The organism is Halorubrum pallidum, from assembly GCF_055380345.1.
In genome coordinates this window covers 1,108,344-1,330,728 of record NZ_AP043945.1, presented here as the reverse complement: position 1 = coordinate 1,330,728, position 222,385 = coordinate 1,108,344, and the positions used below count along the sequence as shown (strand labels likewise).

Genomic DNA, 222,385 nt, shown 5'->3' with positions numbered 1-222,385 from the left:
CCGGTCCGCATACCGCTCACGACCGCGCCGTCCATCACGGCCAGCGGTCGGCCGGTGTCGGGATCGCTCAAGACGAGTATCGGTCCAGAGCGCGGTGCCGACGCCTCCGCTGGCCGGGGAGTGACGGAGCCGTACCACTTGACTCCGACCGCGTCGACGTCTCCCCCGACGTACGCGGGCATCGCGCCGAAGCGGCTCCCCGGTCTGAGTCGCTCGGCGTCGGCGGCGGCCAACCCGTCCGGAAACGTGGTCATGTGTCCGTGCAAGTAGTGACCGTTCTCGCCCATCACGACCCGGTTGCCGTCGTACAGTTCGAAGACCTCGTCCATTCGGTCGACGCAGCGATTCGCGTCCGTCGCGCTGGCGTCGAGCGCGGCCTCCTGAGAGAGGAACCGCACCTCGTCGGGACTGTCTAGCACCATCGTCGGCGGCAACGACGGAGACAGTCATAGCTGTTCCGGCGGGGAACCGACGGAGCCGGCGTTGGCCGAGGCGATGAATGGCTCGAATGTAGCGGCAAAATATAGCGAATGCGACCGATATACAAACACCGGCGTGGCAGCTAGTGCCGTGTTATACCAAGAGCCATTGGCGGACGTCGCAGACGACCTGCGAAGCGGGCGGATCGACCTCGACGCGTATGTAGACGAACTCGAAGAGCGGGCGGCCGCCGTCGACCCCGATATCGAATCCCTCGTCGCCGAGGACGGTCGGTGGGAGCGTCTCAGAGACGAGGCGGCCGCGCTCGCCGAACGATATCCGGATCCCGCCGATCGCCCGCCGCTGTACGGCGTTCCCGTCGGTGTGAAAGACATCTTCCACGTCGAAGGGTTACCCACGCGCGCCGGGTCCGACCTCCCGCCCGAGGTGATCACGGGCGAGGAGGCGACCGCCGTGACGGCGCTTCGGCGTGCCGGCGCGCTCGTGTTGGGTAAGACGGTGACGACGGAGTTCGCGCACATGTCTCCCGGTCCGACGCGGAACCCGCACGACACGGACCGGACGCCCGGTGGGTCGAGCAGCGGGTCGGCGGCGGCGGTCGCGGCCGGACTGTGTCCGGTCGCGTTCGGGACGCAGACGATCGGCTCCGTGATCCGCCCGGCGGCTTTCTGCGGGATCGTCGGGTACAAGCCGAGCTTCGGTCGGATCTCGACGGACGGCGTCATCCCGCTGTCGGAGTCCGTCGACCACGTCGGCGTCTTCACGCAGGACACCGCCGGGTTGAGTCTCGTCTCCCCCCTGCTCTGTGACTCGTGGCGGACGCTGCCGGCGCCGACGGAGATGCCGACGATCGGCGTCCCGGAGGGCGCGTACCTCGAACAGGCCTCCGACGTCGCGCTCGACGCGTTTGAGGACCACCTCGACGCGCTGATCGCGGCCGGGTACGACGTGGTCCGCGTCGACGCGATGTCCGATATTGACGCGGTCAACGAGCGTCACCAGCGACTCGTCGCCGCCGACGCCGCCGTCGCCCACGAAGACTGGTACCGAGAGTACGGCGAGCGGTACGCAGAGGAGACGAGCGAGCTGATAACCGAGGGACTGGAGGCGACAATGGAGACGGTCGCAGTCGGGCGGCGGAGCCGCGGAGCGCTTCGACGGGATCTGACCGATCTGATGGGCGAACGCGAGATCGACCTGTGGATCGCGCCCGCCGCTCCGGGGCCGGCTCCGGAGGGAATCGACAGCACCGGCGACCCGATACTGAACCTGCCGTGGACGCATTCCGGACTCCCAACGGTCACGGTCCCTGCGAGCAAGACGGGCGAGGGACTCCCGCTCGGCGTGCAGTTCGCGGGGCACCTCGGTGCTGACGAGGACGTGCTTCGGTGGAGTCACGGCATCTCGGACGCCCTCTCAGACTGAGGGTCACACGAGTTCGGGCCCGCCGCCGCGTATGGCGGACGATCCCTATCGTGTCAACAGACCAGTCAGACAGCGGTTCGGTTGTCCGGTCGGGACGAATTACTCATCCGTTGGCATCGCCGTCGAGAGCGTAGCGTTCGCGACGGTGTTCACCGCCTTGTAGCAGTCGTTCCAACTCGTGAACTCCTCTGAGGTGTGGCTTTTCCCGTCCTCGCTGACCGCAAAGACCATCGCAGCGTCACACACCTCGTTGACGTGGGATGCGTCGTGGTTCCCGCCGCTCAAGAGACGCATGCTCTCGTATCCGAACTCGTCGGCGACGCGCTGGACGGTCTCGACGCACCGGGTGTCGAACTCGGCGCCTTGAGTCCGAGCCATTTCCTCGACCTCGTAGTCGACGCCCTCCCGTTGTGCCGCAGCCTTCGCCTCCGCGGACAGTTGGTCAACCGCCCGCTCGACCACGCCGTCGGACGGGTCACGAACGTCCCACGTCACCGTGGCCGTTTCCGGGATGATGTTGATCGAGTCGGGCTCCACCTCGATGGAACCGACCGTTCCGACCGTCCGTTCACCGATCCGCCCCGGGAGCCGCCTGATGTGTACGAGGAGTTCGGCCGCCGGAACGCCGGCGTCGTAGCGCAGATGCATCGGCGTGCTTCCGGCGTGGTTGGCCTCTCCCGTGAACGTCACCTCGCCCCACGAGAGCCCGACGACGCCGGTCACGACGCCGACGTCGCTCTCGCTCTCGTCGAGGTTGGGTCCCTGCTCGATGTGGAGTTCGTAGTACGCCTCGTACGCTTCGGTCGGTTCGGCGGGGGCGTCTCCCCGGTAGCCGATTCGCTCTAACTCGTCGACCAGCCGAACGCCGTCGCGGTCAGTTCGGTCGTACTCGGTCTGCAGGTCGAACTCGCCGGACCACACGCCGCTTCCTTGCAGTCCCGGCTGGAACCGGGATCCCTCCTCGTTGGTCCAGTTGACGATCTCTATCGGATGGCTGGTCTCGATACACTCGTCGTCGAGCGTCCGAAGCAACTCGAGCGCTGCGACGACGCCCAGTTGTCCGTCGTAGATGCCCCCGTTGGGCTGTGAATCGAGATGCGACCCGATCAACACGGGAGCCGCGTCCGGATCCGTTCCCGGACGGCGACCGAAGATGTTTCCGAACGCGTCGATCCGGACGGTCAGATCGAGCGCACGCAGTTGTTCGACGAACCAGTCCCGCACGGCCTTGTCCGCGTCGGAGAGCGCGAGCCGGTGGAGTCCGCCGTCGTCGGTTCCGCCGATCGCCGCCTGCGTTTCCATCGCGTCCACGAGGCGGTCCTTGTTGAGTGCAACCGTCACAAGTGCGCCAACACGGAGCACGATAATAACCGTATCGCTCACCTCATCGAAGGGATCACGAATATTCGCCCGTTTTGATGGCTCTATCACCGTGTTCAGCCAGCCGGAACAGTGAGAAAACCAACTGCCACACAGATGGAGTTCTATCGGGTCCGAAGCCATATAATTAGACATACACCGTACTTTTCTCAGAGTTGCTATCTAGTAATAGGGTAGAAAAAGAATATTATTCCGTATATGGGAACAGTTAACACGTCCGGATGACGTCAGTCACGATATGAACGATGCTGCCAGAAGCGAGGAGTCGGGAACGCGAACGTCGGTGTCGAGATCGATCGACATAATCGATACGTTCGTCCGACGGGGGAGTTTGGGTGTGACGGAACTCGCGGAGACGCTCGATCTCTCGAAGAGCACCGTACACGCCTATTTAAAAACGCTGAAGCAGTCTGGGTACGTCGTCAGGGACGGTGAAAAGTACGCGCTCGCGTACAAATTGTCGCTGCAGGGAGAGGCGGTTCGGAATCAGAGCCGACTCTTTCGAATCGCCCGTGACGAGATAGACGATCTCGCCGCCGAAACTGGACTGTACGCGCACCTCACCGTGACAGAGAACGGACGCGGGATCAATCTGTATCAGTCGAAGGGGGACGCCGTCGGACGGTACGACTATCAGACCCAGAAGGTACAGCAGCCCGAACCGTTGCACGTGACCGCCACCGGCAAAGCGATACTCGCGGCCCTCTCTCGAGAGAGCGTCGAATCGATCCTCGACCGTCACGGGCTCCCCGCCAGAACGGAACACACCATCACCGATAGCGACGCGCTCTTCGACGAGCTCGAACAAATCCAAGAACGCGGATACGCGTACAACGACGCCGAAGAGATAGAGGGGTTTCGAGCCGTCGGCGCGTCGATACGCGGACGGGACGGCGAGGTTCTTGGAGCACTGAGCGTGTCCGGCCCGAAGAGTATACTCCACGGCGAACGCTTCCGCGAAGAGAGCACAGACGCCGTGACCCGGACCGCGAACCTGATCGAGGTGACGATCAACATGTCGAGCACGTTCCAGTCCGATTCGTGAACGGCGACGCTGTTCTCGCCGCGTATCCGAACAGCGTTCAGCACACCTGAACGGACGCGTCGGCCGGCTCGTCGGCGTTCGCCCTCCCGAACACATATTCATTACAACTATACACCTGTAATGTTCTCCGTCGAAGGCGGGTCAACGCCCGCCGCGCTCAGATCGGTGGACAGCATCCCACGTGATGTGTTCTCACTAGTGCATCACGCTCACGGAGCGAGACACGGGGGCAAACACACCAGCACTCGATCGAAACGCGTAATGAGATCCGTTCGATATACATAGAATACAAATATAACTAAGAAAATTGGTAATTAAGAATCGAACACGGTCGAGAGAAGAATTACATCGGCGTGCACACGAATGCACGACAACCGGCGGCGTTCGACGGCCCGCACCGCTTGCTGTCGCTCGCGAGGTGTTTCGCTTAGTGGTCGATATAGTTGTGAATTGCGGTAAAAAAGTGCAATAATATCCAAATATCCGTTATTTTAGCAGAATAACAGATAATATGAGAGTTCAGTTGAAGGCGAGAAAGATACCGTCTTTCATGCCGGTCCCAGTGACACGGACATCCGAGCGCTCCGTCGACACTAGCGCAGGTACCTGTCGAAATCTCTGACTCGCACGGCGCAAATAAATAATGGAATTCATATATATCTATAGAACTATCTGATATCTAATTATTATACGTGCATCGCTCGACTGCAAAAACGCGGAGGATTTCTCGTCTAGTGGAGTCGAGTACACTGACGGTTCTCATCCAGATTGAGACCGGTTCGAGATCGAGGCCGGACCGTGTGTGCCGAGGATGTCGTGCCGTTCAGCGTTTTCGAGGTGGAGCCTCCGGCCGGAGCGCGAGGGGTTCCGACGCTCAGTCGGAAGCGCGACGCGAGTAGGCCGGAGAGGAAGCCGACACGAGCTTTCGCAACCACTATGTTACACCATATCTCATTGCCAGTTAGTGCTGTGCGTCCACAAGTGGCGCGCAGTACGGGCCGCAGTACCCCGGCCCTGAATGGTGGGTTTGTCGACCCCGAAGGGCGTCCGGTAGGCGGGGCGCACAAGACGCCCCGTCGCGCCAACCGAGGGCGAAAACCACATCAAAGCCCCACCCTCAACGAGCGAGGCCGCAAGGCCGAGCGAAGTAGGGTGGGGTCGGTTACGTCTCGTCTTCCCGGCTGTCGTCTACCGGTGCCCGTCCGCAGATGGACACGAGGTCGTGGAGGTCGTCGATCTCGTAGGTCGGCTGGCAGGTGAGTTCCGTCGACCGGCGGTGGGGACGTCGGATGAACGCGGAATCGATACCGGCGTTGTCGGCCGCGCGGATGTCGGACTCGTTGTCTCCGACGAAGACCGCCGTCTCGGCGTCGAGCGCGTCGAGCGCGCGTTCGAGGTAGTACGGAGAAGGCTTCTTCCGTGAGAGGCTCGCTATCGACGGTTCCCGGCCGTACGTGACCTCGAACCGGTCGGACAGGCCGAAGTGGTCGAGCACGGCGTCCACAGTCGCCTGCTGGTTCGAGGAGACGACCCCGAGTGAGGCGTCGAGGTACCGAAGCGCGTCGACGTCTTCGTAGGGAGTCTTCTGACCCTGCCGCGCGGCGGCGATCTGTGCTGCCGACGCCACCTCGTCACGTATTCGCCAGAACTCGGTCGGATCCAGCGCGTATCGCTCGCAGATGGTCGCGAGCGTCGCGGGGTCGACGCCGACGGCGACATCGTCGACATGGGCCAGATCCGGATCCTCGACGCCGGCGCTCACGAACGCGTCCCAGGCGGCCTCCCGGAGCGTGTCGAACGAGGTCCGCCCCACGAGTACCCCGTCTTTGTCGAGAACGACGGCGTCGTACACGCACCTATATCCGTCGGTAACCGGCAAAAACCTTTCACCCCGTGACGTACGCGATGGATCAATCCGCATCGTAATCGAAGATCACACCGTGGAGTCTCTCGCTCGGCGCGATGACTCCCGCACTTTCAATACCCGGCCCGTCGAACTTCCAGACTGGACTATGAATATCGTTGATATCGCAGCGCCGGAATACGTCGAAGTGGAGGTCGATGAGCGGCTCGCCAAGGTCCGTTCTATCTTCGAGCGGGAGAACCCGAAGGGGATCATCGTCGTGGAAGACGGCGAGTACGTGGGAGTCGTCGGCGAGAAGCAGCTCATGCGCTCGCGCATGGAAGACGACACCAAGGTGTCGGCCGTGATGAAGCCGGCACCGGCGGTCGACCGACACGAGGACATCCGCGAGACGGCTCGGCTCCTCGTCGAGGGCGACGTGAAGATCGCGCCCGTGTACGAGGGCGAGAAGCTCTACGGTATCATCACGGTCGACCAGATTCTGGAGGCCGTCATCGACAGCCTCGACGCGATCACCGTCGCCCAGATCGCGACCGAAGACGTGATCGGGATCAGCGAGAAGGACAGCATCGGCCGCGCGATCAACCGGCTCCGTGAGAACGGCATCTCGCGGCTGCCGGCCCTCGACGAGGACGGCCATCTCGCCGGCGTCGTCACCACGAACGACATCGTCGAGTTCGTCGTCCGCGACCAGGAGCGACAGGGGAGCGGCGACCGCGCCGGCGACATCGACCGGATGCTCGACATCCCCGTCTACGACATCATGTCGAGTCCCGTCGTCACCGCCACCGCCGACGAGACCGCGCAGGCCGTCGTCGAGCGGATGTTCGACAACGACGTCTCCGGGCTCGTCATCACGCCCGACGACGCCGACACGGTCGCCGGCATAGTGACCAAGACCGACGTGCTGCGCGCGCTCACGTTCACCGAACAGGACTCGATGGACGTGCAGATCACCAACGTCGACCTCCTCGATACGACCACCCGCGAGCACATCGTCGAGTCCATCGAGCAGGTCGCGGACAAGTACGCCGCTATGCACGTGATCCACGCCCACGTCCGGCTCCACGCGCACAAAGAGAAGCTCCGCGGCACTCCCCTGATTCAGTGTCAGATCCGCCTCCGTACCAACGAGGGACAGGTCGGCGGCTCCGGCGAGGGCTACGGCGCAGAACACGCGTTCCACGTCGCGCTCGACAAGCTAGAGCGGAACGTCCTGGAGATCAAAGGCGTCAACGCCGACGAGGAGTACCGCGGACAGCTCCTCCGCAAGCTCGGAGAGCTGTAGTCGCAACCCACGTTTTCGACGCGCCTCGAGGCTCCACCGCCGATTTCCTCACCTCACGGTTCTCGTCTCGCGACCAGCGCCGCCGCGAGCAGTGCGACGACGGCGATCACGGATCCGAAGCCGGGAACGCTTCCGTCGGTCGTTTCCGACTCCCCTTCCGTCACTCCCCCTTCGTCCGGTGACCCTTCCGAGGCTCCCTCGGTGTCGGAGCCGCCGCCGATCCCACTCGCCGCGTCCGAGCCGCCCGAGTCGTCTCCGTCGTCGGCGGCGTCTGTCGGCGACTCTTCTGCCGTGTCTTCGGGGTTTTCGTCCGCTTCGGTCTCGTTGGCGGTTCCGTTTTCCGGTTCCTCCGGTTCGTCGTTGACGGGCGGTGCGAGTCCGCCTCCGCCGCCACCTCCACCGCCTCCGCCGCCGCCACCTCCATCGTCTTCAGCATCCGGAGCAGGACCCCCGCTTTCGACCGTAGTCGCCTCGGTTACGGTGAACGGTTCCGAGTCCGAGTCGTCCGCCGTCGACGCAGTCAGTTGGTACGTTCCGGTGTCGGCGTCGTCGGGGATTTCCACCGCTGCCGACGGGGTGCTCGTCGCGCCGACGGCGAGGTCCGAGACAGTAACCGGATCGGCGCTCCCCGCGGGATCGACGGTGAACGAGACGGTGGCGTCGCCGGTCGCACGGCCGTCATTACGCAGCGAGACGTCGAACGATCCGACGGTTCCACGCTCGATCTCGGACGGACCGGAAACGTCCGTGACCGTGAACACCGCTCTCGGTTCGAGCGAGACGTTCCGTTCGACGGTTCCGTTCGGTTGGAGGGTAACCGTTCGATCCTCGCCAGCGTAGCCGTCAGCAGCGAGTGTCAGGGTGTACTCTCCGCGGGACGCCTCTGTGAACTCGTAGCTCCCGTTCGCGTCCGTCTCGTTCGAGAGCGATCCGCCTCCGCGTCTGCTCGCCGTCACAGACGTGTCCGCAATCGGTTCGCCGTCGGTGGCGTTCGTCACCGTGCCGAACATCGCCCCGGGGAGCGGGTCGACCGCGAGGCCCGGGTCGGTCGTCACGTTCGGTTCGACGGCGACGCTCGTCTTGGTCGCCGAGTCGAAGTCCGGCGCGGTCGCGGTGAGGTTGTACGTGCCCGGTCGGAGCGAGAGTGAATACATGCCGTTTTCGTCCGCTTCGACCGCGGCGACACTTGCATTCGTTTCGTCTGTGACGGACACTGTGGCGTTCTCGGGCGCTGCGAGCCCGTCGCTGGCCTTCACGACGCCGGCAAGGGTCCCGTTTCGGAGCGTTAACGAGAAGTTCGCGGTGGCGGTGCTGCCGGAGCCCGACAGCGTCACCGACGCGTTCGACGGTCGATAGGTCGCGTTGCTCGCGGTGACGTTCAGATCCGTAGCCGGCACGTCGACCTCGTATGTTCCGTCTCCCTCGCTCACGGTCTCGCCGACCTGCTCGCTCCCGTTCCGGACGACCACGTCGATGTCCGTGAGGGGTGTATCCGTCTCCGCGTCGGTGACGGTGCCGTTCACCGTCCCGACCGCATCTGCGACACGGATCGGCGCGGTCTCGTTCTCTTCCGGAGAGAAAACTCCGAGTTCCATTGCTCCGGTCGGGAAGCTGTCGGGGACGGTTCCGTTCAGCGTCACACTCGTTGTGTTGCCCGCTCCGAGCGACACGTTCGTCTCGTTGAGTGTCGTGTTCGTCCCGTCGTCGGGGTTCGTGAGACGGAGTTCGACGGTTCGATTCTCACCGGCGACTCCGCCTCCGTTGGTGACGTTCGCCGTCGCTTCGACCGTCGCATTCCGCTCGACGATCGACGCGGTAGAGAGATTTGACACTTGATAGTACGGTCGCACTTCCGACACCGCCGCAAAGCCGTCGACGATACCGGTTCCGTAGCGGTCGTCGGGCCCAGTTTCGTTTTCCGGATGGTTCGCGGTGTCGCGAAGGATGTCGTAGAGTTCTCCGTCCGTGACAGTCTCTGAACTCGCAGATATAATCAGCGCCGCGACGCCGGAGACGTGCGGTGCAGCCATCGAGGTACCGTCCCTCCTGTTGTACGTGCCGCCCGGTTCGGTCGAGTACACGTCAACGCCGGGTGCAGACACGTCAGGCACGACGTATTCATCGGGCCAGTCGCCTGGAGCGTCCGATCCCCACGCTTCGGAGGTGTCAACAGTCTCACCGCTAGAGAACGACGCGACACTGCGACTGTCATCAACGGCACCGACGGCGAGGGAGTCGTAGACGTTGGCGGGAGTGCTGGACGTTCCTTGGCCTATATTCCCCGAGGAAGCGACGACGACGGTACCGGCCGAGCGCGCGTTTCGTACGGGGGTGATGAAATCAGAATAGTATCCGTCTGCACCGAGACTCATCTGAATCACGTCCGCTTGCTCCCCGACGACCGCCGGGTCCAGTGCCGCCTCCATCCCTCCGATGATGCGACTGAATTTGGCGCTTCGATCGTCGCCCGGGAACACCTTGATCCCGTGAACCGTCGCCTCGGGTGCGACGCCGATCGCCGTGCCGCTCGCGTTCCCCCCGGCGACCGTCCCGGCGACGTGCGTGCCGTGTCCGTTCGGGTCGTACGGGGTATCGCTCGACTGATTGACGCCGCCGTTCTCCTCGATCTCCGCCCACCCGCTCACCGTCAGATCCGGGTGGTCGGGGTCGATTCCGGTGTCGAGTACGGCGACCGTCGCACCCTCACCGCGCGTCTCGAACGTCTCCCACACCTCGGGTGAGCGAACCATCTCGACGCCGTAGGTGGCGTCGGTCGACGCGGTGGAGACGGTCTGTGCCGTCGGTGTCGGTGAGTCGACCGATCCGGTCATCGACCCGGGCCCGCCGCTCCCCGCGCTCGCGGACGCCGCGGACGCCGCGGAGTCGAGTTCGACGCGGAAGTTCTCGTGGACGCGCTCGACACCGGGAACCTCGAGGAGCCGGTCGATCGGCACGCGATCTGTGTCGACCGTGACCAGTTTCGCGTTCGCGAGCCAGAAGCTCCGCTCCACCGAGATCGCGCCGTTTCCCGACGCGAACCGCTCGAACTCCGCCTGCGCCCCCTCGGCGTTCGTTTTGAGGTCGGTCGTCGAGACGCTGGCTCCTCCGTTCGCCCGGTCCTGTTGGATCTGTGCGGTGTCCCCGAACCGCACGACGATCTCGACCGTTCCGTTCGTCGACCGGAGTCCGGGTCCGATCGCGTCCCGGTCGGTGCGCGAGCCTTCGCCGGCGGCCGCCGCGTGCGAGACGGACGGTGCGGTCGCTTCGTCGCCGATAGCACCGCCCGCTCCCGCCCGGGTTCCGTCCCAGTCGGCGGCGGCACCTGTGACGCCGGTCGGGTCGAGGCCGGCAGCGACCGCCGCCGGCGTGACCGTCGCCACGAGGACGCACATGACGACGAGTACGGCCGCGATCGACGCTCGACGCCTCGATTCGCTCATTGGAGACTAGCTAGACGCAGCGCGGTTAAATTTCGCGTTTGGATTGTGACCAAAAATGACAGCAAGACTGTACGACCCGCCGGTCAAACGTCGGTCAAACGTCGGTCCCTTCGGCGAGGCCGTCGGAGACTATCCGGAACGTGGCCGAGTCACCGGCCGGTTTCGATCGGTGCTTTTCGAGACTCGCCCGACGGTTCCCGCCTCTGAAGCGGTCGACGCGGACGATCGCACCGGTCCAGTGGTTGAGCGTGTTGCCGCCGAGCGCGCGGTCGCGGTCGCTGTCGGGGTCGGTGAACACCTGATTCGTGATCACGACGGCCAGATCGTGTCGGCGGGCCAGAGAGAGGAGGTGTGTGACCTGCTTCGCCACCGCTCGGAGCGAGTCACCCGTCTCGACGTCGTCGGCCCGTTCGAGGCGATAGAATCCGGTTGCCGAGTCCAACACGATCAGGTCGATCTCGGCTGCAAGTTCCTCGGCGTCGCGGACCGCCTCACGCTGGTCGTCGAAGTCGTACGCCTCGGTGATCACGAGCCGAGAGGCGACCTCTTCGATCGTTTCGTCGGCGTCCGGACGGTCGAGCCGCCCCGACGCCATCTGCTCGAAGCGATCGATCGAGAGCCCCTCGGTGTCGATGTAGAGCGCGCGATCGCCGCCGGCCGCGACTTCGACAGCGGCCGCGAGCGCGAGATTCGTCTTCCCCGCCGCGGGCGGTCCGTACACCTGCGTGACGACACCGCGTTCGAAGCCGCCGCCCAACAGGTCGTCGACCGGACCGCAGCCGGTCGGGATCGAATCGGTCACGGCCGTATCTCGGCCGCGCTCGTATTTAAACGGTCGATCGGGCGTGCCACACACGTACCGGGGCTGTGAGTCGGGCACGTGCGAGACTGTCGGCGCGTGCGAGACTGAGAGCGGTACGGTGCCGGCCGCCGAAAGAGACGGAACGATGTCACTCGCTCGGTAGCGAGTGCGTGAGAAATCGGAATCAGTCGCCGGTCGCGTCGAGCGACGACAGGATCCGGTAGTTAGTTACGAACGAGGTTCGTCGCGCGGGGTCCCTTGGGGGAGGACTCAATGTCGAACTCCACTTCCTGGCCCTCTTCGAGGTCCGGGCCGCCGACGTCTTCCATGTGGAAGAACACGTCTTCGTCGTCGTCGAGATCGCCGTCGTCAGTCGAGATGAAACCGTAGCCGCCAGTGTCGTTGAAGAAGTCAACCTTACCGTTTGCCATTGCAAACAAACGTACTGCCCGTTCGGGGATAACGCTTGCGAGGGTCACGGTACCACGACCTGTGACGGCCGGTCGTGAATTGCAGGCCTTCCACACCGCCGACGGTAGACCGTTTGCGCCCGCCCGTGGTGGGTTCGACGGCGTCGCGTCGCCGCGGAGCGACGCGGATCGGCTGTGTTCACCGCGTGCAACCAGCCGCGAGGTTCATTTACGAGCATCCACGAGACTGTGGTATCCACATGGATCGCCGCACCTATCTCCGGTCTGTCACCGCCGTGACCGGCGTCACCGCCACCGCCGCAACCGCCGGGTGTCTCGGAGCGCTGGGGTCCTCCGGGGCCGAGGGGACGGTTCTCGGTCCGCCGGAACGGGACCTGAGCGAGGCCGCCCACCCGAGCTACGGCGACGAAATGCCGAACTTCACGGTTCCCGATCCGCTCACCGGCGAAGAGATCACCGTCGCCGACTACGAAGGCGAGCGCGCGGTCCTCTGGACCTCGTTTTACACCCACTGTCCCGACGGCGTCTGTCCGGCGCTCATCCTCCGGCTGCGGCGCGCGCAGGCGGCCGCCGCCGAGGGGGAGTACGGTGACGAACTCTCGCTTCTGCCGCTCACGTTCGATCCCGAGCGCGACACCGCCGAGGTCCTCCGCGAGTACGCCGGCCAGCAAGGCGTCGATCTGGACGCCGGTAACTGGCACTTCCTCCGGCCAGAGAGCTACGAGGCGGGCCAGTCGCTGATGGAGGAGAACTTCGGGCTCGTCATCGAGAAGACCGAGGCCGACCAGTACGAGAACCTGGAGTACCGGTTCCCTCACTACGGGCTGATCCTCCTCGCGAACAAGCAGGGGATCGTCGAGCGGGCGTATCCGAGGGGACCGCAGACGGACATCGAATCGCTCGTCGACGACGTCGAGCGGGTGGTCACCGCGTGAGGCGCCGAGACCTGTTGGCCGGACTCGCGAGCGTCGGGATGCTCGGTGGGGCGGGCGCCGTCGCGACGGGCGGGATCCCCGCCTCGCTCGGCGGAGGTGCCCCCGAGAGGGAAACCGATTCCCTCGGCGAAAACGGTTCTGACGGCAGCGGGTCCGGTGACAACTCACCGGAGCCGATCGAACCGGTGACGCTTGAGACGGTCGACGCGCCCGGGAGCCGCGACGGAGAGGTGACGCTTCCCGCACCCGACCGACCGACGTTTGTCGACTTCTTCGGGACGTGGTGTCCCCCCTGTGCCGAGCAGATGCCGGCGCTCGCGGAGGCCAACGATCGGATCGGCGACGAGGTGCTGTTCGTCTCGGTGACGACGGAGCCGGTCGGCAGATCGGTGAGCGAAGAGACGGTAGTCGACTGGTGGACCGAGCACGACGGTGACTGGCTCGTCGCAGCGGACGTGACCGCCGAGTTCGCGGCTCGGCTCAACGTCGGCGGCTACCCGAGTGCGCGCGCCGTCGACGCGACGGGTCGAGTGCGCTGGGCGACTTCTGGGACGCACACCACGGAGGAGTTCGTCACCGGCATTGAAACGGCGATCGACCGATGACGGGACGGCGCGACCGATGACCGACGTCTCGCTCGCGACCAACGTGCCGTTCGCGCTGGCCGCCGGTGTGGCGACGTTCTTCTCGCCGTGCGCGTACCCGCTGTTGCCGGGATACGTCGGCTTCTACGTGAACTCCGTCGACGCCGACTCCGCATCGGTCCTCGGGGCGGGGGTGCGCGGCGTCGCGGCCGCGGTCGGCGTTCTGGTGACGTTCGCGCTGCTCGCCGGCGCCACCGTCCGGATCGGCTACTCGACGCTCTCGAACATCACCGTCTTCGAGACGCTCGTCGGCGCGCTGCTCGTCGCGTTCGGCCTGCTCGTGGCCGCCGGACGGGCCCCGTCGATCTCGGTTTCACTCCCGAAGCGCCGCGCCGGCGTGCTCGGTTTCGGCGTGTTCGGCGCGGGATACGCCCTCGCCGGTGCCGGCTGCGTCGCGCCTGTGTTCCTCGGCGTCGTCGCTCGCGCGATCGCGCTTCCCACGGAGACCGCGATACTCGTCGTCGGCGTCTACGCCGGCACCGTCGCCGTCCTGATGGCCGCGACGACCGTCGCGACCGGCGTCGGACTCGTGAGCAACGCCACCCGCGTGATGGCACACGCCGACCTGCTGAAGCGCCTCGCCGGCGCGGTGATGGTCCTCGCCGGGATCGGACAGTTGTACCTCGCACTCGTCGTCTACTGACGTGCGCCGCGCGCCGAGGCCGGAACCGAAGACCGAGCGCACCATTCAAATACCATACGGGAGAACCACGACGTAGCCGAGCGCCACGGCCGCCACGGCCGACTCGGGCGCCTCGGTCCCCGCGCACATGAATCTCGATCAGTTCACCTCCGCGAACGCACCGACCGACAGCGCCGAACCCTTCCGGCGCGAGAATAGCTACACTCTCGACGTCGACGTCGACGGCACCGTGATGGCGAAGGCCGGTTCGATGATCGCGTACACGGGCGACGTGTCGTTCACCGGGAAGGCCTCCGCCGAAGGCGGGATCACCGGCTTCCTCAAGGAGGCGGCAACCGGCGAGGGAACGCCGATCATGGCCGTCGAGGGAGCGGGTCACGTCTACTTCGCCGACGGGGGCAAGAAGGTACAGGTCATCGAACTGGACGCCGGCGAGTCGATCACGGTAAACGGCGAGGACGTCCTCGCGTTCGAGGATTCACTGTCGTACGAGATCAGCACGATAGACAGCCTCGCCGGTTCGTTCGCCGGGGGCTTCAGCAACGTCTACCTGCAGGGCCCCGGTTACGTCGCGCTGACGACTCATGGCGACCCGATCGTCTTGGAACCCCCGGTCGCGACGGACCCAAGCGCGACCGTCGCGTGGAGTGGAACCTCTCCGAGCGTCGAGGTCAACCGCAGCCTCTCCGACATGGTGGGTCAAGAATCCGGCGAGCGGTACCAGATGCGGTTCGACGACTCCGACGGGATCGTCGTCGTCCAGCCGTACGAAGAGCACGTCTGAACGTGGGCGACGATGGACGAAACCACCGAGAGCGGCACCGAATCCACTGACGACGGAGACTGGGCAGAGACGGAGTCAGACGACGACTCGCCCGGCGTCTTCACCCGAGTCAAGACGGTCGTCACGGAGTCGGTCGGCGTCGTCGTTGACGCCGTGATCGACGCCCTATGATAGGGTCCGGCGACGGGAAGCCGGCGCTCGTCGCCCACCGCGGGTTCGCGGGCGAGAATCCGGAGAACACTGTCGCGGCCGTCGAGGCGGCGACCGCGACCACACCGACCGAAACACCGGGTTCGGTCGTGTCACCCGACCCGACCCGCCGACGGGCCGACTGGATCGAGGTCGACGTCGTCCCCACCGCCGACGGCGACATAGTCGCGATCCACGACGTCGAACTCTCGGGGAGCGACCGCCGCGACGGAGCGGTCGATCTCACCGACTCGACGGGGATCGTCTGGGAGACCGACACCGCGACCGTCACGAGCGCGACGGTGTTGGCGAGCGACGAGACCGTTCCGCTTTTCGCGGACGTGCTCGACGCCGTTCCCGCCGATGTCGGCGTGAACGTCGAACTCAAGAACCCGGGGCGATGGGACCTCCGGCCGGGCGAGAAACTGGACGGAGACGCGCTCGCGGCGCGGACGGCCGTCTGGCGACCGTTCGTCGAACACGTGCTCGCCGTCGTCGACGCTCATCCGAACGACCGCCTGTTCTCGTCGTTCTGCGAGGGCGCGCTCGCGGCGATCAGAGAGCTGTCTTCGGCTCCGGTCGCACCGCTCGTATCAGACTCGATCGACGACGGACTCGCCATCGCGCAAGAGCACGACGCCGAGGCGGTCCATCCGCCGATCGACGCGATTCGAGGAACGCCCTTTTTCGACGCCGCGAGGTTCGGTCACGCTGACATCGTCACGACTGCGCACGCGAACGGGCGCGCGGTGAACGTCTGGACCGTCGAGACCTGGTATCAGGCCGATCGCCTCGCGTCGGCCGGCGTCGACGGTATCATCGCTGACTACGCCGCGGTCGCGACCGAGTGACCGCGGCGGTCAGCGCGCGGCCAGCCACTCGGCGAAGTCGACCGTGAGGAACTCGACGTAGTCGACCACTCCGAGGTACAGCGAGACGGCCACGACGACGACGATCGGAACGCGGACGATCCAGATCCAGACGTCGCCGAACGGACCGAGGTCGCCGATCCCTCGCGAGAGTTCCTCGCGAGCGATGTCGGGAATCACCCAGCCGACGAACAGGGCGAGAAGCAGCGAACCCAACACGAGCAGCACGCCGTCGGCGAGCAGATCGAAGAGGTCGAGGAAGATCAGGTCGATCGTCACCGGCACCCCGAGCAGGAAGACCGCGACGCCGAGTGCGGCCGACGCGGGAACGCGAGAGACGCCCAGCTCGTCCATCAGGTAGGAGACGAGCACTTCGAGGATGCTGATCGCCGACGAGAGGGCCGCGATTCCGACCATCCCGAAGAAGACGACGCCGAGGACGCGACCGCCGGGGATCCCGGCGAACGCCGTCGTGAGACTCACGAATATCCCGCCCGGGCCGCCCGATCCGGGTTCGAGGCCGGCCGCGAAGAGGAAGGGAAAGACGACGAACCCGACGAGCACCGCCACGAGGGTGTCGAGGCTGGCGATCACGCCCGCGTCCGCCACGAGGTTCCGGTCCTCGCCGAGATAGGAGGCGTAGGTGATCATCACGCCCATGCCCAGCGAGAGGGTGAAGAAGGCCTGTCCGGCGGCGGCCGGGAGGATGCTCGTCCAGTTCGCCGCGAGGTAGCCGAAGTCCGGCGAGAGGTAGTAGCCGTATGCCGCCGTCGACGCGTCGAGAGTGAACCCGTACGCCGCGAGTCCGACGAGCAACGCAACGATCGCCGGTACCATGATCTTCACGCCGATCTCGATACCGCGCCGGACGCCGGCGGCGATGATCCCGATGACGAGCGCCATGAACACGGCGTGGAAGAGCAGCGTGTCGATCCCGGTTGCGACGGTGCCGAACAGCGCCTGTGCCTCGCCGGTGTCGGCGACGGCGTAGCCGTCGAGGACGCCGATGAGGGTGTACCGAAGGAACCACCCCGCGACGACGCTGTAGTACGATAAGATGACGAAGCCGATGGCCACGAACAGCCAGCCGAGGTAATTCCACGCGCCGCTACCGAGATCCCGTATCGCGCCGACGGGGTTCAGTTCCGTGCGCCGCCCGATCACGAACTCGACGAGGATCGCCGGGAGACCGATCAGCGCGACGAAAAGCAGGTAGACGAGGAGAAACGCTCCCCCGCCCTCCTGTCCGGTGATGAAGGGAAATCGCCAGACGTTCCCGAGCCCGACCGCGCTGCCGACCGCGGCGAGGATGAATCCCGCCCGTGTCGCCCATGTCTCGCGTGCCATGTGTGTCGGATCGGCTTCCCCGGATCGTCTAAAACGTGTCTCTCCGGCGCTCTAACCAGTAACGAACGACGATGAACGACTCGGTCCGAGGCGTCGGGACCGTGAATTTAATACTCGGACGGGAACCTCTCGGAGTATGGAACGCGTAGACGTCGCGATCGTGGGGGGCGGGCCGGCAGGCTCCGCTGCAGCGCACGCGGCCGCGACCGGCGACGCGGACGCCCTCGTTCTCGAAAAGGGGGTTCCGCGGGACGATCGGGACCGGCTCGGCCCCGACTCGACCGACGCCGCCGGAATATTGGACTACTGGGTCGACATCATGGGAATCCATCCCGACGAGTTCGACGACGGCGTCCTCCAGCGGGAGCTGAACCGCGCAGAGTTCCGCGGGCCCGAGGAGTCGGCGACGCTCACGTCGACCGGTATCGACTCCTCGTACGACAAGTTCGGCTACACCTTCCACCGCGCGCGGTTCGACGACTGGCTCCGCGACCGGGCGGAAGACGCCGGAGCCGAGTACCGAACCGGGGTATCCGTCCGTGACGTCGACACAGATCGGTCAATAGCTCCCGGCACGGCCGACGCCGACCGACCGCGTCACGTCGTCGACCTCGCCTCCGGCGAGTCGGTCGGGGGCGACTTCGTCGTCCTCGCCGACGGACCGCAACGCACGATCACGAACCGCGTGCTGGACGAGTACCTCCCCGCCGACGCACCCGCGTCGGAGCGGCTCGCCTCGCGGACGGCGAACCACATCGCGTACCAAGAGTATCGCCGAGTCCCGGAGGCGGTGTACGAGGAGGTGAACGACGCGATCGTCTTCTGGTGGGGCGTGATGCCCGGCGAGACCGCGTACCCGTGGATCTTCCCGAACGCGGACCGCATCTGTCGGATCGGGCTCACGATGCCGATCGGTTTGGACATCGACGAGTTCGACCGCGACGCGTACGCGCTGCTCGATTCCGAGGACGACTCGATCCCGCAGGGCGGCGAGTACGTCCGGCGGCTCTTGGAGTGGCAGTACGGCGAAGAGTACGACATCGACGAGGAGTTCCCGCTCGTCGAGGACGCCGGCAAGCGCGGCGGAACGGAGACGTACCCGATCTCCTCGACACGACCCATCGACTCGCCGACGGGCGCGGGTATCGCCGTCGCCGGCGGTGCGATGGGGACGACCTCCGCCTTCCACGAGGGGGGCGACCACGTGGCGGTCCGCACCGGCGCGATCGCGGGCGAACTCGCCGCTGAGGGCGACCTCGGGTCGTACAACCGACGATGGAAGGAGGCAATCGGCGACGAGGTCGTCCGGAACGTGACGATGGCAGACATGGTCGCGGAGTACGACTCGGACGACTGGAACCGGATCATCGGGGCGGCGGACGCGATGCTCGCGGCAGAGGCAGGCGACGGCCTGCTCTCACAGCCGTATCGCTCCGGCTGGGAGTCGATGAAACTGCTACTGGCGTACAAGTGGAACAAGCGCCGCGTCAAGAAGGACTACGTCGGCATCGACGAGAGCGAGTACGTCTACTGATCGAACGGCCGGATCCGCCAGCCGTCCCGCCGCGTTCTCCGTCGCATCACCGGATCACCGGCGCGGTCAGCTCTCTCGGCTCGGCCGGTATTCCGTGGACTGCGACGGGTTCCACGTCGTGTGTCGGCCACTGACCGGTCTTCGTGAGCGTCTCGGTCCGGTCGGCCGCGACGAGGTGAGTATCCTCGCTTTTCGCTCCCTGCACCGTCGGGTTCCAGGCGTATCCCATGGGGCACCGAACCGGTTCGTCGCTCTCGGGTGTGGCGATCCACTCGCGGCCCGCGAAGCCAGCAGCACCCCCTTGATGGTGTTCGCGCCACTCGTCCGGGTGACCCACGGCGTCGTATGCCTCGCGGATCGCAGCGAAGACGTCCGCGGCAGTGCCGTCGCCCGCCGCGGCCGCCTCCGTCGCCGCGAGCGCGGTCGCCTCGACGCGGGCGGCCGCGCGGTGACGCTCTTCAAGCCACTCCGGTGCGTCGAAGGCGACGGTGCGCGTGAGCGAGGCGTACAGCCCGGCGCGCTCGGCGGTGACCGAGACCAGCGCGTAGTCCCCGAGGGTCGCGTCGGTCGGCGTGTAGTGTCGATACGCCTGTGCGCGTTCGGCACCGCCGACGAGCACGACGGGGGTGTTCACGTCGCGGGACGCGAGCGAGATGTCGATGCCGGCGGCGACCTCGTACTCCGGATCGTCCGGTTCGAGGTTCCGGCAGACGGTTTCGAGGGCGGCGGCTGCCTCGCGTCCCAGTTCGCGGTATCGCTCGACGTCGTCGTCGGTGAGGGGCTGTCGGAGGCGACCGCCGTCGACGCGGTCGAACTCGGGGACGTCGAAGTCCGCGGCCGCGGGAGCGGGCGACCGATCAGCGACCGCCTCGGCGAGCGACGAGGCGTGCCACGGGAACGATTCGACGTCGAACCGGTCCGGCAGTTCCTCGTCGGCGAGCCTGTCGGCTTCGATGTTGTCGGCGATCACGCGGAGTTCGCCGTCGTATCCGGCCGCGGCGACGCCGATATCGGCGTCGTCGTCGACGACGTTGTCTCCGCCGGTGAGCCACGCGAAGCCGTTCGGCTTGGCGAACCAGACCGCTTCGAGGCCGCGCGCGTCGAGGTACTCGTCGAGCCTGTCGGTGCGAGCGGAGAGATCAACCATGCGAGCACACTCTCGTCGATCACAAAAAAGACAGTCGAAAGCGCGTCACCGGGAGACGCGTCGGATCGAGCGGCGGCGCTCGGATCGACTGACCGCGGCCTACCGCGGGCGGCCGAAACGAAAGGTTCAATTATATCCCCCGGATACCACGAATTGCGATTGAACGCCCCTGAAGGGTTGGTAGTCTAGTCCGGTTATGACACCTCCTTGACATGGAGGAGGCCGGCGGTTCAAATCCGCCCCAACCCACTCCCTTATAAGTAAAAACCGCACGACGGCGAGAGACGTTTATACCGCCGTCGAGGCCGCCACCATCGCGACGGCGTTCGGAGCGAGTCAGTCCGTCACAGGTTCCGAAATGACTATGCCCGGGACCGACGAATCGGTTCGCATGGACTGGCCACACGACCCCGACGGAGAACAGGGGAGCGAGGGAGGACGGAAGTACGGCCACGCCGTCCTCGCGAAGAAGATCGACGAGGAGGAGGATTTCCCGCTGTCGGCGACCGAGTACGTCGAACAGTACGGCGACCATCCCGTCCGGATCGACTTCGAAACGGTCGTCTCCGTCGAGGAGATATTCGAGAGCGTCGAAACGGAGGAGTTCGACGACTTCGTCGAGTTCCATCAGGAACTCGGCCGAGTAATGCGCGAGAACGGCTACTGGTTCTACGAGGGCGCGGCGCAGTTCGTCGGCGGCGACGCCTGACGCCGACCGCGAATATACGCGGCGTGTTGCGGTGTGGTTGGTCTCGTCACGCCGCGCTGCGGTACGCCTCTGCGAGTAACTTGGCGAGCAGACCGATCGTCGCGAGCCCCAGCGCCGCCGCGAAGGCGACGACGAGTCCCGTGAGGAGGTCGATCCCGCCGCCAATCTGTTCGATGACGAAGTTGACCGCCAGCCCGCCCGATATCAGCAGTAGCGCGGCTCCGCCGAGGTTCGCGAGCGTCGACGTGCCCTCGGGCACGGCGTCGGAGTTCAGGAGGTACAACACGACGACGATCGCGAAGGGAGTTCCCACGGTGCCGAGCGCGAGCACGAGAACGAGCTGGCCGAGGACTTCTCCGCCGATGAACGCGCCCGGGGCGGACAACAGCGCGATGGCCACGAGTAGCCCGCGGTATCGCGTGTCCTCGACCGTCGTTCCCCACCCGAGTTTGTCCGCGACGAGGAACGGCGGGACGAGCGTGTTCCCCCCGAGCGTGGAGACGGCCGCGCCGCCGAGACCGAGCAGGAACAGCCACTGCGCGGCCGAGCCGGCCAGCGGACCGAGCGCCTGTGCCGCCCCCACTGTCGAGAGGCTCGGGTCGGTGAGGACGCTCGCGGTGACGAGGAACGTCGCCACGCTGTAGACTCCGAACGCGACGAGCATAGAGGTGACCACGTCCACCGTCGCGAGGCGGTATTCGCTGCCGGTCCACTGGCGCGCCCGCATCGTGTACGAGTGCATGGTGATGAGCGTGATGTGGACCGCGCCACCGAGGATGCCCGCGGCCACGACGCCGCTACCGGCGGGGAGCGTCGGGACGAGCCCCGCGACCGCTCGCGACGGGTCGATCGGGACGACGAAGAGCGACGCGACGAACGCGACCACGACCGCGGTGACCAGCACCTTCGCGACGAACTCCACGAATCGGTACCCCTTGCCGGCCAGCCCGACCACGAGAACGAGCGCCCACGCAGCGCCGCAGATCCGCGCGTCGACGCCCGTGATGGTCGCCGAGACGCTTGCCACGGTGTTCATGATCACCAGCTGTGCGACCCCGGCGGCGACGACCACGTCCGCGACGAGGATCCACGCCCACCACTCGCCGAGGTGACGCTCGACGACCTCGACGACTCCGCGTTCCGTCAGAAGCCCGAGACGCATCGCGAGGTACTGCGCGAGCGTGCCGGCGACGGCCGACAGGACGACGACCCAGAGCAGGGCGTAGTCGAACCGCGCGCCGGCGGTTATCAGGCTCGCCATCGACGCCGGACCGGCGGCGATGGCACCGGCGATCCACGCCGGCCCCATCCCGGCGAGATACTCGCGAATTCGGACTCCCCAAGGAGCGGTCACACCCGAAGCTGTCTCAGACATACTCTGGTGGTAACACTGGAGAATAATACACTTGCCCTTCTCGTCGTCACCATGTGATATGTGTGCATACAACGTGTTTGGCGTCTCGTGCATGACCGGGGTTTCCCGGACGCTTCGCTTCCGGCGTCTCGGCGACGTGGCCACCTCGACTCTTTTAAGCGTTCCCGGGGCAACGGACCGATCATGAGCGACGAACGGATCGTCATCCTCGCCCACGAGAAGTTCCCCGACCGCGCGAAGACCGCCCTCGGCGTGATGCGTTACGGCGACCAAGACGTCCGTGCGGTCCTCGACCGCGACCGCGCCGGCGACCGCGTGAACGAACACGTCCCCGATATTGCTGACGCGCCGATCGTCGAGTCGTTCGCGGACGCGTACGCGGCCGCCGACGGCGACCTGGACGCATTATACATCGGGATCGCGCCGATCGGCGGCGGCTTCGACGAGTCGTGGCGCGACGACGTCGAGGCCGCGATCGAGGCCGGCTGCGACGTGGTGAGCGGGCTCCACTACTTCCTCAACGAAGACGCGGAGCTGGCCGCGCTGGCCGACGAACACGGCGTCGATCTCGTCGACGTCCGCGAGCCCGACGACGATCTCACGGTCGCGACCGGAGCCTCGGGCGATGTCGACGCCGACGTCGTGTGCACGGTCGGTACCGACTGCTCGGTCGGGAAGATGACGGCCTCACTGGAGATCGTCGCTGCCGCCCGCGAGCGCGGGATCGACGCGGCGTTCGTCCCGACCGGACAGACCGGTATCATGATCGCCGGGTGGGGGAACCCGATCGATCGGGTCGTCTCCGACTTCACCGCCGGCGCGGTCGAGGACATGCTCGTCGAGGTCGGCGACGACCGGGACCTGCTCGTCGTCGAGGGACAGGGCAGCATCGTTCACCCAGCCTACTCGGCTGTCACCTGCGGGATCCTCCACGGATCGATGGCCGACGGACTCGTACTCTGTCACGCCGCCGGCCGCGAGGCCATTCACGGGTACGAGTCGTTCGACCTCCTACCCGTCTCTGAGTACGTCGACCTGTACGAGGGGCTCGCGGACCCGATCAACGAGACGACGGTCGTCGCCGGGGCGCTCAACACGAAGGATATCGACGACGACGAGACGGCGGCAGACGCGGTCGCGTCGTTCGCGGCCGACGTCGGGGAGCCGGCCGCGGACCCCGTCCGCGACGGCGCAGAGGCGATCGTCGACGGCATCGTCGCCGCGGGCCTCGGCGACGAATGAACCTCGACACCGAGTTCGAGCGGGTTTCGCTGCCGCTCTCGGACCCGTTCACCATCTCGCGGGGGACCCAGACCGACGCGGAGAACGTGATCGTCCGCGTCACGGACGACGGAGGAATGACTGGCGTCGGCGGCGCGGCCCCGTCGGCGCACTACGGCGAGACCGCGTCGACGGTCGAAGCCGTGCTTCCGGATCTCCTCGCCGCCGTCGAGTCGGTCGGCGACCCGCACGCGCTCCACGAGATCGAGTCTCGGATGGCGGCCGTCGTGAACGACAACCCGGCCGCTCGCTGCGCCGTGTCGATCGCGGTCCACGACCTCGCCGCCAAGCGGCTCGGCGTTCCGCTGTACCGGCTGTGGGGGCTCGACCCCGCGGCCGCGCCCGCCACGTCGTTCACCGTCGGGCTCGATGAGACCGACCGCGTCAGAGAGAAGGCTGCCGCAGCGGCCGAGGCCGGCTATCCGATACTCAAGCTCAAGCTCGGCACCGACCGCGACCGCGAACTCGTCGACGCGGTCCGCGACGCCGCACCGGACGCACGGCTCCGCGTCGACGCCAACGAGGCGTGGACGCCGCGGGAGGCCGTCCGAAAGAGCGAGTGGCTCGCCGACCGCGACGTGGAGTTCGTCGAGCAGCCGGTGCCCGCCGGTGACCCCGACGGCCTCCGATTCGTCTACGAACGGTCGGCGCTGCCCGTCGCTGCAGACGAGTCGTGCGTGACGCTCACCGACGTCCCCGCGATCGCCGACCGGTGTGACATCGCGAATCTGAAGCTGATGAAGACCGGCGGGCTACTGGAGGCGAGGCGACTGATCGCGGCGGCGCGCGCCCACGGGCTGGAGGTGATGTGCGGCTGCATGATCGAGTCGAACGCGTCGATAGCGGCGGCCGCACAGCTCGCACCGCTGCTCGACTACGCCGACATCGACGGGTCGCTGTTGCTCGCCGAGGATCCGTACGACGGGATCGGACTGACGGACGGCGAGATCCGGCTCGGGGACCAGAGCCGAGCGGGGACCGGGGCCCGACGACGCCCGGACGAGTGAGACGATCCGAGCGGTGCGGCATCAGTTTCGCGGCTCGTCGGCGTCGACCTCGGACTCCTCTAGCTCGACGTCGGTGTCCGCGTCGTCGTCGAGGTCCGATTCGAGGTCGTCTGCGTCGATGTCGGACTCGATGTCCGAGAGTTCGGCGTCGATCTCCTCGTCGGTGCTCTCGGATCCCGCGTCGGACGCTCCGTCGCTTTTGCCGAGGTCGCCCTTGAGCGTCTCGAGTTCGGCGTCGACCTCGCTGTTCGTCGAGAGGCTCTCAAGCTCTCGGTCGATGCTGTCCTTGTCGGATAGCGCGTCCTCGAAGGCCCCGGAGTCTTCGAGTTCGTCCATCGCCTCCGAGCGCGCTTCCATCTCCTCGGTGCGTTCTTCGGCGCGCTCGATGGAGCGGCTCACGTCCTCCATCTCGTCGCCGACGCCGGTCATGGCCTCCGAGACGCGCGAAGACGCCTCCGCGGCCTCGTATCGGGCCTTCATCGTCTCCTTTTTCGTGCGGAACTCCTCGATGCGGTTCTGGAGCTTGTTCTTCTTCTCGACGAGCTGCTCTTGCGTGTCGTTCAGGTCCGCGATCTGTCCCTCCAGCTCCTCGATCTGGCTCATCTTCGATTTCTTCTTTTCGAGGGCCTGACGCGCGAGGTCGTCGCGGTCCTGCTGGACCGCCTCGCGGGCCTGCCGGTTGTGTTTCTCGACGTTCTCCTCCAGTTTCCGCTTTTGAATCTCGAGGCGTTTCTTCTGGGTCGTCAGGTCGGCGATCCCCTGTTTGACGTCCTGGAGTTCGTCGCGCATCTGTTCGTACGAGTAGTCGAGCGACTCCGTCGGGTCCTCCGCTCGGTTGAGGAGGGCGTTGACCTTCGAGCGGATGACGTAGGAGGCGCGAGAGAGGATTCCCATATCCGGCATACACGCTCCATCCGTTAAAACCTCATGTGGTCCGACTCCCGGATGCGAGTGAATCGGAACCTCAGCCGTTCCGAGGCGGGATCTCCGGCGGCACACCGCGGATCCGCTGTCGTTCCGTCGCGTACCACCGCCGTCGAAGATCACGTCGTGACGACCGGCTCCCCGTGGACACATCCTGAAGATTTATTCGATGCGTTGTACTAATATCTCGCATGGACATCGGCGTGCTAACTGTTCCCTTGGGTGGTGAATCGATCGACGATGCGGCCGCGTATCTCGACGACGTCGGTGTCGACGCCGTCGAACTCGGCGTCGGCGGGTGGCCCGGCGAGGACCACGTCGATCGTGAGCGATATCTCGAAGACGAGCGATCCAGAGCGGACCTGCTCGCTGTGCTCTCCGATCACGGCCTCCGGATCTCCGCTCTCGCCACGCACAACAACCCGCTCCATCCGGACGACGAGCGGGCCGCAGAGGCGGACCGCGAGCTTCGGGAGGCGATCCGGCTCGCCGACCTGCTCGGCGTCGACACCGTCACGTGCTTTTCCGGACTCCCCGCCGGGGCACCGGGGGATTCGACGCCGAACTGGATCACCGCCCCGTGGCCGAGCCAACACGCCGACGCGCTGGCGTACCAGTGGGACGAGGTGGCGATCCCCTACTGGAGCGACCTAGCGAAACACGCCGACCACCACGACGTCGACGTCGCCATCGAGATGCACCCGAACATGCTCGTCTACGAGCCGACCGGCATGCTCACGCTCAGGGAGGCGACGAACGACCGGATCGGCGCGAACTTCGATCCCTCACACCTCTACTGGCAGGGGATCGACGTGACCGAGGCGATCCGGTTTCTGGGCGAACACGACGCGATCCACCACGTCCACGCCAAAGACACCAAGGTGTACGAGTCCGAGAGCCGGGTGAAGGGAGTCCTCGACACGACGAGCTACACGGAGGAAGCCGACCGATCGTGGCTGTTCCGATCGATCGGGTACGGCCACGACGAAGGACACTGGAAGGACCTCGTCTCCACGCTCCGGATGGTCGGCTACGAGGGAGCGCTCTCCATCGAACACGAGGACTCGCTCACCTCCTCGCGAGAGGGGTTAGAGAAGGCCGTCGACGTGCTCGACCGCGCGGTCTTCGAGACGCGACAGGGAGACGTCTACTGGACGGAGTGAGGACGCGATCATGACACAGAAACCACTGCGGATCGGCGTGCTGGGGTATCGATTCATGGGTAAGGCGCACGCGAACGCGCTGGCGCGGCTTCCGATGTTCTTCCCGGACGCGCCCGCGGTCGAGCGTCACACGCTCGTCGGGCGCGACGAGGACGCCCTCGCGGACGCGGCCGAGCGATTCGGTTTCGCGAACACCGCGACCGACTGGGAGGACGCGCTCGACGAGGTAGACGTGTTCTACAACCTCGGTCCGAACCACGTGCACGCGGAGCCGTCGATCGCCGCCCTCGAAGCCGGCGTCCCCGTCCTCTGTGAGAAGCCGCTCGCGCCGACGTTAGAGGAGGCGGCGGCCATGCGCGACGCCGCGGCTGACGCGGACGTTCCGGCGGGTGCCGCGTTCAACTACCGGTTCGTCCCCGCCGTCCGATACGCTAAGGGCCTCATCGAGGACGGCGAACTCGGCGAGATACGGCAGGTCCGCGGCCGATACCTGCAGGACTGGCTCGTCGACCCCGAGGCGCCCTGGGCGTGGCGGATGGACGCCGACCTCGCTGGGTCGGGCGCGCTCGGCGATCTGGGCGCGCACACGGTCGACCTCGCGAACTTCCTCGTCGGCGACCGGGTCGGCGCGATCGATCGGGTGTCCGGCCAGTTGACGACGTTCGTCGACGAGCGCCCGGTGTACGACGACGGCGGCGACGTCGAGGAGTACCGGGACGTGACCGTCGACGACGCCTACGCCGCACAGGTCGCGTACGAGTCGGGCGCGGCCGGGAGCTTCGAGGCCAGCCGCGTCGCCGCGGGCCACAAGAACGATCACACGGTCGCGGTGCACGGATCGAAGGGGAGCCTGAAGTTCTCACTGGAGCGGCTCAACGAACTGGAGGTGCTCCGCGAGGAGTCCCGCGGCTACGAGACGGTGCTCGTCACCGAGGAGACCGACCCGTACGTCGACCGCTGGTGGCCGCCCGGACACGTGATCGGCTGGGAACACACGTTCGTCCACGAGAGCTACGAGTTCCTCTCCGCGGTCGCCGACGACCGCGAGTTTTCGCCGTCGTTCGCCGACGGCTACGCGGTCCAGCGCGTGCTCGCTGCGATCGAGGAGGCCGACGAGCGCGGCGCGTGGGTGTCGGTGGAGTAGACCGCGTCCAGCGAGAGCAGACGGGCCCCGAGAACACCGGTCTCAGACGGCGGTCGAACCGAGGGGATCGCGTCCGGATCCGCCCTCTGCCCACTCCTCGATGTCGGAGTCCTCGCCGTCGTACCGGCCCAGCGTCTCACGGGTATCGAACGCCATCGGTTCCCAGACGATATCGAACTGCTCGTTGCCGGTCGCGTTCGGGACCGGGACGCGGTCGCCGGGCTGGACGACGCCGTCGCCGGGCCACCCCCCGAACTGGACATTTCCGTCCGGGTCCTCGCCGCGGACGTACAGCTCCTGTGCGGGAACCGGATCGGGGCCGTTGGCGACGACGACGAGTTCGCCTCCGTCCCGTTCGGCTTCGAACTCCGCGTCGGGCGGGGCGACGCCGTCGATGAGACCGATCATCGCGGCACCGACGAGCGCCAAGAGCACCACGACGATACCGACGAGTAGCCCCGACCCGGCGAGCGGCGTGAACCCTCGATCGTCGTCTCGGAGCGCGCGCATTCGACCGGACCTCCGCTGTGCTCCGTATAATCAGTTACCCGCCGGTTATCAGAGGAGATATCTAGAGATCGGAACGGGGTTATCCCGTCCGCCCTTACGAGCGACCGTGACCTCGTGGATCGATGATCCTGCGGGCGGACGTGCGCGGGGGGCGCGCGGAATCGCTCGCGCGTGGATCGAGGTGCTCGTTCGCCCGCGGCGGCTGTTCGCAAACGGAGTCAGTCCCGGCGATCAGGCTCCCGGGCTGACCTTCGCGGTCGCCGTCGCCGTCGCGTACACGCTGGGCTGGACTCTCGCGGACCCTGCGGCGGTCCCCGGAATCGTCGGCTCCGTCGCGGTCTCCGCGCTCGTGGTGCTCCTCCTCGTGGCCGCGCTCGCGGCACCGGTCGGGCTCCACCTGACCGCGGCCGTCGCGACGCTGTCCGTGGTGATCGCCAGCGTCACCTACGACCGCGGGTTCGGCCTCCGCGACCGAGCTGGCGTGAGCGAAACCGTGCAGGTGGTCGCGTACGCGAGTTCGCCGATGGCGCTCGCCGGACCGCCGATTCCGGTGCTGCGCATCGTTTGCGGCGCGTACGCGACGGCGCTGTTCGTGGTCGGGATCCGGACCGTCCACCGGACCACCCTCCCGCGAGCGGTCGTCGCCGGACTCCCGCCGGCCGTGCTCGGGTACGGCGTCGGCTACCGGGTCATCGCGGCGGTCCGTACCGTACTCGGGTGACGCCGACGCGGCGTGTCCACCGGGATGTGGCACGCGATCTGTCACGGTCACCACCGGAACCACCAACTCCCGCGATTTCTCCCGCGTGCTCTCACACGGGTTTCGACAACCGTTTTAGGCCCGAGATTCTCGGTGTACTCAAATGGGATCCTGTATCATTTGTGGCGTCGACGTCGACGGTGGCGGTCGTATCTGCGATTCACACCAAGAGGACGTCGCGTTCGACTTCCAAGGAAACTCCCCCGACCAGCTCGTCCCGAGCAGATTCTACCGCGGCGTCGTCGACGGCTACGCCGAGTTCGGCGTGTTCGTCGACCTCGCGCCCGGTGTGACTGGACTCCTCCACCGCTCGGAGCTCGATCGTCGGCTCGACAGCCTCGACTGGGAGCCGGGCGACGAGGTGTTCGTCCAAGTCAAGGGCGTTCGCGACAACGGGAACATCGACCTCGCGTGGTCGATCCGGCAGGCCGACCGCGAGTTCCGCGGGATACTCGTGCAGGACGGCGACACCGAACACCTCCCCGACGAGGGCGAAGACGAGACGGACGCCGACGACGCAGCCGACGGAAGCGGATCGGTCGACACGGAGACGGCAGAAGACGGAACGGACGAGTCAGCGGCGAGCGGATCCGAGACGAACGGGTCGGAGACGGCCGAACCCGAGCCCGCCGACGTGGGTGACGACGAGAGCGACGACGTGGGTGACGACACCGACGCGGCGGCGTCCGCCAACGCCGAGGAAGCCGAATCCGAAGCCGAAGGCGACGACAACGAGAGCGACGCGACCGACGAGAACGACCTCGACGACGACCGCGAGCGCGTCGAGATCGGCACGCTCTCGGACGCGATCGGCGAGTCGGTCCGGATCGACGGCGAGGTCGTCGGCGTCCGTCAGACCGGCGGCCCAACCGTGTTCGAGGTCGGCGACGAGACCGGCGTCGTCGACGTGGCCGCGTTCGTCGAGCCGGGCGTGCGCGCCCATCCGAACGTCGAAGTCGGCGACGCGGTCCGGATCGACGGAGAGGTCGAGAGTCACCGGGGCGACGTGCAGGTCGAGTCGGAGGCGCTCGTCCTCCTCGACGGCGCGGAGGCCGAAGCGGTCCGTCGCCGGCTCGCCGAGGCGCTCACGGACGAGGCTCGCCCCGACGGGCTCCAGCCGCTCGCGGGCGATGAGTCGGTCGCGCAGCTCGCCGACGGACTGCTCGACGCCGCAGAGGCGATCCGTCGCGCTGTCCTCGAATCGCGTCCGATCGTCGTGCGTCACCCGGCCACAGCCGACGGCTACGTCGCCGGCGCGGCCGTCGAGCGCGCCGTCCTCCCGCTGATCCGCGAGGAACACGCCAAAAGCGACGCCGAGTACCACTACTTCACTCGGCGGCCGCTTGAGGACCCGGTGTACGACATGGACGCGGCGACGAACGACGCGACTCGCATGCTCCAGGACCGCGACCGCCACGACGAGAAGCTCCCGCTGTTCCTTCTCGTCGGCACGGGCTCGACCGTCGAGTCCGCCGACGGGATCGATCTGCTCTCCGTCTACGGCGTCGACGCGGTCGTCGTCGACGCGGAAGTCGCGGACGCCGAGACGCGAGAGGCCGTCGACACGCTCGTGTCGCCCGAGATCGACGGCGTCGACGCCGACCTCTCGACGGGCGCGCTCGTCGCGTCGCTGGCCTCTGCGGTCAACGACGAGGTCCGCGCGGACCTCCGCCACCTGCCGGCGGTGAGCTACTGGGAGGAGACCCCCGACCGCTACGTCGACCTCGCGCGCGACGCCGGCTACGACGCCGAGCGGGTCGCGGAGCTTCGCGAGGCGGTCGCCCTCGAAGCGTACTACCAGTCGTACCAGGACAAACGCGAACTCGTCACAGACCTGCTGTTCGAGGACGGCGGCAACCTCGCCGCGCACGTCTCCGAGCAGTTCCGCGAGAAGCTGGAGACGGAGGTCGGCACCGCGAGCGAGAACGTCGTCACCGAGGCCGTCGACGGCGTCGAGTTCGCGCTGCTCGACACCGACGGCTACACCCACCGCTACGACTTCCCGCCGACGCCGCTGCTCCTCGACGACCTCCACCGGCGGAACGCGAACGGAGAGGCGTACGCGACCGTCGGCATCGGCACCGACGAGCTGTATCTGCGGACGACAGCCGACGTGTCGGTTCGCGACGTGGCCGCGCGCGCGTCGGAGCTCGCGCCCGCCGCCGACGTCACCACGGCCGGCCTCCGCGAGGGGAAGATCGAGTTCCTCTCGGGAGAGCGCGACGCCGTCGAAGACGCGATCGTCGCCGCGGTCGCCGACGCGTTCTGAGAGGACGGACTGCGGCGGTGACTATCGTCGAGTGAACGGGCCCGGCGGGAGGATGAGGTCGTCGAGTTCGGCGAGGTGTTTCACGTTGAACACGACCCGTAGCTCGTCGCTCACCGGATAGCCGTTACAGGAGAGCCGGAAGCCACGCTCGGCGAGGTCGTCCGGCATGATGTGGTTCGCCGGCTGTGAGAGCTCGCCCTCCACGAGGTAGACGGCGCAGTTCGCACAGGCCCCGCCTCGGCACGAGAACGGCCAGCCGAAGCCGCGATTTTCCGCCCCTTCGAGCAGGCTCTCGTCGGGGTGGACGAGCAGTCGCCCGTGCGACGTCTCGTCGAGATCGGCGTGCGACGCCTTCCGGAACAGGTCGTCGTCGTCGAGCGACCAGCCGTAGTCGTCGAGCACCTCGTAATCGAGGAACTCCACGCGGATCGGCTCCACCCCGGCGTCGCCGTCCTCGTCGGTCAGGTCGATGTCGGCGACGTCGGCGTCGTCCGCGCCGGTCGCGCTCTCGTCGCCGTGTTCGTCCCTGTCGTCGAGTTCGCGGTACGCGCGCCTGACGAGCTGAAACTCCTCAAGAGTTCCCCCCTGATCGGGGTGGGCCTGCTTGATACGCTCGCGATAGGCCCGTTCGATCGTCGCCTCGTCTGCGTCCTCGTCGACTCCCAACACGTCGAACGGCGAGACCATTCGATGGGTAACCTAGTCGGCTGACACACATAAACGCCTCACAATCGGCAGGCGGAGCGGTCGATATTTCACCGACCGCCACGAGTGTCGGGCATGGGAAATGCGGACCTGCGCGATCTCGCCGCCATTCGAGACGTGACCTTCGAGGAGATCGAGGGGAGCGTCGTCGCCGTCGACGCGCACAACTGGCTGTACCGCTACCTCACGACGACGGTGAAGTGGACGTCCGACGAGGCGTACACGACCGACGACGGGGTGGAGGTCGCGAACCTGATCGGGGTCGTACAGGGGCTCCCGAAGTTCTTCGAACACGACCTGATTCCGGTGATGGTGTTCGACGGGGACGTGACGGAACTGAAATCGGACGAGGTGGCCGACCGCCGAGCGAAACGCGAGGCGGCCGAGGAGCGGAGGGCGGCCGCGGCGGAGCGCGGCGACGCCGTTGAGGCCGCCCGACTCGATGCGCGCACCCAGCGGCTCACGGATGTCATCCAAGAGACGACCCGCGAACTGCTCCGGCTGCTCGACGTGCCGATCGTCGAGGCCCCCGCCGAGGGGGAAGCCCAGTGCGCGCACATGGCCGCGACGGGCGCGGTCGATCACGCCGGCAGCGAGGACTACGACAGCCTGCTCTTCGGCGCGCCCACGACGCTCCGACAGCTGACGAGCAAGGGCGACCCGGAGTGTATGGACCTCGCGGCGACGCTCGACGAGCTCGAACTCGACCGGCAGGGACTGGTGGACGCCGCCATGCTGTGCGGGACCGACTTCAACGAGGGGATCCACGGCGTCGGCCCGAAGACGGCGGTGGCGGCGGTGAAAGAACACGGCGACCTATGGGGAGTCCTCGAGGACCGCGGCGCCGAGATCCCGAACGCCGAGGCGATCCGCGACCTGTTCATGAACCCGCCGGCGGTCGCCGCCGACGTCGACACGTCGGTGAACCCAGACGTCGAGGCCGCCAGAGCGTACGTCGTCGACGAGTGGGGCGTCGCGGCCGACGAGGTACAGCGGGGCTTCGAGCGGATCGCCGAATCGCAGGTCCAGACCGGGCTCGATCGGTGGACGTGACGGCGATCGGGGATCAGCGGGCGACGGCGGTGATCCATCGCTCGCTCGCGAGACCGCCGAGAGATGGCCTCGAGACTCCCGGGAGCCGGAACATACCTTTTATTTCCCCGTCGTCAGAACGGTAGACCACACGTGTCGTGGACCAGCGCTCGACGGCGACCCCCGTCCGCGGACGGCCGACGGAGTCGGCCCGCTCGCAGCGGCGTGACGCGTCAGATCGCGACGGTCCGAGCGCGCCGCGACGACCCCCCTTACCAATGAGCTTCGAAGTTCTCGACGAGTTACGGTACCTGGAATCGCACGAGTGGACCACGACGGACGGCGACACCGTTCGGATCGGCGTCTCCGACTTCGCCCAGGACGAACTCGGCGACGTCGTCTTCGTCGAGCTTCCGGACGTCGGCGACGAGATCGCCGCCGGCGAGGCGTTCGGCGTGGTCGAGTCGATCAAGGCCGTCTCGGACCTGTACGCCCCCGTCTCCGGCGAGGTCGTGGCGGTCAACGAGGCGCTGTTCGACCGTCCCGAACTCGTCAACGACGACCCGTACGGAGACGGCTGGCTGCTCGAAGTCGACCCGGACGGCGAGTCCGACGAACTCCTCGACGCGGACGCGTACCGCGACCAGATCGCCTGAATTACCGATGACAACGCAACCTTTCGACGGACGGACCGAGATTGGACGCGAGACAGACGGCGGGATCAGTGACGCCGGGGCGAGCCGATGAGCCGAACCGACGGAAGCCCGTACGCGCCACACACCGACGCCGAGACCGCGGCGATGCTCGATGCCATCGGCGTCGACGACGAGGAGGCGCTCTTCGACATCCCCGACGCGGTCGCGTTCGACGGCGAGTTCGGCATCGAACCCCGGGGCGAGCGCGATATCCGCGCGGAGTGCTCGCGGCTGTTCGACCGCAACGACGACCTCACCGAGTTCCTCGGACGCGGTCACTACGGCCACTACGTGCCGAGCGTCGTCGATCACCTCTCGGACCGCGCCGAGTTCCTCACGAGCTACACCCAGTACCAGCCGGAGATCTCACAGGGGTTCTTACAGGCGCTGTTCGAGTACCAATCGATCCTCGTCGAACTCACCGGGCTCGAGGTGGCGAACTGCTCGATGTACGACGCCGCGACCGCGCTCGGCGAGGCGGCGACGCTCGCGGACCGCGTCCGGTCGACCTCGGGCGACGTCGTGCTCGTTCCGGAGCAGCTGCGCGAGGGGAAGCGGGCGGTGCTGGAAAACTACTGCGCCGGCGCGGGGCTGACCGTCGAGTCGTACTCGATGGACGACGGGAACGCCGACGTCGACGCGCTCTCGGAGCGGGCCGACTCGGATGTGGTCATGGTGTACGCCGAGAATCCCACGGTCCGCGGCTGCGTCGAGGAGCGGCTCGCGGCGATCGGCGACGTCGCCGACGACGCCGAGGCGCTGTTCGCGCTCGGGTCCGACGTGGTCTCGCTCGCGGTGCTCCAAGAGCCGGCGAGCGTCGGGGCCGACGTGGTCGTCGGGGAGGCCGGCGCGCTCGGGATCCCGACCGCGTACGGGATGGGGCTCGGCATCTTCGCCTGCAGCGACGACTTCATCCGACAGGTTCCCGGTCGGCTCGTGGGCGCGAGCGAGGACGCCCGCGGCGACCGCGCGTTCACGCTCACGCTGCAGACCCGCGAACAGCACATCCGCAAGGAGCGGGCGACGTCGAACATCTGCACGAACCAGGCGTGGGTCGCGTTGCGCGCTGCGATCCACGCGGCGACGCTCGGTCCGGACGGGCTGGTCGACCTCGCGAACGACTGCGTCCGAGAGGCGGCCGCTCTCGCCGAGCGCATCGACGAGATCGTCGGCGCGGCCGCGCCGGTTCACGACCGCCATCACGTCCGCGAGTTCGCGGTGCGCGTCGACCAGCCCGCGGCGGCCGTCGCCGAGGACCTGGAGGCCGAGGGGTTCGCGGTCCACGTCATCGGCGAGCACCTGCTTCAGGTGTGCGTGACCGACCTGAACGCGGCGCGGACGGACGCCCTCGTCGCCGCCGTCGAGGAGGTGATCTGAGTGATCCACGATCAGGCGCGGTACACGCGCGAGGACGAGACCGTTCACGAACCGCTGCTCTCGGAGAAAACGGAGGAGACCGTCGACGTGAGCGACGCTTCGCCGCTGCCCGACGACCTGACGCGCGACTCGCTCACGCTGCCCGCGCCGTCCGAGCCGGAGGTCGCCCGCCACTACACCCGGCTCTCGCAGATGAACTGGGCGATCGACTCGGGACCGTATCCGCTGGGGAGCTGTACGATGAAGTACAACCCGAAGTTCACCGAGGACGTGGCCGCCGACCCGAACGCGGCCGTCCATCCCGATCGCTCTGAGCGGTCGGTCCAAGGGGCGCTCGAACTCCAGTACCGCTTACAGGAGTTCCTCGCCGCCATCGGGGGTATGGACGCGGTCACGCTCCAACCCCCAGCGGGCGCGGCCGGCGAACTCACGGGTATCCTCGTCGCGAAGGCGTACCACGAACACCACGGCAACGACCGCTCCGAGGTCGTCATCCCGGCGTCGGCGCACGGCACCAACTTCGCGACCGCCGCCACGGCGGGATACGACGTCGTCGAACTGCCCTCCGGCGAGGACGGCCGCGTCGACGTCGAGGCGCTTGAGGCGGCCGTGGGCGACGACACCGCCGCGCTCATGCTCACGAACCCGAACACGGTCGGGCTCTTCGAGCGCGACATCACGGAGATCGCTGATATCGTCCACGACGCCGGCGGACTGCTGTACTACGACGGCGCGAACCTCAACGCGCTTCTCGGTCGGGGACGGCCCGGGGACATGGGGTTCGACGTGATGCACTACAACGTCCACAAGACGTTCGCGACGCCGCACGGCGGCGGCGGACCCGGAGCGGGTCCCGTCGGCGTCGTCGACGAACTGGCCGAGTTCCTCCCGACGCCTCGCGTCCGGAAGACCGAGGGGGAGGGCGGATACGAGCGGTTCGAGCCCGACCACACGATCGGGAAGGTCCACGGGTTCGCGGGCAACTGGCTCGTCCTCATCAAGGCGTACGCCTACATCGCGCGCCTCGGCGACGAGGGGCTGGCGGACGCGGCCGCGAAGGCCGTGCTCAACGCGAACTACCTCGCCGAACGGATCGACCTCGACGTCCCGTACGGACCGTTCCACCACGAGTTCGCGGCGACCGCGGGCGACCGCGACGCGGCCGACGTGGCGAAGCGAATGTTGGACTTCGGCGTCCATCCGCCGACGACGAAGTGGCCGGAGATGGTGCCGGAGGCCATGTTGACGGAACCGACGGAAATAGAAGGGAAGTCGTCGCTCGACGACCTCGCGGAGGCGTTCAACCTCGCGTACGGCGACACCGACGAGGCGCTCTCCACGTCGCCGAACCGCACCGCTGCGGGTCGGATCGACCAGGTCGCGGCCGCGCGGAGTCCGCGGCTCTCGTGGCAGGCGCTCGACGGGGAGTAGCAGAGCACCGGGCGAGCGTCGAGCGGTCGCGTGAGCGGCCACGTGCCGGGTGGCAGCGGGCCGACGCGCGAATCGGAACCACTACGGCGGACGGTACCTACCCCGCGCACATGGAACTCGGCGTCATCGGACTCGGACGGATGGGACAGATCGTCGTGAACCGCTCGATGGACGCGGGTCACGACGTGGTCGCGTTCGACCTCTCCGCGGAGGCGACCGCGACGGCGGCCGAAAACGGCGCGACCCCGGCGGACTCGGTCGCCGACCTCTGTGACCGGCTCGCCGAGGGCGACGGTGAGCGCGACGACGAGGGCAAGCGGATCTGGCTCATGGTGCCCGCGGGCGACGCGGTCGACGCGACGCTCGCGGACCTGGAACCCCACCTCGACGGCGACGACGTGGTCGTCGACGGCGGGAACTCGCGGTTCCACGAGTCGGTCCGCCGCGCCGAGGAGACGGACGCCGCGTACCTCGACTGTGGGACCTCCGGCGGTCCCGCCAGCGCGGAGGAGGGGTTCTCGCTGATGATCGGCGGTCCGGAGTGGGCCTACGAGGCGTTGGTGCCGGTGTTCGACGCGGTCGCGACGGGGCCGGACGGTCACGACCGGATGGGCGAGTCCGGGTCGGGACACTACGTGAAGATGGTGCACAACGGCGTGGAGTACGCGCTGATGCAGGCGTACGGCGAGGGGTTCGAACTGCTCACGGAGGGCCGGTACGAACTCGACATGGAGTCGGTCGCTCGGACGTGGAACAACGGCGCGGTGATCCGGTCGTGGCTGCTCGAACTCTGCGAGGAGGCGTTCCGCGAGGAGGGCTCCGACCTCGGCGACGTCGCCGACCACGTAGCAGGCGGCTCGACGGGGACGTGGACCGTCGAGGAAGCGCTCGAACAGGAGGTCCCGGTCCCGCTCATCTATCAGGCGCTCGCCGAGCGGTTCGACTCGCGGAACGAGGGGCGGTTCTCGCGACGGCTCGCCAACCGACTTCGGTACGGCTTCGGTCGCCACGAAGTCGCGCGACGCTGACGGCGTGACATCGACGACCTGACGACGCTGACGGCGTGACGGGACCGGCGGTCTGTCGACGCCGACCGCGACGGCGGCTTTTATCGGTCGGGGGCGAGAGGCTCCACCTATGCTCGTTGGTATCGTCTCTGACACTCACGACGACCTCGCCGCCGTCGAGGCGACCGTCTCGCTTTTCGATCGACTGGACGTCGACGCCGTCGTCCACTGCGGCGACTTCGTCGCGCCCTTCTCCGTGACGCCGTTCGACGTAGGGGTCGACTTCTACGCCGTCCGCGGGAACAACGACGGCGAGTGGGCGGTCCAGTCGTCCGTCGAGTCGTTCGGCACGTACCTCGGCGAGGCCGGGACGGTCTCGTTCGAGACCGAGGACGAAGCGAACGGTGACGGGGATGCGGCCGCCGAGATCGACACCGTCGACGTCGCGGTCACCCACGGCACGAGCGGCGTCGTCGTCGACGCCCTCGTCGGTTGCGGAGAGTACGACTACGTCCTCCACGGCCACACCCACGCACACGGCGTCGACGAGTGGGACGGGACGGTCCGCGTGAACCCCGGCGGGCTCCCGATCCCGGTCGACGGGGCGGACGACATCTTCAGAGCAGCGACGCTGGACACCGCCGCGCCGGTGGGAAGCGACGCGGTGACCCACCACGAGATCGGGCGGTGACGCGCCGGAACCGCAGCGCCGGTCCGGCTGCCACCCGGAGTTTTATCGCCGGGGGGACTCAGATACGCCCATGAGACACGCGCAGGGGCCGCTCCTCACGGTCGACCTGTCAGCGCGATCGACCTCGACGACTCCCATCGACGACCGCCTCGACGAGTTCGTCGGCGGCCGCGGGCTCAACACGTCGCTCGCGTACGACCGGATCCCGTTCGACGCCGACCCGCTCGGTCCCGAAAACCGCCTGTACCTCTCGACGGGGCCGATGCAGTACTCGACGACTTCCTTCACGGGGCGGATGGCCGCCACGGCTCTCTCGCCGCTCACGAACGGCCTCTGCTCGTCGAACGCCGGCGGGTTCCTCTCGCGGAACGTCACCGGTGCCGGCTACGCCGCAATCGAGATCGTCGGCGAGAGCGACGAACTGCTCGCGATACACGTGCGCGAGATCGGCGACGGCGGCGAGCCCGAGGTGACGTTCGAGGCGGTTCCCGATCTCGAACAGTCCGAGGTGTCTGCCGTCTCGGATCGGTTCTTCGAGAGCCACGGCCTCTCGGCTGAACACGTCGCCTGCATCGGGCCGGCGGGAGAGAACGGTGTCCGGTTCGCGTCGATCATGACCTCGGACACCCGCGCGTTCGGCCGCGGCGGGCTCGGAGCCGTCCTCGGCGCGAAGGGCGTGAAGGCGCTCACCTTCGACGGTGATGCGACGGCCGAAGTCGACCTCGACTGGCCCGACGAAGCCGCCGCGGTTCACCGCGACGCCGCCACGTCCGACTCGATCATGAAACGGCAGGGTACCGCGAGCGTGACGGAACTCGCCAACGAGGTCGGCGCGCTCCCGTCGTACTACTTCTCCGAGACCTCTTTCGAGGGCGTCGAGGGGATCTCCGGCGACCGCGTCGAGGAGAAGAAATACAAGAAGGGAACCTGCTCGCAGTGCGCGTTCGCCTGCAAGCTGCCGACCCGTGACGAGGGAGCCGGCGTCGAGACCGAGGGGCCGGAGTTCGAGACGGTGATGGCGTTCGGCTCGAACGCCGGCGTCGACGACGTGGTCGACGTGATGCGCGCGAACGAGTTGTGCGACGAGCTGGGGATGGACACCATCTCCTGTGGCGACGTCGTCTCGATGTTCTTGGAGAGCGAAGACGAGTTCGGAAACGCCGAGTTGGTCCGGTCGATCGTCGAGCAGATCGCGTACCGGGAGGGCGTCGGCGACAAGCTCGCCGAGGGCGTCCACCGCGCGCACGGGGAGTTCGGGGCGGACGACTGGACGGTGAAGGGGCTCTCCTTTTCGGGACACGACGGGAGGCATCTCAACGGCCAGGGGCTCGCGTTCGCGACCGCGAACCGCGGTGCAGACCACATGTACGGCGAGTTTTACCCGTACGAGTATCCGCTGGTCGATCCCGAAGACGCGCTCGATCCGAGGGGGCTGGACGGAAAACCGCCGAAGCTCGTCGAGAAGGAGAACCGCAACGCTGTCCTCGACTCGGCGATCGTCTGTAAGTTCTCGCGCGGAATCGTCACGGACGACCAGCTTGCGGCGCTGCTCGACGCCGACTACGAGGACCTTCAGGCGCTCGGCGCGCGGATCGTCGAGAGAGAGCGCGCGTTCAACAACGCCCGCGGCTTCGACCGCGACGACGACACGCTCCCCTACGCGGACGAGATCGAGGGGTTCGAGACGGCCCTCTCGGAGTACTACGCGCTCCGCGGCTGGAACGACGACGGGACGGTTCCGGACCGGGATGCTGGCGACGTGAGCCGGGACGCGTCCAGCGGGGACGCGACCGCCGACGACTGATCGGGCGATAGACGCGGTGACGACAGCACACCCCGATCACTCTTCGGTCGCGACGCCATCTACGGTGTCGACGCCGTCTTCGGTGTCGACGCCGTGGAACTCGAAGCGGGCTCCGCCGCCGTCCGCGGTAGCGATCGTCACGGTCCACCCGTGAGCCTGCGCCACCTCGTCGACGATCTTCAGGCCGAATCCCGTCCCCTCCGGGTCCGTCGAGACCCCGGCGTCGAACACCTCCCCGCGCCGATCTTTGGCGATTCCCGGACCATCGTCTTCGACGTAGAAACCCCTATCGTCGAGGGATCCGACGGTGACGCGAACCGTTTCGCCGACGTGTTCGATCGCGTTCGCGAACAGGTTCTCCAGCGCCTGTCGAAGTCGACTTCGGTCGGCGCGGAGCCGACAGTCGCTCGCGACCGTGAGTTCGGCCGCGGCGGTGTCGACGCCGCCCCACGCCACCTCGGCCATCTCTCGGAGGGAGACCCACTCGGGGTCGTCGATCGACGCGCCCTGTCTCGCGAGCGTCAGCATGTCCTCGACGAGCGTCTCCATCCTGGTGAGAGAGCGGGCGACGGCGTCGAGTTCCGGCTGCTCCGCGTGCTCGCCTTCGAGCCGGTCGGTGAGAAGCGAGAGGTTTCCTCTCGCGACGTTGAGCGGGTTACGGAGGTCGTGTGACACCAGGCTCGCGAACTCCTCTAACCGGTCGCGCTCGCGGGCCACCTCGGCCTCGCGCTCCTGGAGCTGCCGCTCCCGTTCGATCCGAACGAACACCATGGTCACGGTCGACGCCCAGAGGCGGGCGACGGCGAGCGCCGACTCGTCGAACGCATCGGTCTCCGTCGCGCCGATATTGATGACGCCGTACCGCCCGAGCGGGAGCACGAGTTCGCTGCGGATCGGCGAACTCAGATTGTACCGTTCGGGCTCGGCGTGCGTGTCGGGGACGTATATCGGCTCGCCCGATTCGAACGCCTCCCACGTGATGCTCCGCTCGTCGGCGGCGAACGTCGGGTGGTCCCCGATGAGCTCGTCCGCGGGCTCGGTCCAGACGACCGGTTCGAGGGCGTTCCGCGCCTCGTCGTAGAGCCAGATCCCGGCGATAGAGTGCCCGAGCGTCTCCTCGACGTACGTGATGGCGGCCTCGGCCGCCACCTCTCTGTCGGTGGTTTTCAGGAGGTTCTGTGTGGCCTCGTGGAGCGCTTCGAGCGTCTCGGTCCGACGGTCGAGCGCCGCCCTCTCGGCCTTCTCGGCCCTGACATCGACGATAGTGATCACGAGGAACGTCTGTCCGCCCCGCTCGAACGGGCCGAGACTGAGCGTGACGGGCATGACGGTGTCGTCGGCGCGGCGAGCACAGAGGTCGAGGCTGGCGGACATCGACCGCGGTTCGGGGTCGGTGACGTATCGATGCAGCGTCTGGCCCGCTGACCCGTCGGCGGGATCGAAGATCAGGCGTTCGATCGCCATTCCTTCGAGTTCGTCTGGCGAGTACCCGAGGACGGTTTCGGTGCGGTCGTTACCAGCCCGGATCGTCCCCTCGGTGTCGACGATGACGACCGGGTCCGGGAGTCCGTCGAGCGCCTCGGGAAATCTGTCCATCGTCACTCCTCGCTCGGCTCGTGGACGTGCCCGCACTCGGGGCAGCGTACCTCCTCGCCGCGGAGGTCGGCCGAGGAGGTTCGGACTTCGCGCATCACCTCGCTGATCCGGTCTTCGGCTTCGAGTTCGTCGGCGACCGCGAGGTCGACGCCTTCGACCTCCAGGAGGAACTTCGCCACCTCGGTCACTTCGTACATCATCTCGTCCAAGTCCTCGGCGGTGAAGAATCCCGACATCGCGCCGTAGAGGAACGTCGCCCCCGCCTTCGTCACCTTCTGCTCGAAGGAGTACCGGGCCTGATTGACCGCCTGTGGCGTGTAGGTGTCCGTCATAAACGGAACTAGCTCGGGAAGGTTCTCACCGATCTTGGTCATTTCTACTCCGGTTTCGGTCCGGAAATCGGCGCACAGTCGGGCGATCGCCCACTCGCGAGCGGTGATGTACGTGCGGTCTCGGAGGAACTCGTTGACGCGCTCGTACCGGGCACCGTCCATCTTCGTGAACCGCTCGTACTTGCGGACGTCCGGAGGAACCGCTGTGTCGCCGTCGTTTGGTCCGGTGTCGACGGCGTCGGTCGAACCGTCGACGGCAGCAGCCGCGTCGCTCCCGTCGGCCGGCTCGTCCGTCTCCGCGCTCGACGGAGAGTTCGCGTCCGATGACGGATCCGAGCCGGACGTCGGATCCGCGGTTGGCGCTTCGGACGGGTCCGATCCGTCGCCGCCGGCCGCCGACGGAGGATCGGTTCGATCATTCATATCAGTAGCAACTCCACCCCGAACAAAAGGGTTGTCGGTGGGGTGTCCCGTTCTGTACCGTCTCCCGCCGGATCGGGCGGGCCGTTCGGCAGTCGGGCTCGTCCGCCGGAGAACGATTTTTGTATCGGGGAGTGGACGGGCACGTATGAAGGTGCTCTGCGGGATCGGCGGTAGCGACGACTCGTTCCGCGCGCTCGATCGGACCGTCGAGCGCGCGGCGGTCGCGAACGACGATCTCACCGTCGCCGTCGTCGACAACGAAGACGCCTCGCCGACGACGGACGAGGTCATCGCGCGGGTCGAAGCGACGGTTTCCGAGGCCGGAATCGACGCCGAGGTGCGACGCGTCGAGGGCGATCCGGGCAGCCGTCTCGTCGAACTCGCTGAAACCGAGGGGTTCGACGAGATCGTGCTCGGCGGCGGTCACACCAGTCCGATGGGAAAGATCACGCTCGGATCGATCGCCGAGTTCGTCCTGTTGAACGCCAAGACGTCCGTCACGCTGGTCCGATGAGCGACCGAACGTACCCGGACGCGGTGGCGGACGACTTCCCCGCACCCCCGACGGCGTTTACCGATCGAGAGGAACGGACCATCGAGATCCGTCCGTATGAGGGGTCGGACGAGGGGTACGAGGCGCTCGTCGAGATGTACGACTCCTTCGATCCCGCCGACCGCGCACAGGGGATCCCACCGAGCGGCGAGTCCCGAATCCGCGAGTGGCTCGACGCGATCCTCGGCGGAGACTGTTACAACGTGATCGCGTGGTGTGACGACGACGTGGCCGGCCACGCGACCCTCGTCCCCGACGACGACGCATACGAACTCGCGATATTCGTCCACCAGACGTACCAGCGCGCCGGGATCGGCACGCATCTCATCCGCGGGCTGCTCGGACACGGGCAGGCCGCCGGCGTCGAGAAGGTGTGGCTCACCGTCGAGCGGTGGAACCGCGCTGCCGTCTCGCTGTACAAGAAGATCGGCTTCGAAACCTCCAACGCCGAGAGCTTCGAACTCGAAATGGGGCTTCGGCTGACCGACGACGCCGGATGAACGCCTCTTCGCGTCGGGGGCGAGACGGGATCTTCAACGCTTTTACGTCAGGCGAGCGACCGCGTCGGTATGAGTCACCGAATTCTTCTGCTGGGTGCACCCGGTGCCGGAAAGGGAACACAGAGCGCGAAGCTCGCCGACGAGTACGGCGTCGAGCACGTCACGACGGGTGACGCGCTCCGCGCGAACAAGGACATGGAGACCGAGTACGGCACGCCGCGTTCGTTCATGGAGGCGGGAGAACTCGTTCCCGATCCGGTGGTCAACGAGATCGTCGAGGCCGCTATCGCCGACGCCGACGGCTTCGTTCTCGACGGCTACCCGCGCAACCTCGATCAGGCCGAGTACCTCTCTGAGATCACGGATCTGGACGCCGTGATATACCTCGCCGTCGACGAGGAGGTGCTCGTCGACCGGCTCACCGGTCGTCGAGTCTGTGACGACTGCGGCGCGAACTTCCACGTCGAGTTCCAGCCGCCGGAAGAGCCCGGCGTCTGCGACGAGTGCGGCGGCGACCTGATCCAGCGCGACGACGACACCGAGGAGACCGCCCGCGAACGGCTCGAAGTCTTCTACGAGAACACCGAACCCGTCATCGAACACTTCCGCGACGAGGGCGATCTCGTCGAGGTCGACGGCGAGGCTGCTCCCGACGAGGTCTTCTCCCGGATCCGCGACGTGCTCGACGAGTAGCGACGACCGTCGCGACGGTCGCCGCCGATCCTACAAGGTTCTTAACTGTCGGCCGCTAACCGGCCGGTAATGAGTAAGGTCGAACGCAGAGTCCGCTCGCTCGTCCGCGAGGACGGCGAGATGCGGGACGCGATCGAGGTCGTCCTCGACCGCGCCACCGACGGCGAGGTCCAGTGGATCGACGTCCGCGACGAGATCACGAGCGGCCAGTGGGGTCGACTCATCGAGAAAGAAGTCCTCGTCGACGGGGAGACCGGGTTCGCGCTGGCGGATCCGGACGCGATCGAATCCGGGCTCGAAGACGATGGTGACGATGGCTCCACCGGCAGTGACGCCGAGACGCCGGAGACGACGTCGTGGACGAAGTGGGACAAGATCGCGGGGGTCGCGACGATAGGGGCCTTCGTCGGCTACGCCGTCAACCCGGTGCGGAACGCGATCGCCGGTACGATCGACGTCGTGCTCGGCCCGCTCCTGAACATCGTCCCGTTTTACGTCGTGGTGATGGTGATCGCGCTCGCGACCGGTCTGTACTCCACGCTGTTGCGCGCGGGGCTCATGGACATGGATAAGATGAGCGCGTATCAAGACCGGATGAAAGAGATCCAAGAGCGGCGAAAGGACGCCAAAGAGCGCGACGACCAGGCCGAACTCGACGCCATTCAGGAAGAGCAGATGGACGCGATGGGCGACCAGCTCGGAATGTTCAAAGAGCAGTTCCGCCCGATGGTCTGGATCATGTTCCTCACGATCCCGGCGTTCCTCTGGATGTTCTGGGTGATCGGCTACCGCGGCTCCGAGTCCGCGTATCCCGAGGTCGCCGCCCAAGAGCTTATCGTCCCGATCGCCGGGACCGTCACGTGGGACACGGGGATCGTCGGCCCGATCCAGATGTGGATCGTTTGGTACTTCCTGTGTTCGATGGCGTTTACCCAGATCGTCCAGAAGAGCCTCAACATCCAGATGTCGCCGACGTCGTAGCCGAGTCGAACCCGACCGGCCGGGACGATTCCTCCGAGCGGTTCTCGGCGTGCGAGATGTCGTTTCTACGACTTTTTTTCGTTCGACGCGCAGTTCGTCTGACTCGTCGATACCTCGCTACTCGTCGGTCGAGTCGTCGCGGCCGGTCACCTTCCGAATACACGAGGAGCCGAACGGGCCGAGTTCGCCGGCGTCTAATCGAACGAAGTGGCCGGTTGTGAGCCCCGATCCACAGCGGCGACATTCGAATGAACCCTCTCGCGTGACCACTTGCGTCTCGTAGTTCACGCGGGTGCCGCCACGCCGGACGCGGAGGCGCGCGCCGTCGCGATCGATGATACCGCGCTTCTCGGCAGTGTCGAGGATATCTCGGGTGAGCGCGGGGCTCGTGGTCACCGTCTCGATCCGGTCGATCGCGTCCGAGAGCGTCAGCTCCTCGGGTTCGAGGTGTGCGAGCAGCTCCACGCCCAACTCGACCGTCTCCGCGCGCGTCGACGGCTCGGTCACGGCCGACGGAACGTCGTCGATCCTCTTAACTCAGGCGACACCCGCCGGAAGGCGGTGCTGACCGGGCGTCTCCGGCGACGTCACCGTGTGATGATCTCGAATCGAGCGCCGCCGCCGTCCGCGGTCGTGAGCGTTATCTCCCAGCCGTGTGCCTCGACGACCTGCCGGACGATGTGCAGGCCGAGGCCGGTCCCCTCGTCCGTCGTGGTGTGTCCGGGCTCGAAGACCGAATCCCGCTCCGTGGCCGGAATTCCCGAACCGTCGTCTTCGACGAAAAACCCGTCATCGGTGTCGCCGACCCTGACCGTCACGGCGTCGCCTCCGTGCTCGACGGCGTTCCGCATGAGATTTTCGAGCAGCTGTCGCAGCTGGTCGACGTCGGCCTCGATCGTCTTCGTGGACCGGATGTCGAGCGTCGCACTCTCCGTCGGCGCGGTCGTCCAGCACTCGGCCGCGACGGTGGCCAGTTCGACCGGTTCGACCGTCGTCTCCGCTTCGTCTCGTGCGAGCGCGAGCAGGTCCTCGATGAGCGCGTCCATGCGCCGGTGTGCCGCGTCGATGTCTTCGATGTGTTCGCTGTCACACTCCTCGCGCAGCAAGTCGAGGCGGCCCCGCGCGACCTGAATCGGCCCGCGGAGGTCGTGGCTGACCACGCTCGTGAACCGATCGAGCTGATCGTTCCGTTCGAGGAGCGTCTCCTCTCTGCGCTTTTGCGCAGAGATGTCTCGGTCGATGGCGAGGAACAGGTCGGTACCGTCGACGTTGAGCCGGATCAGATGGATCTCGACGGGGATCGTCGTTCCGTCGCTCCGGGTTAGCTCCCCCTCGAAGCGGCGGGGCGTGTTCGGTTCCAGTTCCGCCCAGAACTCGCGCGCGTGGTCCGGGTCGACGGTGGGGTCGAGGTCCCAGACCTCCTTTCCGACGAGCGCGTCCGTCGTCTCGTATCCGAGCTTCTCGCGGAACCGATCGTTCACGTCGCGGAGGACGCCGTCGGCGTCGTGTACCGCGACCATGTCCGGCGAGTGTTCGAACAGCGCTTCGAGGTACGCAGAGTGCTTGCTGAGCTTCTCCGCCTGCGCCTTCGAGCGCGTGATGTCGTCTTGGAACCCCACGAACACCTTCAGCGACCCCTCCGCGTCGAAGACGGGAGCGATCCGAACGCGATTCCAGAACTCGGTGCCGTCCGCCCGGTAGTTGCGTAGCTCGACGGTGGCCGACTCCTGGTCGTCGATCGCGGCCCGGAGCCGCGCCACCGCGTCCTCGCTCGTCTGTTCGCCCTGTAGAAACCGGCAGTTCCGCCCGATGACTTCTGACTTGTCGTACCCGGTCAGCTCCGTGAACGCGTCGTTGGCGTAGATGATCGGGTTGTCCTCGCGGGCGGGGTCCGTGAGGACGACGCCGATCGGAGCCTTGTCCATCGCCTGTTCTTTCACGGACCGGCTGAGGTCGATCTCGCCGTCTCGGCGGGGGTTCGACAGGGTGCAGATGAGCGATCCGTCGTCGGTGTACGACAGGCCGTGCTCGGCGACGATCTCCGTGCCGTCCTCGCGGACGAACGACGTCGTTCCCTTCCACCGACCGGTCCGGGCCTTCGGGAGGAGGTCGTCGTACACCTCGTCGACGCGGTCGTCGTCGTAGAACGTCTCCCAGTGGAGACCGATCGCCTCTCGGCGGTCGTAGCCCAGCATCTCCGCGGCCGCGGTGTTCAGGTACTCGACGTGCCCGTCGCCGTCGAGGATACTGATCCCGTCTTGGGCCGTCTCGATCGCCTCCATTCCCCGATCGAGATACCGCTCCGCCCAGTACCGTTCGACCGCGTTCCGGACCCGGTTCGCGAGCAGATCGTACTGGTCTTTGCCGCCTCCCTTCTGGAGGTAGTCCGTGACGCCGGCCGCGATCGCGTCGCTCGCAACCTCTTCGGATCCCTTCCCCGTGAACAGGACGAACGGGAGGGCCGGCCGTTCCTCTCGGACGCGTTCGAGGAGTTCTATCCCCGTCATCTCGGGCATGTCGTAGTCGCTGACGACGCAGTCGAAGGCGGTGGACTCTGCGCGGATCAGCGACAGCGCCTCGGTCGGGTCCGCCTCCGTCCGCACGGAGATACCCTCGTGCGTCCGCTCTAGAAACGTCGCGACGAGGCTCGCGAAGTCGGGATCGTCGTCGACGTGGAGGACGTCGATCGTCTTCGTCTCCGACAGGAACGACTGCCGGGACGGCGGGTTCCCGTCCATACCGCCGTCTCCGCTCGCCCGTTGTATGGCTGTTTTGGTACGCGCGCTTTCCGAGACGCCGCGCGTGGCACGCGACCCGGCACAGCGCCGAACGAGATGGCGGCCGATCGAAGTCCCGTAAGACAGTTATCGGGCGGGACGTTGAGACTCGTATGGACGTACTCAGCGTCGCGGCGCGAGCGACCGGAACCGGCCCGGTCTGTGACGCCTGTCTCGGTCGGCTCGTCGCAGACCGGAGCTTCGGCCTGTCGAACGCCGAGCGCGGGTCGGCGTTGCGCACCGCGCTGGCGCTTCGCGACGACGAGGACTACGAACCGGTCGAGACGACCGACTGCTGGGTCTGTGAGGGCCGCTGCGCGGAGTTCGATGCGTGGGCCGAGCGCGCGGCCGACGCGGTCGGGGACGCCGAATTCGCCACGTACAACGTCGGCACGCGGACGCCCCCGCTGGTCGAGGAGAACGAGGCGCTGCTCCGCGAGGAGGTCGGACTCGATGCCGACGCGGGCGAACCGTTCAACTCGGAGTTCAACCGCGAGGTCGGCAAGCGCGTGGGGCGGCTCACCGACACGGAGGTCTCTTTCGACCGCCCGGACGTGCAGTTCACGATCGATCTGGCCGACGACTCGGTCGACGCGAAGGTGAACTCCACGTTCGTCTACGGTCGCTATCGGAAGCTGAAGCGCGACATCCCGCAGACCGAGTGGCCGTGTCGGGAGTGTAACGGCTCCGGCCGACAGGGCGCGGATCCCTGTGACCACTGCGGCGGCTCCGGATACCTCTACGACGACAGCGTCGAGGAGTACACCGCGCCCGTGGTCGAGGACGTGATGGACGGCACGGAAGCGACGTTCCACGGCGCGGGCCGAGAGGACGTCGACGCGCTCATGCTCGGGACCGGCCGGCCGTTCGTGATCGAGGTGGAGGAGCCTCGTCGCCGTCGCGTCGACACCGATCGGCTCCAGTCAGACATCAACGCCTTCGCCGACGGGGCCGTCGAGGTCGAGGGGCTCAGGCTCGCGACGTACGACATGGTCGAGCGCGTGAAAGAACACGACGCCTCCAAGCGCTACCGCGCCGAGGTCGCGTTCGACGCCGACGTGGACGTCGACGCCCTGGCCGACGCCCTCGGGAGGCTGGAGGGGACGACGATCGAACAGTACACGCCGAACCGCGTCGACCACCGGCGCGCGGGGCTCACCCGCGAGCGCGACGTGTACGAGGCGACCGCGGAACTGGACGGTCCCCGCCGCGCGACCGTCGAGGTCCACGGGGCCGGCGGGCTCTACATCAAGGAACTGATCTCGGGTGACGAGGGACGGACGGAGCCCAGTCTCGCGGGAGTCCTCGGCGTCGGTGCCGAGGTCACCGCGCTCGACGTGCTCGCCGTCGAGGGCGAAGACGAGCCGTTCGAGGACGAGACGTTCTTCCGAGAGAACTGAACTGACGGACCGTCGGGATTTATCCGACGCGCGTCAGACGTCGACCCATGAACGGGAGCGACGCCGACGACGCGACCGCGGATGACGCGGCCGCCGAGACGGCCGGCACCGCGCCGGAACCCGGTGATCCGGCCGTCGAGACGGCGGTCGAGGCGGCGGTCGAGTCGACCGCGACCGCGGCGCACGCGCGGGTCGAGGGAATAGATCGAGTGAGCGAAAGCGATCCGGTCGCCTCGATCCTCGTCGCGGTCGGCCCCGGCCCGCACTCGGGCGCGACGGTCGACGTCGCGCGAGCGGTCGCCGAGTCGACCGACGCGTGGCTGGACCTGTTCCACGTCGTCCCCGACGACACGATGCGTCCCGCGAGCGGCGGGGCGGGCGATCGAGGCGGTACCGACGCCGGTGAGGATGCCGCAGGCACCGTCGCCGAGAAGAGCGATAGCGACGCCGAAAGCGCCGACACCGGCGCCGATGCGACGACGGGTGATCGGCTGCTCTCGGCCGCGCGCGAGCGCCTGACCGGCTTCGACAGCGTGGACCAGTGGCTCGTCGAGGACCGGACGGCCGCGGGCGCGATCGTCGAGCAGTCGCCGTACTACGACGTCGTCGTCGTGGGCGCGTCGACCACGGGAACCGTCGGCCGGTTCGTCTTCGGCTCGACGACCGACACCGTCGTCGACGAGGCCGCAGTCCCGGTGGTCGTCGTCGAGGCGGACGGGCCGACGCCGATCGTCGACGACTGACGGGCCGACACCGATCATCGACGACTGACGGGCCGACACCGATCATCGACGACTGACGGGCCGACACCGATCATCGACGACTGACGGGCCGACACCGATCATCGACGACTGACGGCGATATCCGAGTGAAAGCCCGATCGAACGGACGTGTTCGACAATGCCGACGCACGCGGAGCGCCGGCGACAGCGTTAAATTAGTGTACACACTTGTACATCATAACGCGGAATACTACATTGGTGAACACGATGGATATCAACGACACGGTCGAACGCGTGACAGACGGGGAAGATCTGACGGTCGAACAGGCGCGCGAGACCGCGCGGCTCGTCTTCGAGGACGCGACGGAGGCGCAGATCGGCGCGCTGCTCGCCGCGCTCCGGGCCAAAGGCGAGACGGAGGCGGAGATAGCCGGCTTCGCGCAGGGGATGCGCGACGCCGCTCGGACGATCGAGCCGGACCGCAAGCCACTCGTCGACACCTGCGGAACGGGCGGTGACGACCACGACACGATCAACGTCTCGACGACCGCCGCCATCGTCGCCGCGGGCGCGGGCGTCCCGATCGCCAAGCACGGCAACTACTCGGTCTCGTCGTCGTCCGGGAGCGCCGACGTGCTGGCGGTCGCCGGTGCCGACGTCGAGGCCGAGCCGCCGGCAGTCGAGGAAGCGATCGAGACGGACGGGATCGGATTCATGCTCGCGCCAGTCTTCCATCCGGCGATGAAGGCAGTCATCGGCCCGCGCAAGGAACTCGGCATGCGGACGATCTTCAACGTGCTCGGCCCGCTGACGAACCCGGCCGGTGCCGACGCGCAGGTGCTCGGCGTCTACGACCCCGAGCTGGTGGGCACCATCGCCCGAGCGCTCGCGCACATGCCGGTCGAGCGCGCCTTGGTCGTCCACGGCGACGGCATGGACGAGATCGGTATCCACGGCGAGACGGTCGCCGCCGAGGTCGACGGCGAGGACGTGCGGGAGTTCGCGATCGAACCCGCCGATCTGGGGCTCGAACGGGCCCCGATCGAGGCGGTCGCGGGCGGAACGCCGGAGGAGAACGCGGCGGACCTCCGCGGGATCGTCGAGGGGACGGTGACGGGACCGAAGCGGGACCTCGTGCTCGCGAATGCCGGCGCGGCCGTCTACGTCGCCGGGGAGGCCGAATCGCTCGAAGCCGGCGTCGAGCGCGCCGCAGACGCCATTGACTCGGGCGGGGCCGCGGCGAAGTTCGCGTCGCTGTGTGGCGACGATTCGGCTGCGGACGCGGCCCCTGACGGTCCCGCCTCGGCGACCTCGGAGGACGACTGATGGCCCGCGTGAAGGTCTGCGGGCTCGCCCGCGACGCGGATCTCCGGGCGGCCGTCGAGGCCGGAGCCGACGCGGTCGGCGTCATCACCGAGGTGCCCGTCGATTCGCCACGGGAAGTGGAGCCGGCCGCGGCGGCCGACCTCCTCGCTGACGTGCCGCCGTTCGTCACGGCGACGCTCGTCACGATGCCCGATTCCGCGGAGCGCGTCGTCGAACTCGTCCGGACGATCGGCCCCGACGCGGTCCAGCTCCACGGCGAGTGGATGCCCGACGAAGTCCGGTACATCCGCGCGGAGACGGAGCGGAAGGTGATACTCGCCGTCGACGCCGCGGAGCCGGACCGCGCCGAGGAACTCGACGCGGTCGCCGACGCGCTCGTGCTCGACTCGACTGACGAGTCGGGCGCGGGCGGGACCGGCGAGACGCACGACTGGACGCGCGCCGGCGAACTCGCCGACCGACTCACCTCTCCCGTCGTCCTCGCGGGAGGGCTCACGCCTGACACCGTCGCGGAGGCGATCCGAGCCGCAGACCCGTTCGCGGTCGACGTCGCCTCCGGTGTCGAGTTGGACGGAGGGCGGAAGGACCACAACGCGGTCGCCCGCTTCGTCGCGAACGCGGGCCGAGAGATGGAGTTAGCATGACCGACGAATCGGCGCTTCTCGACACCGGCAGAGAGACGTTCGTCGACATTGCGAGCGACGATGATGACGAGGGTGACGGACCCGTCGTCGTCCGCGTCGCCGCGTCTCTCGACGCGGACGTGACGCCGCTCGCGGCGTACGCGACGCTGGTCGGCGACAGCCCCTACGGGTTCCTGCTCGAATCCGGCGAGAAGGTCGCCTCGAGCGATCCGGACGGCGCGTTCACGGCCGGCGGGAAGGCGGACAAACACGCCCGCTACTCGTTCGTCGGCTACGACCCGGAGGCCGTCGTCTCCGTCTATCCCGATCGAACCGAAGTCACCGAACTGGGGCCGGCCGCGTCGTTCATCGGCGGCTCCGGCGGTGGAGAAGTCGACGGCGAGGGCGTCGACGACGAAACGGCCGACGGCGCGGACGCAACCGACCTCGGCCCCGCCGAAGGCGACGCGATCGACCGAATCCGGGCGGCGTTTCCAGACGTGCGCCTCCGGGGATTCCCCGACACCGACCGGCAGATCCTCTCGGGCGGGTTCGTCGGCTTCCTCGCGTACGAGGCCGTCTACGACCTCTGGTTGGAGGAGGTCGGCGTCGAGCGCCCCGAGACCGAGTTCCCGGACGCCGAGTTCGCGCTCACGACCCGCACGGTCGTCTTCGACGAGGTGGAGGAGACGGTCGAACTCGTCTTCACGCCCGTGATCGGCGACGACGACGATCCGGGAGCGGTGTACGACGAACTCGCCGCCGAGGCGGAGTGCGTCGCCGACGAACTGCGCGCGGCGTCTCCGCCCGATCCCGACGGAGTTCGCGTATATTCGGAGTCGGCCGGGTCACAGGCCGACTACGAGGCGGCCGTCCGAACAGCGAAACAGCACGTCCTCGACGGCGACATATATCAGGGCGTGATCTCGCGGAGCCGGGAACTTCGCGGCGAGGTCGACTCGCTCGGGCTGTACGCGGCACTCCGGGAGGTAAACCCCTCTCCGTACATGTACGTCCTGCGCCACGACGACCGCAGCATCGTCGGGGCGAGCCCCGAGACGCTGGTGTCGGTCCGTGGCGACCGCGTCGTCTCGAACCCGATCGCCGGCACGTGTCCCCGGGGGACGAGCCCGGTCGAAGACCGCCGGCTCGCGGGCGAGATGCTCGCCGACGGGAAGGAGCGCGCGGAACACACGATGTTGGTCGACCTCGCGCGCAACGACGTGCGGCGCGTCTCGGAGCCCGGGTCGGTCCGCGTCGAGGAGTTCATGAACGTGCTGAAGTACAGCCACGTCCAGCACATCGAGTCGACGGTGACGGGCACGCTCGCCGACGACGCGGACGCCTTCGACGCGACGCGCGCGACGTTCCCCGCCGGGACGCTCACGGGCGCGCCGAAGGTGCGCGCGATGGAGATCATCGCGGAGTTGGAGACGACCCCGCGAGAGGCGTACGGCGGCGGCGTCGGCTACTACGCGTGGAGCGGCGACGCCGACTTCGCGATCGTGATCCGAACGGCGACGCTCGACGAGTCTCCCGCGGGCAGCGCGCCCGGGGCGGAGAGCGAAACCGCGACCGCCGTGACCGTCCGGGCCGGCGCGGGACTCGTCGCCGACTCCGACCCGACCGCCGAGTACGAGGAGACCGAACAGAAGATGGACGGCGCGTTGACCGCGATCGACCGCATCCGCGAGGACGGCGAGCGCGCGGCCGACCCGCTCGCTCCCGGTACGGAGGCCGACGAATGAACGTCGTCGTCATCGACAACTTCGACTCGTTCACGTACAATCTCGTCGAGTACATCTCCGACCAGCCGGACGACGACGAACCGATCGACATCGAGGTGTTCAAAAACACCGCGTCGCTCGCCGAGATCGAGCGGGCAGACCCCGACGCGGTCCTCATCAGTCCCGGCCCCGGCCACCCGAAGAACGAGCGCGACGTCGGCGTCACCGCGGACGTGCTACGTGAACTGTCTCCCACGGTACCCACGCTCGGCGTCTGTCTCGGCCTCGAGGCCGCCGTCTACGAGTACGGCGGCACGGTGGGACACGCGCCGGAGCCGATTCACGGAAAGGCGTTCCCCGTCGACCACGACGGCGAGGGCGTCTTCACGGGGCTCGATCGGGGGTTCCGCGCGGGGCGGTATCACTCGCTCGCCGCGGTGGAGGTGCCGGACGTCTTCGAGGTGACCGCCACGACCGATCACGACGGGGAGTCAATCGTGATGGGCGTCCGACACCGCGAGCACCCGATCGAGGCAGTGCAGTTCCATCCGGAGAGCGTGCTGACGCCGGCCGGCCACGACCTCATCGGAAACTTCCTCGCGTCGGTCTGAGGCCGCCGCGTCTCACGATACCGACAGACGTGCCCTCGCTCGACGCGTGGCTCGCGAGAGGCGACAAGTGATTCCTCGGGTCGCCTGTCCGAGAACCGTTCTCCGCCCGCCACACCGGGACGCATATACGATTTCGGCCGCAGTTCTCCGAGTATGACTAACGACACAGCCGGATCGGGCTGGTTCGCGTCCGTCTCTCGGGACGACCCCGACGCCGCCCGCGACGCCATCGAACGCGGCAGCGCGGAAACCCCGGAAGACTGGCCCGCCAGAGCCGTGGCGTCCGGCTTCGCGGAGGACGAGTCAGACTACTACGAGGCGCTCCGCGAGGCCACCCGCCACGCGGCCCGCGATGCCGTCGAAGAACGAGAGCGGGCGGACGACCAGCAGTTGATACACAGCGTCCGGGCGTTGGACGACTGCGAGCGCATCGCGAACGAACTGGCCGAACGCGCCACGGAGTGGGCGGGGAGCCTGTTCGGCGACGTGGATCCGGGTATCGAGGGCGCTCGGGCGGTCGCCGACCGCGAGCCGACAGACGAGGTCGAAGAGCGAGCGGTCTCGCTCGCGGCGCGCGCGGTCGACGTGGCCGACGAGCGAGACGCGATCGCGGCGACGATCGATCGGGTCGCGCCCGCGGTCGCGCCGAACCTCACGGAGATGGCCGGTCCGGAACTCGCGGCGCGGCTGATCGCGCTGGCCGGAGGACTGGAGTCGCTGGCGAAAAAGCCCTCGGGGACGGTGCAGGTGCTCGGCGCCGAGGACGCGCTGTTCGCGCACCTCTCCGGACGGGCGCCGTCGCCGAAACACGGGATCATCTACACGCACGAGTACGTTCGGGGCACACGCCCCGAAGACCGCGGGTCGGCCGCGCGGGCGCTCGCGGGTAAGCTGACGCTGGCGGCTCGGGCCGACCACTACGCCGGCGAGCGGCGCGAGGCGCTTCACGACGACCTCCGCGAGCGGATGACAACGATCCGCGGACGGGCCGAGGAGTCCGACGGAGAGGGGGACGACGCGGGGAGTGGAGGCAAGGGCGGTACCGAATCGGAGGGAGCCCGATGAGCGACCCCGCGCTCCCGAACGGAGTCGAGCGTCGGGAGATCGACGGTGAGACGCGGCTCGCGACCCGCGGAGAGCCCGTGTACGGAGAACCGACCGAGGACGGCTGGCGCGCCTGGGACCCGCGACGGTCGAAGCTCGGCGGCATGCTCGAACTCGGGTTCGATACCGGACTCACGGGCGGCGAGTCGGTCCTGTACCTCGGTGCCGCGAGCGGGACGACCGTCAGCCACGTCGCGGACTTCGCGGGGCCGACCTACGCCGTCGAGTTTGCGCCGCGACCCGTGCGCGACCTCCTCGACGCCGCGGCGTCCCGGGACCGCCTGTTCCCGCTTCTCAAGGACGCCCGGAAGCCCAGCACGTACGCACACGTCGTGGAAGCCGACGTGGACGTGCTCGTGCAGGACGTGGCGACCCGCGGCCAGGCGACGGTCGCCGTCCGCAACGCGCGGTTCTTGGCGGACGACGGTCAGCTGCTGCTCGCGATCAAGGCCCGAAGCGAGGACGTGACGGCCGAGCCCGACGAGGTCTTCGACGACGCGCTCAACCGGCTCGGCGACGCCTACGAAGTGCTCGAAACGCGACGTCTCGACCGGTTCCACGAGGACCACCTCGGGGTCGTCGCGACGCCGAAGTAGCTCACCACGTCGGCGGCGTGAAGCCGGCGTCCTTCAGGATCGGCTTCCAACGCTTCTGGACCGAGAGCCGAGAGACGTCCATCGCGTCGGCGACGGCGGACTGCGACCGCTCCTGACCGCGGATCAGAGCGGCGGCGTACAGGCTCCCGGCGGCGGCGGCGCGTTTCCCCCGTTCGTCGTCGGGTGCCCGAGAGAGAAAGAGGTCGGTCGCCGTCGAGAGGGCCTCGTCGTCGAGATCGAGCGTCGCACAGGCGTCGTCGAGCCTGTCGATCCACGCCGCGTTGTCGACGCGCTCGCTCGCACGGTACATACCCGAAGTACGCGGCGAGAGGTACATAAGTGTCCGCGTGGTCGCCGCGCTCAAGTCGATCCCGTCCGTACGGCCGGTATGTCGACGCAAGCGTGGACGGATTCGCGGGTACGCGCGCTCCACGATGACCTCGTGGACCTGTACGAACCCGTCGATCGGGAGGCCGAACACGGCGCGGACCCCACCGCTGACCCCGGCGAAGGAGTCAGGCAACTGGTGACGACAATCCTCTCACAGAACGTCGCCGACGAGAACACGAGTCGGGCGTCGGCCGCCCTGTTCGACCGCTACGCGGACTTCGCCGCGATCGAGGCGGCCGACCACGACGAGCTGGCCGAGACGATTCGGGTCGCCGGCCTCGCCGATCAGAAGGCCGCTCGCATCCAGCGTGCGCTGGCCGCGATCCGCGAGGAGACGGGCGGCGCGTACTCGCTGGCGTTTCTCGACGCCATGGCGACCGGGGAGGCGAAGGCGTGGCTGACCGAGATAAAGGGCGTCGGGCCGAAGACCGCGAGCGTCGTGTTGAACTTCCACTTCGGCAAGCCCACGATGGCGGTCGACACCCACGTCGAGCGCGTCTCGAAGCGATTCGGGCTGGTTCCCGACTCAGCCTCGAACGAAGCCGCTCACGATCGTCTCGACGAGCTGGTCCCCGACGAGCTGATCTACCCGCTTCACGTGCTGTTGATCCGCCACGGGCGAGCGCGCTGTTCGGCCCGCGACGCCGACTGCGCGAACCCGGTGTGTGAGACGTACTGCGACTGCGAGTTCTGTCCGTGAACGATCTGTTAGGCTACGTCCGGTGGATCGATCTGCGCGCCGCCGAGTTCGTCACCGCGATACGGACGCCCGCGCTCACGGAGGCGATGACGTCGATGACTGGTCTCGGGTCGGTCACGGCGGGCGTCGTGCTCGTCGGACTGTTCCACCTCGCGGGGTGGCGCGAGGAGTTCCGCACGAGCGTGGTGGCGCTGTCGATGCTCGGCGTCGTGGTCTGGGGGCTGATGACGGTCGTCGAGCGGCCGTTTCCGTCGAATCCGGTCTGCGTGACCGAGGGCTCGTCCGGCACGACGAGTTCGTTTCCGTCGGGTCACGCGGCCGCCGTGACCGCGTACGCGATGGTGGCTCGAACCTCGGAGGTGCTCCCGTTCGCACCAACGGCCGCGCTCGCCGCGCTGATCGCGTTTTCGCGGATCTACCTCGGCACGCACTACCTCTCGGACACCGCCTTCGGGATCGGACTCGGGATCGCGGCGGTGCTCGTCGCCGAGCGGATCCTCGACCGGGTCGACGTCGACGCGCTGGCGGAGCGGCTGCCGTTCGACGCGGACCGCTGATTCGGGATCGAAAGCGATTCGGAGCGACAGCTATTTTTGGGCCACCCGGGTACGATAGCTCGCGCGCGGGTTGCCGAGCCAGGCCAAAGGCGTAGCGCTTAGGACGCTATCCCGTAGGGGTCCGCCGGTTCGAATCCGGTCCCGCGCATGAGCGAACGCAGCTGAGCGAAGAGCAGACCGGTGTCAACTACCCCACGCTAAACGCCTTCGGCGTTTTGAGGGTGGGGCTTGTCCATGAACTCGGCGTCGAACCCTTTCGGGTGGGCGGTGAATCCGCCACTTGGCGTCACCGTTCCAGACTTCAGGGCGAGCTGACTGTCGCCCGTCCGCCGAGACGACTGTTGGCCTCGGCGGACGTACCGCATACCGATGTTCTTCGCCGCGTTGTAGTCTGCGTTCGCTTCCGACTCGCACTTCTGACAGCAGAAATCGGTTCGATTCGGGCGGTTCTCGTCGGCTGTGAAGCCACACTCGGCGCACCGTTGCGACGTGTACGCCGACCCGACTTGCTTCACCGAGATACCTTCCGTTTCGGCTTTATACTCCACTTGCTCGTACAGCGTTCGGAACGCCCACTTGTGACCCCACGATGCACCTGTTCGGTCGCGAATGTGGGTTAAGTCCTCGAAGGCTATCACGTCGCACTCATACCGAAGTGCTTCGTCTACGAGAGCGTTCGACGCTCGGTGAAGTACGTCACGGACGTAGCGAAGTTCCCGGCCACTCGACTGTTCGAGCGTTCGGTGGGCACTTCGTGTCCCGGTCTGTTGGAGTCCGGCGCGTACTTTCTCGAACTCGCGGAGGTCGTGAGTCAACTCCCGCCCGCTGAAAAAGAATGCGGTGCTGGTGACAGCGAGGTTTTCGATACCGAGGTCAACCCCGAGGACCGTTCCGTCCTCGGCGGTGTTCCGCTCCGTATCGGTCTTGTCTCGACGGAAGCCAATGTGTAAAAAGTAGTCGCCGTCGCGGGCGGTGAGCGTGCTTTCCGTGACGCTCCAGTTGTCGGAGTCGAGGTACTGTCGCTGGTAGCCATCGTCGTCGTCGGGGAGGGCAAGCGGACACCGAACGCGACTCTCTGTGGTGGAGAGCGACACCGTATCATCATCAAATACCGTCATGGTCCGGGTGTCGTATTTCACCGTGGGTGCGGTGAAGGTGGGCTTACTCACCTTCTTGTCCTTCGCCTTCCGTTCGAGACAGCCGGTGATGGCTTGTGCGGCTTGGTGGGTGGCGAGAATCGCGTGCTGACTCCCGAGGTCGGTGTGTTCGCGCACGTCGTCGTAGGCGAGGGGTTGTACGTCGCTCTTGGCGTTACACTTGCCCCACGCCATGTCCGTGGCGAGTTGGCAACCGCGCTTCCACTCGGAGATCGTCTCTTCGAGGAGGTCGCGTTGCTCGTCCGTCACTTCAAGACGAGTGATTGCCGTCCGACGCACGTAGTCGCCTGCCACGTATTCAATGTGATCTCTAGGCTACTTATATTTTGGTGGTTGCAACCAATACGAACGCGCTCCTCCCCTCCCTACTCGCTCCCTTTGGTCGCTCCTTGAGGAAGGGGACTCCGCGCTACCGCTTCAGTTGATCTGCATGATGTGGCGGACGTTGAGGTAGATCTCCTCCGGCGACGTCTGCTCGTCGGCGTCGTATAGGTCCGATACCCGGCAGAGGATCGCCGAGAGCTGTTTGCTCTCGGAACTGTCGGATCGAACGTCGTCGGCGACGGCGCGGAGGAACGCTCGTATCTCGGCGTCGTCCGCGAATTCGTCGGCCGCCGCGTCTGCCGCCGCGGTCTCGGGGATGACCGGGTCGACGCCAGCGGCGTCGAGCGGATCCGTGGGATCGTCGTTCCGTCCGTCGATCTTGTCTTCCCCGGTCATCGCTTCTCAGACGTCCCACGTCGGCGGACGATTCCGGCGTTGTTCGCGACGTTCTCGACGATCAGTTTGAACGCGTCCGCGGTCTCGCCGTCGTCGAGCACGACCGGATCGCCGTCGTCGCCGCCGGTGCGGACCGCGGGATCGAGCGGGACGCCGCCGAGGAACGGGAGTTCGTGTTCGGTCGCGAGTGCCTTGCCGCCGCCGGAGCCGAATATCTCGTGGAAGCCACCGCAGTCCGGACATCTGAACCCGGCCATGTTCTCGGCGACGCCGAGCACGTTCGTGTCGTGTTTTCCGAACATCCGAAGTCCCTTCACGGCGTCGTCGAGCGCCACCTCCTGCGGGGTGGTGACGATCACGGCACCCGTCAGCGGGAGCGTCTGTAGGATCGTGAGTTGCGTGTCGCCGGTACCCGGCGGGAGGTCCATCACGAGGTAGTCGAGCTCTCCCCACTCGACGTCCTCGACGAGTTGCGTGATGATCTTGTGGACCATCGGGCCGCGCCAGATGACGGGGTCGTCTTCGCCGGTGAGAAAGTCCATGCTCATCAGCTTCACACCGAACTTCTCTGGCGGGACGATGGTCTCTCCGTCGGTCTGCGGTCGCTCCTCCGCCGAGACCATCCGCGGGACGTTCGGTCCGTACACGTCGGCGTCGAAGAGTCCGACACGCGCACCGAGTTCCGAGAGCCCCGCAGCGATGTTGACCGCCATCGTCGACTTTCCGACGCCGCCCTTCCCGGAAGCGACCGCGATCACGTTCTGGACGCCGGGAAGGACCTGATCGTCCGCCGAGAGGTCGTCCGGGATCGACGCGGAGAGTTCGACGTCGAGGGGCGCGTCGGCGAGCGCGTCTCGCACGTCACCCGCGATCGCGGATTCGTGCGGCGAGAACGGCGCGCCGAGCGCCAGCGAGATGCGGACGACGTTCGCCTCGGCCTCGATATCGATGTCGTTCACCAAGCCGAGGGAGACGATGTCGTCGCCGAGATCGGGGTCCTGCACGGTCGCGAGGCGCTCGCGCACGTCCGATTCGTTCATGCCCGAACGGAAGGTTCTGGGTCGAATAAGGGTTCGGTACAGTGCTCGATGCTCCGAGGCAAGTGTTTATTTTGTCCGCACCGAGATAGATCTGCATGCTCGAACGAGTGAGGTCGGACGAGTCGATACGGGTCCTCCACGTCGAAGACGACACCGCGTTCGCCGACCTCACTGCGTCGTATCTCAACCGTCTCGATTCGGGGTTCAAACACGAATCGGCCCAGACGATCGAGACCGCCGAGCGTCGGTTCGAGTCAGAGTCGTTCGACGCCGTCGTTTCCGATTTCGATCTCCCCGACGGAACGGGGATCGACTTCCTCGAACACGTGCGTGGGAAGGACGCCGAACTTCCGTTCGTGCTTTTCACCGGAAAAGGAAGCGAGGAGGTCGCGAGCGAAGCCATCTCCGCGGGCGTCACGGACTACCTCCAGAAACGCGGGGGAACGGACCAATACGAAGTGCTCGTCAATCGGATCCGAAACGCCGTCGACCGCCACCGGCTCATGAAACAGGTCGATCGGAGCATCGCCGCGTTGGAGGCGGCGAGCGAGCCGATCGCGATACTCGGATCCGACGGCACCTACCTGTTCGCTAACGAGCCGTACGCGTCGGTGTACGGCGTCGATACCGTTGAGTTGGTCGGAACTCACTGGAAAGAGTTCTACCCCGACGACGAGATTGAACGCTTCACGGACTCGATCTTACCGCGCGTGACCGACGACGGTCACTGGAGCGGAGAGGCGACAGTCGAGACGACGGACGGGTATCGCGTCCGCGAGCGACTGGCGTTGACCCACACGACCGACGGCGGTCACGTGTGTATCATCCGGGGTGCAGAGCGGATCACGGGACCGTAGGGACGCGCCGACACGACCCGTTCGTCCGTCTACAGGCGGAGCAGGCCGAGTGTCTCGAAGTCGCGAGAGACACAGTCTTCCGTGATGACGAGACTCTCGGCGTTTCGAACCACTTGATCCCGAGGGCCCACTCAGAGAGCACGTTCGGCATGCTACCGTGACGATCGCGAACTTGGCGGCTATGTCGTCTGCCAAGTATCGGCCACGACATCCGGAATGGCCTACGGTCGCCCGGATCCGCCGTCGATCCGGGTTCCCGCGTCGTCTCCTCGCAGGAACGCCGCGAGTCCGTCGGCGCCGAACACCTGTGCCGGCGCGTCGAGAGCAAGCAGCTCTCGAACCTTCGCCGCCATTCCGCCGGAGACATCCGTCGACTCGCTCGCGCCCAGCGCGTCGGCGACCGCGTCGAACTCGTCGATCGTCTCGATCACGTCGCCATCGGCGTCGAGGACGCCGGGAACTGTCGAGCAGACGCCGACGCGTTCCGCACCGAGCGCGTCCGCCAGTTCGACCACCAACTCGTCGCCGGAGACGACCGTTACGCCCGCACCGGCGGTCGCGACACCGTCGCCGTGGAGCACGGGAACGAACTCCTCGTCGAGCAGCGTCGCCGTCGAGACGCTCGGCAGGTCGAGGTCGCCGCCCGTACCCTCCGGCCGGGCGGAAAGCGAGAGCGGGTGGACCGGAACGGCGGGCACGTCCCGCTCGTGAAACCCGGCGAGGACGTGTCGGTTCAGGGTCGTCATCGCGCCGTGGATGTCCATCACCGCGTCCACGTCGCTCGTGCCCGCGGTCGTCGAGACGCCGTGCTCGCTCGCGTGATGATGCCCGAAGCTGCCGCCGCCGTGGACGACCACAAGCCGAGAGACAGAGCCGTTCTCACGGGCCGTAGCGATCGCGTCACAGGCTGCAGCGAGCGCCGCGCCGTCGAGCGTCTCCGGTCGGTCCTTCTCCGTGATCAGGCTCCCGCCGAGCTTGAGCACGACGGGAGGCGTCGATATATCGGCGTCAGAGGCCACTTCGTCGCCAGTCACGGCTCCACCACCCGAACACCGTCGGTCGCGAGTTCCGCCCGAAAGGTCTCCTGACAGCCCTGCGTGAACGAGAGCGCTGTCTCCGTTTCGTCGCTCGGATCGAGCGCGACGATGCAGCCGCCGCCGCCGGCGCCGGTGAGCTTCGCGCCGTGTGCGCCCGCGTCGCGGGCGGCCCAGACCATCGTGTCGAGCGAGCGCGCGGAGACGCCGAGCGCGGCCAACAGCCCGTGGTTGAAATCCATCAGCTCGCCGAGTTCCTCGAGCAGCGCCGGCGACGGAGTATCACCCGGGGCCGCGTCCGCGAGCAGGTCTTCGCCGGTTCGGACCACGTCACCGATGGCGGTGACCGTGTCGGCGGCGAACGCGTACTCGTCTCGGAGTTGACCGACGCCGGCCACCAGCTCCCCGGTGTCGCCCGCGCCGCCGTCGAAGCCGACGACGAACGGGAGGTTGGGGGCATCGATCGGCTCGCAGTCGTCGCCTTCGACCCGCACCGCACCGCCCATCGTCGAGCAGAACGTGTCGGCGCGGGAGGCCTGTCCGTCCTGCACCTCGTGCTCGGCGCGGTACGCGCGGTCGGCCAGCTCACGCGGGTCGAGCGGCTCATCGAGTGCGCGAGTCGCGGCGTCGATTCCGGCGACGACGACCGCGGCCGACGATCCGAGCCCTGCGCCGAGCGGGATGTCGCTCTCGACCGCGATATCGAAGCCGGCGTCGGGAGCGTCCGCCGCGTCGCGGGCCTGTCGGACCGCGGCGTCGACGTACCCCATCGCGGCCTCGACCAGCGGGGTCGGCACGTCGACGTCCGGACGGTCGTCCGTTCCGCCGGCGTACTCCACGGTGAACCCATCGAGCGAGAGATCCTCGGCCTCGACGCGAACATGGTCGTCGTCGCGGGGTTCCGCACTCACGGTGGCTCGACGCTCGATCGCCGCGGGGACGGCCGGCTCGCCGTACACGACGGCGTGTTCGCCGAAGAGATACACCTTCCCCGGCGCGTCACAGACGGTCATACGAACTCCCTCTCTCCGCGTGCTTACAGGCGTTGCGCTTGCGCGGGCGTGACCTCGACCGTCCGGTCGCCCCCCACCTTTTCACCCCGGGTCACCGTTGCGTGTCTCATGTCACCGATACTGTCGCTGCTCGCGCGAGCGTTTCGCGACTTCCTCGACGGTGTGGCTGTCGCGATACCGCGCCTGCTCTCTGGGCTAGTCTTTCTAGCGCTGGCGTACGTGACGGTGCGGGTCGTCCTCGCCGTCGTCCGCTCGTCGATAGAACGGGTGTACGTCGGCGACCGCGAACTGGTCGGCGACCTCATCGTCACGCTCGCGGCGATCTTCCTGTGGTTCGGCGTTGCACTCACCTTCCTGAAGGTCGTCGGTATGGGCGACATCGCGGCGAGTCTCGGTACCGCCGTCGGGTTCATCGCGCTCGGCGTCTCCTACGCGCTCTCCGAGATGATCGAGGACACGGTCGCCGGGATCTACCTGTTGAAGGATCCGGATTTCAACGTCGGCTATCGCGTCGAGGCGAAGGGCGTGACCGGAACGGTCGCGGCGATCGAACTCAGGAAGACCCGGATCGACACCGACACCGGGGATCGAATCGTCGTCGCGAACCGCGAGATAGAGCCGCGGTGGACCCACGACGTACCCATGTCGCCAGACGCGGAAACGACGGACGGAGATGCGGAAACGACGGGCGGAGACGCGACGGGGGCGGCCAACACCTAAATACCGAGACGCAGATATCGCACCTATGGCGTCCACAGCAGAGAGCGTCGGTGCCGGCGGAACGAGCGAGAACACCACGATGGCGGCGTTGACGCACGTCCTCGCGCTGTTCACGTGGTTGGTCGGACCGCTCGTGATCTACGTCGTCACGAACGACGCGTTCGTCAAGGAGAATGCGCGCAATGCTGTCAACTGGCAGATCTGGTTCAGTATCTACTCGATCGTCGCGAGTGCGTTCGTCCTGATGACCGCGCTCGTCGGAATCGGGCTCTTGATCGCGCCGGTACTGTTCCTCGTCCTCGGACTCATCGACACCGTGCTCATCGTGATCGCCGCGGTGAAGGCGTCCGACGGCGAGGCGTGGCACTACCCGCTCACGATCGATCTGCTATAAGCAAACAGCAATCCGTGTTCCGAGCGTTTGGCTGTGAAGAACGCGGCCGCTCTGCGGGTGGCGTCGCGGGACGGTGAAAAGCCGAACTCGAATCTGACCGACCGAACTAGAGTTCGTCCTCGAAGTCGTCGAGGGCGAACACGGTGTCAGTGCCGCGGCGGTCGAGCGTCTCGTTGGCGAGCAGCCAGTAGACGACAGACAGCGCGCGTCGACCCTTGTTGTTGGTCGGAATGACCAGGTCGACGTTTGACAGCTGGTTGTTGGAGTCGCACATCGCGATCACGGGGATGCCGACGGTGATGGCCTCCTTGACGGCCTGTGCGTCGCCGATCGGGTCGGTCACCACGACGACATCGGGCTCGATGTAGCCGGCGTAGTCGGGGTTCGTCAGCGTGCCGGGGATGAACCGTCCCGTCCGGGCGCGAGCGCCGATAGCGTCCGCGAACTTCTCGGCCGGGAACCGACCGTACTGCCGCGAAGACGTGACGAGGATCTGTTCAGGATTGTAGTTCGCGAGGAAGTCCGCAGCGGTGCGGATGCGCTGGTCCGTCGTGCTCACGTCGAGCACGTACAGCCCGTCGTCCCGAACGCGGTGGATGAACCGCTCCATGTCCTTCGTCTTCTGCTGGGTCCCGATGTGGACACCCGCGGAGAGGTAGTCCTCGACGGGGATCAGCAGGTCGACGTCGTCGTCGGGCATGACGTCGTCGTCGAACGGGGAGGCCTCCTCCTCGTCGGCGGCGGCGTCGCCCGCGTCGGCCTCGCTCTCGGCGTCGGCGGCCACGTCGGCCGCGTCGGCGGTCGGTTCCTCGGTCGTGTCGGCCTCCTCCTCGACCGCCGCGTCGACCGCCTCGGTCTCCGCGTCGTCGTCGAGTTCGACCGCGTCGTTGTCTTCACTCATGCGTGTGTAGGCCCGTCATACCGCGTCGTCCGCGATGCGGACCAGTTCGTTCAGCTTGGCGGTGCGCTCGCCGCCGACCGTACCGGTCTTGATGTAGCCGGCGTCAGTCGCCACGGCGAGGTGTGCGATTGTCGTGTCCTCGGTTTCGCCCGAACGGTGCGAGATGACCGTCTCGTACCCGTTGCGGGCGGCGAGTTCGACCGCGTCGAACGCGTCAGACAGCGTCCCGATCTGGTTCGGCTTGATCAGGATGCTGTTTGCCGCGTCCGTGTCGATCCCCTCCTGGAGCCGCTCGACGTTGGTGACGAACAGGTCGTCACCGCAGATCAGCGTCCGGTCTCCGACCCGGTCGGTCAGTTCCGCGAACGCCTCGTAATCGTTCTCGTCGAGCGGGTCCTCGACGTACGCGAGGTCGTACTCGTCGACGAGACCGGCGACGTACTCGACCTGTTCGTCGGTCGACTTCGTCTCATCTCCGTACACGTACGCGTCGGTCTCGTCGTCGTACAGCTCTGCGGCCGCCATGTCGAGTCCGAAGCGGATCTCGAAGCCGACCTCGCTCTCGACGATATCGACGGCCTCCTCGACGACCTCGAACGCCTCGGCATCCGAGATCGGCGGGGCCCACGCGCCCTCGTCGCCCTTCGCCGCGGGCACGCCGCGCTCGTCGAGCACGTCCGCGACCGCCGCGTGGACCGCGGCGTTCGCGAAGACGGCCTCGGAGACGCTCGGCGCGCCGACCGGCGCGGCGAGGAACTCCTGAATGTGGGTGGCCTCCTTGGCGTGTTCCCCGCCGCCGACGACATTGCCGAGCGGAACGGGGAAGTTCTCGCCACGGAACGCGCCGCCGAGGTGCTGGTACAGCGGCGCACCGAGCACGTCGGCTGCGGCCTTCGCGGCCGCCATCGAGATAGCGACCGCGCTGTTCGCGCCGATCGCGGAGAAGTCGTCGGTCCCGTCGGCCGCGCGCAGCGCCCCGTCGACGGCGCGCTGATCGCCGGCGTACAGCCCTTCGAGCCGCGGAACGGCGTGCTCACGGGCCTTCGCAATGGCCTCGTTCGCGGGGAGTTCGATAGCCTCGTACTCACCGGTTGACGCCCCGCTCGGGGCCGCTCCGCGCCCGAATCCGCCGGACTCGGTGAGCACGTCAGCCTCGACGGTTGGATTCCCTCGCGAATCGAGTATCCGTCGCAGCGAGATGCTCGTGATTCGCGTCATTTCTCTCCCTCCCTGCGGACGGTGAAGGGGAGTACACCCGCATCGTACTCCTCTGCAGCGACGAGGATCGGCTCCGTTTGGTCCGATTCGATCAGCACGGGCGCTCCGTACGACACCTGCAGCGCTCGCGCGCCGAGGATTCGTGCCTTCTCGTATCGATTGTATCGTTGTGCAGACATTTTACTGGTACGGCGAGACGACGTCGACGAGGTCCTGATGGCTGACCATCATCCGGCGACAGCAGTGCCGGTCGACCCCGAGATCGTCGAGGACCGCGCCGGGGTCCTCGTCGCCCTCGCGGGCTCGCTCTTTGAATTCTTCCCAGTGTTCACCCACGACATTGCCGCACGTGAAACACCGGACGGGGATCATCATGACTGGATCACCTCAGCGGTAGGACTTCTGGTAGCGGGCACGCGCGCCGGGTCCGCCCCACTTCTTGGGTTCGGACTGGCGGACGTCGTTGACCAGGAGCGTCCGGTCGAATTTCATGTACGCGTCGCGCAACTCGGCGTCGCCGAGGTGCTGAACGATCCCACGCGCGATGGCGGTGCGGGTGGCGTCGGCCTGCCCACTGAATCCGCCGCCCTCGACGGTGACGTCGATGTCGACATCGTCGCGGAGTTCCTCGCCCGCGATGCGGAACGGCTCGAGCATCTTGAGCCGCGCCTGTTCCGGTTCGACCAGCTCGACGGGCTGGGAGTTGATGCGAACGCGACCCTCGCCGTCGCGCACCGTTGCGCGGGCGACGGCCGTCTTCTTCTTGCCTGAGGTGTTCGTTACCATGTGACGTTGGCTCCCAGAGACTCGGAGATATCACCGAGCGTGGTGAAGTTGATGTTCGAGAGACGGTCCAGCGACGTGCCGTCGAGGACGACGCTCTCGGCGTCCTCGTCGCGCTCGTAGGGGTTGCCCACGTAGACGCGTACGTTCGAGAGCGCCTCGCGACCGTCTTCGGACTTGTACGGCAGCATGCCGCGGATGGCACGCTTGAAGATTCGGTCGGGGCGCTTGGGGTAGTACGGGCCGCTGTCGGAGCCGAGCTCCGCGCGGGTGTGGTACGTCTCCATCGTCGCCTCCTCGTTGCCGGTGATGACCGCGCGTTCGGCGTTGACGACGGCGACGGACTCCCCGGCGAGGGCGCGCTGGGCGACCTCGGAGGAGACGCGACCGAGAATGCAGTCGCGGGCGTCGACGACGACGTCCGCGTCGATTTTCGCGATACTCATCGAATCACCCGAACGTTGCTGCCTTCGGGGTTCTGTTCGACGAACTGTTCTAGCGACACCGCTTCGCCGGCCTGGTCGATCTTCGTGCGGGCGGTTCCCGAGAAGTCGACGGCGGCGACGGTGACGTTCTTTTCGAGCACACCGCTGCCCAGCACCTTGCCGGGGACGACGACCGTCTCGTCTTCCTGAGCGTACCGCTCGATGCGACCCAGGTTGACCTCAGCGTGCGTGCGCCGTGGCTTCTCCAGTCGGTTGGCGACATCTTGCCACACGTTGGCACCGGAGTCGCGCGAGACCGACTTCAGATCGGCGATGAGGTTCTGTAGTTTCGGATTCGTCTTGCTACTCATAGCTCCCTCCTAACGAGAGGTTCTGAAAAACGGAGTGCAGGGAGCAGGATTTGAACCTGCGGACCTCTACAGGACAGCGCCCTGAACGCTGCGCCGTTGGCCTGACTTGGCTATCCCTGCGTGCACTCCTGCGTAATCCGGCTCCCTTCAAACCACTTTCGGTCCCGGCGTCGCCGGGACCACGCGGCCGTTCATCGGCGCGAGCGTCGGCGTCGCGACTGCGAGCAGGGGCGAGCGCCGACCGGGTGGTTCGAAGGTCCGTCATTACGTTAGACCGTGACTTTCGTCTGTAGTTCGTCCGCGCGCTCCTCGATGGAGTCGATCGCGCGGAGCAGCAGTTCCTCGACGCTGAACGAGCCGTCCGTTTCGATGTGGAAGACGAACGCGCCGGGGACATCCTCGACGCTGACTTCCTTTCCGGGGTATCGGTTCGACAGGTCGTTATCGAACTCGTCCGTGAGCACGATGTCGCCATCGGGCGTCTCGACGACGCCGCGGAGGATCTGCGGTTCGTCCTCGTCGAACTCGCCGCGGTCGCCGTCGACCGTGACGCGCTGGAGGTGTCGGTAACCGACGGAGACGCCGCCCTGATGTTTGGCGTGCTCCTTCCCGGTGTCTAACACCGCGTCGGCCTCGAATTCCAGCCGCTGTCCCTCTTTCAATTCGATGATCGGGATATTGTCGTCCGCGACTCCGACCAGCGGATCGGCGCTCTCGATGTCGCCGGAGTAAGCCGTTCCCGGTCCCTCGACGTCGAGTGCGAGCGTGACCTCGTCACCGACCTCGAAGTCGTCGAGCGGAGTCGTCAGCGGAACAAGCCCCAGCCGCAGGCCGATCATCTCGTCAAACATGACGGAGGAGTTCTCGACGAACCGGACGGTGTCGATCGAGAACGTCGGGACGTCGGCGATCATCGCGCGGCGGATGCCGTTCGCGAACGCCGGGGTGAGCCCGCGGATCAGTACCCGCGCGCTGCGTTCGTCCCGTTCGACGTACTCAACGTCGAAATCTGCGTCACTCATGTCAGACTCGCTTGTTCTTCGGCGCCTTCGTCCCGTCGTGCGGGATGGGCGTGACGTCCTCGATCCGGCCGATCTCGACGCCGGCGCGCGAGAGCGCGCGGATCGTCGCCTGCGCACCGGGACCGGTGGACTTGTTGAGGTTGCCGCCGGGGCCGCGCACGCGGACGTGCACGCCCTCCAGGCCAGCGTCTTTGACGCGCTCGGCGACGACTTCCGCCATCTGCATGGCGGCGTACGGCGACGCCTCGTCGCGATTCTGTTTCACCACGGTGCCGCCGGACGACTTGGCGATCGTCTCGGCTCCCGTCTCGTCGGTGACCGTGATGAGCGTGTTGTTGAACGATGCGTACACGTGGGCGATTCCCCACTTTCCGTCCTCGGATTCACTCATGGTTAGTTACTCCTGTGACTCCGCGCGCTCGGGGTGGAGATCGTCCGCGAGCGGGCTGTTCTCGTCGAAGGCGATTTCGCCCTCATCGGCCACGTCGACTTTCACCGAGGGGCGCGTCACGCGGGCCCCGTTGACGGTGATGTGCCCGTGAACGATGAACTGGCGGGCCTGCTGGGTCGAGGACGCGAATCCCTGCCGGTAGGCGACCGTCTGGAGACGGCGTTCGAGCAGGTCGGTCACGTCGAGCGACAGGACCGTCGAGATGTCGTCGTTGTCGCCGAGGATGCCGATGCGACGGAGTCGTGCGACGAACTCCGCGCCGGCGTCTTGGGCGGCGTCGACGTCGCCTTGGGCCTCGCCGAGCAGGCGACGCGCCTCGCGGCGCATGCTGCGCAGTTCGGACTGGGCACGCCAGAACTCCTCTTTGTTCTTCAGGCCGTACCGCGAGAGGAGATCAGACTCCTCGGCGATGCGCTCGCCCTGGTACGGGTGGTTCGGCGTCTCGTAGCCCTTCGTGTTCTTGCCGGTGCTCATTCGTCGTCACCCGCTGCTTCTTCTTCCGCCATCTCCTCGCGGATCTCTTCGACGTTGACGCCGATTGTTCCCTCGGACCGGCCCGTGGACTTCGTGCGCTGGCCGCGTACCTTCTGGCCGCGCTTGTGGCGAACGCCCTTGTACGATTCGATGATCTTCATCCGGTTGATGTCGTGGCGACGCTTCTCGCTGACGTCGGTGCCGACGAGGTGCGTCGTCTTTCCGGAATAGAAGTCGTTCTGTCGGTTCGTCATCCACGACGGGACGTGGTCTTCGAGGTTCTCGGCGATGTCGACCACCGCGTCGATAGCATCCTCGTCGAGGAGACCGAACGTGGCGTTCTTGTCCACGTCGGCCTTCTCGGCGACCAGCCGCGCCGTGCGCGTGCCGATGCCGTCGAGTTCGGACAGGCTTCGCTCGACCGTCTTCGTCCCGTCGAGGTCAGCGCCCCCGATACGGACGAAGTACTGGAGGTCTTCTTCCTCCTCCGGTGAGTCGTCCTGTGATTCTTCCGTGCTCATGTGTTGGTTGTGGTGAGTCCTACCGGCGCGAATCCGGCGGTACTCGGTCCGTTCGAGCGTTGCGGCGGGGATTCGAACCCCGGAGGCAGTGACGCCACAGAGTTAGCAACCCTGCGCCTTGGGCCAGGCTTGGCTACCGCAACTCGCGTTGTATCGTCGCCCTCTCGGACTCGGGGTCCGGCACCCCTGCAGTTCGTGCATCCGTACGGTCCCGCCTTCGGTACTTAAACATCACGAAAACAGCGGGTGAATGCGCCCAGATCGCACGGATGAGACGGCCTACCGTGCGATGAAATCACAGCCGGTTGGCGTACTGTTTAGTGGGTGCCGCGGGTAGGTTCTCGCATGAAGGCAGTCCAGTTCGATTCCCACGGCGACCGCGACGTGATCGAGTACGGCGAGTTTCCGGACCCCGAGCCCGACCGGGGCGAGGTGCTCGTCGACGTCAAGGCGGGCGCGCTGAACCACCTCGACATCTGGACGCGACGCGGCCTCCCGGGCGTCGATCTGGAGATGCCGCACATCCCCGGCAGCGACGCTGCAGGAGTCGTCGAGGCCGTCGGCGAGGGCGTAACGCGGTTCGAGCCGGGCGACCGCGTGGCCGTGAGCGCCGGCGTCTCCTGCGGGGAGTGTGAGTTCTGCCGACGCGGCGAGGAGTCGCTTTGCGCCTCGTTCCACATCATCGGCGAGCACGTCCGCGGCGTGCACGCCGAGACCGCTGCGGTGCCCGCCGAGAACCTCGTTCCCGTCCCGACGGGCGTCGACTGGGAGGTCGCCGGATCCGCGTCGCTCGTCTTCCAGACCGCGTGGCGGATGCTCCACACGCGGGCCGACATCGAGGCGGGCGAGAAGGTGCTCGTGCTCGGCGCGTCGGGCGGCGTCGGCCACGCCGCGGTCCAGATCGCCGATCACGCGGGGTGTGACGTGTTCGCGACCGCATCCACGGAGGAGAAACTCGCGCACGCCGAAGACTGCGGAGCCGACCACGTCATCGACTACGAGGCGAACGACTTCGCCGACGAGATCGCCGAACTGACCGGGAAGCGCGGGGTCGACGTCGTGGTTGACCACATCGGCGAGGCGACGTACCCAGACTCGCTGAAATCGATGGCGAAGGGCGGTCGACTCGTCACTTGCGGCGCGACCACCGGGCCGAACCCGGGCGCGGGACTCAATCGGATCTTCTGGAACCAGCTGTCGGTGATCGGGTCGACGATGGCGACGCCCGGCGAGGTCGACGACGTGCTGGAGCTCGTCTGGGACGGCACCTTCGAACCGCGCGTGCGCGAGGTGCTCCCGATGAGCGAGGCCGCACGGGCCCACGAGCTGATCGAGAACCGTGAGGGCTTTGGCAAAGTGGTGGTGAAACCCGACAGTGAGATCTGAGTCCGACGCCGCCGCCGGCAACACCGAGCCCGACGCCGACGGCTTCGGCCGGAAGGGGTGGGCGCTGACCGCGGTGCTTTTCACCTGCGTCCTCGTCATTCCCGGGATCATCTACCTGTATCCGTACGCCGCCGGTTCGCTCGGATTCACGTTCTTCGCGACGTACCTCGCGCTCCCGCTGATTCCCGCCGTCCTCCTCGGACTCGTCGCCGTGTGGTCGATGACGGCGGCGACCCGAGACCAGTAGTCGGAACGAATCGGTCCTGTCCGTCGCCTCCGTTCCGAGGACGGAACGACAATCGTTTTGAACGACACCCGCGGAGTAGCGATATGTTGATCACCGTCTCCGGCCCGCCGGGAAGCGGGAAGAGCACGAACGCCGCCGCGCTCGCCGATCGACTCAACCTCGATCACGTCTCCGGCGGCGACATCTTCCGCGAGATGGCGGCCGAACGCGACATGACGCCGGTCGAATTCAACGAGTTCGCCGAGGAGGACCCGCAGATCGATCGCGACCTCGACCGTCGGCTTCACGAGATCGCCACGACCCGCGACGACATAGTCATCGAATCGCGGCTCGCGGGATGGCTCTCCGCCGACGCGGCCGACTTCCGGTTCTGGTTCGACGCGCCCGTGGCCGTCCGCGCCGAGCGGATCGCCGATCGAGAGGACAAGTCGGTCGAGCGCGCGAAAGCCGAGACGGAGCGCCGCGAGGCCTCCGAGCGAAAACGGTACTTGGAATACTACGACATCGACATCGACGACCTCTCGATATACGACGCCGCCTACAACACCGCCCGCTGGGGACCCGACCGGTTTATCGACGCGCTCGTCGCGACGGTCGACGCGTACGACCCGGACGACGACGAGGGGAAGGCACCCATCGAGGGCGTGAACTACGACTTCTGAGGCAACGCGAACAGAAATCTCGATATGACCCGCGATTCAGACGATACGGACGGCACGCCGCTCCGCGCCCCGCCCGAGGAGCGATCGGTCCCCGAGCTGCTCCGGTTCGGCGTCGTCAACCTCGATAAGCCCGCCGGCCCATCGTCACACCAGGTCTCCGCGTGGACCCGGGACGCGATCAACGAAGCGCTGTCGGCGCTCGACCCCGATGGCGAGCCGATAGACGGCGTCGCACACGCGGGGACCCTCGATCCGAAGGTCACCGGCTGTCTCCCCGCGCTCACCGGAACCGCGACTAGAGCGGCGCAGGTCTTTCTGGAAGGCGGAAAAGAGTACGTCGCCGTGCTGGAGCTTCACGGATCCGCGCCCGACGACTTCCGCGCGGTCGTCGCCGAGTTCGAGGCGGAGATCTACCAGAAGCCGCCGCGTAAGAGCGCGGTGACACGGCGGCTCCGGACCCGCACGATCTACGACCTCGACGTGTTGGAGGTCGGTGACCGGCAGGCCCTCCTCCGGGTCCGGTGTGAGTCCGGGACGTACGTCCGGAAGCTGTGCCACGACATCGGTCTCGCGACGGGCGTGGGCGCACACATGGGACACCTCCGCCGGACCGCCACCGATCCGTTCGACGATCGGACGCTCCGCACGCTTCAGGATCTCGTCGACGCTCTCACGTGGGCCGAAGACGGCGACGATTCGTTCGTCCGCGAGGTCGTCCGCCCCGCCGAAGACGCGTTAGTCCACCTCCCTGCGGTCACCATCGCACCGTCGACGGCCGAGAGCGTCGCCACGGGCGCACCCGTCTACGCACCCGGCGTCATCGACATCGATGACGCCGCCGAGGAGGCGGTCGCTGAAAGCGCGCCATCGGACGACGCCGACCGGCCGCTCGTCGCCTGTTTCACACCCGATGGAGCCGCGGTGTGTCTCGGTCGACTCGTCGGCGACCCGGATGCCGAGTCCGGGGTCGTCGTCTCCTTAGAGCGCGTGCTCACGTGATCGGGCGACTGCGAAGCGAATGGCTACGCCCGACCGAGCGGAATTCCGAAGCGAAGTCCTTAATTACGGGACACGCATCCTTTCGGGTGCAGCCCGGGACCGTGGGGTAGTGGTATCCTCTGCGGATGGGGTCCGTAGGACCTGAGTTCGACTCTCAGCGGTCCCATAAGAAATTTTACCGACCACCATTATCAGTAGTCTAAGAACCCTCTAACCCCCAAAACCCGATTCGGGGATGCGCTATGAATCGCCTTCACGGCGGTTCCGGAGACGCCGACCGCTGCCTCTACTGCAACCGCCACGTATCAGAAACGTTTCAATCAGTCTTCGGTGACGAGCACGACCGCGCACACCGCTGTCTCGGGTGCGACTGTTTCCGTCGCGTAAGTCTCGGTAGCGCTGGCAGCGTCAGCGTCGACAACACCTCCGAGCAGTCGGATCACTGCGACCGCGGGCAGCGATACCGCCTCGTCACAAGAGACTTCCACTTCGGCGGTCACGACCGCCGAGAGTGACCCTCCGGAACCACTAAACACCGCACTCGCCTACCGCCGGCAATGGCCGACTGGACGGAAACGTATCGTCCGCGCACGCTCTCTGAGGTCCGCGGCAACGACAAGGCCCGCGACGCGTTCGAGGAGTGGGCGCGCTCGTGGGACGACCATCGCGAGGCGGTTGTGCTCCACGGAAGCCCCGGCGTCGGGAAGACGAGCGCGGCCCACGCGCTCGCGAACGACATGGGCTGGGAGACGGTCGAGCTGAACGCCTCCGACCAGCGCACCGCCGACGTGATCGAGCGCTTCGCGGGACGGGCCGCGCGTAACGCCACCCTCGGCGGGAGCGCAGTCGGGGGCGGGGCCGCCGGCGGCGACACGGCCTCGCGTCAGCTCGTCATCCTCGACGAGGCGGACAACATCCACGGCAACTACGACCGCGGCGGCGCGAGCGCGATCACGAAGTTAGTGAAAGAGTCCGGACAGCCCATCGTCCTCATCGCCAACGACTACTACGACATGGCTCGCGGGCTCCGAAACGCCACCCGAGAGATCGAGTTCCGCGACATCTCCGCGCGCTCGATCGTCCCCGTTCTCCGGGACGTCTGTCGGAAAGAGGGGATCGAGTTCGAATCGGACGCCCTCTCCGAGATCGCCGAGCGCAACCGCGGCGACCTCCGCGGCGCGATCAACGACCTCCAAGCCGCGGCCGAGGGCCGTGACTCGATCACCGTCGAGGACGTGGTCACGGGCGATCGCGACAAGGCCCTCGGGCTCTTCCCGTTCCTCGACGCGGTGCTCAAAGAGGAGTCCGCGGAGGAGGCGCTGCAGTCGGCGTACGCCGTCGACGAGACGCCGGACGACCTGACGAAGTGGATCGAGAACAACCTCCTCGACGTGTACGACCCTCGAGAGACGGTCAGAGCGTACGACTTCCTCGCGAACGCGGACGTGTGGCTGGGTCGGGTGCGCGCCACGCAGAACTACTCCTACTGGCGGTACGCGACCGACAACGCCGCTGCGGGCGTCGCCGCCGCACGCGACGAGACAAAGGGAGGGTGGACACGCTACAACCGCCCGCAGTTCTGGAGTTCGTCTGACGCGACCGCCGACGAGGTGGTGGGTCGGATCGCCGCGGCGAGCGGCTGTAGCGTCGCGACCGCCCGCCGTGAGGTGTTACCGTTCCTGCAGGCGGTCACGCATCACTGCAAGCCGCGGGAGCTGACCGTCGCGATGGCGGCCGCGTACGAACTCGACGAGGCCGGTGTCGCTTTCGTCACCGGATCGGGTGAGTCCACGAACAAGGTGGCGTCGATCGTCGAGGACGCGCAGATCCTCCGAGACGAGCGAATGGAAGACAACGCAGAGGGCGCGTTCGCGGCGAGCGCCGGCAGACGAGACGGCGACCTCGTCGAGGAGCGTGACGACGAGAATGCGAGCGACGGTCGACCTGGAAGCGATGTCGACGACGGCAGTGCTGTCGGCGAGGACACCGCCGGCGAATCCGGTGGCGAAGTGATCGAGGAGGAGGCCGACGACGACGACGGGCAGGCCGGACTCGGCGATTTCGTCTGATCACTGCAGTCGGTTCTCCCGGCCGTCCGCGGCCGTCCGTGATCAGGGATCGTGCCCGCCTTCGGCGACATCTCTCGAGTCGTGAGATCGCGGTGAGTCACCGACATCGACGCCGTCGAACTCGAAGCGCGCGCCGCCGGCCCGGCTCTCCGTGATCGAGACCTCCCAATCGTGGGCCTCTGCGATCCGGTCGACGATCGCAAGCCCGAAGCCGGTCCCTCCATCGGCCGAGGTGTGTCCCGGTTCGAACACCGAGTCGCGGTCTGACGGAGCGATCCCCTCACCGTCGTCTGCGACGTAGAATCCGTCGTCGAGCCGGCCGACGAACACTCGGATCGCCGACTCATCGGTGACTGGCTCGGTATCGGCACCCGCGATCGAGGCGTCGGCGGGGGCACCGCCATCCACCCCGTGCTCGATCGCGTTGTGAAAGAGGTTTTCCAGCGCTTGGCGCAGACGGTGTCTGTCGCATTCGATTCGATGTAGCGGTTCCTCGACGACGAGCGTCGCGTTCGCGGTCGCTCCGACGGTTCGCCACGCCTCTTCGACGATAGTCGTGAGATCCTCCGGCCTCGTCTCTTCGACGGACTGTCCCTCGCGCGCGAGCGCGAGCAGGTCGGAGATGAGATCGTCCATCCAGCCGAGCGCGTCGAGCGCACGTTCCAAACGCTCAGTGCTGGTCTCCCCCTCGAACTCCGTCGCCAGTTCGACGTTTCCGACGGCGACGGACAGCGGGTTGCGCAGATCGTGTGAGACGACGCTCGCGAACTCTTCGAGGCGTTCGCGCTGCCGTTCGAGTTGCTGATGACGCTCAGCACGGTCGCCGGCGGTGAATAGATACCCGACCAGATCGCCGCGGTCGTCGCGGGACCCCCGCTCGTGGACCCACGTTCGCGTGTCATCGACCACGAGATGGTAGGTGACGTCGACCCGCTCGTCGTCGAGGGCGGCCCGAAACCGATCGCGATCCGCGGTCGCGACCACCGACGACCAATCGGTCCGTGGGAGCGCCGCGGCGTCCAGTTGGGACTCGCCGACTGCTTCGGCGACGAAGCGGTCGGGATCGCCGTCGGGGCGGCGATACGCGATACCGGGCCGCCGCTCTATTGAATGGCACACGATCGCAAGCCACAATGTATAATAATAAATCTTTCTTGGACAACAAGAAACCGAGATCGGTCACGTCTCGCGGTCGGCGCCGAGTCCGGGGAAAGCGACGCGGTCGTCGACGCGCTCCATCGCCTTCGAGGCGGTGAGCACCAGCGCGAGATACATCACGCCGGTCACGACGAAGATGAGCGTGTACCGGAACGTCTCGGATACGATCTGACCGGCGCGGTAGTAGAGTTCGGGGACCGTAATGAACGCCGCGAGCGACGAGTACTTGATCAGGTAGACGAATTCGTTCGTCCACGAGGGAATGATGTACCGGAGCGCCTGAGTTGAGCGTGAACCCCAAGATGGCGACCCAGACGACGTCGCGCGGGAACACGCCGGAGAGCACGCCGGGGACGTAGCTCGCGAGAGCCACGACGAGAATCGGCTGTACACCCGTCCACAAGCGTCGTTCCCGATCGATTCAGACAGTTTCGACTCCGATAGTGGCGATCACTTGACAGCGATCGGACAGCCGTACGCAGCCGATTGCGATCAGTCGCCGCCGATCGGCGTCGTCGGTCGGCCGAGTCCGCCTGCACTACGGATCACCCACGCCGCACCGACGGCCAGCACGAGCGCGAGGCCGAGCGCGACGAGGTTGATCTGCCGCCAGGCAGCGGTGTACAACACGAGATCGCGGCCGAGAAGCAGCGTGCCGACGAGTGCGGTCATCGAGCCCGCAGCGAGCGCTCGGACGGTCCGTGCCGACGACCGGTCAAGCCCGGCGTAGCCGCCTCGGACCGCCTCGGTCGCGTACGCGACCGTCGCGACCAGCCCGAGGTGGCCGGCGAGCCCGGTGACGTAGAACCCCGCCTGCGCGCCCGGCGAGTAGGTGACGAGGGGTACCGCCCGCGAGAAGATCGCGCTGGCGACGATGCCGGCGACGGCGAGTCCGGCGGCGATCCGCAGGAGCCGCGGGGAGCCGCGACCGCCGCCCCAGATCGTCGCCAGCGCAAGTAGCGTGAAGATACAGAGGGCGACCACGAGATGGGCGGCGTGCGTCGAGACGGTGTAGCCGCCGGGGACGAGTCCGCCGACGGTGACCGTGATCGCACCCACCGTGATCTGGAGCGGGAGTATCGCCACCGCGAGCGTCGCCGCCAGTTTCGTGCGGCGATCGAAGCTCCCGAGCCACGTCCAGCCGGCGACGCCGACGATGAGGAACCCGGTGACCATCGCCCACACGCGATGGAACCACTCGATGAAGTCGGGGTTGATCGCGAGCGTGGGGATGAGCTGGTCGGAACAGAGCGGCCACTGGGCCTGACACGCCAGTCCCGATCCGGTCGCCGCGGTGTAGACACCGAGCGAGAACAGCACGAGGGTCATTCCCGTCGTCGCCGCCGCGTATCGCCTGAAGGAGAGCCACGCGGGCCGAAGACTCATTGTCCGCACTCGGGCGCGCGCGCACTTAGACCGTTCGACCGATCCGCGCAGTCGAGAACGGCGAACGGGTCACCTCAGCCCGACAGCTCGCGCTTCGCTCGCCGCGCCCGATCGGACATGTCTCCGTTGCCCTCGACGCCGGCGAGCGTCTCGATGGCCTCCAGTCTCCGGACGGAATTGTCGAGGAACGAGAGCACGTCGCCGGTGTACGCGTACACCATGTAGTCGTCTGTCATCACGTCGACGATCGCCTGCGGGCCGAGCCCCTCGGCGCGGAGTTCGAGGACGTACCGCATGAACTTCTCCTCGGGACAGCCGCAGTAGGGGTTGGCGTCGCAGTCGCAATCGAGGAAGTCCTCCGCGAAGTCGAGAATGCGATCTCGCGTGGTCGAATCGAGCTTCGAGAGGCCGTCGCCACTGTAGAGGATATCGAGCGTCGCGCCGGCGAACGCCCCCTTCGGGATGCTCGTCTCCAACTGCGAGGCGAGTTGCCGATGATTCTTCACGTATATCTTGTCGGTGAACGCCACGGGTTACGCCCGAGTACGCCGTCGCGCGCCTAAAACCGTGCGGTCGGTTCGGGACGGTTCTCGGACGGACAGCGAATCCCGCGGGTACCGATCAACACGCGAACCGGGAGCGGTCGAGCCCCTGATCCGAGAGAGTCACTCGCAGGGACTGCCACGAGTCGTAACGGTTATCAGTCGAAACGGGGTACGTGAGGGTGCGTGTCCGGGTTAGGGTAGTGGACTATCCTTCAGCCTTGTGGAGGCTGAGACGCGGGTTCGATTCTCGCACCCGGACCTTTTGCGGAGGGGAGTGACGACGGGCAGTCAGCGTTGTGCGTCGATCGGAGCCGGGATCACGCACCGAGCAGGCGGGCGACGATCCCGGCGAGTATGAGGATCGCACCGAGGACGAACGTTCCCGGCAGTGGGAGGACGAACACCAGTATGCCGATAGCGACGAGAAGCGTCGAGAGCCTCATTGGACCGGTTCTCTCGGCTACACGGCAATAGCCGTTGTGCTTATCGCGGACACCTCCACACGGTGCGTGTGCGTCATCGATGAACGATACACCGCGGGAAATTCGTCTGCTACGCCGAATCGCTGGTTCGATCCAACGCGGTCTCGGCCGTCCGAACGGGATCCGGCTCCCTCGGCTCATCCGGCACCGTCTCCGCGAGCGGGAGTTCGACGACGAACACCGCACCGCGGGGATCGTTGTCCTCGATCCACACGTCGCCGCCGAACTGGTCGGTGAGGACGTACACGAGGTACAGACCGATACCGGACCCGGCGCTGTCGATCCCGCGTTCGCCCTTCCCAAAGATCTCCGTCTTCTCTTCGTCGGGGACTCCCGGGCCGTTGTCAGCGACGCGGACGCGGACGCGGCCGTCGCCCTCCTCGCACGCGACCGTCACCCGTGGCGTGTCGGCGTCGTTGTGCTGGACGGCGTTGTTCAGGAGGTTCCGGAACACCGACGAGAGCATCTCGTTCGCGCGGACCGCCACTCGCGGCGGATCGCCGACCAGGCGGAACTCGGCGGTGGGGTACGAGTCGCGAGCCGCCTGCACTTCCCCCTCGACGAGTTCGTGCAGGTCGATCGGTTTTACCTGAGGGACGGCGTCGCCCGTGAGCGAATCGACGAAGTCCCGGGCGGTCTCGGTGAGTTCGATCACGTGATCGGACTTTCGCAGCACGCGATCGAGGGCGTCCTGTCCCTCGGCGTCGACATGATCGCGGAGCGTCTCCGACCACCCTCGTATCACGGCCATATCGTTCCGGATGTCGTGTCTGACCACGCGGTTCAGCGCTTCGAGCTGCTCCGTGCGCTCTTCGAGCTGGAGCCGGTACCGCTCCCGGTCGGTGACGTCGTCGATCGTGAGGAGTTCTCCGCCCGTTGCGCCGCCGGAGGTGAACGAGTTTCTCGAGATCTCATAGAAGCGTCGCATGTCGTCTGTGTCACCCATCTTGACCTCGATCACGTCGGCGTTGGAGTCGCCCGTGAAACGCGGTAAAACGGTGTCGAGGGGCGTTCCGATCGATCCCTTGAGCGACGGAAACAGGAGCCGAGCGGCGCGGTTGTAATCTCGGATGCGACCGGCCTGGTCCAAGAACACCGCCGCATCGTCGCTCTCGGCGGCGAACCGGATCGTCTCGAAGCGGTGGAAGTAGACGAACAGCGTCCCGAGCGCGAACAGCGCTACCCACGGCGGTTCGTACAGCAGCGGGAGGAGCCACGAGATTTCGTCGCCGACTATCGTCGCCGCGGTCGGGACGGCCGTCATGCCCGCGAGCGCGATGAGCGGTCGGCTGTCGGCACCGGCGTAGTAGAACTGCTCGAGAAGCATGAAGAAGCCGACGGCGATGACGGCGTACGAGAGCCCGAGTACCGCCCAGTAGAGGAACTCGTGTCGGATCGCTAAGTGAGGAAACGGCTCGGATGTCCATATCGTCGTGAAGTAGAGTCCGTGGAGCGGGTTCGTGAGCTTCAACAGGGTCGTCGCGGTGAACACGCCGACCGCGGCTCGCCGGTACGGGGCGTGTCGCGGCGACCGACCAGTGTAGGCGGCACAGAAGTAGAGCCACGCGCCGACCGCGAGCAGCGCGAACACGAACCCGACGATGTAGAATCCGGTCTTGACCGCCTCTCCGGGGACGACGAGATACCCGACGTAACCGCCGGCCCAGAGCGCAACCGCGAGCAACAGCGCGACGAACCCCTCCCGCGTCTCGGGGTGCCGTATCTGCAGCGCCCGGGGAACCGCCGCGACGCACGCGACCGCTGAGATCGCGAAGACGGCGACGTGGGTCAGGAAGATCGGGTTCATGCGTCGACTGGGGTGTACCTTGATGCGGCGTCCGATAACGGTTCGGATATCGACTCCCGCCGCAACCGCCTCGGCACGGACGGCAACCGCCGAGTGGGTCTCGCATCGAACGAGACCGTTACCGAGCGCGCGGAACCCGTTCGATGATGCCGACTCGGCTGGCAGCGGGTACACTCCGGACGTCGACGCGGTCACCCGAAGATTCGAAGGAGACCCAGCACCCATCGGGCCAGCTCCGAACAGACGAAGAGGACTCCCTCGGAGCGGGAGAGCCGCCGGCCCGACCACAGCGCCGCGACCATGAGAACTGTGAGCACGGTCAGCCAGAGGAGACTCTCGATCGCTGCTTCGCCGACGGCAAGGGGTTGCAGCATCGCCGCGATCCCTAAGATTCCGAGCACGTTGAACACGTTGCTCCCGACGACGTTTCCAACGGACATCCCGACGTGACCCTGTCGCATCGCGACGAGCGAGACGGCGAGTTCCGGCGTCGAAGTCCCCGCCGCCACGATCGTCCCGCCGATCACCCAATCGGAGACGCCGCCCGCTCGCGCGATCGCCGATGCGGCCTCGACCATGAAGTGTCCGCTGACCAGCACGAGAGCCAGTCCGCCGACGAGCAGCATCGCGTCGCGGGCCCGGTGCGAGAATCCGGTCGGGACCGCGCCGGTGACCCGAGAGTCGGTGTACGCCGTCTCGATCGAGTGCGCCGTGCGCTCGTCGCGGACGAGGTACGCCGTGTATGCGACGAACAGCCCGACCAACAGGGCACCCTCGACACCGGTCACGGTTCGGTCGAACAGGACCGCGACCCCGACCAGCGTCGAGCACACCAGCGCGACCCCGTCTCGGTGGACCAGCGAGCGCTCGACCGGGATGACCCGCAGCAGCGACACCGCCCCGAGGATGAACGCGAGGTTGTAGATGTTGGAGCCGACGACGTTACCGACGCCGATCTCGCCGAGTCCCGCCAGCGCCGCGTCGACCGTCACGACGAACTCCGGCGTCGACGTTCCCATCGCGACAATCGTCAGTCCGATAGTGAGTTCGCTGACGCCGAACCGCCGGGCGATCCGTACCGTCGAGTCGACGAGGGCGCGAGCGCCGATCCACAGACCGATCACCGTGAGCACGATGATAGCGAACGGAACGACCGACGCTCCCGGAATCATGCGTCCGAGAGTTCTCGAACGGCGGTAATAAAAGCGGCCCACGGAGTACCGATCGGAGTCGAGAGCACGTGTCCGAATGATGCGATAATTGACCGTGTACTTATGTCGGCTCCGAGGTGTAACATCTGACATGAGGAAATCGGAGGCGGAATGAGACGACGCGATCTGCTGCGGGCGAGTGCCTCGGTCGGCGTCTTCGGGGCCGCCGGCTGTGTGGGCGGACGCGACGATCAGGTCTTCGAGGAGGGGTTCGAAGACGGCATCGGCGACTGGGAGTCGGGTGCGGCGATCGGTCCCGAGGTCGACATCGACGACTTCGACTGGGAACTCGGCGTCTCCGACGCCGTGGCGAAGTCCGGAGATCGGTCGCTCCGGATCTGGAATCAGGGCGATTACGACGACGGCGTCACTTGGGCGTCTCATCCGATTCCCGTCGAACCGGGCGGGTCGTACCGGATCGAGGTGACCGGTCAGTTCTGGAGCGAGTCCGAGTCGTTCAACACGATCCGACACGCCCTGATGCGGCTGGCCCCCGAGCCGCCGGAGACTGAGGAGGACTTCCCGCAGCCGGGACTCAACACGACGGATCTCGGTGAGACTCCCTACGGTGGGCTCCGAGACGCGCTGTGGCTCTCCGACGGCTGGCGGGAGTACGCCTTCGAGTGGACGACCCCGGAGCTGTCGACGGACGTGCTTCACCTCGCCGTCGGCACGGCCGTGATCTGGGAGGCGGACGCGACGCACTACGTCGACGATCTCTCGGTGCGCGTCGAGCCGCGATGACCGACGACGCGGATGCGGCCGACCGGAGCGGACGAGCGTTCGACGGAGACGCCGACGAGAGCACCGAAAACACGATGCGCGACCGCGCCGGCGAGAACTCGCTGAAGCTCTGGCTGCTCCTGCGGGCGAACCGGCTCGTCGTCGCCGGAACGCTGACGCTCGTCGTCTTCGCCGCATTCGTCCTCCTCGCGGCCGCGTTCTCCCCGTCGCTCGCGGAGAAGGTCGCGGCGAGCGACGTGATAGAGACGATGTTTTCGGCGATGATCACGGCGATCGTCACCGGCGCGACGCTCGTCGTCACGATCGGTCAGCTCGTTCTCACGCAGGAGAACGGGCCGCTCGGTGACCAACGCGAGCGGATGGACGGTGCGATGGACGTGCGCGAGTCCGTCGCTTCCCTCACCGGATCACCGAGTCCGACGGACCCGGCGGAGTTCCTCGACGCGCTTCTCGGTGCCGCGACGGACCGATCGGAGACGCTTCGCGCGTCCATCTCTGCCTCCGACGGGCGCGACGACGCGTTCCTCGACGACGCCGGAGAACTCGCTCGGGCCATCGCCGGCAACGCAGACACCGCCCGCGAGCGTCTCGACGGCGCTCGGTTCGGTACGTTCGACGTGGTGTTCGCCGCGCTGGATTTCAATTACGGGCGGAAGATCCATCGGATCGACCGTCTCGAAGCCGATCACGGGGACCGGCTCACTGAGGCGGAGCGCGACGTGCTCGGAGAACTTCGAGAGTCGCTGTCGCTGTTCGGGCCGGCCCGCGAACACATCAAGACACTGTACTTCCAGTGGGCGCTCATCGACCTCTCTCGGCTGATCCTCTACGCCGCCGTGCCCGCGCTGCTCGTCGCGGGCGTCATGCTCGCCGTCGTCGACGCCGGGACGTTCCCGGGCAGCACGCTCGGCGTCGACCACATCACCGTCGTGGTAGCCGGTGCCTTCGCCGTCACGCTGTTGCCGTTCGTGCTGTTCGTCTCCTACCTGCTCAGGGTCCTCACGCTCGCGAAGCGGACACTCGCCATCGAACCGCTGATCCTCCGAGACGGGAGGTGAGCGCGGACGACCGCGGTGAGCGCGGACGACCGAATCTAGGAGAGGACGCGGCCGACCCGCTCGAACACGATCGCCCACACGCTCGTCACGAGTGCGACGACGCCGAGGGCGAGGAACGCGGCGTCGAACCGTCCCGCGTCCGCCAAGACCCCGACTGCCGGCGGTCCGAGCGCCCCGAACGCGATGTATCCGGTGCGGAGCAGTCCGAACCCGCTGCCCTGGATCTCCGGCGGGAGCGACGCGAGACCCGCCGCGTTGACGGGCGGCATCGCGCCGAGGAGGAAGCTCAACAGGACGGTGACGGCGACCAGCGCCGGGAACGTCTCGACGACCGTCAGCAGGACGAACCCGGGGACGCTGAGTCCGATGAACGCGACTATCGCGACGCGGTTCCCCCGGCGATCGGCCACGATTCCGGAGAGGAACTGCACGCCGATCGCGGCCGCGAAGAACAGGCTGTACAGCGTCGCCGCCGATCCGGGATCGATCCCCTTCTGGGTGACGAGGTACGTCGGCAGGAATCCCGTCACGCTCTGGTATAAGAACATGTTGAGCGAGAGCAGCGCCGTGACGGCAAGCACGGACGGCCGCCGCACCGACGCCGCCACTTTGCGCATCGTCTGCCGGAACGACTCGTCGCCGGTCGCGGTTGAGGCCCGCCGGGGGAGAGCAATCCACAGCCCGATCGCACACGCGAGCATCACGGGCAGCAGGAATCCGAACCCCCATCGCCAGCCGAGGTAAACGCTCACGAATCCGGCGCTGGCCGAGAGGACGACGTTTCCGACGTTCCCGGCGGCCTGGTTCACGCTGATCGCGGTCGTCCGCATCCGGTCGAACAGCGCCGAGATGACCGTGAGCCGCGTCGTCCCGAACAGCCCCGTACCGAGACCCAGAAGCACCGTCGCCAGCACGAACGTCTCGACGGTCGTCGAGAGCACGATCACGCCCACCGCGCCGGCGGAGAGGAGGATACTGCCGGTGAGCACCAGTCGCTCGCCGACGATGTCGGCGATCGCGCCGCCCGGGAACTGCAACAGCGCGTACGTCGTCCAGAGTACCCCGATGAACACGCCGGTCGTGGCGTTGCTGACGCCGAATTCGGCCGTCACCTGCGGCAACAGCGCCGGGTAGACTATCCGGACACCGAGCGTGAGGAACCAGCCGAGCGACACGACGAGCAGGATCGACACCGGTCCGTCATCGCGGATGTCCGAGAGAGTCCGGACGAGGAGCGATCCCGGACGAGACAGCGCTCCCATCCCCAGGTTCCACTCACGTGGATCGTCTAAAGGTTTGCATATCGGTGATCGAAGACTCGAATTGACGGCCCGCAACATCCGATAGCGTTCGCTTAACTAAACGGATGCAGACGGACGGTGGAGTATGAGCCTCACTCAACTGGTTCACAGCGGAGTCGTGCAGGTACCTCTGCAGTTCGGCGGGGATCTGATCGGCCTTGCAGTTCTCTTCCTCGTCCTCGCGCTTGTCGCGGCGGTCCTCGGTGCCAGCGGGGTCGCCGGGATGAGCATGGCGATCGCCAAGTGGCTCGTCATAATCTTCGTCGTACTGGCGATCGTCACGTTCATACTCTGAGCCGAGACTGGCAGCGAGAATCGCTACGCGAATCGTCGAAATGTACGCCCGCGACACTACCGGGCGAGTTTCTACGAGTAGGGCCGGTGGAAATGAAAACGGGGTGAATCCCGGCCCAGACGTTCAAGTATAGTGGCGGCGTAGCGTACTGTATGAGCCAGGTGACGAGACGTATCGTACAGGAACTTCATGACGAACCGCATCTCGAAGGCAGACGGATTACTGTTCAGTTCATCAAAGAACAGATCGAAGAGCGGGAGCTCGACCCGAGAACGGTCGCCGATCGCCACGATCTAGACGTGGCTGATGTCTATCGAGCGCTCACGTACTACCACGACCATCCCGAAGAGATGCGTACGGCCGAACGCCGGCGGCAATCCGCGATCGAAGAGCACGACCACCTGACGACAGATCCCGACGACGTGCGTGATTGATGGGGTATCGCATTCTCGCTGACGAAAACGTCGAGCAGGCGACGATCAATTATCTGCGGAAACTCGGTCACGATGTCGAGTGGATCGGCGATGTGGCGGAACTCGATCTCGGCACCGACGATAGGTCGATCGCTGCGTACGGACGCGAGACGAACCGTCTCGTTCTCACCCAAGATGACGACTTCTTTACTCAGATCGACATCGAAGATACTGCTGGAATCCTCTTTCAGAAGGATCAGACGCTTTCAGCCCGAGAAGTAGGAGATGTCGTGCACGAACTCTCCGAGCATATCGACCAGTCCGACGTGACGCTCGAATACGTGAGTCGAAACTGGCTGTGAAACTGCCGTTGGTGCTGATAGCATACTTGAAATGTACGCCCGCGACACTAACGTCCGGTCTCATCTCCGGCGGCGTGCCGCGTCGACCGGGAAACCCTCGTGGCGGGCGGTCGCCTGCGCGGCGACGGGCGGATCGCGTGTGCGATCACATGTCGCGCGCCTGGGTTCTCCGCGCGGTCATCGCTCCCATCAGGGAATACTCGGGCGGGGACTTGAGGGCGCGCATACGGCGATAGCCGCCGAGCGGACTTAATTGGTCCGTCCCGCTCCCGTCTCAGTCGTCCTGTTCGGTTCCGGCGACGACGACCGCGTCGTCGTCGTCGGTCTGCGATTCGCGTACCGACACCGGATCGATCCCGCGACGGGCGGCGTCGACCTCCGAGAGGACGTACACGAGGCCGGCGAGCAACAGCGCGCCGAGCGGGAGCAACGCGAGGGGCGTCACTCGCGTGTGTCCCCAGACCACCAGCAGCAGCACGACGACGACGGCGACCGTGACCGCGTAGTAGATCTGGGTCCGGACGTGGTCGATCAGGTCGGCACCGGTGAACGTCGCGGAGAGGACCGTCGTGTCCGAGATCGGCGAGCTGTGGTCGCCGAAGATCGCCCCGGAGAAGATGACGCCAACCATCGCGGCGACGAGGGTGTGTCCCGCGGCACCGCCGCCGCTTATCTCCCACGCGATCGGGATCGCGATAGGGGTGACGATACCCATCGTTCCCCACGAGGTTCCGGTCGAGAAGGCGATGAGGCCCGCGACGACGAACACCAGCGCGGGCAGCAGCGCGGGGGAGACGGAGCCGACCGCCACCGTCGCCACGTAGTCGCCCGTCCCGAGCGCGTCGATCGCCTCGCCGATCCCCCACGCGAGCGTGAGGATGGCGGCCGCGGTGAGCATGATACCGAACCCGTCGATAGTGTACTCCGTCGCGTCGCCGACGCCGAAGACGTCGTACGCCTTCCCGAGCGCGAACCCGCTCGCGACCATCGCGAACGAGCCGATCATGAGCGCCACCTCGTAGGAGGCGTCAAGCGCCGCGTCCCAGAGCCGTTGGCCCGCCGGTCCGAACTCGCCGGAAACAAGGTCGCCGGCGAAGCCGACCGGCGAGAATTCGCCCGACCACAGGGCAGTCGCGAGCGTGACCGCGATCAGGACCGCAACGGGGACGAAGAAGTTCACGAGCCGCGGCGTCGACGCCGGCGGATCACCCAGTTCGCCGGCGACGTCTTGCATCGGTACCGCCTCGTCGCGGGTGACCTTCCCCGCGGTCCACGATCGGTGTTCGGCGGTCAGCATCTCGCCGTAGTCGCGGCCCGTTCCGACGATCACGAGCACCATCACGATCGCTAAGATCGCGTACATGTTGAACGGGATCGACGAGACGAACACCTCGAACGTGCCGGGGCGGTTGGCGGCGTCGACGCCCGCGGACTCGTACCCCTCCGTGATCAGCGAGAGCTGGAAGGCGACCCACGAGGAGATCCCAAGCGTGGCCACCGGTGCCGCCGTCGAGTCGACGACGTACGACAGCTTCTCGCGGGAGATACGGAGGCGGTCGGAGACGTCCTTCATCGCCGAGCCGACAATGGCGGTGTTCGCGTAGTCGTCGAAAAAGAGGACGATGCCGAGCCCCCACGCGACGAGGCCGGCCTTCCGCTGGCTGTCCAGACGCGCCAGCGCCCACTCCCGGATCGCCGCCGTGCCGCCGAGGTTCCACACCATCGCGACGCCGGAGCCGAGGAGGAGCGTGAACACGAGGATCGTCGCCTGGAACTCGTCGGAGATCGCGGCGACGATCCACTCGAACGTCTGGACGATCCCGAGCCCACCGGTGACGATCACCGCGCCCGACCAGATACCGAGAAACAGCGACAACACGGCCTTTCGCGTGAGTATCGCCAGCACGATCGCGAGCACGGGCGGGGCGATCGACAGCGCGCCGAAGTCGGTCATACTGCACAACTCGTGTGAGAATAGTTAAGTCCTCTCTGTAAGCGACCGGCGGAATCGGCGCGTATCCGAACGCACTTACGTCCCTGTGACTGACTCCCGTGCAATGTCTGTACGAGTCGGAATCCTCGGTGCCACCGGTGCGGTGGGACAGCGGTTCATCCAGTTGCTCGACGATCATCCGACGTTCGATCTCACCGCGGTCACCGCGAGCGAGGAGAGCGCCGGAAAGACCTATCGCGAAGCCGCCAAGTGGCGCGTGGACACGCCGATCCCGGCCGATGTCGCGGAGATGGAGGTTGCAGAGACCACGCCCGCCGGCGTCGCCGACGCCGACGTCGACTTGCTCTTCTCCTCGCTTCCTTCGGGCGTCGCGAGCGAGGTCGAACCCGACTTCCTAGAGGAGGGGTACGTCGTCTCGTCGAACTCCTCGAACGACCGTATGGCGGCGGACGTGCCGCTCACGATCCCCGAGATCAATCCGGGACACCTCGATCTGATCGACGTTCAGCGCGACGAGCGGGGCTGGGACGGCGCGCTGGTGAAGAACCCGAACTGCTCGACGATCACGATGGTTCCGACCCTCGCGGCGATCGACGAGTTCGGCCTCGAAACCGTCCACGTCTCCACCCTACAGGCGGTCTCCGGTGCGGGCTACTCCGGCGTCACCTCGATGGAGATCATCGACAACGCCATCCCGCACATCGGCGGCGAAGAAGACAAGATGGAGACGGAGTCGCGCAAGCTGCTCGGCGAGTTCGACGGCGCGGAGGTGCACCTCCACGACGCCGAGGTGGCAGCCTCCTGTAATCGGATCCCGACGCTGGACGGTCACCTGGAGAACGTGTTCGCGGAGTTCTCCGAGGACCCGACGCCGGCGGATCTGCGAGAGGCGATGCGGTCGTTCGAGAGCGCGGACCTGCCGAGTTCGCCGGACCAGCTCATCAAGGTGTTCGGCGACGACGAGCCGGAGCGCCCGCAGCCGCGTCTCGACCGGACGTACGCCGATGGGATGGGTATCGTCGCAGGCGGAGTCCAGACGGCCGACAACGGCGCGAAGTACAACTGCCTCGCGCACAACACGATCCGCGGCGCGGCCGGCGCCTCCCTGCTGAACGGCGAACTGCTCGTCGAGGAAGGCTACGTCTAGAGACCCCGGACCACGAAGCCCTCAGGTTGGTCATCGCATCGCTCGAACGCCGAGCGCCGACGCCGACACGCCGCCGACGGCGACGGGCATCCAGTAGACGGCCCCGCGGAACACGAGCACGGCCGCGGTGACGGTCGACGCGGGAACGCCGGTCGTGGGGACGAGCAGCGCGACGAACGCGGCCTCGATCCCACCGAGCCCCCCCGGAAGCGGCGTGGCACCCGCGACGTACGCCAAGGGGACGACGAAGATCGGGATCGCGGGCGAGATCTCGTGGCCGACCGCCGCGAACGCGACCGTGAGCGCGGCCGCCTGAAAGACCCACCCCGAAAGCGAGAGCCCCACGGCCGCCGCGAGCCGTCCCGGGCTGGTGCCGACGCGCCCGATGTCCTCGAAGAAGTTCCGAAGCCGCGCGGCGAGCCGGGATTCGAGGGCCGCGGGATCGAACCGGTCCAGCCGACCGAGCACGCCGGCGACGCCGGCGGGCAAGCGGGCGACGACGCCGCGCCGGTATCGCCACGCGAGCCCGATGACGCTCACGATGGCAGCGATGAGTCCGACGGCGACCGCGACGGCGACGCTCAGACGCTCGCCGACGGCGGTTGTCGTCGCGTAGTACCCCACGCCGAGGAAGACGAGCGATATCGACGGAACGACGTTGAGCACGTCCACGCTCGCGATCCCCACGAGACCCGTCTCGTACCGCGACCCGGACACGCGCGAGATGAGCGCCGCCGCGACCGGCTCGCCGCCGGCCTGTCCGAACGGCGTGACGTTGTTGGCGAACACCGCGCCGGCGTACACGAGGAACGCGGTGAAAACCGACAGCGAGACGTCGAGGGACCCGAGCACGGTCCGGAGCATGAGGCTCCACGCGACCAGCCAGCAGAGCGCGAGCCCGAACGTCGCGGCGACCAGCCGACGGTCGGCGGCGACGAGCGTGTCGACGACGCGGCCGGCCCCCACGACGACGAAGAGCACGGCGAGGATCCCGAGCGCCGCGAGGCCGCCGACGATCAGCCCGCGCCGGGGATTCCGGTCCATGACCATCCTGCGACGCTATCGGACTTGAAACGTCTGATCGCGACCGGCGGACGAACCGGTAGTCAGGCGGGTCTGGTGGCGAGCGGCCGTACCAATAAGAATACAACCGTCGGCCGGGTACGAGCGCACGACCTATGGAAGACCAGCGGTTCCTCGAGTCGGAGTGGGATTACTGTCTGGTCCTCGACGCGTGTCGCTACGACGTGTTCGAGGACGTGTACGACGAGTACCTCGACGGCGACTTGGAGAAGCGCTGGAGCGTCGGCTCGTCGACGCCCGAGTGGGCCTATCGGACGTTCACCGGCGATCACGACATCGCCTACTTCTCCGGGAACCCCTTCATCAACGATCTGGGAATCCCCCTGAACGAGCTGAAGTGGGGCGCGAGTTGCGACTACGAGTGGACCGCCTCCGAGCACATCAGCGACATCCACGACGTCTGGAAGACCGGCTGGGACGAGGACCTCGGCACGGTCCCGCCCGACGGGCTTGCCGAGGCGTTCCGGAACAACTCCGAGGCCGTCGAGGCCGCCGACCGGACCGTCCTCCACTACATGCAGCCGCACGCCCCCTACCTCTCGCGCGGGAAGGGGCAGAAGCTCAAACAGATCCAGAAGGGGATCAAACGACAGGAAGAGGAGGAAGCGGAAGGCGGCGACGACGCCGGAGACAACGATGACGGCCTGCTCTCGTCGCTCAGCGATTCGATCCGGCCGAAGATCGAGAGCCGACTTGACGACAGCGAGTTCGCCCAGAAGGCCGGCCTGTGGCTGGAACTCGACCCGACAGACCTCGTGAAAGACGGCACTCGTGTCACCGCGCTGCGGCTGTACGAGGAGAACCTCCGGATCGCGCTCGAATCCGTCGCCGAACTCGTCGAGGAGCTCGATGGCACCGTCGTCGTGACGGCCGATCACGGCGAGGCGTTCGGCGAGGAGGGCGTCTGGGAGCATCACATCGAGACGCACATCCCCCCGCTTATGGAGGTCCCGTGGCTGGAAGTCGAGTGATCGGCCGTCGCCGATGAGAGTCAGCCACTACTTCGAGTTCGAAGACCGTATCACCGGCGGAATCGCGGAGTCCGTCGCCCACCAGCGGACGATGCTCGACCGCGTCGGCGTCGAGTATACGACGGAGCCGACGCTCGACGCGGACGTGCTCCACTGTAACCTGATGGGTCCCCGGTCGGTCTGGTACGCGAAGCGCGCGCGCGACCGCGGTGTCCCCGTGGTCGCGCACACCCACGTCACCGCGGAGGACTTCGGCGACAGCTTCCGGTTTACCAACGCGCTCGCGGTGCCGCTGAAACCGTACCTCGGCCGCGCGTACGGCCTCGCCGACGCGCTCGTCTGCCCCTCCGAGTACAACCGCGGCGTGATCGCCGACTACACCGACGCGCCGACGACCGTGATCTCGAACGGAGTCGATCGAGAGAAGCTCGACGGGTTCGAGTCGCTGGAAGCGGAGTACCGCGAGCGGTACGACCTGGAGCCGCCGACCGTCTTTCTGGTGGGGCACGTGATCAAGCGGAAGGGGTTGGAGACGTTCGTCAACCTCGCGCGCGAACTGCCAGAGACCGATTTCGCGTGGTTCGGCCCCCTCGACCTCTCGTTGAAGGGTAGAGAGACGACGCGGCTCATCGAGGAGTCGCCCGAGAACTGCACGTTCACGGGGTACATCGACGACGTCCGAGGCGCGTTCGCCGCGGGCGACGTGTTCTTGTTCCCCACCCACGAGGAGAACGAGGGGATCGCGCTGTTGGAGGCGATGACCGCCGGGAAGGCCGTCGTCGTCCGCGACATTGAGACGTTCGACTGGCTCGAAGACGGCGAGGACTGTCTGAAGGTCTCGGCGACTGGTACTGGGGGAAGAATGGACGCAGACGACGAGATAGCGGCGTTCGCCGACGCCCTTCGCCGGCTCCGGGACCCGGACCTCCGCGAGCGGTTGGGCGCGAACGCGTCGACCCGGAGCGAGGCGTTCTCGCTCGACGCGATCGCCGAGCGGTATCGCTCGCTGTACGAACGGCTCACGTAAGCGCACGCGTATGCTGTGACTGACGCACGCTCACGGTGGCGTGGGGGCCGAACCGAGAGGTATCGGTCGGATCGGGGCGCATCGACCGGATCGAGGCGTATCGACCGAGTCGTGGCGGGTTCCGACGGGTTCGGAGAAACCGCAGTTGGTATGAGCCTGAACCTGCTCTCTACAGGCAACATGACACGCGTGAGCGTTATCGGCTGTGGTAACATGGGGAGTGCCCTCCTGCGCGGACTCGCCCGGACCGACACGTATCACCTGACGGCGATCGACCTCGATCCGGAGGCGCGCGCGAGCGTCGCGGACGCGGCCGACGAGACGACGGACGACACCGACAGCGGGACGGCGGACGCGGACATCGTCGTCCTCGCGGTGAAGCCCGACGTCGCCGAGCCGGTGCTCGCCGACCTCGACCTCTCATCGGACCAGCAGCTCGTCACGCTGGCCGCGGGGCTCCCCCGTGAGTTCGTGGCCGAGCGGACGGCTGCGACCGTGGTGCGGATCATGCCCAACCTCGCCGCCGAGACCGGAGATATGGCCGCGGCGGCGACGACCGACGGGCTCACCGACGAGGTCAAGACGCTGCTGAGCGACGTGGGCGAGTTCGCCGAGATCGACGAGTCGCTGATGGACGTCGCAACGGCGGTCAACGGGAGCGGTCCCGCGTTCGCGTTCTACCTCATCGACGCGATGAAACGGGGCGGGATCGACGGGGGGCTCGACCCGGAGCAGGCCGAGACGCTCGCCGCGCAGACGTTCAAAGGGGCCGCGGAGACGGTCCTCCGCGATGACCGGAGCGTGGACGAGCTGATCGACGCGGTCTGCTCGCCCAACGGGACGACCATCGAGGGGATGGAGGTGCTCTGGGACAGCGACGCCGACGCGGCGGTCGCAGACGCCGTGGCGGCGGCCGAGGAGCGCTCTCGGGAACTGGCGGAGGCGTTCGATGACGAGTGAAACGGCCGCGGTGGAGGCGGTCGACCCCGGCGACGTCGAGCGCGCTCGCGAAGCGGCCGCCGCGGCCGAGCGCGTCGTGGTGAAGGCGGGGACCAACTCACTGACCGACGAGGACTCGAAGCTCGACCGCGTCAAACTTGACAAGCTGGTCGCCGACGTGATGGACCTGCGCCGAGAGGGGAAGGAGGTCGTCCTCGTCTCCTCCGGCGCGGTGGGGGCCGGAATCGGCCACCTCGAACAGACGCACCTCGATCGCGACACCGACGAGATAGAGGAGAGTCAGGCGCTCTCGACGGTCGGCCAGAGCCTCCTGATGCGTCACTACACGCAGAGCTTCGACCGCTACGACCAGTCGGTCGCACAGATTCTGGTGACCGGGAAGGACCTCGACAGCCCCGAGCGGCTGCGAAACGTCCGGAACACGGTCGAGACCCTGCTCGAGTGGGGGGTAGTCCCCGTGATCAACGAGAACGATGCGGTGGCGACCGACGAGCTTCGGATCGGCGACAACGACATGCTGTCGGCGTCGGTCGCGCTCGCGCTCGACGTCGACTTACTCGTCACGCTGACCGACGTGGCCGGCGTGTACACAGGGAACCCGAAGCGCGACCCCGACGCGTCGGTGATCGAGGCCGTGGGGTCGAACTACGACGACGTTCGGGCGATCATCGGCGACAGCACCACCACCGACTTCGGCGGTATCCAGACGAAAGTCGAGGGGGCACGCGACATCGCCGAGAGCGGCCGTCCGGCGATCATCGCCGGATCGGCGGAGCCGAACGTGTTGGCGCGGATCGCAGCCGGTAAATCCGCCGGAACGCTATTCGTCCCAACCACTGGTGAGACCGATGAGTGACACGACAGCGGTCGAGCGCGACACCGACGAACTGGTTCGAGACTCTCAGCGCGCCGCGCTGCGCCTCGCGAACGTGAACGAGGCGACGCGGAACGAGGCACTCCGATCGATCGCCGACGCACTCCGCGAGGAGGAGGCGGCGATCCTCGACGCCAACGCCCGCGACGTGTCTGCCGCCGAGGACCTGCTGGCGCAGGGCGAATACACGCAGGCGCTTGTCGACCGGCTGAAGCTCGACGCGGCGAAGATCGAATCGATCGCGGAGATGGTCGAGTCCGTCGCCGAGCAGGAGGATCCGCTCGGGCGGACGATCGCGGCCCGCGAACTCGACGAGGGCCTCGATCTGTACCGGGTGTCGGTCCCGCTCGGAGTCGTGGCCACGGTGTTCGAGTCGCGGCCGGACGCGCTGGTGCAGATCGCCGCGCTCGCGCTCAAGTCCGGCAACGCGGTCATCCTCAAGGGCGGCAGCGAGGCGAGCGAGTCGAACCGCGTCCTCCATCGGATTATCGAGGAGGCGACCGCGGAGATATCCGATATTCCCGACGGGTGGGCCGGGCTGGTCGAGGCCCACGAGGAGGTCGATCGGCTCCTCGAACTCGACGACCAGATCGATCTCGTGATGCCGCGGGGCTCCTCCGAGTTCGTCTCGTACATCCAAGACACTACCCAGATCCCGGTGCTCGGACACACGGAGGGGATCTGCCACGTCTACGTGGACGAGGCGGCCGACCTGGAGATGGCCGAAGACGTCGCGTTCGACGCGAAGGTCCAGTACCCGGCGGTGTGTAACGCGGTCGAGACGCTCCTCGTGAACGAATCGGTCGCGGCCGAGTTCCTCCCCGACCTCGTCAAGCGGTACGAGGACGCGGGAGTCGAACTCCGCGGCGACGCCGCAGTTCGGGAGATCGTCGACGTCGGGACGGCGAACGACGACGACTGGGACACCGAGTACGGCGACCTCGAACTGTCGATCGCCGTCGTCGACGACGTGTACGAGGCGATCGACCACGTCAACGCGCACGGGTCGAAGCACACGGAGTCGATCGTCACCGAGGACGACTCGGCCGCCGAGGCGTTCATGACCGGAATCGACGCAGCGAGCGTCTTCCACAACGCCTCGACGCGGTTCGCCGACGGCTACCGGTACGGCCTCGGCGCAGAGGTCGGCATCTCGACCGGGAAGGTCCACGCCCGCGGTCCGGTCGGACTGGAGGGGCTGACGACGTACAAGTACTATCTCGAAGGCGACGGTCACCTCGTCGCGAGCTACAGCGGCGACGACGCCCTGCCGTACACGCACCGCGAACTCGACGCGCAGTGGACGCCGGGCGAGAACTAGCGATCGAAGCGGGGGATCAGTCGGTCGTCGCGGCCACGCGGCCGGCGGTCGACCGCAGTGCTCGGAGCGTGGTGAAGACGATCGCACCGGCCACGGCGACCGCGGATCCGACGACGAGGAAGAGTCCGAGCGTCTCTAACAGTTCGTTACCGAGATACGAACCCACTTCGCCGATGCCGACCGCGACGGAGCCGGCGAGCAGCATTCCGCCGAAGTACACCTTGATCTCGTCGCCGTCGACGACGGCGGTCGCGGCGGAGCCGACACGGGCTCCGAGCGCGCTCCCGAACAGGAGCGGGGCGACGATACCGAGGTCCACGCCGCCGCTCTGGCCGTACAGGTAGCTCCCGATTCCGCCCGAGAAGACGATCTCGAAGAGATCGGTGCCGACGGCGACGGGCGTGGGGACGCCGATCGCGTAGATCATCGCCGGCATTCGGATGAAGCCGCCGCCAACGCCGAGGAATCCCGACAGGACGCCGGTCGAGAAGGCCACGGCCGTGATCACCCATACGGAGACGCGGACGTCACCGCGGAGCGTGACCATCGGCGGGATCCGGACGGTCTCTTGGATCCGCGTCGCGATCTCTGGAATCTCGTACCCGCTCAGCTCCTCGTCGTCTCCCGCATCGTGATCTATGCCGCCGCTACCGTCGCTCGATAGGGCGTCACGAGTGATCACAAGTCCGATTCCGCCGAGCAAGACGACGTAGACCGCGCTGATGATACCGCCGGCCAGACCGAGTGATTCGAGGTGGAACACGCTTGCCCGCCCGACTTCGATGCCGACCGTGGTCCCGGCGATCATGATCGCGCCGAGCTTGTAATCGACCTGACCGAGGTCGTGGTGTTTCAGCGTCGCGATAGCGGCCGTTCCGAACACGAACGCCATCCCGCTCCCGACCGCGACGGAGGCCGGATGGCCCATCATCAACAGCGCCGGAGTCACGAGAAACGAGCCCCCCATCCCGAAGAATCCGAAGAGGAGACCGACGACCAGTCCGAACCCGACGAAAAGCGCCAGGGTCTCCGGAGAACCGCCGAGTACTCCGGTCAGGTCACCCGGCAGGCCACCGAGCAGGCTATCGGGCATCGGAGTCACCCCCGACCAAGAACTCGATGAGACGGGGGCCGACGAGCCGTTCGAGGCCGGCGTACCCGACGTACAGGACGACCGCTTCCAGTAGGATCGCACCGATGAGCACGGCCGTCTGCGGGTCCCACGTCGGAACTTCGAGACCGGACATTAGTCTGTCCTCCGACGACAGCGAACAGTAATTTGTATATGGCACATTTCTGTACGGCGATCAGTATCCGGTTAGGCGATATAACAGTTGTGCCTGTAGTGTACAATACAATATTTCGAGAACCCCTCTGCAACCATCGATAACGTATGAATACGTTTCGGCGATGAGTGGCTCAAACGGGATCGTCGTGCGGTCGAAACGTTCGTTGGTTCCACTTTCGAGATGCGTGATGACCGTCGCGTCTGTTCGCTCGACAGGAGAGTCACTTCGCCTCCGATCGTCAACGGGAAATCTGACAGAGAGGTCTCGTGGAATACTGGAACGTATGCACACGAAAGAGAGCCACAGAAGCACCACGTCACCGGTCGCTCCGCTCGTCGTCACCGGTGTCTCTCGATAGCGCGGCGACGACGCCGTCGAAACCGAGCGTTCACGGCGACGAAAGCGCCAAGACGCCGGGGCGACACCTCGACGTATGCGACTCGAGGATTACTGGGGGATCGGACCGAAGACGAGCGAGCGGCTCGCCGACTCCCTGGGTACCGAGCGAGCGATCGACGCGATCGAGTCGGCGGACGTGCGCGCGCTCGTCGACGCCGGACTCCACCGCGGCCGCGCGACCCGGATCCTCCGCCGGGCGAACGGCGAAGCCGGGATGGACGTGCTCGCGACGAGCGACACGCGCTCCGTGTACGACGACCTCCTCGCGCTTTCGGCCCGCGAGGCGCTGACGGCACACGCAGCCGACCGGATACGCGTGCTGACCCCGCTCGCCGACCGCGACGCGGTCGAGTCCCGACTCGACGACGTGATCGCCGCACGGGACGCATGGACCGCGCTCGACGACGGCGCCCGCGAGCGCGTCGTCGCGGCGTTCGACGCGTACGACGACGCCGAGGGGTCAGACCGGGCCGCGGTCGAGACGGCCATCGCCCTACGGGAGGCGGGGATCGCGTCTGGTCCCTTCGCCGCGATCGGCGCGCTCGACGGCGAGACGCTCCGCGACGCCGCCGACGCGCTCGCGGACGTTCGGGGAGCGATCGACCCCGGCCCCGACGCCGAGATCGACGTGGCTCGCGGCGCGGACGACGAACTGGACCGACGACGCGATCGACTCGAGGCGGCCCGCGACCTCTCGAACGCCGCGTTCGACGTGTTGGAGTCGGTCCGAGACGGCTCGCTACGGGACTTCGAGGCCCTGCAGTCGGCGACGATCGACCACGTCTCCGCGAAGACCGGCGTCGATCGCGCGACGGTGCGGGCGGCCGCGCCCGACGACGCGCTCGACGCCGCCGACTTCGTCTCCGCCACGCTCCGCGACCTCGAAGCGGAGCTCGAGGTGGCGGTCGACGAGCGCGAGGCGGCGGTCGCCGCCGACATTCGATCGCGGATCGGTGCGGAGACGGCGAATGACGACGGCAATAGCGGTGAAAATCGAGAGAGCGAAAGCGACGTCTCCCGCGCCGCGGCGGCGGTCGCGGACGCCGCGTTCCTCCTGTCTCTCGGGCGGTTCGCGGCCGACCGGGATCTCGTTCGTCCGACGCTCGTCGACGACGGGATCGCAGTGCGGAGCGCCCGCAGTCCCTTCGTCTCGGGCGAGGTCCAGCCGGTGTCGTACGGAGTCGGGACCCACTCGCTCGCGGACGGCGCGGGCCTCGCGAGCGGAGACGCTCCCCCGAGCGGCGACCGGGTCAGCGTGCTCACGGGGGCGAACTCCGGCGGGAAGACGACCCTGCTCGAAACGCTGTGCGCGGTGGCGCTGCTCGCGTCGATGGGGCTCCCGGTGCCCGCGGACGCGGCCGAGGTCGGCTCGTTCGACCGGATCGTCTTCCACCGGCGGCACGCCTCGTTCAACGCCGGCGTGCTGGAGTCGACGCTGAAGTCCGTGGTCCCGCCGCTCGTCGAGGACGGGCGGACGCTCATGCTCGTCGACGAATTCGAGGCGATCACGGAGCCGGGGCGCGCCGCCGACCTGCTGAACGGCCTCGTCACGCTAACCGTCGACCGCGGCGCGCTCGGCGTGTACGTGACGCACCTCGCGGACGACCTCAGCCCGCTGCCCGACGCCGCCCGGATAGACGGGATCTTCGCGGAGGGACTCACCGGCGACCTCGACTTGCGCGTCGACTACCAGCCGCGGTTCGGCACCGTCGGGAAATCGACGCCGGAGTTCATCGTATCGCGGCTCGTCGCGAACGCGAGCGACCGCGGGGTCCGCGCGGGGTTCGAACACCTCGCCGGGGCCGTCGGCGAGGAGGCGGTCCAACGAACGCTGTCCGACGCCGAGTGGTCGAGGGGCGACGACTGAGCATGACCGACGCCGCCGAGGACCCAACCCGGATCCGGTCGATCGCCGTCCACCGCGAGGACGTGGCGAACGCACTAGAGGCGACGATCCGGACCGACACCGAGGTCGTCCTGCGGGTGACGACGCCGTTCTCGGGCCGGATGCGAGCGCGGCTGCACGCCGTGAGCGCGGCGGAATCTGGAGACGACCCGGAGGCGTCGGAGACCGGGTCGGCGGCGGTCCACGTCGATCCCCGCGCTCTCGTCGAAGATATCCCGGCGTACCCCGAAGTCGACGAGACGGCGGCGGAGCACCCGGACGCGGACGTGGAGACGCGGCGACGACGGCACGCCGAGGCGGTCGAGGCGTGGCGCGAGCGCGTGCGCGAGGCGATAGCGGATTCGGTGACTCTCGACGTGGATGAAAAGGGCGGCCGAGACTCGGTTGAGGCCGGTCACGGTGGAGATGAGACCGGTCACGACGTGGACGTGACCGCACTCGGGTGAAAAGCGGAACGAGTCCGGTTCTCAGAGCGGACCGTCCCCGGCTACAGCCGAAGCCGCGTGACCGCGGTGCCGGCGTCGCGAAGCCATCCGAGCGGGTGATCGCCGCTCGATCCGGCGTCTCCGAGGGCGACGCCGTCGTCGCTTCCGGTCGAGGCGGCGGCGACGGTGATCCTGTGTGCGTCGATGTCGGCGTCGAGTCGGACCTCGAATTCACCGTCCTCGGGCGTTGCGAGCGTCGATCCTGTCGGAGCGTGCACGGCGACCGCGTCGGCGGTTGTCTCTCCGGCGATCACGAGGTCGTCGCCGACGAACTCCGCGGTCGCGTCGAGCGGAGGGCCCCCGGGACGATCGCGCTCGACGTAGCGGTCTCGAACGACCGACGGGGTCTCGACCGGTTCGCCGGCCTCGACGCCGTGTGCGAGCCGGATGAACCCCGCCATCGACCAGGCCAGCGGGGTCGCCCCCCCGGTGCCCTCGCCGAACTCCCAGCCGTAGTCGGTCGGGTGCTCGCGATCCCACACCTGTTCGGGTAACATCCGTCCGGAGTTGCCGAATCCGGCCATCGTCTCCAGGAGCGCGTCGGGGGAGAGCGCGTCCTCGTCGGTTCCACCGAACCCGTCGGGGCCGTCGCCGCGGGCACGGAGTTCGTACTCGCCGCGCTCGCCGGTGAATATCGGCCACAGGCGGCCGCGGCCGTCGCCGGTCCCGGCCCACGGCGCACCCGGATCATCGCCCGCAATCTCGCCGTACGCGTCGCCGACGTAGCGGTACCACGCGGGGCCGTGCGGCGTGTCGACGCGGATCGAGTCGTCGGCGACCGACACGGAGTTGCGGACGGTCTCGTCGTCGGCGGGCTTCACGCCGAGCCGGACGAGTTCGAGGAAGCCGCCGTCGACGATCTCCCGCTCGTCGTACGTCGGTCCGTCGTTGGCGATCGTCCGCGGCCGCCCCGATTCGGGGTCGCCGTCGGCGGTGATCCGGACGTAATAGGGGGTCTCGGCGTGTCGCTCCGTCCCCGTCGCGGTCGCACACCACTCCTCGACGCGAGCGGTCCAGTCGTCCGCGAGCGCGAGCCACGCGAGCGCGTCGGCGCGAAGCGCGTCGGGATCGAGGAGGTCGCCCGCGTCGGCGGTTCGCCCGTGCGCGTCGCGCCGGTCGGCCTCCGCGAGCGCCAGCGCGGCGCCACAGACGAGCCCGGCGATCTCGGCGGCGATGCTCGACGGCGAGAATCCCGCTTCCTCCTCCCAGCGTTCCTGCGCCGTTTCGGGGCCGTTGACGGCGATGTATCCGAGCGAGCGACGGACCTGTTCGTAGGTGTAGTCGGCGTCGGCGAGCGTGACGCCGTGTTCGTGGAGCTGCCACGCCATCACCGAGGGAAACGCGATGTTGTCCATCTGCTCGCCGCCCCACCGGGTGCGCCCGTCGATGTAGGTGTTCTGCGGGAGGAACCCGTCGTCGTCCTGCTGGGTGTTGTACAGGTACGCGAGCGCGTTCGCGCCGCGCTTGACCTCGCCGACCTCGACGAGTGCCGTGAACACCTGATAGAGGTCGCGCGACCAGACGAAGTTGTAGCCGTAGCCGCGGTCCTCGGCGGCGTACTCGGTCTCGCCCCACGGAACCGACGGGCTCGCGATCCCGGCCCCGTCGTGCCGCTTGTCCTCGACGGCCGCCAGCGTCATCAGCGCGAACCGGTACTGCGTCTCCAGGTCCGCGGCAGCGGTCACCGACGAGGGGAACTCCCTGTCGCCGAGCCACTCGCGCCACGTCTCGACGTACGCGTCGGCGACGTCGTCGAAGCCGCGGGAGATGGCCCCCTCCGCCTCGCCGAGCGCAGCGGCAGTGTCGGCCCGTTCTGCGAACCCGAGCGCGACCGTGTCGGAGACGTCCGTCCCGCTACCGACGAGTCCGGCCAACACGACGTTTCCGACCGCTTTTGTGATCCCCTCACCGCGGTCCCCCTCGCCAAACAGCGCGTCGGCCTCGTGGCCGCCGGCCGCGAGCGCGCTGGCCCACTCGAACCGCCCCTCGCTGGCGAGCGCCAGCGCGACCTCGAACGACTCTCCGTCGTCGTCGACCAGCTTCCCCGGGTCGCGTTCGGCCGCGTCGTCGTTGCGCGCGAGCAGGTGGTACCCCCCGTCGTCGCCGACGCGGTCGCCCCGGTCGTTCGTGCCGACGTTCGTGATCGTCGTGTCCACGAGCGCGTACACGTCGTACTCGCGACCGCCCTCGAACTCGACGTCCGCGAGTATCGCGTTACCCTTGGTATCGACCGCGTACTCGACCGTCAGCGTCCACTGATGGCCGTGGCCGTCTCCGGTCTCGCGGATCGTCTGGGTGAACGCGAGCGCGTCGTCGACGGTCGGCTCGGTGGTTCGTTCGACCGTCTCAGTCGTCGTCACGTGGCTCGTCTCGTCGAAGGTGCGGATCGTGTACCCCGTCTCCGGGTCGGCCACGAGGAAGTCGAACGTCCGCACGTTCATCACGTCGATCCGGGGGAACCGCGCCTCCGTCAGCGCCCCCTCGGTCAGCGTGAACCAGACCGGGACGGGTCGGTCGGCCTCGTGGTCCGCCGGTGTCCCCACGCCGAACTTCCGACCGGTCGTCCAGTGAGGTGCCTCGTCCGGACCCGTCGGTCGGTCGTGCGGAACCGGGAGCGCGCCGTGCGCGGCGAGCGTCACCGTCGCGTCGATCCGGAGCGCGTGCGACCACGCGAGCGGGGTCGCGCTGTCGAGATCGCCGTCGTCGAAGGCCTGCTCGGCGAACAGACCCGCGTCGTTGACGAACGGACCGTCCGGCTCGCAAAGCGAGTACAGGTCCCTGGCGTCGGCGAACAGCGGTCCCGCCTCGCCGCCACGGTCGGCGACGAGTCCGCCGAGGTCGGCCGCCGCCGTCGCGCCCCACAGGGTCGCGAGCGACCACACCTTCGCCGCGCCCTGTTCGGCCGTGCGCCAGTCGTCACCGGTGAACCTGACGAGTCCTTCGACGTCCGCGGTCTCGCGGTGGAGCGCATCGATCGTGTTCCGGACGTGCGTCCGCACGCGGTCGAGGAACCGCTCGAAGTCGACGGATGTGACCGCCGCCTCGGAACCGTCGATGGCCGCGCCGTCCACCGCCGCGCGCTCGTCGCGCAGGGCCGCGTACTCCGCTACGGCCGACGCGAGCGCGAACGTGCTCGCGTCGGCGCGGCCGTCCCGGTCGTCGTCGCTCGCGCGCTGGGGGAACCGATCGGTGTCGGTGTCGAACCGGTCGTCGAGGCCGGCGAACGCGTCGTCGGCCGCGGCGGCCGCGGCGACGCGTGTCTCGTCGTCCACCGGTGCGCGGGCGACCGCGGCGAACGCGCGGAGGTACGTCGCACCGGTGTGAGTGAACCGCCCGAGCGCGTTCTCCCAGCAGTTCTGACAGCGCCGCGGAAGCCCATCGCTCTCGGTCGTCTCTCGGAGGAACGCGACCGCGTCGGCGACGGTGGCGTCGATCCGGTCGGACCACTCCTCGGGCAGGTCGGTCGTCCGCCGGAGTCGGGCGAGGAACGCGACGACGGAGGCGGGCTGGTCGAGCTGGTCGTTCGGACCGGCCGTCCCGTTCGCACCCTCGATCCTCGCGTTCGCCCAGCCCGGAGCGACCTTGCCCGAGTCCGCCCAGACCCGGTGAGGCCACGAGCCGTCCGCGTCCTGTGTCCGACAGAAGAAGGCGGCCGCCGCGAGCAGTTCCTCGTCGGCGTCCAGCCCGATCTCCTCGCTCGCGTCGAGGAGAGCCATCGACACCTCCGCCTCGTCGCGGAACCACGTGTAGCCGTAGCCGCCGGACGTGGCGTAGAAGGGGTCGAACTCCGGAGCGGCGATCCGCGCGCCGGACTCGGCCGTGAGGAGGTCGAGAGCACGGAGGTCGCCCGCGACGACGTCCCGCCGCGGCACGTCGTCGGGGACGGCCGGCCCGCGTCCCGCGGCGGCCTCGCGGAGGTCGGCGGCTTCGGGGTAGGCGGTCGCGATGCGCGCGGTCTCGTCGATCCGGCGCTGGCGGTCCGGACCGTCCGAGAGCGCGTCCTTCGCGTCTTCGCCCGTATCGCGGGCATCCCGCCGATCCAGCACGGCGCGGCTGGCGAGGGTGACGCGTTCGGTGCGCCCGTCGCGTTCGAACGGCGCGCGCATGACCACGTCCGGGGTGAGTCGGGAGTCCTCGCGCTGGTCTATCTCGCCGCGGTGCTGGAACTCGTCTCCGTTCTCTCCGAGGAGCTCCGGGATCGTGCGGAGACGCTGACCGTGCGCCGCCGAGAGTCCGGTCGAGGCGGTGAAAAAGTCGTGTTCGGTTCGGTGGTACACCTCGACGACGCTCCCGTCGTCGGGACCGGCGGACTCGTGAACGAGGTTGCCGACGCGACCCTCGACCATGTCCGGAGCGAACGCGCAGGCCGCGACGATCTCCGCTCCCGCGGGCGGCGCGCCGCGGAGTTCGACGTGCGTGAGGTGTGTATCGCTGACGACGAGGTCGAACTGGTGGATCGTGTACCGGCCTGCGTCGTACTCGGTCTCTACGAGGGGCGTGTCGTCGTCGTAGTGCTGCCGAGTCGTGGTGAGCTCGTCGAACCAGCGAACGCCGCGTCCAGCCGTGATCCCCATGCGGAGCCGGTCGGCTCCGCCGACTCCCGACAGGGAGTACGAACAGTCGTGGACGGTGCCGTCGGGCCCGACGTGGACCAGCCGCCCGTCGTCGCCCGTGAACGCGCCGGCGGTCGTGGGACGCTCCGCCGGGTAGCGCTCGTCGCGCCGACGTTCGTGCTCCGTGAGAGCGGTTCGCAGTCGCATGGTCTCCCTGTGATACCCGCGGTGAAAGTCTTGACGACCGAGGCGGTGAGTCGGGAGAATCAGGATGAATCGAAGAGCAACACCGAAGACCCCGGGCGTCGATGGGTGTGACATGACACAGCAGGGAGCCTCACACACGGACGCACCACAGGTCGGTCCACACCATCCCGGTCCGCCGCGGTTCCTCTCGACGGGCGAGACGACCGAATTGGCCCCGCGAGACCCGGACCCGGACGGGAAGTACGCGTGGCGCGTCGTCGACGCTCCGCCGGACAGCGACGCGACCGTCGGCACGGAGCCGGTGACACAGTTTACGCCGGACATTCCCGGCCGCTACCTGATCGGTCTCGACGCGCCCGACGGCGACCACCGCCTGACCGTCCACGCATTCGCCGCGAGCTACGCCGGCGTCGATGTCGCCGGGGGGAGCGGCACCGAATTACGCGACCGCGACGCCGACGACACCGCGGATCTCGGATACGCCGCTCACCGAGACCGCGAGGGGGCGGGTCGCCCGCGCATCCGACTCGACGCGACCGTGGAGAGAGACGTCGAGACCGCAGATCAGAGCGGCGGAGACGCGGAGGGGGCCGAGATCGTCGTCCGCGCGACGGCGACGCCGAACCCGGAGTCGACGCTCGACGCTGAGGACCTCGACGTGACGTTCGTCGTCGACGACCGCGACGTGGAGACCGCGGTGGCGACCGGCCGCACGAACCCGCGGGACGCCCTGCAGACGGCCGACGACGGACGCACGCTCCGCGTCGACGCCGACGCGGTTCCGGACCGCCTGCGCGTCCACGCCGTCGCCGTCGCCCGCGATCCGGGGAGCGATCCGCGCGTCAGCGTCGCCGACGCGGTCGACGTCGAGCGGACCACCGCGAACGGGGTCGACGAGATCGCGTTCAACGCCGAAGAGACGGAGTTCGAGACGGTTCGGCTCAACGACCCGCCGTCGTGGGCCGCGGACGCGACCGTCTACGAGGTGTACGTCCGGACGTTCTCGGACGCGGCGGAGGGCGAGGCGTTCGACGCGCTCGCGGACCGGATCCCCGAGATCGCCGATCTGGGCGTCGACACGCTGTGGCTCACGCCGGTGCTCGAACACGACGGGAAGCCGCACGGGTACAACATCACGGACTTCTTCGACACCGCCTCCGATCTGGGCGACCGCGACGACTACGAGGCGCTCGTCGAGACGGCACACGACCACGGGATGCGCGTGCTGTTCGACTTCGTCGCCAACCACACCGCCCGCGATCACGAGTGGTTCGAGGACGCGTACCGGAACCCCAAGTCGCCGTACCGCGACCGCTACGAGTGGCAGGAGTCGGGCGAGCCGGGCACCTACTTCGACTGGGAACTCATCGCGAACCTGAACCACGCGAACCTCGACGTCCGACGGTTCCTCCTCGACGTGATCGACGAGTGGGCCCCGCTCGTCGACGGCTTCCGCTGTGACATGGCGTGGGCCGTCCCGGATGCCTTCTGGCGCGAACTCCGCGACCGCGTGAAGGACATCGACCGGGAGTTCCTGCTGATGGACGAGACGATCCCGTACATCCCCGACTTCCACGAGGGGATGTTCGACGTGCACTTCGACGCGACACTGTACTTCCAGCTCAGACAGGTCGGCCGCGGAGCGGAACCGGCGAGCAGCATCCTCGACGCGATCGACCAGCGCGCCGAGATCGGCTTCCCGGACCACGCCGGATTCCTGCAGTACATCGAGAACCACGACGAGACGCGCTACCGGGTCGAATGCGGCGACGCAGCCGCGGCCGCGGCGGGCGCGGCGACGTTCGTCCTCCCCGGCGTCCCGATGATCTACGCCGGTCAGGAGATCGGCCAACGCGGGCGCAGAGACGCGGTCGCGTGGGAACACGCCCGCGAGGAGATCCGCGAGCGCTACAAGCGGTTCCTCGACGTTCGCGAGGCGCATCCGGCGCTCGGCCCCGAGGGCGACCTCGACCGCGTGGGGTATCACGTGGCGAGCGGCGACCTCGCCGAACGGCCAATCGCCGCAAGCGGCGATATCCACCCGGAAGACGTGGTCGCGTTCCGCCGGAGCGACGACGACGAGTCGCTTGTCGTCGTCCTCAACTTCGCGCCAGAGACCGCGAGCGTGGCGGTCGAAACCGCTCACGGCGACCGCGACCTCGTCGCCGACGAGTCGTGCGTGGTCGTCGACGGCGACGGGCGCGAGCGGATCCGCGTCGACGACGTCGCAGTCGTGCGCGCGGAGACCTGACGACCGAGACGGACTGACACGGGACGAGGGCCCACCGGTCGGACGCAACGCTTGAGTCGGTGGGGATCACAGGGGAGCGTATGCGATTTGACCGCTCCGGCGGCGTGTTCTGTCACCTCACCTCGCTTCCGGGCGACCACGGGATTGGCGACCTCGGCGACGGCGCGAGCGCGTTCCTCTCGTTCCTCGGCGACGCCGACGTAGACCTCTGGCAGATCTGTCCGATCGGTCCGACGCTCTCCGGGGCCGGTGAGTCACCGTATCAGTCGCCGTCGGCGTTCGCCGGCAACCCCCTGTTGATCGACCTGCACGGGCTCGTCGACGACGGATGGCTCGACGCGAACGACCTCGAACCCGTCCCGACGTTCCCCGACGATCGGGTCGCGTACGACGACGTCCGCGAGTACAAACTCCCGCTGTTGCGGACGGCGTTCGAGCGGTTCGAGGCGGCCGCCGGCGAGCCTGACCGAGACGAGCTGGCAGCCTTCCGCGACCGGGAGCCGTGGCTCGACGACTACGCGCTGTTCCGCGCGATATCGGCGTCGCGTCCGGAGGACGCGTGGACCGAGTGGCCGGATGGGCTGCGGACCCGCGACCCGGACGCGCTGGCCGAGGCACGGGAGCGCCACGCCGAGGAGGTGCGGTACCGCGAGTTCGTGCAGTGGACCTTCGACCGGCAGTGGCGAGACATGCGGGAGATCGCAGACGCCGAGGGCGTCTCGATCGTCGGCGACGTGCCGATCTACGTCGCTCTCGACTCCGCGGACGTGTGGGCGAACCCGGAGGCGTTCCGCCTCGACGAGACCGGACGGCCGACCTCGGTGGCCGGTGTCCCGCCGAATCCGGGCGACGACGGACAGCGGTGGGGGAACCCGGTGTACGACTGGGAGCGGCTGGCCGAGCGCGACTACGACTGGTGGATCGCCCGTTTCCGCCGGCTGTTCGAACTCGCGGACGTGGCTCGGCTCGACCATTTCCTCGGGTTCGTTCGGTACTGGGCGATCCCCGCCGACAGCGACGACCCGGCCGCAGGCGAGTGGCACGAGGGCCCCGGACGCGACCTGTTCACAACGGTCGAGCGGGAGCTGGGCGAGGCCCCGTTCATCGCCGAGGACCTCGGCTTCGAGGAGCCGACGATGGACGATCTGATGGCCGAGTTCGGGTTCCCCGGCATGCGCGTGCCGCAGTACGCCGACTGGTGTACCGAGGGGGATCAGTACCAGCCGATGCACTACCCGGAGGGCGTGGTAGGGTACACCTCGACGCACGACACGGACACGTGGGTCGGCTACTACGAGAACCTCCCCGCAGAGCAGCGCGACTGCTTCCGATACAACGTGGGCGCGGACGGAGACCGAGCCGTCGAGTGGGAGATAATCGAGGAGGTGTGGGATTCAGAGGCCGTTATCGCGATGACGACCGCCCAAGACCTGCTCGGACTCGGAAGCGAGGCGCGGTTCAACGAGCCCGGTACTCTCGACGATAATTGGGAGTGGCGCGTGGCTCCCGGGGCTCTCGACGACGAGATCGCCGACCGACTGTGGGAACTGGCCGGAAAACACGTCAGATAAAACGGCTAGTGCGGCGCTCCCGGAATCGCCGTCACGGTGAAGCGACTCGACGCGTCTGTCGACGCGCTCTTGGCCGCGTACCTGTCGGTCGTGGGGTGGATCGTCGCCGAGACGGTCGGACTGACAGACGTTCTCAGGGGATTTGAGGTCTGTTCAGCGAGTCCGGCCGAGGAGGAAGTAGAGCACCAAACCGAGAAGCGGTGCGAGGAACGCGACGATCGCCCACAGGAACGCCGGCTGGTCGCTGCGTTTCTGCGCGTCGGAGTAGACCCAGACGACTATTCCGAGCTGTACGAGCAGTACGAGAAGGCTGAACAGGAGCGCGGCGACACCGGCCGCACCCTGCAGCAGTATCGGGGACATTGTGGTCCGGCAGACGAGGCGAGCCGTCAAGTGTTTTCGGGATTCCACCCCGTCGGCGGAACGGTTTTGCCCGCGGCGCGTGACCACCGACCGTGAGACGCACAGCCGCGATCGCGACGGTCTTCCTGGGAACCGTCGCCGGGATCGGGGGCGCGTACGTCGACGCCGCCGCACCGCTGGCGGGCTGGCCGACGCTGATCGGCTACCCCGCCAACGCGGTGATCGCGAAGGGGCTCCAGGTCGGCGGCGTTCTCTGCGTCCTCTCGGGCGCCTACCTGCTCGCGGTCCGGTTGGTGTGGCGCTCGACGAACAAGCGCCGGGCGCACAACACGCGGAATCTACTTCGGCTGGCGTTCGGGCTCGTCGGAATCGTGGCGACGCTCGCCGTGGTGACGGCCAACTGGCTCGGGCTATTATTCTCGCTCGGCGTCGTCGGGTTCGCCGTCACCTTCGCGCTCCAGCAGCCGTTGTTATCGCTGATCGCGTGGGTCTACATCGCCGCGAAACAACCGTACGGCGTCGGCGACCGCGTCCGGATAGGAGACGCGAAAGGCGACGTGATCGAGGTCGACTTCCTCGTGACGACGCTCTGGGAGATCAACGGAGAACTCGTCACGACGAACCAGCCGTCGGGACGCGTGGTGACGGTGCCGAACAGCGTGGTGCTCTCGTCGAACGTCGTCAACTTCGGTGGCGGTGGGTCGCCGTACGTCTGGAACGAGGTCGGCGTTCAGGTCTCGTACGAGACCGACCTCGAGTTCGCCCGATCGGTGATGGTCGCGGAGGCGACAGACCTGCTCGGCGACGACATGGCGGCCGGGATCTCGGCGTACCGCGAGTCGCTCGCGGAGACGCCGGTCGAACTGGAGGTGCACGATGGTCCCACGGTGAACGTGACGCAGGGGGAGTCGTGGGTCGAACTCCGCCTCCGCTACCTCACGCACCCGCGTCGAGGACAGCGCGTGAAAAACGAACTGTACGCGCGGATACTCGAGCGGTTCAACGAGGAACCCGATAGGGTGTCGTTCCCCGTGGGACGAAACCGGTGAACCACCTCCGAAGCGAACCCACGGGCCGGACGACGCCGCGGTAGCCGTCAGTGTCCCCCGTCGGCGCCTCCCGTCGCCAAGGTGTTCCGTGAGGCGTGTGATTGCCGGGAAACGCCAGCCGACTCGACAGTGGTACCCCCTAGCAAAGTATATATACTCTCAACGGATCCGGAATTCGTCGCTGTCAAAACGACCAGACACAGACACGGCGAATTTCGACACTTAACCGATCGAATGGTAGAATATTTGAGAGTAACATAGATAAAGGTGGCGACACATTTATAAGTGTCTGTGACTTACTGTTGGTTAACGAATCGGCGTGCCCGGCACCAGTATTTCTGTCGGGAGTTCGATCGGAGAACCTATGACAGAAACACGCACACGCAGCTACAGCGGAGAAACGGACCGGGAGCGCACGGCGAGCGATCGGACACACGAGCAGGAGACGGAGAACGAGACGACGCGAGCCGACGAGCACACGACGACTTGCCCCGAGTGTGACGGTTCGCTGATCACCGACACGGAACACGGCGAGACGGTGTGTGCCGACTGCGGGCTCGTCGTCGAGGCGGACTCGGTCGACCGCGGACCGGAGTGGCGCGCGTTCGACGCCAGCGAGCGAGACAGCAAGTCACGGGTCGGGGCCCCGACGACGAACATGATGCACGACAAGGGGCTCTCGACGAACATCGGCTGGCAGGACAAAGACGCCTACGGCCGGTCGCTCTCGAGCAGCCAGCGCGAGAAGATGCAGCGGCTCCGCACGTGGAACGAGCGGTTCCGCACGCGCGACTCGAAAGAGCGCAACCTCAAGCAGGCGCTCGGCGAGATCGACCGCATGGCCAGCGCGCTCGGACTCCCCGATAACGTCCGCGAGACGGCCTCCGTCATCTACCGCCGCGCGCTGAGCGAGAACCTCCTGCCGGGGCGCTCAATCGAAGGCGTCGCGACTGCGTCGCTGTACGCCGCCGCCAGACAGGTCGGGAACCCGCGGAGCCTCGACGAGTTCACCGCGGTCGCGCGCGTGGACAAGATGGAACTCACCCGGACGTACCGATACGTGATCCGCGAACTCGGACTGCGCGTCCAACCCGCAGACCCCGAGAGCTACGTACCGCGGTTCGTCTCCAAACTCGATCTCTCAGAGGAGACACAGCGTCTCGCGCGTGACCTCCTCGACTCCGCGAAGAGCGCGGGGATCACGAGCGGAAAGTCACCGGTCGGTCTCGCGGCGTCGGCCGTGTACGCCGCCGCGCTGCTCTCGAACGAGAAGGTGACCCAGAGCCAGGTGTCGGACGTCGCCGACATCTCGGAGGTGACGATCCGGAACCGGTACAAGGAACTCCTCGAAACGAGCGAGGAGATCGCGGCCTGAGCCGATCCCACGCCGCGACGTCGGGCGACAGGTCCGATCCCTGCACCCGGTCCCGCCACGTACGTTTTTAACCTGGTAGCATGTACCACGACGCATGGTAGACGCGTTCGTCAGGCTCGTCTGTCCGGAGTGTAGCAAAGAGTGGCAGGATAACCCCGCAGATCTACAGCGGCTTCGCTCGAACTTCAACTGTCCCAACTGTCACGCCACTCGGCGGCTGACGGAGTTCATGCGGACCGAACGCGATCTCGAGGCGGTCAAACAGTTCCAGTAACGGAAAGAGACCACCCGTGTGACGGGTTCCGCGGGCGACTAGCCGATCGCGTCCGATCCGACGACGAGTCCGATCGAAAAACTATCTCGATCGATAACGTAGAACGGCCCGTTTGTGGCCGTTCAGCCGCGATATCCGAGCTACCCATGATAACGTGACTCAAGATAATAATATAAACCTCCGGTAGCAAAGGACTGGTACTCATGAAGAAGCAGGAGCTCATCCATCTTCACGGCCTCCTCGCAGAAGTACGAAAACAGTGCGAATTCTGGAACGAGGACATCGACCTCGACGCCTACGAAGAACTCGGCGTAAAGCCGACATCGATCCACAAATCGAAGACTGACCACAAAGCCGCTGTTTTTAAACTGACCGAAGGAATCACCGAGCCGATGGACGAATCCGAATCGGAGCCGCTGGCCCCGACCGCAGACTGACTCTTCACAGCCGACTGCTGCCGTTCGCGAATCTTCGAGTGGCTACGCCACGATACGTGACACCGCGTTATTTCGGACACGGTACAGCGTGTTCCGATCTCTCGCGTCGAGTCGCGTCGTCGAGCGGACCGAATTCGTCAGTCAGCCGTTGCCGCCGGCCGACTCGTCTCGATCGGTCGACCCGTTTCCATCGACCGCTCCATCGTCGGGAGATGCGTCGGGTTCGTCGGTTCCGGCCGTGTCATCTTCGAGTATCTCGGTGTCGAGGACCTTCAACGGGATGTTGCGAAGACGCTGGCCGATCTCCTTTCGAGCGACACGGCTCGCGTGTTCTGTGCGATCGACGTTGAACACGTCCATCTGGAGTTCGAGTGCGACGAGCGCCTCGTCGGCAGCGACGAAGGCAGGAACACGCTCCTCGCCGCTCGGCGTGCGCCGACTTCCCGTCTCGATCTCGACGTAGTTCAGATCTGGGTTCAGCATCTGTCCGGTTTTCGAGATCGCGATCCGAACCGCCTCTTCCGGCGTCTCGACATCGTACACCGGAACCGCTGCCTCGACGACGACTCGACAGTCCATCACGCGTCAGCGTACCGCACGAAAAAACATGAAGCTTCGCACGGTGGAACCTGCTCCGCGATCAGTCGCCGCCCGCCCGGAGGTGATAAAAGACGTACGTCTGAGCGTAGCCGGCGAACTCGCCGCCGAACCGGTCGCGTATCGCCCGCGACGTCTCCGCGTAATTTCCGCGCTCGCAGTCAGGGTAGTAGTCCTCGATGGTCGTCCGGATCCAAGTGTCGAGGGGCACTGCTTCGAGGAACCCGAGAGAGAACAACAGCACGCAGTCCGCGACCTTGTCGCCGACGCCGACGAACCGCGTCAGCGACTCGCGCGCCTCCTCATAAGGGAGATCCGCCGCCTCCCGTGGATGAGCGTCTCCGGAGGCGACCATCTCTGCCGTTCGCTGAACGTAGGGGGCGCGATACCCCAGCGAGAGGTCGCGAAGCTCCGCCTCTGTCCGCGAGGCGAGTTGTTCGGGCGTCGGAAACGCGTGGTACTCGCCCCCGTCGAGACCGACTGTATCGCCGTATGTCGTGCGAAGCCGGCGCTGCATCCCGTGGATACGTGCGACGCGCATCTGCGCCGAACAGATAAACGAGATCAGGCAGGGAAACACCGGATCGCGTGTGAGTCGCATTCCCTCGTAGGCGTCGTACGCCCGATCCAAAAGCGGGAGATCCGGCGTGGAATCGAGGATCGCATCGAGGTCGTCGTCGAGCCGGAACAGGTGGGACAAGAGCGGAGCGGCGTCGACGGACGACTCCCAGTGAAGGGTTCCGTCGTGAACGCCACCGGTCTGTCTGACCCGTAGCGGCGCTCGCTCGTCGACGACGCCGGGAATCGGATCGACGACCGTCTCGTACCACTCGTTGCCGCCGTAGGCGTGGAGTTCGTCGTAGGTGCCGCCGTCGGCGCGGTTCCAGAGGTAGCTCTGGCCGCTCTCAACGGTCGCCTGCAGATCGAACGGCCCGGCAATATTTCCGATATCGACCGCGCCTCGTTCCATACGGAACATCCTAGCGGTGCGGTCGTATCCGGGTTTCGGTAGCGGGGAACCGGACGCCGATCGAACAGCCGAAGAGGGTTTTTGTCCGAGCGGACCGTTACGCACGGTATGCCGACGTATCGCCGAACGGTCCGTATACCCGCCCCCATCGACGAGGTGTGGGCGTTTCACTCGACGATCGACGGACTCCGTAGGCTCACTCCCGACTGGATGAACCTCGTAATCGACGGCGTTGAGGGACCGGAGGGAGACACCGACCCCGAATTGCTCGTCGAGGGGGCTCGAATACGGATGTCGATCCGTCCGTTCGGCGTCGGACCGCGACAGCGGTGGACCTCGAAGATCATCGAACGGACGCCCGACGGGGACGCGCCCGTCGAGAAACGCGCGCGGTTCGTCGACAACATGGAGGACGGCCCGTTTCGGACGTGGGAACACACACACGCGTTCTACGCCGACGCCGACCAGACGTTGCTCGTCGACAGCGTCGATTACCGACTACCGCTCGGGCGGCTCGGCGACGTCGCCGGCCCGTTCGCGAAGGTCGGCTTCGAGGGTATGTTTCGGGACAGACACCGACGAACAGTCGATCGGTTTGAACCCTAAGTCACGACGTCTGCGTACTCTCGCTCTCACGGGGGTCGACCACGGTTTCTTCCCCGAACGAGATATCGAACACCGCCCCGCCGTCATTGTAAACGCCGACGTTCCACCCGTGGGCATCTGCGATCCGGTCGACGATCGCGAGCCCGATACCGGAACTGTCCGCCGTCGAAACTCCCGAGACAAACAGCGAGTCGGCCACGTCGTCTGGAACTCCCGGGCCGTCGTCAGCAACGTACATCCCGACGCCGTCAGCCTCGTCGCGAGGTCCGATAGTGATGTCGACCACCGGTCCGGCGTGGTCAACGGCATTTCGAAACAGGTTCTCGAACAGTTGGCGGAGCCGGAGCGGATCTGCCTGTACACCGCCTATCTCGTCCACGATCGTCAACGTCGCGTGAGGTGCGCGGATCGATTTCCACGCGTCTTCAGCGACTTGGCAGACGGCGATCGGCTCCGTGTCTCCGATCGCTTCACCCCGTTTCGCAAGCATGAGTAAGTTGTCGACGAGCGTTTCCATCCGCGTGATTGCGCGATCTATCGGGCCGTGCGCCGATGAAGGGATATCGTCGTCGACCATATCGAGGTATCCCGAGAGCACGTTGAGTGGATTCCTGAGGTCGTGAGAGACGACGGAACTGAACTGTTCGAGTTGCTCCGTCCGTCGCCGCAGCTCCAATCTGCGTTCGTTTCGTGCGATCGTGTACGCGATCAGGTCGGCGCACGCCCGATAGAGATCGACTTCCGCTTCTACCCACGCGCGCCAAGCATCCGCCTCCAACGAGAGGACACCGATCAATTCCCAATCTGCCACAAGCGGGATGTGAACCGTTGCAGGAGGTTCTTCTTCTACCTCGCCGATATCGATCGCACGCTCCCCCAAACGATCCGCGGCTTCCGGGCGGACAGCGGAGCGAACCACGTTCTCGAACGTCGCGAGGCAGTCCGGCTTCGGAAATTCGTCGATCGAACGTCTCACAGGGACACAGTCATCAGGACACCAGGTGTATCGCGGAGCGAACGTCTCGCCGTCACGGAGGTAACAGACGATACGATCGACTCCGGGTGTTCACCGACGTTCGCCATCGTCCACGTGATCTTGGTGTCGACCTCGTCAGTCCGCGTGCTCATTAACATCGGACCGGCATCCAACAGAACTGCACGAAGCCGCTCCGCATCTTCGACCCCGAACCGAACCCGACGCGGAGACATCGTCTCCGCGAGCCGCCGTGCGAGCGGATCGAGACCGGAGTCGGCGTCCGCGTTCCGTGTCTCTCCGAGTTCCGTTCGAGTGATCAGGTCGTCGGGAGCGGCCTGGAGAGCCGATCGAAAGGCGTCGACGGTCGTCGTCCCGAGAACGACGATGACGGGGACGTCTTCCGGAGTCGACGCGAGTTTCTCGGCGACAACCGTATCGTCTACCGCACCGGCGCTGGCGACGATCCCACACACGTCCGTCAGTTGCGAATCGGGGTCGTCTCCACTCTCTTCCGCCAAGTCGCCCGTATCGACGATCCGGTGCTCCGGAACCCGCGACCCGTCCCACGCAGACTCGATAGCACGTATCACATCATCGCGCACGTCTGTGTCGCTTCCGACGAACGCGATGACGGAGCGCCTGTGCATGTCCCTCCGTTCACTCCGTTCTATTTGAAATTTGAGTCGAAAATATCGCCTTCGAGAACGCCAACGTACGGTGCTCGATACGATCGCAACGATCGCCAGCACACGCCAGCGAGCGCGATGAAACGCCGGTACTTAACACATCTGGGCCGAACGAAGAGACATGTGTGCAGACACGTTTGGGGTGGGTGTTCACCTCACCGAGGCCGAATTCCAGTTCGTCGTTCACGTGCCCTCAGAGATCGACAACGGCTGGACCGACCCGGACGCGTTTCAGACGCTCGTCGCCGACACGGTCTGGGAACTACTCGACCGAGAATCGACGCTCCGAGCCGTCGCCGAACACTTCGAGACCGGTGAGACGGTGTCGCTCGGAACAGTCACACTCGATCCAGACGGCACTGTCGTCGACCACCACCTCGGCCTTCCCGAGACGAGCGGTTCGATGGCCTAGATCGACACCTTCGCCGTGTGGATCCGACAGAACTCCTCTACGACTTCGAGTAGCAGTCTCACGTAATTCTCACAAACGAGCGATGCGACTCAGCAATATAGATGAAAAGCCCAGAGACACGGTGTCTCTGGGCGTGGGTGGGAGATATGTTCCCGGTATGAGTGGGTAGGCGGCGAACCGCGGTTCCCAGAGGATCGCTCACTCCAGTACTTCCCGGTACGCTGGTGGGCTTAACTTCCGTGTTCGGAATGGGTACGGGTGTGGCCCCACCGCTTTGGCCGCCTTCATGCCGACTCTCGGTTTCGAACCGAGACTCTCCATGCGTGTTGGCATGGGGAGACGCCTGTGTCGGTGGTTCCGATCGTGTGATCGGCCAACCGTGTGTACGTGCGATCCAGTTACCGCCTGAACTCATGCGAGTGTGGTGTCAGTGCCGTATGATTGTGGCTTCGGTCTGTTAGTGCTCGTGGACTTAACGCCTCGTTGCCTCGGCGCGCACATCCCGAGTCTATCGATCTCGTCTTCTACGAGTGACCTCTGTGGTACTTCTTTTCCATGTGGGTTTCGAGCTTAGATGCGTTCAGCTCTTACCCCGTGTCGCGTGGCTACCCGGCAGTGCTCTTGCGAACAACCGGTACACCAGTGGCGACCAAACGTAGTTCCTCTCGTACTATACGTTCGTTCACGTCAAGTACCTTGACACCCCCAATAGATAGCAGCCGACCTGTCTCACGACGGTCTAAACCCAGCTCACGACCTCCTTTAATAGGCGAACAACCTCACCCTTGCCCGCTTCTGCACGGGCAGGATGGAGGGAACCGACATCGAGGTAGCAAGCCACCCGGTCGATATGTGCTCTTGCGGGTGACGACTCTGTTATCCCTAAGGTAGCTTTTCTGTCATCTACGGGCCCCATTCCGGAGCCTCGTAGGTTCGCTAGACCACGCTTTCGCGTCAGCGTCACTCGTTGGGAATGACACTGTCAGACCATCTTGTGCTCTTGCGCTCTTCGCCGGATTCCCGACCCGGCTGAGATGATCTTCGGGCGCGCTCGATATCTTTTCGAGCGCGTACCGCCCCAGTCAAACTGCCCGGCTACCGGTGTACTCCTCCCGGAGTGAGAGTCGCAGTCACCGACGGGTAGTATTTCAATGCTGACTCGGTGGCCCGCTAGCGCGGGTACCTGTGTAGTGTCTCCTACCTATGCTGCACATCGGCGACCACGTCTCAGCGACAGCCTGCAGTAAAGCTCTATAGGGTCTTCGCTTCCCCTTGGGGGTCTCCAGACTCCGCACTGGAACGTACAGTTCACCGGGTCCAACGTTGGGACAGTGGCGCTCTCGTTTATCCATTCATGCAAGCCGCTACTGAAGCGGCAAGGTACTACGCTACCTTAAGAGGGTCATAGTTACCCCCGCCGTTGACGGGTCCTTCGTCCTCTTGTACGAGGTGTTCAGATACCCGCACTGGGCAGGATTCAGTGACCGTACGAGTCCTTGCGGATTTGCGGTCACCTGTGTTGTTATTAGACAGTCGGAGCGCCCGAGTCACTGCGACCTGCTCCGTAGAGAGCAGGCATCCCTTCTTCCGAAGGTACGGGACTAACTTGCCGAATTCCCTAACGTCGGTTCTCCCGACAGGCCTTCCCTTGCTCTGGGAGTGTACCTGTGTCGGATCTTGGTACGGACATCATGCTTGCCTTTTCACGGGCCCTATGTACGGCTGACTTGCGCTGTTTCACGTTTCGCTCGCTTCGTGCCGTGACGGCGTCCACGAGCTTCCATGATTCGACCGGGCGAAGGCCCGGCTCAGCGGTCCATACGGCGTCGGCGTTCACTGCATGATGGCGCTGGAATATTAACCAGCTTCCCGTTGACGTAGTCGAGTTACGGTACGTCTTAGGACCGGCTAACCCTCGGCTGAGTGGCAGTGCCGAGGAACCCTTACACATCAGGCCGTCGAGGTTCTCACCCGACTATCGCTGCTACTGTGACCAGGATTGTCGTTACTGAACGGTCCACGCGAGCTCTCGCCCGAGCTTCCGTCCGAACAGTACGCCAACCTACGCGGTTGCCCTGTCACGGGCACGGCCAGGTCTCGGTGGTAGATTTGAGCCCCGATCATTTTGGGCGCCTCAAACCTCGGCCGGTAAGCTGTTACGCTTTTCTTAGAGGGTAGCTGCTTCTAAGCTCACCTCCCGGCTGTTTAGGGCTTGAGACCACCTTCGAATCGCACTTAATCTACACTTTGGGACCTTAACCCGGCTCTGGGTTGTTCCCCTCATGGTGCACAGGCTTACCCCGCACACCGGACTCCCTTCGTCTACAGCGCCTGCGGGTTTGGAGTTCGACAGGATGGCCGACTCCTCTCGGAGGCGGGTCATCCAATCGGTAGCTCTACCCCGCGGGCTACCTCGGAAGAGGTCATGCTTCGACATGTTTCGGTTGGAACCAGCTGTTGCCAGGCTCGATGGGCCTTTCACCCCTATGCACAGATCACGAGAGGATATTGTAGAATACCACCTCTAACGGGCCTCCACGTGGCTTTCGCCACGCTTCACCCTGCCTGTGTATAGATCGCCTGGTTTCGGGTCGTACCCACGTGGCTCCCCGCGCTTGAACACGGTGGCCCTCGCAATGCTGCGGCCGTATCGGTTTCCCTGCGCCTTCCTCGGTTCACGAGTTAGACTCGCCATGTAGGTACACTCCCTGGGTCGTTTTTCAAAACGCACGACACGACGCCGGCTCGATTCTCTTCCTACTGGAGGATCGCTCCTCGGTCGTTTTGAGAATCGCCTTGTACGCCCTGTCGCTCGATCGCCAGCTGATTTCAGGCCCTATTGCACCGCCCTTCTCGGGGTGCTTTTCAGCGTTCGCTCACGCTACTTGTTCGCTATCGGTCTCGAGGAGTGTTTAGCCTTCTCAGGGGATGCCTGAGTTGTTCACAGAGGATATCCGACCCCTGCTACTCTGGTATTGACGCCAACGGTACTGTTCTCTCGTACGGGGTTGTCACCCTGTGTCACGCTCCGTTCCAGGAGACTTCTGAGAGAGGGTCGCGTTTTGGTTGTCAACCCGAACACCACATTGGTCCGAAGACCTTCGGTTTGGGCTGTGTCGTGTTCACTCGCGGTTACTAGCGACATCGCGGTTGCGTTCTGTTCCTCCCCCTACTGAGATGTTTCAATTCGGGGGGTTCCCTATTGCGCGTGGCAATTGTTATACGGATTCCGATTGGGAGATCTCATGTTCGTTCCCTCCATGCGGGTCCCATGAGCTTTTCGCAGCTTGGCACGTCCGTCGTCGGCTCTCGAGCCGAGCCATTCACCAGCTGGCACAGTAGCCAGTAGTGTTGTCAGTCGTTCTCCGAAGAGAGTGACTGACGGTGTCAGAAGTACTCGTATGAGTAGTTCCGACTGTATATGGTTCACTGACGTTCCACGAACTCGGATGAGTTCAGTGGACGTCTGGATCGCACGTATACACGGTCGTCATTGAATCGCCCTGGCGGGGCGTTCGTCGAACCCTTCCCATCCGCGGTTTCCCGGGATGGTGCATCGGTCGTCGTGTTCAGTCAGTTCGTCGGCGTCCCCTTAAGGGGCACGTTTCGAGCTGGCTGAACGGACATGGACTCACTGGGATTCGAACCCAGGGCATCCTCCTTGCAAAGGAGGCACTCTACCGCTGAGCTATGAGCCCGCCTTCCCTGGTGGGGAAGGCTTTGTCGGCGTGTGTGTGAGCCGTGGTCGTTCTAGGGTGTCCAGGTCGGTGGGTGGGTGGACACAGACATGCATGAGTGGTGACCGTCTGAAGAGACGGTCGTAAGGTGAGCTCACCCGTGTGGGTGAGTCTCGGGTCGGTGGAGGTGATCCAGCCGCAGATTCCCCTACGGCTACCTTGTTACGACTTAAGCCCCCTTGCGAAGCCCAGATTCGACACGTGTAACGTGCCTCATCCGGACCTCACTCGGGTGCTTTGACGGGCGGTGTGTGCAAGGAGCAGGGACGTATTCACCGCGCGCTTGTGACACGCGATTACTACCGAATCCAGCTTCATGTGGGCGAGTTGCAGCCCACAATCCGAACTACGATCGAGTTTCTGAGATTACCGTCTCCTTTCGGAGTTGGAACCCTTTGTCTCGACCATTGTAGCCCGCGTGTTGCCCAGCACATTCGGGGCATACTGACCTACCGTTGCCCGTTCCTTCCTCCGTGTTGGCCACGGCGGTCTCCGTACTGTCCCCAGCTACTGTGAAGTACTGCTGGCAAGTAGGGATGCGGGTCTCGCTCGTTGCCTGACTTAACAGGACGCCTCACGGTACGAGCTGACGGCGGCCATGCACCTCCTCTCTGAAACTCGGACAAGGTCATCAACCTGGTCGTCATTATTACAGTCGATGCTGGTGAGATGTCCGGCGTTGAGTCCAATTAAACCGCAGGCTCCTCCGGTTGTAGTGCTCCCCCGCCAATTCCTTTAAGTTTCATCCTTGCGGACGTACTTCCCAGGCGGTCTGTTTAGCGGCTTCCCTACGGCACAGCACCCACTCGTAGTGGGAGCCACACCTAACAGACATTGTTTACGGCCAGGACTACCCGGGTATCTAATCCGGTTCGAGACCCTGGCTTTCGTCCCTCACTGTCGGATCCGTTTTCGCGACGTGCTTTCGCCATCGGCGGTCCGTCCAGGATTACAGGATTTCACTCCTACCCCGGACGTACCCGTCGCGCCTTCCGGTCCCAAGCCACACAGTTTCCACCGGACGCCCACCTGTTGAGCAGGTGGATTTTCCGATGGACTTGTGCGGCCAGCTACGGACGCTTTAGGCCCAATAAGATCGGCCATCACTTGGGCTGCCGGTATTACCGCGGCGGCTGGCACCGGTCTTGCCCAGCCCTTATTCGTACACCGCCCTAGGGTGTACAAAAGCACAGGCTCTATGCCTGTGCACTTGGGATTCCCTTATCGCACTGTCGTGCAGTGTAAAGGTTTCGCGCCTGCTGCGCCCCGTAGGGCCCGGAATCTTGTCTCAGATTCCGTCTCCGGGTTCTCACTCTCATGACCCGTACCGATTATTGGCACGGTGGGCCGTTACCCCACCGTCTACCTAATCGGCCGCAGCCACATCCTTCGGCGCCGGAGCGTTTGGCACAGTCCTCATTCCAGGTGGACTGTGGTGTCCAGTATTAGCCTCAGTTTCCCGAGGGTATGCTGGTCCGAAGGGTAGTTTGGCCACGTGTTACTGAGCTATTCGCCACGAGTCTGAACTCGTGCGACTAGCATGGCTAAATCGAATCCCAATAGCAATGGCCTCCGGCAGGATCAACCGGAATGTATACCTCTGTACCTGGTTCCCGGCACAGAGGGGGTGTTGGCGGGTGTTGACTCGGTGTCAACACACCATTGCATGGTCTGATATGGTGTCCGGTCCATCCAGCGACCTGGATGACACCGAACGACCACGGCTCACATCAGATTTCCTCTTACGCCGGAGCGCAGGGGGCGAAATCCTCATGTTGGTGAGTCGGACGAGCCGACTCTGCGAAACCGGGCCGAGTTGAACGGCCCGAATTCGCGGTGCGTTCTTCGCGTCTTGACCGAACGGGCTTATACACTTAAGCACGTCGGAACGCTTCGACCGGCCGTCGAACGGCCAGCCGGTGTCCCCCGCGCCGGGGGACCTTCGCATTCAACACGAATGCCGGGTTGTATTTAACCCCGTCGAAGCATCGGCGCCACGTCATGCGGTTTCAATGGCATTCGTTGCCACGACAGTTAGCACACAGACTGGAGAGTGCGGGAGACGCTCCTCGCTGTGAGGCGCTCAAGGGTCCGAGAATAGATCGGCTAATTATCTGAATTTTGTCAGTAAGATCGCGGCGGGAAGTTCGCAGCGATCAGTACCCCAACGACACCGGCGGAGAGAGATTCGACGGTGAGGTGTTTGACCACGAAAGACCGCCGTCTCGATTACTACGGCCGCTCGTCAGAAGCGACTCCGACCGCCGACCGATGGACCGGCTGTTTATACCACGGGCGTTTATAAGGGAGGGGGCCACATATAAAAGCGAACGATGACGAACCCTGCAGATTCGATCGAGATACAGAACGTAGTTGCATCGACGGGGATCGGCCAAGAGCTCGACTTGGAAGCGCTTGCAGAGGACCTACCGGGAGCTGATTTCAACCCGGACAATTTCCCCGGGCTCGTCTACCGGACACAGGAACCGAAGGCGGCTGCACTCATTTTCCGGTCCGGGAAGATCGTGTGCACGGGCGCAAAGAGCATCGACGATGTCCACGAGGCGCTGGGAATCATCTTCGAGAAGCTCCGCGGGCTACAGATTCCCGTCGAAGACGATCCGGAGATCACCGTCCAGAACATCGTGTCGAGCGCAGACCTCGGACACAACCTCAATCTCAACGCGCTTGCAATCGGTCTCGGGCTTGAAGACGTCGAGTACGAGCCGGAGCAGTTCCCCGGACTCGTGTACCGGATGGACGAGCCTGAAGTCGTCATCCTCCTGTTCGGAAGCGGGAAGATCGTCATCACGGGTGGGAAGCGGACGGACGACGCGGAGGAGGCGGTCGAAGAGATTGTTGAACGGATCGAAGGGCTCGGACTCCTCGGTTGAGGACCCCGGAACGCACGAATGGCCCCGCGAGTGGCTCACTCCACTCGATCCGACATTGGTAACGCAGTATCAGTAATCGATCCCGTCGAAGTCGCAGCTGTGCAGTGGCCGGACGGCTATTCTTCAGTCAGCACCTCCTTGACGACGCTCGGGTCCTCCAACAGCTGGTGTTTCGTGTAGCTCCCCTCGGCGCTCCCCCCACTGTGTTTCGACTGTTCGATAATGTCGAGGAACGCGTGTTCTTTGAGCAGGTCGCGGACACGCCGGAGCGAGAGGCTGTCCGACCCCTCCTGTCGACAGATGTTCTCGTATATCTCGTACACTCGGCTCGTCCGAAATCCGTCTTGACGCCCGGAAGAGAGTGAAAGCAGTGCGAGTGCCTGGAGCACGTATCGTGAGTGAGGCGTGGAGCCGCGGATGAGTTCGCGGAATCTATCCGTTTCCGCGCGCTCTCGCGCCTGTGTGACGAACCCCTCTCGAACGGTTGGCTCACCGTTCGATTGGGCGATCTCGCCGGCGTATCTGAGGATGTCGATGGCCTTTCGGGCGTCACCGTGTTCGCGGGCGGCGAGTGCCGCCGCACGTGGGATCGTCGACGGTTCGAGCACCTCGTCGTGAAACGCATCCGCTCGGGCCTGCATGATCTCTCTGAGCTGGTTCGCATCGTACGGGGGGAAGACGAATTCACGCTCACAGAGGCTCGATTTGACGCGTTCGTCCATGCGATCTTTGTACTGGATTTTGTTGCTGATCCCGATGACGCCGAGTTTGCAGTCGGTGATCTTCCCGGCTTCGCCGGCTCGGGAAAGCTGCATCAGGATGGCGTCGTCGTCGAGTTTGTCGATCTCGTCGAGAATGATGAGGACGACATCGTATCGTTGATCGAGGATGCGCCAGAGGCGCTTGTAGTAGGTCGACGTTGATAGCCCTTTGTCGGGGACGTTGATTCCGGTCGTATCGGGGTCGTTGACGCCGTCCGCGATGGTCTGAACGGCCTGCGTCTCCGTTGTATCTTGTGCGCAATCCACGTAGGCAAACGTCGCGTTGACACCCTCTTCGCCCGCCGTGGAGACGAGTCGCTTCGAGACGTACTTCGCACAGAGCGACTTGCCAGTACCCGTTTTACCATAGATGAGAACGTTGCTCGGGCTCTGTCCGAAGATAGCCGGGTTGACTGCCGTGGCGAGGTTCGAGATCTCGTCGTCGCGACCGACGATTCGACCCTCGCCGGGGAGGTGGCTGATCTCTAGAAGCTCTTTGTTCGCGAATATCGGATCCTCCCTAGTGAAGAGGTCGTCCGCTGCGTCCATGGGAGAGACACCGTGTTTCCGGTGAAATGTATTCCGCTTCGGATGGGGACATACAGATTGAGACACACACCGTGTTTCCGGTGAAATAGGGTTGGCGGTGGGGTGGGTAGGGTGCGGTGAGGTGGGTAGGGTGCGGTGAGGTGGGTAGGGTGCGGTGAGATGGAGTACGATGGGGTAGGGTGCGGTGAGATTCGGTGGAATAGAGTGGATAGGAGGACTAAGATGGAAGGATGGCTTGAGATATGATAAGGTGGTGTAGAAAGTGGTAGGATACAGTGGAAAGAAGAAGGAGTTAAAAAAGGCCAGAATCGGAAGACGAGAACAGAAAGCGAAAACGCCAGAGAGCAGTAAAAATATTCATCGGAAATGCGGTCTGGTTCACCGGAAACACGGTGTCAACCACTCCACAGAGAAAATATGATCAGGAGATCTCTGCGTGAATTAACGGCACGTATCATAGGGTGAGTATCATGGAAATCATCGTCGTAATAGATCTGAACGGGCGTAACTACGCACGTTCAGCAATAAAACCGAATTTCTGGTGAAATAGCGTTGTCGCTTTTATACTAGCGACTGATCCGCTTGGCGAATGGTACTCAGATGTAATATAAATAATTGCAGGATTATAATCCATATCTCCGTACGCCAGCACGCAAAAGATACCCCACCTCTACCCATCCACCACCCAGAGCACCCCCGATTTCACCGGAAACACGGTGTGTCACTCTCATCGCGTTGCTCCACTTTGACTGGAAAATACAAATCGGTAGCAATGTTGGTAGGCAGCAGAGGAGTCCGTACGGAGGCCGTCCTATGGTCTTCAGCGGGGCCATCGATACACAGACGTTTACTCCGGTGAGGCCGACGCGTCGGTATGAAAGTCCGCGGCGAACGTGAGTGCCAAGAATGCGGCACACGCTGGTCGTACTACGAGACGGGTACCGTCGAGTGCCCCGAGTGTGAGAGCCTGCGGAGCGTCGGTTTGGACGAGCGGACTACGCACACCGACACACCTGTGAGACTCGATCTCAGTACTCACCGGTCTCGATTCGGCGAATCGCGCGAACTGCTTCCCGAGGACGAAGACGGCGTGGATATGATAAAATCCGACCTCCGCGAGTACACGCGCAAGCGGGGCTTCATTCGAGGTGGAAAGCTACTCACACTCGACGCCACCTACCTCGCAGCGTGCGAACTCCTCGAAGCGGTGGATCTCTACGATCGGCTGCGTGATCCAACCGACGCCGACCGTGACTACCTCCTCAGCCTCTTGGCAGGTGCAGAGGACGGCGATCGCCCCTCAACGGGGAACGTCCCCGACGCTTTCCGTGAGGCACGGGGAATGGCCGCAGTTCGCGCCGTGGAGGAGTATCGAAGTGATCTTCTCGTGTTCATCGACGAACTGGATCCGAAATCGGAGATAGCAGACATCGACGACGCCTCCGACACTACCGACCCCAGTGGAGCCGATATCGACACCGCCTCTGGGGTATCGCGGACTGCCCGCACGCGAGACCTGCTCGAACAGCTTCGCGACCGGACGAAACGCGTCGAAGCGCTCGGTGGCGACGTAGCCCCAGCTGCCGCCGATTCCCTCGTCGACGCGGCAAATGCGATTGGTGAGTTCATCAGAGACGGCGACGGCGACGCCCTCGCTCGTGCACAAGACACACTCTCTGAACACTCGACGTAAGACAGCTATTCGGGTAATCACAACACCCAGACGACAACACGTCACCTAGACGACAACACATCTCATGCGGAAATCAGTCCTGATACGTGCGGAGATACATTAACCGTCCCTCAAGCGGACGTGGATCTATGGCGCGGTTCGACATCCACGACCACCGTCACGCGCTCAAGCAACTGAAGGACACTGGCGCGACGAGCCTCTGGGAAAACCGGAAAGACATCTCTTGTCCGGTCTGTGAGGACCCGTTTACGCGTCTGTTCACCACACACGAGGAGAAAACGACATTCCCCGAAAACGACGGCGCACGATTTTGTCTACTCCGTGATGACGACGCGATCCATCTCTTCCGACACTAGTCTCACGTTCTTCCGACACCGATCTCACGGTCTTCCGACACCGATCTCACGGTCTTCCGACACCGATCTCACGGTCTTCCGATACTAGTCTCACGTGGCGGCCACTCGGCCTGCAGTTCCTCCGTTGTCGGTGACGTGATCCGGTCGAGTAATCGTCGGCAAGCGGGATTAGTCGTCGGCAAGCGGGTCGACCTCGTGCGTGGAACCGTTGATGTACCGCTCGGTCCACGTCCCACGCGCGAACCACGCGACGCCGACAGCCGCACCCAGAACGTTGCCGATCGCCATCCCGACCCAGACGCCGGTTTCGTCCCACCCGGCGACGAAGACGAGATATGCGACGCTCGCGACCCGGCCGATCCACAGCGTGAGAATAGAGATGACCATCGCGGTCTTCGTGTTTCCGGCACCGCGGAACGCGCCGAGAATGACCTGTGAAACGCCGATGAACGCGAATTCTACCGAACGGATCCGCACGTACTCGACGGCGTACGAGACGGTCGCAGGCGCGTCGGGAACATCTCCGAGGAACACGCCGACGATCGGCTCGGTGAAGGCGACAGCGACGACGGCGACGAGAAGCATGACGCCGGCCCCGGTTCCGGCGGCGAGTTTGACCGCACGTGCCGCGCGATCGGCCCGATCGGCACCGAGGTTTTGGCCGACCATCGTATCGATCGCCCGCCCGAGCCCCATCGCCGGAAGGAAGACGAGAGAGATAAGTCGATTACCGAGTCCGTAGGCGGCGACCACCGGCGGTGAGAACGTCACGATCATGGCAGTGAGGGTGATCATCGCAAGTGCGCTCGTCGTCTGCTCGACGCTTGAGGGGAGTCCGAGACGGAAGATATCACCGATGAACTCCGTGTCCGGTCGGAGGTGTGCGAGATCGACCGTCGGACCGAGGTCGGTCGCGAACAGCACCCAGACGCCGATCGCGGTGGCGACTCCGCGTGAGAAGATCGTCGCTATCGCAGCCCCTTCTATGCCGAGCCCAGTGAATCCGGTCGCCGCAAGCACGGACGCCTGGATCGTCATCGGGTCGAGCAGCGAGACGATCGGGACGCTAGCGAGCCACTGAAAAAGTGGGTTGTCGGCGAACCCGAAGATCAGGAACGGATCGAGGAGCACGTTCAAGAAGACGGAAACGACCATTACGGCCATCGGCGTCCGGGTATCGCCGTATCCGCGCATCAACGCGGAGAAGACGAAGAACCCGAACATCAACGGGATTCCGGCGAAGATAACTTCCATGTAGTCTGCCGCGAGGGGAATGACCGCCGCTGCCGTCTCCGGATCGCTCGGGAGAAGTTCCAGAGCCGGACGAGTGTAGAGGTAGCCGCCGACACCGATGAACACCGACAGAACCGAGACGGTGACCATCGTCTGTCCGGCGACGAGCCCCGCAGATTGGTCTCCGTCGGCACCGGTGTACTGTGCGACGAGTATCGCACCCGCGGTCGTGAATCCGCCAGCGACAGCGATAAGTAAGAATATCAACGGGAATGCGAGGCTAATCGCCCCGACGGCGTCGGCTGATAACCGACCCAGGTACAGCGTGTCGACTACGTTGTACGTCACCTGTAACAGCTGGATCATTACGATCGGCCACGCGAGACGAAACAGCGGTCCGACGAGGCTCCCCTCCGTGATCGACTCCGTAGAGATACTTTCTCCACTCATCGCGTTGTCGTCAGGTGTCAGGTCACCGCTACCCGCCGTGTCTTTGCTCGCCGTGTCTGTGTCTGGTGGTGTATCAGACTCGGACGGGGTGTCAGACTCGGACGGGGTGTCAGACTCGGACGGAGTGTCAGACTCGGACAGGGTATCGGATGAATCAGCGTCTGACGACTCTGTGGAGGGCTCGTCACTCACTTATAGACACACGGTGATCTCGCTGCATCATCTTTCCGATTCGCGCGTGGTACAACCGGAAAACTCACTGTATCGGGGTCAAAAACTCACTGTATCGGGGTCAGAGCGTGTGCTCAACTACGGTGGCTGACACTCAATGTCTGGCCAAGACGAGGTCTGGTCAAGACGGGGTCTGCTCAACTAAGACGGGAGATCACCGGAGATCCTCAGAGTGGCGTCCGAGACCGTCTTCTCCGTCCACGGTATCTTCGTCGTCTACGGTATCTTCGCCATCCACGGTATCTTCGTCGTCTACGGTATCTTCGCCATCCACGGTATCTTCGTCGTCTACGGTATCTTCGCCATCCACGGTATCTTCGTCGTCTACAGTGTCGCTACTGGCTGCCGTGTCACGGTCGTCTGACCTATCGCTGGTGTCTGTAGTCGCTGCCTCGGTGTCGTCCGCAGTCCGCTCGTCGATCGCGTCTTCGTCAGCGACATTGGTCGCGAACCCGCTACTGACAGAATCATCACCGCCGACATGGTCGGCGGGTCCGTCAATGCGGGCCACGCCGGACGTGTCGTCGAAGACGAGATGGCGATGTGGGTACGCCATCTCGACATCGGCGTCCGCGAGTCGCTCGCGGATCCGGGTGTTCACGTCGGACTGCACCTTCGCGAGCTTGTAGGGCTTTTTCACCCAGTATCGGAGCCGGAGTAACACCCCGTCGTCACCGAACTCGTGTAACCGACAGTCGGGGCTGGCCGTGTATCGGGCGACCCCAACTCGGATGTCTGGACCGCCGTCGATCACGGCGTCACAGTCGCGCGCGCCTCGCTCGATGCATCGGCGTGCTTCGGGAATGTCACTCTCGTAGGTGACGAGCACGTCGATCGTTCGGCGAGTCCGCTCGTCTTCAGCTGAGAAGTTGGTCACGTCGCGCTCGCGCATGGTCCCGTTCGGGACGACGATGAAGGTGTTATCGAGGGTGAATATCTTCGTGTATCGGATCGTGATATCTTCGACGAATCCCGTCGTGCCGTCCTCAAGTTGAATCATGTCACCGATTTCGAACGGCTGATCGGCGAGAACGAAGATCCCGTTGATGAAGTTCCCCACGATCGGTGCGAGGATGATCCCGATCACGGCGGAGAAGACCGCGGTTCCCAAGAGTAAGTCGGCGAACTGGAAGCCGGCTACCCCAAGACCGATAAGCGTCGCGAGGGTGATCGTCCCGACGCGCACCCCTCGAACGATGGTCTGTGCGACGCTCTGTCGAGACACGCGGCGCGCGACGGGGCGGCCGATGAGTCGAATGAGGAACTTCGACACGAGCACACCGATCCCGGCCGACACGAGGACTATCAGCAAACCCGCACCCGGGACCGACGACAACGCCGCTTCTGGGAGTGACGGCAGCCCCGAGGCCCAGTCCGCCAACGGGATCGCGGCGGCATTCGCGGTGAGGGTGATCGCATCGGGGCGCGCCATAGCGAATCTGCCGTCGGCCACCCGAAAAAGGGTTTCTCCCTAGCAGTTCCGAGAGAACCCGTTTTTCATAGAGACCCAAGGCGGGAAATCATTAACACCCCGACTATCGAATTCCGAATATGTCACACACACCACCGGGGATCCCTTCGTTCAGTGTCACCCACGACCTGTCGCCGAACGACGTGCTTGTTGCTGGGTTCTCGTCGTTCGGGCTCGCGGGACTCACGGCCGTCGATTACCTCGTCGATAACCTCGAACTCGAAGAGATCGGACACGTTAGCACGACCGACCTTCCGTCGATCACCCCCTTCGAGAAGGGCCGGCCGCGTCACTCGATCCGGCTGTACTCGGCTGACGACGTCGACGTAACCGTTCTCGTCGGAGAACAGTTCGTCCCGCCGGTGCTCGGTGAGCGACTGGCGACATCGATCCTCGGCTGGACCGAGACCGAAGACGTGGCCGAGATCGCGGTGCTTGCGGGCGTCCCGATCCCGCACGGCCCCGACGCACACAAAACGTTCTACGTCGCGACCGACGACTACCGTACAGCGCGGCTCGGAGACGACGCCGTTCCACCGATGGAGGCCGGATTCCTCGACGGAACGAACGCGTCACTGCTTGAGCACGGAATAGACTCCCCCTTGGGTGTCGGTGTCTTCATTACGCCGGTTCACGCGCAAGCCCCGGACGTCGAAGCCGCGGTCAGGCTCGTGGACACGATCGACGCCACGTACGATCTCGGTGTCGACTCCGGACCGCTGGAAGCGTTCGCAGCGGAGATCCGCCAATACTACGAGGGCCTCGCAGAGCGTATCGACGACCGCGAATCCGAGGGAACCTACGATCGGATGTACATGTGAAATTCTCAGGTATCCGGCTACGAGGCTGTCGGCATCTGAGACGTGTAGAGAATTCCGCTCTGAAAACGCGTGCAACTCGACTCATAGTAAAAACCTATATCGGAGGGGTACGACGGGTAGTCCATGACTGACGATCTCCGCGGTACGCTCGACCGCGTCGGGGACCGATTCAATCTCGGCGAGTACGAAATCGACGCGTACCTCGCGGTATTAGAACACGGAGAACTGACGGCCAGCGATATCGCCGACAGAACTGACATTCCGCAACCGCGGGTGTACGACACCGTTCGGAGCCTCTCCGACCGCGGGCTCGTGGAGCTTCGCGAGTCGCGCCCGATGAAGATCGTCGCCGTCGATCCCGAGGACGCCTTCGGCGACCTCCGATCGTCGTTCACGGAGATGGTCGACGAGCTGGAAGCCCGGTACACCGCACCGACGCGCGAGACTGAGGCCGTGTCGCTGGTGAAGTCCCGATCGACGATCCTCCGGTACGTCGAGGAAGTGATCGAAAGCGCGGAGTTCGAACTGGCGGTATCGCTCACGCCAGGTCTCCTCCGCCGGTTCCGCGACGACCTCGCGGCCAAGGTCTCCGACGGCGTCAGCGTCGAACTACTCGTCACCCCGTCGTCGAAGGCCCCCGATCCCGACGAGTTCGACTACCTCGAGGTCGCGACCATCGCCCGCGCGCGTCGCGGGATCACCACACCGATCCTCGCCGTCGCCGACGGGGAATACTCCGTGTACGCGACACAGGACGCCCTCCGAGACGACCGCGAACGATACGGTGTCATCTTCAACCGCTCCGCGCTCGGGTTCCTGGTCTCTGGCTTCTTCGGGACCGTTCTCTGGACGACCGCCGAGACGCTCGCTGCAGACGGCATGGAACGTCCGTTCCCGCGGCGCTACGCCTCTATTCGACGCGCGGTCAAAGACATCCGCGAGTTCAGCGATGCGTCCGCCGAGGGTGACGCTTCCGAGGCGGCCGAGTTTTACGCGAGCGTCGAGGGACGCGACATCGAGACGGGCGAGTCCGTGACGGTCAGCGGGCGAGTCGTCGATCTCGCGTTCGAGGACACCGAGGAGGTGGCCTCTCTCGTTGTCGAGACCGAGGCGGGTCGGGTCGAAATCGGCGGACGCGTGGCCGCGCTCGAAGACGTCGAAGGACAGGAGATCGTGATCGGCCGAGACGGACCGCCGGCGCTGTAGTGCGACTCGAGTGGAGGTACTGACCGATCCTCACAGAACTCGGTTCGTCAGCGCCTCACCGTCGCGAGCCCGTCGGACGTTCTCTCGGACAATCGAACCAACGTGTTCACCGTATCGGTGTGTGAACGCTGCACAGTGCGGAGTCACGATGACTTCGTCCATCTCCCACAGCGGTGACGACTCCGGAAGCGGCTCGTCCTCGAAGACGTCTAGCGCCGCACCGGCGATGGATTCGTCTCCGAGTGCCGACACGAGATCCGACTGGTCGACGACGCCTCCGCGGGCGACGTTTATCAGATACGCGTCGTCTCGCATCGCGTCCAGCACGTCTCGATCGATCATTCCCTCGGTCTCTCCGGTCAGTGGGACTGTCAACACGACGAACCGCGCGCCGGCAACGGCGGATTCGATCTCTCCCGGTGTGTAGACGCGGTCGACGCTCGGCTCCGGGACGGGGGTCCGCCGGAGGCCATCGACGTCGACGCCGAGCGCCGAGAGGCGATCGACGACCCCGCGGCCGAGGCTCCCCAGTCCGATCACGCACGCGCGCTCACCGGCGATCGTCCACGCCTCATCCCAGTCGGGCTGGCTCCACTCGCGTTCTTCTTGGTTGCGAATGTGCGTGTGGAGTCGTCGCGAGAACGCGAGGAGATATCCGGCGACGGTCTCTCCGATCGCGTCGCCATGGATCCCGGTGCTGTTCGTCAGTGCGACGCCGGCGTCTTCGAGTCGGTCTTGTGGGAACCGGTCGACGCCCGCTTGGATCGAGTGGATCCAGTCGAGATCGAGAAACTCCTCCCGGTGTTCGAAGGTAACTATCGCGTCACACGGCGGGACAGCCCCGTGAGGCCCATCGGCATCGTCGGTGGATCCATCGGAATCGTCGGGAACCACGACGTCGATCGGAACGTCTGACAGCTGTTCTGCCAGAAACTCCGGCGGAAAAAGCACCGATACCGAGGGATCGATCCCGAGGGTGTCGAGTCGCATACCGGAGTCTGCACGAGGACTCTATTAATCGTTTGTCCGTTCGTGTTCGGCCGGCGCGTGCCGGCCGACCGCACGCGTGAACCGAAGTCACATCCGTCGAGGACATATCTGTCGAGGTCACATCCGTCGGGGTTTATTGGGTGGGCGGTCCCTGTCACGAGTATGACCGAGCAGGAGACGATCCACGTCGCGGACGTCAGCGAGGGGATCGGCGGCGACGCGACGGCCGAGCCGGGATCGCCGGTAGAGCTTCCGGTCGTCGACGTGCTCACCGGACGTTCGTTCATCACCGGCAAGTCCGGGTCCGGCAAGAGCAACACCGCCTCCGTCGTGATCGAGAACCTCCTCGACAACGGCTTCCCCGTGATGATCGTCGACACGGACGGGGAATACTACGGCCTGAAAGAGGAGTACGAGATTCTCCACGCCGGGGCGGACGACGAGTGCGACATCGTCGTCTCGCCGGAACACGCCGAGAAGCTCGCGAACCTCGCCCTAGAGGAGAACGTCCCGATCATCCTCGACGTCTCCGGGTATCTCGAAGAGGATACCGCGAACGAACTGCTCTTGGAAGTCGTCAAACAGCTGTTCGCCAAAGAGAAGCGTCTCAAGAAGCCGTTCCTGCTCGTCGTCGAGGAGTGTCACGAGTACATCCCGGAGGGCGGCGGGATGGACGAGACGGGCAAGATGCTGATCAAGGTGGGCAAGCGCGGTCGGAAACACGGCCTCGGAATCGTCGGTATCAGCCAGCGCCCCGCGGACGTAAAAAAGGACTTCATCACGCAGTGCGACTGGCTCTGTTGGCACCGGCTTACCTGGGACAACGACACGAAGGTCGTCGGACGCATCTTGGGTTCGAAGTACGCGAGCGCCGTCGAGGATCTCGGGGACGGCGAGGCGTTCCTGATGACCGACTGGGACGAGTCGATCCGGCGGATCCAGTTCCACCGCAAGCAGACGTTCGACGCCGGCGCGACGCCGGGGCTCGACGACTTCGAGCGTCCGGAACTCAAGTCCGTCTCCAGCGATCTGGTCGGGGAACTCCAGTCCATTTCCGACGAGCAGGCGCGCCGCGAGTCCGAGCTTGCAGACCTCCGACAGGAGCTCGACAAGAAGCGTCAGCGGATCCACGAACTCGAACGCGAGCTGGAGGAGGCCCGCGACCTGAGCAACATGGCCGACCAGTTCGCACAGGCGCTGCTCGGTAAGGCCGAAGCCCCCTACCGCGGCGGAAACGGGCGCTCCGTCGCCTCCGCGGCGTCCGCCGACCGCTCCCAGGCGGACCTCGACGTCTACGATGCGGTGGACACGGAAACGGATCCCGACCCCGCCGACAGCGGTACAGCCTCCGGCGACCCCACAGATCCCGCCGACGGCAGGGCACCCTCCGATTCCGGCGACGCCAATGAAGGCCCGCAGTCGGCCGATGCGCCTCCGACTCCCGAACCGGTAGACGACAGCGAGCAGGACGGGCGCGACGACGTCGACCCGGTCACCCGCGACGACGTGGCCGAGAGCGCGCTCCGGTTCGACGACGCCGTCGAACTCGGCACGCGCGAGGCGGTCATCGAGGAGCTTCGCGGTCGGATCGGGGGCCTCACCGACATCTCTCGCGGGATGCTCCGCCACTACCGCCGTGAAGGCGTGAGCGACCCAGTCGCGGCGCATATCGACGCCGGCGGCGACGGCGACACCGAACACGCTTACAGCCGACACCGACCGGTCCGCCGCGCTGGCCTGATCCGTCACGCCGGCCGGGGCCACTACGCGTACGCCGTGCCCGATCTGATCCGTGAGGCGTACGCGGACCGGCTCGACGACGAGAGCGTTGACGAGATCGTGCGAGCCGTCGAGACCGCGTTCGTTCCGCCGGCTGAGCGGAGCTATCCTCCGGACGCCGATCCGACAGATGTTCACGGCGGTGACGCGAGAAACGGTAGCGGTCGAACGGACGGCACGCGAGGCGCTGAGACGCACGACGACGCTCACGTCTCGAACGGGGGAAAAACAGAGGGGGAAGGGGACGAAGGGACAGAAGAACCGGCGGCGCAGACGGCTGAAGACAATTCATCGTTGAGATCGGGACTCAGCGAGGCCGCGCGCGAGTTCGTCGATCGAAGCCGGTCGGTCGACGAGTAAGCCGTGACCGTGAACGAGACCGTCTCGACGGTTCTCCGCGACGACTTTCCCGACCGCTCCGTCGCCGAACTGTTCGATGTCGGTCCCTCGTGGAACGGGGCGAACGAGACGGTCGGCGTCGAGTTCGCTGATGGAGACCGAGCCTTCTGCAAGATCGCTATCGACGGTGACGGAACCAGAATCGCTCGCGAGCGGGCCGTGTTGCGATACGTCGCGGCCGAGCGGCCGGTCAGAGCCCCGGCAGTGCTCGCGGGCGACCGGAACGGGTCGCCGCCGTACCTGGTGACCGCCCCGGTCGCCGGTCGCGAACTCCTCGACGTGTGGAACGCCACGGAGGGGAGCCGAGAGCGGAGCACGGCCACGGACACCGATCCCGGAAACCGGCGAGCGAGCGGCGACACCGCTCCGGTCGACACCCGAATCACCTGCGACGACGGAGGTCCGGCGCGCGGAGCGCTCCTCCGACGTGTCGGCCGGACGCTCGCAGCGCTCCACGCGGAGCGGTTCGACAGCCACGGCGAGATAGCGGACCTCTCCGAGTCCGATCGGGCTGGGGACGGCGGATCGACGCCGAGTCCCGACGCCGCCGTTCCCGACGCCGCCGTCCCCGAACTCGCGGTCGATTCCGCTCCGTGGCCCGACGTGCTCCGCTCGACGATCGAGCGCACCCGCGAGATCGGGACCTCAGAGCGACTCGCCGACCACTACGCTGCCGTCGTCGACTGCGTCGAATCGAACCGCGATCGCCTGACCGGTGCGCGCGCGGCGCTGCTCCACGGGGACGTGGCGATGCCGAACCTGTTCGTCGACGACGATGGGATCGCCGCGATCGACTGGGAACTGGCGCACGTTGGCGACCCGGCGCGCGACCTCGTGCGCGCGGAAGACCAACTGCTCAACGGGTTCGACAGCACCGGCCCCAAGCGGTACGCAGCCGCCCTCTACGACGGTTACCGCGAGCGTGCCGGCGGCCTCCCCTCGGGATTCGCGGAGCGTCGTCCCGTCTACGAGGTCGTCCGGATGCTCGGACGCTCCGGGTTTCTCGACCAGTGGGCGACCTACCTCGACGAGCCGATCGACGCGCTCGCAGACCGCGCGGAGGCGGAACTGCAGTCCAGACTGGACGCCGTGTGATCGGATCGAACGCGTGATCTCTCCGCTCGACCGAAGTCGGTGTGGGACAGGTTTACCAGAATTGAGGCGAGAATGCCCCTTCCTCAAGGAGCGAGTATTGCGAGCGAGTAGGGAGGGGATGAATCGCCGCACGGCAGTACAAACCATTAAGCGAACACATCTCTAATCAAGTGATAGCGATGGAGTACAGTCACCGCTACCCCGCATACCCGACACAACAGGTAGCGGCTGTACTGGACTCTCACATGCCTTGTTTTGCCGCCTAGTGACGACGGTCTGGGACGCTCTTACTGTAATATTCCGCCAGATTAACCCGGAAATGGACGCCGTCTGGCGATATGGCATCGCTCAGACGGCTTGCTTGGATGTGTCGAGACCTTGCCAAACAGCATGTTGATGATCCGGACGTACCCGCCGCGCCGGACGGCGCGGACGGGTACGCCGAGTGGGTGCAGATCGCGTTGATCCTGTACCGCGTCGAACTGGAGAAGAGTCTCCGTGAGACCGAAGACTACCTCAACGAAATGCCCGGCGTCCTCGCCGTGTTTGATCTTGACGACGCACCGCACTACAGCTCGTTTTGTCGGTGGGAAAAGGAGTACCGAATGCGTGAACTCCGCCGCCTGCTCCGCGCTTCGGCGGAGCAGGCGGGCTGGAGTGGTGAAGCCGCAATTGACGCAAGCGGCTTTCAACGCGATCAAACCAGCTACCACTACCGCGACCGCGCAGACTTCTCGTTTCAGTCGATGAAGACGACGATTTTGATCGACGTGAATTCGCTAGCGATCAAGGACGTTCATTTCACGACGCAGAAGGCATGGGACGGTCATATTGGGATGCAGGTCTTCCGCCGGAACGCGGAAGACCTGCGCGTGTTATCTGCCGACGCAAACTACTCATGGAGCGATCTCCGTGAGGAGTGTCGCTCCAACTCAACGCGACCACTGATCAAGCACAGAGAGCAAACACCGCTACAGAAGGCTCACAACGCCCGGATGAATGAGGATTACAACCAGCGCTGGATGAGTGAAACGGGCTTCTCGCAGTTGAAGGAAGACGACGGCGAGAAGCTACGCTCCCGGAGCTGGCACGGCCAGTTCCGGGAGCTCACGCGGAAGTGCATCATCCATAACCTAACGCAGGCGGCGAGTTAGGGCTCGCCGCCTGCTCCCCCTTCTCCGGACCATCCGTCTTTAGTTAGGAGACGAACCGCGTGACAGTGGCGGCTTATCGAGGCTACTTTTCGGAAGGAATGAGGAGGTGTCGAGTGTGCACAACGAAACCTCCTCATCACGGATTATGCGTCGGCTCACTACACTGTTTCCCTCCGAATTCCTCGAAGAGCACGCCGAGGAACTCGGCGTGGTCGAACGCGACCGCAAGCTCCAGATTCCCGTCTTCGTCTGGGCATTCGTGTTCGGCTTCGCCGCAGGCGAACGCCGAACACTCGCAGGGTTTCGACGCAGCTACAACTCCACAGCTGACGAGCCGATCTCACCGGGTGGGTTCTATCAGCGGTTGACGCCGACGCTCGCGGAGTACTTCCGCGACCTCGTCGAGCACGGTCTCGACGAGGTCGCTGTTCCCGACACTGTTGACGTTGACATCGACCGATTCAGTGATGTAATGATCGCTGATGGAACGGTGTTGCGGTTACACGAGTTTCTCGCTGATCAGTTCGAAGCCCGCCACGAGGAGCAGGCTGGAGCGAAGCTCCACCTGCTCCACAATGCCACTGAACAGACGATTGAACGGATCGACGTTACCGACGAGAAAGCACACGACAGCACGCTGTTCAAGACAGGGTCGTGGCTTGAGAACCGCCTCGTATTGTTCGACCTCGCGTACTTCAAGTACCGACGGTTTGCGCGGATCGACGAGAACGGCGGCTCCTTCGTGAGCCGGCTGAAACAGAACGCGAATCCGGTGATTACGGATGAATTACGGGAATGGCGCGGCCGCGCCATTCCCTTGGAGGGCAAGCAACTCCGTGATGTGCTCGACGATCTCGACCGGACGTACATCGATGTGGAAGTCGAAGTCGAGTTCAAGCGCGGGCCGTACAACGGGACGCGGTCGCTGGATACGAAGCGGTTCCGCGTCGTCGGCGTCCGCGACGAGGACGCCGACGACTACCATCTATACGTGACAAATCTGTCGCGAGAGGAGTTCTTTCCGGCGGATTTAGCGCAGATCTACCGGTGTCGGTGGGAAGTGGAGTTGCTGTTCCGTGAGTTGAAGACGCAGTACGACCTGGACGAGTTCGACACGAGCAACGAGCACGTGGTGAAGATCTTGCTGTACGCAGCGTTGCTGTCACTGCTTGTGAGCCGTGATCTGTTGGATCTGGTCACCGAGCAGGCGGATGATGAGCTCGTGTTTCCACCGGAACGCTGGGCGGCGACCTTCCGGTCGCACGCCCAGCTCATCCTCCACGAACTCGGTGAGCACCTCGGTTATTCGCCACCGCCGCTGTTGGAGCGGCTGATCGAGGACGCACAGAAGATCCACAAGCAACGACCGATCTTACAAGAGACGCTCGCTACCGCTACACAACCGAGGTGTGAGTCTTAACTAAAGACGAATGACGCCTACACTCTAAAAGACGCGAACATCCGTAATACGCTCTTCTGTAGGAGATTGTTGATACTGCTGAGCTGTCGCTGTGGAGTCGAAGAGGACAAGGACACCGCGTCAGCGGTGTCCGACACGAATGATTCCGCTGGATGTGTTTGGGTCGGAATCGGTCGCAGCGGACCTGTTACAGCAGGTTCGCTGGCGTGACGGGGTTTCTTGTCCTCGCTGCCGTTCTGACCGAACGGTCAGAAACGGCAGCTACGGGCACTTTCAGCGGTATCTCTGTAAGGATTGCGGCCGCACGTTCAACGATAAGACCGGCACAATCTTCGCTCACTCGAAGATCGCACTCCGCAAGTGGCTGTTTTCGATCTACGCGTTTTTGCGGTTTAACACGAGTCTCAGACAGTTACAGTGCGAAATCGACGTCACCTACAAAACGATTCACAGGCGTGTCGAGCGCTTCAGCGAAGCGCTCGACGCGCCGTCACTCGATCTCCGTGGCCCGGTTGAAATTGACGAGTTCTACGTCTCTGCCGGCTTGAAAGGCCGCGAGCGCGACCGCTGGTCGCGCTCTCGCGGCCTCTCTCGACGCGGACGCGGAACGTATGATCAAGACAAACCGCCCGTGTTCGTCCTCGTGGATCGTGGCACCGAGCAACGGTACGTTGTGCCGGCGAAATCCGCAGACGAATCGGCGATCCGGCTCCTGCTGGCTGACCGCCAGCAGGAGCCTCTCACGGTCTATACCGACGGATTTTGCGCGTACGATCCGCTTGATGAAGATGAGCAATTCGACCGCGAATACGTCGTTCACGGAGACGGTGAGTACGCCGACGAGACGGTCCACGTGAACACCTGCGAGAGCCACGCGTCGCTGGCGCGACGATGGCTCTCGCCGCATCGAGGCATCTCAAAAGATCGCCTCACACAGTATCTCCGAGCGTTCCAACTCAGACGAGAACTCTACCGCAAACCCGGACGAGAAGCGCTCAAACACGCCGTCAAAGCAACTCTCTGAAATCAACAATGTGCTACACAAGAGCGTCCGTAATAACCGTTCCTGTCGGCGTATGCGATTCACTTCGCACGATTTACCGATTCGCGTATCACCGCATCGAGTCGGAGGGAAATCAAATTCCGGAATGCTGTTTCACCCACGTAACTCCGGGGAGATGGAGAAGAAGCCGTACTGGAACGACACCCCCTCGATGCGGTGAATCGCATAGGGTGGAAAATCTGCTACGGGCGAGGGAAACATTATAGATACCGCGCGTACTACTCCAAGATGAAGCCGACCACGTCAGGCGGTTTGGACGACACCGACCGCCGACTTGGTGAGTCGGAAACGGGGAAGAAGACCACAACGCCGCCGTCTGGCGGTTAACTACTCGCCACGAACGAAGTGAGTGGATGGGTTGGGGCGGATTCGAACCGCCGACCTGCTCCGTGTGAAGGAGCCGTCATAACCTGGCTAGACCACCAACCCGCTCGTGTCGAGGTATCCGACCTCGCGACTTAAGGGTTACTTTATACCAGTGTCGCGGGCCGTGAGAACGCTGTCCGGTGGGACCGGACCCGCAGAATACGACGCTACTCGTCCGTCGCCGCGTCGTGGCCGCGGTACTCTTTCACCCGCTTGCGCGCCGACGCCACCGCCTCGCGGGCTTCGCCCTCCGCACGCTCCTCTAGGTCTTTGAGATCGGCTTGGATCCGGTCGAGCCGGGACGGCTCGGGCTCCGGCTCGTCGTCGTCTCGTCCCACGAGTTCCTTCACCCGCGCCTCGACCGGCTCCAGTTCCTCTTTCACACCCGCCTTCGCGTGCTCGGCCGCGCGACCGAGGTAGTACCGTGCGTCTTCGAAGTGTTTGCTCATATCTGCCCTTTGGAGAAGGACAGATAAAGACTTTGTGGCGCGTGGTCCGGTGATCGACAACGCTTCTCACGCGTGCCGGTCCGCTCTCGGAGACACCACGGGAACGCGGCGTCAGTACGAGGGCGACTCCTCGGGTTCGCCGTCGCGGGCGTTGGCGACCCGACCGAGCGTGAACAGGAGATCGGAGAGCCGGTTGAGATAGGTCACGACAGTCTCGTTTATCGGCTCGGATCGGGCGAGTTCGACCGTTCGGCGCTCGGCGCGACGGGTCACGGTCCGCGCGTGGTGGAGTCGCGCGCCGACCTCGCCGCCGCCGGGAAGGATGAACGACCGCAACGGCTCCAGTTCCGCGTCGAACGCGTCGATCCTGTGTTCGAGCATCTCGACGAGGTCGCCCGTCACTTCCGGGTCGTCGGGGTCCGGCTCGGGATTCGCGAGGTCAGCTTGCACCACGTGAAGGTGATTCTGCACCGTCTCCAACAGCTCGTCGAGGTCATCGTGACCGGTCGGACGCACCGTGCCGATCAGCGCGTTCGCCTCGTCGACGGTTCCGTACGCCTCGATCCGAGGGCTGGCCTTCGAGACGCGGCTCATGTCTCTGAGGTCGGTGTCACCCTCGTCGCCTCGGCCGGTGTAGATCGTCATGCGAGGCTTTTCTCGACGTACTCGACGATATTCGCGCTCTCGGCCATGGTCACGCCGCGTTCCTCGTCGACGATGACGGGGACGCCGCGTTGACCGCTGACCCGTTTGACCTCGTTTCGGTCCGAGTGAAGCGCGTCGACCCACTCGGTTTCGTACTCGACGCCCGCGGTGTCGAGCGCGTCTGCCGCCTTCTCACACCACGGACACCCGTCAAGCGCGTACAATCGGATAGACATACGCGACCGATCGGTGCGCGGCCTCAAGAAGGTGAGTGTGACGGGAGTTGGGCGATGCGCCGTCCGGTCGGCCGTCAGCTGAGCCGAAAGACGCGGCCAGAGCGCCATCGTGAGCCTACAGGTCGTGATACGCGGTCAGCTTCGACCGCATCGGTTCGGGGACGGGTGTCGGCTCCCCGGTTTCCGGATCGAGACTGACGATAGTCGCCTCCGCTTCGGCGGCGAGGTCGCCGTCGCCCCCGACGCGGATCTCGTAGCTCATCGAGACGCTGGATCGCCCGATATCGTCGACGTCGCTCAGCACGGTCACCGTCTCGTCGGTGAGTTCGACCGATCGTCGAAAGTCGAATGACGTCGACGCGAGCACGGTCGACGCCTGCGAGAGGTCCGCATCGAGCACGTCGCGGAAGTACGCCGTTCGGGCCTGCTCGATGTACGTCGCGTACACGGCGTTGTTGACGTGGCCGAGCGCGTCGATGTCTCGAAATCGAACTTCGATCTCCGTGGAGTGAACGGACATACGCGACCCTACACGGCGCGGAATATGTAGCCGTCGGGACGGCCACGACGGTGGAAGCGCGGGACGACGCGAGAGCGAGCGCTCGTTTGTGCCGTCAGTACAGCAGTTCGTCGTCGTTCTCGATCATGTACAGCGAGCGCGCGGCGATGTTCACCGCGTGATCGCCGACGCGTTCGAGGTCGCGGATCGTCAACAGGAGCCGAGAGACGTTCTGCATGGTGGCCTCGGTGTCGTCTTCATCGCTTCCCTCGCCGGCCGCCCGGAGGTCATCGCGCTCGATGAGGTCGCGAACGACCAGATCGCTCGCGGCTTCGCAGGCGGCGTCGAGTTCGTCGTCGGCTTCGGCGACCGCGTAACAGCGCTCGGGGTCGGACTCCGCGTACGCGGCCATCGCCCCGTCGAGCATGTCGAGCGTGTCGTCGCCGATCCGCTGGACGTCGACGTCGGGGAACACCTCTCGGTCGGCTGCCTTCGCGTACTCTCCGAGATTCGTCGCGAGATCGGCGATGCGTTCGAGATCGGTGATGATCTTGAACGAGGCCGCGATGAACCGCAGGTCGCCCGCGACCGGCTGCTGAAGCGCGATCAGGTCCGTACACTGACCTTCTAATTCGAGGTACAGGTCGTTGATCTCGGCGTCGCCGGTGATGACCTTCTCGCCGAGTTCGCCGTCTTGCTGTTCGAGAGCGTCGAGGCTCATTCGGAGCCGCTCGGCGACGAGTTCACTCATGTAGAGCACGTCGGCGCGAAGTTCCTCCAACTTCGTCTGGTACTGTTCGCGTGGCATCGTGTTAGCGTAGTTCGCACGCCGGACGTACAAAAACACGTCGCCGATGATCAGGCCACTGAGAACCGAGAAATCGGGAGACTCGGGAATGAGATCATATCCCACTGTAGCGGGGCAGTACGACCGAATACGTCGGAGTGAGACCGCACACACCCGCGTGTCGTTTCATTGTGCCCCCGAGACATCGGCGTTATCGCCGAAGGCGGACGACGGTCTTCTCTCTCGTCTCTTCTACTTCGAGCAGCCCGTCCTCGGCTAGATCCGAGAGCAGTCCTCGCAACCACTCTCGTCCGTGCTCCCCATCAGGAGTGTAATCCACTCGGATCCGATGACCGAGCGTGTCCAGATCCATCTCGTCATGTTCGCCGAGGAGTCGAACAACGCGTCCACGGAACTGCCGACGACTTCCCTCGAAGCTCGGCTGTGTCGGCACGTCCGGCGCGGTGAAGTCACCGGTCTGGTACGCGTGACACCATTCGCGCCACGGGCAACCTTCCTCGTCACACCGTGGTTTCTTTCCGCAGGCGACTCCGCCGAGTTCCATAATTGCGTTGTTCCAGATTCGGGACTCTCCAGCCGGCATAAGAGCGTTCGCAACCGATTCGTAGTCCGGATCGTCCGCATTACGGATTTCTGCAAACGCGCGGTAGAGCACTCGTTTCACGTTGGTGTCGACGACCGCATCGCCGTTGTTGAACGCGAAGGAGGCAACCGCGTTGGCGGTGTACGGGCCGACGCCCATCAGCTCCTGTAGCTCCGTGGGCGTCTCGGGGAACGAGCCGCCGTACTCGGTTTCGATCTGACCGGCGGCCTCGTGGAGGTACGTCGCGCGGTTGTTGTAGCCGAGCGAGTGGGAAGACCAGAACGCGACCACGTCTGCGCGGTCGGCGTCGGCGAGGTCGGCGGTCGTCGGCCACTGTTCGAGGAAGTCCTCCCACGCCGGGACGACGCGGTCGAGTTGGGTCTGCTGGCTCATCACCTCGCTGACGAGAATCGCGTACGGGTCCTCGGTCCGCCGCCACGGGAACGCGCGGTGGTCCGCTCGGTACCACTCGACGAGGGCTTCGCGGATCGCGTCGAGATCGTCGGACAACTCGGCGGCGTCGCCGTCGCGGAGCGCCGCCGAGAGCGCGTCCGTGTCGCTCATGGGCACGCTCGGGCGCGGGCTCGTTTCATCCTACCGGTTCGAGCGACCGCGGATCGCGGTCGGGACCCGGGTACTCCCCGCCGACGACCTCGGGGTAGAGCCGCTCGGGCGAGAAGACGGCCGCGAACGCGCTCGGCTCCCTGACGCTCACCGGCATCCGGTCGCGCAGGCTCGCGGCGGCCCGCGGGCCCGTGAGCGACGTATCGAGGCTCACGACCTGCATCGCCCCGCCGCGATAGGCCGACGCCAGCGCCGGGTGGTCGCCCGCGGGGTGCGCGACCGGTTCCCGCCACGACTCTACTGCGCCCCGCCAGTCGCTCGCGAGGTCCGCGTCCACGAGGTCGCCGATCACCGCCGCCGCGTCGTCGAGAAGCGGGTCGCTTGCGACGAGCGTCGTCCACGAGTGCGACCGCAACCGATCGAGTGACTCCCGTGCGTCGCCCCCGACGAGGAGGTCCGCCGCCAGCACGTCGGCGTCGGCGACAACGCGGGCCGGACTGGGCTCGGGGTCGATCGATGTGGTATCCACGTCGGTGTCGGTCCCGTCGCTTCGCTCCGTTTCGCCCGTTCGACGGTCCTCGACCGCCGCGCGTATCGCTTCCACGGTCACGTCGCGGCCGGCGGCCCGCTCGAAACACTCGCCGAAGCTCATATCGGATCGTGGTCGCCCACCGGTATCGACGTTGCGGCTGTCGGTCCCGTCGTCGAGCGCCCCGTGACCTACGGCGAGCGGAACGCAACCCTTAGCGCCTCTCCGCTCACACCACCGCGCATGAGCTTCTTCGAGTCGCTCGCGGACCGGATCGCGGCCGTCGACAGCGTCGTCTCGGTCGGGCTCGACCCCGACCCCACCCGTCTCCCCGCGTTCGTCACCGACGCGGACCTCCCGCGGTGGGCGTTCAACCGTCGAATCATCGACGCGACTCACGAGCACGCCGCCTGTTACAAGCCGAACGCGGCCTTCTACGAGGATGCGGACGGCTGGCGCGCGCTCGAAGAGACCATCGCCTACGCCCACGGGAAGGGCGTTCCGGTCCTCTTGGACGCCAAGCGCGCCGACATCGGCAACACGACCCGTCGGTACGCCGCGGCGCTCGACACCGCGGACGCGATCACGGTGAACCCGTATCTCGGTCGCGACTCCCTCCAGCCGTTCCTCGACCGCGCCGACAAGGGCGTGTTCGTGCTCTGTCGCACGTCGAACCCCGGCGGCGAAGACCTCCAGGACCTCGAACTCGCCTCCGGCGAGCCCCTCTACGAGCGCGTCGCGGCGCTCGCGGACGTGTGGAACGCGAACGACAACGTCGGGCTCGTTGTCGGCGCGACAGCCCCCGAGGAACTCGCCGCGGTCCGCGAAATCGTCCCCGAGATCCCGTTTCTCGTTCCCGGCGTCGGCGCGCAGGGCGGCGACGCGGAGGCCGCGGTCGACCACGGGCTCGCCGCCCGCCCGAGCGCGCCCGTCGATGTCGGGCTGGTGAACTCCTCACGCGGGATCATCTTCGCCGGCGAGGAGTCGAGCCGCCCGGACGACGAGGCGACGTACGTCGGGGCCGCCGGTGACTCGGCGAAACGGCTCAAGAAGCGACTGAACCGATATCGGTAGGTCACGTCGAACGGGTAGGTCACGTTGAGCGGGACTCGCCGCGTGCGATCTCAGCGCTATCGCCCGTCACGCGCTACTGCTGTCCTCTATCACGCGCTACTGCTGTCGACCCGCCGCACACGCGGTGCACGCGCTCGCGGTCGGGGTCCAGTGGTCGTCGCAGACGGCGCGACCGCAGCGCGGACAGCCGTGTCTCGCCGGCGCGGCCTCACAGACCTGACACAGTCCGGTGACGCTCATGGGGACAGTCGGGTCGGACCGTTTATGAATATCGGGGACGACGCCAGCGTATGCGCCAGTTCGTCGTCGTCGGTCACGACGTCCCGACCGACCCGGACGCGATCTCGCTGTCCGACATCCCCGGTGCGGGCCGGCTCGACCTGCTGTGTCGCTGCGTCTCGACCGGCGTCTTCCTCTCGCACGGGATCCGCGAGTCGATCCGAGTGCACCTCGTCGTCGACGACGCGCTCACCGTCACCTTCGACGCCGACACCCTCCGTCACCTCCACCCCGACGAGCGCAACGTCGCCGCCCGGGTTCGCGACGCGCTCGCCGCGAAACCGGACGCGATCGGTCACATGCCCGCCGACGTCTCGCCCGGCGTCGAACTCCGACGGATGGGGCTCGACGACACCCTCGACAGGATCGCGGGCGACCGCGGAACGGGAAGCGCCGGAGCGGACCACGGCGGGACCGTCGTGCAGCTCCACGAGGCGGGTGACCCGCTCGTCGACGCCGAGCCACCCACCGATCCCGTCTTCGTGCTCTCCGATCATCGAGACTTCACCGACGAGGAGACGGAGTCGATCGCGGCCGTCGCAGAGCGCCGCGTCCGCGTCGGCCCGAAACCGCTCCACGCCGACGACACGATCGCCGTCGCGCACAACTGGATCGACACCGATGGATACGAATCCTACTGACGAGTCGGACGGACTCGGCGACGCCGAACCCTCCGACGTCGCCCACCCGATCGAGACCATCAACTCGTCGGCGAGTCACCGAGAGCGTCTGACGACGGTCGCGCCCGACGTGGACGGTCGGTTCACGGTCCCGCTCCGGGGCGTCGACGTCGACGCCGAAACGCGGTGTTCTCACTGGGATTCGTCCGTCGACGTGGTTGCGCTCCGATTCGGTTGTTGTGAGGCGTACTACCCCTGTGACGCGTGCCACGACGCGGCGACGGACCACGAGTCGGGGCCGTGGCCCCGCGACCGGTTCGACGAGCCCGCGGCGTTGTGCGGACACTGTCGGACGACGCTGTCCGTCCGCGAGTACCTCGACGGCGACGACGCCTGTCCGCACTGTGGCACCGCGTTCAATCCCGGCTGCCGGGCACATCGGGATCGGTATTTCGAGGTCTGAACGACGGGTGCGTAAGCGGTGCGCTTCCGGATACCTGCCGATGGTTCCCGACTTTCGGAAAGATTAAACCGTCGAGCGGCCTTCATCTGAGTGCGGGCCGGTGGGGTAGCTTGGTATCCTTCGGCCTTCGGGTGGCCGTAACCACGATTCAAATTCGTGCCGGCCCACTTTTCCCCACTTTCGTTCCTTCAGCGACGGCCTTCGGGTGGCCGTACCCGCGTTCTCGCGAGTGAAACGAGCGAGAGCCAGCGAGACGAGCATCGCGAGTCTCGCGTGATTCAATATTCGTGCCGGCCCATAGATACATACACCGTTTCCACTTTTTCTTACACTTAGAGGCATCCTCGCGCCGATTCGTGAGATAAAGTTATCCACGCACACACAGCGTCGCCAGTTTCGAACGGGTCTCGTCTGACCGCTAGCTCGATGCCTGTGCCGACTCCGTGTGATCGTACTTCTCTTCGAATTCCTGAATGAGTTGGCCCATCTTCGCGTACCAGTCGTTGAGCATCCGCTGCATCTCGCTGGTGATCTTCTCGGGATCAGTCGGTGAGTAGACGTGGTAGTACCCGCCTTGATCGTAGTTGATCTGTTCTTTCGTAATGAATCCCGTCTGGAGGAGTCGCTGGACCGAGCGGTAGGCGGTCGAGCGCTCTCGGTCGACCGCTTCGGCGACAGCGTCGATGGTCATGGGCTCGTCGCTCTCGACGAGAACGGAAAAACACTCCCGGTCAAGCGGTTTGAGCCCGTGAAAACACTCCAAGAGACCCTCACACTGCATGTCGCTCTGGAGCTGTTCCGATAGGGAGTCTGGCATTGTCTTCCACAGGATACGCGTCACGTGCGTAAAAGGCTTGTGTGTGAGTAATACAATCGTGCTGAATTCTGCTAACCGTCAAAGCGAGGCAGAATAGGGACCGACGAGACTCGCGTGCAGATCGTTCGGCTCACAGGCTCCGAGTTCACCGGCGTGAGCGGATACGGATACACCTCGTCCGTCGCTCGTGCGAGCACGTCCTCACGAGACGCTGCCGAGAGCCAGTCGGCGGGTCGGCTACGACCACGTGAGCCGAACGGGAGGTACTCGAAGTGCCCTCTCAGAGAGCGGTTCTCGTCGGCAAAGCGTCGACGAGTCGTCGAACGCCGGCGCAGATTCCGTCTGTCGATCACCGCTCGCATCCGTACCCGTCCACGTGTCCTCGGCCGGTAATTCCCGTATCGAACAATACACTCGGACGACAGCCTCTCGGTCGGGAAATATAACCTATCGGGGACCCAACCGCGGAGTCATGAGCGACCAATCGATCGAGGCGGTAATCGAGCAGTTCCTCGACAAGACGGCGTCCGCGCTCGACGACTACGAGGAAGGATACGCCGACGCCGACGCGACGCTGTCGGTGATCCGGACTCGGATAGACGAACTGGAACGCGCGGTGGACGGCGGCGACACCGAAACTGACTGATCGCGTCGGACATCGAAACGGCGAATTATGGAGTTACACTCCCAGCCGGAAGCCCGTCATCAGAGCGATGATTCCGAGCATCACGGCCGCCTCGAACAGTCCCACGACGAGGTTCTTCTTCTCGATCGATTCGAGTCGCTCGGCGTCCGGATCGGGCGACTGCGTCTCGTAGTACGCGCTGAGCTGGAGCCGGTGCGGGACCGCGAGCCCGAAGGCGAACAGCCCCCAGCCGACGCCGAGTGCGGCCGACGACCACGTGCTGGAGAAGCCGTAGCCGAGCCCGATGTCACCCGTCAACAGCACCGTGCCCGAGATCACCGTCGTAAAGGAGAAACCGACGAGGAAGAAGACGGCCTTCGGAACGAGGGTACCCGTCACCGCGGCCGACGCCTCCTCGCTCAGCCCCCCGAGGGTCGGGCCGATGAGCGCGGGGAAGATAAGCGCGAATCCGAACCACACCGCGCCGGCGGCGACGTGGGTGTAAAACAGCAGCGTGGTGCTCGAAACGAGTACGCTCACCGCGAGGACCGCGAGGGGGACGAGGAGACACCCCGCCGCAAACGCCGGATTTGCGGCGTCGGCGAGGTGCCGGACGCGGTCAAAATACGACAGCTCCGCTACCGTGATGTCCTGATTGACCGTCGACATGATCGTTCCGGTTATCGGACATCACCGAAATATACGTACCGATCACCGCAAGATCGCATCGCCGTCGGCGTCCACACCGGCGATTCCGGTGATCACGAACCGGGCCCCGCCCGTCGGACCGTCGACCGCGGTGACCTCCCATCCGTGCACTTCGGCGAGTTCGCGAACGATGTTCAGTCCGAGTCCGGTGCCCGTCTCGCCGGTCGTGTATCCCGCCTCGAACAGTCGGCCGGCATCACTTCCATCGAACCCCCGTCCGTCGTCGGTGACGTGAAACCCGTCTCCGGAATCGAGAGGGCCGACCGTGACGGTGACCGATCCGTCGTTGTGCTCGACCGCGTTCCGAAAGAGGTTCTCGAAGAGGCGTTTGAGTTTCTGCCGATCCGCACGGACGGCGAGAGACAGATCGACTGATAGCTCGGCGTCGCCGGTGTCGACGTTCCGCCAGCACTCCTCCGCGACGGTCGCCAGTCGGACCGTCTCGATATCGACCGATGCGCGCGCCTGTCTGGTGAGCGTCAGCGAGTCGTCGATCAACGCGTCGATGCGATCGAGCGCGTCGATCACGCGGTCAAGGTGCTCCGGGTCGCCCGTCTCTCGGGACAGTTCCGCGTGACCGTACGCCACGCTCAGCGGGTTTCGAAGGTCGTGAGAGAGGACCTCCGCGAGTCGTTCTAGCCGTGCATTCTGTCGCTCGACAGTCCGTTGGTTGCGGCGGAGCCGAACGTAGCCGGCGACCAGAACACCGCCTAGCACCGTTCCGAGGGCTCCGCCGTTCAACAGCGTGTAGAACGGTTCGACGAGAGAGTCGCCGTCGAGCGTCTGAATGAGGAGTATCCAACCGACCAGCAGTCCGAACACCACGCCGCCGCCGGCCCCGCCGACAGCGACCGCCGCGATCGATCTGTCGCGGAATCCGGCGGCACGGAGCCGATGGCCGAACACGCTGAGGCCGACGGCACAGATCAGCGGGAGCGTGGCCTCTGCGGAGTCAACGACGACGGTCTCTCCGTCGGCGGCGGCGTACCCGATCGTGGCGGCGAGGAGGAACACCGCCACGGCGTCAAGCGACCAGCGTCCGAGCGATCGGATCTCACCCACGGGTCGTCACGCTCGTCTCGTTCGGTCTTTCCTGTCGTTCACGGTCACAAGGCGTTCATTTCTCGATGATGCTCTCCTCTACGGCCTCGCCGAAGTGACGCGCCACGTCCTCGTAGTAGACGAGCACCTCGTCACCGGCTTCGAGGTCGGTGACGGCGGTTTTCCCCTCACTCGTGGCGACCTTCACCGTCTCGGCGTTCTGGATGAGCGTCTCCACGCGGTCGACGCCGTCGTCGGTCTCGACTTCGGCCTGGAGCCGGAACATCGGTCGCTTCTCGATTTTCACGCGCCCGACGATCGCCTCGCGGGTGTGACCGTCGGTGTCGACGACCTGCACCTCGTCGCCGCTCGACAGCTCGGCGAGGTAGTTCGTGCCGCCGTCGGGGTTGCGAACGTACGCGTGGACCGCACCGGCGTTCACGCGGAACGGTCGCGACTCGACGTACGGTGACTCCGCCGTCTCGGCGTGGACGAAGAAGAGCCCGCGCGACATCGACCCGATCAACATCCCTTCGTCGTCGTCCATCAGCGAGCCGGTGTCGATGCAGACGCGGTCCGCCATGCCCGTCTGCTCGATCGCCGTCACCTCGGCGTGTCTGAGGTCGAGCGTCTCGCGGTCGGCTGCGTCGCGGGCGTCGACCGCACCGCGGATCTCGTCCGGCGAGTCCGAGTCGAGGAGGACGCCGTCGGCACCGATCTCCAGCGTCTCGAAGGCCGTCTTCGCCTCGGCGGCGGTGGTCGCGCCCGCGACGAGGTGCGTCTCCTCGCCGACCCGGGCGATGAGGTTCTCTAGGGGGATGATCGACCAGTCCTCGCCGACGATGATGGTGAACTCCGCGTCCGCCGCGGCGGTCTCGGCGAACCGCTCGTACTCGGTCCCGAGCACGCGGACGTACGCGCCCTGCGCGCGGTCGTCGCTCCGACGGATCGTAGAGAGGTCGGCGGAACCGGAGAAGTCGTTCGGGAGATCGATCGTCCCGTCTCCCTCGCCGCCCTTGCCGACGAAGTAGGCGTCGGCCTCCGCGTCGCTCTCGGCGTCGTCGATGACGTCCGCCTCGGAGCGGAACGCGGCGACCGAGATGTCGCCAAGGTCGCGGACGCGCCCAACGTCGCTCTCGTCGACGAGCACCCAGTCCGCGCCGGCCTCGATGGCGGCCGTGATCCGTCGCTTGCGAGCCTCCCAGTCGCCGACGTTCCCGTCGGCTTTCACCCAGACCGTGCGTGTCATTGTCGAAACCTCACGGCGGGCGGGCTTGAAAACTGCGGAAGGGTCGTGCGTTGCGGGCGACGGTGCGGCGACGACAAAGCACTTACCAATGAGATCACATTGTCTGAGTCAGACTACCGGATGACGCCACCACGCCAGCGGCTCTCGAACGCGGGGACCCGATACGCCGCGGTGCGTGAGTCCCTCCGCGAGCGTGCCGCGCCGTTTCTCGGGATCGACCCGCGAGCGCTCGCCGCGTTTCGGATCTCGGTGGCACTCCTCCTTCTCGGAGACCTGTTGGTCTATCGGCTTCCGGCAGTACGGGCGTTTTACACTGACGATGGCGTCCTTCCGCGGTCGACGCTCGCGGAGATATTCCCGCTGTTAGAGACCGTATCGATTCACGCGATATCGGGGTCGACGTGGGTACAAGTAGGTCTCCTTGCGGTCGCAGTTTGCGCCGCCGCCTGCCTGCTCGTCGGCTATCGAACGCGGCTGTCGACGGGCATCTCGCTCGTCCTGCTCGCGTCGCTGTACGCTCGGAACCCGTACGTGATCAACGGCGGGAACACGATTCTGGTCGTGTTCCTCCTTTTGAGCCTCTCCCTCCCGCTCGACGCTCGGTGGTCGATCAGCGCGGGTCGCGGGAGCGGTCGCAACGATCGAGACGATCCCGCCGGGCAAGGTGATTCCGAGCTAGAGGCTGGTGTCGATCGGCGAGTCTGTACGCTCGGAACGGCCGTCACGCTCCTGACGCTCGTGTCGATCTACGCGGCGAACGCGGTCTCGAAGTACCGAAGCGACGCGTGGATGTCGGGAGACGCAGTCCCTCGAATCTTCCAGTTGGAGGAGTACATCGTGGGACTGGGACCGTTCGTCTCGGAGTTCGCTGGTGTTCTCACGACGATAAACTGGCTCTGGATCGCGCTCCTTTCGGCGTCCGTTCTACTGATCGCCGCGACCGGGTTGCTCAGGGTAGGGATCGCCCTTGCCTTCGTCTCCGCACACCTCGGGATGGCCGCGACGATGCGGCTCGGCGTGTTCCCGTTCGTCATGGTCGCGGTCCTGATCCTGTTGTTCCCGCCTAGGGCATGGGACCTCATCGAGGCCGTTGCGTCGAAACTCCCCGGTTCTTCTCGACACGCGGATGGCGTATATCGAAGTGACGGCGGAAGCGCGGACGAAACCCACCGAGGCGATGGCGGAAGCACGACCGAGACTTCGTCGCCGGCCGCGTCGCGAGTTCGCCGTGGCATCCGAGCGGGAGCGACCCTGCTGCTCGTGGGATTCTTTCTCGCGCTCGTGTGGTGGCAGGCTGCAGGGGTCGGACTCGTCGACCTCCCGACGTCGGAGTCGGGCGGCGGGCTGTCGGAGGTGAGCTGGTCGTTCTTCGCTCCGAACCCGCCGGACGCCTCCAGCTGGTATGTCGTCCGCGGAACGCTCGAATCGGGTGACTCGATCGACCTGCGGAACGGGGAGGCGGTCACGTACGACCGACCGCCGGACGCGGCGGAGACGTATCCGACGACCCTCTGGCATCAGTTCGGGTTCAGGATGAAAACCGCCGGAGAGACTCGCTATCGATCGATGGCGGCGTATGTCTGTGAGCGCTCGGACCGCAGCCTCGCGTCCGTGACCGTCTTCCACGTCGAGCAGGCGGTCGATCCCAATGGGCCGGTGGGAGAGCCGGAGGCGGAAGAGCGGATACGTGCCGCCTGCTGACCCGGAATATCGGGGTCGAAGGGAGCCGCTACGCCTCGACGAACCCGCCAGCGGCGAGCGCGTCGTCGACCGTCGCGTCGTCGTGGACGATCGCCGAAACCGCCCGCGCGATCCCCTCGGGGTCGTCGTGCTGGAAGATCGACCGACCCATCGACACGCCTGCGGCGTCGCCGTCCATCGCGCCGCGGACCATCTCGACCGTCTCGCGGTCCGTCCCCTTCGATCCCCCGGCGATGACGACCGGCAGCCGGGTCGACTCCGTGACGCGGCCGAAGGAGTCGCCGTCGCCGGAGTACCCGGTCTTGACGACGTCCGCGCCCAGTTCCTCCGCGAGCCGGACGGCGTGGCCGAGCGACTCGGGGTCGCTCTCGTCGACGCCGGGACCGCGGGCGTACGCCATCGCGAGCACAGGCAGGCCGAGCCGTTCGGCCTCGGCGGTGAGTTCAGCGAGCCCTTCAATCTGAGACGGCTCGTGGTCCGATCCGACGTTGATGTGGAAGGAAACGGCGTCCGCGCCGGCCCGGACGGCGTCCTCGACCGTGCCGGTGACGCGCTTGTCGTTCTCGTCGGGACCGATCGTCGTCGAGCCGTTGAGGTGGACGATGTACCCCGCGTCGTTCTTGTTGGGGTGGACGCGCTCCGCGATGCCGCGTTGGGTCAACACCGCGTCCGCGCCGCCGGCCGTGACGCCGTCGATGGTCGACTCGATGTCGACGAGCCCTTCGACCGCGCCCATCGTGATCCCGTGGTCCATCGGGACGATGAGGAATCGGTCGTTCGTGGAGATGCGCTTGAGTCGTGCTGTGAGTCCTGCTGTCATGGTGGATGCCGTCGTTGTGTGAACGTGTGGCAATCTGAGGTAAGTGGGTTTCGTTCGGGGACGTATTGGCTCGAATCGACCGCGTGGTCGATCTCGCGGAGTGAACGCTCCCCGTCAGTGCGACTCGGCCGGCTCGACGCGAGCGGCGTAGCCGCGCTCGGCACCGTCTTTCAGCTCTCGCGAGAGCGCTTCCAGCCGGTCTGCGACCGCCTCGGTCGCGAGGCCGTTTTCGACGCCGTCCGCGACGATATCGACCAGCGCCGAGCCGACGATTATCCCGTCGGCACCGCCGGTGACGATGCGCTCGGCGTGATCCCCCGTCGAAATGCCGAACCCGACGGCCTTCGGCACGTCGTAGTCGGCGAGTCGACCGAGGCTCTCCGTGGTCTGGTCTGAGACGTCGTCGCGCGCGCCGGTCGTCCCGAGCCGCGCCTGCACGTAGACGTAGCCGGAGACCTGTCCCATGATCCGGTCGAGCCGCTCGCCGACGGTGGTTGGCGCGACGATGAAGACCAGATCGAGACCGAACTCGTCGCACGCCTCGCGCAGCGGGTCCGCCTCTTCGGCGGGGAGGTCGGGAACGACGAGTCCCTCGATCCCCGTGGCGGCCGCGCGCTCGACGAAGGGACGGGGGCCAGTTTCTTCACCATATTGATAAATGAGGTTGTAGTACGTCATGCAGACGAGCGGGGCGTCGACGTCGACCTCCTCCGCGAACCGGAAGAACCGGTCGGGGGTCATGCCGGCGTCGAGCGCTCGCACGAGCGCGCCCTGGATCGTCGGGCCTTCCGCGATCGGCTCCGAGAAGGGGAGCCCGAGTTCGATCACGTCCGCGCCGCCGCGGTCGAGCGCCTCGACGTACGCCTTCGAGGCCTCGTAGTCAGGGTCGCCGACGGCGAGGTACGGGATGTACGCCGGACCGTCGGCGAAGGCGGCGGCGATGGCCGCGGAGTTGCCGGTCTCCGCCTTCGTTTCCACGTCCGGTTCCGCGCGCTCTCCCGCCATTCAGATCCCCCCCGTGAACATCGACATATCGGGCGCCTCCGCGATGTCGCGTTTGTCCGTCTCCTCGATCGCGGCGTCGAGGTCCTTGTCGCCGCGACCGGAGACGTTCACGACGACGCGCTCGCCGAGCTCCTCGTGGTGCTCCTCCAGGAAGCCGAAGGCGTGTGCCGTCTCCAGGGCGGGTATGATCCCCTCGGTACGCGAGAGGCGGTGGAACCCCTCCAACGCGTCGTCGTCGTCGACGGCGACGGGGTTCACGCGCCCCTCGTCGACGAGGTAGGCGAGTTCGGGACCGACGCCGGCGTAGTCGAGTCCGGAGGAGATCGAGTGGCTCTCCATGATCTGGCCGTCGGTGTCCTGCAAGAGCTTCGTGCGCGCGCCGTGGAGGACGCCCTCCTCGCCCGTGTACAGCGACGCGGAGTTCGGGGCGACGCCCGCCTCCTCGTCGACCTCCAGCGTGGAGCCGCCCGCCTCGACAGCGTGCAACGCCACGTCCTCGTCGTCGACGAACGCCGCGAACGCTCCCATCGTGTTCGAACCGCCGCCCGCACAGGCGACCACGTCGGTCGGCAGGTCGCCGGACTTCTCGAGCGCCTGTTCGCGGGCCTCCTCCGAGATGACCGCCTGGAAGTCGCGGACCATCACCGGGAAGGGGTGCGGACCGACCACGGAGCCGATCACGTAGTGGGTCGTCTCGACGGTCGTCGCCCAGTCGCGCATCGTCTCCGAGATGGCCTCCTTCAGGGTGCCGCGGCCGGCCGTCACCGGGTTCACCTCGCTCCCGTTCAGCTTCATCCGGAAGACGTTGGGGCGCTGACGGTTGATGTCGCGCTCGCCCATGTAGATCTCACAGGGCATATCGAGGTGGGCGGCGGCCATCGCGGTCGCGGTGCCGTGCTGGCCCGCGCCGGTCTCCGCGATGATCCGCTCTTTGCCCATGTACTTCGCCAACAGGACCTGTCCGAGGGCGTTGTTCAGCTTGTGTGCGCCGCCGTGGAGCAGGTCCTCGCGCTTGAGGTACACCTCGCGATCGTAGCGCTCGGAGAGTCGGTCGGCCCGCTGGAGCGGGATCGGTCGTCCGCCGAAGTCCGCGAGCCGCTCGCGGAACTCGTCCATGAAGCCGTCTTCGTTGTTCAGGACGTAGCGCTCGTAGGCGTCGGTCAGTTCCTCGATCGCCGGCATCAACGCCTCGGGGACGTACTGGCCGCCGTAGCGGCCGAACTTCCCGTCGTCGCGGCCGCGCTCGCGACCGGGCCGTCGCGATGGCACCGCCGTGTCCGGTTCCTCAGCCGTTCGCGTGTCGGATTCGCTCATGTGGGTGTCTCCGTGTCCGTCTCCTCGATCGCGTCCGTCCCCGCGCAGGTCAGCGCTCGCGTGTTCGCCGTCACGTCGCCGTCCATGATCGCGCTGCCGACGAGCAGCGCGTCGGCCCCGGCGGCCCGCATCCGCCGGACGTCCGCCGGCGAGCCGATCCCGCTCTCGGCGACGAGCGTCACGTCGTCGGGAGCGTCGGGCGCAACCGACTCGAAGGTTTCGAGGTCGACCTCCAGTCTCACGAGGTCGCGGTTGTTCACTCCGACGAACGTCGCGCCCGCGTCGACCGCGGCGGCGAGTTCCGCGCGGTCGTGGACTTCGACGAGCACCTGAAACCCGCGGTCGCGGGCGGCCGCGAGCAGGTCCGGGAGGTCGTCGCCGACGAACCGCGCGATGAGCAGAACCACGTCGCTCTCGACGGCGTCGAGCTGCGACTCGGCGACGACGAAGTCCTTCCGGAGCACCGGCACGTCGACCGCCTCGCGGACGCGTTCGAGGGTGTCGACGCTCCCGCCGAAGTGCACCGGCTCCGTGAGCACCGAGAGCGCCGCAGCCCCGCCCGCGACCATCCCTTCGGCGAGGGCGACGGGGTCGTCCTCGCGGGTCCCCTCGGTCGTCGGACTCGTCGGCTTCACCTCGGCGATCACGGGCACGCGACCGTCCGCCTCGGCGCGGTCGAACGCGACGCGCAGGTCACGAGGGTCGACGTCCACGCGACCGGTTCGCCCCTCGGCCGCTCGCTCCCGGGCGGTCGCAAGTATCGACTCGACAGCCGGAGCCAGCGCGGAATCATCCTCCATTAGTGTACACTAATGCATGTATCTGTTCATAAGGCTTGCGGGCGGACGGCGGCCGATCGGCACCGGCGGTGACGGTCGGAGAGCGCGGAACTCCGGCTCACCCGTCGATTTAACCGTCGGGGCCGCCGAATGAGAGTCATGAAATCAACGGACGCCTCGGGTGTCTTCGCTCGACGCTTCGACGAGATCGGTCGCGCGGTCGAGGTCGGCTTCGCCGGCGGTCGCGTGATCGCGGTGTCGTTCCCGGCAGACCCGCCGGCCGACGCCGACGCGGACCACGCGCTGCTCGACCGGATCGGCACGTACCTGCGAGGGGAACCGGTCGATGACGGCGGTCCGTCACTCGGCGGCGAAGCCGAGCCGATCGACGACGGGACTGACCCGTTCGGCGACGTGCAGATCGGCCTCACGGTTCCGACGGACCGGCGGCGCGTCCTCGACGCGCTCCGTTCGGTCCCGTACGGTGAATCGATCTCGGTCAGTCGACTCGCGCGGTCGGCGGGTCTCGACGACAACGACCCCGACGACCTCGACGTCGTGACCCGGGCGCTCGACGAGAACCCGATCCCGATCCTGCTGCCGGACCACCGCGTGCAGGGAGGTCCGTACGCCACGCCGGGCGAGGTCCGCGAGGCGCTGCGGCGGATCGAGGGGCTGTGACCGGTCTCGGGCTCGGCGTGAGACGAGTCGGCGATGTCACGGACCGCCGCCGGCGACACGCAACCATCCAGACCGCACACTGTTCGCACTGACTCGCACACTGTTCGCACTGACTCGCACTCCCATTCTCTCAATCGGGTTCCGAATCGCGAGCGGGAATCGCGTCAGGGGGCCGCCTGCTTCGTCGATATCAGTTCGATCACGTCGCGGTGGGAGAGTTCGTGGTCGGTGCCGACCTGTCGGCCGCTCCGGCAGTCGGTGCCGTGGAGGAGCCCCTCGCCGATGTCCGAGTGGATGTGGAACGCGAAGTCCTCCGTCGTCGAGTCTTCGGGGAGGAGAAAGCAGTCGCGGAAGACGCCCTTCTCGTCTTTCGACCCGTTTGCGGAGCCCGGGAAGACGGCGATACAGCCGAGCACGTCGAAGACGGCGGCTTCGAGCGCGCCCTGCACGCCGGACCCGTCGTACTCGTCGACGAACTCGGCGATCTGATCGAGGCCGTCCGCCTGCTCGCCGGACACGTCGCCGGTCACGTCGAAGCCACGGTCTCCCGGCGTGTAGTCGACGACGCCGGCCTCGTCCGCGTTCTTCAGTGCCTTCTCGGCGTGGGCGCTAGCGGGGACGAAAGATAGGTGCTCGTAGTCGGGATCGCTCGTGATCTCCTCCCAGTTCGCCTGCGCCTCCGACGTGTCCATCTTGTTGGCAGCGACGACCATCGGCTTCGTCCGCTTGCGGATCTCGCGAGCGAGTTCAGCCTCGTCTTCGTCGTCCCACGTCTCGGGGTCGAGTTCGAGCCCCTGCGCTAAGATCACCTGTTTCATCCGGTCCTTGTCGATGCCGAACGCGGACATCTGTTCGGCCAGCTCCTCCTCGATCGCGGCGTCTGCACCGTGGTACCGCGTCTCGAACTTCTCGAGGCCCTTGCCGAGCACGTCGAGGTACCACTCGTCGAGTTCTTCCTCTAGGAAGTCGATGTCCTCGCGCGGGTCGTGTCCCTCGGTCGTCTCGCCCTCGATGTCCGTCTTCCCGGAGAAATCGACGACGTGGATCAACACGTCGGTCTCGTTGAGGTCGGTGAGGAACTGGTTACCGAGCCCGCGTCCCTCGTGTGCGCCCGGGACGAGCCCGGCGACGTCGACGAGTTTGACCGGGACGAAGCGGGTCCCGTCGCGGCAGACGCCGACGCTCGGCGTGCATGTCTCGTCGAACTCGGGGGCGGCGCAGTCGACGCGAACGTACGCCTCGCCGACGGTCGGGTCGATCGTGGTGAACGGGTACGCGCCCTCCGGCACGTCGTTCATCGTCGCGGCGTTGAAGAACGTCGACTTCCCCACGGAGGGCTTGCCGACGAGGCCGATACGGTAACTCATTGGACTCACTGCGCGAGCCACAGTAAAAAGCGATGCGAGACGCTCCGCGACGTGTGTACGGGTGACGCGGTCCGAGGCGACCGACGGGTCGGCGGTGCGCGCGTCGCGACGGAGGACGGGATCGGTGCCCGCTGCCGACACTCGCAGGTCCGATCAGGCGTCGCCGTCGGACTGGCCGGGCTCTCCCACCGCCTCGATAGGGAGGACGTTCTGGAGCGCGGTGTACGCGTCCTCGGCGCTCTCGAATTGCGCCTGGTCGACGTCACCGAAGAGATCGCCGAGATCGGCGTCACCGTCGGCGAACAGCACGGTCGTGCCGGCACACTCGTCGACGAGCGTCTCGCGGCTCGCCGGGTACGACCAGTCGCGGAGTTCGCCTTCGACGTGCGATAGGTTCACTTCATGGGTCATGTCATCGTGTTGGAGCGCCGATGACTTAACACCGCGCTCCGTTCCGGCCCGCGCGGCGATGCGTGCGAGTGCGGCCCGTTCCGGACCCATCCGATCCCGCGGTGGACGATTCGGCAGTTGGCACGTTTCGTCGTATCCGCCCTTTCAGGACGTGAGGCCAATTCATCATCAAAAACAGAGGTATTCAATGCGAGACATAGCCGAAAGCGTCACGTTTTCGGCCGAACACTTGCGTGCATTTTAAATTCTGCATCGAATCTTCAGAAAATATCTTGGGTCGCATCGGTATAGCTAAACGACCAACAAACAACCGAATATATTGTTCATTCACTCATCGATTCTCTTATTAAGGAAGTGTTTGTGTCTATACAACGTGAAAGACGCCATGTTTGACCACTTACTTCCGGAGGCGGTGCAGATGTGTACCGTATCGAGTCGTAGCGATCTGATCGGTCCCGCGGTCGACTGCGAGGTGATCGACGCGTGAAGAGTCCGATTCAGATGACGAAGTACCGGACGCTGCTGCTCGCGACCGTCGGATTCAACTTCTCGTTTCTCATCTGGTTCTCGTTCGCGCCGTTCACCGGAGGGATGGCCGAGGAGTTCTCCCTCACGACGGTGGAGATCGGCATCCTCGCGAGTTCGGCGATCTGGATGGCACCGTTCGGCCGCATCCTCACCGGGTGGCTCTCGGACCGGTTCGGCGCGCCGGTCATCTTCTCCATCGTTCTCGCGTACGTCGGCGTGTTCTCGATCGCCAGTGCGTTCGCGCAGGGGTACGGCGTGTTCTTCGCGACGCGGCTGATCGTCGCCACAGCGGGGATCACGTTCGTCATCGGCATCCAGCACGTCGCCGAGTGGTTCGAATCGGAGAACCTCGGGTTGGCCGAGGGGATCTACGCCGGGGTCGGCAACGCCGGGGCGGCGGGCGGTGCGCTCGTGCTTCCGCGGGTGTTCGGCACTGACTGGAGCGGACCGCTGTTCCAGACCAACTGGCGGGCCGCCTTCTTTTACACCGGGATCGTCTCCATCCTCCTCGCGGGCGTCTACTTCGTCTTCGGAGAGGCCGCAAAGAGCGACGAGAAGCGGCAGGCGACCAAAGAGAACGCGACGCTGCGGGGATGGCTCCACACGGCCACCCGGTACGGGACGGTCGTGCTCGCGGCCGCCTACATCATGTCGTTCGGCCTGGAGCTGTCGATGAACGGCTGGCTGGCCACCTACTACCGCGAGGGATTCAACACGCAGAACCTCGTGCTGGCGAGCACGTTCGCGGCGACGTTCTCCGTGGCGGCCGGGCTGCTCCGGCCGTTCGGCGGGTACATAAGCGACGTGCTCGCTCGGACCGAGACGAACATCCTCCCGATCTTCACGGGGCACTACCGCGAGCAGTGGACGTTCCTCGGACTCTGTTTCATCGTCGTGATGATGGTCGCGATGACGTTCGCCGGGCTCTCCGGCGTCGTCATGAACGCCGTGATCGTCGGCTTCCTCGTCGGTGCGGGCTGCGCGTGGGCCGAAGGGGCCATCTTCGCACAGGTACCGGCGATGTTCCCGAACAGTTCCGGAGCAGTGGCAGGCGTCGTCGGCGGCGTCGGCACCGTCGGCGGGATCGTCTACCCGCTGATCTACTCCGCCCCGTGGCTCGCTAACCTCCACGTGGGGTACTCGGTGACGGCGGTCACGATGGTTCCGATCGTCCTGCTCGCGGCGTGGGTGTTCCGGCCCGAGATCGCGACGGTCGCGAACACCGCCGGGTTCACCGACGCCGGTCCGGAGACGGGGTCAGTCACGCCCGGCGACGACTGAGGTCGGAGCACTCCCGTCCGGTTCTGGCCAGTTCCGACAGTTCCAGCCAGAGATCCCAGAACGCGCGTGGGGCAAAGCGTAATACCGTCGGCAATTTATGATACATGTGATCACATGGCACTCTACGATCGGATCCTCGTGCCGACCGACGGCTCTGCGGAGGGGATGCGGGCGGTCACGCACGCGCTCGATCTCGCGGCGGTTCACGGGGCAGTCGTCCACGCGCTGTACGTGATCGACACCGCGAGCTACGCCGGCATGCCTATGGACAGTTCGTGGGAGGGCGTGGGTGACCTCCTCCGAGACGACGCCGCGGAGGCGGTCGAAGCGGTCGAGGAACTCGCGGCCGAGACCGACCTCACCGTCGAGACAGCGGTCGCAGAGGGGTCGCCGAGCCGAGAGATCATCCGCCACGCGGAGGACGCCGGCTGCGACCTCATCGTGATGGGGACGCACGGTCGGGGCGGAATCGACCGGCTGCTGCTCGGGAGCGTCGCGGAGAAGGTCGTGCGCGGCTCGTCGATCCCGGTGTTGACGGTGCGACTCGACGGAACGGTACCGGACGGTCCCGGAACAGTGTCCGGTGGAGAGTCCGATGACGACGTCGTCGTCGACGGCGGCCCGACGGGCTAGGTGTCTGTGCTCCGGAGGTGTTCGCAGTCTCCGGCGTGGACGCGCCGGCTCCCCTCGGGCGTATCGATCACGAGCGCGCCGGGCGGCTCCACGTCGACGGCGGTGCCGACGACCGGGCCGTCCGCGGTGTCGACGCGCACGCGTCGCCCGAGCGTGCTCGCTCGCTCGCGCCACGCCGGGAGGACGCGGTCCATCCGATCCGTCGTTCCCGCGAGCGCGTGGAACCGATCGAGAAGGGTCACGGCGGCCCGCCGCCGGTCCACGGTGGTGTCCAACTCGGCGGCGAGCGAGGTCGCACCCGGCGGCAACGCTGCCGCGTCGACGTTAGCGTTGAGGCCGACCCCCACGACGAGCCACGACACGCGGTCGGCCTCTCCCTCCATCTCGGTGAGGATCCCGGCCAGTTTGCGTCCGCCGCGGCCTCGCGCGTCGGCGTCGCGGTTGGCCGCCTCTGCGTTTTCGGCGTCGCCGTCGACGGTAGCGTCCGCCGCCGGGTCCTCGCGGTCGCTGCCGACCAGAACGTCGTTCGGCCACTTGATGTGAGCGTCGAGGCCGACGGCGCGACAGGCGTCGACCGTCGCGACGGCGGCCGCGAGAGTGAAAAGCGGCGCGCGGGAGGCCGGCGCGACGGGCCGGGTCGCGAGCGAGAGCCAGACGCCGCCGCTCGGGGCGATCCACTCGCGGTTTAACCGTCCCCTGCCGCCTGTCTGTTCGTCGGTCACGACTGCGACTCCGTCGCTCCCGTCGATCGCGAGTTCGCGTGCGCGGTTGTTCGTCGACGAGAGGCTGTCGTGGTACTCGACGGTGTACGGCGCGTCGAGGCCGAACTCGATGCCGGGTCCACAGTAGCCTGGATCGTCGGGTGCGACGTATCCCGCCGCGGTCGATTCGATCGCGAATCCCGACTCTCGGAGTTCCTCCACCGCCTTCCATATCGCCGTCCGCGAGACGCCGAGATCGTCGGAGAGAGCCGGCCCCGAGACCGGACCGTCCGCGAGGGCATCGAGGAGCGCGCGACGCGTGTCCATGCCGTGGGAGTCGACGTCGGGACCGAAAGCCGTTCCGGGTAACGGACACACGGATCTCCATCCGGGCCGCCTCGGACCGATCGCCGATTCCCGATGCGCGATCGAGACGCGAGACACCGGGTTTCCGGTGAAACGTCGCGTGGTATCGAGGACCGTGGGTGGACCGTCTGCGGCCGGACTCACCGGCTCGGGTTCGACGATCTTCACACCTGACACCGTCGACGCGCTGCGTGGGCACAAGAGCCAAGGCCTCGCGCCCGAACGCTCGGGTATGCAACCCTCCAAGGAGCGCGAGTCGTCGGGCGGGGACCCGATGGACGACCTCGACGACCTCCTCGACGACGACCTCGCTGAGGGGAACTCGGGAGCGTCGTCCGGGGGCGACGCGACGGCCGACAGCGCGACCGCGAGCGACGCAGCTGCGGGCAACGCGTCCATCGGCGATTCCGCGGCGAGCCGTGCGGGTCGGATCGGCGTGAGCGGCCGGTGGTTCTCCGCGAAGGCGTTCGCGATCGCGCTCGCCGTGGCGGCCGTCGCGACGTTCGTCGTCGGCGCGGTCCCGCTCGTCGGCGGCGCTATCGGCTCCGTCGGTGGGATCTTCGTCGCGGGGTTCGTGCTCGGGGCCGTCCTCTCGTCGCGGCGGTACGTCGAGGCCGGACTGGCAGGGGCGGTCGCGGGTGCCGGAACCGCCGTGACGAGCGTTCTCGGTGTCGGATTCCTCCCGATCGGGATCGATTACCTCCAGCAGTGGGGCCCGTCGCTGCTCGCGATCGGCGGGGGGCTCGGACTCGCTGTCGCGCTGCTCGGACACTACCTCGGACGCGACCTCCGCGCGGGACTGACGGCCGACATCGGCGAGTGACCGACTCGGGGCTCAGATTGCGGATCGACTACCTGAGCAGCCGATCCACGTCTCCGTCGACCCCGACGTACGCGGCGATCTCGTGGCGTTCGAGCGCGAGGAACCCCGCGAGGATCGCGAGGAATCCCAAGACGGCTTCCGCTTCGATGAGCTGTCCGAGGAGCGCCCAGCTTCCGACCGCCGCGACGACCGGCTCCGCGTAGCCGACGAGGTGCAACTGGGCCGGCCCCACCGTGTCGAGCAGCGCGAAGTAGATCAGGAAGGCGACGACTCCGGACAGCAGCGTGAGGTACGTTAACGACGCAACGGTGGTGGCGTTCCAGACGATCGACGCGGGCGACTCGCCGAGCAGTCCGGCACCGACGAACAGCTGGCCGGCCCCGAGCACCATCGCCCACCCCTGAAGCGCGGCGACCGGGAGGTCGGTGCGAAGCGGCCGGAGCAGCACCGCGCCGAGCGAGAACGCGACCGCACCGGCGAACGCGAGCGCGACGCCGAGGAGGGCGGAGCTTCCGAGGCCGGATGAGACCGGATCGGCGATCACGACGACACCGACGATTCCGAGCGCGAACCCGCCGATCTCGACGGGACCGAGCCGCTCTCCCGGGAGCAGCGCGGCCGCGAACGTCGCGGTCAACACCGGCGAGAGGCTCACAATGACGGCCGCGACCGCGCCGGAGACATACAGCTCGCCGACGTACAACAGCCCGTGATACGCCGCGATCACGAACGTGCCGGCCACGGCTACGCCGAGCCACTCGTCGCGGCCTCGGGGCACGAAGCGGTCGGAGACGATGACGGCGAACGCCAGCACGATCGTGCCGGCGACGGCATACCTGACGCCCGCGAATAGCAGCGGCGGGAAGTAGTGGAGGCCGGCCTCGATGGCGACGAACGAGGTCCCCCACAGCGTCGCGAGGAGGACGAACGCCCCCGCGATCGATTCGGACGAAGAAATCGGCGATCGCAGATTCATTGGTTGTCAGTTCGAAATACACAGAGATAGTTAAACTACACTCTCGAATGACCTCTATTTTAGGATGAACAATCACACATTTGAATACAGTGCAACTGTCTCTCGAAATACGGCGTCGTATTCGCACTCGACTCCAAGTATGTCGGTCGAAATATATACGGGTCCGTCACGCGAAGCGGGGGTATGGACGAGCGCGACGTGCGGTTGGTGAAGGCCATCTCCGACCTGGGCACGGGGAGCCCGGAGCGACTTCACGAGGAGACGGGCATTCCGGTGTCGACGATCCACTACCGGTTGAACAACCTCCGGGAGTCGGGAGTGATCGAGAACGACCTGTACGACCTCGACCACGAGGCGCTGGGGCTCGGGGTGACCGTCATCGTCGAGGTGCTCGCGGACTACGACGGCCCCTACGAGGAGTTCGCCGACGAGCTGCTCGGGGTCGAGGGGGTCACGGAGGCGTTCTTCACGATGGGTGAGACGGATTTCGTCGTGCTCGCCCGGCTCTCCTCGTCGGACACCGTCGAACGGCTGATAAGCGACTTCGAGGCGATCCCCGAGGTAGAGCGCACGAACTCGACGTTCACGATCGCGACCCTGCGCGACGAACCGCGCGCGCCGGCGACCTACGAGCTGGAGACGCTCGTCGAAGAGTTGACCGACTGAGGGTCCGGCCGAGCGCCCGCGTCGCCGGCCCGCAGTCCCCGCTCACCCGTCGAACTCCGACTCGCTCACGCGGACGACGAGCGTCTCGTCGGCTCCGTCGTACGTCGGCGTGTCGCCCTGCGTCCGGCGCACGTACCGCGGATCGACGGGCTCGCCGTCGACGAGGCCGAACACCTTCAGTCGCTGGTCGGTCTCCTCCGGCGGGATCGCCCCGTCGCGTACCGCCCGAGCGAGGTCGCGGGAGAGCCACTCGTCGGTCGATATCGACGGCTCGCGGACGATCGCCTCGTCGACGAAGCGCACGAGGTACCAGTTGAGATCGTTCAGAAGCGAGACGGCCGCGCCCAGACTCACCGTGTCGACCGCGAGGCTGTTCGCGAACGGCTCCTCGATGTCGTAGGTCGCGAGCGCGTCCCGCGCCGTCTCGCGGGACAGCAGCTCGTAGGTGAGATCGACCGCCGGATCGCCGAGGAGACACACCCGCGTCACACGCGATCGGAGTCGCCCGCTCGTCAAATCGGTTGCGGTCGCACGGTCGCGATCCGGATGTTCCAGATCGACTCAGAACGTCGAGGCGTCGCCCTCGATGACGCTGCGGGTGACGTCCGTGACGTCGGCGAGTTCCCTGTTGACGATGGCGACGACCTCGTCTTCGATCTCCGCGAGGTCGACCCCGTCGGCGGTGACGATCTGCGCGTCGGCGACGTGCGGCTCGTCGATCGGGCGGCCGATCTGCGAGAGCAGCCGGACCTGCAGGTCGCGGATCCCGTCGACCTCGGCGGTGACCGACTCGGCGATCCGCGTCGACAGCAGGTTGTAGATCTTCCCGATGTGGTTGACGGGGTTCTTCCCCGAGGTGGCCTCCATCGACATCGGCCGATTCGGCGTGATGAGCCCGTTCGCGCGGTTGCCGCGGCCGACGGAGCCGTCGTCGCCCTGCTCGGCGGAGGTGCCGGTGACGGTGAGGTACACGGACCCTTCGTCGTAGTCGTCGGCGGTGTTGACGTCGACGTTGACCTCGCGGTCGGTGCGGCGCTTCGCCAGGTCCGTGACGAACTCCCGAACGTCGCTCACGGCGTCGTCGTAGTCGTCGAGCCCGTCGACGTGTTGGTCGACCATCGCGGCCGCGACCGTGATGTCGATCCGGTCGCCCTCCCGTTTGCCCATGATCTTCACGTCGGGGCCGAGTTCGGGGTGCTCGTCGTGATACGTCGTGTTGAGTTCGCGCTCCGCCTCGGAGACGATCGTCTCCGTCTCGGTGAGCGGGGCGTGGCCGACGCCGAACGACGTGTCGTTGGCCATCGGGACCTGTTGGGTCTCCTCGCCGAAGACGTCTTGAAGATCGCCCGACCCCTCGCCCAGTTTCACGTCCACGACGACATCGGTCCCGTACTCCAGTTCCGGGATCGCCTCGGCGAGGTACTCGCGGGCGGCCGCCAGCGCGGTCGAATCGACCGGGAGCTGTTGGCCGTCGTACTCCTTCGTGGCGCGGCCGACGATGAGCAGGTAGATCGGCTCGACGACTTCGCCGCCGCCGTAGGCGGGCGCGGCGCGGCCCGCGACCAGTTGCGTCTCGTCGGTGTTGTAGTGGAGCACCTTGCCGACGCGGTCCAAGTAGAGCTGTGAGAGCGCCCGCGAGACCGATTCCGCGACGCCGTCGCAGATCGAGTCGGGATGACCGATCCCCTTTCGCTCGACGATCTCGACCTCCTGGTCCTCGACCGCCTGCCGGTCGAGGCGGCTGACCTGAATGTTCCGGTCCATTAGCGACTCGTACTCCGCCGGCGACAGTATAACTTGCGGAAACCTCCGGGCGTCAGTAAATGCGCGTGACGAATATTCTGTCGCGCGATCAGTTTACGGCTGCGTAGGCATCGGCCATCACGTCGAGGGCCTCGCGCAGTTCGGCCTCGTCGGTCGCGTACGAGATCCGTGCGTGGCCGGCCCCGTGCTCGCCGAACGCCTCGCCGGGCACCACGACCACGCCGCGGTCCAGACACTCCTCGACGAATCCCTCGGGGACGCGGGGCATCGCGTAGAACGCTCCCTGCGGCGTCGGACAGTCGATCCCGATATCGGCCAACCCCTCCAACACGAGGTCGCGCCGGCGCTCGAAGGAGTCGGTCATCTCGTCGACGATCGCCCGGTCGCCGCGCAGGGCGGCCTCGGCCGCATATTGGGCGGGGGCCGACGCGCACGCCTGCGCGTACTGGTGGACGCGCAGCATGCGCTCGACGCGCTCTCCCGACCCGTACACCCAGCCGAGCCGCCAGCCCGTCATCGAGAACAGCTTCGACGCGGAGTTGACGACGACGACGTTGTCGGTCTCGGCGAACTCGATCGGCGAGCGGTGCTCGCCGTCGAACACCGTGTACTCGTACACCTCGTCGGAGACGCAGAGCACGTCGTGCTCGTCGGCGATCCGCGCGAACTCGCGGACGTCCGTCTCGGAGGAGACCGCGCCGGTGGGATTGCCGGGGGAGTTCACGACGAACGCCGCGGTGTCCTCCGTTATCGCCGCCTCGATCGCGGCCGGGTCGATCGTGAGGTCGTCGCGGAGCGGGACGGGGACCGGCTCGCCGCCCGCGAGCTTCGTCAGCGCGTCGTAGGAGACGAACCCGGGGTCCGGGATCAGCACCTCGTCGCCGGCGTCGACGTGCGCCTCTAAGGCGATGTGAAGCGCCTCGCTGCCGCCCGCGGTGGCGATCACGTCGTCCGCGTCGAGGTCGATCCCCTGGTCCGCTCGGTGTTTCTCCGCTACCGCCTCGCGCAGCGATCGGGTCCCCTTGTTCTCGGTGTAGGCGTCCGCCTTCCCGGCCTCGATGGCGTCCACGGCGGCCCGTCGCGCGTGCTCCGGCGTCGGGAAATCGGGCTGTCCGAGCCCGAGGTTGATCGCGTCGTCGCCGGCCGCCTCGAACACCTCGCGGATCCCGCTGATGGAGATCCGTTCGACTCGATCGGAGAACGTCGTCATACGCGTTCGGGGGTACCGCCGGCAGTTAGGTCTTGTCACGTCGCGTCAGCCGGTCGCACTGCGCCGATCGGCGGTCGGTGACGCGTCGTGCGTGGCTCCGCGCGTCCGAACACCAGGTAGCGCGCGTCCCGGTCAGCGTGCGCGCTGATCAGGGCGCGCGTCCGAACACCAGGTAGCCAGTGTGGCCCACGCCCGCGGTCGACGGGCGGGAGCCGCGGTCGGAGAAGTCCATCTCGCGCTGGATCGTCTCCAGCGTCTCGATTCCCTCGAACCCGGCCTCGCGAGCGGCGAGCGCGGCCTCACGAGTCCCCTCGACGAACGGCGAGTAGACGGCGAAATATCCACCCGAGACGAGCAGGTCGGTTGCGCGTTCGACGATCGTCGGCGCGTCGCCCGTGTCGAGCGTGAGCGCGTCGAACGGCTCCCCGTCGGCGAGGTCGTCGAGCGCCTCGGCGAGGTCGCCGGCGCGGACCTCGACGCGGTCGGCGACGCCCGCGGTCTCCATGTTCGCGCGAGCGACCTCGGCGAACTCGGGATCGACCTCGTAGGTGGTCACGTCGGCCCCCGTGCGTCCGAGGTAGGCGGAGAGGATCCCCGTCCCCGTGCCCGCGTCGAGGACGCGGTCACCGCCCGAGATACCGGTGTGACCCATCACCAGCCCCACGTCGCGCGGCATCATCGGCGCGCCCGTCCGTTCGAGGTGGGCGAACAGGTCGGGGCCGCGAAGCTCGCGGACCTCGAAGGCGGTCCCGAGGTGCGTCTCGACGGTGTCGCCGGCCGCGACGTCCTCCGGGACCTCGATCACGCCGAGGTCGGTGCCGAACTCCTCGCCCGGCTCCAGGAGGTACTCCCGGTCGCCGTGGACCAACAGGTACGCGGCGTCCGTCACTCCAGCTCCGCGATGGCGGCCGCGAGGTCGCCGTCGGCGTCTTCCAAGGCCTCCCGGGCCGTCGACTCCGGAACGCCGGCGCGCTCGGCGACGAGCGTCACGTCCTCCTCCGGGATGGCGTCGACCACGCCCGCGTCCCGAGCCGTCGCGTCCGGATCGTCGCCCTCGACGGCGGGCGTGCTCGCGCTTCCGCCCGCGCCGGCGTCCGCGACCTCCTCGGGTGACCCGACGATCTGGTAGGTCTCCTGGCCCTGCGCGTCCATCTTGGTGACCTGGGCACCGTCGAAGACGAGGTCGCCGTCGGCCGTCTCGATGACGACGCGCTCGGCTTCGAGCTCCTCGACGTCGATCCCCATCTGTTTCATCATCTGTTTCATCTTCCGCGGATTCATGCCGCCTCCTCCAAACATGGGCGCCAATTCGGCTGGACGGCACAAAAAGGGTGACGACACGGAACGACGGACGAATACACGAGACGACGGACGAGGACAGGAGATGACTGACGAGGACTCGGCCCGCCGTCGCCCCGCCGGTTCCGGCCCCTCGCGTCGTCGGCTCTGTTCGTCAGTTCCGGTTCGTCCCGCCGAAGGCGGCGGTTTGATACGTCCCGACCGCGACCCGTCGATATGTACGTCGCCGACCAGACGTGGCCGGACCTGCGCGAGGCGCTGTCGGAGGAGTCCGTCGCCCTCGTCCCGCTCGGATCGACCGAACAGCACGGACCGCACCTCCCGCTCGCGACCGACCACCTGATCGCCGAGGGGCTCGCCTCCGCCGCCGCCGAGGAGACCGGAGTCGTCCGCACGCCGACGATCACCGTCGGCGTCAGCCCCCATCACCGCCAGTTCCCCGGCACCATGTGGGTCGACGCGCCGGAGTTCCGCGACTACGTCGAGAGCTTCACCCGCCACCTCACCTACCACGGGATCGACCGCGTCGTCTACGTGAACGCCCACGGCGGCAACGTACAGCACCTCCGCGAGGTCGGCCGCCGACTCCACGAAGACGGAACGGCGTACGCGATCGAGTGGATGTGGGACGAGTCGATCCCGGAGCTCGTCGACGACCTGTTCGAGCACAACGGACCCCACGCCGGCCCGAAGGAAACCGCGATGATCACGCACCTCGCGCCCGAACTCGTCCGCGACGACCAGTTCGAGAACGCCCGCGACGACGGGCTCGTCGACCTGGAGGGGGCCGAGACGATGGTCCACGGTGCTCGGACGTTCTACGACTCGATCGACAACTCGGCGAACGGTGCCTTCGGCGACCCGACAGACGTGACGCCCGAGAAGGCCGAACGGCTGTTCGAGGCTGCGGCCGACCAGCTCGTCCAGCTGACCGAGTGGCTCGACGCGCGAGACCGCGACGAGCTGCTGCCGAAAGACCGGGTAGCGTGATCCTACCGCCGGGAGAGCGTCCCGTCGGGTAGCGCTACCGAACGACTCCGTCGAGCGCCGCGTCCAGCTCGTCGCGGTCCCGGCCGTCGAGGACCCCGAACCGCTCCCCGCGTCGCCGTTCGAGCCAGCGCAACAGCCGCGCGGCCCACTCGAGCTTTCGCGCCTTCATCGGTCCCACGCCCGGGTCGTCGAAGTCCCAACCGGGGAAGACGAGCCGACCGGCTCCGACGTGGTCCGCGAGGAACGCGGCGCGGTCACCGTCCGTGAATCCGCCGAAGTTTCGAACGGGACCGACCGGAGCGGCCTGCGTCGTCGCCAGCGTCCACGACGACTCGAAGCGCGGGAGCCACTCGCGGACCGCGGGAACGTTGTCTCCGTGTGCGTGCGCCGCGACCGGAACGCCCTCACGGGTCAGTCTCGCCGCAGTCTCCGGATTCTTGTCGAGGTCGGTCACCATGCAGTCGACGGCCACGCCGCGGTCCGCGAGGACGTCGGCGGCGGCGGAGGCGGCGACGACGACGTCGGCGTCGCGCGCGAGGGCGACGTCGTCCGTGAGACGGGGTGCCGCGCCGGCGACGGCGACGGTCTCGCCTCGCCAGTCTCCGAGCCTGTCGAGCGGGAACGGCGTCGAACGCGCCGCGGCGACGTCGCGGGCGCGCTCGTCGGCCTCGCGGCCGAAGCCGAAGTCCGCGAGGATCGCCTCGTAGGCCGGCTCGAACGCCTCGAAGTTCACCGCCCACTCACCCCGGGCGCGAGACGAACGGACCCGCCGGTGGCCGGGCAACGTGTCGTCTCCGATTGCGACGCGCAGCGCTGCCGCTCGCGGGTTCGAATATGGTATGGACCGGAGTAGCACAGAGTACCCCTACCCGCGTGCCCCTCCGGCGTCCACTGGATGGGTTGTCTGCACGATGGCATAAACTTTCTCTTACCTTGAGGCCGCATCGATCGATTCGAGTGCGGCGTCGAGAGCGTTTGAGACGCCGGATACGGCCGTTTTAACCCCAGCGGTCGCGGCTGGCGTTCCGACGAGGATACCGGCACGCGGAGGTGACCCGCGATCGGCGTCCGATCGGTCGACCGGGCGTCGGTCATCCGGGCTTCCGCCGTCGGCCGCCGACGGCGGGATCGTCGCCTCGGGGTCGACTCCCGCGACCGCGAACGCCGCTCCGGTGGCCTCGGCGGCGAGGGACCCGGTTCCGACGGCGGACGCGCCGGGCGTGTCGGACGCCGTGGACTGGACGGTCGTCGCGGCCCGGAGTGCGCCGATCATCTCGTCGGTCAGCCCGCCGAGTTCGTAGGTGCGGACGACGGCGTCGCCGGCGACGGAGCGGTCGGCGTCGAGCCGGTCGAGGTGGCGTTCGGCCTCGCGGACCGTCGTCACGTCCAGCTCCTCGACGGTGACCGTGTCGTCTCCCCGTGTCTCGGCCGGGCCGGTGTCGACTCGATCTCGGGTGAACTCCGCGCCGACGAGCGCCGCGTCGCGCGTCTCGGCCACGTCGTGGGTGCGGATAACGTGTGCGCCGCGTTCGACCGCCATCGAGGTGGCCGCGAGCGAGACAGGGAGCGCCTCTTCGGTCGTCCGCCCGGCGATCGTCTTGAGGAAGCTCTTGCGGTTGATCGAGACGAGCAGCGGGCGGCCGTAGCCGCGGAACTCCCGCAGCCTGTGGAACGTCTCGCGGTCGTCGGCGTGGGTCTTCGCCTCGGACCAGCCGCCGAAGGCGGGATCGAGGATCGTCTTGTCGGTGAACCCGTTTCGCGAGAGCGCCTCGTATATATCATCGACGTCCTCGATCGCGCCCGGCCGCTCCAGGTCGGGCGGCGAGGCCATCTTCGAGACGGCGGCGTCGTGCTCGCGACAGACGCGGGGCATCTCCGGGTCGGCGAACCCGCAGATGTCGTTGACCATGTCGAAGCCGCGCGAGAGCGCTTCGTCGGCGACCTCGTGGTTGCGGGTCTCGATCGACCAGACGGCGTCGCCGCCGGTCGATTCCAGCGTCTCGACCGCGGTGTCGAGCCGCTCCAGTTCCTGAGCGGCCGAGAGCACCTCAAGGTCCTTGTTCGCCGATTCGAGTCCCACGTCGACGATGTCCGCGCCTTCACCGATCAGTTCCTCGTCGACGTACTCGGCCGCCTCGCCCGGGTCGTCGTACACGCTCGGGTCGTACGGCGACTCGGCGGAGACGTTGAGCACGCCCATGATCCGCGGCGGGTGGTCGTCGCCGATCCCGAGCCCCGCGGCGTCCACGTTTCGCATACGCTCACCACGGACGCGAGCGATATAAACGGGGCGAGTACCCGACGCGCTCGCCGGAGGTCCGTCCGCCCTTGAGCGACGATCGGCGATCCGTGTCGGATACGGCTCTCTCCGGAGATTGTGTCTCGGTGCGAGACCGCGAGCACCGTGTCTCGGTGCTACGGCGGGACGAACGGACCGACCGAGACGGTCCGCCGGGCGACCGTCGCCGCCCTGAGGATGTACGACACGAAAAGCGTCAGCGGCGTGGTGACGATGCCCAGACCGAGAGTGACGACGGCGGGGAGCAACGAGGGCGGAACCGTGACGGCGCTTTCCCGGTAGACGAGCGTCACTGCGATCGTCGTCACGAACGCTATCAGTCCGGTGTAGACGATCATCCGCGAGAGCTCCGCGAAATCCTGCTGGAGGGCTATCGTCTTGTAGAACTGACGGACGACGGCGATGGATTCGAGAAGCTCCTCGACCGCTCGAATCTCTGTCTGAACGGCTTCCGGAGCCGACTCGACGTATCCGTTCCTGACGTGTTGGACGGCGCGGAGGTTCACCGCGTATTCGGTTCCCAAGAGGACGTTGAGGACGTAGTTGACCTGCGTGTTGTCTTCGAGGTGCGAATCGATGTCCTCCCCGTACGCCTCGATGTCGCGAACGGCGTCCGTCACCTCGTTCGGCGGATCCCACTCGCCGGAGTCGCCCATCGAGCGGAGGGTTTCAGCCCGATCACGCAGCGTCCGGGCGATGAGCGAGAGGAACGCGGCCGGGTCGTTCGGACTTGACGGCTGTTCCGCGAGGGACGCGACGTCCTCGTGGAGTTCACGAGCGCCGTCGAGGCGGTCCGTCAGCGAGTTTACCGTTCCGAACACCCGTGAGATGACGAGCTGGTTTATCGAGAGAGTGACCGTGATGAGCGTGACGACACCGGCGGTGAGCCCGCTCGAAAAGAGCGAGTCGACGGAGCTGTCGGGTCCCACGGCCAAGATATCGCCCCAGATCAGCGCGCCGACGATCCCGACGATGCCGAGGGTGATACCGCCCGCGACGACGGGTCTACTCCCCTCGATGAGCACCCACGCTCGCACGCGTTCCCAGGCGGTTTTCTCGTAGACGGAACTCTCGGTACGAAGTTCAGGATCCATGTCGTACGGGTGCGGCGGTGCGGCGGAACGCTCCTCTTAGCGGCGAGTACTCGACGGCAGGGACCTTAGACGCGTGACGTGCGGGGACGAACGCGGTGTCGTGCGTGCGGAGGCGCGTGAACATGACTCGTCGGAGGGACGCGCCGGGCGAGCATAGTCGGGCGGCATGCGAGCGCAAGGGCCTGAAATCGAACCCGCGGTCCGGCCTCTGGCGGTGAGCGTCTCGTGGGGCGAGAGTCGAAGCGGCCGCCCGCCCGCCTACACCGACTCCTCGGTTCCCTCCTCGCTCTCCGTGCTGCCGCCGCGGTCCGAGTAGTTCTGTCGACCGATCGCCTCATCGCTGACCATCCCGATGACGCTCCGGCGCACGTCGTCGGCGGACTCGTAGGTGGTCTCGCCTTGGGACTCTAACACCGTTCGGAGCGTCGTCGTGTTGCCTTCCAGCTCGAGTTCGCGGTCGCCGTACCGCTCCAGTAGCGCCGCCTTGTCGATCGGGTACTCCTCGTCTTCGAGTTCGTCCGCGAGCGAACCGAACTCAACGCCCTGCTCGCGGCTGTCCTCGTTCTCGTCGGTCATCGTCTCGGAAGCCGCGCGGAAACCATTTACCCGCTGTGCTGGCACTTGCGGGGTCAAGTCGCCGAAGCCGATGGCGGCCACGGTTGCGACTCACACTCATCAACGTGGAATTCACCCGGAAAGCATCCGAATCGGCCCCGGCCACGACATCGCCCGGAGCAGTTCCGGTCGACACCGAACGGTCGAGAGAACGCCGATGGAGCGTCGCCCATCGTCGGCTCGCGTCAGAGGTACGCGTCGTCCCACTCGTCGGCCAAGTGTGTGTTGCCGCACTCCCCGCATTCGAGCCTGTCGAGGCCGTCGGTGGAGACGTTCGTACTGCCGCACTGCGAACAGAAGTACCCGTACGCGTCCGCCTCGTCGTCGGCACAGTACACGGTGAAGAACGGGGCCTCGCTGCCGGGAATGCTGTCGTCACGGTCGACGGATCGGTCGACTCCGTCGACGGTGACGGACGTCGGAACCGTGACGGTCGGTTCGGCCGGGTTCTCCGTCGATTGACCGCCCGTAAACACGGTGACCCCGAACTCTTCACCGCCGACCCGTATCCGGTCGTGATCGCTCTGTTTGAGGCCGAACCCTTTGAGGAACTCGCCGCCTTCGACGGCCTCGTCGAGGATACTCGCCGCGATCGGCCTGTCGGCGAACCGTTCGCGAACGCGACCGAGCAGCGCCGTGGCGACCCCCTCGCCGCGCACCGCCGGGTCCACGTGGAGCCACCGGATCGTCGCTCTCGTTCCGAGTTCGACGGTGACGAACCCGCGGACCGTTTCCGTCCCGTCGGCCGTCACCTCGGCGACGAGCACTATCGTATCCGGGTCGTCGAGCAGATCGGTCAGCGCCCCGTCGTCGAACTCCTCTTCGAGTATCGTTTCGATCTGGTCCGGACTGAGAGAGTAGGACGACTGTAGCGAATCGCGCGCGACCGCCCTGAGTTGTTCTCGATCGGCCGACTCTATCGGACGAACGTTCATCTGATCTGGTACCGCTGAACGGCCGTTTTCTGTTGTTTTCATGGTAACGAGGTGGATTTCGCACTGAGGACGCGGATTCGACGAGGGGCGGACGAGCGAGTCGGTGGGGAGGTATCTGCTCAGGTGGATCTCGGTGTCGGTCCCGATGCTGGAGGCGTCGAGCCGGTAGTCGGTTTCGCCGGCGTCGCCCCAGTTCGGATCGGAGCGTGTCCGCCAGCCCCGGGTCGGGATCGACGTGTGCTTTCCCTTGTTCCCACACTGGTGACGCGACCGATCGGTTCGCCGTCGGCGTTCACGGGGTTCGTGCCCTCGTCGTCCTCCGTCAGCGCGTACGTCGTCTCGGATGGCTATCGGATACACGGCGCTTCGGAGCCTAACCGTTCTGCTTGCCCCTGCCGGGGATATATGTGATCGCGGCCACCGAGCGGCTCGACATCGAGTGGGCTCGCCGTCGCGAAAGTGCTCACATCGCGAAAGACATAACGTAGATGTCAATACTATCGGCTTGCTCTCGCAAGGTATTCAGTTACTGCCCATATTCGGCCGACAGAACCACTATAGGACGATTTCGCGCAACATTCAATAAGTGTGGCGCGTTATTATCTAATATGGTTGATGTGTCACCCCGCGGTACGATCTATCTGGACGACGACCGCCGCCGAGTGGCCGCCTGGCTCGACAGTCGGCACCGGAACGGACTGGCCTCGGTACGGGCGGCGGTCCGGGGTGACGGCGCGGAGCGGTCACCCGCGTTTCCGGACATCTCCGGGACGGCGACCAGACCGAACCCGGAGTCCGTCTCGCCGGCGCGGCACCCGTCACGGGGGCAGTGAGATGGACCGAACCACGAGCGGACTCGAAGGCCGACTCCCGACCCGGAGCCGAGCCGCTTGGTGGGCGTTCATTCTCTTCCTCGGCGCGGTGGTCGCGTACGTCGTCGGCTCCTTCATGGGACTCGTCGTATTGGGGCTGTTCGGCTACTACGCCACTCGACCGATCTGCGTTCACCTCCGGTCGGTGACCGGCTCGCGACAGCTCGCGGCGACGCTGACGGCGCTGTCCGTCATCGTGCCGATCCTGCTGCTCTTCGCCGTCGTCGGTCTCCGGCTGTTCCAAGCCGTCCGGAGTCAGTTCGGGGACGGAAACGTCGTCGGGACGCTCATCGCCCGAATCACCGGCATCGACGCGCTCTCGGCGGAACAGCGCGAGCAGTTGGTGACGCTGCTGTCGAACCCCACGTCGGTCCTCGACGCCGGCGGATCGCTCTGGGCTAACTTGGGGACTGCCGTGACCGCACTTCAAGGCGTCGTGGGTGGGCTGTTCCTGCTCGGTCTCTCCACGACACTGGCGTACTTCCTACTCGCCAACGACGACGACGTCTCAGAGGGTGTGGTCGAGCTAATCGGGGGACGCGACTCGATCGCGTACACCTACGCGATCGCGGTCGACACCGATCTGGAGTCGGTGTTTTTCGGCAACCTGCTGTTCGTCGCCGCCTCGTCGATCCTGGCGACAGCGGCGTACGCGGCGACGAACCTCGTGGCCCCGCCCGGACTCCAGGTGCCGATGGTGCTCGTGGCCGGGTTCCTGACCGGGATCGCGAGTCTGATCCCCGTCGTCGTCGGCAAGATCGTCTACATACCCATCGTCGCGTCGCTCGGGTTTCAGGCCGTCAGCAGCGATCAGGGCGAAGGGAGCCTCGTGTTCGTCGGGGTCGTGTTCGTGGCCTACGTGCTCCTCTTGGACATCCTGCCGCAGTCGTTCCTCCAGCCGTACCTCTCCGGGCGACGGATCAGTCCGATCCTGCTGCTTTTCGCCTACCTGATCGGACCGATCCTGTTCGGTTGGTACGGCATCTTCCTCATGCCGATCCTGTTCGTGCTCGTCCTCGAAGCGATCCGGATCGTGCTCCCCGAACTGCTCAGCGGGGAGACGATCCGTCCCGAGGCGACGGTCGCGGAGGACGTCGGGACGGACCTGAAAGACGCGCACGCTGAGGAGGACGAGTTCCAGCGCGGCGGTTCCGAGCCGGAGTCCGAATCCGATCCCGAATCCGAGCCGAAGTCCGAATCTAGGCCTGATTCCGAGTCCGACTCTGATCCCGGTCCTGAATCCGAGTCCGACTCTGATCCCGAATCCGATCGCGACCCGAATGCAGACGAACGCTGAGCCCGCGAGAGAAAGTCACGAAAAGGGTGTTGCGTTCGCAAGCCTCGGTCTTATTTCCCTCAGGGCCGGCCACCTCTCATGGCGGTCGTCGACGCGATTGGGTTCCTCGTGAGTCTGGTCGTCACCGGGTTCGTGACGGAGCGGTTATGAGCGTCACCGACCGCTACTGGGGGCTCCGCGACTGGTTCCCGGTCCCGCGGCGGAACGGTCGCTTCTACGTGATCCGGTGGGTCCTGTTGGAGGCCAACCGGCTCGCGGTCACCGGCGCGCTGGTGACGTTCATGTTCTCGGCGCTCATGGCGGTCGGGTGGATCTGGACCTTCGAGATGCAGCAGGTCCTCACGGAGACGCCCGCGGTCCAGACGATCCTGAGCTCGCTTTTGAGCGGCATCATCCTGCTCGTGTCGATCGTGGTGTCGATCAACTCGATCGTCCTCTCCCACGACATCACCTCGGTGGAGGCGCAGGAGGACCGCGTTCGGGGCGTGGTGGAGTTCCGACGGGACATCGGTCGGCTGACCGAGAGTGGCGAGAGCCCCACGGACCCGGCCGCGTTTCTCGGCCTGATGGCGTCGGTCATTCACGACCGCGCGACCGCCCTCGAAGCGGTCGCGACGGGAAACGACGAGGAGCTGAACCGAGAGGTCCAAGAGTACGTCGAGGAGGTGGTCCGAACCGTCGAGCCGCTGGGAGACCAGGGCGACTCCGCCTCCGGCGCAGATTTCGGTGTCCTCTGGCTCGGGTTGGAGGCGGACTACGGGGTGTACATGGAGCGCTCGACGACATTGCGTCGCTCCTACGAGGGCGATCTCTCCGACGCGTTCGAGGAGCGGCTCGACGACCTCGTTCGGGCGTTCCGGCTGTTCGCCACCGGCAAGGAGTATTTCAAGACGATCTACTACACCCAGGAGGTGTCCCAGCTGTCGCGGACGCTCCTCGTCATCTCGCTGCCGTCGATCCTCGTCACCGCGTCGGCCATCCTCGCGATCAACGCGCAGCTCCTGCCCGAAGTGTGGGTGTTCGGGTTCCCGCCGCTGATGAGCTTCGTCGCGACCGTGTTCACGGTCGCGTTGGCCCCGTTCCTCGTGTTGACCTCGTTCATGCTTCGGCTCTCGACGGTCGCCCAACGGACCGCCGGTGCGGGTCCCTTCTCCGTACAGCAGTGAACGCCGCGGCGACGCCGCCCTGCCGCCGCGATCTCGTTCCCACACCGACGCCGCCAGTCCGTCGGTCTCCACCTCTCCACGCACACGCAGGCAACATCGTTACCCGACTGGTCGTCGTCCGTACGCAATGATGAGCACCGTCGTAGCGATCGAGATGCCGACAGGAGTGGCCACCGCCGGGGACACCCGGATCGTCGACGAAGGGGCGAAACGGTGACCGACCGTCGACCCACGAATTGGGACGGAATCGCGCCGGCGTCCGTCGACCTCCGTTCCGCGTCATGCTCGACGAGACGCGGATCGGTCGCGCCCCGGGGGCCGCTCGGATGGTAGACGTGACCGGCCACTTGGGGATGGCGCTGCTCTGGCTCGCGCCCGCGTGGTTCCTCCTCGATCATCGGAAAACGGCGGGGACGTTCGTCGTGACTGGCGTTCCATTCGGGATGTTGCCGGACATCGACCTCGTCTTGGAGGGACTCGTTCCGACCATCAAACACCACGGAGTGTTTCACACCGTCCTCGCGGTGACGCTCCTCGCCGCGGTCATCGGTCCCGTCGTCGGGAAGGTCGTCGAGCCGCTCGCCGGTAACACGGACTGGCTGTCCCCTGACGCGGCGGCCCACAGCGTCCGGTTCGGCTTTCTCGCCGTCTGGGTCCCCGGGCTCGCTCACGTCTTCGCGGACATGCTCTCCGCGCCGGACATCGCCGACTCCATCGAACCGCTCTGGCCGCTCTATCACGGGTCGATCGGCGTCGACCTCGTCTGGTACAACAACCCCGTCGTTAATTGGGGACTCCTCGTCGCCGGTGTCCTCGTCAACGTCGGACTGTTCCTGTACGTCGGTGGTCGACCCTCGTCGACCTGAGCGACCGACGGCGTGCAACTCAGGCGAGGCGGGTGCGGTGACACCCGTGGTCGCGGCGACGAACGCAGTCGCGGCGACGACCCGGCCCGGGCCAACGGTCTCACACCCCATCCCCCACGGAGCGAATCCGACGAAAAACGCTTGCGGGCGCAAGCCGGAGCCAGTTCCGTACCGGTCCCGTAGGTCACTCGTGATGAGGTCGATACGCGGTGGAAAGACGTTGCAGAGACTGGGAATCGTCTCGACCCTGATAGACGCCGCCGCGGCGTTCGCCCGCCGGGATACCCGGACGGGATTCCTCCTTCTCGGTGCGGCCGTCGCGTCGAGGTGGGTACCGGGGCTTGGCGTGGTCGTCTCCGTGTTCACCCGACTCTACCGGAGGGTTCGGCGGAACGGAGAGGCGGGTCTCGGGGGAACCGAACTGATCGAACAGGGCGTGGTCCCCTCGAGTCAGAGGGCTGAACGATGACCCGCTCTGTGCCCCACGCTGAGCGGCTTCCCCGGAGGTGGCGGACATGAGCGAGGACGCGGCGGAGCCGTCGTCGGGATCGGTCCCCAACGACGAGCCTATCGATCCGGGTGAGTCGGTGTACGACGAGGACGGACGGGTCCTCGGCCAGGTCAGCGGGTACACCCCCGACGGGTTCGAGGTCTCGATCACGGAAAGCGGCTCGACCGGCGGGGACGACGCGGAGACCATTCCGGGACAGGAGTTCGGCGAGGGGTACCTGATGTGGCGCTGTTCGGAGTGCGGCGAGATGGGCGATCTGGAGGGCGGAATGCCGGACTCGTGTCCGGAGTGTGACGCCCCCGAGGAGGCGCTGGTCGCGGTCGAAGAGGACTGACGGTATCGGCCCGCCGGGAGACTGGACAGTGACACCCCCATCCCAGCGGTACCGGCGGCCGACGACCGGCCCATCGAACCCTGCCGACGAGTCCGCAGAGCCGTCCGTCTGGAGCGGGGGGAGGATAGCAGACACCTAACTATAGGTCGATTTCTCATATCGGAATTATGGATGCTGTCAACCCCGCGACCGGCGAGCGGCTCGGTTCCTACGAGGAACACACGAAACACGAGGTCGACGACGCCCTCGAACGAGCGAGCGTCGCCTTCGAGAGCTGGCGAGGACGGCCGCTTTGCGACCGGGAACGCCTGTTGGAGTCCGCGGCCGACGTCCTCCGAGAGAACGAGCGCGAGTACGCCGAGACGATGACTCGGGAGATGGGGAAGCCGATCGATCAGGCGGTCGCAGAAGTCGAGAAGTGCGCGCGCGGCTGCGACCACTACGCCGAGCACGCGAGCGCCTACCTCGGTGCCGACCACCACCCCAGCCCGGCGGGAACGTCCGCGAAGACGGTCTACGAGCCACTCGGACCGGTGTTGGCGGTGATGCCTTGGAACTTCCCGTTCTGGCAGGTGTTCCGGTTCGCCGCGCCCTCCCTCGCCGCCGGCAACGTCGGACTCCTCAAACACGCCTCGAACGTGCCGGGATGCGCGCTCGCCATCGAGTCGGTGTTCCGCGACGCGGGGTTCCCCGAGGGTGCCTTCCAGTCGCTTCTGATCCCCTCCGACCGCGTCGACTCCGTCCTCGCCGACGACCGCGTCCGGGCGGCGACGGTGACCGGAAGCGGTCCGGCGGGTCGGGCGGTCGCGGCGGCCGCCGGCGACCGCCTCAAGAAGACGGTCCTCGAACTCGGCGGGAGCGACCCCTTCGTCGTTCTCGACGACGCCGACGTCTCCGCCGCGGCCGAGACGGGCGCGTGGGCGCGCAACCAGAACGGCGGTCAGTCCTGTATCGCGGCCAAGCGGTTCGTCGTTCACGCCGACGTCTACGACGAGTTTCTCCGCCGCTTTACCGACGAGGTCGAGTCGCTCGTCGTCGGGGACCCGACGGCCGACGGGACCGACCTCGGCCCGCAGGCGCGGCCGGAACTGCTGGCCGACCTCCACGACCAAGTCACGGCCAGCGTCGACGCGGGCGCGACGGTCGTCACCGGCGGCGAGCCGCTCGACCGCGAGGGAGCGTTCTATCCGCCGACGGTACTGACGGACGTGCCCGCGGGGTGCCCGGTCGACAGCGAGGAGACGTTCGGTCCCGTCGCGGCGGTGTACGAGATCGCCGACGAGGCGAGCGCAGTCGCGCTCGCGAATGACACCGAGTTCGGCTTAGGGGCGAGCGTCTGGACCGAGGACCGCGACCGGGGCGAACGGGTCGCCGGCCGGATCGACGCGGGCTGCGTGTACGTCAATCAGCTCGTCAAGTCCGATCCGCGGGTCCCGTTCGGCGGGGTCAACGACTCGGGGTACGGCCGCGAACTGGCCGGTGCCGGAATCCGCGAGTTCGTCAACCGCAAGACGGTGTGGGTGGAGTGATGAAGGTCTCGGACCTGCTCGTCGCCTGTCTCGAACGGGAGGGAATCGAGCGCGTCTACGGACTCCCCGGCGAGGAGATGGAGGACCTGCTGTTCTCCTTGCGCGACTCGTCGGTCGAGTTCGTCCCCGTCCGCCACGAACAGGCCGCGGCGTTCATGGCGGACGTCCACGGGCGGCTCACGGGGGACGCGGGGGTCTGCCTCGCCACGCTCGGTCCCGGCGCGACGAACCTCCTGACCGGGGTCGCAGACGCCCACCTCGACAAGAGTCCGCTCGTCGCGATCACCGCACAGGGCGGGCTAGAGCGGCTCCATCAGGAGAGCCATCAGGCGATCGACGTCCTCCGGACGTTCGACCCCGTGACCAAGTGGAACACCCAGCTCGACAGTCCGGACATCGTCCACGAGTCGGTCAGGAAGGCGTTCAAGATCGCGCAGTACGAGAAGCCCGGCGCCACGCACCTCGAACTTCCCGAGGACGTCGCCGCGGAAGCGACCGAAACGCGGCCGATAGACCCCGGGAGACGGGTGGCGTTCGCTGCCCCCGACCCCGACGCTCTCGACCGAGTGAAGGCGGAGTTCCGGGAGGCGCAACGACCGATACTCGTCGCCGGGAACGGTGCCGTCCGCACTCACGCGGCGACGCGACTCAGGGAGTTCGTCGACGCCACCGAGGTCCCCGTCGTGTCCACGTACATGGGGAAGGGAGCAGTCTCCGACGCCGACGAGCGGTCGCTGATGACGATCGATTCGGGGTCGAACGACGATCCGATCCGGGCGATCGCGACGGCCGACCTCGTCGTCACCGTCGGCTACGACATCGCGGAGCACGATCCCGCCGCCTGGCGCGGCGACGGAACCCCGCTCGTCCACGTCGACAGCGAGCCCGCGGAGGTGTATGAGGCGTACGATCCCGACGTCGAGGTCGTCGCGGACATCGAGCGGACGCTCGGATCCCTCCTCGACTGGTGCCGCGAAGAGGGCCCGTCGTTCGACGCCGACTGGTACGGGGAGTACCGCGATCGGATCGTCGCGGACGTCGACCGCGAGCCGCCCGCCGACCCGCCGTTCACCGTCCGGTCGGTACTGCCGGTGCTGCGGGAGGCGATGGCGCCTGAAGACGTGCTCGTCTCGGACGTCGGCAGCCACAAGATGGCCATCGCGGCGAACTTCCCGACCTACGAGCCGAACACCTGTATCGTCTCGAACGGGTTCGCCTCGATGGGGATCGCGGTCCCGGGCGGGGTAGCAGCCGACCTCGCGGTCGACGCGAACGTCGTCGCGGCGACGGGTGACGGCGGGTTCCTGATGAACGCCGCCGAGATCGAGACGGCGACGCGGATGGACTGTTCGTTCACTATCCTGCTTTTCACCGACGACGACTACGGACTCATCTCGGAGAAACAGGTCGCACACACCGGCGACTCGTTCGGGACCGGGCTGACGAATCCCGACTTCGTCGCGTTCGCCGACAGCTTCGGGATCGAGAGCTATCGGCCGGCCTCGACGGCGGAACTTCGCACGGCGCTCGAAAGCGCCGCGGACGACGAGATGTCACTCGTCGAAGTCCCCGTCGAGTGATCGAGCGTGTCAGCGCGCGGATCCCGTCTCCGATATTTAGTATCCGTGAGCGGCGAGGTTGAAGAGGCGTGAGGTGTTTTCTCGGCAGAGTCACCGTTCATTCGTAAGTAGCCGACAGTGACACGGTGATTCAGCGTATACTCAACCGCTCAGTCGATTCCGCCGCGTACTCCCGTGATCGATCGAGACGCACCCGTAGCGACCGACTGTCTCACGTGTCGTTCGGTTCGTAGGCGTCGAGCCAGTCGGTGACGGCCCCTTCGAGCGCCGCGGTCGTGCTCCCGAGGTTCAGCATCTGGTAGCCGTTCGCCGCTTTCTCGTTGACGTCGTCCATCCCGAATCCGAGACCCGCGATGGGGACGTCCGCATCGGCGGCCTTCGATCGAACCGTCTTGACGGCTTCCTGTACCCGCGGATGATCGACTTCGCCCGGGTGGCCGAGTGACACCGAGAGGTCGAACGGACCGATAAAGACGAATCCCAGCTCTGGGACGGCGAGAATTTCATCCAAGTTCTCGACGGACGCCTCGGTCTCGATAGTCACGCCGACGAGGGTTTCCCGGTCTTCGGCGGCGATGTAGTCGTCAGAGAGCCCCCAGCGACTGGCCCGCGGCGACGCCAGCCCCCGGTCACCGGGGTCGCCCTCGTAACGAAACCGCGCAGATCGAACCGCGTCTCGGACCTCTTCGGCGGTTTCCACGCGCGGAAGGAACACGTTTCTCGCGCCGAGGTCCAGCGCTTTCCGGACGAGCGTCGGATCCGTATCTGGGAGCCGTACGAGCAACTCCACGTCCGTCCGTTCGCCCGCACGGAGCAGGTCTTCCACCCGACTCCCGTCCCACGGATCCGGCCCGCCGTGTTCGAAGTCCAACCAGACGAAATCGACGCCGAGTTCACCGTAGAACTCCACGAGCGTCGGACTGTACGTATTGTCGAGTACACCGAGTGCGACGTCTCCGGCATCGAGAGTCGCGATGAGGTCGTTCGTGGGTTGAGACGCAGTCATAGAACATCGACCGGGGGACGGTTCGTCGGCGCGCGTTCGGCGTTCGTGAATCCAGTTTCGACACCGTCTGTCACCGCTCGGCTGTGACCCTTCTTTCGTTCCATCTCAGGCTCTCCGACGGGCCGCTGGCGAATTGTTATAGAGGTCGTATCCGAGTATGGCATTCGTAATTCCAGCTCCGCCCCCGGACTCGTTGCCGTCTTTCATCCGGCGGCCCGTGGCGCGTAGCGCCACTCAGGGGAACCGTTGGTTCCTCGATACTCGCGCCCTGCGGGCGCTCATCGGCGCGTACCTCCTCACGGTTTTTGATAACTGATCTTGGACTCTCTCGCAGTCGTTTGAAGTCTCACTGAACCTTCGCCGTCTCGGCGGAGGCCGGGGCGCGGCGGCCCATGAGGACGACGTTCGTCGCGGCCCCGATCAAGATCACGAGCGCGCCGAAGTAGAGGAACGTGATGAGGAGGATGACGCCGCCGATGACGCCGTACAGGTCCTGTGTCGACGAGTACGCGACGTAGACGCCGAAGCCGGCATTGAGAAGCGCCCAGCCGATGGCCGCGACCACGGCACCGGGGAGAGCCATCCGCAGAGACAGGTCCGCGTCGGGGAACACGTAGAAGACGGGGAGGAACACGACCGAGAGCGCGAGAATCAGCGACGCGCTCCGTACCAGCCCCGGAAACGGGATATTCGGGACGAACGGGAGGATCGTCGCCGCGGCGAGCACCGCCAGAAACGCGGCCCCGAGAGCCACCAGGACGACGGCCCCGTCCTTGAACTGGTTGGGGAGGTCGTTCCGCCGCTGGGTGTCGTAGATCGCTGAGAAGGCCGTGTCGAGCGCGCGCAGGACCCGAAACACGCCCCAAAGAAGGACCACGATCCCGAGGACCGAAAGCCCCGTCTGACTCCCGGCCTGACTGATGCTGTCGGCCAACAGGGACTGGCCGGTCGGCGACAGGTAGCTCCCCGTGGCACTCCGGACGCGGCCCGCCAGCGATTCCCCGCCGACCACGGACGCCGCGATCACCAGCAGCAACACGAGCGGAAGCAGCGAGACGAACGCCGAGTACGCGATGCTCCCGGCCATGAATGCGACGTTCTTCGTTCGGGCCTCTCGGACGACGCCCCGGACGATCCGGGTGGCGCGTTCCGCCGAGCGCGCGTACGGGAAACTCATGCGCTACCGCTCCGGAGGGGGCGCGGAACGACCCTCACGGGCGGCCTTCAGACCCGACCGTCGACTCCGAAAGCATCCGCTCGACGAGGTGGGAGTGACCCCGTCGGAGGCGTTCGGAGACGGCCTGGTGTGACACCTCGAACTCCGCCGCCAGTTCCTCCAGCGTCGTGCCCCGCGGGACGTCGTAGTAGTCCGTCTGAAACGCCTGCGCGATGGTGGTGTGCTGCGTCGCCGACAGCCCCCCCGTGTCGCCCGCTCGACAGGAGAGGCTACCGACGCGGGAGAGCGAGACGTCGGTCCCGGCGTCGCACCACGTCTGGAACGTCTCGGACGCCATCGAGCGGTCGGGGAACAGAATCCGGAACAGCCAGTGGTCGGCGGTGCCGCGGACGTCGAGAACCGAGCCGTCCGCCTCGGAGAACCCGTCGATGAGGCCGGTCGCGCCCGCCGTCCAGTCGACCGAGTACAGGTCGCGGTCGTCGTCACGGGAAAGGTGTCTCACGCGCTCCGTAGAGGGGTCGTCCTCCAGAGCCGTTTCGAGTCGGTCCGGGTGGTTCGTCGACGCCCACAGGAACGGCATGGGACACGCGGAACTGTGGACAGCGGACTGGACGAACTCCAACTCGACGTCCGGAACCCGCTCGATGGCCTCTTCGAGCACGAACTGATCCAACGGGACGGTGGCATCGACGACGGTCTCCATGTCTCTGCGCTGTCCGCGGGAGGACTTTAGTAAGAACACCGTACAGTGTTCCGGTCCGCAAGTTGTCGAACCGGTGAGAATCGACGCCCGAACCCCGCCGCACACGACCGAATAGCGTCGTCTTATTTTTCGTACCGGCGGATTACGTCGGGTCTGTCGTCCGGAGCGGCGCCGTTTCGCCGACCGCCGTCCCGAGTGCCGCTCCGTGAGTGTGCCCGTGCTTACCCGGCGTGCGGAGGTTCGAGTGGTTCCGCACGGCCGGTGACCGAGGAATCGTCGTCGTTGGGTCTGTGCCGTCTTCGCGGAACACGACAGAATCGGTGGCGCGTGAGACGGGATCCGACGCGCTGCGGCGGCCCGCCACACCTCGGGAGTCACCGTCTCAGTCACGTAGAGACGCGTCGTCGAGGGCGATCCGGCCGGTGAGTTCGTGTTCGGCGGCCGGGCTGACCGTGATCCCGCCGGCTTCGAGACGGTCCTTGGCGGCCTTGGCGTACGCCGACCGCACCGCGAAGACGTCGCGGCGGGTCGGATCGGCGACCCAGTAGCGGACGCGGATCGAAACCGCGTCGTCGCCGAGTTCGTCGACGTACGCGCTGGGGGGCGGATCGGCGAGGATCCCGTCCGTCTCACGGGCGACATCGGTGAGTCGGGCCAACGCCTCGTCGAGGTCGTCCGCGTAGTCGACGCCCAGCTCTTGGACGATCCGGAGGTTCCCGCGCCCGTACGGTCTGACGATCTCGTGAGCGGTCAGTATCGTGTTCGGGATGGTGACGAGCTCGCCGTCGTTCGTCTCGACGCGGGTGAACCGAAACGCGATCGACTGGACGACGCCCTCCCCGTTGCTCCATCGGATGTGGTCGCCGACGTTGAACTCGGGATCGAGGACTAACGCGATCCCGCTGACGAGCGAGCCGATCACCTCGCGTGCGGCGATCCCGACTGCCAGCGCGACCGCGCTGATGACCAGCGCGGAGTCGTCGAGGAACGCGCCGTAGCCGGCGACCGCTACCCCGACCAGCGCGCCAACCACCACCACGAAGAGACGGAAGTAGAGGACGACTGCGGCTTGGAGCGTCGGATTGTTGCGGTTCCGTCGCCGGACCGCGCGCGTGAGAACCGGTTGGACGAGCAGCCGTCCGATCAGGACGACCGCCGAGAGTCCGAGGAGGAACCAGCCGAGTTGAACGAGGAGCGGCCAGAGGACGCTCAGTTCCTCCGGGCCGGGGTCCGGTTCGAGGGCCCGTTGGAGCGACGCCGTCGGCGCCGCGAGCGGTACCATCATCTCCCGACCGGGAGGTTAGCCGACCGTCCCGGAACGATCCCGTACGCGCAACGGTCGGTCGACGCGGCGGTCATCGCGCGGAGGGCGCCCCCGCCACGCACCGCAGGCGGGGCGATCGCCTTTCGGGGGCCGATCGAACCCACGGTCCGGGTCGCGAAGTACATAATCCGGGAAACGCATCGGCGCAAATTAAATAACGGTGAGTTACTCGACGGGAGACGTACATAGACCGATCATAACTATGCGGTCTCCGGGAGACCTTCGGGTGCTATGTCTTCAGACCGTACCGTCGAGCTACTGCGGCGGAGCTACGAGGACGAGATCGAGACCGTGATGAACTACCAGACGAACGCGATCATCCTCGAAGGCGTCCGAGCCGAGGAGATCAAGGAGAGCCTGCAGGAGGACATTCAGGCGGAACTCGCCCACTCGAACAAGCTGGGACAGCGCCTCAAGCAGTTGGGCGCACGCCCGCCATCGTCGAAGGACTTCACCGCCAGACAGGACTCGCTCCAACCGCCCGAAGACTCGACGGACGTCTTGGCGGTCATCGAGGGGGTGCTCGACGCGGAGGAGGCCGCCATCTCGACCTACCACGATCTGGTCGACGCCGCGAGGGAGGTCGACGACCCGGTGACCGAGGATCTCGCGGTCGAGATCCTCAGCGACGAAGAGGCCCACCGGTCCGAGTTCAAGGGGTTCCAGAAGGAGTACCGACACGAGTAGCGCCGGCAGTTCGGCTCGGGGGCTGGTTCGTTTCCGGAGATCGCGCGTTCCAACGACTATCGAACCGATACTCGAGGGAATGAACAGCCCAACAAATCTCTTGTGCCGGAGGGTGTTGATCGCCACAAGAACTCTGGGAGTTTGTTTGGAGTCTGTGTGTGATTCCACTTGAGACCGAGGAACTCCGAGATTTGAGCGTCTGCTGTGGCGGTCTGTGCACACGTGAACTTAATGGAGGGATATACGGTCGTCGGATTTACCTATTAACTTCTGATCCGTCGTGGACTTCAGCAAGACTGTCAAATTTTCAGAGATACGACACGCTGTTTTCAGCAAACTATTAATCCGTTGGCGGGGATACTTGTGTTAACACATGACAAAACAACTCGGCCGAATCGAGAACGGAGCACGGAGCAGGACTCGACACTCATCGACACCTGCGATCCGTCTCGATGAGAACAGACACAACGCAACGTCGATATGTCAGCGGAGTGTGCGAGACAAACCCAGTTGCGTTGAGCGTCCCGAGTGGCAATACCGATGAGTGGACCGTCGAAACGACCGATAGGCGACCCGCCGGAAGCAGGGGCGGCACCAGAGCCGGTCGACATTCCGTGGGTCGACATTCACCAGCACACACAGTCGTTGACGTGGAATGACCGCGAGAAGTTCGATCTGAGCGGCGGACAAGCGGCGGTCGCGATAGCGGCGGGGTACTATTGGGCACCGTATCGTCCGGTGAGTTCCGATGACGTCCGGTTTCTGTGGGATGACGCACTTCGGCGGGCTGCCGCGTTTGATCACCGGCACTTCTACGATCAGTACGTCGCCGTCGGAATTCACACGTGGTCTCGAGTCGAGAACGCCGACGAACTCGTCTCCGTGCTCCCCGAGTATTGTGAAGACGATCGAGTGATCGCTATCGGAGAAACGGGAATCGAGTCGACACAACACACCACATCGTGGCCGCTAGAGGGTCAGAAGGAAGTCGTCCGCGAGCAGTTTCGCGTCGCACGTGACACGGGACTTCCGGTGCTCGTCCACACGCCGGGATCGAGCAAAGGCGATGTTGACCCGCGACACGTCCAGAGCTACGAGGAGGGAAATCGCAATTTCACGGACCCTCTGTTATCCTCGGACGATCCGAAAACGGAGGCCGTCGAAATCGACCTTGCGCTCGCCGACGAAGTTGGGTTGCCCGACGAGCAACTCGTGATCGATCACGCCGGCCGGAGCGTCCGGGACTTTGTGTTGGAGAACACGGGCTGTTATCTCGCGTACAGCGTAAGTGCACCGTGGCTCCGCGGAATTGACGCTCGCGATATCGCTGCAGCGATCGACGCACACGGTAGCGACCGGATCGTTGTCGACACGGACCTCATCGGCGCGATGGACAACGACCCGTTCGTGATGAAGCGGACGATGCTCGACCTGCTCCGTCTCGGCGTTGATCGCGAGGACGTCCGTCGAGTCGTTTACGAAAACCCACGAGAGATACTGGATCTAGCGTGAACCGCCTCGGAGTCAGGTGGTTCGAGACCGAGAGCGTCCGGTCATCCCGGAAGAACCAGTCTTTCGACCGACCCCGAGACACCCAATTTGGGAATCTGTGGAGGAGTTCAACAGAGCCACCGGTCGCTGATCTCCCCATGGATGTCAGGAGTCTAGAAGGAGGGTTCCCGCGGTCTCACACACGGGCACGAGCGCCCGACAGATCGCGGCCGCGACAACGTATTCGATCGCATCGACCGCGATCGACTGCACACTGACGTCCCCCGACTGCCGTTCGAGGCGGGTGTCGGTCCGCGCCATCCCGCTGGTGTATCTCGGAAGCATCGCGCGAACGAGCGGGGTGCCCCGGTCTGTGTCGCGTGCAGTTTCCACGGCATCGATTGCCGCGGTCCGAAGAGCGGCGACGTCGGCGGCGCTTTCGACGGAGATGTCATCTCCGCCCTCGATCCGGGCACGGAGGGAGTCAAACGCTCGGGCGTACACCACGGCGTTGGCCGCGCCGTGGATGTCTCTCGCGAGGGACGGACTGTCGTCGGGTTCCAGTGCGGCGGTCGTTCGGTATCTGGCCTCGGATCCCAGATCGGCTACCGCCCGCACGCCCGCGGTCTCTCCGACGTCTCGGTCGATGAGTGTTGTCGGATCCTCCACGGTCCGAGTCGGAAGCGACGCACGCTGATCGCGCAGTCGGTCACGGAGGCGCTCTCGGACGTCTTCGAATCGTGACCGTTGGTCCGTGGGTTCGTCGAGACGGTCGAAGCGATCGAAGACGTACGATGCGACATCGACGTTCGTTCGGGCCCGCTCGTTATCTTCGGCGCGGTCTGCAACCGCGAGCGCGGTGCCGCTGTTCCGTGGTGGTCGACGGCCGCGCGACGTGATCCAGTTTCGCGCACCTCGGATCTCCGTCTCGATTTCGTGGTGAACGACGACCGCGCGGACGGGATCGTCGCCGACGTACGACCACCGTGCAGTGAACTCCGCTATCGCATCCTCGATGGCTGGGATCGCGCCGTCGAGGTCTTCTCGAGACAGACTTCCGGTGATCGCCTGCCACGCCGCCCAGACGTAATGAGCCCGGCTGCGGGCCGTGTTCGCTCGGGTGAGACGCGTGTACGGCGTCTCCGCTTCGTCGATCCGGTCGATCGAATCGGTGGCCGACTCGAAGGCGTCGTTCAGCCGGGTCCGGATCACCCCATTCGGGACCTCCCCGCGGTCGAACGGGGCTGGGACCGCAGACAGGTCTGACTCCGCGATCGATCGCTGCCTGTCGATGAACGATGGTCGAATGTCGACCGGGAGCGTCTCCGGGACGGTCGGCGCGTCACCGGACACGACCTCGGCGAGCGCGTCGGCGTCGATGGTCCGATCGCTCGTTCCGAACCGGCTTCCCAAGCAGCCGGCGAGCGACGCCACCGCACCTGCGCCCGAGAGCGCGATCACCCCGCGACGGGTGACGCGCGATCCGCGCTCTTGACGTGTCATGAGCTGTCTCCCTCCCGTCGGTCGTCTTCGGTGGGGCGGGGACAGGCCCCGCTCCCGCCGCCCGAACTGTAGCTTGAGATCCGTTCGGAGTCGAGCGCGACAGGGAGCCGAATCAGGTTCGTCACGGCGACGCGGGCGTCGGCCTCGCAGGCCACGTCGACGTCACGGAGGACTCTCGCGTAGTCGGTCTCGATCTCGCGGCGGGTCCACCGGACCCAACAGAGTCGGTGACGGTAGCACTCACCGACGAGGTGTCGTTCGACGTAGACGGTCTCCGAGTCGAACTCCGTCTGATCGAGGAACGCTCTGGCCTCGTCGACGCCCTCGACCTCGGCAAACGTGAGCGCGTCAGCGTCGTCGTCGCCACTGAGAACGTACTGCGCCCAGTCGTCGCGCTCGTTCGGGGAGTCGCCGGTCCCGGACTCTGTTGACTCCCTCATCACGATGTTCGGTTCCGTCGTCGAGCCGCGGAGCGTGACGTGTGGTGGAGCACGGAGGGCATCGTCAGGTGGCTCCGCGTCTGGATCGTCACTCGATGTAGAGCCCGAACTGCTGCCGCTGCCGCCACAGCCGGAGAGTGCGGGTGCGCTCAGAGTGGCCGCCGCCGAACCGATGAACCGTCGCCTGGACAGCCACGCTCGCTCGGAGGGCATCGATCTCCACTCTCGGCACGCGTGGTAAATAACCGACGGAGAGTCAGAGAGTCGTTTCAGTCAGGTAGAGAGCCTCGATGCCGGGTAGACTTCAACTCAGAATCGCACTACCAGTCGTTCCGCGGTGAGTGCGTACACCGTCATCTCTCGGCCTTTCTCGGAGTACCACGTCGCAGTCGGTTCGATTAGTTCCGCCCCACAGAGCCGATCCAAATGGTAGGAGACATTCTGGACGGAGCGATCTACATACTCCGCGATCTCCGATGCGGTCTTCGGATCCCCTTTGAGCGTCTTCAGAATTCGCTGTGCGGTGTGCGAAGACAGAACCTGTAACACGTCGGTCCGACTGTCTTGGCCGACGACGACGTCTGTCTCCTCTTCGGGGGCGTGATCGACCGGGGGCTGATGTGGAAGGGCGCTTGCCATCTGGAGTGGGGTGAATCCGAGCAGTTTGTTCTGTCTGTTCGGTACAAGCCGAACAAACAAATCAAACAGTTTAATACTTTCGGATTGTACGATGCACACATGATTCAACAGAGCACTCTCCACCGCGAAATGGGTAGTTAACACAGATGAGTGGGGAGGGCACCGTCGGTGCACGCGAGCGCGTCATCGAATCGATGGAGCAGTCCGCAGAGGTGTACGGTCTGAGCCGCAGTGCCGGTCGAATTTACGGTGTGTTGTACTTTTCTACGGAACCGCTCTCGATCGCAGAACTCGTGGAAGAGACCGGATACGCGAAATCTACGATAAGTAACGTCACTCGAACGTTAACCCGGATCGGGCTTGTCTACCGTCGATCCTCAGAAGGCGGTGGCCGCCGAGTGCGGTTTGCCGCCGAGCGCGAAGTGTGGATTATCCTTCAAGACGTCCTCCGACAATACATCCTGCGGGAGGTCCAAACCACTCTGCGCACGCTCCAGCGTGCCGATTCTCAATTGGCGGAGCGTGACAGCGTAGAGGCGGACCGGATTCGGGACCTAGCCGAGACGTACGAGGATCTCGAAGAGATCGTCGCGCTCACGTCGGATCTCACCGCTTCGGAACTCCGCGAGGCGCTCGAATCGTACGATCGGTGACTACCAATAGACGGTGTACGCACACGTATCGTCGCCGTCTCGGCGACAAGTGTCTCCGGTTTCCTCGATGAACACGAAGGCATTGACGGGTGCATACCGTTCGGCGACGCCACGAATGAGCCCCCGATCGAACGGGCAGGGATACGGGTTGTAACACGTCACGACGCCCGTTCTGTCGTCGATCTGTTCGAACTGGTAGTGACCGATCTCTCCGCCGCGGTGATTCCGCTGATACGCCTCGTCGATCGACCGTAGCCCCTCGCAAACCGTCTCGTACTCGTTCGGCCAGTCCGCGACATCCGGGAGCTGTTCGCCGAGCCGGTCGAGAACGTGGGGCTGTAAGTCGTCGACGATCGTTTCGAACGCGTTCAACCACGTCTGCTGGGGATACCACTCGTCGGCCGCCGGATCGGTTATCCCCTCCTCGGCAAGCGCCTCCTGCGCCCGCTCCCGATACGCGGCGGAGAACCGCCCCATCGCCTCGTTGACGATCGTCACCACCGTCTGCCCGTTTATCTCCACGTTCGGGTCAAACGCCTCATAGCTCACCATTACGCGTGGTATTTGGTAGCAGCGAAAAGTACCTTCGGTGTCGTCGGTATCGCGGATTCGCGAGGCGTGGTATCTGTGTCTGAAGTCGATGTCTCTAGGAGAACAGTAGCGCGAGAAGAGCCTAGGCCGAGATTTGAACTCGGGGTCTCGTCCTTACCAAGGACGCGCTTTACCGCTAAGCTACCCAGGCGCGCAATCACTCGTTGACCGGATTCGACTTTAGGGGTTTCGATTCGTCGGCGACGCCTTCCCGGATCTGACGCCGGTCGGGGTCCGTCTGAGGCGTGCCGTCACTCGCTCACCGATCCGTCACGGTCACCGCACGGTCGGAGATGTCGGCGATCCGGTCGGCGGTCGTCTCGGGGAGCGCGCGTCCCGGCGGCGGGAACTCTCCGTCGTAGTCGGCGGCCAGTTCCCGAGCGTACGCCAGCAGTTCCTCTGGAGTGTCGCCGCCGACCGCGGTGGTCCCGGCGACGACGGCGAGTTCGAGGGCGTCGACCTCTAAGTTGCGATCGAGCGCGGTCGCAGTCGCCGGGTCGGTCTCCTCGCGATCGCGGAGCGTCTGGTCGCGGCCGAACGCACGCACGACTTCCACGGCCGCACCCGCGGCGTCGGTACACGCCAGAAGCGAAAACCCGCGGGAGACCAGCACGTCGGCGGTGAGCACGTCCATGTCGGCGTCGATATCGGAGGTCCGCGTGGGCGCGGTCACCCACGGCTCCTCGTGCGCCACCGCGCGAGTGAGGCGGAGTCCCTCGTAGATGAGTTGGACGCCGGCCGCGCGATCGAGGACACCGTCGAGAACGATGTCGGGATCGATCGCGCGGGCGGTGATCAGCGCCAGTACTCCGGGCGTCACGGCGGCGTCGAGAATCCGTTTTTCGAGGGCCTCGCGTAGTTGGTCGGGCTCGACGTCCGCGAGCGCTTCGCGGGCTGCGTCACGCGCTCGCGAGGCATCGTCCATCAGCGAACGATAGTCGAGCGAGGGGCAAAGACCTTTGGAAACGAACGAGACACGAAGCCATGATTCGCGTCCGAGACGACGGCGACGTACGCACCATCACGCTCGACCGCCCCGACAGCCGAAACGCCCTCCGACCGGGCGACCTCGTCGACCTCCGCGAGGCCGTCGAAACCGCAGCGACGCCGGTGACGTATCTCCGCGGCGCGGGGGCCGCCTTCTGTGCCGGTGCCGATCTCGACGCCGTCGCCGCGCTGGACGACCCAGACGAGTTCGCACGCCGAGGGCAACGGACGGCGTCGGCGCTCGCTGACGCGGACACGATCGTTGTCTGCGGTATCGACGGGGCCGCCCGCGGTGGCGGCGTCGAGATGGCGCTGGCGGCCGACGTCCGCGTCGCGACCCCCGGCGCGACCTTCGGCGAGCCGGGCGTTTCGTTCGGGCTGTTCGGAGCATGGGGCGGAACCGTTCGACTCCCTCGCGTCATGAGCGAGGGCGACGCGATGGATTTCGCACTCTCGGCGCGTGTCCTCGACGCCGACGAGGCGCTTCGGTCCGGGCTCGTCTCCCGCGTCGTCGACGATCCACGGACCGTCGCCGAGGAGATCGCCGCCGGAAAGCCGGACGCTCTGCGAACGATCAAACATCGAATGCGCGACCGCCGCGAGGACGAGACACAGGAGCGTGCGGAGGCGACGGCCTTCGCTGACCTCGTCGCCGCGCACCGCGACGAGATCGCCGCGAGCCGTGGAGACTAATCGTGAATCGGCAGCGAGGCATTCGCAGGCTACCGAAGACTCCACGCCGTCGTCCGAATGTGACAGGTTTAAGTAGAAGACTCGTCAACTACAAGACGCGAAGTGCGCACCGGTAGTGTAGTGGTATCACGCAACCTTGCCATGGTTGCAACCCGAGTTCAAATCTCGGCCGGTGCATTTCTCGAACGCAGTGAGAGAAATCACCGAGAGTTCGAACTCAGAAAGGCGCAGCGGCGAGCGAAGCGAGCCGACCGTCTTTCCCTAGTTCAAATCTCGGCCGGTGCACTCCTTGCAGTCGTACACCGCCCTTACTCCCGCTCGCTTTGCTCACGGGAGTCTCGGCCGGTGCATTTCTCGAACGCAGTGAGAGAAGTCACTGAGTGATTTGAACTACAAAGACGCGGTGTCAGTCTCGCGTACGGGGCATGTCTTGTAGCCGTGAGCGAAGCAGACGAACCGCGCGTCAACCGCACGCGGATTTTGTTTAGAAGAGCGCCTCGCTCTCGTCGAGGAGGTGGGCCGGCCCGCCGACCTTCCAGATGTCGGTGTCGATACCGATCTCGGCGATCCGAGCCTCGACCGCGTCGGCGTGATCGGCAAGCGTGTTCACGTACACCGACGCGCCGGTGTCCGTCGAGAAGTAGACGGGGACGCCCTCCTCGCGGAGTTCGCGGACCGCGTTGAACACGGCGATCGTCTCCGGCTGCCAGTACACCCAGCCCGCGGGGCCGGTCATGGTGGTGGCCGTCAGCGAGAGGGAGTCGTGCTCGGCCGTCTCGAAGATCCGGTCGAACTCCCCGGCGCGCAGGGCGTCCGTCATCTCGACGAGCTGGTCTTGGACGTGAGCGGTCCGCGCCTGCATCATGTGGCTCGCGGCCGCCTCGCGGTGCGCCTCTTCTGTCTCCTTGTACGCGGGAACGTGCGCAGCGACGATCCGGAGGTCCTCCTCGGGATCGAAGCCATCCTCGCTCACGCCCACGTCGAGCCGGTGCGACCGGCAGTCGGCATCGTTGAGCCCGGCATCGAGCCGCGAGTACGCCCCCGTGACCGCGCGCGCGGCAGAGGAGGACCCGCGGCGGGCGACGGTCGAGACCTCGGGTAAGGACATGTCGAGGCCGGCGGCCTCGACGAGGGCGAGCGCGGCGGCCGCGAACCCGGACGACGAGGAGCCGAAGCCGATGTTCGACGGGAAGGAGTTCTCGCTCTCCAGCCGGACGGCGGCGTCGACGCCCGCCAACTCGCGGACGTGCTCGACGACGTTGTCGATCCGCTCTGCGGCCCGACCCTCCACGTCTTCGCCGCCGATAACGTAGGTATCCTCGCTCGCGTCGGGCTGCCACTCGACGGTCGTCGTCGTCGCGGTCGGCGCGGTACAGAGGCTGATACTGTCGTGATACGGGAGTCGAAGCGTCTCGTCGCGCATCCCGTGGTACTTGACGAGCCCCTGAATCGGGTGGGCTCGCGCGGTGGCCTTCTCGGTCATACCTCGGGAAGCGTCCGGCGGGGGATTAGTCGTTGCGATGAGCGAGAGGTGGATGTCGAGCGCGGCGACACCACAACAGATCGAGTGAGACGACCGGGCCGAATTGGAGTCGCGTTCGGCTACCTACTTCCCCCAGAACGGGTCCCGTTTCCGCTTGGTTTCGAGGTACGCCGCGAGCGCCTCGCGCTCGTCGGCCGTGATCTCCTCTTTCAGCTCTTGTTCTAAGATCTTCGCGTGCTTCTCGGGGACTTCGGTCCACAGCGTGTCGCCCTCCTCGATGCCGCGGCCGACGGTCGGTCCGTCGATGGCGATGCTGACGCGTTCGCCCGCGCGTGCCTCGTCCACGTCGTCGCCCTGCTTTTGGATTCCTGAGAGCTGTCCGACGCGCTCGAACTCGTTGCCCTCGAACAGTCCCACGTTGCGGTTGTTCTGGAGGGTGCCGGAGATGACCTCGACGCCGACGACCGCGGGGTCGTTCTGCCGGAAGGTGTGGTCCGGAAGGATTCGGAACCGCGAGGGGCGGACGACCTTGTCGAGCACGGTCTCCTGTTGTGCGCGCTCGCGTTCCTCGACGTACGTCTCGTAGTCCTCGATGAGCTGGTAGATGACCTCGTCCGTGAACAGCTTCATGTCGGCGTTTTCCAGCTCCGACTCCGCGTTCGCGAGTAAGTCGACGTTGAACCCCAGGATCGCCTTGTGTTCGTCCTGGTTCGCGGTCTCCGCGACGGCGATGTCGCGCGGCGCGATGTCGCCGACCTCGGCGCGCAGGATGGGAACCTCCGCCTCGCGCAGGGCGTTCGCCATCGCCTCGAGCGATCCGAGGGTGTCCGCCTTGACGACGACGCCGTCTTCGGCGGTGTCAACCTCGATCTCTGCGAGTTCGGCTTTCACCTCCGCGATCACGTCCTCCAGCGGGCGGTCACGGACGACGCGGACCGGCGCGCCGGCCATCGCCTGATCGAGTTCCGGTGCGGCGATCTTCACGCCGGCCGCGGCCCCGATCTCAGCTACCTTCTCGAACTTCTTCTCCGTGCGGATCTCCTCTAATGCCCGCGGACGCAACAGCGCCCGGACCTCGGTGACGATCGGCTCGTTCTGTCCGCCGACGACGATCGTGTCGCCGTTGCGGATCACGCCGTCGTACACGACGGTGTCGATGGTGGCACCGAACCCCCGTTCGTCTTTGACTTCGAGGACCGTCCCCTCGCCGGCTCCCTGCACGTCTATCGCCATCTCCTCTTTCATGAACCGCTGGGAGAGCCCCATCAGGACGGTCAGCAGGTCCGGAACGCCCTCGCCGGTGAGCGCAGATAGCGGGACGACGCCGATGTTCTTCTGGAAGTCCTGCACGCGCCAGTAGAGGTCGGCGGAGAACCCCGCGTCGGAGAGTTGGCCGATAATCTCGTAGAGGTTCTCGTTGAGCATCGACTCGGCTCGCTCGGACTGCGCCTCCAGACTGCGCTGGATCGGCTGGCCGTCCTGCGGGTTCCACCCCGGCGTCGTGTCGACCTTGTTGGCGGCGACGACGAAGGGAGTTCCCGTGCGCCGCAGGATGTCTATCGCCTCCTCGGTTTGCGGTTGAAACCCGTCGTTGACGTCGACGACAAGCACCGCGATATCGGCGAGTGCACCTCCGCGGGCGCGCAGAGTCGAGAAGGAGTGGTGGCCGGGCGTGTCGATGAAAAGCAGGCCCGGAAGGTCGAAGTCTGACGGGTCGATGAGTTCGCCCGCCATCTCGGAGATGGTGTCGAGCGGGATGTCCGTCGCCCCGATGTGTTGGGTAATCGCGCCGGCTTCGCCCTCGCTGACGGCGGAGCCGCGGATCGTGTCGAGCAAGCTCGTCTTGCCGTGATCGACGTGGCCCAGCACGGCGACGATCGGCGTCCGAAGGGTGTCCGCGTTTGTGTGGTCGGTCATCAGTGATCGCCCCGAAAAGGTCGGTTACCAGTCGTTCCGCCCGGGCGTCAGTTAAGCCTTTCAAAACGCGTCCGTCGCTCGTCGGACGCCCCCGTGGCGTTTAAGACCGTCGGCCGGGACGTAGCGCACATGGTAGACATCCTCGCGGAGAACCTCTCCGGGAAAGCGGTGATGAGTTCGGACGGAACGGAGCTGGGAGACCTGTACAACATCACGATGGACCTCAAATCGGGCGAACTCAACGACCTGTTGGTGAGCCCTCACGAGCAGCTGAGCACGGATCGGCTGAGCTTCGACGTGGACGAGATGGGGCGTCTCAAAGTGCCGGTTGCGAACGTGCAGGCGGTGAAAGACTACATCGTCGTCGCCCGCTGATGGACGTTCTCGACACCTCGGCGTTCATCCACGAGTACACGACCGACGACGACGTCGTCTCAGTGCCCGAAGTCCACGACGAACTCACCGGCGAGGGCGCGCTTCGCTTCGACGCGATGGAAGGCTCCGGAATGACGATACACGTCCCGGCTCCGGAGGTGATCGACAACGTGCGGCGCGCGGCGAAGGGGTCCGGCGACGCGGCGGAACTCTCCGAGACCGACACCCGGCTGATCGCGACCGCGCTCGAACTGAGCGCGACCCTCGTCACCGACGACTACGCGATGCAGAACGTCGCCGAGCGGCTCGACATCTCGGTCGAGGCCATCGCGCGCGACGGGATCACGGAGGAGCGCGAGTGGCGGTTCCAGTGCGTCGGCTGTAACCGCACGTTCGACGAGAACAAAGAGCGGTGTCCGATCTGCGGCAGCGACTTGACGCGAAAGAATCCGGCGTAGCATCCGACGACCGCTTCTCCAGTCCGATCAGTCCGCCAGCTCCGCGTCCGTCTCGACGGCGTCGGCGGCGAGGGCCTCGTCGCAGGAGCTACCCGGGGTCTCGTCGGGACCGACGCTCTCGTCGCCGGACGGGGTCGCCTCGTCGTCGGCCTCGTCGGTTCCCGCAAGCGCGCCGGCGATCGCGTCCGCGTCGAGCCGCGGGATCCGGCCTCTGAGCCGCTGCGCGACGGCGTGCGCCTCTGCGAGTTCGGCCTCGGCGACGGCCGTGACGAGCGCGGCCGCCCGGTCCGCCCGGGCCCGCTGCCACGACTCCTCTCTGGCCTGATACGTCCTGATGGCTCGCAGGAACTCGACCTGCGAGAACTCCGGCCAGTACGGCGCACAGAAGTACACCGCGGCCTCGTTGCCGTTGGCGTGCCACGGCAGGAAGTTCGAGGTCCGCTCGTCGCCGCCGGTGCGCACGATGAGGTCGACGTCACGAACCGGTCGGTCGTAGAGTCGGTCTTCGACGACATGGGCGTCGACGTCGGCGGGCGCGAGGTCGCCGTCGGCGACGTCTTCGGCAATCGCGCGGGCGGCGTCGAGCAGTTCAGTCCGGCCGCCGTACGCGAGCGCCACGTTCAGCGTGAACCGGTCGTTGTCCGCGGTGCGCCGCTCGGCGTAGTCGACCGCGTCACGCACGCGATCGGGAAGGCGGTCGATGTCGCCGATCGCGCGGACTCGGACGCCTTGGTCGTGGACGCGGTCGGCGTCGGCGAAATCGCGGAGCTTGGCTTCGAGGAGGTCGAAGAGCGGATCCAACTCCTCGTTCGGGCGCTCGAAGTTCTCCGTCGAGAAGGCGTACAGCGTCAGCTCCTCGACACCCAGATCCGCACACCAGTCGAGGACGCGTTCGGTGGTGTCGGCACCGGCGCGGTGGCCGTCGGGTGCGTCCTCGCCGCGTTCGCGCGCGTATCGGCGGTTCCCGTCTTGGATGATCGCGACGTGCGTCGGCACGTCCTCGATCTCGCTGCGGAGGTGTCGCCGGTAGACGCGTTCGACGAGGCCGCGAAGCCGATGCAACATACGTCTGGACCGACACGACGGAGCGGTATGTACTTTTTTGCTCTGCGGGACGATATCCCCCCGATGGACGCCGCCTACGTGTTCCGAGTCGCGTTCCGGATCGACCCGTGCGACGCGGCCGTCGATCCCGACCGGTTCGAGACGACGATGGAGCTTCCGGCGCGCACGCCCGGCGAGGACGGTTGGCTGTTCTTCCGTGACCGACTCTGGCGGGGCGAGATCGGCGACGAACCCTCGCTTCGGCGGCTGGCGGCCACCCGCCTCGGCGTCGACGACTCCGATCGGATCGACGTCGTCGCCGTCGACTTTCGAGAGCTACGAACGGACGAGGCGTACCGCGACGCGCTGCGTGACGCGATCGCCGACGACCTCGGTCGGTTCAACGCCGGCGGGGTCGACGAAGTCGTCCACAAGTACCTCGGCTCGTCGGTCCACGTACGCGACTGACCGCGTCCGGTTCCCTCTGCGACCGCGTCGATCGACCGCGACACCAGTCCGGCCAGTTCGACGGCAATATCTCGCAAAAACGCGGGGCGGTCAGATCCGTTTGCGGTGGAGTGCGCCCGCTCCGACCGCGACCGCGAGGGCGATCCAGCCGAGCAGGACCGCGACGAGGACGCCGGCCGAGAGCCCGCTTCCGTCGAGCGCGGCCGAGAGTCCGGCGCCGCCGGCACCGGTCGGGACGAGCGCCAACAGCCGGTACGTCGACACCGGGTTGGCGGCGACCGCGACGGCGACGAACGAACTGGCACCGTCGAGCGCGGCGAGCACGCCGAGCGCCAGCAGGTCGTGGACCAGCGCGAACCACGCCCACACCAGCAGCGCGCTCGCGAGGGCGACCGTCGAGGTCGGCGCTGCGGCGGAGATGGCGACCCCGACTCCGAGCAGCGCGACAGCGACAGCGACGGTCGCGAGCAGGAACCACGCGAACGTCGGCCACCCCGCGAGCCCGTGCTCGCGGAGCAGCAGCAGCCCCGGACCGCCGAAGCCGAGGACGACCGCCGCGCCGAGCACGGCGGCTCGCCCGGCGAACACGCCGATCGCCGCCTCGACCCGGGAGACCGGGAGGGTCAACACGACGCCGAGTCGCCCGCGCTCGGCCGCACCGACGACCGCGCCGTGTCCGAACGCCAGCGCGGCGAGGGGAACGAGATACGTCGCCAGCTCGACGTAGCTCGCGACCACCGGGTCGTAGCCGGACGGGGCGACACCGGACCCGCTGAATGTCGCGAGCAGCAGTCCGAAGACGGCGAAGACGCCGATCAGCCCGAGCGCCCACCCACGGCGACCCGTCAGTCGGGCCTCTCGGCGCGCGATCCGGACGAGGATCCGCGGACGCGGGAGCGGAATCGAGACGGTGTCGTCTCCGGTCGATTCGGCGGTCGCCACGGCTGCCGCGGTCTCCGCGGTCTCCGCAGTTTCTGCGGCTTCTGCGGCTGCCGCGGCCTCCGAGCTTTCCGCGGTTTCTGTGGCTTCCGCGACGCCTGTGGCTCCCGTGCTGTCCGTGGCGTCTGCGGCTCTGGCGGACGCAACGGCGGCCCCACCGTCAGGCGTCGCGTCCGCGCGGTCCGCTCCCATCGACCCGTCTCTCGGGGTGTCCTCAGGCATCGCGACCACCTCCGGTGAGCGAGACGAACGCCCCTTCGAGCCCGTCCTCGTGACCGTCTGCGAGCGCTGCGGGCGTCCCCTCCGCGACCAGTCGGCCGTCGTCGAGGACGCCGACGCGATCGCAGACGCGCCCGGCCTCGCGGAGCGCGTGCGTCGCCATGAGCAGGGTCACGCCAGTCTCCTCGCGGACGCGGGTCAACACCTCCCGCAGGGCGGCGACCCCGTTCGGATCGAGCCCGGCCGTCGGCTCGTCCAACAGGAGGACGGCGGGGTTCGCGAGCAGCGCGGCCGCCAGCCCCAGCCGGCGGCGCATCCCCTTCGAGTACCCGTCGATGGGGCGGTCGATCGCGTCCGCGAGGCCGACCGTGGCGGCCGCGCCCGCGATCCGCTCCGTCGCGTCCGCCGGGTCCGACCCGACCCCGCGAACGTCGGCGTGAAAGCGAAGCGTCTCCCGGCCGGTCTCTCCCGGCGGGAATCCGGGATTCTCCGGGAGGACGCCGATCGACTCTCGGATCCGCCAGCCGAGCGCCCGGACGTCGCTTCCGCCGACCGTGATCGCGCCCGCATCGGGGTGGTCGTGGCCGGCGATCAGTCCGAACAGCGTGGACTTGCCGGCACCGTTGGTTCCCACGAGGCCGTACGCGTCGCCGGACTCGACGGAGAAGTCGACCCCGGCGAGGGCCTCGACGTCGCCGTAGCGCCTGTGTACGTCGGTGATGTCGATTCGCATGGTTACTGATGGTGGTCGTCTCCGGGCTCCGTGTCGTACTCGGCGGTGGCGTCGACGGCCGCCGCGTAGGGGCGATACGGGTCGATGTCGTGGGGCGGGCTCGCGAGCGGTCGGTGGTCGATGACGCCCGCGGTCTCGATCGTCGGGAACCGGCTCTCGACCAGCCGGATCGCGTCGAACGCCGGGCTGTCGGCGAACACGGCTGCGGCCGGCGTCCGCTGGACCACACGCTGGGCGGCACCGGCGGGGCGGTGTCTCACGTCGCTCACCCCGTCGTTGTCGGTGTCGGCGACGCGAGCGCCGGACCAGTAGTTCCCGCGGTCAGTGCCGTTCCACGCCACGAGGTCCCGGGTCGTGGTCAACACCTGCTCGTCGTTGCCGACGAAGCTGTTGGCGACGACCGCGGTCCCCCGCGTGCCCGCGGAGTGATGGATTCCGACGCCGTTGGCGTACAGCAGGTTGTCCCGCACCTCGTTGTCTTGGGCGTTGTACATGAACAGCCCGTTGCCGTTGACCGCGAGGTCGTTGCCGCGGACGACCGTCTCTTCGATCTCCTTGAGGAGGATCCCGTGACCGCTCTTTCCGCGGTTCGCGACCGCGGTGTTGTTGATCACCTCGATATCCTCGCTGACCATCAGCGCGTACCCTACGTCGTTCTCCAAGGCGACGTTGTCCGCGAGGCGGTTTCCGTCGGAGTACATGTAATGAACCCCGTACCGCAGGTCCCACATCGTGTTTCCCGCCGCCGTGACGTTCGAGGCCCACGAGTAGTAGATCCCGTCGCGCACGTCGGTGATCTCGTTGTCGCGGATCTCGCTTCCCTCGGTCTCCCAGAGGTTGATGCCGTTGCCGCGGTCTGCGAACCGCGGTGCCTCCGTGCCCTCGATTCGGGAGTCGGTCACGGTCACCGCGTCCGCGCCGTTGACCCAGACGCCGAACCCCACGTCGGTGAGATACAGGTCCGCGAGCGTCGCTCCGGTTGCGTCCTCCGTGAGGTAGACGCCGGCGTCTTCGGATTCCATGTCCGTTCCCGAGTCGTCGATCCAGACGCCCTCGACGGTCGCGTTCGGCGCGCGCACGACGATCACGGAATCGCTTCCGCCGCCGTCGATCAGGGCGTCGTGTGTCGATTCCGCGACGATTGTCACGCCGGGATCGTCGACGACCACGGGCGCGTCCGGCTCGAAGACGCCCGCGAGTTCGACCGTATCGCCGGGGGCGGCCGCGTCGACCGCGGCGGTCACGTCGGCGTACTCGGTCGGGGGGCCACCGTCGGAGGCGATCACGGTCGCCGTCCCCGACCCGGTGGGTCGGTCGGGGTCGTACGTCGGCGGATCGACGACCGGATCGCTCCCGTTTCCTGCGGTGTCTACATCGCCCCCGCCGATCGCGGCCCCGCCGCTTGCCCCCGCCACGACGCCGCCGAGGACGACGGCGAGGACGACCGCGGCCGCGAGGAACAGCGTCCGCGCTGGAAGCGCCGCTCGCGTGGACACCGGTCGGCCGAACGACGGGAGCCGACCGATCGGCGAGAGCCGATCGAGCCACGAGAGGCCGCTCATCAGTCCACCCCCGTCCGCGGTTCCTCGGTCGGACGGACGTTGCCTCCGCGCTCGTCGCTCTGGTCACCGCTTCGGCGACGCCGCCGGAGCGCGTCGACCGCCTCGCCGATCGTCGCCTGCGAGTCGCGGAGGAGGAACGCCGCGACGAGCAGCAGGAAGCCGAGTCCGGTGAGGTACCCCCCGGGACCGAACCACGCGACCCCGCTGATGTTGGCGATCTGGTACCCACCGAGAAGCGGCGGCGTGAACTCCTCGACCCCGACGATGGGCGCGCTGTCTCCGAGGGCATGCCCGGCCTGATAGAGGCGGTACTGAACGATCGTGAACGTCCCCACGAACGCCACCGTCGCCCCGATCAGTTGGCCGAGCAGGCCGAGTCGGAGCTTGCGACCGGTTGGGGCGAACGCGACGAACACCCCCGCGGCGGCCACGGCGAGGAACACGATCGGTCCGAGGATCCACTCGGGGGCCGCGATCGCGTCGGGATGGACTGCGTAGTTCGGCTCCACGAACACCGGGTCCGGATAGTAGAACCCGACGTAGTGGTTGAGCGCCTGCACCTCGGCGTAGTCACCACCGAGCCGCGGGTACGCGTACAGCTCGACGAGTAGGCCCTCGGGGTACTGGGGCGCTTCGAAGGCGATCTGCCAGACGGGCACGAAGAGGGCGACGACGAACATCGCCGCCGCGGTCACCGGGAGCGCCCGTCTGAGTTCCGTCAGTCGATCGAGTGAGGCTGTCATGGCGTGGGAGTGAATGGAATGGCGATTCGGTGGTGGGATGGCGATTCGGTGGTGGGCGAGCGGTGCTCCCGTTCAGTCCTGCGGTTCCACGAGGATCCGCGAGCGCATCTCCAGGTGGAGCGCGCTACAGAAGTACGCGCAGTACGCCCAGAACACGCCGGGCTCGTCGGCCGTGAACGTCACCTCACGGGTGTCCTGGGGTGCCAACGCGAGGTTGATGTCGTACTCCGGGATCGCGATCGAGTGGATCACGTCGCTCGTGGTCTCGACGTTGGATATCCGGAGCGTCACCTCGTCGCCCTCCCGGACCGTGACCTCGGGGAAGGCGTACTCGTTGCGGCGCGCCCACATCTCGATCTCGACGGTGTTCTCGTCGACCCGCTCGAACGACTCCTCGCCCTCGGGGACGAAGTCGAGTTCGTAGTCGTCGGTGTCCCACGTCTTCGCCGGCTCGATCTTGTCCTTGTGGACGATGCTGGCGTCGTGCGGCTCGGGGTACGACGGCTTGTCCTTGATCAGCTGCATACCGGCGTCGTCGTCCCCGATGTAGAACATCTGGTCGTTCTCGGGGTGGATCGGGCCGACCGGGAGGAACCGGTCCTTCGAGAGCTTGTTCAGCGAGACGAGGTAATCGCCCTGCGGCGACGCCGTGTACGACTCTGAGGCGATCAGGTGGCCGGGGTTGTAGTGGACGTCGTGCTTCTCGATGATCGGCCCCTCGGAGCGGGCCTCGGCCTCGACCGCGGCCTCGTAGTCCCACTTGACGACCTGCGAGTCGATGAACAGCGTCGTGTACGCGTGACCGCGGTCGTCGTAGGCGGTGTGGAGCGGCCCCATCCCGACCCGCGGCTGGCCGACGATGGCCTCCTGCGGGTCGTCGACCTCCGCGATCGCCTCCACGTCGATGACCGTACAGGTCGGGTCGAGCTTCCCGGACGCGATGGCGTAGTTGCCGTCGGGCGTCACGCTGACGCCGTGCGGGCTCTTCGGCGTCGCGACGTACCGGACTATCGGTCGGTCGCCTTCGTTGAGAGAGCTGTCCATCGTCCCGTCGACGACGGGCACGCCGCTGATCTCCTCGTACTCCCCGTTCTCGACGGCCTCCCAGATGGCCGGGATGTCGAACGCCTTCACGTAGTCGCGGTCGGAGCGAGCCATCTCGGACTCCGTGACTCCCTCTTCGCTGTTGTAGCCGGTCGCGAAGAACCAGCGGCCCTCCTTGCCGCCGTCGCCGTTGTCCATATTACCGTCGACCTCGACCTGCCACTCGACGTCCATCGTCTCGGGGTCGATCGCGGTCAGGACGGAGCCGTACTCGTCGGGGCTGTCAACATCGCGGCCGTCGTTCGGCATCGGCACGCGGAACTCCCCGACGCCGAAGACCAACTGGGTGTCCGGAAGCTGCATACACGCCCCGTGGACCCCCTGACAGTTCGGCACGTTCGTGATCGCGTCCGTCTCGAAGTACTCGAGGTCGACGCGGGCCATCCGGCCGTTCGCCTTGTCGTTGACGAACAGCCAGCGGCCGTCGTAGTCGTTGTCAGTCTGTGAGACTCGCGGATGGTGAGTGTCCCCCCAGACGTGGCCGTCGCCCTCCTCTTCTAACAGCTCGGTCGTCTTCGCGTCGTGGCCGAAGCCGCGGGCGCTCTCGGCCTGGAACACCGGAATCCGCATCAGCTCGCGCATCGAGGGGAGTCCGACGACGCGGATCTCCCCGGTGTGGCCGCCGCTGAGGAAGCCGTAGTACTCGTCGTGCTCGCCCGGGGCGACCGAGTGGTCGCCGCCGCCGGACGCTCCGCCGGAGTCGCCGCCCTCCTCGTCGGCGAGGATGCTCGTACAGCCTGCGAGGCTGCTCATCGCGCCGACGGCCGCGCCGGCCTTCATGAAGTCGCGTCGCCCGAGTTCCAAGCGCGGGAGGTCGAGACTCGGCCGCTTCGCAGCGGTCGCGTCGGTCCCCTGCGCCGTTGACGCGATGTCGCGCTCGTGGTCGGTCAGCAGGTGTTCGATCGTCCTCCCGTCAACGATCTCGGGCTCGGCCGCGTCGGCCGCGTCCGCGTCGGTTCGGGTCGCGTCCGCCGGCTCTTCGTCGCGATGTTCGTCGTCTCGTGCCGTCCGCTCGTCGCTCGCGTTCGGGTCAGTAGTCATTGTTGGGTGGTGGCGTCGGATCCGTCCTCGGATTCCGTTCGGACCGCCTGAACGAGCCGCTCGACTGCCGGATCGCCGAGTACCGTCTGGAACTCGTCGGCGAACTCCGGGACGAGTCGCTCGCGGGCGGCCTCGGCGTCGAAGCGGTAGCGGTGCCGCGTGCTCCCGCGGTATCGCTCGCGCTCACGGGTGACGAGCCCCTTCTCGACGAGGCGGTCGACGGTCCGCTTAACCGTCGGATACGCGACGTCGTCGTCGCGGTCGACCACCGCGTCGAGTAGGTCGCGCGCCGTGAGGGAGTCGTCCGCGCGCCGCAGGACTGCGAGAAGTTCGCGTTCCCGCGGTCCGAGCTGTGTCCACTGGGTCATGGGTTCCCGGAGCCGAACCGATAGGTTCGACCCCGCTACTGATCACTACGGTCTACCCCCCGGCGTACCTGACGGCGAACTGTTCGGTGGTTTAAGTACGATTCCCGTCGCCGAACACCTGCGAAAAGAGCGTGTCCGTCACGATACGGAGGTGCTCCGACACCGTGGACTTCGCGAGGTCGAACTCCTCGGCGACGTCGGTCGCCGACGCCCCGCCGGTACCGAAGTACCCCTTCTCGGCCGCGACCGCCGCGATCTCCGCCTGTCGGTCCGTCACGCCAGCGAGGTCGACGGGGACGACGTCGCGACAGCAGTCGTCGTCGCTCTCGTTTCCGCGGTCGACGCAGAGCCGACGAAGTTCCACGCCGAGGCCGGCGGCCTCGCACTCGTCGACGATCGCCTGTAGCTCCTCGTGACCGGTGAGAACGAACGACACGAGAAGCTCGCCGTCGTCCATCTCTGTGCGGCGCGGCGAGACCGGGAAGTTGGCGAACGCCGCCGGAAATCCACCGCAGGAACAGCCGTCACAGGGCCCCTCGCCGGTGACCGATCCATCGGAAACGGGGGACGGCGCGGCGCCCCCTGTGACAGTCTGCTCCGCCCCGTCCGCGCCGACTGCGACACCGCCGTCGGTCGCAGCGCGCTCGCAATCGATCTCGTACCGACCGTGCGTCTGTCCGGCGAACTCGACGAGATCCAGCCCGTTGGGTGGGTCGTCAGGCGGATCGTCGGCGACGAACTCGACCCGTCTGTCCGCCGGGTCGACGCGGAACTCCTCGACCCGCGTGTGCGACGAGAGCGCCGAGACCGGACAGCCGTCGCAGGCCGATACCGAGAGTTCGACGTGAATCCCGTTGGTCATACGCGACGATAGGCCCTCAGAGACCTATATAACGCTACGGGGTTTCCAGCGGGGTGAAAACCGCTACCGGCCGAAACGGCGAAGAGTCTGAACCGTGTGCGGGTCGTCGGACGCGCTCGCTTACCGCCCGTCGGCGTGCCCTTTTGAGCCTCGGGCGGGAACTCCCGCGTATGCCGCCGCTCGATCTCCCATTGGGCATCGGAACCTCCGGGCTCGACGATCCGACCGAGTGCACCGCGACCGTCGCCGCCGCGCTCGAAGACGGCTACCGCCACGTCGACACCGCACAGATGTACGACAACGAGGCGGCCGTCGGCGACGGGATCGAGCGCGTCTGCGGTGATCCGGCCGTCGACATCGACCGCGAGGACGTGACCGTCGCCACGAAGATCCATCCGACGAATCTCGCGCCCGAGGACGTCCGACGGACGGCCCGCGAGAGCCTCGATCGGCTGGGACTCGACCGCGTCGACCTTCTGTACGTCCACTGGCCGACCGATGCGTACGACGCCGAGGCGACGCTGCCCGCCTTCGACGAACTCCGGGCGGACGGGCTCACGGAGCACGTCGGCGTCTCGAATTTCACGCCGGATCTGCTTCGAGAGGCCCGCGATATCCTCGATGCACCGATAGCGGCCCATCAGGTCGAGTGTCACCCGCGATTTCAACAGACCGAGCTTCGCGCGCTCGCCGACGAGTTCGACCACCGGCTCGTCGGGTACTCGCCGCTGGCTCGGGGCGCGCTGTTCGACGACGAGGCGTTCCTCTCGATCGCCGAGCGGAGCGGCCGGTCCCCGGCCGTCCTCGCGCTCGCGTGGGCGGTCTCCCGCGGCGTGACTCCGATTCCGAAGGCGACCGGCGACCACGTCGCCGAGAATCTGCGCGCCGTCACCGCCGAGATACCCGACTCGGTCCTCAGGGCCGTCGACGCGTTACCGCCCGGTGACAGACATATCGATCGCGATGACGCGGCGTGGAACCGCTGACGAGCACAGACCGCTGACGCGGCGTGAACTACCCCACCCTACTCAGCCGCTGGTGCGGCTTCGTTGAGGGTGTCGTCAGAAGCGGAGCTTCTGACTGCTAACCAGAACCTTTGGTTCTGGTGATGGGGCTTCCTGTTTCTATGACGCGCTTTGCAGACACCGAATGGGTGTCCGTAGGGAGCGCAGTCTCCACAGGCGTGTCTTCGGGCCATCCCAGCCCTAGTTCAGAAAAGCCGCGCTGTAAGATGTTCATCGCTGCGTTCGCGTCCCGGTCACACTCGAAGCCACACGACGGACAAGAGTGTTCTCGAACCCAGATGGGTTTCGGCGTCTCCACATCACACTTCGCGCACTCTTTCGTTGTTCCTGCTGCTTCCACCTGAACGACGTGACAGCCGTACAAGTCTGCCTTGTATTCGAGGAGCGTGATGAACTGTCGCCACGCCGCGTCCTGCTTGTTGCGAGCGCTGTGCGACTGCTCCAACATCCCCTTCACGTCCAAGTCCTCGACGAACACAGCATCGTACTCGCGGACAAGCCACGTCGTGATTTTGTGCTGGTAGTCCAACACCTTCCGACGGATATGTCGCTTGACCTTCGCCACCATCCGTCTTTAGCTAAGCGAAGAACCGCGTGACAGCAGCGGCTTATCGAGGCTACTTTTCGGAAGGAATGAGGAGGTGTCGAGTGTGTACAACGAGACCTCCTCATCGAGAATCTTGCGTCGTCTCACTACACTGTTTCCCTCTGAGTTCCTTGAAGAGCACGCCGAGGAACTCGGCGTGGTCGAACGGGAGGGGAAGCTTCAGATTCCCGTCCTCGTGTGGGCGCTTGTGTTCGGCTTCGCCGCAGGCGAGAGCCGAACACTCGCTGGATTTAGACGCAGCTACAACTCTACAGCCGATGAGACGATCTCTCCCGGTGGCTTCTATCACCGGTTGACACCGTCACTTGCAGAGTATCTCCGCGACCTCGTCGAGCGTGGTCTCGACGAGGTCGCTGTTCCCGACGCTGTTGACGCTGATATCAACCGATTCAGGGACGTGATGATCGCTGATGGAACGGTGTTGCGGTTGCACGAGTTCCTTTCCGACGAGTTCCAAGCTCGCCACGAGGAGCAGGCTGGAGCGAAGCTCCACCTGCTCCACAATGCCACCGACCAGACGATTGAACGAATCGATGTGACCGATGAAAAAGCGCACGACAGCACGCTGTTCAAGACGGGATCGTGGCTGCATGGACGGCTGGTTTTGTTCGACCTAGCGTACTTCAAGTACCGCCGCTTTGCGCTGATCGACGAGAACGACGGCTACTTCGTGAGCCGGTTGAAGCAGAACGCGAATCCGGTGATAACAGAGGAACTACGGGAATGGCGCGGCCGCGCCATTCCCTTGGAAGGGGAGAATATCCACGACGTGGTCGGTGATCTCTCGCGGGAGTACATTGACGTAGAGGTCGAAGCGGAGTTCAAGCGGGGTCAGTACGAGGGAACACGGTCGCTAGACACGAAGCGGTTCCGCGTCGTCGGCGTCCGGGACGAGGACGCCGACGACTACCATCTGTATATCACAAATCTACCGAGAGAAGAGTTTCTCCCAGCAGATCTAGGGACGCTGTATCGGTGTCGATGGGAGGTAGAAACGCTGTTTCGTGAGTTGAAGACGCAATACGAACTAGATGAGTTCGACACGAGCAACCCTGTTGTGGTGGAGATTTTGCTGTATGCGGCGTTGCTGTCGCTGCTAGTGAGCCGTGAGTTGTTGGATCTGGTCACCGAGCAGGCTGACGACGAGATTGTGTTTCCACCGGAACGCTGGGCGGCGACCTTCCGGTCGCACGCCCAGCTTGTTCTCCACGAACTCGGTGAGTACCTCGGCTACTCACCACCACCGTTGCTGGAGCGGCTCGAGGATGCTCAGAAGATCCATCAACAACGACCGATCTTACAAGAGACGCTCGCTACCGCTACACAACCGAGGTGTGAGTCTTAGCTAAAGACGAATGGTCGCGGAGATACTCTGCAAGTGACGGTGTCAACCGGTGATAGAAGCCACCGGGAGAGATCGTCTCATCGGCTGTAGAGTTGTAGCTGCGTCTAAATCCAGCGAGTGTTCGGCTCTCGCCTGCGGCGAAGCCGAACACAAGCGCCCACACGAGGACGGGAATCTGAAGCTTCCCCTCCCGTTCGACCACGCCGAGTTCCTCGGCGTGCTCTTCAAGGAACTCAGAGGGAAACAGTGTAGTGAGACGACGCAAGATTCTCGATGAGGAGGTCTCGTTGTACACACTCGACACCTCCTCATTCCTTCCGAAAAGTAGCCTCGATAAGCCGCTGCTGTCACGCGGTTCTTCGCTTAGCTAAAGACGGATGGCATCCGGAGATTCGACCGAACGGTTCGCCCCCTCGATGAGGAAAACAACGGCTCGCGTCCGTACTCGTCTGTCACGTCGTTACGGTGAATTTGGAGGTAGTCATCGAGGATGTCGCACACCCACGGATGGAGATTCACTTCGCGCTCGGCTCGCGTCCCGTTCTTTAGCGGACTGTCCTGTTCGGGTCGATGCCTGATTTCGACGTATTGCTCTTCCGGGTGATAGTCCTCTACGTCGATAGCACGGGCAGTTCCGATACGGAAGCCGGTATCCCACAGCAGAGCGAATAACGCGTGCCGGAGGGTGGCGTACTCGAACTTCTCCAAGTAGTTGAGTATCTGGTCGGCGCGCTCGGCATCGAGCATCGTATCGCGGGCGTCGTCCTCCAAGTCGGGGAGAATCATGTTCTCCACGACACTCGAATCGACCAGTTCCATCGAGCGACACCACTTGAGGAAGACACGGAGCGTACAGAGATTTTTGTAGAGCGTGACTTCGTTGATGCCCCCGACCTCGCGGCGGAATATCTTGAAGTCGTGAACGTGGAAGCCATCCACGTCACAGATGTTGTCTAACCCTTCCTCCTCGCAGAAATCCAAGAAGGCGTTAAGCGTACAGGCATGGTTGTAGTGGGTTGACTCCGAGACTTCGGGCTTCCGTTCTTTGAGATACCGTTCGACGGCGCGTTCGGGCTTCATTTGTCGGCTCATTGGTTGTCTCTGAAGCCGACTCACGCCGGGCGTGGTACACGGGAGAGATGACCACACACTTCACCACTTCGTGCCGCGCCGTCCTACGGCCTTTTGTGGGCCGTAATCGCTGGACGGCGTCGGGAGGCCGGCGGTTCGAATCCGCCCCAACCCATACGTAGTACGCACGGACTGTAACCGTGCGATTTCTTTCTTTTCAGACTTCCTAGCGCCCGAATCGTGATTTCGGGCCGCGTTTTCGGGGGTCGGAAACTTCCTAACTCAACCGGTCGGCGTATGCTGGTCGCCTCCGTCCGGGAATCCTGTTATATGACTCGGATCGATGCATAAGTATCTGGTGGCGTCGCGGACCTCCGCGCGCGCCGGTCAGAACGTTCACCCGGAAGGGATCCCGCTGGCCGGTACTGGCCTCGAAAGCGAACGCGGCAGGGGAATCCGTCAGCGACTGTCGATACTAAGAGTACTGTCGAGAGAATCGAAGTTGGAGCCTTGGCAGAGAGACTGAGGGCCGAAATCTCCGAGTGGACCGATCCAACTCATCGACAAGGGAGAGCGGGGCAATAGCGTTTCCATGGATTGTGGCCCCAGTGTGGTCATCAGCTTCAACAGAGCAGTTCGTTCCGATTTCGTATTCACGAGTCGCTATCTGGCGTGATCAGATCGGACAGCTCGAAGAGCAGGACGTCGTCGCGCGTGTCAGCGGTCCGTTCGATGTCGTCGGTGTACCCTGACCGACTGAACAAGACGTACAGGGTCTCTCCGTCTGCGGGTCCTTCTGCCCACCGTACTTCTGACGCTGTGCGTTCGAGGTCGGCGAGCACGCCTTCGCTCACGGGTTGGGACGTGAACTTACACTCGCCGGCGACGAGTCCCTCGTCGCTGAGGCCGAGGACGTCCAGTTCGTGTTCTTTGAACCACCATTGACCGACATCGCGGAACCGGCGGTCTACGAGATCCCAGAGTGCCTGCTGACAGAGGCGTTCGAACAACGGGCTCACGTAATCGGCTATGTCGGGGGCGACGAGTTCGCCGTACGCGTCGTCGCCGAGCATTCGAAGCTGGTCCTGATTCCCGTACACGAACCGGAACCAGAACCGGAACAGGGGTGCGGCGATGCGGTACCGACCGCGCTTCGAGGCCGTCGACGATTCCGTCACGGGGATGTGACGCTCGACGAGCCGGAGCCGACGGAGTTTCTGAAGATACGTGCTGAGCGACCCGGACTCTACGCCGGCCATGCCTGCGATCTCGTTCGGGGTACGACGACCGTGAGCGAGCGCGCGAAGGATACTGAAGTACGTGTTCGGCTGCCGGAGTTCGGTTCGAAGCAGGAACTCCGGCTCGGAGTACAGGAGCCCGCGCTCTGACAGGATCGCCTGCTGGACGTTCGCTCCTAACGGCCGGTCGGGGTCGATGGTCTGGAGGTAGTACGGTGTCCCGCCGTAGATCGACCACGCGGTGATGGCTGTCTCGGGGTCGTACTCCGAGAAGAACTGACGCGTGTCGGCCACGTCGAGGGGTTTCAGATCGATCGTCGCCGTCCGGCGACCGTACAGCGGTGCGCTTCCGGAGAGGACCTTGTCCTCCATCACGCTGATCGACGAACCGACGAGCACGAGCGTCATTCCCGTCTCCTGTAGTTCCATGTCCCACACTCGCTGGATCCGTGACGGGAGGGATTCGTCCTCCTCGATGAGGAACGGGAACTCGTCGATGACGACGACGGCGTCTTGCTCACCGAGTGTTTCGAGGAGTACCTCCCAGTCGCGGCGGACGTTCCGTAGCGAAGGGAACTGTGCGGTGGCGGCGTCGACGAACTGTTCGAGTTGGTTCGGTGCCGTGGACTCGACCGCCTGATAGTACACCGCGTCGTCCCGATCGGCTATCGACTGACGGACGAGCTCGCTTTTTCCGAGACGACGACGCCCGTAGATCACGACGAAGTCCGCCGTCTCGGATTCGTAACAGCCCGTAAGTTGATCGAGTTCGACGTCCCGATCAACGAATCGTTCCATACTCCCAGTCTTCGGTCCACACAGATAGAACTCTCGATTTCGGAAATCACGATTTCAGAAATCGTGATTTCAAATATCGGCTCCAGAGAACAAAGCGAGCGTGTCGGGAAGACCAGTCAGAGACCGCCGATACTGAGGAGCACCCCGAGCAAGACGAGGACGACGACGGCGACCGCGCCGACGGCGAGCGGCGTGTTCTCCATCGCCTTCTCGTAGAACGGCATCGCTTCGTACTCCTCACGGAACGCGTCCCGGTTCTCCGCGTCGTAGAAGTACTTCGTCTTGAACGCGAAGCGCTCGGTCACCGCGCACCCGGTACAGACAGGCGTTCCCTCCAGGCGTTCCGTTCTGATGTGCGAGTCGCAGTTGACGCTCCCGCAGTTCGCACAGTACGTGTAGTCCTCGTCAGTCCCGGCCGTGTCGCAGTGGACGCACCGGTGAATCCCGTCCTCACTCGTCACGCGTGACGGCCCCGCGATAAAGTACTCGTACGGGTACGTGTACTCTCCCAGGTCGGTCGTGTGCCGAACCTGCGGGAGGTACACCGGTTCGATCGATTGGACTGAGACGTCGGAGCGCTTCGGCTCGCACGTCTTCGTGTACGTGACGTTGTTGTCTCCCGTGTAGGAGACCGTCGTCGTGTGGTGGTCCCGGAGTCGGTCGACGGCCCAGTCCTTGTACTCGGTCTGTGTCTGCCCGAACCGTCGCTCTTCGACCGCGTCGAACTGATCTTCGAACCGGTCCGCGTCGAGCTCGACGGTCGCGTGGAGGTTCTCCGTCACGAGGTTCGAGACGTCACCGGACGCGGCCTCCGGGCGGCCGCGTTCGGCGTGGACGACGAACCGGGACCGGTCGTTGACGCGGTGAATCACGCCGACCGACGTCTCGAAGACCGCGTTCGTGTCCGCGGTCACGGCGACGACCGGTCGGAACGTGACGCGAGAGTGCGGCGCGGGAAGGTCCGCCGACTCGATGTTGTCGATGTCCTGGAACGCCTCCTCGACGGGTGCGGCCACCGACGTCGCCGGGTCGAACGGCCGAAGCGTCTCGTCGCACAGGATCTCGATCCGGCCGTTGTACAGGTCCAGCCCGATCTCGTCCGCGATCTCGCGCAGGTCCTCGCCGTCGATCAGCTCGATCGGGTACGGGTCGTCGTTCCGCCGGAGCCGCTCGGCGTACTCGACGGCTGGGCCGGTGAACCGGCCAGTCGTCGCCACCATCCCGCGTTTCGGCCCGTCGAACTCGAACGTCGCAATCGCCGAGTGCAGTTTCTGCACGACTGGCCGCCCGACCGACTCCGTGTGCTTACACTCGACGACGACGCCGCGCCGCGTCCCGTCGACGACCTCTTCCATCAGGACGTCGCGGCCCTCGTCGGCCGTGCGTTCCGCCTGCCGGACGTTCTCGTACCCGAGGTTCCGGAAGACGTCCTCCATCACGTCCTCGAACTCGAATCCGGAGAGGTCATCGAGGACAGGCATTGCGCGTACTCCAAGTGTGCCGGTTCCGATATAAATGCTATACTGACCGTGATGCCGCACGTGACGCAGTGCGACGTTTCGATCGCGTCCGCCCGAGAACGTGCCGTCCTCGGACTCGGTCGTCGGGTCACGACGCCATTGAGAGCCGAAGACAGGGACACAACGGTTAACCCGTTACCCCGTGAGTCGCCGTGACATGTACGACCAGCGGGTGACCATCGCCGAGGCCGTTCGAGAAATACAGCAGGAGAACTACTTGTTACCGGCCATCCAACGTGAAATCGTCTGGAAGCGAGACCAGATAACCGACTTGTTCGACTCGGTCCTCCAGGGGTACCCGATCGGGACGTTCCTCTACTGGGACATCGAGGACCGGAACCGCGACCAGTACACGATGTACGGGTTCATTCAGGACTACATCACGACCACGAAATACATCAACACGAACGCGCAGACGCGTAACTCACAGGTCGTACCCGACGGGTCCGGCGATCTGAAACTCGTTCTCGACGGGCAACAGCGACTCTCGTCATTCTACATCGGACTCAAAGGAACGTACACGTACAAGCAGCCGTACAAGTGGTACCGGAACGAAAGCGCGTGGAACAAGTCTCGGCTCTACCTGAACATCACGTCGGACCCGAACGAAGAGCTGGAGGAAGGCGGGGACCGAACCACCCGGTACGAGTTCCAGTTCCTCCCCGTCGACGACTACGACGGACGAGTCGTCTCCCGGGGCGACGACCTCTGGCTGAGAACCGGTACGATCCTCAATCATCCAACACACGAGGAACAGGAGGACCTCATCCACGAGATCCAAAACGAGCACGTCGATGCCGAGAACGTGACGCGGCGGCGTCACGTCGGGAGCAACGTCCGCGCGCTCTGGCGCGGTATCCACGACAAGTCGTACATCACCTACTTCGAGGAGAAGGAACAGGACATCGACCGGGTCCTGGAGATCTTCATCCGGACGAACGACGGCGGCACGCAGCTCCAGAAATCCGACCTTCTGCTCTCGATCGCACAAGCGAACTGGACGGAGTACAACGCCCGCGAGGAGCTCACCTCGTTCGTTGACCACCTGAACACACAACTCCCGGCGACGAACAGTTACGGAAAGGACTTCCTACTCAAATCGTGTCTGGTCCTCAGCGATCTTCCCGTCAGATACCGCGTCGGACAGTTCAACCGAGAGAACGTCTCGAAAATCGAAGACGAGTGGCCCGAGATCAAACGGGCGATCGAGACCGCGGCGACACTGATCAACCACTTCGGGATCAACGAGAAGACACTGACCAGCCGTAATGCCGTCATCCCCGTCGCGTACTACTTCAAACGGACCGGGTTGACCGTCGATAAGCTCCGACGGAGCGACGAGGACTACTATCAGACGAAACAAGACATCAAAAAGTGGCTGATCACATCGCTGCTGAACGGCACGTTCACCGGGAACGCCGACACGGTGCTTCGAACCGTCCGCGAGGTGCTCCAAGGAACGGACGGCGAAGAATTCCCGCTGGAAGAACTCAACGAGGAGGTTCGGGAACTGAACAAGGTCGTCGGATTCACCGAGGACGTCGCAGACAACGTGTTGGAGTACACGAAGGGGAGCAAACGAACGTTCCTCGCGTTGTCGCTACTGTACCCCGAAAACGACTGGGGGAGCGTCAAACCACACCAGGACCATATCTTCCCATCGTCGCAACTACAGGAGTCGGCCCTCCGGGACAACAAGTTCTCTGAGGAGACAATACAGACGTTCACCGAAGAGCGCGACAAACTAGCGAACTTACAGCTCCTCACCGAAGGCGAGAACACCGCTAAACAGGACGCCCCCTTCGAGGAGTGGGTCACCGACCAGAATGAGGGCTTCTATGACCGACACTTCATCCCGACCGATCCCGAGTACCACAAGTTAGAGAACTTCGACAAGTTTGTAGAAGAGCGCCGGAAGCGGATCAAGGCACACCTGACCTCGGTACTCGGCGAGTAACTCACCACGCCCCATTCGCTGAATCACTCTCTTTCAGATAGTACTCATCCCAAACACGCGTAGTGGGGCCTATCTGCCGAGAAGCCGGGAGAAGAACCCGCCGGAGTCCTCACCGGTACTGTCATCGGATTCGGATCCTACTGCGCTTTGCGGCTCCGCCCCATTTTCCGCGGGATCCCCGAGGAGCTCTTCGACCGCGTACCCGATCCACTCGGCGAATTCATCGGGTGCGCCGATGTACACGCTCGTTGAGGACTTCTCAGACATGAACCGCTTGGGGAGACGCTTCTCGTAGTCGTACACCTCGTACTCTTCACGGTCGAAATCAGCCGTGATCGCGTCGGGCTCCGATTCGAACGTGACGCGGCCGCCCTGAATGTCACGCTGCCACTTGAGCCGCCCCGTATCGTACGTCTTTTCAGCCGGCTCGTCGGCGGGGAAGTACTTGGGTCATTCGTCTTTAGTTAAGACTCACACCTCGGTTGTGTAGCGGTAGCGAGCGTCTCTTGTAAGATCGGTCGTTGCTTGTGGATCTTCTGTGCGTCCTCGATCAGCCGCTCCAACAGCGGCGGTGGCGAATAACCGAGGTGCTCACCGAGTTCGTGGAGGATGAGCTGGGCGTGCGACCGGAAGGTCGCCGCCCAGCGTTCCGGTGGAAACACGAGCTCATCATCCGCCTGCTCGGTGACCAGATCCAACAGATCACGGCTCACAAGCAGTGACAGCAACGCTGCGTACAGCAAGATCTTCACCACGTGCTCGTTGCTCGTGTCGAACTCGTCCAGGTCGTACTGCGTCTTCAACTCACGGAACAGCAACTCCACTTCCCACCGACACCGGTAGATCTGCGCTAAATCCGCCGGAAAGAACTCCTCTCGCGACAGATTTGTCACGTATAGATGGTAGTCGTCGGCGTCCTCGTCGCGGACGCCGACGACGCGGAACCGCTTCGTATCCAGCGACCGCGTCCCGTTGTACGGCCCGCGCTTGAACTCGACTTCGACTTCCACATCGATGTACGTCCGGTCGAGATCGTCGAGCACATCACGGAGTTGCTTGCCCTCCAAGGGAATGGCGCGGCCGCGCCATTCCCGTAATTCATCCGTAATCACCGGATTCGCGTTCTGTTTCAGCCGGCTCACGAAGGAGCCGCCGTTCTCGTCGATCCGCGCAAACCGTCGGTACTTGAAGTACGCGAGGTCGAACAATACGAGGCGGTTCTCAAGCCACGACCCTGTCTTGAACAGCGTGCTGTCGTGTGCTTTCTCGTCGGTAACGTCGATCCGTTCAATCGTCTGTTCAGTGGCATTGTGGAGCAGGTGGAGCTTCGCTCCAGCCTGCTCCTCGTGGCGGGCTTCGAACTGATCAGCGAGAAACTCGTGTAACCGCAACACCGTTCCATCAGCGATCATTACATCACTGAATCGGTCGATGTCAACGTCAACAGTGTCGGGAACAGCGACCTCGTCGAGACCGTGCTCGACGAGGTCGCGGAAGTACTCCGCGAGCGTCGGCGTCAACCGCTGATAGAACCCACCCGGTGAGATCGGCTCGTCAGCTGTGGAGTTGTAGCTGCGTCGAAACCCTGCGAGTGTTCGGCGTTCGCCTGCGGCGAAGCCGAACACGAATGCCCAGACGAAGACGGGAATCTGGAGCTTGCGGTCGCGTTCGACCACGCCGAGTTCCTCGGCGTGCTCTTCGAGGAATTCGGAGGGAAACAGTGTAGTGAGCCGACGCATAATCCGTGATGAGGAGGTTTCGTTGTGCACACTCGACACCTCCTCATTCCTTCCGAAAAGTAGCCTCGATAAGCCGCCACTGTCACGCGGTTCGTCTCCTAACTAAAGACGGATGCCTAGTGGATCCAGGACAATTACTACCTCCTAGAATACGCTTTTCTCATCCTGCTTTTCGGCTTGATCCACGAAGCCTGGTCCAGCGCTCAGACAAAGGAAAGCACACGCGAATTCATCCAACTATTCGGATTAGATTCCCGCACCGGGATGCAAATCGCTCTACTTTGGTTTGTAGGAGCCACGGTCTTCATGTCGATCCAACTTCGGAACCTCGTTGAAAGCGTATTCGGGACCCTCTCTGTAGTTCAAATGCTAGGGATAATCGTGATTCTTAGCCGTGCCTTCGTCAATATCTATGACTCGAAGAGCATGTTTGCTATCCTTGATGGTAACCGAGATACCTACGCTACTTACGCTGTAGGGATTATCGCGTTTATCGTCTCCTGGCAGATTCGAGACTTCCACGCTGTGTATACTTGGATCCATAACATGCTCGCCATCTGGTCAGCCATAATCATACCGTGTCTGATATTCTACTATTTTGAGTTCGGCGAGAACCTACCACAATTGGAAGGGAATTTGGGGCGCCAATAGGGCACGTCGACGGGCGGCGTCGGCGGAAGCGGTGGGGCCAGTGCGGGCAGAGAGGCCGGCAGCGCGTCCGGCGGTGCCGGCTTCGCCGACGCCAAGAGGTCTGCCGAGGCGCATGCGCCGGCCGGCTCCGGGCTCGCCGCGGTCAGAGACGCGTACGTCGAGACGGTGATGTCGGTCCCGCACTACGACGTCGAGTACAACGACACCTACGAGCAGAGCGTCGCGGCGGAGTTCGGGCCGGAGATCGGATACGCGCTCACGCGGACCGCTCGGTTCCACGGCGAGTACAAGCGGTCGCTGGTGAATGCCGTCGACGTTGCACTTGATGAACGCGAGCAGTTCTTGGACGCGATCGATACCGAAAAGGAGTCGATCGAGCGGGCGAGATCGCGGCTCGCGACGCTCGACGACGAACGCGAGACGATGGCGGACGAAGTGCGCACGGACGCGGACTTCGGCGCGCTCGACGCGTGTCGGGCGCGAACGGACGTCCTCATATCGGACTGTGATCAGATCGCAGCGCGTCGACAGCGGGTGATCGCGGACACCGAGCGCGCGCTCGCACTCGCCGGCGACGTCGACGTACAGACGTACGCTTATCAGGATCTCTCGGTGACGTATCCCGTCCTCGCGGCGGTCGGAGACGTCGGCGAACGACTGAACGCGCTCCGGCGGTCGATCGAGCGGGCGGCAGCGGGCGGGGCGTAACAACGGCGGGAGGAGGTCAAGTGTGTCTCCGCTGCCGACGCCGATGACGGTGATCGATCAGCCCGCCGAGCCGCTCTCGTCGCCGAGTCCCGCATCGCCCGGTGGGCGCAACAGGAACGTCGCGAGTCCTGCGGCGATAGCGAGCCCCCCGCCGAGCGCGAACGTCGGTTCCCAGCCGAACTCCGCGACGAGGTACCCGGCGACCGTCCCGGCGAAGACGCCGCCGCCGACCTTCGCGGTGTAGAGGAGGGCGTAGTTGCCGGAGGAGTTCCACGCGCCGTAGTAGTCCGCGACGATGGAGGGGAAGAACACGTACAGCGGCGAGGAGAAGAACATCGCACCCATCACGAGCGCGACGAATGGAATTCCGGCCTCGGCGCGGCCCGCACCGATGAGCCCGAGTCTGAACACGCCGGCGAGAACGAACGAGACGGCCATCACCCACGCGCGGTCGAACCGGTCGGACGCCTCGCCGAGGATCATCCGCGAGACGCCGGAGGCGAGGGGCAAGAGCGTCGCCGCGGCGGTCGCCACGACCGCGGCCAGCCCGAAGTGGTCGGCGAACCGCACGACG

213 protein-coding genes, 11 tRNA genes, 3 rRNA genes and 7 pseudogenes (2 of these 234 only partly in view) are annotated in these 222,385 nt (G+C 65.8%); 114 read left to right on the top strand and 120 right to left on the bottom strand.

Annotated elements, in window-relative coordinates; genetic code table 11:
• On the bottom strand, positions 1-422 hold the 5' portion of the coding sequence (locus ACZ45C_RS08475; RefSeq protein WP_460558427.1) for a Rossmann-fold NAD(P)-binding domain-containing protein. Its footprint begins 76 nt before the window's first position; the window shows 422 of its 498 coding nt (coding positions 1-422); it begins with the start codon at positions 420-422; its stop codon lies beyond the left edge, outside the window.
• Between the two features lie 148 nt (positions 423-570).
• Between ACZ45C_RS08475 and ACZ45C_RS08470 the strand changes: the two genes are divergently transcribed.
• Complete coding sequence (locus ACZ45C_RS08470; protein ID WP_460558425.1) at positions 571-1,866, top strand: amidase; 1,296 nt, start codon at positions 571-573, stop codon at positions 1,864-1,866.
• A gap of 99 nt (positions 1,867-1,965) precedes the next feature.
• On the opposite strand, the gene ACZ45C_RS08465 is transcribed toward ACZ45C_RS08470, so the two are convergent.
• Complete coding sequence (locus tag ACZ45C_RS08465; RefSeq protein ID WP_460558423.1) at positions 1,966-3,207, bottom strand: allantoate amidohydrolase; 1,242 nt, start codon at positions 3,205-3,207, stop codon at positions 1,966-1,968.
• A 277-nt stretch (positions 3,208-3,484) separates the two neighbouring features.
• On the opposite strand from ACZ45C_RS08465, the gene ACZ45C_RS08460 reads away from it, so the two are divergent.
• Positions 3,485-4,291: an IclR family transcriptional regulator gene (locus ACZ45C_RS08460; protein ID WP_460558421.1), complete on the top strand. Its 807-nt coding sequence runs from the start codon at positions 3,485-3,487 to the stop codon at positions 4,289-4,291.
• Between the two features lie 1,162 nt (positions 4,292-5,453).
• Here ACZ45C_RS08460 and ACZ45C_RS08455 read toward each other — a convergent pair.
• Entirely contained in the window at positions 5,454-6,143 is a 690-nt protein-coding gene (locus tag ACZ45C_RS08455) for an HAD family hydrolase (protein ID WP_460558419.1), read from the bottom strand.
• Between the two features lie 160 nt (positions 6,144-6,303).
• On the opposite strand from ACZ45C_RS08455, the gene ACZ45C_RS08450 reads away from it, so the two are divergent.
• A complete protein-coding gene (locus ACZ45C_RS08450; RefSeq protein ID WP_460558417.1) occupies positions 6,304-7,443 on the top strand; it encodes a CBS domain-containing protein in 1,140 nt (379 codons plus the stop codon).
• Positions 7,444-7,496: 53 nt separating this feature from the next.
• Here the strand turns inward: ACZ45C_RS08450 and ACZ45C_RS08445 are convergent, their stop codons facing one another.
• From ACZ45C_RS08445 to ACZ45C_RS08435, 3 genes are all read right to left on the bottom strand, one after another.
• On the bottom strand, positions 7,497-10,883 hold the full coding sequence (locus ACZ45C_RS08445; RefSeq protein ID WP_460558415.1) for a S8 family serine peptidase: 3,387 nt from the start codon (positions 10,881-10,883) through the stop codon (positions 7,497-7,499).
• Positions 10,884-10,977: 94 nt separating this feature from the next.
• Complete coding sequence (radB, locus tag ACZ45C_RS08440; RefSeq protein WP_460558413.1) at positions 10,978-11,685, bottom strand: DNA repair and recombination protein RadB; 708 nt, start codon at positions 11,683-11,685, stop codon at positions 10,978-10,980.
• 224 nt (positions 11,686-11,909) lie between these two features.
• On the bottom strand, positions 11,910-12,116 hold the full coding sequence (locus ACZ45C_RS08435) for a cold-shock protein (RefSeq protein ID WP_004595330.1): 207 nt from the start codon (positions 12,114-12,116) through the stop codon (positions 11,910-11,912).
• Between the two features lie 239 nt (positions 12,117-12,355).
• Between ACZ45C_RS08435 and ACZ45C_RS08430 the strand changes: the two genes are divergently transcribed.
• From ACZ45C_RS08430 to ACZ45C_RS08405, 6 genes are all read left to right on the top strand, one after another.
• A complete protein-coding gene (locus ACZ45C_RS08430) occupies positions 12,356-13,051 on the top strand; it encodes an SCO family protein (protein ID WP_460558411.1) in 696 nt (231 codons plus the stop codon).
• Entirely contained in the window at positions 13,048-13,656 is a 609-nt protein-coding gene (locus ACZ45C_RS08425) for a TlpA family protein disulfide reductase (RefSeq protein ID WP_460558409.1), read from the top strand. Before ACZ45C_RS08430 ends, ACZ45C_RS08425 begins: the two co-directional genes overlap by 4 nt.
• Positions 13,657-13,672: 16 nt before the next feature.
• Positions 13,673-14,338, top strand: coding sequence for a cytochrome c biogenesis CcdA family protein (locus ACZ45C_RS08420; protein ID WP_460558407.1), 666 nt, complete (start codon positions 13,673-13,675; stop codon positions 14,336-14,338).
• A 127-nt stretch (positions 14,339-14,465) separates the two neighbouring features.
• Positions 14,466-15,122, top strand: coding sequence for an AIM24 family protein (locus ACZ45C_RS08415; protein ID WP_460558405.1), 657 nt, complete (start codon positions 14,466-14,468; stop codon positions 15,120-15,122).
• A 12-nt stretch (positions 15,123-15,134) separates the two neighbouring features.
• The gene (locus ACZ45C_RS08410; RefSeq protein ID WP_460558403.1) at positions 15,135-15,293 is read left to right on the top strand and encodes a hypothetical protein; all 159 of its coding nucleotides are present in this window, start codon (positions 15,135-15,137) and stop codon (positions 15,291-15,293) included.
• Positions 15,290-16,162, top strand: a complete 873-nt coding sequence (locus ACZ45C_RS08405) for a glycerophosphodiester phosphodiesterase (RefSeq protein ID WP_460558401.1) — start codon at positions 15,290-15,292, stop codon at positions 16,160-16,162. The genes ACZ45C_RS08410 and ACZ45C_RS08405 overlap by 4 nt, the downstream gene beginning before the upstream one ends.
• Before the next feature lie 9 nt (positions 16,163-16,171).
• Here ACZ45C_RS08405 and ACZ45C_RS08400 read toward each other — a convergent pair whose 3' ends face one another.
• Positions 16,172-17,527 carry a sodium-dependent transporter gene (locus ACZ45C_RS08400; protein ID WP_460558399.1) on the bottom strand — a complete coding sequence of 452 codons (1,356 nt, stop codon included), beginning with the start codon at positions 17,525-17,527 and terminating at the stop codon, positions 16,172-16,174.
• Between the two features lie 136 nt (positions 17,528-17,663).
• On the opposite strand from ACZ45C_RS08400, the gene ACZ45C_RS08395 reads away from it, so the two are divergent.
• Entirely contained in the window at positions 17,664-19,061 is a 1,398-nt protein-coding gene (locus ACZ45C_RS08395) for an NAD(P)/FAD-dependent oxidoreductase (RefSeq protein WP_460558397.1), read from the top strand.
• 46 nt (positions 19,062-19,107) lie between these two features.
• Here ACZ45C_RS08395 and ACZ45C_RS08390 read toward each other — a convergent pair whose 3' ends face one another.
• Positions 19,108-20,208, bottom strand: a complete 1,101-nt coding sequence (locus ACZ45C_RS08390) for a M24 family metallopeptidase (RefSeq protein ID WP_460558395.1) — start codon at positions 20,206-20,208, stop codon at positions 19,108-19,110.
• A 174-nt stretch (positions 20,209-20,382) separates the two neighbouring features.
• Between ACZ45C_RS08390 and ACZ45C_RS08385 the strand changes: the two genes are divergently transcribed.
• Both ACZ45C_RS08385 and ACZ45C_RS08380 read left to right on the top strand, forming a co-directional pair.
• Positions 20,383-20,457: transfer RNA gene (locus tag ACZ45C_RS08385), tRNA-Val, on the top strand.
• Between the two features lie 142 nt (positions 20,458-20,599).
• A complete protein-coding gene (locus ACZ45C_RS08380) occupies positions 20,600-20,917 on the top strand; it encodes a DUF5785 family protein (RefSeq protein WP_460558393.1) in 318 nt (105 codons plus the stop codon).
• 46 nt (positions 20,918-20,963) lie between these two features.
• Here ACZ45C_RS08380 and ACZ45C_RS08375 read toward each other — a convergent pair whose 3' ends face one another.
• Entirely contained in the window at positions 20,964-22,292 is a 1,329-nt protein-coding gene (locus ACZ45C_RS08375; RefSeq protein ID WP_460558391.1) for a divalent metal cation transporter, read from the bottom strand.
• Between the two features lie 183 nt (positions 22,293-22,475).
• Here ACZ45C_RS08375 and ACZ45C_RS08370 point away from each other — a divergent pair, with 183 nt between their 5' ends.
• Positions 22,476-23,534 carry a DUF1611 domain-containing protein gene (locus ACZ45C_RS08370; protein WP_460558389.1) on the top strand — a complete coding sequence of 353 codons (1,059 nt, stop codon included), beginning with the start codon at positions 22,476-22,478 and terminating at the stop codon, positions 23,532-23,534.
• Positions 23,531-24,580, top strand: a complete 1,050-nt coding sequence (locus ACZ45C_RS08365) for a dipeptide epimerase (protein WP_460558387.1) — start codon at positions 23,531-23,533, stop codon at positions 24,578-24,580. The genes ACZ45C_RS08370 and ACZ45C_RS08365 overlap by 4 nt, the downstream gene beginning before the upstream one ends.
• 21 nt (positions 24,581-24,601) lie before the next feature.
• On the opposite strand, the gene ACZ45C_RS08360 is transcribed toward ACZ45C_RS08365, so the two are convergent.
• The gene (locus ACZ45C_RS08360; RefSeq protein WP_460558385.1) at positions 24,602-25,474 is read right to left on the bottom strand and encodes a PspA/IM30 family protein; all 873 of its coding nucleotides are present in this window, start codon (positions 25,472-25,474) and stop codon (positions 24,602-24,604) included.
• A 221-nt stretch (positions 25,475-25,695) separates the two neighbouring features.
• Between ACZ45C_RS08360 and ACZ45C_RS08355 the strand changes: the two genes are divergently transcribed.
• Together ACZ45C_RS08355 and ACZ45C_RS08350 are read left to right on the top strand one after the other, a co-directional pair.
• Positions 25,696-26,667, top strand: a complete 972-nt coding sequence (locus ACZ45C_RS08355; protein ID WP_460558383.1) for a sugar phosphate isomerase/epimerase family protein — start codon at positions 25,696-25,698, stop codon at positions 26,665-26,667.
• A 10-nt stretch (positions 26,668-26,677) separates the two neighbouring features.
• Positions 26,678-27,811 (top strand): Gfo/Idh/MocA family protein, encoded by a 1,134-nt coding sequence (locus ACZ45C_RS08350; protein ID WP_460558381.1) that lies wholly within the window; start codon positions 26,678-26,680, stop codon positions 27,809-27,811.
• A gap of 42 nt (positions 27,812-27,853) precedes the next feature.
• Here ACZ45C_RS08350 and ACZ45C_RS08345 read toward each other — a convergent pair whose 3' ends face one another.
• Positions 27,854-28,321 (bottom strand): type IV pilin, encoded by a 468-nt coding sequence (locus ACZ45C_RS08345; protein ID WP_460558379.1) that lies wholly within the window; start codon positions 28,319-28,321, stop codon positions 27,854-27,856.
• Between the two features lie 106 nt (positions 28,322-28,427).
• On the opposite strand from ACZ45C_RS08345, the gene ACZ45C_RS08340 reads away from it, so the two are divergent.
• Positions 28,428-29,042 (top strand): YIP1 family protein, encoded by a 615-nt coding sequence (locus ACZ45C_RS08340; RefSeq protein WP_460558377.1) that lies wholly within the window; start codon positions 28,428-28,430, stop codon positions 29,040-29,042.
• Positions 29,043-29,184: 142 nt separating this feature from the next.
• Positions 29,185-31,350, top strand: a complete 2,166-nt coding sequence (locus ACZ45C_RS08335; RefSeq protein WP_460558375.1) for a DHH family phosphoesterase — start codon at positions 29,185-29,187, stop codon at positions 31,348-31,350.
• A gap of 21 nt (positions 31,351-31,371) precedes the next feature.
• Here ACZ45C_RS08335 and fer read toward each other — a convergent pair whose 3' ends face one another.
• Positions 31,372-32,037, bottom strand: coding sequence for a ferredoxin Fer (gene fer / locus ACZ45C_RS08330; RefSeq protein ID WP_460558374.1), 666 nt, complete (start codon positions 32,035-32,037; stop codon positions 31,372-31,374).
• 93 nt (positions 32,038-32,130) lie between these two features.
• Here fer and fen point away from each other — a divergent pair, with 93 nt between their 5' ends.
• The 7 genes from fen to ACZ45C_RS08295 all read left to right on the top strand — a co-directional run bounded on the left by fen (position 32,131) and on the right by ACZ45C_RS08295 (position 40,092).
• Complete coding sequence (fen, locus tag ACZ45C_RS08325; protein WP_460558372.1) at positions 32,131-33,108, top strand: flap endonuclease-1; 978 nt, start codon at positions 32,131-32,133, stop codon at positions 33,106-33,108.
• 257 nt (positions 33,109-33,365) lie between these two features.
• Positions 33,366-33,743: a glycine cleavage system protein GcvH gene (gene gcvH / locus ACZ45C_RS08320; RefSeq protein ID WP_460558370.1), complete on the top strand. Its 378-nt coding sequence runs from the start codon at positions 33,366-33,368 to the stop codon at positions 33,741-33,743.
• Between the two features lie 87 nt (positions 33,744-33,830).
• Positions 33,831-35,159, top strand: coding sequence for an aminomethyl-transferring glycine dehydrogenase subunit GcvPA (gcvPA, locus tag ACZ45C_RS08315; protein ID WP_460558368.1), 1,329 nt, complete (start codon positions 33,831-33,833; stop codon positions 35,157-35,159).
• Positions 35,160-36,590, top strand: a complete 1,431-nt coding sequence (gcvPB, locus tag ACZ45C_RS08310) for an aminomethyl-transferring glycine dehydrogenase subunit GcvPB (protein WP_460558366.1) — start codon at positions 35,160-35,162, stop codon at positions 36,588-36,590.
• 110 nt (positions 36,591-36,700) lie between these two features.
• The gene (locus tag ACZ45C_RS08305; RefSeq protein ID WP_460558364.1) at positions 36,701-37,618 is read left to right on the top strand and encodes an NADP-dependent phosphogluconate dehydrogenase; all 918 of its coding nucleotides are present in this window, start codon (positions 36,701-36,703) and stop codon (positions 37,616-37,618) included.
• Between the two features lie 109 nt (positions 37,619-37,727).
• Positions 37,728-38,288 carry a YfcE family phosphodiesterase gene (locus ACZ45C_RS08300; protein WP_460558362.1) on the top strand — a complete coding sequence of 187 codons (561 nt, stop codon included), beginning with the start codon at positions 37,728-37,730 and terminating at the stop codon, positions 38,286-38,288.
• A gap of 70 nt (positions 38,289-38,358) precedes the next feature.
• Positions 38,359-40,092 carry an aldehyde ferredoxin oxidoreductase family protein gene (locus tag ACZ45C_RS08295; RefSeq protein ID WP_460558360.1) on the top strand — a complete coding sequence of 578 codons (1,734 nt, stop codon included), beginning with the start codon at positions 38,359-38,361 and terminating at the stop codon, positions 40,090-40,092.
• A 36-nt stretch (positions 40,093-40,128) separates the two neighbouring features.
• Here ACZ45C_RS08295 and ACZ45C_RS08290 read toward each other — a convergent pair whose 3' ends face one another.
• Entirely contained in the window at positions 40,129-41,688 is a 1,560-nt protein-coding gene (locus ACZ45C_RS08290; RefSeq protein ID WP_460558358.1) for a sensor histidine kinase, read from the bottom strand.
• 2 nt (positions 41,689-41,690) lie between these two features.
• On the bottom strand, positions 41,691-42,443 hold the full coding sequence (locus ACZ45C_RS08285) for a DUF5806 family protein (protein WP_460558356.1): 753 nt from the start codon (positions 42,441-42,443) through the stop codon (positions 41,691-41,693).
• Between the two features lie 145 nt (positions 42,444-42,588).
• Between ACZ45C_RS08285 and ACZ45C_RS08280 the strand changes: the two genes are divergently transcribed.
• The 4 genes from ACZ45C_RS08280 to ACZ45C_RS08265 all read left to right on the top strand — a co-directional run bounded on the left by ACZ45C_RS08280 (position 42,589) and on the right by ACZ45C_RS08265 (position 45,170).
• Positions 42,589-42,957: a universal stress protein gene (locus tag ACZ45C_RS08280; RefSeq protein ID WP_460558354.1), complete on the top strand. Its 369-nt coding sequence runs from the start codon at positions 42,589-42,591 to the stop codon at positions 42,955-42,957.
• On the top strand, positions 42,954-43,496 hold the full coding sequence (locus tag ACZ45C_RS08275; RefSeq protein WP_460558352.1) for a GNAT family N-acetyltransferase: 543 nt from the start codon (positions 42,954-42,956) through the stop codon (positions 43,494-43,496). Before ACZ45C_RS08280 ends, ACZ45C_RS08275 begins: the two co-directional genes overlap by 4 nt.
• Positions 43,497-43,565: 69 nt before the next feature.
• On the top strand, positions 43,566-44,189 hold the full coding sequence (locus ACZ45C_RS08270) for an adenylate kinase (protein WP_460558350.1): 624 nt from the start codon (positions 43,566-43,568) through the stop codon (positions 44,187-44,189).
• A 69-nt stretch (positions 44,190-44,258) separates the two neighbouring features.
• Entirely contained in the window at positions 44,259-45,170 is a 912-nt protein-coding gene (locus ACZ45C_RS08265; protein ID WP_460558348.1) for a DUF106 domain-containing protein, read from the top strand.
• Between the two features lie 117 nt (positions 45,171-45,287).
• Here the strand turns inward: ACZ45C_RS08265 and ACZ45C_RS08260 are convergent, their stop codons facing one another.
• Positions 45,288-45,677, bottom strand: coding sequence for a DUF5830 family protein (locus ACZ45C_RS08260; RefSeq protein WP_460558346.1), 390 nt, complete (start codon positions 45,675-45,677; stop codon positions 45,288-45,290).
• Positions 45,678-45,757: 80 nt separating this feature from the next.
• Positions 45,758-47,908, bottom strand: coding sequence for a PAS domain S-box protein (locus tag ACZ45C_RS08255; RefSeq protein WP_460558344.1), 2,151 nt, complete (start codon positions 47,906-47,908; stop codon positions 45,758-45,760).
• Positions 47,909-48,060: 152 nt separating this feature from the next.
• Between ACZ45C_RS08255 and ACZ45C_RS08250 the strand changes: the two genes are divergently transcribed.
• From ACZ45C_RS08250 to ACZ45C_RS08215, 8 genes are all read left to right on the top strand, one after another.
• On the top strand, positions 48,061-49,347 hold the full coding sequence (locus ACZ45C_RS08250; RefSeq protein WP_460558342.1) for a tRNA pseudouridine(54/55) synthase Pus10: 1,287 nt from the start codon (positions 48,061-48,063) through the stop codon (positions 49,345-49,347).
• A 47-nt stretch (positions 49,348-49,394) separates the two neighbouring features.
• Complete coding sequence (locus ACZ45C_RS08245; protein ID WP_460558340.1) at positions 49,395-50,090, top strand: universal stress protein; 696 nt, start codon at positions 49,395-49,397, stop codon at positions 50,088-50,090.
• Positions 50,091-50,336: 246 nt separating this feature from the next.
• A complete protein-coding gene (gene trpD, locus ACZ45C_RS08240; RefSeq protein WP_460558841.1) occupies positions 50,337-51,395 on the top strand; it encodes an anthranilate phosphoribosyltransferase in 1,059 nt (352 codons plus the stop codon).
• Complete coding sequence (locus ACZ45C_RS08235) at positions 51,395-52,039, top strand: phosphoribosylanthranilate isomerase (protein WP_460558337.1); 645 nt, start codon at positions 51,395-51,397, stop codon at positions 52,037-52,039. The genes trpD and ACZ45C_RS08235 overlap by 1 nt, the downstream gene beginning before the upstream one ends.
• Positions 52,036-53,766 carry an anthranilate synthase component I gene (gene trpE, locus ACZ45C_RS08230; protein ID WP_460558334.1) on the top strand — a complete coding sequence of 577 codons (1,731 nt, stop codon included), beginning with the start codon at positions 52,036-52,038 and terminating at the stop codon, positions 53,764-53,766. Before ACZ45C_RS08235 ends, trpE begins: the two co-directional genes overlap by 4 nt.
• Complete coding sequence (trpG, locus tag ACZ45C_RS08225) at positions 53,763-54,356, top strand: anthranilate synthase component II (protein WP_460558332.1); 594 nt, start codon at positions 53,763-53,765, stop codon at positions 54,354-54,356. Before trpE ends, trpG begins: the two co-directional genes overlap by 4 nt.
• Before the next feature lie 153 nt (positions 54,357-54,509).
• Positions 54,510-55,421 (top strand): NOP5/NOP56 family protein, encoded by a 912-nt coding sequence (locus tag ACZ45C_RS08220; RefSeq protein ID WP_460558329.1) that lies wholly within the window; start codon positions 54,510-54,512, stop codon positions 55,419-55,421.
• Positions 55,418-56,056 carry a fibrillarin-like rRNA/tRNA 2'-O-methyltransferase gene (locus ACZ45C_RS08215; RefSeq protein WP_460558326.1) on the top strand — a complete coding sequence of 213 codons (639 nt, stop codon included), beginning with the start codon at positions 55,418-55,420 and terminating at the stop codon, positions 56,054-56,056. The genes ACZ45C_RS08220 and ACZ45C_RS08215 overlap by 4 nt, the downstream gene beginning before the upstream one ends.
• 1 nt (position 56,057) lies before the next feature.
• On the opposite strand, the gene ACZ45C_RS08210 is transcribed toward ACZ45C_RS08215, so the two are convergent.
• A complete protein-coding gene (locus ACZ45C_RS08210; protein WP_460558323.1) occupies positions 56,058-56,366 on the bottom strand; it encodes a transcription initiation factor IIB family protein in 309 nt (102 codons plus the stop codon).
• Positions 56,367-56,444: 78 nt separating this feature from the next.
• Between ACZ45C_RS08210 and ACZ45C_RS08205 the strand changes: the two genes are divergently transcribed.
• The 3 genes from ACZ45C_RS08205 (at position 56,445) to ACZ45C_RS08195 (ending at position 57,851) form a co-directional block, all read left to right on the top strand.
• Positions 56,445-57,146, top strand: a complete 702-nt coding sequence (locus tag ACZ45C_RS08205; RefSeq protein WP_460558321.1) for an endonuclease III domain-containing protein — start codon at positions 56,445-56,447, stop codon at positions 57,144-57,146.
• Positions 57,143-57,703: a phosphatase PAP2 family protein gene (locus ACZ45C_RS08200; protein WP_460558319.1), complete on the top strand. Its 561-nt coding sequence runs from the start codon at positions 57,143-57,145 to the stop codon at positions 57,701-57,703. Before ACZ45C_RS08205 ends, ACZ45C_RS08200 begins: the two co-directional genes overlap by 4 nt.
• A 63-nt stretch (positions 57,704-57,766) precedes the next feature.
• Positions 57,767-57,851, top strand: a tRNA-Leu gene (locus ACZ45C_RS08195).
• 49 nt (positions 57,852-57,900) lie between these two features.
• Here the strand turns inward: ACZ45C_RS08195 and ACZ45C_RS08190 are convergent.
• From ACZ45C_RS08190 to ACZ45C_RS08180, 3 genes are all read right to left on the bottom strand, one after another.
• The gene (locus ACZ45C_RS08190) at positions 57,901-59,154 is read right to left on the bottom strand and encodes an RNA-guided endonuclease InsQ/TnpB family protein (protein WP_460558317.1); all 1,254 of its coding nucleotides are present in this window, start codon (positions 59,152-59,154) and stop codon (positions 57,901-57,903) included.
• 123 nt (positions 59,155-59,277) lie between these two features.
• Complete coding sequence (locus ACZ45C_RS08185) at positions 59,278-59,580, bottom strand: hypothetical protein (protein WP_460558315.1); 303 nt, start codon at positions 59,578-59,580, stop codon at positions 59,278-59,280.
• A complete protein-coding gene (locus ACZ45C_RS08180; protein WP_460558313.1) occupies positions 59,577-60,620 on the bottom strand; it encodes an Mrp/NBP35 family ATP-binding protein in 1,044 nt (347 codons plus the stop codon). The genes ACZ45C_RS08185 and ACZ45C_RS08180 overlap by 4 nt, the downstream gene beginning before the upstream one ends.
• Before the next feature lie 95 nt (positions 60,621-60,715).
• On the opposite strand from ACZ45C_RS08180, the gene ACZ45C_RS08175 reads away from it, so the two are divergent.
• Positions 60,716-61,477 carry a response regulator gene (locus ACZ45C_RS08175; RefSeq protein ID WP_460558311.1) on the top strand — a complete coding sequence of 254 codons (762 nt, stop codon included), beginning with the start codon at positions 60,716-60,718 and terminating at the stop codon, positions 61,475-61,477.
• Positions 61,478-61,698: 221 nt separating this feature from the next.
• Here ACZ45C_RS08175 and ACZ45C_RS08170 read toward each other — a convergent pair whose 3' ends face one another.
• Positions 61,699-62,511, bottom strand: coding sequence for an isopentenyl phosphate kinase (locus tag ACZ45C_RS08170; RefSeq protein WP_460558309.1), 813 nt, complete (start codon positions 62,509-62,511; stop codon positions 61,699-61,701).
• Positions 62,508-63,524: a mevalonate kinase gene (mvk, locus tag ACZ45C_RS08165; protein ID WP_460558307.1), complete on the bottom strand. Its 1,017-nt coding sequence runs from the start codon at positions 63,522-63,524 to the stop codon at positions 62,508-62,510. Before mvk ends, ACZ45C_RS08170 begins: the two co-directional genes overlap by 4 nt.
• A 108-nt stretch (positions 63,525-63,632) precedes the next feature.
• Between mvk and ACZ45C_RS08160 the strand changes: the two genes are divergently transcribed.
• Both ACZ45C_RS08160 and ACZ45C_RS08155 read left to right on the top strand, forming a co-directional pair.
• A complete protein-coding gene (locus ACZ45C_RS08160; RefSeq protein ID WP_460558305.1) occupies positions 63,633-64,244 on the top strand; it encodes a mechanosensitive ion channel domain-containing protein in 612 nt (203 codons plus the stop codon).
• Between the two features lie 25 nt (positions 64,245-64,269).
• The gene (locus ACZ45C_RS08155; protein ID WP_460558303.1) at positions 64,270-64,638 is read left to right on the top strand and encodes a DUF4870 domain-containing protein; all 369 of its coding nucleotides are present in this window, start codon (positions 64,270-64,272) and stop codon (positions 64,636-64,638) included.
• 106 nt (positions 64,639-64,744) lie between these two features.
• Here the strand turns inward: ACZ45C_RS08155 and rpsB are convergent, their stop codons facing one another.
• The 13 genes from rpsB to ACZ45C_RS08090 all read right to left on the bottom strand — a co-directional run bounded on the left by rpsB (position 64,745) and on the right by ACZ45C_RS08090 (position 70,947).
• Positions 64,745-65,539: a 30S ribosomal protein S2 gene (gene rpsB, locus ACZ45C_RS08150; protein ID WP_460558301.1), complete on the bottom strand. Its 795-nt coding sequence runs from the start codon at positions 65,537-65,539 to the stop codon at positions 64,745-64,747.
• A gap of 15 nt (positions 65,540-65,554) precedes the next feature.
• The gene (eno, locus tag ACZ45C_RS08145; protein ID WP_460558299.1) at positions 65,555-66,757 is read right to left on the bottom strand and encodes a phosphopyruvate hydratase; all 1,203 of its coding nucleotides are present in this window, start codon (positions 66,755-66,757) and stop codon (positions 65,555-65,557) included.
• Positions 66,754-66,936, bottom strand: a complete 183-nt coding sequence (locus tag ACZ45C_RS08140) for a DNA-directed RNA polymerase subunit K (protein ID WP_256418636.1) — start codon at positions 66,934-66,936, stop codon at positions 66,754-66,756. Before ACZ45C_RS08140 ends, eno begins: the two co-directional genes overlap by 4 nt.
• Before the next feature lies 1 nt (position 66,937).
• The gene (locus tag ACZ45C_RS08135; protein WP_460558297.1) at positions 66,938-67,132 is read right to left on the bottom strand and encodes a DNA-directed RNA polymerase subunit N; all 195 of its coding nucleotides are present in this window, start codon (positions 67,130-67,132) and stop codon (positions 66,938-66,940) included.
• 12 nt (positions 67,133-67,144) lie between these two features.
• Positions 67,145-67,543 carry a 30S ribosomal protein S9 gene (locus ACZ45C_RS08130; protein WP_460558295.1) on the bottom strand — a complete coding sequence of 133 codons (399 nt, stop codon included), beginning with the start codon at positions 67,541-67,543 and terminating at the stop codon, positions 67,145-67,147.
• Positions 67,537-67,986, bottom strand: a complete 450-nt coding sequence (locus ACZ45C_RS08125; protein ID WP_460558293.1) for a 50S ribosomal protein L13 — start codon at positions 67,984-67,986, stop codon at positions 67,537-67,539. The genes ACZ45C_RS08130 and ACZ45C_RS08125 overlap by 7 nt, the downstream gene beginning before the upstream one ends.
• Complete coding sequence (locus ACZ45C_RS08120; protein ID WP_460558291.1) at positions 67,983-68,336, bottom strand: 50S ribosomal protein L18e; 354 nt, start codon at positions 68,334-68,336, stop codon at positions 67,983-67,985. The genes ACZ45C_RS08125 and ACZ45C_RS08120 overlap by 4 nt, the downstream gene beginning before the upstream one ends.
• 35 nt (positions 68,337-68,371) lie before the next feature.
• Positions 68,372-68,456, bottom strand: a tRNA-Leu gene (locus tag ACZ45C_RS08115).
• A gap of 149 nt (positions 68,457-68,605) precedes the next feature.
• Positions 68,606-69,358 carry a DNA-directed RNA polymerase subunit D gene (locus ACZ45C_RS08110; protein ID WP_460558289.1) on the bottom strand — a complete coding sequence of 251 codons (753 nt, stop codon included), beginning with the start codon at positions 69,356-69,358 and terminating at the stop codon, positions 68,606-68,608.
• Between the two features lies 1 nt (position 69,359).
• Complete coding sequence (locus ACZ45C_RS08105; protein WP_004046448.1) at positions 69,360-69,749, bottom strand: 30S ribosomal protein S11; 390 nt, start codon at positions 69,747-69,749, stop codon at positions 69,360-69,362.
• Positions 69,750-69,755: 6 nt separating this feature from the next.
• On the bottom strand, positions 69,756-70,283 hold the full coding sequence (locus ACZ45C_RS08100) for a 30S ribosomal protein S4 (RefSeq protein ID WP_460558287.1): 528 nt from the start codon (positions 70,281-70,283) through the stop codon (positions 69,756-69,758).
• The gene (locus ACZ45C_RS08095; RefSeq protein ID WP_460558285.1) at positions 70,280-70,804 is read right to left on the bottom strand and encodes a 30S ribosomal protein S13; all 525 of its coding nucleotides are present in this window, start codon (positions 70,802-70,804) and stop codon (positions 70,280-70,282) included. Before ACZ45C_RS08095 ends, ACZ45C_RS08100 begins: the two co-directional genes overlap by 4 nt.
• Before the next feature lie 57 nt (positions 70,805-70,861).
• Positions 70,862-70,947: transfer RNA gene (locus ACZ45C_RS08090), tRNA-Ser, on the bottom strand.
• Between the two features lie 202 nt (positions 70,948-71,149).
• On the opposite strand from ACZ45C_RS08090, the gene ACZ45C_RS08085 reads away from it, so the two are divergent.
• From ACZ45C_RS08085 to ACZ45C_RS08055, 7 genes and pseudogenes are all read left to right on the top strand, one after another.
• Positions 71,150-72,190, top strand: coding sequence for a zinc-binding dehydrogenase (locus ACZ45C_RS08085; RefSeq protein WP_460558283.1), 1,041 nt, complete (start codon positions 71,150-71,152; stop codon positions 72,188-72,190).
• Between the two features lie 25 nt (positions 72,191-72,215).
• Positions 72,216-72,437: pseudogene (locus ACZ45C_RS08080) on the top strand (hypothetical protein); the annotation flags it as partial.
• Positions 72,438-72,520: 83 nt separating this feature from the next.
• Positions 72,521-73,099 carry a (d)CMP kinase gene (gene cmk, locus ACZ45C_RS08075; protein ID WP_460558281.1) on the top strand — a complete coding sequence of 193 codons (579 nt, stop codon included), beginning with the start codon at positions 72,521-72,523 and terminating at the stop codon, positions 73,097-73,099.
• A 24-nt stretch (positions 73,100-73,123) separates the two neighbouring features.
• Positions 73,124-74,098, top strand: a complete 975-nt coding sequence (locus ACZ45C_RS08070) for an RNA-guided pseudouridylation complex pseudouridine synthase subunit Cbf5 (RefSeq protein ID WP_460558279.1) — start codon at positions 73,124-73,126, stop codon at positions 74,096-74,098.
• Between the two features lie 95 nt (positions 74,099-74,193).
• Positions 74,194-74,264: transfer RNA gene (locus ACZ45C_RS08065), tRNA-Pro, on the top strand.
• Positions 74,265-74,340: 76 nt separating this feature from the next.
• Positions 74,341-74,613 (top strand): DUF7563 family protein, encoded by a 273-nt coding sequence (locus ACZ45C_RS08060; protein WP_460558277.1) that lies wholly within the window; start codon positions 74,341-74,343, stop codon positions 74,611-74,613.
• 42 nt (positions 74,614-74,655) lie between these two features.
• Complete coding sequence (locus ACZ45C_RS08055) at positions 74,656-76,167, top strand: replication factor C large subunit (RefSeq protein WP_460558275.1); 1,512 nt, start codon at positions 74,656-74,658, stop codon at positions 76,165-76,167.
• Between the two features lie 42 nt (positions 76,168-76,209).
• Here the strand turns inward: ACZ45C_RS08055 and ACZ45C_RS08050 are convergent, their stop codons facing one another.
• The 4 genes and pseudogenes from ACZ45C_RS08050 to ACZ45C_RS08035 form a co-directional block, all read right to left on the bottom strand.
• A complete protein-coding gene (locus ACZ45C_RS08050) occupies positions 76,210-77,286 on the bottom strand; it encodes a sensor histidine kinase (RefSeq protein WP_460558273.1) in 1,077 nt (358 codons plus the stop codon).
• A gap of 60 nt (positions 77,287-77,346) precedes the next feature.
• A pseudogene (locus ACZ45C_RS08045) lies at positions 77,347-77,692 on the bottom strand (amino acid ABC transporter permease); the annotation flags it as partial.
• A gap of 125 nt (positions 77,693-77,817) precedes the next feature.
• A complete protein-coding gene (locus ACZ45C_RS08040; RefSeq protein ID WP_464374337.1) occupies positions 77,818-78,711 on the bottom strand; it encodes a COX15/CtaA family protein in 894 nt (297 codons plus the stop codon).
• A gap of 74 nt (positions 78,712-78,785) precedes the next feature.
• Entirely contained in the window at positions 78,786-79,241 is a 456-nt protein-coding gene (locus tag ACZ45C_RS08035) for a DUF5814 domain-containing protein (protein WP_460558271.1), read from the bottom strand.
• A gap of 201 nt (positions 79,242-79,442) precedes the next feature.
• On the opposite strand from ACZ45C_RS08035, the gene ACZ45C_RS08030 reads away from it, so the two are divergent.
• Positions 79,443-79,515 (top strand) — tRNA-His (locus tag ACZ45C_RS08030).
• Positions 79,516-79,573: 58 nt separating this feature from the next.
• Here the strand turns inward: ACZ45C_RS08030 and ACZ45C_RS08025 are convergent.
• From ACZ45C_RS08025 to ACZ45C_RS08015, 3 genes are all read right to left on the bottom strand, one after another.
• The gene (locus ACZ45C_RS08025) at positions 79,574-79,699 is read right to left on the bottom strand and encodes a hypothetical protein (protein ID WP_460558269.1); all 126 of its coding nucleotides are present in this window, start codon (positions 79,697-79,699) and stop codon (positions 79,574-79,576) included.
• Between the two features lie 109 nt (positions 79,700-79,808).
• Positions 79,809-81,545 carry a sensor histidine kinase gene (locus ACZ45C_RS08020; protein WP_460558267.1) on the bottom strand — a complete coding sequence of 579 codons (1,737 nt, stop codon included), beginning with the start codon at positions 81,543-81,545 and terminating at the stop codon, positions 79,809-79,811.
• A 191-nt stretch (positions 81,546-81,736) separates the two neighbouring features.
• Entirely contained in the window at positions 81,737-82,717 is a 981-nt protein-coding gene (locus ACZ45C_RS08015) for a calcium/sodium antiporter (RefSeq protein WP_460558265.1), read from the bottom strand.
• Between the two features lie 150 nt (positions 82,718-82,867).
• Between ACZ45C_RS08015 and ACZ45C_RS08010 the strand changes: the two genes are divergently transcribed.
• Positions 82,868-83,500: a hypothetical protein gene (locus ACZ45C_RS08010; RefSeq protein ID WP_460558263.1), complete on the top strand. Its 633-nt coding sequence runs from the start codon at positions 82,868-82,870 to the stop codon at positions 83,498-83,500.
• The gene (locus ACZ45C_RS08005; protein WP_460558261.1) at positions 83,497-84,558 is read left to right on the top strand and encodes a DUF7972 family membrane protein; all 1,062 of its coding nucleotides are present in this window, start codon (positions 83,497-83,499) and stop codon (positions 84,556-84,558) included. The genes ACZ45C_RS08010 and ACZ45C_RS08005 overlap by 4 nt, the downstream gene beginning before the upstream one ends.
• A gap of 35 nt (positions 84,559-84,593) precedes the next feature.
• On the opposite strand, the gene ACZ45C_RS08000 is transcribed toward ACZ45C_RS08005, so the two are convergent.
• Positions 84,594-85,820: an MFS transporter gene (locus ACZ45C_RS08000; protein WP_460558259.1), complete on the bottom strand. Its 1,227-nt coding sequence runs from the start codon at positions 85,818-85,820 to the stop codon at positions 84,594-84,596.
• Positions 85,821-85,944: 124 nt separating this feature from the next.
• Here ACZ45C_RS08000 and ACZ45C_RS07995 point away from each other — a divergent pair, with 124 nt between their 5' ends.
• The 3 genes from ACZ45C_RS07995 to ACZ45C_RS07985 all read left to right on the top strand — a co-directional run bounded on the left by ACZ45C_RS07995 (position 85,945) and on the right by ACZ45C_RS07985 (position 86,929).
• Positions 85,945-86,154 (top strand): DUF1328 family protein, encoded by a 210-nt coding sequence (locus ACZ45C_RS07995; protein WP_460558257.1) that lies wholly within the window; start codon positions 85,945-85,947, stop codon positions 86,152-86,154.
• A 152-nt stretch (positions 86,155-86,306) separates the two neighbouring features.
• Complete coding sequence (locus ACZ45C_RS07990; protein WP_460558255.1) at positions 86,307-86,588, top strand: DUF433 domain-containing protein; 282 nt, start codon at positions 86,307-86,309, stop codon at positions 86,586-86,588.
• Positions 86,588-86,929, top strand: coding sequence for a DUF5615 family PIN-like protein (locus ACZ45C_RS07985; RefSeq protein WP_460558253.1), 342 nt, complete (start codon positions 86,588-86,590; stop codon positions 86,927-86,929). Before ACZ45C_RS07990 ends, ACZ45C_RS07985 begins: the two co-directional genes overlap by 1 nt.
• A 274-nt stretch (positions 86,930-87,203) precedes the next feature.
• Here ACZ45C_RS07985 and ACZ45C_RS07980 read toward each other — a convergent pair whose 3' ends face one another.
• The gene (locus tag ACZ45C_RS07980; protein WP_460558251.1) at positions 87,204-88,883 is read right to left on the bottom strand and encodes a Na+/H+ antiporter NhaC family protein; all 1,680 of its coding nucleotides are present in this window, start codon (positions 88,881-88,883) and stop codon (positions 87,204-87,206) included.
• 103 nt (positions 88,884-88,986) lie between these two features.
• Here ACZ45C_RS07980 and asd point away from each other — a divergent pair, with 103 nt between their 5' ends.
• Positions 88,987-90,030, top strand: a complete 1,044-nt coding sequence (asd, locus tag ACZ45C_RS07975; protein ID WP_460558249.1) for an aspartate-semialdehyde dehydrogenase — start codon at positions 88,987-88,989, stop codon at positions 90,028-90,030.
• Positions 90,031-90,060: 30 nt separating this feature from the next.
• On the opposite strand, the gene ACZ45C_RS07970 is transcribed toward asd, so the two are convergent.
• Positions 90,061-91,074 carry a lysylphosphatidylglycerol synthase transmembrane domain-containing protein gene (locus ACZ45C_RS07970; RefSeq protein WP_460558247.1) on the bottom strand — a complete coding sequence of 338 codons (1,014 nt, stop codon included), beginning with the start codon at positions 91,072-91,074 and terminating at the stop codon, positions 90,061-90,063.
• A 134-nt stretch (positions 91,075-91,208) separates the two neighbouring features.
• Here ACZ45C_RS07970 and ACZ45C_RS07965 point away from each other — a divergent pair, with 134 nt between their 5' ends.
• The 5 genes from ACZ45C_RS07965 (at position 91,209) to ACZ45C_RS07945 (ending at position 96,266) form a co-directional block, all read left to right on the top strand.
• Entirely contained in the window at positions 91,209-92,084 is an 876-nt protein-coding gene (locus ACZ45C_RS07965) for a hypothetical protein (RefSeq protein ID WP_460558245.1), read from the top strand.
• A gap of 13 nt (positions 92,085-92,097) precedes the next feature.
• A complete protein-coding gene (locus ACZ45C_RS07960) occupies positions 92,098-93,111 on the top strand; it encodes a glycosyltransferase family 4 protein (protein WP_460558243.1) in 1,014 nt (337 codons plus the stop codon).
• Between the two features lie 180 nt (positions 93,112-93,291).
• Positions 93,292-94,071, top strand: coding sequence for a pyrroline-5-carboxylate reductase (gene proC, locus ACZ45C_RS07955; protein WP_460558837.1), 780 nt, complete (start codon positions 93,292-93,294; stop codon positions 94,069-94,071).
• A complete protein-coding gene (gene proB, locus ACZ45C_RS07950; protein ID WP_460558241.1) occupies positions 94,061-94,927 on the top strand; it encodes a glutamate 5-kinase in 867 nt (288 codons plus the stop codon). The genes proC and proB overlap by 11 nt, the downstream gene beginning before the upstream one ends.
• On the top strand, positions 94,920-96,266 hold the full coding sequence (locus tag ACZ45C_RS07945) for a glutamate-5-semialdehyde dehydrogenase (protein ID WP_460558239.1): 1,347 nt from the start codon (positions 94,920-94,922) through the stop codon (positions 96,264-96,266). The genes proB and ACZ45C_RS07945 overlap by 8 nt, the downstream gene beginning before the upstream one ends.
• A gap of 16 nt (positions 96,267-96,282) precedes the next feature.
• On the opposite strand, the gene ACZ45C_RS07940 is transcribed toward ACZ45C_RS07945, so the two are convergent.
• The gene (locus ACZ45C_RS07940; protein ID WP_460558237.1) at positions 96,283-97,359 is read right to left on the bottom strand and encodes a sulfite exporter TauE/SafE family protein; all 1,077 of its coding nucleotides are present in this window, start codon (positions 97,357-97,359) and stop codon (positions 96,283-96,285) included.
• Positions 97,349-97,513, bottom strand: a complete 165-nt coding sequence (locus ACZ45C_RS07935; protein WP_460558235.1) for a DUF7512 family protein — start codon at positions 97,511-97,513, stop codon at positions 97,349-97,351. The genes ACZ45C_RS07940 and ACZ45C_RS07935 overlap by 11 nt, the downstream gene beginning before the upstream one ends.
• A gap of 475 nt (positions 97,514-97,988) precedes the next feature.
• On the opposite strand from ACZ45C_RS07935, the gene ACZ45C_RS07930 reads away from it, so the two are divergent.
• The gene (locus ACZ45C_RS07930; RefSeq protein WP_460558233.1) at positions 97,989-99,821 is read left to right on the top strand and encodes a MutS-related protein; all 1,833 of its coding nucleotides are present in this window, start codon (positions 97,989-97,991) and stop codon (positions 99,819-99,821) included.
• A gap of 2 nt (positions 99,822-99,823) precedes the next feature.
• The gene (locus ACZ45C_RS07925) at positions 99,824-100,306 is read left to right on the top strand and encodes a DUF8009 family protein (protein WP_460558231.1); all 483 of its coding nucleotides are present in this window, start codon (positions 99,824-99,826) and stop codon (positions 100,304-100,306) included.
• Positions 100,307-100,347: 41 nt separating this feature from the next.
• Here ACZ45C_RS07925 and ACZ45C_RS07920 read toward each other — a convergent pair whose 3' ends face one another.
• Positions 100,348-105,105 (bottom strand): DUF7997 domain-containing protein, encoded by a 4,758-nt coding sequence (locus ACZ45C_RS07920; protein ID WP_460558229.1) that lies wholly within the window; start codon positions 105,103-105,105, stop codon positions 100,348-100,350.
• 112 nt (positions 105,106-105,217) lie between these two features.
• Between ACZ45C_RS07920 and malA the strand changes: the two genes are divergently transcribed.
• On the top strand, positions 105,218-107,356 hold the full coding sequence (gene malA, locus ACZ45C_RS07915; RefSeq protein ID WP_460558227.1) for an alpha-amylase MalA: 2,139 nt from the start codon (positions 105,218-105,220) through the stop codon (positions 107,354-107,356).
• Positions 107,357-107,436: 80 nt separating this feature from the next.
• Positions 107,437-108,927 (top strand): 4-alpha-glucanotransferase, encoded by a 1,491-nt coding sequence (malQ, locus tag ACZ45C_RS07910; RefSeq protein WP_460558225.1) that lies wholly within the window; start codon positions 107,437-107,439, stop codon positions 108,925-108,927.
• A gap of 153 nt (positions 108,928-109,080) precedes the next feature.
• Here malQ and ACZ45C_RS07905 read toward each other — a convergent pair whose 3' ends face one another.
• Positions 109,081-109,290 carry a PLDc N-terminal domain-containing protein gene (locus tag ACZ45C_RS07905; protein WP_460558223.1) on the bottom strand — a complete coding sequence of 70 codons (210 nt, stop codon included), beginning with the start codon at positions 109,288-109,290 and terminating at the stop codon, positions 109,081-109,083.
• A 92-nt stretch (positions 109,291-109,382) separates the two neighbouring features.
• On the opposite strand from ACZ45C_RS07905, the gene ACZ45C_RS07900 reads away from it, so the two are divergent.
• From ACZ45C_RS07900 to ACZ45C_RS07885, 4 genes are all read left to right on the top strand, one after another.
• Positions 109,383-110,339: a mechanosensitive ion channel family protein gene (locus tag ACZ45C_RS07900; RefSeq protein ID WP_460558221.1), complete on the top strand. Its 957-nt coding sequence runs from the start codon at positions 109,383-109,385 to the stop codon at positions 110,337-110,339.
• A 364-nt stretch (positions 110,340-110,703) separates the two neighbouring features.
• Entirely contained in the window at positions 110,704-111,714 is a 1,011-nt protein-coding gene (locus tag ACZ45C_RS07895) for a transcription initiation factor IIB (RefSeq protein ID WP_460558219.1), read from the top strand.
• Positions 111,715-111,808: 94 nt separating this feature from the next.
• Positions 111,809-111,988 carry a DUF7836 family putative zinc-binding protein gene (locus ACZ45C_RS07890; RefSeq protein WP_460558217.1) on the top strand — a complete coding sequence of 60 codons (180 nt, stop codon included), beginning with the start codon at positions 111,809-111,811 and terminating at the stop codon, positions 111,986-111,988.
• 203 nt (positions 111,989-112,191) lie between these two features.
• Positions 112,192-112,425 carry a UPF0058 family protein gene (locus tag ACZ45C_RS07885; protein WP_127117638.1) on the top strand — a complete coding sequence of 78 codons (234 nt, stop codon included), beginning with the start codon at positions 112,192-112,194 and terminating at the stop codon, positions 112,423-112,425.
• A 141-nt stretch (positions 112,426-112,566) separates the two neighbouring features.
• Here ACZ45C_RS07885 and ACZ45C_RS07880 read toward each other — a convergent pair whose 3' ends face one another.
• Together ACZ45C_RS07880 and ACZ45C_RS07875 are read right to left on the bottom strand one after the other, a co-directional pair.
• Positions 112,567-113,004 (bottom strand): DUF555 domain-containing protein, encoded by a 438-nt coding sequence (locus ACZ45C_RS07880; RefSeq protein ID WP_460558214.1) that lies wholly within the window; start codon positions 113,002-113,004, stop codon positions 112,567-112,569.
• A gap of 61 nt (positions 113,005-113,065) precedes the next feature.
• Positions 113,066-113,992, bottom strand: a complete 927-nt coding sequence (locus ACZ45C_RS07875) for a DNA-3-methyladenine glycosylase family protein (RefSeq protein WP_460558212.1) — start codon at positions 113,990-113,992, stop codon at positions 113,066-113,068.
• A gap of 108 nt (positions 113,993-114,100) precedes the next feature.
• On the opposite strand from ACZ45C_RS07875, the gene ACZ45C_RS07870 reads away from it, so the two are divergent.
• On the top strand, positions 114,101-114,598 hold the full coding sequence (locus ACZ45C_RS07870; RefSeq protein WP_460558210.1) for an SRPBCC family protein: 498 nt from the start codon (positions 114,101-114,103) through the stop codon (positions 114,596-114,598).
• Between the two features lies 1 nt (position 114,599).
• Here the strand turns inward: ACZ45C_RS07870 and ACZ45C_RS07865 are convergent, their stop codons facing one another.
• Together ACZ45C_RS07865 and ACZ45C_RS07860 are read right to left on the bottom strand one after the other, a co-directional pair.
• Positions 114,600-115,409, bottom strand: coding sequence for a sensor histidine kinase (locus tag ACZ45C_RS07865; protein WP_460558208.1), 810 nt, complete (start codon positions 115,407-115,409; stop codon positions 114,600-114,602).
• Positions 115,410-115,570: 161 nt separating this feature from the next.
• Positions 115,571-116,221 (bottom strand): hypothetical protein, encoded by a 651-nt coding sequence (locus ACZ45C_RS07860; protein ID WP_460558206.1) that lies wholly within the window; start codon positions 116,219-116,221, stop codon positions 115,571-115,573.
• 160 nt (positions 116,222-116,381) lie between these two features.
• Here ACZ45C_RS07860 and ACZ45C_RS07855 point away from each other — a divergent pair, with 160 nt between their 5' ends.
• Positions 116,382-116,672: a hypothetical protein gene (locus ACZ45C_RS07855; protein WP_460558204.1), complete on the top strand. Its 291-nt coding sequence runs from the start codon at positions 116,382-116,384 to the stop codon at positions 116,670-116,672.
• A gap of 164 nt (positions 116,673-116,836) precedes the next feature.
• Here ACZ45C_RS07855 and rrf read toward each other — a convergent pair.
• From rrf to ACZ45C_RS07835, 4 genes are all read right to left on the bottom strand, one after another.
• Positions 116,837-116,958: ribosomal RNA gene (rrf, locus tag ACZ45C_RS07850) — 5S ribosomal RNA — on the bottom strand.
• A gap of 152 nt (positions 116,959-117,110) precedes the next feature.
• Positions 117,111-120,023 (bottom strand): 23S ribosomal RNA (locus ACZ45C_RS07845).
• 275 nt (positions 120,024-120,298) lie between these two features.
• Positions 120,299-120,370 (bottom strand) — tRNA-Ala (locus ACZ45C_RS07840).
• A 161-nt stretch (positions 120,371-120,531) separates the two neighbouring features.
• A 16S ribosomal RNA gene (locus ACZ45C_RS07835) occupies positions 120,532-122,001 on the bottom strand.
• Together the 16S, 23S and 5S rRNA genes with 1 tRNA gene alongside form the textbook arrangement of a ribosomal RNA operon.
• Positions 122,002-122,742: 741 nt before the next feature.
• Here ACZ45C_RS07835 and ACZ45C_RS07830 point away from each other — a divergent pair.
• The gene (locus tag ACZ45C_RS07830; protein WP_004046033.1) at positions 122,743-123,303 is read left to right on the top strand and encodes a TATA-box-binding protein; all 561 of its coding nucleotides are present in this window, start codon (positions 122,743-122,745) and stop codon (positions 123,301-123,303) included.
• A gap of 116 nt (positions 123,304-123,419) precedes the next feature.
• On the opposite strand, the gene ACZ45C_RS07825 is transcribed toward ACZ45C_RS07830, so the two are convergent.
• Positions 123,420-124,613 (bottom strand): Cdc6/Cdc18 family protein, encoded by a 1,194-nt coding sequence (locus ACZ45C_RS07825; protein ID WP_460561339.1) that lies wholly within the window; start codon positions 124,611-124,613, stop codon positions 123,420-123,422.
• A gap of 874 nt (positions 124,614-125,487) precedes the next feature.
• Here ACZ45C_RS07825 and ACZ45C_RS07820 point away from each other — a divergent pair.
• Entirely contained in the window at positions 125,488-126,306 is an 819-nt protein-coding gene (locus ACZ45C_RS07820) for a DUF7117 family protein (RefSeq protein ID WP_460561341.1), read from the top strand.
• Positions 126,307-126,434: 128 nt separating this feature from the next.
• A complete protein-coding gene (locus ACZ45C_RS07815) occupies positions 126,435-126,662 on the top strand; it encodes a DUF7385 family protein (protein WP_460561343.1) in 228 nt (75 codons plus the stop codon).
• A 168-nt stretch (positions 126,663-126,830) separates the two neighbouring features.
• Here ACZ45C_RS07815 and ACZ45C_RS07810 read toward each other — a convergent pair whose 3' ends face one another.
• Positions 126,831-128,345, bottom strand: a complete 1,515-nt coding sequence (locus tag ACZ45C_RS07810) for an MATE family efflux transporter (protein WP_460561345.1) — start codon at positions 128,343-128,345, stop codon at positions 126,831-126,833.
• A gap of 385 nt (positions 128,346-128,730) precedes the next feature.
• Positions 128,731-130,008, bottom strand: coding sequence for a mechanosensitive ion channel family protein (locus ACZ45C_RS07805; RefSeq protein WP_464374336.1), 1,278 nt, complete (start codon positions 130,006-130,008; stop codon positions 128,731-128,733).
• Between the two features lie 119 nt (positions 130,009-130,127).
• Here ACZ45C_RS07805 and ACZ45C_RS07800 point away from each other — a divergent pair, with 119 nt between their 5' ends.
• Together ACZ45C_RS07800 and trmB are read left to right on the top strand one after the other, a co-directional pair.
• Positions 130,128-130,868, top strand: coding sequence for a proteasome assembly chaperone family protein (locus ACZ45C_RS07800; RefSeq protein ID WP_460561348.1), 741 nt, complete (start codon positions 130,128-130,130; stop codon positions 130,866-130,868).
• 123 nt (positions 130,869-130,991) lie between these two features.
• The gene (gene trmB / locus ACZ45C_RS07795; RefSeq protein WP_460561350.1) at positions 130,992-132,074 is read left to right on the top strand and encodes an HTH-type sugar sensing transcriptional regulator TrmB; all 1,083 of its coding nucleotides are present in this window, start codon (positions 130,992-130,994) and stop codon (positions 132,072-132,074) included.
• A gap of 30 nt (positions 132,075-132,104) precedes the next feature.
• Here the strand turns inward: trmB and ddh are convergent, their stop codons facing one another.
• The gene (gene ddh, locus ACZ45C_RS07790; protein WP_460561352.1) at positions 132,105-133,064 is read right to left on the bottom strand and encodes a D-2-hydroxyacid dehydrogenase; all 960 of its coding nucleotides are present in this window, start codon (positions 133,062-133,064) and stop codon (positions 132,105-132,107) included.
• 162 nt (positions 133,065-133,226) lie between these two features.
• Between ddh and ACZ45C_RS07785 the strand changes: the two genes are divergently transcribed.
• From ACZ45C_RS07785 to ACZ45C_RS07765, 5 genes are all read left to right on the top strand, one after another.
• Complete coding sequence (locus tag ACZ45C_RS07785) at positions 133,227-135,203, top strand: ATP-binding protein (RefSeq protein WP_460561354.1); 1,977 nt, start codon at positions 133,227-133,229, stop codon at positions 135,201-135,203.
• A 9-nt stretch (positions 135,204-135,212) separates the two neighbouring features.
• Positions 135,213-136,337, top strand: a complete 1,125-nt coding sequence (locus ACZ45C_RS07780) for a phosphotransferase family protein (RefSeq protein WP_460561356.1) — start codon at positions 135,213-135,215, stop codon at positions 136,335-136,337.
• A 338-nt stretch (positions 136,338-136,675) separates the two neighbouring features.
• Positions 136,676-137,491, top strand: a complete 816-nt coding sequence (locus tag ACZ45C_RS07775; RefSeq protein WP_464374304.1) for an IS5 family transposase — start codon at positions 136,676-136,678, stop codon at positions 137,489-137,491.
• A 145-nt stretch (positions 137,492-137,636) separates the two neighbouring features.
• Positions 137,637-138,911 (top strand): IS4-like element ISH8B family transposase, encoded by a 1,275-nt coding sequence (locus ACZ45C_RS07770; protein ID WP_010890432.1) that lies wholly within the window; start codon positions 137,637-137,639, stop codon positions 138,909-138,911.
• Between the two features lie 139 nt (positions 138,912-139,050).
• A complete protein-coding gene (locus ACZ45C_RS07765) occupies positions 139,051-139,935 on the top strand; it encodes an IS1595 family transposase (protein WP_464374315.1) in 885 nt (294 codons plus the stop codon).
• A 393-nt stretch (positions 139,936-140,328) separates the two neighbouring features.
• Here ACZ45C_RS07765 and ACZ45C_RS07760 read toward each other — a convergent pair.
• The 8 genes from ACZ45C_RS07760 to ACZ45C_RS07725 form a co-directional block, all read right to left on the bottom strand.
• Positions 140,329-140,403, bottom strand: a tRNA-Val gene (locus tag ACZ45C_RS07760).
• A 104-nt stretch (positions 140,404-140,507) separates the two neighbouring features.
• Positions 140,508-140,789, bottom strand: a complete 282-nt coding sequence (locus ACZ45C_RS07755; RefSeq protein WP_460560656.1) for a DUF7553 family protein — start codon at positions 140,787-140,789, stop codon at positions 140,508-140,510.
• A 111-nt stretch (positions 140,790-140,900) separates the two neighbouring features.
• Complete coding sequence (locus ACZ45C_RS07750; RefSeq protein WP_460560654.1) at positions 140,901-141,434, bottom strand: cob(I)yrinic acid a,c-diamide adenosyltransferase; 534 nt, start codon at positions 141,432-141,434, stop codon at positions 140,901-140,903.
• On the bottom strand, positions 141,431-141,670 hold the full coding sequence (locus ACZ45C_RS07745; protein ID WP_460560652.1) for a glutaredoxin family protein: 240 nt from the start codon (positions 141,668-141,670) through the stop codon (positions 141,431-141,433). The genes ACZ45C_RS07750 and ACZ45C_RS07745 overlap by 4 nt, the downstream gene beginning before the upstream one ends.
• 115 nt (positions 141,671-141,785) lie before the next feature.
• Positions 141,786-142,190: an acyl-CoA thioesterase gene (locus tag ACZ45C_RS07740; RefSeq protein WP_460560650.1), complete on the bottom strand. Its 405-nt coding sequence runs from the start codon at positions 142,188-142,190 to the stop codon at positions 141,786-141,788.
• Between the two features lie 94 nt (positions 142,191-142,284).
• Complete coding sequence (phoU, locus tag ACZ45C_RS07735; protein WP_460560648.1) at positions 142,285-142,977, bottom strand: phosphate signaling complex protein PhoU; 693 nt, start codon at positions 142,975-142,977, stop codon at positions 142,285-142,287.
• Positions 142,978-143,167: 190 nt separating this feature from the next.
• Positions 143,168-144,124, bottom strand: coding sequence for an HhH-GPD family protein (locus ACZ45C_RS07730; RefSeq protein ID WP_460560646.1), 957 nt, complete (start codon positions 144,122-144,124; stop codon positions 143,168-143,170).
• Positions 144,125-144,149: 25 nt separating this feature from the next.
• Positions 144,150-144,776, bottom strand: coding sequence for a DUF7384 family protein (locus ACZ45C_RS07725; protein WP_460560644.1), 627 nt, complete (start codon positions 144,774-144,776; stop codon positions 144,150-144,152).
• A gap of 120 nt (positions 144,777-144,896) precedes the next feature.
• On the opposite strand from ACZ45C_RS07725, the gene pyrF reads away from it, so the two are divergent.
• From pyrF to ACZ45C_RS07705, 4 genes are all read left to right on the top strand, one after another.
• A complete protein-coding gene (gene pyrF / locus ACZ45C_RS07720; protein ID WP_460560642.1) occupies positions 144,897-145,727 on the top strand; it encodes an orotidine-5'-phosphate decarboxylase in 831 nt (276 codons plus the stop codon).
• 290 nt (positions 145,728-146,017) lie between these two features.
• Positions 146,018-146,647 carry a tRNA (pseudouridine(54)-N(1))-methyltransferase TrmY gene (gene trmY, locus ACZ45C_RS07715; protein ID WP_460560638.1) on the top strand — a complete coding sequence of 210 codons (630 nt, stop codon included), beginning with the start codon at positions 146,018-146,020 and terminating at the stop codon, positions 146,645-146,647.
• Positions 146,628-147,089 (top strand): CHY zinc finger protein, encoded by a 462-nt coding sequence (locus ACZ45C_RS07710; RefSeq protein WP_460560636.1) that lies wholly within the window; start codon positions 146,628-146,630, stop codon positions 147,087-147,089. Before trmY ends, ACZ45C_RS07710 begins: the two co-directional genes overlap by 20 nt.
• Positions 147,090-147,183: 94 nt before the next feature.
• A tRNA-Pro gene (locus ACZ45C_RS07705) sits at positions 147,184-147,256 on the top strand.
• Positions 147,257-147,507: 251 nt separating this feature from the next.
• On the opposite strand, the gene ACZ45C_RS07700 is transcribed toward ACZ45C_RS07705, so the two are convergent.
• On the bottom strand, positions 147,508-147,906 hold the full coding sequence (locus ACZ45C_RS07700) for a helix-turn-helix domain-containing protein (protein WP_460560634.1): 399 nt from the start codon (positions 147,904-147,906) through the stop codon (positions 147,508-147,510).
• A 472-nt stretch (positions 147,907-148,378) separates the two neighbouring features.
• Between ACZ45C_RS07700 and ACZ45C_RS07695 the strand changes: the two genes are divergently transcribed.
• Positions 148,379-148,552, top strand: a complete 174-nt coding sequence (locus tag ACZ45C_RS07695; protein ID WP_460560632.1) for a hypothetical protein — start codon at positions 148,379-148,381, stop codon at positions 148,550-148,552.
• Between the two features lie 33 nt (positions 148,553-148,585).
• Here ACZ45C_RS07695 and ACZ45C_RS07690 read toward each other — a convergent pair whose 3' ends face one another.
• Genes ACZ45C_RS07690 through ACZ45C_RS07680 form a run of 3 tightly spaced genes read right to left on the bottom strand, consistent with a single transcriptional unit; the run spans position 148,586 to position 151,529 of the window.
• Complete coding sequence (locus ACZ45C_RS07690; RefSeq protein ID WP_460560630.1) at positions 148,586-149,200, bottom strand: hypothetical protein; 615 nt, start codon at positions 149,198-149,200, stop codon at positions 148,586-148,588.
• 42 nt (positions 149,201-149,242) lie between these two features.
• Positions 149,243-150,301, bottom strand: coding sequence for a sensor histidine kinase (locus ACZ45C_RS07685; protein ID WP_460560628.1), 1,059 nt, complete (start codon positions 150,299-150,301; stop codon positions 149,243-149,245).
• Between the two features lie 55 nt (positions 150,302-150,356).
• Positions 150,357-151,529, bottom strand: coding sequence for a 3-dehydroquinate synthase II (locus tag ACZ45C_RS07680; protein WP_460560626.1), 1,173 nt, complete (start codon positions 151,527-151,529; stop codon positions 150,357-150,359).
• A 120-nt stretch (positions 151,530-151,649) separates the two neighbouring features.
• On the opposite strand from ACZ45C_RS07680, the gene ACZ45C_RS07675 reads away from it, so the two are divergent.
• Positions 151,650-153,230 carry an HTTM domain-containing protein gene (locus ACZ45C_RS07675; RefSeq protein ID WP_460560624.1) on the top strand — a complete coding sequence of 527 codons (1,581 nt, stop codon included), beginning with the start codon at positions 151,650-151,652 and terminating at the stop codon, positions 153,228-153,230.
• Positions 153,231-153,258: 28 nt separating this feature from the next.
• Here ACZ45C_RS07675 and ACZ45C_RS07670 read toward each other — a convergent pair whose 3' ends face one another.
• From ACZ45C_RS07670 to trpC, 4 genes are all read right to left on the bottom strand, one after another.
• Positions 153,259-154,050, bottom strand: coding sequence for a 2-amino-3,7-dideoxy-D-threo-hept-6-ulosonate synthase (locus tag ACZ45C_RS07670; RefSeq protein ID WP_460560622.1), 792 nt, complete (start codon positions 154,048-154,050; stop codon positions 153,259-153,261).
• Between the two features lie 114 nt (positions 154,051-154,164).
• A complete protein-coding gene (gene trpA / locus ACZ45C_RS07665; RefSeq protein ID WP_460560620.1) occupies positions 154,165-155,055 on the bottom strand; it encodes a tryptophan synthase subunit alpha in 891 nt (296 codons plus the stop codon).
• Positions 155,056-156,369 (bottom strand): tryptophan synthase subunit beta, encoded by a 1,314-nt coding sequence (trpB, locus tag ACZ45C_RS07660; protein WP_460560618.1) that lies wholly within the window; start codon positions 156,367-156,369, stop codon positions 155,056-155,058.
• Entirely contained in the window at positions 156,366-157,169 is an 804-nt protein-coding gene (gene trpC / locus ACZ45C_RS07655; protein WP_460560616.1) for an indole-3-glycerol phosphate synthase, read from the bottom strand. Before trpC ends, trpB begins: the two co-directional genes overlap by 4 nt.
• 138 nt (positions 157,170-157,307) lie before the next feature.
• On the opposite strand from trpC, the gene ACZ45C_RS07650 reads away from it, so the two are divergent.
• Positions 157,308-157,829: an MGMT family protein gene (locus tag ACZ45C_RS07650; protein ID WP_460560614.1), complete on the top strand. Its 522-nt coding sequence runs from the start codon at positions 157,308-157,310 to the stop codon at positions 157,827-157,829.
• Between the two features lie 164 nt (positions 157,830-157,993).
• Here the strand turns inward: ACZ45C_RS07650 and ACZ45C_RS07645 are convergent, their stop codons facing one another.
• Both ACZ45C_RS07645 and ACZ45C_RS07640 read right to left on the bottom strand, forming a co-directional pair.
• Positions 157,994-159,196 carry a redox-regulated ATPase YchF gene (locus ACZ45C_RS07645; RefSeq protein WP_460560613.1) on the bottom strand — a complete coding sequence of 401 codons (1,203 nt, stop codon included), beginning with the start codon at positions 159,194-159,196 and terminating at the stop codon, positions 157,994-157,996.
• 153 nt (positions 159,197-159,349) lie between these two features.
• Positions 159,350-159,607 (bottom strand): DUF5789 family protein, encoded by a 258-nt coding sequence (locus ACZ45C_RS07640; RefSeq protein WP_460560611.1) that lies wholly within the window; start codon positions 159,605-159,607, stop codon positions 159,350-159,352.
• Between the two features lie 501 nt (positions 159,608-160,108).
• Between ACZ45C_RS07640 and ACZ45C_RS07635 the strand changes: the two genes are divergently transcribed.
• Complete coding sequence (locus ACZ45C_RS07635; RefSeq protein ID WP_460560685.1) at positions 160,109-161,416, top strand: MFS transporter; 1,308 nt, start codon at positions 160,109-160,111, stop codon at positions 161,414-161,416.
• A 114-nt stretch (positions 161,417-161,530) separates the two neighbouring features.
• Positions 161,531-162,049 (top strand): universal stress protein, encoded by a 519-nt coding sequence (locus ACZ45C_RS07630; RefSeq protein WP_460560609.1) that lies wholly within the window; start codon positions 161,531-161,533, stop codon positions 162,047-162,049.
• On the opposite strand, the gene ACZ45C_RS07625 is transcribed toward ACZ45C_RS07630, so the two are convergent.
• On the bottom strand, positions 162,046-163,077 hold the full coding sequence (locus ACZ45C_RS07625; protein WP_460560607.1) for a biotin--[acetyl-CoA-carboxylase] ligase: 1,032 nt from the start codon (positions 163,075-163,077) through the stop codon (positions 162,046-162,048). The two genes, ACZ45C_RS07630 and ACZ45C_RS07625, sit on opposite strands and share 4 nt — an antisense overlap.
• 271 nt (positions 163,078-163,348) lie before the next feature.
• Here ACZ45C_RS07625 and ACZ45C_RS07620 point away from each other — a divergent pair, with 271 nt between their 5' ends.
• The gene (locus ACZ45C_RS07620) at positions 163,349-163,939 is read left to right on the top strand and encodes a hypothetical protein (RefSeq protein WP_460560605.1); all 591 of its coding nucleotides are present in this window, start codon (positions 163,349-163,351) and stop codon (positions 163,937-163,939) included.
• Positions 163,940-163,967: 28 nt separating this feature from the next.
• Here the strand turns inward: ACZ45C_RS07620 and ACZ45C_RS07615 are convergent, their stop codons facing one another.
• Entirely contained in the window at positions 163,968-164,915 is a 948-nt protein-coding gene (locus tag ACZ45C_RS07615) for a DMT family transporter (RefSeq protein ID WP_460560603.1), read from the bottom strand.
• A gap of 183 nt (positions 164,916-165,098) precedes the next feature.
• Here ACZ45C_RS07615 and ACZ45C_RS07610 point away from each other — a divergent pair, with 183 nt between their 5' ends.
• A complete protein-coding gene (locus ACZ45C_RS07610; protein ID WP_460560601.1) occupies positions 165,099-165,581 on the top strand; it encodes an Lrp/AsnC family transcriptional regulator in 483 nt (160 codons plus the stop codon).
• A 42-nt stretch (positions 165,582-165,623) separates the two neighbouring features.
• On the opposite strand, the gene ACZ45C_RS07605 is transcribed toward ACZ45C_RS07610, so the two are convergent.
• The 5 genes from ACZ45C_RS07605 to ACZ45C_RS07585 all read right to left on the bottom strand — a co-directional run bounded on the left by ACZ45C_RS07605 (position 165,624) and on the right by ACZ45C_RS07585 (position 169,854).
• Positions 165,624-166,070, bottom strand: coding sequence for a DUF5804 family protein (locus tag ACZ45C_RS07605; protein WP_460560599.1), 447 nt, complete (start codon positions 166,068-166,070; stop codon positions 165,624-165,626).
• Positions 166,071-166,142: 72 nt separating this feature from the next.
• Positions 166,143-167,345, bottom strand: coding sequence for a methionine adenosyltransferase (locus tag ACZ45C_RS07600; RefSeq protein ID WP_460560597.1), 1,203 nt, complete (start codon positions 167,343-167,345; stop codon positions 166,143-166,145).
• Between the two features lie 88 nt (positions 167,346-167,433).
• Positions 167,434-168,555: a pyridoxal phosphate-dependent aminotransferase gene (locus ACZ45C_RS07595; protein ID WP_460560593.1), complete on the bottom strand. Its 1,122-nt coding sequence runs from the start codon at positions 168,553-168,555 to the stop codon at positions 167,434-167,436.
• 148 nt (positions 168,556-168,703) lie between these two features.
• A complete protein-coding gene (locus ACZ45C_RS07590; protein WP_460560591.1) occupies positions 168,704-169,444 on the bottom strand; it encodes a methyltransferase domain-containing protein in 741 nt (246 codons plus the stop codon).
• Positions 169,441-169,854: a nascent polypeptide-associated complex protein gene (locus ACZ45C_RS07585; protein ID WP_460560589.1), complete on the bottom strand. Its 414-nt coding sequence runs from the start codon at positions 169,852-169,854 to the stop codon at positions 169,441-169,443. Before ACZ45C_RS07585 ends, ACZ45C_RS07590 begins: the two co-directional genes overlap by 4 nt.
• Before the next feature lie 216 nt (positions 169,855-170,070).
• Here ACZ45C_RS07585 and ACZ45C_RS07580 point away from each other — a divergent pair, with 216 nt between their 5' ends.
• Positions 170,071-170,844, top strand: a complete 774-nt coding sequence (locus tag ACZ45C_RS07580; RefSeq protein WP_460560587.1) for a creatininase family protein — start codon at positions 170,071-170,073, stop codon at positions 170,842-170,844.
• 34 nt (positions 170,845-170,878) lie between these two features.
• Here the strand turns inward: ACZ45C_RS07580 and ACZ45C_RS07575 are convergent, their stop codons facing one another.
• The 5 genes from ACZ45C_RS07575 to ACZ45C_RS07555 form a co-directional block, all read right to left on the bottom strand.
• A complete protein-coding gene (locus tag ACZ45C_RS07575) occupies positions 170,879-171,577 on the bottom strand; it encodes a 6-hydroxymethylpterin diphosphokinase MptE-like protein (RefSeq protein ID WP_460560585.1) in 699 nt (232 codons plus the stop codon).
• A 195-nt stretch (positions 171,578-171,772) separates the two neighbouring features.
• Positions 171,773-173,101, bottom strand: a complete 1,329-nt coding sequence (locus tag ACZ45C_RS07570; RefSeq protein WP_460560583.1) for a dihydropteroate synthase — start codon at positions 173,099-173,101, stop codon at positions 171,773-171,775.
• Positions 173,102-173,259: 158 nt separating this feature from the next.
• The gene (locus ACZ45C_RS07565; RefSeq protein ID WP_460560581.1) at positions 173,260-174,237 is read right to left on the bottom strand and encodes a hypothetical protein; all 978 of its coding nucleotides are present in this window, start codon (positions 174,235-174,237) and stop codon (positions 173,260-173,262) included.
• A 258-nt stretch (positions 174,238-174,495) separates the two neighbouring features.
• Positions 174,496-174,813, bottom strand: coding sequence for a DUF5789 family protein (locus ACZ45C_RS07560; RefSeq protein WP_460560579.1), 318 nt, complete (start codon positions 174,811-174,813; stop codon positions 174,496-174,498).
• 224 nt (positions 174,814-175,037) lie between these two features.
• Positions 175,038-175,787 (bottom strand): GNAT family N-acetyltransferase, encoded by a 750-nt coding sequence (locus ACZ45C_RS07555; RefSeq protein ID WP_460560577.1) that lies wholly within the window; start codon positions 175,785-175,787, stop codon positions 175,038-175,040.
• A 608-nt stretch (positions 175,788-176,395) separates the two neighbouring features.
• Here ACZ45C_RS07555 and ACZ45C_RS07550 point away from each other — a divergent pair.
• From ACZ45C_RS07550 to ACZ45C_RS07515, 8 genes are all read left to right on the top strand, one after another.
• A complete protein-coding gene (locus ACZ45C_RS07550; RefSeq protein ID WP_460560575.1) occupies positions 176,396-176,620 on the top strand; it encodes a hypothetical protein in 225 nt (74 codons plus the stop codon).
• 1 nt (position 176,621) lies between these two features.
• Positions 176,622-177,956, top strand: coding sequence for an AI-2E family transporter (locus tag ACZ45C_RS07545; RefSeq protein WP_460560573.1), 1,335 nt, complete (start codon positions 176,622-176,624; stop codon positions 177,954-177,956).
• 146 nt (positions 177,957-178,102) lie between these two features.
• Positions 178,103-179,122, top strand: a complete 1,020-nt coding sequence (locus ACZ45C_RS07540) for a DUF7972 family membrane protein (RefSeq protein ID WP_460560571.1) — start codon at positions 178,103-178,105, stop codon at positions 179,120-179,122.
• 281 nt (positions 179,123-179,403) lie between these two features.
• Complete coding sequence (locus tag ACZ45C_RS07535; RefSeq protein ID WP_460560569.1) at positions 179,404-179,988, top strand: metal-dependent hydrolase; 585 nt, start codon at positions 179,404-179,406, stop codon at positions 179,986-179,988.
• 193 nt (positions 179,989-180,181) lie between these two features.
• Positions 180,182-180,457, top strand: coding sequence for a hypothetical protein (locus tag ACZ45C_RS07530; protein ID WP_460560567.1), 276 nt, complete (start codon positions 180,182-180,184; stop codon positions 180,455-180,457).
• A 46-nt stretch (positions 180,458-180,503) separates the two neighbouring features.
• On the top strand, positions 180,504-180,833 hold the full coding sequence (locus ACZ45C_RS07525) for a DUF7130 family rubredoxin-like protein (RefSeq protein ID WP_460560566.1): 330 nt from the start codon (positions 180,504-180,506) through the stop codon (positions 180,831-180,833).
• 167 nt (positions 180,834-181,000) lie between these two features.
• Positions 181,001-182,362, top strand: a complete 1,362-nt coding sequence (locus ACZ45C_RS07520) for an NAD-dependent succinate-semialdehyde dehydrogenase (RefSeq protein ID WP_460560564.1) — start codon at positions 181,001-181,003, stop codon at positions 182,360-182,362.
• Complete coding sequence (locus tag ACZ45C_RS07515) at positions 182,362-183,942, top strand: acetolactate synthase large subunit (protein ID WP_460560562.1); 1,581 nt, start codon at positions 182,362-182,364, stop codon at positions 183,940-183,942. Before ACZ45C_RS07520 ends, ACZ45C_RS07515 begins: the two co-directional genes overlap by 1 nt.
• Positions 183,943-184,153: 211 nt before the next feature.
• Here the strand turns inward: ACZ45C_RS07515 and ACZ45C_RS07510 are convergent, their stop codons facing one another.
• From ACZ45C_RS07510 to ACZ45C_RS07495, 4 genes are all read right to left on the bottom strand, one after another.
• Entirely contained in the window at positions 184,154-184,948 is a 795-nt protein-coding gene (locus ACZ45C_RS07510; protein WP_460560560.1) for an HpcH/HpaI aldolase family protein, read from the bottom strand.
• A gap of 346 nt (positions 184,949-185,294) precedes the next feature.
• Complete coding sequence (locus tag ACZ45C_RS07505) at positions 185,295-186,125, bottom strand: YihY/virulence factor BrkB family protein (protein WP_460560558.1); 831 nt, start codon at positions 186,123-186,125, stop codon at positions 185,295-185,297.
• A gap of 34 nt (positions 186,126-186,159) precedes the next feature.
• On the bottom strand, positions 186,160-186,828 hold the full coding sequence (locus ACZ45C_RS07500) for a helix-turn-helix domain-containing protein (RefSeq protein WP_460560556.1): 669 nt from the start codon (positions 186,826-186,828) through the stop codon (positions 186,160-186,162).
• A 382-nt stretch (positions 186,829-187,210) separates the two neighbouring features.
• On the bottom strand, positions 187,211-188,110 hold the full coding sequence (locus ACZ45C_RS07495) for a mechanosensitive ion channel family protein (protein WP_460560554.1): 900 nt from the start codon (positions 188,108-188,110) through the stop codon (positions 187,211-187,213).
• Positions 188,111-188,383: 273 nt separating this feature from the next.
• Between ACZ45C_RS07495 and ACZ45C_RS07490 the strand changes: the two genes are divergently transcribed.
• On the top strand, positions 188,384-188,839 hold the full coding sequence (locus ACZ45C_RS07490) for a ferritin-like domain-containing protein (protein ID WP_460560552.1): 456 nt from the start codon (positions 188,384-188,386) through the stop codon (positions 188,837-188,839).
• A 540-nt stretch (positions 188,840-189,379) separates the two neighbouring features.
• A complete protein-coding gene (locus ACZ45C_RS07485) occupies positions 189,380-190,351 on the top strand; it encodes a TatD family hydrolase (protein ID WP_460560550.1) in 972 nt (323 codons plus the stop codon).
• Between the two features lie 144 nt (positions 190,352-190,495).
• On the opposite strand, the gene ACZ45C_RS07480 is transcribed toward ACZ45C_RS07485, so the two are convergent.
• The 3 genes from ACZ45C_RS07480 to ACZ45C_RS07470 form a co-directional block, all read right to left on the bottom strand.
• Positions 190,496-191,833 (bottom strand): hypothetical protein, encoded by a 1,338-nt coding sequence (locus ACZ45C_RS07480; RefSeq protein WP_460560548.1) that lies wholly within the window; start codon positions 191,831-191,833, stop codon positions 190,496-190,498.
• Positions 191,830-192,486 (bottom strand): hypothetical protein, encoded by a 657-nt coding sequence (locus ACZ45C_RS07475; protein WP_460560546.1) that lies wholly within the window; start codon positions 192,484-192,486, stop codon positions 191,830-191,832. Before ACZ45C_RS07475 ends, ACZ45C_RS07480 begins: the two co-directional genes overlap by 4 nt.
• 96 nt (positions 192,487-192,582) lie before the next feature.
• The gene (locus tag ACZ45C_RS07470) at positions 192,583-192,912 is read right to left on the bottom strand and encodes an ArsR/SmtB family transcription factor (RefSeq protein WP_460560544.1); all 330 of its coding nucleotides are present in this window, start codon (positions 192,910-192,912) and stop codon (positions 192,583-192,585) included.
• 146 nt (positions 192,913-193,058) lie between these two features.
• On the opposite strand from ACZ45C_RS07470, the gene ACZ45C_RS07465 reads away from it, so the two are divergent.
• Positions 193,059-193,565: a GbsR/MarR family transcriptional regulator gene (locus ACZ45C_RS07465; protein ID WP_460560542.1), complete on the top strand. Its 507-nt coding sequence runs from the start codon at positions 193,059-193,061 to the stop codon at positions 193,563-193,565.
• Here ACZ45C_RS07465 and ACZ45C_RS07460 read toward each other — a convergent pair whose 3' ends face one another.
• The 3 genes from ACZ45C_RS07460 to ACZ45C_RS07450 all read right to left on the bottom strand — a co-directional run bounded on the left by ACZ45C_RS07460 (position 193,566) and on the right by ACZ45C_RS07450 (position 195,081).
• Positions 193,566-194,117 (bottom strand): hypothetical protein, encoded by a 552-nt coding sequence (locus ACZ45C_RS07460; RefSeq protein ID WP_460560540.1) that lies wholly within the window; start codon positions 194,115-194,117, stop codon positions 193,566-193,568.
• Positions 194,118-194,235: 118 nt separating this feature from the next.
• Positions 194,236-194,307, bottom strand: a tRNA-Thr gene (locus ACZ45C_RS07455).
• Between the two features lie 108 nt (positions 194,308-194,415).
• Positions 194,416-195,081, bottom strand: a complete 666-nt coding sequence (locus ACZ45C_RS07450) for a DUF7114 family protein (RefSeq protein WP_460560538.1) — start codon at positions 195,079-195,081, stop codon at positions 194,416-194,418.
• Between the two features lie 59 nt (positions 195,082-195,140).
• On the opposite strand from ACZ45C_RS07450, the gene ACZ45C_RS07445 reads away from it, so the two are divergent.
• Positions 195,141-195,836 (top strand): enoyl-CoA hydratase/isomerase family protein, encoded by a 696-nt coding sequence (locus ACZ45C_RS07445; protein ID WP_460560536.1) that lies wholly within the window; start codon positions 195,141-195,143, stop codon positions 195,834-195,836.
• Positions 195,837-195,942: 106 nt separating this feature from the next.
• Positions 195,943-196,013: transfer RNA gene (locus ACZ45C_RS07440), tRNA-Gly, on the top strand.
• Between the two features lie 307 nt (positions 196,014-196,320).
• On the opposite strand, the gene mvaD is transcribed toward ACZ45C_RS07440, so the two are convergent.
• Both mvaD and infB read right to left on the bottom strand, forming a co-directional pair.
• Positions 196,321-197,319, bottom strand: a complete 999-nt coding sequence (gene mvaD / locus ACZ45C_RS07435; RefSeq protein WP_460560534.1) for a phosphomevalonate decarboxylase MvaD — start codon at positions 197,317-197,319, stop codon at positions 196,321-196,323.
• A gap of 123 nt (positions 197,320-197,442) precedes the next feature.
• Positions 197,443-199,236: a translation initiation factor IF-2 gene (infB, locus tag ACZ45C_RS07430; RefSeq protein ID WP_460560532.1), complete on the bottom strand. Its 1,794-nt coding sequence runs from the start codon at positions 199,234-199,236 to the stop codon at positions 197,443-197,445.
• Positions 199,237-199,365: 129 nt separating this feature from the next.
• Here infB and ACZ45C_RS07425 point away from each other — a divergent pair, with 129 nt between their 5' ends.
• Positions 199,366-199,611, top strand: a complete 246-nt coding sequence (locus ACZ45C_RS07425) for a PRC-barrel domain-containing protein (RefSeq protein ID WP_460560530.1) — start codon at positions 199,366-199,368, stop codon at positions 199,609-199,611.
• Positions 199,611-200,069 (top strand): NOB1 family endonuclease, encoded by a 459-nt coding sequence (locus ACZ45C_RS07420; protein ID WP_460560528.1) that lies wholly within the window; start codon positions 199,611-199,613, stop codon positions 200,067-200,069. The genes ACZ45C_RS07425 and ACZ45C_RS07420 overlap by 1 nt, the downstream gene beginning before the upstream one ends.
• Positions 200,070-200,096: 27 nt before the next feature.
• Here ACZ45C_RS07420 and uppS read toward each other — a convergent pair whose 3' ends face one another.
• Entirely contained in the window at positions 200,097-201,134 is a 1,038-nt protein-coding gene (gene uppS / locus ACZ45C_RS07415) for a polyprenyl diphosphate synthase (RefSeq protein WP_460560526.1), read from the bottom strand.
• Between the two features lie 63 nt (positions 201,135-201,197).
• Here uppS and lwrS point away from each other — a divergent pair, with 63 nt between their 5' ends.
• Positions 201,198-201,581, top strand: a complete 384-nt coding sequence (gene lwrS / locus ACZ45C_RS07410) for an LWR-salt protein (RefSeq protein ID WP_460560524.1) — start codon at positions 201,198-201,200, stop codon at positions 201,579-201,581.
• 90 nt (positions 201,582-201,671) lie between these two features.
• Here lwrS and ACZ45C_RS07405 read toward each other — a convergent pair whose 3' ends face one another.
• The 8 genes and pseudogenes from ACZ45C_RS07405 to ACZ45C_RS07370 form a co-directional block, all read right to left on the bottom strand.
• On the bottom strand, positions 201,672-202,742 hold the full coding sequence (locus ACZ45C_RS07405) for an ABC transporter permease (protein WP_460560522.1): 1,071 nt from the start codon (positions 202,740-202,742) through the stop codon (positions 201,672-201,674).
• Positions 202,735-203,055, bottom strand: coding sequence for an AAA family ATPase (locus ACZ45C_RS07400; protein ID WP_464374340.1), 321 nt, complete (start codon positions 203,053-203,055; stop codon positions 202,735-202,737). The genes ACZ45C_RS07405 and ACZ45C_RS07400 overlap by 8 nt, the downstream gene beginning before the upstream one ends.
• Positions 203,041-203,391: pseudogene (locus ACZ45C_RS07395) on the bottom strand (ATP-binding cassette domain-containing protein); the annotation flags it as partial. The gene ACZ45C_RS07400 and the pseudogene ACZ45C_RS07395, both read right to left, overlap by 15 nt.
• 83 nt (positions 203,392-203,474) lie before the next feature.
• The gene (nosD, locus tag ACZ45C_RS07390) at positions 203,475-205,034 is read right to left on the bottom strand and encodes a nitrous oxide reductase family maturation protein NosD (RefSeq protein WP_460560518.1); all 1,560 of its coding nucleotides are present in this window, start codon (positions 205,032-205,034) and stop codon (positions 203,475-203,477) included.
• Entirely contained in the window at positions 205,034-205,777 is a 744-nt protein-coding gene (locus tag ACZ45C_RS07385; protein ID WP_460560516.1) for a hypothetical protein, read from the bottom strand. Before ACZ45C_RS07385 ends, nosD begins: the two co-directional genes overlap by 1 nt.
• A 72-nt stretch (positions 205,778-205,849) precedes the next feature.
• Positions 205,850-207,922: a TAT-dependent nitrous-oxide reductase gene (gene nosZ, locus ACZ45C_RS07380; RefSeq protein WP_460560514.1), complete on the bottom strand. Its 2,073-nt coding sequence runs from the start codon at positions 207,920-207,922 to the stop codon at positions 205,850-205,852.
• On the bottom strand, positions 207,919-208,290 hold the full coding sequence (locus ACZ45C_RS07375; protein WP_460560512.1) for a BlaI/MecI/CopY family transcriptional regulator: 372 nt from the start codon (positions 208,288-208,290) through the stop codon (positions 207,919-207,921). Before ACZ45C_RS07375 ends, nosZ begins: the two co-directional genes overlap by 4 nt.
• Positions 208,291-208,381: 91 nt before the next feature.
• Positions 208,382-209,152, bottom strand: coding sequence for a helix-turn-helix domain-containing protein (locus tag ACZ45C_RS07370; protein WP_460560510.1), 771 nt, complete (start codon positions 209,150-209,152; stop codon positions 208,382-208,384).
• A 170-nt stretch (positions 209,153-209,322) separates the two neighbouring features.
• On the opposite strand from ACZ45C_RS07370, the gene ACZ45C_RS07365 reads away from it, so the two are divergent.
• Entirely contained in the window at positions 209,323-210,138 is an 816-nt protein-coding gene (locus ACZ45C_RS07365) for an aldo/keto reductase (protein ID WP_460560508.1), read from the top strand.
• A gap of 97 nt (positions 210,139-210,235) precedes the next feature.
• Here the strand turns inward: ACZ45C_RS07365 and ACZ45C_RS07360 are convergent.
• A pseudogene (locus ACZ45C_RS07360) lies at positions 210,236-210,751 on the bottom strand (RNA-guided endonuclease InsQ/TnpB family protein); the annotation flags it as partial.
• A gap of 106 nt (positions 210,752-210,857) precedes the next feature.
• On the opposite strand from ACZ45C_RS07360, the gene ACZ45C_RS07355 reads away from it, so the two are divergent.
• Positions 210,858-212,129, top strand: coding sequence for an IS4 family transposase (locus tag ACZ45C_RS07355; RefSeq protein ID WP_464374339.1), 1,272 nt, complete (start codon positions 210,858-210,860; stop codon positions 212,127-212,129).
• Positions 212,130-212,142: 13 nt separating this feature from the next.
• Here the strand turns inward: ACZ45C_RS07355 and ACZ45C_RS07350 are convergent.
• The 4 genes and pseudogenes from ACZ45C_RS07350 to ACZ45C_RS07335 all read right to left on the bottom strand — a co-directional run.
• A pseudogene (locus ACZ45C_RS07350) lies at positions 212,143-212,394 on the bottom strand (IS4 family transposase); the annotation flags it as partial.
• 98 nt (positions 212,395-212,492) lie between these two features.
• Positions 212,493-213,209, bottom strand: coding sequence for a tyrosine-type recombinase/integrase (locus ACZ45C_RS07345; RefSeq protein WP_460561873.1), 717 nt, complete (start codon positions 213,207-213,209; stop codon positions 212,493-212,495).
• A 644-nt stretch (positions 213,210-213,853) separates the two neighbouring features.
• Entirely contained in the window at positions 213,854-215,236 is a 1,383-nt protein-coding gene (locus tag ACZ45C_RS07340; protein WP_460561875.1) for an ATP-binding protein, read from the bottom strand.
• 116 nt (positions 215,237-215,352) lie between these two features.
• Entirely contained in the window at positions 215,353-216,717 is a 1,365-nt protein-coding gene (locus ACZ45C_RS07335; protein WP_460561877.1) for a restriction endonuclease, read from the bottom strand.
• 196 nt (positions 216,718-216,913) lie between these two features.
• Between ACZ45C_RS07335 and ACZ45C_RS07330 the strand changes: the two genes are divergently transcribed.
• On the top strand, positions 216,914-218,713 hold the full coding sequence (locus ACZ45C_RS07330) for a GmrSD restriction endonuclease domain-containing protein (RefSeq protein WP_460561879.1): 1,800 nt from the start codon (positions 216,914-216,916) through the stop codon (positions 218,711-218,713).
• Positions 218,714-218,782: 69 nt separating this feature from the next.
• Here ACZ45C_RS07330 and ACZ45C_RS07325 read toward each other — a convergent pair.
• Both ACZ45C_RS07325 and ACZ45C_RS07320 read right to left on the bottom strand, forming a co-directional pair.
• Positions 218,783-219,163: pseudogene (locus tag ACZ45C_RS07325) on the bottom strand (hypothetical protein); the annotation flags it as partial.
• Positions 219,164-219,177: 14 nt separating this feature from the next.
• Positions 219,178-220,452: an IS4-like element ISH8B family transposase gene (locus ACZ45C_RS07320; protein WP_010890432.1), complete on the bottom strand. Its 1,275-nt coding sequence runs from the start codon at positions 220,450-220,452 to the stop codon at positions 219,178-219,180.
• A 720-nt stretch (positions 220,453-221,172) separates the two neighbouring features.
• Here ACZ45C_RS07320 and ACZ45C_RS07315 point away from each other — a divergent pair.
• Positions 221,173-221,811, top strand: a pseudogene (locus ACZ45C_RS07315) (DUF7260 family protein); the annotation flags it as partial.
• A 57-nt stretch (positions 221,812-221,868) separates the two neighbouring features.
• Here the strand turns inward: ACZ45C_RS07315 and ACZ45C_RS07310 are convergent.
• A protein-coding gene (locus ACZ45C_RS07310; protein ID WP_460559729.1) for an MFS transporter crosses the window boundary here: on the bottom strand, positions 221,869-222,385 show its 3' portion. It continues 821 nt past the right edge of the window; only the last 517 of its 1,338 coding nucleotides appear in the window; the start codon falls outside the window, past its right edge — the gene reads right to left on this strand; it ends in the stop codon at positions 221,869-221,871.

What these genes read in the sequence shown, in the direction of transcription:
- ACZ45C_RS08460 (WP_460558421.1), top strand. Translation starts at nt 3,485, where the DNA reads ATGAACGATGCTGCCAGAAGCGAGGAGTCGGGAACGCGAACGTCGGTG.
- ACZ45C_RS08450 (WP_460558417.1), top strand. Translation starts at nt 6,304, where the DNA reads ATGAATATCGTTGATATCGCAGCGCCGGAATACGTCGAAGTGGAGGTC.
- ACZ45C_RS08445 (WP_460558415.1), bottom strand. Translation starts at nt 10,883, where the DNA reads ATGAGCGAATCGAGGCGTCGAGCGTCGATCGCGGCCGTACTCGTCGTC.
- ACZ45C_RS08435 (WP_004595330.1), bottom strand. Translation starts at nt 12,116, where the DNA reads ATGGCAAACGGTAAGGTTGACTTCTTCAACGACACTGGCGGCTACGGT.
- ACZ45C_RS08430 (WP_460558411.1), top strand. Translation starts at nt 12,356, where the DNA reads ATGGATCGCCGCACCTATCTCCGGTCTGTCACCGCCGTGACCGGCGTC.
- ACZ45C_RS08420 (WP_460558407.1), top strand. Translation starts at nt 13,673, where the DNA reads ATGACCGACGTCTCGCTCGCGACCAACGTGCCGTTCGCGCTGGCCGCC.
- ACZ45C_RS08415 (WP_460558405.1), top strand. Translation starts at nt 14,466, where the DNA reads ATGAATCTCGATCAGTTCACCTCCGCGAACGCACCGACCGACAGCGCC.
- ACZ45C_RS08410 (WP_460558403.1), top strand. Translation starts at nt 15,135, where the DNA reads ATGGACGAAACCACCGAGAGCGGCACCGAATCCACTGACGACGGAGAC.
- ACZ45C_RS08405 (WP_460558401.1), top strand. Translation starts at nt 15,290, where the DNA reads ATGATAGGGTCCGGCGACGGGAAGCCGGCGCTCGTCGCCCACCGCGGG.
- ACZ45C_RS08400 (WP_460558399.1), bottom strand. Translation starts at nt 17,527, where the DNA reads ATGGCACGCGAGACATGGGCGACACGGGCGGGATTCATCCTCGCCGCG.
- ACZ45C_RS08395 (WP_460558397.1), top strand. Translation starts at nt 17,664, where the DNA reads ATGGAACGCGTAGACGTCGCGATCGTGGGGGGCGGGCCGGCAGGCTCC.
- ACZ45C_RS08390 (WP_460558395.1), bottom strand. Translation starts at nt 20,208, where the DNA reads ATGGTTGATCTCTCCGCTCGCACCGACAGGCTCGACGAGTACCTCGAC.
- ACZ45C_RS08380 (WP_460558393.1), top strand. Translation starts at nt 20,600, where the DNA reads ATGGACTGGCCACACGACCCCGACGGAGAACAGGGGAGCGAGGGAGGA.
- ACZ45C_RS08375 (WP_460558391.1), bottom strand. Translation starts at nt 22,292, where the DNA reads ATGTCTGAGACAGCTTCGGGTGTGACCGCTCCTTGGGGAGTCCGAATT.
- ACZ45C_RS08370 (WP_460558389.1), top strand. Translation starts at nt 22,476, where the DNA reads ATGAGCGACGAACGGATCGTCATCCTCGCCCACGAGAAGTTCCCCGAC.
- ACZ45C_RS08365 (WP_460558387.1), top strand. Translation starts at nt 23,531, where the DNA reads ATGAACCTCGACACCGAGTTCGAGCGGGTTTCGCTGCCGCTCTCGGAC.
- ACZ45C_RS08360 (WP_460558385.1), bottom strand. Translation starts at nt 25,474, where the DNA reads ATGGGAATCCTCTCTCGCGCCTCCTACGTCATCCGCTCGAAGGTCAAC.
- ACZ45C_RS08355 (WP_460558383.1), top strand. Translation starts at nt 25,696, where the DNA reads ATGGACATCGGCGTGCTAACTGTTCCCTTGGGTGGTGAATCGATCGAC.
- ACZ45C_RS08350 (WP_460558381.1), top strand. Translation starts at nt 26,678, where the DNA reads ATGACACAGAAACCACTGCGGATCGGCGTGCTGGGGTATCGATTCATG.
- ACZ45C_RS08345 (WP_460558379.1), bottom strand. Translation starts at nt 28,321, where the DNA reads ATGCGCGCGCTCCGAGACGACGATCGAGGGTTCACGCCGCTCGCCGGG.
- ACZ45C_RS08335 (WP_460558375.1), top strand. Translation starts at nt 29,185, where the DNA reads ATGGGATCCTGTATCATTTGTGGCGTCGACGTCGACGGTGGCGGTCGT.
- fer (WP_460558374.1), bottom strand. Translation starts at nt 32,037, where the DNA reads ATGGTCTCGCCGTTCGACGTGTTGGGAGTCGACGAGGACGCAGACGAG.
- fen (WP_460558372.1), top strand. Translation starts at nt 32,131, where the DNA reads ATGGGAAATGCGGACCTGCGCGATCTCGCCGCCATTCGAGACGTGACC.
- gcvH (WP_460558370.1), top strand. Translation starts at nt 33,366, where the DNA reads ATGAGCTTCGAAGTTCTCGACGAGTTACGGTACCTGGAATCGCACGAG.
- gcvPA (WP_460558368.1), top strand. Translation starts at nt 33,831, where the DNA reads ATGAGCCGAACCGACGGAAGCCCGTACGCGCCACACACCGACGCCGAG.
- ACZ45C_RS08305 (WP_460558364.1), top strand. Translation starts at nt 36,701, where the DNA reads ATGGAACTCGGCGTCATCGGACTCGGACGGATGGGACAGATCGTCGTG.
- ACZ45C_RS08300 (WP_460558362.1), top strand. Translation starts at nt 37,728, where the DNA reads ATGCTCGTTGGTATCGTCTCTGACACTCACGACGACCTCGCCGCCGTC.
- ACZ45C_RS08295 (WP_460558360.1), top strand. Translation starts at nt 38,359, where the DNA reads ATGAGACACGCGCAGGGGCCGCTCCTCACGGTCGACCTGTCAGCGCGA.
- ACZ45C_RS08290 (WP_460558358.1), bottom strand. Translation starts at nt 41,688, where the DNA reads ATGGACAGATTTCCCGAGGCGCTCGACGGACTCCCGGACCCGGTCGTC.
- ACZ45C_RS08285 (WP_460558356.1), bottom strand. Translation starts at nt 42,443, where the DNA reads ATGAATGATCGAACCGATCCTCCGTCGGCGGCCGGCGGCGACGGATCG.
- ACZ45C_RS08280 (WP_460558354.1), top strand. Translation starts at nt 42,589, where the DNA reads ATGAAGGTGCTCTGCGGGATCGGCGGTAGCGACGACTCGTTCCGCGCG.
- ACZ45C_RS08275 (WP_460558352.1), top strand. Translation starts at nt 42,954, where the DNA reads ATGAGCGACCGAACGTACCCGGACGCGGTGGCGGACGACTTCCCCGCA.
- ACZ45C_RS08270 (WP_460558350.1), top strand. Translation starts at nt 43,566, where the DNA reads ATGAGTCACCGAATTCTTCTGCTGGGTGCACCCGGTGCCGGAAAGGGA.
- ACZ45C_RS08265 (WP_460558348.1), top strand. Translation starts at nt 44,259, where the DNA reads ATGAGTAAGGTCGAACGCAGAGTCCGCTCGCTCGTCCGCGAGGACGGC.
- ACZ45C_RS08255 (WP_460558344.1), bottom strand. Translation starts at nt 47,908, where the DNA reads ATGGACGGGAACCCGCCGTCCCGGCAGTCGTTCCTGTCGGAGACGAAG.
- ACZ45C_RS08250 (WP_460558342.1), top strand. Translation starts at nt 48,061, where the DNA reads ATGGACGTACTCAGCGTCGCGGCGCGAGCGACCGGAACCGGCCCGGTC.
- ACZ45C_RS08245 (WP_460558340.1), top strand. Translation starts at nt 49,395, where the DNA reads ATGAACGGGAGCGACGCCGACGACGCGACCGCGGATGACGCGGCCGCC.
- trpD (WP_460558841.1), top strand. Translation starts at nt 50,337, where the DNA reads ATGGATATCAACGACACGGTCGAACGCGTGACAGACGGGGAAGATCTG.
- ACZ45C_RS08235 (WP_460558337.1), top strand. Translation starts at nt 51,395, where the DNA reads ATGGCCCGCGTGAAGGTCTGCGGGCTCGCCCGCGACGCGGATCTCCGG.
- trpE (WP_460558334.1), top strand. Translation starts at nt 52,036, where the DNA reads ATGACCGACGAATCGGCGCTTCTCGACACCGGCAGAGAGACGTTCGTC.
- trpG (WP_460558332.1), top strand. Translation starts at nt 53,763, where the DNA reads ATGAACGTCGTCGTCATCGACAACTTCGACTCGTTCACGTACAATCTC.
- ACZ45C_RS08220 (WP_460558329.1), top strand. Translation starts at nt 54,510, where the DNA reads ATGACTAACGACACAGCCGGATCGGGCTGGTTCGCGTCCGTCTCTCGG.
- ACZ45C_RS08215 (WP_460558326.1), top strand. Translation starts at nt 55,418, where the DNA reads ATGAGCGACCCCGCGCTCCCGAACGGAGTCGAGCGTCGGGAGATCGAC.
- ACZ45C_RS08210 (WP_460558323.1), bottom strand. Translation starts at nt 56,366, where the DNA reads ATGTACCGTGCGAGCGAGCGCGTCGACAACGCGGCGTGGATCGACAGG.
- ACZ45C_RS08205 (WP_460558321.1), top strand. Translation starts at nt 56,445, where the DNA reads ATGTCGACGCAAGCGTGGACGGATTCGCGGGTACGCGCGCTCCACGAT.
- ACZ45C_RS08185 (WP_460558315.1), bottom strand. Translation starts at nt 59,580, where the DNA reads ATGACCGGGGAAGACAAGATCGACGGACGGAACGACGATCCCACGGAT.
- ACZ45C_RS08180 (WP_460558313.1), bottom strand. Translation starts at nt 60,620, where the DNA reads ATGAACGAATCGGACGTGCGCGAGCGCCTCGCGACCGTGCAGGACCCC.
- ACZ45C_RS08175 (WP_460558311.1), top strand. Translation starts at nt 60,716, where the DNA reads ATGCTCGAACGAGTGAGGTCGGACGAGTCGATACGGGTCCTCCACGTC.
- mvk (WP_460558307.1), bottom strand. Translation starts at nt 63,524, where the DNA reads ATGACCGTCTGTGACGCGCCGGGGAAGGTGTATCTCTTCGGCGAACAC.
- ACZ45C_RS08160 (WP_460558305.1), top strand. Translation starts at nt 63,633, where the DNA reads ATGTCACCGATACTGTCGCTGCTCGCGCGAGCGTTTCGCGACTTCCTC.
- ACZ45C_RS08155 (WP_460558303.1), top strand. Translation starts at nt 64,270, where the DNA reads ATGGCGTCCACAGCAGAGAGCGTCGGTGCCGGCGGAACGAGCGAGAAC.
- rpsB (WP_460558301.1), bottom strand. Translation starts at nt 65,539, where the DNA reads ATGAGTGAAGACAACGACGCGGTCGAACTCGACGACGACGCGGAGACC.
- eno (WP_460558299.1), bottom strand. Translation starts at nt 66,757, where the DNA reads ATGACGCGAATCACGAGCATCTCGCTGCGACGGATACTCGATTCGCGA.
- ACZ45C_RS08140 (WP_256418636.1), bottom strand. Translation starts at nt 66,936, where the DNA reads ATGTCTGCACAACGATACAATCGATACGAGAAGGCACGAATCCTCGGC.
- ACZ45C_RS08135 (WP_460558297.1), bottom strand. Translation starts at nt 67,132, where the DNA reads ATGATGATCCCCGTCCGGTGTTTCACGTGCGGCAATGTCGTGGGTGAA.
- ACZ45C_RS08130 (WP_460558295.1), bottom strand. Translation starts at nt 67,543, where the DNA reads ATGGTAACGAACACCTCAGGCAAGAAGAAGACGGCCGTCGCCCGCGCA.
- ACZ45C_RS08125 (WP_460558293.1), bottom strand. Translation starts at nt 67,986, where the DNA reads ATGAGTATCGCGAAAATCGACGCGGACGTCGTCGTCGACGCCCGCGAC.
- ACZ45C_RS08120 (WP_460558291.1), bottom strand. Translation starts at nt 68,336, where the DNA reads ATGAGTAGCAAGACGAATCCGAAACTACAGAACCTCATCGCCGATCTG.
- ACZ45C_RS08110 (WP_460558289.1), bottom strand. Translation starts at nt 69,358, where the DNA reads ATGAGTGACGCAGATTTCGACGTTGAGTACGTCGAACGGGACGAACGC.
- ACZ45C_RS08105 (WP_004046448.1), bottom strand. Translation starts at nt 69,749, where the DNA reads ATGAGTGAATCCGAGGACGGAAAGTGGGGAATCGCCCACGTGTACGCA.
- ACZ45C_RS08100 (WP_460558287.1), bottom strand. Translation starts at nt 70,283, where the DNA reads ATGAGCACCGGCAAGAACACGAAGGGCTACGAGACGCCGAACCACCCG.
- ACZ45C_RS08095 (WP_460558285.1), bottom strand. Translation starts at nt 70,804, where the DNA reads ATGAGCACGGAAGAATCACAGGACGACTCACCGGAGGAGGAAGAAGAC.
- ACZ45C_RS08085 (WP_460558283.1), top strand. Translation starts at nt 71,150, where the DNA reads ATGAAGGCAGTCCAGTTCGATTCCCACGGCGACCGCGACGTGATCGAG.
- cmk (WP_460558281.1), top strand. Translation starts at nt 72,521, where the DNA reads ATGTTGATCACCGTCTCCGGCCCGCCGGGAAGCGGGAAGAGCACGAAC.
- ACZ45C_RS08070 (WP_460558279.1), top strand. Translation starts at nt 73,124, where the DNA reads ATGACCCGCGATTCAGACGATACGGACGGCACGCCGCTCCGCGCCCCG.
- ACZ45C_RS08060 (WP_460558277.1), top strand. Translation starts at nt 74,341, where the DNA reads ATGAATCGCCTTCACGGCGGTTCCGGAGACGCCGACCGCTGCCTCTAC.
- ACZ45C_RS08055 (WP_460558275.1), top strand. Translation starts at nt 74,656, where the DNA reads ATGGCCGACTGGACGGAAACGTATCGTCCGCGCACGCTCTCTGAGGTC.
- ACZ45C_RS08040 (WP_464374337.1), bottom strand. Translation starts at nt 78,711, where the DNA reads ATGAGTCTTCGGCCCGCGTGGCTCTCCTTCAGGCGATACGCGGCGGCG.
- ACZ45C_RS08025 (WP_460558269.1), bottom strand. Translation starts at nt 79,699, where the DNA reads ATGAGGCTCTCGACGCTTCTCGTCGCTATCGGCATACTGGTGTTCGTC.
- ACZ45C_RS08020 (WP_460558267.1), bottom strand. Translation starts at nt 81,545, where the DNA reads ATGAACCCGATCTTCCTGACCCACGTCGCCGTCTTCGCGATCTCAGCG.
- ACZ45C_RS08015 (WP_460558265.1), bottom strand. Translation starts at nt 82,717, where the DNA reads ATGATTCCGGGAGCGTCGGTCGTTCCGTTCGCTATCATCGTGCTCACG.
- ACZ45C_RS08010 (WP_460558263.1), top strand. Translation starts at nt 82,868, where the DNA reads ATGAGACGACGCGATCTGCTGCGGGCGAGTGCCTCGGTCGGCGTCTTC.
- ACZ45C_RS08005 (WP_460558261.1), top strand. Translation starts at nt 83,497, where the DNA reads ATGACCGACGACGCGGATGCGGCCGACCGGAGCGGACGAGCGTTCGAC.
- ACZ45C_RS08000 (WP_460558259.1), bottom strand. Translation starts at nt 85,820, where the DNA reads ATGGGAGCGCTGTCTCGTCCGGGATCGCTCCTCGTCCGGACTCTCTCG.
- ACZ45C_RS07995 (WP_460558257.1), top strand. Translation starts at nt 85,945, where the DNA reads ATGAGCCTCACTCAACTGGTTCACAGCGGAGTCGTGCAGGTACCTCTG.
- ACZ45C_RS07990 (WP_460558255.1), top strand. Translation starts at nt 86,307, where the DNA reads ATGAGCCAGGTGACGAGACGTATCGTACAGGAACTTCATGACGAACCG.
- ACZ45C_RS07985 (WP_460558253.1), top strand. Translation starts at nt 86,588, where the DNA reads ATGGGGTATCGCATTCTCGCTGACGAAAACGTCGAGCAGGCGACGATC.
- ACZ45C_RS07980 (WP_460558251.1), bottom strand. Translation starts at nt 88,883, where the DNA reads ATGACCGACTTCGGCGCGCTGTCGATCGCCCCGCCCGTGCTCGCGATC.
- asd (WP_460558249.1), top strand. Translation starts at nt 88,987, where the DNA reads ATGTCTGTACGAGTCGGAATCCTCGGTGCCACCGGTGCGGTGGGACAG.
- ACZ45C_RS07970 (WP_460558247.1), bottom strand. Translation starts at nt 91,074, where the DNA reads ATGGACCGGAATCCCCGGCGCGGGCTGATCGTCGGCGGCCTCGCGGCG.
- ACZ45C_RS07965 (WP_460558245.1), top strand. Translation starts at nt 91,209, where the DNA reads ATGGAAGACCAGCGGTTCCTCGAGTCGGAGTGGGATTACTGTCTGGTC.
- ACZ45C_RS07960 (WP_460558243.1), top strand. Translation starts at nt 92,098, where the DNA reads ATGAGAGTCAGCCACTACTTCGAGTTCGAAGACCGTATCACCGGCGGA.
- proC (WP_460558837.1), top strand. Translation starts at nt 93,292, where the DNA reads ATGACACGCGTGAGCGTTATCGGCTGTGGTAACATGGGGAGTGCCCTC.
- proB (WP_460558241.1), top strand. Translation starts at nt 94,061, where the DNA reads ATGACGAGTGAAACGGCCGCGGTGGAGGCGGTCGACCCCGGCGACGTC.
- ACZ45C_RS07945 (WP_460558239.1), top strand. Translation starts at nt 94,920, where the DNA reads ATGAGTGACACGACAGCGGTCGAGCGCGACACCGACGAACTGGTTCGA.
- ACZ45C_RS07940 (WP_460558237.1), bottom strand. Translation starts at nt 97,359, where the DNA reads ATGCCCGATAGCCTGCTCGGTGGCCTGCCGGGTGACCTGACCGGAGTA.
- ACZ45C_RS07935 (WP_460558235.1), bottom strand. Translation starts at nt 97,513, where the DNA reads ATGTCCGGTCTCGAAGTTCCGACGTGGGACCCGCAGACGGCCGTGCTC.
- ACZ45C_RS07930 (WP_460558233.1), top strand. Translation starts at nt 97,989, where the DNA reads ATGCGACTCGAGGATTACTGGGGGATCGGACCGAAGACGAGCGAGCGG.
- ACZ45C_RS07925 (WP_460558231.1), top strand. Translation starts at nt 99,824, where the DNA reads ATGACCGACGCCGCCGAGGACCCAACCCGGATCCGGTCGATCGCCGTC.
- ACZ45C_RS07920 (WP_460558229.1), bottom strand. Translation starts at nt 105,105, where the DNA reads ATGCGACTGCGAACCGCTCTCACGGAGCACGAACGTCGGCGCGACGAG.
- malA (WP_460558227.1), top strand. Translation starts at nt 105,218, where the DNA reads ATGACACAGCAGGGAGCCTCACACACGGACGCACCACAGGTCGGTCCA.
- malQ (WP_460558225.1), top strand. Translation starts at nt 107,437, where the DNA reads ATGCGATTTGACCGCTCCGGCGGCGTGTTCTGTCACCTCACCTCGCTT.
- ACZ45C_RS07905 (WP_460558223.1), bottom strand. Translation starts at nt 109,290, where the DNA reads ATGTCCCCGATACTGCTGCAGGGTGCGGCCGGTGTCGCCGCGCTCCTG.
- ACZ45C_RS07895 (WP_460558219.1), top strand. Translation starts at nt 110,704, where the DNA reads ATGACAGAAACACGCACACGCAGCTACAGCGGAGAAACGGACCGGGAG.
- ACZ45C_RS07890 (WP_460558217.1), top strand. Translation starts at nt 111,809, where the DNA reads ATGGTAGACGCGTTCGTCAGGCTCGTCTGTCCGGAGTGTAGCAAAGAG.
- ACZ45C_RS07885 (WP_127117638.1), top strand. Translation starts at nt 112,192, where the DNA reads ATGAAGAAGCAGGAGCTCATCCATCTTCACGGCCTCCTCGCAGAAGTA.
- ACZ45C_RS07880 (WP_460558214.1), bottom strand. Translation starts at nt 113,004, where the DNA reads ATGGACTGTCGAGTCGTCGTCGAGGCAGCGGTTCCGGTGTACGATGTC.
- ACZ45C_RS07875 (WP_460558212.1), bottom strand. Translation starts at nt 113,992, where the DNA reads ATGGAACGAGGCGCGGTCGATATCGGAAATATTGCCGGGCCGTTCGAT.
- ACZ45C_RS07870 (WP_460558210.1), top strand. Translation starts at nt 114,101, where the DNA reads ATGCCGACGTATCGCCGAACGGTCCGTATACCCGCCCCCATCGACGAG.
- ACZ45C_RS07860 (WP_460558206.1), bottom strand. Translation starts at nt 116,221, where the DNA reads ATGCACAGGCGCTCCGTCATCGCGTTCGTCGGAAGCGACACAGACGTG.
- ACZ45C_RS07855 (WP_460558204.1), top strand. Translation starts at nt 116,382, where the DNA reads ATGTGTGCAGACACGTTTGGGGTGGGTGTTCACCTCACCGAGGCCGAA.
- ACZ45C_RS07830 (WP_004046033.1), top strand. Translation starts at nt 122,743, where the DNA reads ATGACGAACCCTGCAGATTCGATCGAGATACAGAACGTAGTTGCATCG.
- ACZ45C_RS07825 (WP_460561339.1), bottom strand. Translation starts at nt 124,613, where the DNA reads ATGGACGCAGCGGACGACCTCTTCACTAGGGAGGATCCGATATTCGCG.
- ACZ45C_RS07820 (WP_460561341.1), top strand. Translation starts at nt 125,488, where the DNA reads ATGAAAGTCCGCGGCGAACGTGAGTGCCAAGAATGCGGCACACGCTGG.
- ACZ45C_RS07815 (WP_460561343.1), top strand. Translation starts at nt 126,435, where the DNA reads ATGGCGCGGTTCGACATCCACGACCACCGTCACGCGCTCAAGCAACTG.
- ACZ45C_RS07810 (WP_460561345.1), bottom strand. Translation starts at nt 128,345, where the DNA reads ATGAGTGGAGAAAGTATCTCTACGGAGTCGATCACGGAGGGGAGCCTC.
- ACZ45C_RS07805 (WP_464374336.1), bottom strand. Translation starts at nt 130,008, where the DNA reads ATGGCGCGCCCCGATGCGATCACCCTCACCGCGAATGCCGCCGCGATC.
- ACZ45C_RS07800 (WP_460561348.1), top strand. Translation starts at nt 130,128, where the DNA reads ATGTCACACACACCACCGGGGATCCCTTCGTTCAGTGTCACCCACGAC.
- trmB (WP_460561350.1), top strand. Translation starts at nt 130,992, where the DNA reads ATGACTGACGATCTCCGCGGTACGCTCGACCGCGTCGGGGACCGATTC.
- ddh (WP_460561352.1), bottom strand. Translation starts at nt 133,064, where the DNA reads ATGCGACTCGACACCCTCGGGATCGATCCCTCGGTATCGGTGCTTTTT.
- ACZ45C_RS07785 (WP_460561354.1), top strand. Translation starts at nt 133,227, where the DNA reads ATGACCGAGCAGGAGACGATCCACGTCGCGGACGTCAGCGAGGGGATC.
- ACZ45C_RS07775 (WP_464374304.1), top strand. Translation starts at nt 136,676, where the DNA reads ATGGCATCGCTCAGACGGCTTGCTTGGATGTGTCGAGACCTTGCCAAA.
- ACZ45C_RS07770 (WP_010890432.1), top strand. Translation starts at nt 137,637, where the DNA reads ATGCGTCGGCTCACTACACTGTTTCCCTCCGAATTCCTCGAAGAGCAC.
- ACZ45C_RS07765 (WP_464374315.1), top strand. Translation starts at nt 139,051, where the DNA reads ATGATTCCGCTGGATGTGTTTGGGTCGGAATCGGTCGCAGCGGACCTG.
- ACZ45C_RS07755 (WP_460560656.1), bottom strand. Translation starts at nt 140,789, where the DNA reads ATGAGCAAACACTTCGAAGACGCACGGTACTACCTCGGTCGCGCGGCC.
- ACZ45C_RS07750 (WP_460560654.1), bottom strand. Translation starts at nt 141,434, where the DNA reads ATGACGATCTACACCGGCCGAGGCGACGAGGGTGACACCGACCTCAGA.
- ACZ45C_RS07745 (WP_460560652.1), bottom strand. Translation starts at nt 141,670, where the DNA reads ATGTCTATCCGATTGTACGCGCTTGACGGGTGTCCGTGGTGTGAGAAG.
- ACZ45C_RS07740 (WP_460560650.1), bottom strand. Translation starts at nt 142,190, where the DNA reads ATGTCCGTTCACTCCACGGAGATCGAAGTTCGATTTCGAGACATCGAC.
- phoU (WP_460560648.1), bottom strand. Translation starts at nt 142,977, where the DNA reads ATGCCACGCGAACAGTACCAGACGAAGTTGGAGGAACTTCGCGCCGAC.
- ACZ45C_RS07730 (WP_460560646.1), bottom strand. Translation starts at nt 144,124, where the DNA reads ATGAGCGACACGGACGCGCTCTCGGCGGCGCTCCGCGACGGCGACGCC.
- ACZ45C_RS07725 (WP_460560644.1), bottom strand. Translation starts at nt 144,776, where the DNA reads ATGAGCTTCGGCGAGTGTTTCGAGCGGGCCGCCGGCCGCGACGTGACC.
- pyrF (WP_460560642.1), top strand. Translation starts at nt 144,897, where the DNA reads ATGAGCTTCTTCGAGTCGCTCGCGGACCGGATCGCGGCCGTCGACAGC.
- trmY (WP_460560638.1), top strand. Translation starts at nt 146,018, where the DNA reads ATGCGCCAGTTCGTCGTCGTCGGTCACGACGTCCCGACCGACCCGGAC.
- ACZ45C_RS07710 (WP_460560636.1), top strand. Translation starts at nt 146,628, where the DNA reads ATGGATACGAATCCTACTGACGAGTCGGACGGACTCGGCGACGCCGAA.
- ACZ45C_RS07700 (WP_460560634.1), bottom strand. Translation starts at nt 147,906, where the DNA reads ATGCCAGACTCCCTATCGGAACAGCTCCAGAGCGACATGCAGTGTGAG.
- ACZ45C_RS07695 (WP_460560632.1), top strand. Translation starts at nt 148,379, where the DNA reads ATGAGCGACCAATCGATCGAGGCGGTAATCGAGCAGTTCCTCGACAAG.
- ACZ45C_RS07690 (WP_460560630.1), bottom strand. Translation starts at nt 149,200, where the DNA reads ATGTCGACGGTCAATCAGGACATCACGGTAGCGGAGCTGTCGTATTTT.
- ACZ45C_RS07680 (WP_460560626.1), bottom strand. Translation starts at nt 151,529, where the DNA reads ATGACACGCACGGTCTGGGTGAAAGCCGACGGGAACGTCGGCGACTGG.
- ACZ45C_RS07675 (WP_460560624.1), top strand. Translation starts at nt 151,650, where the DNA reads ATGACGCCACCACGCCAGCGGCTCTCGAACGCGGGGACCCGATACGCC.
- ACZ45C_RS07670 (WP_460560622.1), bottom strand. Translation starts at nt 154,050, where the DNA reads ATGACAGCAGGACTCACAGCACGACTCAAGCGCATCTCCACGAACGAC.
- trpA (WP_460560620.1), bottom strand. Translation starts at nt 155,055, where the DNA reads ATGGCGGGAGAGCGCGCGGAACCGGACGTGGAAACGAAGGCGGAGACC.
- trpB (WP_460560618.1), bottom strand. Translation starts at nt 156,369, where the DNA reads ATGAGCGAATCCGACACGCGAACGGCTGAGGAACCGGACACGGCGGTG.
- trpC (WP_460560616.1), bottom strand. Translation starts at nt 157,169, where the DNA reads ATGGAGGATGATTCCGCGCTGGCTCCGGCTGTCGAGTCGATACTTGCG.
- ACZ45C_RS07650 (WP_460560614.1), top strand. Translation starts at nt 157,308, where the DNA reads ATGAAATCAACGGACGCCTCGGGTGTCTTCGCTCGACGCTTCGACGAG.
- ACZ45C_RS07645 (WP_460560613.1), bottom strand. Translation starts at nt 159,196, where the DNA reads ATGAGTTACCGTATCGGCCTCGTCGGCAAGCCCTCCGTGGGGAAGTCG.
- ACZ45C_RS07640 (WP_460560611.1), bottom strand. Translation starts at nt 159,607, where the DNA reads ATGACCCATGAAGTGAACCTATCGCACGTCGAAGGCGAACTCCGCGAC.
- ACZ45C_RS07635 (WP_460560685.1), top strand. Translation starts at nt 160,109, where the DNA reads ATGACGAAGTACCGGACGCTGCTGCTCGCGACCGTCGGATTCAACTTC.
- ACZ45C_RS07630 (WP_460560609.1), top strand. Translation starts at nt 161,531, where the DNA reads ATGGCACTCTACGATCGGATCCTCGTGCCGACCGACGGCTCTGCGGAG.
- ACZ45C_RS07625 (WP_460560607.1), bottom strand. Translation starts at nt 163,077, where the DNA reads ATGGACACGCGTCGCGCGCTCCTCGATGCCCTCGCGGACGGTCCGGTC.
- ACZ45C_RS07620 (WP_460560605.1), top strand. Translation starts at nt 163,349, where the DNA reads ATGCAACCCTCCAAGGAGCGCGAGTCGTCGGGCGGGGACCCGATGGAC.
- ACZ45C_RS07615 (WP_460560603.1), bottom strand. Translation starts at nt 164,915, where the DNA reads ATGAATCTGCGATCGCCGATTTCTTCGTCCGAATCGATCGCGGGGGCG.
- ACZ45C_RS07610 (WP_460560601.1), top strand. Translation starts at nt 165,099, where the DNA reads ATGGACGAGCGCGACGTGCGGTTGGTGAAGGCCATCTCCGACCTGGGC.
- ACZ45C_RS07600 (WP_460560597.1), bottom strand. Translation starts at nt 167,345, where the DNA reads ATGGACCGGAACATTCAGGTCAGCCGCCTCGACCGGCAGGCGGTCGAG.
- ACZ45C_RS07595 (WP_460560593.1), bottom strand. Translation starts at nt 168,555, where the DNA reads ATGACGACGTTCTCCGATCGAGTCGAACGGATCTCCATCAGCGGGATC.
- ACZ45C_RS07585 (WP_460560589.1), bottom strand. Translation starts at nt 169,854, where the DNA reads ATGTTTGGAGGAGGCGGCATGAATCCGCGGAAGATGAAACAGATGATG.
- ACZ45C_RS07580 (WP_460560587.1), top strand. Translation starts at nt 170,071, where the DNA reads ATGTACGTCGCCGACCAGACGTGGCCGGACCTGCGCGAGGCGCTGTCG.
- ACZ45C_RS07570 (WP_460560583.1), bottom strand. Translation starts at nt 173,101, where the DNA reads ATGCGAAACGTGGACGCCGCGGGGCTCGGGATCGGCGACGACCACCCG.
- ACZ45C_RS07565 (WP_460560581.1), bottom strand. Translation starts at nt 174,237, where the DNA reads ATGGATCCTGAACTTCGTACCGAGAGTTCCGTCTACGAGAAAACCGCC.
- ACZ45C_RS07560 (WP_460560579.1), bottom strand. Translation starts at nt 174,813, where the DNA reads ATGACCGACGAGAACGAGGACAGCCGCGAGCAGGGCGTTGAGTTCGGT.
- ACZ45C_RS07555 (WP_460560577.1), bottom strand. Translation starts at nt 175,787, where the DNA reads ATGAACGTTCGTCCGATAGAGTCGGCCGATCGAGAACAACTCAGGGCG.
- ACZ45C_RS07550 (WP_460560575.1), top strand. Translation starts at nt 176,396, where the DNA reads ATGGTTGATGTGTCACCCCGCGGTACGATCTATCTGGACGACGACCGC.
- ACZ45C_RS07545 (WP_460560573.1), top strand. Translation starts at nt 176,622, where the DNA reads ATGGACCGAACCACGAGCGGACTCGAAGGCCGACTCCCGACCCGGAGC.
- ACZ45C_RS07540 (WP_460560571.1), top strand. Translation starts at nt 178,103, where the DNA reads ATGAGCGTCACCGACCGCTACTGGGGGCTCCGCGACTGGTTCCCGGTC.
- ACZ45C_RS07535 (WP_460560569.1), top strand. Translation starts at nt 179,404, where the DNA reads ATGCTCGACGAGACGCGGATCGGTCGCGCCCCGGGGGCCGCTCGGATG.
- ACZ45C_RS07530 (WP_460560567.1), top strand. Translation starts at nt 180,182, where the DNA reads ATGAGGTCGATACGCGGTGGAAAGACGTTGCAGAGACTGGGAATCGTC.
- ACZ45C_RS07525 (WP_460560566.1), top strand. Translation starts at nt 180,504, where the DNA reads ATGAGCGAGGACGCGGCGGAGCCGTCGTCGGGATCGGTCCCCAACGAC.
- ACZ45C_RS07520 (WP_460560564.1), top strand. Translation starts at nt 181,001, where the DNA reads ATGGATGCTGTCAACCCCGCGACCGGCGAGCGGCTCGGTTCCTACGAG.
- ACZ45C_RS07515 (WP_460560562.1), top strand. Translation starts at nt 182,362, where the DNA reads ATGAAGGTCTCGGACCTGCTCGTCGCCTGTCTCGAACGGGAGGGAATC.
- ACZ45C_RS07510 (WP_460560560.1), bottom strand. Translation starts at nt 184,948, where the DNA reads ATGACTGCGTCTCAACCCACGAACGACCTCATCGCGACTCTCGATGCC.
- ACZ45C_RS07505 (WP_460560558.1), bottom strand. Translation starts at nt 186,125, where the DNA reads ATGAGTTTCCCGTACGCGCGCTCGGCGGAACGCGCCACCCGGATCGTC.
- ACZ45C_RS07500 (WP_460560556.1), bottom strand. Translation starts at nt 186,828, where the DNA reads ATGGAGACCGTCGTCGATGCCACCGTCCCGTTGGATCAGTTCGTGCTC.
- ACZ45C_RS07495 (WP_460560554.1), bottom strand. Translation starts at nt 188,110, where the DNA reads ATGGTACCGCTCGCGGCGCCGACGGCGTCGCTCCAACGGGCCCTCGAA.
- ACZ45C_RS07490 (WP_460560552.1), top strand. Translation starts at nt 188,384, where the DNA reads ATGTCTTCAGACCGTACCGTCGAGCTACTGCGGCGGAGCTACGAGGAC.
- ACZ45C_RS07485 (WP_460560550.1), top strand. Translation starts at nt 189,380, where the DNA reads ATGAGTGGACCGTCGAAACGACCGATAGGCGACCCGCCGGAAGCAGGG.
- ACZ45C_RS07480 (WP_460560548.1), bottom strand. Translation starts at nt 191,833, where the DNA reads ATGACACGTCAAGAGCGCGGATCGCGCGTCACCCGTCGCGGGGTGATC.
- ACZ45C_RS07475 (WP_460560546.1), bottom strand. Translation starts at nt 192,486, where the DNA reads ATGCCCTCCGAGCGAGCGTGGCTGTCCAGGCGACGGTTCATCGGTTCG.
- ACZ45C_RS07470 (WP_460560544.1), bottom strand. Translation starts at nt 192,912, where the DNA reads ATGGCAAGCGCCCTTCCACATCAGCCCCCGGTCGATCACGCCCCCGAA.
- ACZ45C_RS07465 (WP_460560542.1), top strand. Translation starts at nt 193,059, where the DNA reads ATGAGTGGGGAGGGCACCGTCGGTGCACGCGAGCGCGTCATCGAATCG.
- ACZ45C_RS07460 (WP_460560540.1), bottom strand. Translation starts at nt 194,117, where the DNA reads ATGGTGAGCTATGAGGCGTTTGACCCGAACGTGGAGATAAACGGGCAG.
- ACZ45C_RS07450 (WP_460560538.1), bottom strand. Translation starts at nt 195,081, where the DNA reads ATGGACGATGCCTCGCGAGCGCGTGACGCAGCCCGCGAAGCGCTCGCG.
- ACZ45C_RS07445 (WP_460560536.1), top strand. Translation starts at nt 195,141, where the DNA reads ATGATTCGCGTCCGAGACGACGGCGACGTACGCACCATCACGCTCGAC.
- mvaD (WP_460560534.1), bottom strand. Translation starts at nt 197,319, where the DNA reads ATGACCGAGAAGGCCACCGCGCGAGCCCACCCGATTCAGGGGCTCGTC.
- infB (WP_460560532.1), bottom strand. Translation starts at nt 199,236, where the DNA reads ATGACCGACCACACAAACGCGGACACCCTTCGGACGCCGATCGTCGCC.
- ACZ45C_RS07425 (WP_460560530.1), top strand. Translation starts at nt 199,366, where the DNA reads ATGGTAGACATCCTCGCGGAGAACCTCTCCGGGAAAGCGGTGATGAGT.
- ACZ45C_RS07420 (WP_460560528.1), top strand. Translation starts at nt 199,611, where the DNA reads ATGGACGTTCTCGACACCTCGGCGTTCATCCACGAGTACACGACCGAC.
- uppS (WP_460560526.1), bottom strand. Translation starts at nt 201,134, where the DNA reads ATGTTGCATCGGCTTCGCGGCCTCGTCGAACGCGTCTACCGGCGACAC.
- lwrS (WP_460560524.1), top strand. Translation starts at nt 201,198, where the DNA reads ATGGACGCCGCCTACGTGTTCCGAGTCGCGTTCCGGATCGACCCGTGC.
- ACZ45C_RS07405 (WP_460560522.1), bottom strand. Translation starts at nt 202,742, where the DNA reads ATGCCTGAGGACACCCCGAGAGACGGGTCGATGGGAGCGGACCGCGCG.
- ACZ45C_RS07400 (WP_464374340.1), bottom strand. Translation starts at nt 203,055, where the DNA reads ATGCGCCGCCGGCTGGGGCTGGCGGCCGCGCTGCTCGCGAACCCCGCC.
- nosD (WP_460560518.1), bottom strand. Translation starts at nt 205,034, where the DNA reads ATGAGCGGCCTCTCGTGGCTCGATCGGCTCTCGCCGATCGGTCGGCTC.
- ACZ45C_RS07385 (WP_460560516.1), bottom strand. Translation starts at nt 205,777, where the DNA reads ATGACAGCCTCACTCGATCGACTGACGGAACTCAGACGGGCGCTCCCG.
- nosZ (WP_460560514.1), bottom strand. Translation starts at nt 207,922, where the DNA reads ATGACTACTGACCCGAACGCGAGCGACGAGCGGACGGCACGAGACGAC.
- ACZ45C_RS07375 (WP_460560512.1), bottom strand. Translation starts at nt 208,290, where the DNA reads ATGACCCAGTGGACACAGCTCGGACCGCGGGAACGCGAACTTCTCGCA.
- ACZ45C_RS07370 (WP_460560510.1), bottom strand. Translation starts at nt 209,152, where the DNA reads ATGACCAACGGGATTCACGTCGAACTCTCGGTATCGGCCTGCGACGGC.
- ACZ45C_RS07365 (WP_460560508.1), top strand. Translation starts at nt 209,323, where the DNA reads ATGCCGCCGCTCGATCTCCCATTGGGCATCGGAACCTCCGGGCTCGAC.
- ACZ45C_RS07345 (WP_460561873.1), bottom strand. Translation starts at nt 213,209, where the DNA reads ATGAAGCCCGAACGCGCCGTCGAACGGTATCTCAAAGAACGGAAGCCC.
- ACZ45C_RS07340 (WP_460561875.1), bottom strand. Translation starts at nt 215,236, where the DNA reads ATGGAACGATTCGTTGATCGGGACGTCGAACTCGATCAACTTACGGGC.
- ACZ45C_RS07335 (WP_460561877.1), bottom strand. Translation starts at nt 216,717, where the DNA reads ATGCCTGTCCTCGATGACCTCTCCGGATTCGAGTTCGAGGACGTGATG.
- ACZ45C_RS07330 (WP_460561879.1), top strand. Translation starts at nt 216,914, where the DNA reads ATGTACGACCAGCGGGTGACCATCGCCGAGGCCGTTCGAGAAATACAG.
- ACZ45C_RS07320 (WP_010890432.1), bottom strand. Translation starts at nt 220,452, where the DNA reads ATGCGTCGGCTCACTACACTGTTTCCCTCCGAATTCCTCGAAGAGCAC.